Raw genomic sequence first — 230,686 nt, forward strand, 5'->3', positions numbered from 1 at the left:
CGGCAGTCATTTCAGCTTGCCGGCGTCAACAGTGTTGTGGCCAGCCTCTGGAAAATCGAAGATCGCCAGACCGCCTTTTTAATGAAGGACTTCTTTGAACATCTCGCTGCGGGAAAATCCAAATCAGAAGCATTACGGCAGGCGCAACTCAACCGCATTCAATCACGACAGGAACGCAACGGAGCAGCCCATCCTTTCTTCTGGGCGGCATTCACTCTGACTGGCAACGACTGACAGACCTGGCTCACCAGGAAGCGTCGAATGGAATTCATCAGCACGCGAAATCTCGTCGCGATCAGAAATCATCCACTTTACAGTCCAAACCATTCAGGCTTAACCTGAGTCATGAACGCGAGAAACAGCGTGACAATCACTAAGACCATAAACAGATAAAATCCCAGCTGGCTGAGTTGATGGCGTCGCTGTTCACGCCGCCTCCGCGCTTCGTTGAATTTGTTGATTTCCGCCATTCGTTCGGGAGACGGCATGACCGATGCCAGCCATTCATCGAGATCAGCAATCAATTGTGTCGAGGGCCAGGGTGGCGTTTGCGTGCCTCCCCAGGTCAGATGCACCAGGGCATACCTCGCTCCTTCAACTTCAGTGTCCAGCTTGAGCAAGATATCATCAGTCCCGCTGAAAGCTCCCAGCACATTAGCATTGATCCCGTAAATCGGATGCCCGGGCGACAGTTCGTGCGCGAGCTGCTTGAGAAGCCCCGTATTCCGATCTGGAGTCACCAGCTCAAATCCAATGTCTGACAAGTCAGGTTGATGTGAGATAACCCAGGCCTGCTCATCCTCAGTGTCATGTTGTGAATTCATTCTGCCTCACACTTGATTATGCTTTAATATCCTGCGCACGTTTTTATTAGAATGAAATTTCTGTGAATTGGCTTTGGCATGCTCTCCGGAAGAGGCTTCAGACCAAGCCAGTTATTTACAGTATACCAGACAGCAATTACAATGAATGAGGAAAAAAGTATGCTGTCTGAGGAGTTTTTGAATGAGTATCACTAAGGCACATTTAGTCCGTAGCGCGATCACTGTGATGGTGCTGGGCATCCTGTGGTGCAGTCCGGACACGGGTCACGCTGAGTCCAAGGAAGATAAAACGCTGGCTGCACACAAAGCGGACGCCAAGCAGTTTTTCGATAAACAGGTTAAGCCCTTCATCAAAAAATATTGCATCGACTGTCATCAGAACAGGCGCCCCACCGAAGCCGGCCTCAGCTTTGACCCGGCTCTGCAAAGTCCCGGCCACGCCGCCTTCAGCGAGAAGTGGAAAAAGTCCGCAGCTCGCGTGAAAGCACACGACATGCCCCCCGAAGGTCTGGACCAGCCATCCGACAAAGAACGTCAGATGTTTGCAGAATGGCTGCAGAAAGTGAAATATCTCAGCCCCAAAGATCCGGGCCCGTTTGTCATTCGGCGGCTCACGAAAACGGAATATGGCAACACGCTCCACGACCTCTTAGACGTCGATCCAGACATTGTCGCCAGTCTGCCGGACGAAGTCAGCGGCGAAGGCTATCTCAATTCGCTGTCCCCGCTGCAACTCGAACAGTACCTGACCATCTCTGAAAAAGTCCTGAATCAGGTGGTGGCACCGGAAGGAGAACCACCTACTGAAATACAACAGCAGCTCTTTGGAGAAACTCCCCGGTCCGGGTCAGACGAGCAGGCAGCCGCACGCCAGGTCGCGCAGTCACTGGCACGAAAAGCCTATCGCCGTCCGCCCACTGCTGCAGAAATCGATGTCCTGCTGAATGTGTTTGATCTGGCAAAACAGAACAAACTCAGCTACCAGGCCTCCTGCCGACTGATGCTCAAGGCGATTTTGGTGTCGCCCCAGTTTTTGTTTATCACACCGGCTAAAGAGGTGGAGACGAAAAAGGGAATCGTGCCCCTCGATGATTTTCAGCTCGCCTCGCGTCTGTCTTATCTGCTCTGGGCCACCATGCCTGACGCGGAGCTGATGACACTGGCCGAACAGGGAAAACTGCATGAACCGCCAGTCTTGAAATCTCAGGTCACGCGGATGTTACTGGATCCGCGCTCGCGGGCTCTGTTTGATGGCTTTGGGGCGCAATGGCTCAAGCTGGGAGAGATACACACGCGAACCTTTGACCCTGAGAAATTCCCGCAGATGACCGCCGACATGCGGACAGCCATGTACGACGAAGCCCGCTTGTTTTTCGAAAGCATCGTCCGCGAGAACCGCAGCGTTTCGAATTTCATCGACAGCGATTACACGTACCTCAACGGGAACCTGGCCACAATCTACGGTCTGGAAAAAACCGTCACCGGCTCCGAGATGCGAAAAGTCAAACTGACCAACGGCAATCGTGGTGGAATCCTGGGAATGCCCGGGGTCCTCGCAGCGACTTCGTTCCCCAACCGCACCAGTCCCGTTAATCGAGGCGTCTGGGTCCTGGAACAGGTTCTCGGAGATCACGTCCCCGCCGCCCCGCCCAATGTCCCTTCGCTGGAGAAACAGGACAAAAAACAGATCGCCAACCTGACGCTCCGCGAACGGACCGAACTGCACCGCTCCGAAGCGGTCTGTGCCAACTGCCATCGCCTGCTCGATCCGATCGGATTCGGTCTGGAGAACTTCGACGCCATCGGACGCTGGCGTGACAAAGACGAAAACGGCCAGTCCATCGATGCTTCCGGTGAGCTCCCCGGCGGCAGGAATTTTTCCAACCCCCAGGAACTCAAAGCCATTATCGCCGACCACAGCGTAAAGTTTTCTCGCAATCTGGTCGAGCGTCTGTTAGCCTATGCATTATGTCGACGCTTGGAAGGGTATGACGAAATTGTGATCGATGAACTGATGCAGAAGATCGCGAAAGACGATTATCGCATGCAGACGTTGATCACCGAGGTCGTCACCAGTTACCCTTTCACGTATCGTCGGATTGAGTGACAGCCGGACCACACACCACCCTCTTTGCATGACGGATTTGCAACCCGTCGTACAATTTAAGTTTTCCTCTGCAACCCACCCAAAGGCTTTCCCATGAGCAATTATAAAGCAATCGATCGTCGTACCTGTCTGAAAGGCCTCGGAGCCGCCCTGGCTCTGCCTCTGCTGGATGTCATGGGTTGGGCCGAAGCCAGCGAGAAAAAAGCGTTCAAGCCACCGGTTCGTCTGGGATTCATGTATATGCCACATGGCGTAATTATGGATCAGTTCTGGCCCAAGGATCCCCAGACGTTTCTGAAATCGCCTCCCCCTGCCCTGGAATCGCTGCGACCTGTGATCGACCAGTGTCTGCTGATGAAGGGCATCGCCGGCGTTTCCAACGGTCCCTATCGCGGGGCTCCCCACGCACTCGAACTTTCAACCTGGCTGACCGCAGCATTGCCCGATCCGGACAAACGGGACGAAATCAGCATCTCGATCTCCGCCGATCAGATCGCCGCGAATTCCCTGGGTGCGTTTACCGCCCTGCCCTCACTGGAACTGGCGACAATGCCCCAAACCTGGAAGGAAAACCAGGCGGGGCTGAACGAAGCCTACTATTCGCACTGCAGCTTCCGCTCGCCGACCCAGGCGGTCCCAGCCGAGACCAATCCCCGCAACGTACTGAATCGACTGTTCAATAAGAAAGAACAGGGGGACGGACTGTCAGCCAACGGGATGAGTAGTTTAGATCGCAGCATGCTGGATCTGGTGATCGGCGGCGCCCGCGATCTGCGTCGTACGCTGTCTTCGACCGACCAGAAGAAACTGGATCAATATCTCGACAGCGTACGTTCGGTAGAACGCCGGATCGCCGCCATCGAAATGCGCCAGAAAGAAGCGGCCCTCGAGAAAGCGGGAATCCGCCCCAGCCGCAGTCACAAAACTGATTCGCCTCCTATCGAGATCAAGATTCCCGAAGGAGACAAACGCAGCGAATACATGCAGGTGATGTGCGATCTCAACGTGCTCGCCTTCCAGACCGACACGACCCGCGTCTGCACCTACATCGGTTCCACCCCGAATGGCGTCTCGTATCCCGAACTCGGTTTCAGAGACCAGCACCATTCGCAGACCCACCACAACGGCGAGAAGAAGAAGGTCGATAAAGTCGCCGCGATCACGAAATTCAACATCGATCAGTTTGCCTACATGGTCAATAAGATGCACAGCCTGAAAGAAGGGGACGGCACCCTGCTCGAGAACTGCATCATGATGTGGGGCTCAGGCCTCGAAGACGGCGACCGCCACACCCGGGCCAACCTGCCTTTCATTCTCGCTGGTAGTGGCGGCGGTGCGATCAACACGGGACGCTTCCTGCCTGATGTCAAAGGCAATCAGGGCGACCTGCTGACGACGTTACTGACTTGTGCCGGCATCCCGCTCGACCGCCCCGTCGGCATCGCCACCAAACAGATCTCCGAGATCCCCGCCAGCTCCTGACATCAGTAAACACTAACGAGACATCAAGAATCGATCTACTTAAACCAGGGGATCGCCGCTGATGATGCCCCCTTGTTTTAATAGTCAGTTCAACCAGTCACCAGCTTCGTTTGGAACTCCCCTTCGTTGACCGTGGGACGTTCGGGGCGGCCGTTGTATTCGTAAGTGAGTTTCATCCGATCCAGGCCCAACAGGTGCAGTATCGTGGCGTGCAGATCGTGAACGTGCATCCGATCTTCGATCGCCCGCAGACCCAGTTCATCGGTGGCCCCGATGGTTTGTCCCCCTTTGACCCCGCCACCGGCCATCCACATGGTGAATCCCGTCGGGTTATGATCGCGTCCGTCTCCCTTTTCCGACATGGGGGTCCGGCCGAATTCGCCTCCCCACACCACGAGTGTCTCATCCAGCAGGCCCCGTTGTTTCAAATCCTGGATCAGTCCAGCTACAGGCAGATCCATCGCCTTGCAGTGCTGGGTGTGATTCTTCTCAATCCCCGAATGCGCATCCCACTTGCTGCCGGCCCCATGATACAACTGCACGAAACGGACGCCCCGCTCCACCAGGCGGCGTGACATCAGGCAGAGCCGACCAAAGGACGACGTTTCCTGCTGATCCATCCCGTACAACTTGCGGGTGGCTGCGGTCTCCTGGCCCAAGTCGACTGCCTCGGGCGCTTCGGCCTGCATCCGAAAGGCGAGCTCGTAGCTGGCGATGCGTGCATCAAGCTCTGTCTGCCGGGCGTGCTGCCGGGCATATCCCTGATTCAACGATTTCAAATACGACAGTTTCTCGCGTTGTCGGGCGTCTGTCACACCTTCCGGATTATTCAGATTCGGAATCGGCTGCTTGCCTTCCTGTAAGCGAATTCCCTGGTACACCGCGGGCATGAATCCGGTCCCCCAGTTCCGCGGACCATTTACCACGGAAGAACGATTATCCTGCATGACCACGAACGAGGGGAGGTTTCTGTTTTCCGAACCGAGCCCGTACGTCACCCAGCTTCCCAGCGAAGGGCGACCGCCGATCAGCGAGCACGTATTCATCTGACAGACACTGGAGGAATGGTTCAGGCCATCGGCCCAGCAGGAGCGAATCACGGCAATGTCATCGACGCAGTTCGCAATTTCGGGCAGCCAGTCTGAGACCCAGGTCCCCGCTTCGCCATGCTGTTTCCATTTTCGTTTCGAGATCAGCAAGGGAGACCGGGATTCCCCGGCGGCGGTCAGAATCTCACCGAAGCTGTCCGGCAGAGTCTGTCCTGCCAGCTTGTTCAACAGCGGCTTGGGATCAAACAGATCGATATGGCTCGGTCCCCCTTCCATGAACAGGAAGATGATATTCTTCGCCGTCGGCTTGTGATGAGGAACAGACGCTGATCCCCCCGCAGCAGAGGAACTCTCTGCCTGTGCCAGCAGACTGGCCAACGCAACGGAACCAAAGCCGAGTCCGCTGCGTTCCAGAAACTCGCGTCGGGTGCGGGGTGTTTCAATATGTGGTGTAGAGAACATGGAGCGCCTCAATCAACGTATAAAAATTCATTGGAGTTCAACAGAATGTGACACAGATCAGCGAACGCCGCACGACGGGGATCACTGGCTGCTGTCGGCCGGTCATCCCGCGTGATGTCATACTGATGGGACGAACTGTCCTCAAACATGCCCGGCACGGGATCGAACCTCCAGTACCCCAGCGTCTTCTCAGTTATCGATTCCTGCGTATACAGCAGCGATGGTACATCCAGCGCCGCCGATGACAGGCGGACCTCGTCAATCAGCCCGTCAAACAGGCTATTCTTATTCTGGACCATGCGGCCGATGGCCAGCGCCAGACGATTGTCGTGCACTTCCACAGTCTGGTGCTGTTTCGTAATCTTCCCCAACTGCTCATCGTCGTTCGAAAGGTCCTTCAGGAAGAAGTCAATCGAGCCGGCCCGTTCGCCCGTCACATGAAAACTGACCGCGGCATAGTAGGGCGTATTGAATTCAATATGCTGATCCGAAAAGACAATCTCGTCGCCGATCTTTCCATTCCGCTTTTTACCATAGGTCCGAAAGACCAGCGTTTGTGGCTTCCGGCGCGAACCGCGGCCCGTCACACCAAACAGCCAGCCCGGCTCAGACACCTTGCCGCTCCACTTCGAAACGATCGTCCGCACCGCCCCGGAGTCATAGACCGACTTAATCTGGAAGTAGGCTTCAATGGTAAAATCATTCGGCGTCAGCCGCCGGTTATCGGCAACGTAGAACGAAGAAGGCTGATCGGCGTGAAACACCACCGACTGCCCGTTGCGATAAGGCATCGTCGCGGTTTCGAATTGTTGCAGATCGACGGTCGGTTTCTGTTCCGACAGCAGTTTCGATTCACGATCGAGAAACTCCCGGGCCTGTGACAGTTCACCGGAGGTCACCGGTCTCCCGAAGGCGATTTGCCAAGCGCGCCTCAGAGCCAACTCTTCCTGGTCGGCTGAGGGAACAGCGGCCGCTTCCTGGAAAGCCCGTTGCGCAAGCTGATCAGCATAACGCAGCATTTGCTGACTGTTGAACAGCTGTAGTGACTGCACGGGAGACGTTGTTGTATCGCGGGCCGACACACTGGTGAAGAACCGGGGCAGGTCGAACACCTGCAACAACGGATCACGGCTGTTGCGCATCATCCGTAAATAGATGGACCGGCGGGGGACGCTGGGAGTCACACCGGGACCGCCGGCCTTGAGATCCAGTTGGCTGGTCACAGCCAGGATCGAATCGCGAATCTGTTCCGCATCCAGGCGGCGTGTCTCTGCACTCCAGTAAAATTTGTTGGCAGGATCGAGGGCGAACATCGAGGCTTCCCGTGGATGCTGCGTCGACTGTCGATAGGTGGCTGAAGTGACGATCAGACGATGCAGACTCTTGAACCGCCAGTCCCCGTCCAGAAACTGCTGCGTCAGCCAGTCCAGCAATTCGGGATGCGAAGGCGGCCCCCCCAGTCGACCTAAATCGCTGCTGTGCGGCGCCAGCCCTTTGCCAAAATGGTATTGCCAGATTCGATTGACGATGACCCGCGTCGACAGCGGATTACTGTCCTGCGTGAGCCAGCGGGCCAACGCAGTCCTGCGACTGGTGGTCCCCGGCTGTGGCGAACCATAATATCCGTCCGCCGGTGTCTCCAGAATCGTCAGGAAACCGGGCTCGCATTCCGTACGTTTCTTGGGAATCCTGGTCTGAGGTGCCTTCCCCCCGACATCCCGGACCTGCTGTGCCAGTGGCAGCGGTTCCGGCTTCAGTTGATCGAACTTCGCCAGCTTACGTCTCAATGCCAGAATCTTTTCTTTCGTTTCGCCCTTGAACTGTTTGTCGAGATTCCGGTAGTTGTGCTCTACCTGTCGCCAGGCCAGCTCGACCAGCTGCTGTTCCCGCGGAGATCGTTTCTCTTCCGGTTTGTGAATCATCGCCTGGATATCAGGCGGAAAGGAGATGATGACGGCCCGGGCCTTTTTCCGATACGGTTCCTCCAGTTCCGCAAGCTCCTCGCGAATCGCTTTGGTCGCCTGCTCCCAGGCACTCATGTCACTGCGGTATTGTTCCAGTTGTTCCGGCGTACCCACTTCCTGGGCGGTCTCAATCAGAATCGGTTCGAAGAAGGCGCGTAACTGAAAATAGTCCTTCTGCAGGACGGGATCGAACTTGTGATCGTGACAACGGGCACATTGCATCCCTACTCCCAGGAAGACATCGCCGACCGTATCCGTCAATTCGTTCAACATGATATCCCACTGACCGGCGACATCACGGCTGTTCCACTCATAAATCCCGTGCGTCAGAAAGCCGGTGGCTATCTGGGCATCGACTTCACCGGGAAACAGTTCGTCCCCCGCCAGCTGTTCCTGCACGAACTGACTGTAAGGCTTATCCTCATTCAGCGACCGGATCACATAATCGCGATAGCGCCAGGCGTTCGAACGATAGCCATCGGCCCGGTAGCCGTCGGAATCTGCGTAGCGGACCACATCGAGCCAGTGCCGGGCCCAGCGTTCGCCGTAACGCGGACTGGCCAGCAGACGATCGACCAGCCGCTCATAGGCATCAGACCGCTGATCCTGCACAAACTCCTGCACTTCCTGTGGCGAGGGAGGCAGGCCGTGCAGATCGAAATAAACCCGCCGAATTAATGACTCCCGATCCGCTTCCGGTGCCGGCGTCAACCCCTGCTTTTTTTGACGAGCGAAGATAAACCGGTCGATTTCGTTTTTGCTCCATTCGCCGGTCGCGGCAGGGACCGTCACAGCCTGTAGAGGCTGAATCGCCCACCAGGCGCGGTCTTCTGCGGTAAACCGGGGGCCCTGCTCTTTGCGCAGTGGAACCGTATCGTCGGCCCCGGGCCAGGGCGCACCCAGCGCAACCCATTTTTCGAGGATCTTAATCTGCTTCTCGGAAAGTTTACCCGCGGGCGGCATTTCGTACGATTCATAGCGCACCGCCTCAATCAGCAGACTTTTCTCCGGCTTGCCGGGAACCACCGAAGTGCCCGACTCGCCTCCCAGCAGAATGTGGCCGCGTGTATCAAGTCGCAGGTCCCCCTTCTGTTCCTTGTCCCCATGACAGGACCAGCAATGTTCCGCCAGCAACGGGCGGACTTCGTTCTCGAAGAACTTCATCATTTCCGGCGAGATATCAGCGGCGTTCGCCGCAGACATCGTCAGCAGAGTCATGAAAAGCCAGCACACGGTTGTTGTGAATCGATGAAACATAATATTCCAAGGTGAAAGCATTATTTAACGGGCGGAAGTCCGACAATAACCACCGGGTCAATCCGGTCGGCGTCGTCCTGGGCATCCTGCAGGAACAGTCCGGTAATCGATCCGCCCGGCGGAATCTGCATGTCATCCAGATCAATCCCGACGGTAAACAACCGCGAGGGAACCTGATGCACCAGTTGCGAGCGTGCCACGATCGGCAGCGGCGTTCCATCGTCGGCGAAATCAGAACTCAACTGGGTCAAACGGCAGCCGGTCATGATCTGTGCCTGCTCGGAATGACCGTCGATGTCATATTTCCGCACCGTCATCGGCCGGGCAGTCGGGTGATCAGTCTGCGGGTACAAATGAAACACGTCCCCCTCCAGCGAGTGGGCGATCGACTGGGCATCGAAAATGATCAAGTCGGGTCCAGGTCCATTCACCACCGGTTGCTTGAAAACCAGGTTCATACCGGGGGTGCCGTTGCGTCCCAGTTGAAATTCGCCCTGGTGCACTTCTTTCTCTCCGCCCGGGTTGATGAAACCTGAAGCAAACAACAGATTCATCGGGCCGAAGCGGTTGAATTCCTCAGCGGGCGCCTCGGCGGGAACGACCCCGAACGCATGGGAGCCGGGCCGATAATGATTCACGACCGGCAGAATGAAATCGTCGGCCTGATAAATCCGCTGCACTCCCGCCCGCTGCACGGAGACAGACGCCAGCGACTTTGCCCGCCCCTGTTCGTCGGGAACCGCCTCATAAGCAATCAGGTGGTCGGGAATGGCGTCGATATAGTCTTGAGTCGACTGCTCACGGTCTCCGTCCATTACATTCAGGTCGGTACCCACATAAGCGGTCTCCCCTTTAAGCAGACGCTTTTTGCGGGGATCGCTCAGTGAAGAGACTTCCGCCTCACCATCCACGACGGCTACATTCGAGGCACCGTCTTCAGCAACTGTCACAGAAAAACGCGTCCCCAGGTCAACCACATTGCTGGTCGGCGTGCTGACCTTAAAACCTTCCGCCCCCTCGGGTGCATAGACCGAGCATTTGCCGAGGTTCACCACCAGTTCCTCTTCCTGCGCCACCTGGAACAGTGCGGGGGCCTGGAGAATCACTTCCGCTCCCGAGGCAAAGCGGATTTTGACCATACCGTCCTGCAGCATATAGTTCTCAGCAAACCGCAGGCGACTGCCCGTCAGCGTGGGAAAACGTGTTCCCCGGAAGACCGCCCGGTGGCCTGCAATCAATGTTGCTTTAGAAAACGGTTCCTGCGGCGATTGATTGTTCGCAGTTTGATTTGTTTCTTCCTGAACTACCGGGTCATTCTGTTGTACTACCTGCTGAAGTTCATTGCCCGTGGAGACAAAGAGGACAGCCGCCACGACCAGGCAGGCCACAGCACAAACTGTCAGCATCCACACGCCCCAGGGGACCGATTTCTTTTCTTGCGGGTGACTGATGTGATAGTCGGGAACACTTCTGCTGATTTCCACCAGCTCCATCAGGGAAGCATCGAGACACATCAGTTCCAGGTACTGTGTCTGACGTTCCGGCTGATCCAGCAGCAACGACTCCAGTTGTTCTGTTTCTGTCTGATCGAGCGGACCATCGGCGAGCCGGTGTAACAGCCGCTGAAATTCCGCGTCGTCCCGTTGATCTTTTTCAGGCATGTTCCACCTCCGACACACGTCGCTGCACACAGTCTCTCAACTGACCGCGGATGCGGCCCACCCGGTCATAGAGGGCGTTGATTTTCATTCCCATCTCCTCCGCCACGGACGCACATTTTCGCCGTTCCCAGTAAACCTGCTGCACCAGCCACAGATCCTTCTGACGCAGGGACTTCAAACATTTCTCCAGCGATGAGAGTTGCATATTGGGAGCACTGCTGCCCTGCATCCGCTCAAAGAGCTGGTTGAGCAACTGTTCGGAGAAATGGTGCCGATCACGGGAAGAGACGCGCAGGAAGTTTTTCACTTCATAAAAGGCGATGCCCATGGCCCAGGGCAGAAAATCGCATTCCGCGTCATATTGATCGAACTTGTCCCACAGGATCATGCTGCAGCGTTGGTAGACATCTTCCGCATCCGTATGATCCGTCAGCAGCGAGTAGATAAACGCATACAATTGACGACGATGGGCCGTCAGCAATGTTGTGAACTGCAGTTCCTGTTTTTTCTGTTCCATGAATTAAATCAACCATCATTCGAGGCAAGCCAACTCGCGATGTTTCAGTTCTACAAGTAATCGTACACTCATTCTTTTTTTCAGGTCGCCTTTTGAAAAGAATCTGTAGATTTCTGACAAAGACTACAGATCAGAAACGTTACTACAGCAGAAACAATTTCAGATATCCCCTTTAATAACAAACAGTTACAAACAATCGCCACTCACAATCAGAGCTCATCAGGGAAGTAGATAAAACTCCCCTCCGCGCAGCAGTATACCTGTCTGCAGAAAGTACAGACAGGCGTTACCGCTATCAACTATCAGACTGACTTATTGAATCCAGCGGGCCTCACTTACCCTGCTCTGACGATTCTGCTTTCGCATTGATTTTCACAAACAGGGGTGCCACCCGCTCACGCTGCGTTTGCAGAATCCGTTCTCTATCTTCCTGCAGCAGATAGCCTGCTTTCTCATAAGTCTCGCATTGGGCGGCCAGCTGTTCGAGGTACGCTTCCAGTGTGCCATAGCGTTCTTCGACCGACGCCCGGGGATCGCCCCGTTGTTCGCGTTCAGCCTTTGTCAGCGGAAAGGGAATATACGAACCCGACAGACTGTAAAGCTGGTTGGCGGCCGGACCGTTCTCGCTGCGTAAGCGCCAGCTGGCATAAGTGGCCACCGGCACCGCAACCTCGGGAGCCGACAGACATCCCAGCTCATTCCCATCCGGACCGGAACGGGGAACGAGCACCCTGTAATCGCCGCGCGGCAAGGGAGGTTGCAGATCCACGATACGTTCCTTCTGCCAGCGGGGACCGAAATCCAGGTAGGATGGTTGCTGAATGACTCCCGGATAGCGAATGCCGGGAATCTGTGGAAACCCGGTGGCGTTCTGAGTCCAGCTCACCAGCGTCCCTTCGCTGATCTTCGGATAGACGCTGGCCGGAGGTGCGGTTCCCTCTTTCGCCCAGTTGTCGAGCGAAAGCAGCAACGCACGCAGGAACGGTTTGTAATCCGCGGGATTGGGAGCCGTCTGACCATCCCCCTTCTCGGTTGTGAATCGGCTCGGACCATGCTGCGTTCCTCCGATGATATAGATCCGCACATTTTCAGGCAGCGCGACATCAGTAGTCCCCAGAGGATCGGTATGCGAGAGTGATCCGCTCCGGTTCCAGTACTCCGAAGAAGACTGCGTATGCATCACCAACGGTGCAGTGCCACTGGCCTCGGCCCGGGTCAGAATTCCCTCAGTCAGACCTGACAGCGGATCTTTCTGGGCAGCATAAGCAAAGGGGAAACGGTCCGGCGGATAATCATGATGATCGTGCTGTCCCGCATGCCGGGTGGGCTGGGCAAAGCGATGGTTAAACGATCCCATCCCGGATCCGGAGACGTGGGGAATGATCCCCTCAAAGACCCTCTGCCCCGCTTCGTCTTCATTGAAGCCCCAGTACATCATCTCGCGTAAAAAACGCCCGCTTTGTGAGACGCCGAAGGAGTGCGCCCGCTCGATCACAGGCTTACCTTCGACCAGCAACGGATTCCCCTCTCCCGTCCCCTGTTTCAAAGCCGAAACCAGATCGCGTACCGCGGTGAAACCGGTTCCCATCACGACGGGATCCTGCGCTTCGTAAATCAGTTCGTAGATCTGCAGCTTCTTCAGTCCGGCCGGATACTCGAGTTCCACTTTCGGCAGCTGTGCGGGCGAATCGCTGTCGACTTCTGTGACATGCAGTTTCCACTCCGAACGGGGAATCGGCACCCGCGGATGACTGGCCAGCAGCCGATGCGTCAACGTCGCCTCCTTGAGCCCCTGAGCCGTCGGACGATAGGAACCATGGTTCGCCCAGTTGACGACAGTCCGCGTGGTATCCTTGCCCGGCACGATTTCACAACGCACCTTACCAGTAATCGGCTGCTGGATCACCGGGGGAACAAGGCTCAGACGACTGCTTCCCGGCAACAGTTCGCCGTCCCAGCCGCTCGAAACATAAGTGAAGCCCTCTCGCATCAGAAAACCGTCACCCGCCTGTTTCTGCGTTTGAGGATCATTACCCCCCGAAGCGAAGTTTAACATCCGCAACGCAGTCAGATTGCCCCGGTTATTGACATCGTACAGCAGCGCCCCGTTGCCTTTGCTCAAATCCTTCGGTGCCAGGATGAGCAGATCCGCCGACAGTTCCACGCGGCCCGCTTTGTTGCGCGGTGCCAGCTTCAGATCGACAACGTTCTGATTCTGTGGCAGTTCGGGATCGAGTTCATAATACACGCGGCCCTTAATCCGTTCGTACTCTCCGACTGACCCAAATTTCTGACCGTCGGCAAACGGTTCGCGAGTTAAAATTTCAAAGCGCGTGAGCTCCGCAGCCAGCGATCCCACAAGCAGACAGGAGACAAGTGTAATAGTGAGGACTTGCAGTAAACGATTCATGAACTTCCCAGTTGTGAAACACGCTGAAGACTCTGTAGGCAAAAACAAACTACCGTGTGAGGTATCACTACTGAACCACGCACGGCTGCTTAAAAGTATATCGTGTGCACAGTCCCCCAGTCCACCGGAGGTAAGTTCTGTAGAGGCTGCCGACGTACCTTCGCTCCCCTCTCGTTCATGATTTTTCAGCATGCGCTCAATCTCCTTCCCGATATCCAGTGCAGTTCTGTCTCCAGAACTGAATAGATTGCCCTTGATCGGCACTTCCCGAATCCTATTCTTGTGTAATTGTGCTTCGCGCGCGAGGCGGACGATGCGTGCACCGGAACACGACGCACAGGTGACTCAGAAGCACCTGAATCGGCGTCGATTTTTCCAGTTTTTCACCAGCACAAAATGAACCGGTTCCCAATGTCTCGTTCCTTTTCAAATCATTTCGGAGCACATTCAGAGCATTTCACAGCAGACTCACCCCCACCTCACTGAACTTCCAGAAGACCTCGGCTCATACTTTCCGCTTGACGCCCCCGCGCCCTTCAACAAAATTGTTTGACTGGCTGAACCACAAACCACTCCCCCGATCACTTTGTGAAACAGGAACTGACAAATCATACAGATCGGCACCAACCGGGAAAGCTGAGTTTCCAGCTCCTCCCCTTATACTGGTTAGTTCCGGGATACTGCATGAAGACTCTATGAATAATATGCTGCATCACCAGCGGATGATTTGCTCAACACAAGGTCCTTAGGTACGTTATAATTAGCGCAATTGTTATCGGAATTCAGGAGGACCGCAGATCCTCTTCGCAGTTGGAATATCAAAGGTTTTCACGATGAGACACTCACTTTACTGCATGCTGGCAGTCTGTCTGATGACGCTGTATTCCCCCCTGGCCTGGAGCTTCCCGGCAGAATCGGATCCGGGAGCAGCCGTCGACACTCTTCAACAGATCGTGGCACATCGCGGCGCCAGCAGTGACCGACCCGAGAACACCCTGTCCGCCTTACAGCGGGCCATCGAGTTGAAAGCGACAGCCGTCGAGATTGATGTGCGGACCAGCAAAGATGGCACGCTCTTTCTGCTCCACGATGCCAAACTCGACCGCACCACCGACGGCACCGGAGTCGCCACCGAATTGACCATGCCTCAACTAAAACAGCTCGACGCCGGTTCTGCATTCAACAAAGAATACGCAAACGAACGAATCCCCACTCTGGGAGAAGCCCTGCAGCTCTGTCGGGGAAAAATCAACGTACTGCTGGACCTCAAGGAACAGGGCACCGCTTATGCCGAAGCGGTCGCGAAAACGGTGCGCGAACAGGGCGATCCGCGGCAGACCATCGTTGGCGTCAGAAGCCTGGAACAGGCACAGCTGTTTCGCAAACTGCTACCCCAGGCGAAGCAACTGGGCTTCATTCCTGATCCCGCATCCATCGACGACTTCGCCCAGGCAGGCGTGGAATATATCCGCCTCTGGCCCCGCTGGCTCGACGATGAGTCACTCGTCCCCGCCATCAAACGTCAGGGAGTCAAACTGCACCTCAACGGCTCCACAGGCAACCCGGATGAAATCATCCCCCTGCTCAAACACAACCCCGCTTCGCTGCTGGTTGATGACGTCGCCACTCTGCAGGCCACGTTAAAGCAACTCAAAGCCAGCCAGAAAGTCTCCGCGACGCTGAATGATCTGATTGAGAAAACCGCAGGCTCGCCACTCGTCCCCGGAGTCAGCGGCGTGGATACGACCACATTTTTGAATCGCGATTACCGGATGATCGCGGTACCCAAGGAACTCCAGGGACAGCCTCGCTATCTGTTTGATGGCGGTAGCGGTCAGCGTGTCGAACTGCAGTTCAAAAAGCCAACCGTGGTCTTCGCGGCGTTTGAATACAACAACACCGGTGCCTGGTCATTTTCCCAGGGACGCTCTCCCCGCGACCATGGCTGGCGAAAACTCGATAACGCCGCCTATCGGGGCACGAGCAATGGCACCGTGAAAGACAAACCTCACTTCGCTTCGATCTATTACTGTGAATTCCAGGCCGGCCAGAAACTCTCGGGAATGCCCCCCTGGTGGTTATGCCTGGCGATCATGGACGCGAACGCCGCCCGTCAGGTTTCCGGTTTTCAGGCAGGCACCTCCGAGCCAATCACCGTGCCTTCCACTTACTCTTACGAGGCCGAAGCCACCCGCGCCCGTCCGCTGCACGTACCCGAATTCCAGAACAAGCGTCAATGGGCCCAGTGGCAGGAGACGCAACGCCAGGCCTTCCAGAAACAGCTCGTCTATCCCTATCCGGGAAAGCTGGCAATCAAACCAGTGGGGGCAGCCTTAAATCGAGGCACGTTCCGTCAACAGGAATTCGCAGTCGACCATGACGGCCAGCGGATCTTTCGCTTCTTCCGTCTCGCTCCTCCGTCTCAGCCGGAAAAAAAGCTGCCGACCATCGTCTGTTTCATGGGGCATGGTAAAGTCAGCCAGATCCTCTCCGAGCCGAACAGCTATCAGCATGCCTGTGCCGCGCAGTTTGCCGAACTGGGATACCTCGTCTATGCGATGGAGAACGTCGGTATGGAACCGGGCAGCGACCGGCACCATGAACTGGATCACCTGTTACGCCTGGATGGTTATAGCTGGTACGGCCTGCTGTTTGCCCACCAGCAGATCCTGCTGCAGCACGTGTTTGCGGACCCGCAGGTGAATCCGGCCAAAGTCGGTGCGACCGGCGTCTCGACAGGGGGACTGCTCGCGCTCTCCGCCGCCGCCTTCGAACCGCGAATCGCAGCCACTTCCGTCCAGGGAATCTTCGGCAGCATGCGCGTCTCCTTCATCCGTGACCGTCAGCGCCACTGTCACTGCGGCGCCATTCCCGGCCTGCTCCCCGCGTTCGACCTCCCCGAGATGGCCCTGCTGGTCGCCCCCCGTCCGCTGCATATCTCCAACGCGGTCTCCGACGGCTTCAGCCCCGCCGAAGCGAAACGCTGTATCAAGCTGATCACTCCCCTGTATCAACAGGTCGGAGGCAAAACCCCCGAATTCAGCGCGCCCCCCGGACATCACGAATTCGCATTTCAGGAAGCATTACAGTTTTTCACAAACACCATCGGCAAGCCGGAGTAGAGGAAATACATATCAGAAGGCCAGCAAATCCGAGTCTGCATTCAGTGAAGCAAAGAAGTCATCGGTCTCAGCATTCCAGTGCGGCAGCTTCCGCTCACCGGGTGCCAGCGTCGATTCCATAATCTCCTCCTCGGCATGTTCATTCCCCAGCAGGTGCCCCAGTTCGTGATGAATGACCGTCCAGAGATCGATCAGTCCTGCCGGTTCACTGCCCGGCGATGCAATCAATGACAGGGAACTGTCTGCCTGAAATTCGCTGTGATCCCGGGGCGTGGTATCAATGAACCAGCCATGGTCCGCCGCATTGATGTCGAGATAAATCATGTCTCCGACGACCTGCCCCAACGCCGTCCCTGCCAGATCGACGACTTCAATCTGCACCGCTTCCAGTTTCTGTTGTTCGGCGGACGACAGACGCGGACTCAACTCCTCAATGGCACTCTCCAGCATCACATCTGCCTTGGACTGAGTCAATGCGGCTGCTTTCGTAACGGTAACGGGCTGACTCACGGCCTGCAGCTGCTGATTCCAGGTGTGAGGATAATTGTCCGGATAATGAACCCGAGTTGGTCTTTCTTTCTGCAGTTTGTTCTTTCCATAATTACCTGCAAACAGAACCAGATCGCGGAAATTGACTCGACCATCCTGATTCAGATCCGCCAGCCAGGCATAATCGGAGTCAGACTCATTCGGCACAGCCCCATACACGCTGGCAAACCGCAGCAGGTCCTGAAAACTGATTTGACCATCGTCATTCAGGTCGTAGGGATTGGCCCAGATCTCCGTTTGGGCATTTTCGATGTTCAGGGGTTCGACGACTTGCCCGGTCCCCAGCCCCACCAGCGAGCTCGTAATTTCGAACGAGAGAGTCTCCGAACTGAGGCTGTGCCCCGCCAGATCCAGAGCCACTTCATCCTCCGCCAGCGCCTCAAATTTGATGCAGGCAAACAGCAGTTGTTTGTCGACACCCAGATCACTCGTCTCAGTGACCGCCGCCAGTTGACTGATGACTCCATTCACATCGTCAATCGTGCCGGACTGGTTCTGAGTGAATGCCGGGCCAAACTGAATTTCAGTCGCGGAAGTCGCAGCGGTCTGATATTCGAGCTCAAGGCCAACCAGGGCCACTCCCGCGCTGCCCAGATTTTCGGTCTGCACCCAGATCTCCACCCAGTACTCGGTCCACTCACCGATCCAGGATTCATTCGCAGGCAGGGCAGACACTTCCCCGTTGGCATCGACTTCGGTTGGCGTCTCTACGACTCGCAACGCGAGAGTTTCCTCCGTCGACTCTTCGATCGCGTTAATCGTGAAAACAAAGGAACGCTGGAACGTGCCGTTGTCTTCGGGCGTCGACAGGTCATGATCCAGGCCCCCATCTTCAACCTGCACGGTGATCTCAGCAGTGCCGGTCCTGCCTGTCAGCGGCGAGACGCGCAATCGCGGCCTGCCCCCCTCATCCAGTACGGTCAGCCCCGAATCAGGAATCACATCCGGATTATCAGATGAAGCCGACCAGATCACAGGCCCTTCGGTGACAGGTTTTAGTCCGGAAAGATCGATCGACTGTTCCGGGGCATGCTCTGAAACGACCACATCTTCGATCAGATCAAAGGTCGTGCCCGTTAAGCCATCGATCTGCGAACCGACCCAGATCGTGTCTTCTTCTTCGTAGGCCACCAGGAAACTCTGATTCACATCATCCCGCACGAGTTTAATGAAAAAACTGTCTCCCAATTCTGATGCCACACTATTGCTTGACGTCAGGTAACCAGTCACACCTGTGGTGCCGTTACCAAAGGTCACTCCTCCACCTTCATCGATGGAGCCATTGTCCCAGTCTTGACTGGTAACCAGGTAGTTTCCGTTGGGTAGCGCCGTCACTCCGGAAACCCCCGCCCGGTATTTTCCCACCTGGTCATCCTCATGCGCTCCCACCAGGCTGTTGGCAGAGTTGATCTCACCGCTAATGCCCGTCGTACCATCGCCAAACGTCACCGCACCGGCATCCACAATCGAACCGTTGTCCCAGTACGTACTCACAACCACATAATTCCCATTGGCAAGTGCCGTTACGGTGGAACCCGATGAATACTGGTAACCTAACTGATCCTCGGTCGTGGAACCGACCAGGCTATTGGTGGATGAGACCTGTCCACTGCTGCCGGTGGTCCCATTACCGAAGGTCACGGCTCCCGCATTAATGATCGCGCCATTATTCCAGCCCGAACTACTGACCACATAGTTTCCGTTCGTCAGAGCCACGACACCATCAGAGCCTATATGATCGCCTCGTTTGGTCCCCACTAAACTGTTGGCCGCTGAGACGACCCCCTGAACACCAGCGGTTCCACTCCCCCAGGTGACTGCTCCCAGATCATAATTTTCGGCATTCGCCCATTGCGAACTGACGACCACATAATTCCCGTTCGCGAGCACGGTCACACCATCCAGGCCGACGTAAGATAGATCCCTCGTACCAACCAGACTGTTATCCGCTGAAAGAATGCCTGTAATTCCAGTCGTTCCATTCCCAAAAGTGACGGCCCCTTTTTTGCGTGACCAGTAATTGCTGACGGCGACATAATTACCATTGGGAAGTGCAACAACGCCTCCCCGGCCCACGTTATCCGCATTGCTGGAGCCGACCAGACTGTTGTTGGACGAAATCGCCCCGGTAATTCCGGTAGTGCCGTTTCCAAACGTAACAGCACCAACTGCCAATTCAAAATCGTCACTCCAGGCAGGACTGCTTACCACATAGTTCCCGTTCGTGAGCGCCGTCACCCCGGCATATCCCACCAGGTCATCTTTCGTCGTACCAACGAGACTGTTTTCGGCAGTGATCACACCACTGATGCCCGTTGTTCCATCAGCAAACGTCGCCGCTCCCGCATCCGCAATCGAACCATTGTTCCAGCTCGGACTGCTGACGACATAGTTCCCGTTGGCCAGGGGCGTCACACCGTTCGTATTGAGTCCATTTCGACCCAGACGGTCATTTTTCGTCACGCCGACGAGACTGTTCGTCGCGGAAATGACTCCGGAAATACCGGTCGTACCACTGCCAAACGTCACGGCCCCCGCATCAACCACCGTACCATTGTCCCAGGTCGGACTGGTCACTACATAATTTCCATTCGTAAGTTCTGTCACACTGGAAGTGAGGTAATACAGGGCGCCCACTTTATCGCCGGCTGTCGTTCCCACCAGACTATTGGCTGAGGAAATCACTCCACTCACTCCCGTGGTTCCATCACCGAATGTCACCGCCCCCGCATCAGTCACTGTTCCGTTATCCCAGGTCGGGCTGGCGAGCACATAGTTGCCGTTGGCGAGCAGCGTGATATTCACGTCGCCGTAGATGAAGTCTCCCACGAGATCATCTTCCGAAGTACCGACCAGGCTGTTGGCACTTGAAACGATGCCCGTGGTCCCCGTTGTCCCATTCCCCCATGTCAGTGCGCCGGCGTCTTCAACGGAGCCGTTGTCCCAGAATGGGCTCCCCACGAGGTAATTACCGTTCGCCAACAGTTTAATGCCCGTATCATTGCCGTAGTGGTACCCAAGTTGGTCGTGAGCACTGGCGCCGATCAGACTGTTCGCCGCTGAAATGACACCGGTTACCCCCGTGGTCGCATCACCAAAGGTAACGGCTCCGACGGAAGCAATCGATCCGTTGTTCCAAAAGGGATTGGTGACCACATAATTTCCATTCTCCAAAACAATGACGCGGCATCCACCATTGCCGTCATAAGCGACGCTTCCCACCAGACTGTTGGCCGCCGAGACCACTCCACTCACTCCGGTGATTCCGTTACCAAAGGTGACGGCCCCCGCGAGTCCCCCTGTCTCTCCATTCTGCCAGTTCTGACTGCTGACGACAAAGTTCCCGTTGGGCAAAGCGGTCACGCCGCCACTTCCAATTCGATCATAGCTGGAAGCTCCTGTGAGCGTGCTGATCAAGTCTCCCGTCTGACCGTCAAAAAAATAGACGGCTCCTCTCCAGCCATCATAATTCGGATCTGTGACAACAATATTGCCCGTACTCAGCGTGACCACGGAGTCACCAAAGTCGGAATTATCACTGGGATTCGGATTGGTCAATTCCGAAAAGGCAGCGGTGAGCAGCCTGCGGTCTTCCAGAGTTTCAATCTGACAGTTCGCCGGCTGAAAGCGTTGCTGCTGTGCCCGGACAGCAGACCGTCGTCGTGGTCTGGCAAACAGGCTCTGGTGCAGCCGTCGTGTCAAACGGGTCAAAGTTTCGAATCGCCTCTGGTTGTCTTTCATGGTCTCTTCCTCTTCCGCGTGGAAACACTTAAGCCAATTGCCAGTAAACAGTTACGCCCAGAGAGGCTCACCTGTTTTTCGCTGCCTCTTGTTCACTTACGGGCTGAGAGGGGCCCTGTACCAGACTTGGCGTTGCCTGACGCCCATCTGTGCAATGAGAAATGAAAGATTTTTTGTTTCTGCTCCTTTGCCAGGATGCAGCGAAATTCTGTCTCGGAAATTGAGGAGTCAGTATTCGATTCACTGATTCAGCAGCAGATGCTTAAGCCAATCTGCTGCATGCCGAGGCGGAAGTTGCGCGCAGAGGAAGCTGGAACACAGATGACATTCCAGCGACGTGCGAGAACAGATCGCGAGGCATAGCTGAGAGACTGTCAGAATCCGTTAATCGACGGACTCTGTTTTCGGACTGAGGATCGCGCCGATGAGTAGGGTCAGTTCATGCAATCGTAAGGGACTTGCAGCATCAGTCCCGACAACATCTACCAGAGCAACTCAGTTTCCCTTGACACCCGTCTTTGCTTTCACGGGCGTTCCTTTAACCGGGATGGAAATGATCAAGCCTGCGAAGCGATCTTTGGTGTTCTTTTTTCCAAACCCGAGATGGCAGGTCAGACAGCCATGATTCATTAATGAAATGGCACCGGCCCGCTGGTAGACGCCATTCTCGATTCGCTCATAAGCCCCTTTCCCGGCTGCGATCTCCCGGGCCGCCTGTTTTTCGAATTCCGTTTCCGGCTCATGATCGACACTCATGGCGTTGGCATTCACGGCAATCCACCGGGCTTTGATATTTTCATCTGCTTCCAGGTCGGCAAACATCCGCTCCATCACACGAGCCGGCACCGGCGCTGTCGCACTGTTGAAATAACTTCGGTGCATCGCGTCCAGCGTAGCCGAGTAAAAGCGGTGAGCCAGTCGGGCGCGCTCACGCGCTTCAGGCAGCGACAGTTGAGGAGCTGCTTCCTCTGCTTCGGCCTGCTTCCCTTCCTTCGGAGAGGCAGTCTGTTGCGCTTTCTCCTCCGCGGGAGGCTGGGCCAACGTAACCACGGCCAGGGGACAGGCACTCAACATCACAATAACCAGACAGTTTCGTATCGCTCTCATCGTTCTCTGCCTCCTGGTAAGTCACTGCACATGAAGTGCGTCTCAGCGAAAATCTCAAACTACGTCGAACATTCGGAATCACTTGTCATGAGTGGGTATAAAAAAAGACCCGCCCAATAAGTTAAGCGCCAGTCATTGGGCGGGCCCGTTACTCCGGGACTATGCGAAAAACCGAAGCAACTAACCGTGAAGGCTGACGAGAATCTAAATTAACCTTGTTTACAAATCAAGTTTGGTGCCCTTAATCCGCAGGGATTCACGGGGATTGTTCTCAACTACGTTTCATCGCCTTCGACATCCCTCGACAATCTCATTTCTCTTTCTCCGGTACCTTGAGGGGCATCGAGATGACCAGCCCGGCCACCCGCGCCTCGTTACTTTTTCGCATAGGTAGATGACATTTCAGGCACTGTGAAGCCAGCCGAATACTTCCCGTAAACTGATACTCTTTGTCAGTTATCTGTTCAAATTCGGACTTCCCCGCCGAGAGCACTTTGACCGCCTGTTTCTCAAACTCCGTCCGCGGTTCATTGTCGACATTCATCGCCCGGGCGTTCACAGCCAGCCAGCGCACCTTGATGCCCTGGCTCCGCTCCAGTTCCTTAAACACATCTTCCAGCGAATGTGAGGGGATCACCCGGCTCTCCTCTTCCTCGAAGAAGTCCCGATGGATTACCTGCAATGCACCATGTACGGTTTCATGTAAAATGCGTGCCCGGACCCGGGCCTCAACGGCGGTTGTCGGATAATGCAGCTGTCTGGGAGGATCCACTTCCTGCTGAGATTCTTCCGCAGACACCTCTTCCAGCAGCAGGAACAGACTGGAAAGAACCATCGCCAGACAGACCCCCTGCAGCCATAACGCCGAACTTCGCCACACTCTTCTGCCTGCTTGCATCATTCAATCCCATCTTAATACATGGAGCACGTCATCATCATCGGGGAATTCAGAGCCGACCTAAGTCACCTGTTTCAACTGTCTGCGGGAAGGCGCCACATCTGCCAGGGTCACGCTGTTGAGATACTCCCGTTGCAGCCGTTCCGCTTCCGCCAGCACGCCCTTCAATTTACAGAAGGGCTGGATCACACAGACCCCCTCGGTCCCTACACACTCCAGCAGATGCAGATTCCCTTCAAAGCGTTCGATGACTTCCCCCAGTCGAATCTCGTCCAAAGGCACCGCCAGTTCGATCCCGCCTCCCAGTCCCCTTACGCTACGAATGTAACCAAAGCGGGATAACTGGTTGACGACCTTCGCCACATGATTGGCTGAAATGTCAAACAGGGCCGCGACCTCTGCTACAGTCGCTCGATCATCGCGTGAAGCGAGATACATCAGCGTCCGCAACGCATAATCGGTCTGGATGGTAAGCTGCATGATTCAACCTCTGACTTAAACATGTATAAGTGATGCATCTTTTGCCAAATATAGACCCCGGGGTCCCCTTTGTCAATCAAAACCAGCAGCGTGAAGAATTTCGTGTTCACCTCACAAAAAACCGATTTGGCTGTTCTGGCCCACGATTTGCTTCTCTCATGTAATTGAGATTTGTTGTTTTCGATCCACGAATGTCCCTGATGAAGGAGGGCTGAACATGCTGATGAAATCAAATCATGAAACCCGTTCCCGCCAGAAAATCAGGCGACACACACAGGGTTCGTTTGAGAGGCTGAGTGCTTCACGGATTACACCTTACGTGGAAACTCGCGCGACGCGAATGTCACGCAACGTAGAAGAAACAGACACGTATCGGGCAGAGTCTTTCATGGTCATCAGGCTGATCCTGATCCTGGTACTGTTGGGAATCACACCCTTAGTCCTGTTCCTGCTGTCCTTACAGCTGTACCCGGATTTGCTGCATATTGAGATCACACCTTAAGCCGTGATCTGCTTTGGGAAGGGGCTGTCAACGCTACGAGGAGCGCTCGTCAATCGCGGTTGACAGCCCTTACCATTTCAGGCTGGTTTTAAATTCAACGGAAATACAACCAGGGCGTTCAGGAAGGGACCCGCGCCCGTTCCGGTTGGAAAACAATCTCTTTAATCCGCATGCGGCTGGCGTTCCCGCTCACCACATCGCCTGTTTTACAACCTAAAATAGCAGTTCCAATCGGCGTCAGAATCGACAGCCTTCCACTGGCGATATTAGCCTGGTCTGGATAGACGAGCACATAGGTCTCATCTTCATTGATATCCAGATCGACCAGGGTGACCTTGGAATTCATTGTCACCACATCGGGGCTGATCTCTTCAGGATCAACAATCACCGCAACTTCCAGTTCACTCCGTAAACCGGTCAGGTACGGCTTGTTTCCAATTGCCTGGGTGTACTCGCTGTTTAACAGTCGCGAGAGTTTATAATAATCGTTCCTGGTGATTACGATCTGTTTCTGTTTAAAATTCATCTTCCTTTTCCTGACTTCAAATCTATCAGTCGATACTCGTATTCCATCGGTAATTCGCGTCATCCAGTCGCGTGGACTGTAGATCTCTTAGAGCAAGTTTCAGGCCAGTACCTTACAGCGGTGATCGGTTCCGTGCAGGGGGCGCCAATTCGACATCGATTGATCTATAGACTGCCGGTTTTTCTGGAATTGGCACTTAAGAAAACGGGACCATGGGGTGTGAACGGAGACTGACAGGTGTCACCTCGTGTTGACAGTCTCCAAGCGAGAGACTCACGCCGCTCGAAAATTTTACGAGCGAAAATCAGCTGCAGAAATATTGTGCTTGTTCAGCAGTTTATGCAGCCCCTGACGCGACAGGCCAGCCTGCTGCGCTGCCTGGGAGATATTCCCCTCATGCTTTTCCAGTAAAGCGGTCAGGTACTGATACTCGGCGTTTTCAATGGCCTCATCCCGTGATCCCTCGGCCACGCCACTGGAATCGTGCTGGAGATCCGCCGGCGGGTTAAGTAGTGATTCAGGAAGCTCGGTCTTTTCAATCGTCTCCCCACGCGTCAACGCGACGGCACGTTCGATCACATTCTTCAACTCCCGGATATTTCCCGGCCAGGAGTATTCCCGCAGAGACTCCAGGGTCTCCGGGGCGAACTGCAACGCGCGACCACTTTTCTTCAGGGTCAGTTTCAGAAAATGTTCGGCCAGTAAGACAACGTCATCTTCCCGATCACGCAGGGGAGGCAGTTCAATATGAATCACTCCCAGCCGATAATACAGATCGCCGCGAAAGCGACCGGCACTCACTTCCGCTTCCAGGTTCCGATTGGTCGCACAGACGAATCGCGTATCGATCTGCACAGCCTGACTTTTTCCCACAGGCGTAAAACGGGATTCCTGAATCGCCCGTAACAGCTTGGACTGCGACGCAGCCGGCAATTCACCGATTTCATCAAAGAACGCCGTCCCCTTGTCGGCCAGTTTGAGCAGCCCTTCCTGGTCGTTCACCGCGCCGGTAAAGGCCCCTTTCACATGACCAAACAGCACCGATTCGAACAGGGATTCCGGAATCGCCGTGCAATCAATGACCTGAAAGTTTTCCTTACTGCGCAGACTGTGCTCGTGAATGGTCTGCGCGATTACCTCTTTTCCGGTCCCGCTCTCGCCGGTTATCAATACGTTGACATCAGTCTCGGCGATGCGATCGACGATATCCAGAATTTCCATGAGCGGAGCGCTTGCCCCGACGATATTCGGAAACCGTTTCGCTAATTCACTCTGTTCGCGGGCAGTGATGCTCTCGCTCCGCTGGAAAACACGACTCGGAATGGCCAGCGCCCTTCTGACGCTCGCCAGCAGATCTTCATATTTCACAGGCTTCAACAGGTAGTCGGTGATTCCCAGGCGGATACTTTCAATCGCAGACGGCATGGAAGGCACGCCGGTCACAACGATCAGTGGAATGTGCGGCCAGTTACTCCGACCCTGGTGCAGCAGTTCCAGCTTGAGATTGCCCGGCATATTCAGGTCAGACAGAATGAGATCGAAGGGCTCTGCTTCCAGTTTTTCAATCGCGGCCCCCGCATTGGAAACACAGACGCAGTCAAATCCGGCTTTGCGCAGCAACTGCCCGGTCGTTTTCAGATACAGCGGTTCGTCGTCTGCAATCAGGATTCGCGGGGTCTGCTTTTCACTCATGAATGTCTTCTCTTCGTCTGTTGCACTTCAGGATCAGATCAATGGAACTCAGACAGCAACGCTTTACGTTAACGATTCCCGGGCAGATCTGCTACCGGGAAGTTCGCCGTAAAGACAGCCCCCTCTCCCGGTTGACTGGCCACTTCGATAGTGCCTCCCATCGCCTCGATCAGACTTCGTGACACCGACAACCCCAGGCCCATCCCCTGCTTTGAATCTCCAACTTTAGTCGTAAAGAAAGGATCGAAGATCTGCGGCAGATCGCTCGGCTGAATTCCCTCCCCCTGATCGATCACCGCCACACTGACAGTAGCATCACCGGCCCCCACTTCTAAACGAACAGCACTTCCTTCCGGGGATGCCTGGATCGCATTCTGCATCAGGTTCAACAGAATCTGCTTGACTTCCCCTTCAGGCAAGGTCACCTGGATCTCTTCCCGATCCGATTCGCAGTTTATCGCGACACCGGCTTTCGCAGCCGCGGGTTGCGAGAGACAGACAACGTCCTCAATCGCACGCGACAGTGAAAAGGTTGTCGCATCATGTGAACTGGGGCGATACAGCTGATACATCTGATGGGTAATCGAACTGATCCGTTCAATTTCACTGTCGATCAGTTCCAGCAGTTCGTAATGTTCGTTATCGGGAGCGATATCTGCTTTGAACAGCGCGAACGCGTTGCGGATCCCCGCCAGGGGATTGTTGACTTCGTGCGCCACGCCAGCAGCCAGCTGCCCCAGCGCGGCCAGCTTTTCCATTTTCCGACGATGAATTTCCAGCTGCGTAATCCGAGCGGTCCGCTCCTGCACAAGCTGCTCCAGATGCGCTGCATGCAGCCGTAACTGCTCTTTTAACTCGTGTCGTTCCGTGATATCGCGAATGCTGGTACGGAAACCGAGGTGCGTTCCCGAATCGTTATAGATCGGCTGCCAGGAAACAGCCGTCCAGAGACTGCGCCCGTCGCGATGCGCCGTACGGAATTCGATATCATTTCCGATATCTCCCTGTTGCGCCGCGGTCAGAATCTCTGTGATGCGTGAACGGTCTTCTTCCGCGACCAGCGGTAGCGGGTAGTCCGGCATCACCAGACATTCCTCGGGCGTGTAGCCGGTCATCCGTTCGACGGTCGCATTGACCCACAGCAGACGCCCATCCGGGGCATGCCAGCTTTCCCAGTCATAGGTGTAGTTGGCAATCGCTCGAAAACAATCTGCACTGAATTCGCCGGACATGAAGCCTCGCCGCCTGTTCTGATGGATGTCTATCTCGGGTGAAGTACAAAATCCCCGCAAGGGAATGTTCTTCAAAGCTGAATCCATTTTAACCGGCGGCGGGCAATTGAATAGAGACGATTCGATCAGATTCTACGTCAGTGCCTGCAACAGGATCGCGAGCAGAATCACCAGGAAGAGGATCACCTGCCCTAATACATCCTCCCGATCCGCCTGTGCAGGCAACCGTGGAGGTGTGAATGGAACCAGCCGAGGAGTCTGTTTGTTTAATAAATTGCGCATTGCGGTGCCCTTTCGTAATGGAAACCATGAGGCACCTCGAGGTGTTTGCCGGATTAGAGGAAGCAAACAGCATGCCAGTTGGTCTACGGTGAGTTCTGTTCCTGATGCACTCATCACTTAGGACTGATGCGATCTGCAAGAGGAACCGAGAAGTGTCAGCCGTATGCGACGCTGTCACCTGCAGTTCACATCCGGTCTCCCTTGAAACGCATCTCCGGCAAGTCGGTATTCCTGTTCGCCGGGTTTGGCATGCGCTTTGCCTTTCTTCTCCTGCGGCAGATCAGTTGTTAAGGAGGATCACCATGGTGTGCCGTCTGGATGAGCGAGAGACAGGCTTGTACTGGGGCCTGATTCTAACCTGCGGCGCACCATGGTCTGTTTTACCTTCCGGCTGCAACCATCAACGTGGGGTGACACTGTCAACGTCAGTTGACAGTCCGCTCCTCACTCAAGCGAACGGGAATGACATGTCAAACAATGGATTGGCGACGGATTCCATCACACTGACGAAATCAAGACTGGAGGAACTGCTGAAAGACACACAATTTCTGCAGCTCACCTGCCAACAGGATCGGGAACGGATCTCGATCACGGGACACCTCAAAACGTATTACTCGTTGCAGCTTTTATTAACGGCAATCAGTCTGCAGCACTCCGGAACGGATGCTGCCGCGATTGCTCTGCATGTCACTGTTGGTGCAGCACAGACGCAATTCGAGACACACTTTTCTAAACGGGAACATCATCATGATCAGCAACTCTCGTCAGGTCACTGTTAATGCTGCTTTTCTCAAAGAGATCAAAGAAGATAATCTCAGGCTCTACAATCTCATGGAAAATCTGCGTACTTTCTGGCTGGTTCCTGATCCATTGGCACTCAAACCGGAATGGTTCAGCGTGCTCATCAACGAACTGAGAGACCAGCTGGCGATGCATTTCGCTTTGGAAGCCACTTTCGGCTATTTCGATCATGCAGACCAGGTTGACGCCATCACCGCTGCTGAGTCACAGCGGCTGAGAGATCAGCATGAAGATTTATACCTGGAAATCGCATCGATCGCCGAGCAGGTTGAAGAGGCGTTATACCCGGAATGGAATCAAACCACTTACGCGGCACAGATCGAACGTTTTGATCAGTTCTATCAGAAGTTACAGCAACACGAATCGGCAGAATTCGATCTGATTATGTCAGCTTCCTACGAAAATTTTAAGCGGATGTATCATTCAGGCGTTTCCAGTAAAGCATACTCGGCGCGCTGGTGACAGAACTCCTGATCCACTGCAGCACCGAGAATCACTTCAATCGTTGAAACCGTTGTTCTCTTTCCCAAAGGATTTTCCCATGAGAAACTATGATTTTGAATGTGTCGCCACACAGATCAACTGTGGTCCCGGAACCAGAGAGTACATCGAACGCGAATGGGACAAGGCCGTCAATCGCGTCGAGAACTGGATCAAAACGGTCCGCATCTGCATTACAGATATCAACGGTCCCAAAGGAGGCATCAATCAGCGGTGCCGCATTGTCATGCAGACCCGACTCGGCGCGCCGATTGTCGTGCAGGAAACCCGCGAACGACTCTCATCGGCCATCAATGTTGCCATCAGGCGTTCCGTGCATACTTTAAAACGGAAAATTTCTAAAAAACGTGATCAGAAAAAACAACCCGTGCACATTGAGACACAACAGGACGAAGAAGGATTGAGTTAAATCAAAGTTATCCGTCTCACTGATTGAAATCCGGAAAGTGAATGGGCTATGATAGAACATTCACTTCTCTGGATTTTTTAATTGTTATATCGTTAGAGGGCCAGTGGAGATTGAGCTCAAATCATGTCTGATAAGTATGAAATTTTCGAGGTAGAAGTCATTGTGCCGAATCTGATTGTGATTCCTCAGGGATCGGCCCTGCAGTTCCTGTATAACAACATCCAGATTGAATCCAATAAGATCCTGACCCTGCTGAACGCGCCCGAAATCTCCAATGTGATCATCGATCTCAATCGGGTGGAGTATCTGGATTCGATCATCATCAGCTGTCTCACCCGTCTTCTGCAACAGGCCAAACAGTCCGGCGGTGAGGCTGTCTTCTGCAACGCCTGCGAGAACATGCAGTACATTCTTCAGAGTATCAAACTGGGAACGCTCTGGCCGCTGTTCGACACCCGCGAAGAAGCCCTCCTGAGCCTCAGCTCGAATTAAGCTTCCTCTATCAGCCCGACGGACCATGATGGTACCGGTACCAGACACGGGAACTCTTAGAGTACCCGGGCTAATTCCTTCCCCACCGCGAACGTTCCCTGCATGCTTTCGCCGCGAGTGGTCATACAAACCAACTGAACAGGCGGTTTTCATCCAAAACGAAATCGTGAGAAAGTCGTTCTGCCCCGACCGGTCTGGAAGTTGAACAGACGCGAAAGAAGAAAATATAATACAGGATGGCGACTGTAGTAGGCCGGCGCCACAACCATCGGCCCGGGCCACGACCGTCCTGTTACACTTTCAGGAAAACACCCACTGCGGGGGCAGCTCACACAGTGAAGCTGAAACGGGGAGTTGCGGGCATGAGAGAAACATTGAGGCGTGTTGTTGCTGCTTTTTGTCTGTATGCTGGCATCGCACTCTGTCTGACACCCGATCGTCACCTGCTGGAAGTCGAACCTGTTAACTGGCAACAGAAGGTCGGTGCGGAACAGCAGCATTCCGAGAACGTTAAGGGAATCATGGAACCCTACGTCGGCCATGAAATGCTGAAGGATGTCGACCTCGCCAGCGAAACGCGTGGGACCATTGCAGAATACATAGCCCAGGAAACGGAAGGCAGACTCATCACTGTCTCCGGTGCGGACTGGGAAGGACTCTGGAACGACATCGCAGCCACGGTTACCGATCAAGCGCCCTCCGAGGACTGGGCCGCGACGCGAGGCCTCGATTACCGTGCCGATGCTGTTTACCTCCCCACGACGGCTCCCCTGCTTCAGCAACTGACCCGGCAGTGGCCGGAAGATTCACTGCTGGCATATGTTCGCATCACTCCGGAAAAATCAGGAATCCCCCCGCGCTACCTGAGTGTCTACCAGGCAAGCCCCATGGACCTGCGCGAAGGCGCTCCAACGCATCTCGTGTACCCTTATCGTACATTCGGAGCAATGCTGCTGCTCGCGGGATTTCTGTTCTACATCCTGCTGCCCCACGCACCACCACACGAATCGGGTGTATTCTACCTGGCGCAAGCGGTCGGCTGGTTACCTGATCTACTGGCAGCTTTGGGATCTGGTTGCTTCTTCGCAATGCCCTTCCTCATCACCGCGGATGCCACAGGGGGCCCATTCGATCCCGGCTGGTGGCCCCTGACAGTGGTGATGTGGTTCATCGGAGCGATCTTTGCATCGATCTTCATCATCACAACATGGTACCAGACTCGACACTTAACCTGGGATGATTCCGGAATCAGCATTACGACCTGGGGCTTTTCCCGGCGAGATATGCGTCGGGATGAACTTGAATTAATCGACGTCTACGTACAACAGATGCCCCGCTGGCTGCGTGTGCTGGCCTGGATCGTTTCTATTTTTAACTGGCGCGCCACATCGTCAGCCATTCTACTGGAACAGACTGATCCCGGATTCAGCATCCTGCTCACCAATGGGACCAGATTCAGTTTCACCGGTGACGGGATGTGGGGCGGGAGCTCTTTTCTCGCCTGGAGTGACAGCCAGGGTGTGCCGGTAAATCCGGGGGTGCGTCCACTACTGGAGTCTCACGCCGATTACTCCCCTTCCAGGGCGGGACGTGTCGTCTCAATCATCTTCGCTGTCCTTATTCTGATCGGCGCCGGGTGGCCACTAACAAAATTCGCTATGGCCTCCCTGCCTCAACCCCAGCCTGAGTTCCGAGCCGGATCATTCAGTGAGCAGTCTGACTTGGCACCGCCGTCTCCTGCACCTCAGCAACCCGCTGCCGGCCAGCAACCAGTTGAGCAGCCAATGACTGAGAAACTGCCTGAAATTCCAGTGACACCGGAGATGCTCGCCCGTGAGCGAGAGATCATGAAAGAGATTGGAGCTATCAGAAACGAACTGAAAGTATTGCAGAAAGAAATCGGCACCATATCCAATCCCAATGCAGTGGCCATTGAAAAAACTCAACAGACAATGAAACGTCTTGCAGAATTACAAAAAGAATTTGAAGCGGTTCGTTCTGGAAAGACTCCCGTCGAACAGTCCCCCGAGCCGAAGTCGCCCCAGGAGAATTAAACGTAAGCAGAGTGATGCGAATGCTTTCAACAGGTCAGGTTCATCCCTCTGTTACTGACGGCGGAAGAAATGTTTCAACGCCCGAAACGGAGCTGCCAGATTATCGTAAAACGAAACGCGCTCATTGTTGCGCTGGAACAGCATCAGCGAGATATCATCCGCAGCATTAATCCGCTCCTGGTCCGGATCCAGCCGCTGAAGCAGTTCCGGAATCAGACGCTCAGGCTGACTGCAGTCGAGTTGTGAGAGCAGTCGCAGCAGGCCCGCTTCGCCCAGCAGACTCCCGTCGGACTGTTTGAACTCCAGTAATCCGTCTGTGAAACAGAGCATCAGATCTTCACGCCCCAGTTTGCAGGACTGATTCGAATAACTTTGTTCAACCGTGATCCCCAGAGGGAAGTTTCGCTCGACTTCGGAAGCCCCCTGTTCGCTGCCAAACGGGATCCACTTTTTGTTCTGTACCTGATAGATCAGGGGGCTCGGATGACCGGCGTTGCAGATCGTGAGTGTCCGGGTGGGAGCGAAGAAAGTCCCAATCACAGCGGTCGCGAAAGCGCCCGTTCGAGATTCGGATTCGAAATCATCATTGATGGCTTCAACCAGGGAAGCCTGATTGATCCGGTTGATGTGGCGGCGCATCAGATTCCGCAGCACATTGGCCCGGGCTGCGACCACTTCTCCATGACCGCTCACATCGGCGAGCAGCAGACGGGTGATCCTTCCGGAAGAACAGGAGGAAACATAATACACGTCCCCACCTGATCGGGACGCAGCATGCGGCTGACTGTAGACCCAGAGATCCAGCCCCGTGGTCGTCAGTTTACGATCCACGCTCTGATTTCCGCCCCAGACTTCCATACACTGCATCCGCCCCGCTTGGGCAATCGCCATCACAGTCGACCTTTTCTGCTGAGAGAGACGTCTTTTCGGTGAATACACACTTCGCTATATATTTATAGAACCGGACGACAGTCTGACCACTGTTCAAATCAGACATCAGTAGAACTTAGACAGTCAGCTTCAGGATTGCGGAGGTTCCTGCATGTCTTCTGCCAGAGCCTCTTTAATTCCGGGTGAAGCGAGCAAATCGGCTTTCGGACGATAGATACGCGTCAGCACATACGCCACGGCGCCAATCGCGAATGTAATCGCAGTTCCCAGCAGCTGCCAGGGATTGAAACTGACCATAATCCCCGCAGCGATCAGGGTACAGAGAATAAACACCAGGGGAATCAGATTCGAATAATGCGCGAGCGGCTTTGTACGGACACCGGACAGAAACAGGCAGCATACCGAACCGGCGGCAGAGATCGACAGGGTCAGTCCCAGATAGGACAGCAGCCCCTGCAGACTGGAGATTAACACGAGCAGTACTGCCAGAGCGACCTGTAAGAGGATCGCCCGGCCAGGGCTGCCGCCCTGCATCCGGATAAAGCCGGGTAACAGGCCATCATCCGCCATCTTGGCGTAAACCCGGGGTGCGGTCATGATCATGCTGAAGACCGAGGTCAATAAGCAGGTGACGATGGTCCAGCGCACGAAACTCGCGAACGCCGTTCCCCCGATGAATTCCGCCGCAATGGTCGCCACATCCGCCTGAGCTTTAATCGCCTCGGGCGGCGGTGCATACACGAAAACTGCGTTCAACAACAGATAGAGCACCATCACAATCCCGGTGCCGGCGACCATCGCCCGAGGAATCGTAAGGTTCGCGGCTTCGACTTCATCCGCCACATAGACCGCGGCATTGAAACCCGAATAACTCAAAGAAATCCAGACCAGAGATCCCGCAAACGCGCTGACCAGCGCCCAGCCGGTCAAGTCGACAGTCGGCGCTGAGACGCCCGGCATCGTCTCACTGGAGAACTGAGCTGCAGCAAACAACAGAATGGCAGACAGCAGCACCAGTTTGAGCACCACCACCGAATTCTGTACCAACGCCCCCAGTCGTGGATTCCTGCCATGAAACAGACCAGCCAGTAAAATCGAACAGACCGCCAGCGTCCCCGCCGGCATCCATCCCGGACGCGTGCCTTCCGGCAGGACATACGCTTCCAGCGCGGTCGCAGCAAACGCGATCGCACCGGAAAAGCCTGCAATCAACGACACCCAGCCCGCGATGAACCCCAGTAATGGATGCGCGGCTCGTGACAGAAACAGATATTCGCCCCCCGATTCTGGCATGGCTTTAATCAGCTGCCCATAACTGAAGGCGCCCGTGATCGCAATCAATCCCCCCGCTACCCAGGCGAGAACTACCAGTCCGGGTGACCCCAGATCCATGAGCGAGAAACCGGAGGTCGTAAAGACCCCGGCTCCAATCATATTCGCAATGACCAGAAAGGTCAGTGTCCAGAAACCGTATCTCTTCGTCATCGACTCGCAGGGCTCCCCGGGAAATAAATCAGGGTTTCAGCAGAAGCAGTACTTCCTGTCACTTCTGGTTTGTCATGCGAAATTCTACACGCCTCGGGAACAGATAATAACTGACGAATCGAAAATAGATCGAAAAACCAGCCAGATAAAGAATGTCCACTGAAGACAAAGCAGGCCGTCACGTCTGTGCCTCAGATCAGCAGTTCAATCCCATTCCCGTAAACGTTACTGAATTCAACTTCCCCGTTGTGAATGCGAACTCCCCGCGCCACGTCTTCCGCCAGCAGGTTGGCGCCGTCGAAGTCAGCATAGTCGAGTAAGGGCAGCAACTGCGCTGCAGCCGAAATGCCGACCGTCGATTCAATCATACAGCCGACCATCGTTTTCATTCCCAGTGCGCGGGCCTGCTGCAACATCCAACTCGCAGGCGTCAATCCACCGCACTTACACAGTTTGACATTGATCCCGTGAAACAGACCTTCACAGCGGGCCACATCCTCTTCGGTCCGGCAACTCTCATCGGCAATCACGGGCAACGCACTCTGTTGAAAGACTTCGCGTTGCGCCGCAGGTGACGCATCAGCCGGCAACGGCTGTTCGATGAATTCCACTCCCAGTTCCCGCAGAGCATGCGAATTCGTTATTGTCTGCTCCACGGTCCACGCACAGTTCGCGTCGACCCGAATCGTCGCTTCAGTCACCGCTCGCAGTGCGTGCACAATCTCCAGATCGTGGGGCGTGCCCAGCTTGATCTTGTAGACAGGCCAGGCGGGCTGATCGTGGTATTTACGAATCATTTCCTCAATTGAATCGATGCCCAGAGTATAACTTGACCGGGTCTCAGCAGTTGTGTTTAGCCCCAGGATCTCAGTCGTGCGGATTCCCTGCGTCTTGCCGTACAGATCGTAGGCCGCTCCATCGATGGCGGAAAACGCAAACCGGTCTGCAGGAATGACAGCCTGGCAGACTTCATACAGCTCTCGCGGATGCATCAACGGTAGCTCTGTGATCGCATCGCGGACCAGGCTGAGCGCCGCTTCCAGCGATTCGTACGTGTGACCATAATAAGTGTTGCAGGTGACTTCGCCAAATCCGCTCACACCATCCTGCGTCAGAATCACTATCAGACACTGCTGATGGTGCAGCGTGCCGCGGGCGATCGTGAAGGGATCTTTCAAAGGCAGGCTGACTCGCCGCCATTCCAGTTTCACGCGAACAGCCTCCCTCTCAGATTCAATACCGCATCAACCAGGAGATCCGCTCCATCGCGGTAGACATCGCAGACCGGTAAGCCCAGTCGCTGCTGCACCTGCTGTTTCTCTATGTCCGCCTCTGCCTCAGTAAGATTGCGACCGTTCATGGCAACGCCGATCACTTCCGCGGGAGACCTCTCCGAAGCGAGCTGCTCGTAAAGTTCCCGATAGCGTTCCAGTGACTTGAGCGGCACATGCGGCATTGCTTTCACATGGGGCCGGGCCGCTTCGTAACAGAGAATCAACCCCTGCGGCGCACAGCCATGCAACAGACCCAATGTTACCGCCGAAAAGGCCGGATGTACGATACTCCCCTGCCCTTCGATGAGTAGAATCTCATGCTGTTCATGCTGCAGTACCATCTCTTCCACAGACCCGTTGACAAAGTCAGAAACGACACAGTCGACAGGAACGCCGTTCCCCTTGATCATGATCCCCGTCTGTCCCGTCGCCAGGAACTTCGCATCCCGTTGACGCTGCTGCAGCCCCCGTTCGAGTTCGAGCATCGTCACCATTTTGCCCACGCTGCAATCCTGACCGACAGCGTGAATTCGCAAACAGCCGCTGCGAAACTCCGCACAGCGTGCCGTCTGGCGATGCTGGTTCCGGCGGACGTCAATCAGCCGACTGCCACTCCGCTGCGCCGCCTGGCAGAAATCTTCGTTCTCAACCAGAAACTCATGCAGGCCGGAAACGATATCCAGTCCGCCATCCACTCCCGCCGCGATCACCCGGCTCAGCGATTCCGGCATCTGACCACCGGGAGGAGAAATACCGATAAACAGTGCATCGGGAGAATCCACCTCCGACAGCGAACCGACGACTGGAGTGCTGCCCCCAACCCCATACAGGTCTTGTGTGGTTTTCCCCTGGTGTGCCGGATCGATCACAGCCAGACAGTGTTCACCCCGGTAGCGGAGCAGGCTGATGGCGGTCTTTGAGTTCGACAGTGGTGCATCATCGCCAACCGCGATCGCAATCCGGCGGTACTCATTGATGATGTCCAGTCCAGGCACCGGCGTTTTTTCCACGGCAGGTACAACGGTATTCATAGCGTGATCCCCAAAAGAGGTAAGTTAATAGTGAAGCGTGCAGGACTTTAATGCCTGAAACGTGGTAGCACTCAGGGAGCAGACGGCTTTCGCAGCGCCCGTCCGGCGAGGGCACCGGTCGGCGTACCTCCATACACGGCGGCTACTCCATTCACGAAGACGTAGCGCATGCCTTCCGCGTACTGATGCGGATTTTCAAACGTCGCCGTATCGATGATCGTCTGCGGATCGAAGACGACGATATCCGCCGCCTGTCCCGGTTTGAGAATTCCACGATCGGTCAATCCCAGGATCTCAGCCGGCAACCCCGTGGCACTGCGAATCGCCTGCTTCAATGGCAGCACCTGTTCGCGAATTGCATAATGGCCAATCTTGCGGGGAAAGGCGCCATAATTTCGCGGATGCGGACGCGTGGCATCAGGGATCATCACCCCGCCATCCGAGGCGGTCGCCACCCACGGATGCTGCATCGCCATCCGGACTTCTTCTTCATTCATGGCGAAGTTCACAATCTGGGCTCCCCCGTTGCGGATGATCTCTTCCGTAATCTGCAGCGGCGTTTTCTCTTCCTGTTTCGCAATCTCCCGCAAGTGCCGGCCCACCCACTCCGGTCGCGGGCCATACTGGGCAATCACGATCTGCTTGCCATCTTCTTTAATGCTCAGACTCTGAGCGACCGCAGCCCGGATCTTCTCACCGACATCTGTTGTATCCAGCCGCTTGACCAGTTCCTCTCTCCCGCCGGACATCGACCAGGGGGGAAAGACCGTTGCAGCCAGCGAGGTACTTGCAGCGATATACGGATATTGATCCGCGGTCACCCTCTGACCTGTTTTACGGGCCTGTTTGATCATATCGATCGCCAGTCGCAGGTTACCCCAGTTCGGCGTCCCCTTCACTTTCATATGGGAAACGTGCACCGGAACTTCTGCCTCACGGCCAATGCGAATCGCTTCCTGGTAGGAACCGAGCAAGCCGTCTTCCTCACCGCGAATGTGGCTGGCATAGATGCCTCCCGCTTTACCGATCACGCGGGCGAGGGCAATCAGTTCTTCCGTATCCGCGTATGTACTGGGAGTGTAAATCAGCCCGGTCGACATGCCCCAGGCCCCTTCCTGCATCGCACGGGCAGCCCGCTGCTGCATCTCCTGCAGTTCCGCTTTGGTCGCTTTGCGATTGACCTTGCCGATCACCTGCGCACGCAGGTCTCCTTGCGGTAACAGATGTGCTACATTGGTTCCCGCCCCCGCCAGATCGACTTTGTCATAGAATTCCTTGACTTCGATGGGCCCCATCCCGCAGTTACCGGTCACCGATGTCGTACAACCCTGCATCAGGTAGTTCACCGCGCCCCGAGCCTTGGGATTGATGATACCCCGATCGCTGTGAGTATGCAGGTCGATGAATCCCGGACAGACAATCAGGCCGCTCGCATCGATGCGGGTCTCACTCGCGGGCCCTTTACCAGGCCCGACGGAAACGATTTTCCCGTCCCGCACCGCCACGTGTCCCCGCTTGATCACCTGACCGGTTCCGTCGTGCAGCGTGCCGTTTTCGATGACGTAGTCCACCCGCTCTGCAGCAAAGCTGAATGACGGTAACAACAGCGCCAGCAGTAACAGGCCACGCAGAATGATCTCAGGTCTCAAAATCACGGGATTACCTCTGCAGTCATTTCGAACAGTGTGTGCGCTTCAGCAAACGTTGATTCATGCTCACCACTTTACTGCCGGACACTTGTCAAACAATCCGAGAATGCGCAAACTGATATCGAATTTGCGCATACCCGTTTTTTGCCTGTTTGAGCTCTATCCATGCCTCGCCGCCCCCGATCACCGGCCCTGAAGATTCCCGATAACAGACAGATCGCACTGTTGATCGACCCGGATGACACCTGGGGTCGCAGCGTGATTCAGGGTATCGCATCGGTGGTGCGGAATGTCTTACCCTGGAGTCTGTGGATTGCGCCCCGCGATCGACAATGGCGGTTACGCGTTCCCCGCAACTGGCAGGGAGACGGTATCATCGCCGCGATTCGTGACGAAAAAACAGCCGAGCATGTCCGCGGACTCCAACTCCCCACGGTCAATGTTTCCTACTGGGAACAGGATGACCCGGACTGGTACCGCGTCCGCACCGATGACGCCCGCCGTGCGGAAATGGCTTTCTCACATTTCAGCGAACGGGGCTTCCGCCATTTCGCCTATTACGGCCCCCCCAGTCAGCGATATTCCCCCTCACGGGGCGAACGTTTTCTGGAGGTGGTTCAGGCTGCAGGACTGGACTGTGATATGTTCCACAGCAAATCTTTCTCTCGGGATAAAACCTCCATCCAGGAACGCACACTGCACTGGTTACAACAGACCCCCCGACCACTGGCGGTCATGGCGGCAGACCCGCATGCTGGTGTGTTATTAACTGAAGTCTGTAATGCAGTCGGCTTCCGTGTGCCGGAAGAAATCGCGATCCTGGTCGCGGATACGGATGAATTACTCTGTAATATCTCCGCACCACCACTCTCCAGTATTGTCCTCGCCAGTGAGCAGATCGGCATCAACAGCGTTCGCATCCTCGAAGCGCTGCTGACGGGTAAGCGGGTCAAATCAAAGTCGCTGGCCCTGCCCCCGCTGCACGTCATCGAACGACAGTCTACCGAAATGCTGGCCATCGACGATCCACTGTTTGTCGATGCCCTCCGCTTCATCCGCGAACACGCACATACCGGAATTCAGGTCAGCGACGTCCTGCAGGCGGTTCCGCTTTCGCGTCGTTCCCTGGAGCAGCGTTTTCGCCAGTTGTTGAACTGCAGTCCCGCAGACGAAATCCGCCGGATAAAAATGGAGCGGGTGAAACAGTTGCTGATCTCGACCGACAAAACGGTCGCCCAGATTGCAGGTTCTTCAGGCTTCTGCAGCCCGGGACAACTCTGTTTCGTTTTCAAAAAGCAGATCGGCACAACTCCACTCGAATTTCGCAGAAGCCAGCGATCAGAGAACTGACACGCTTCAAGGGTAGGTTTGCACCAGTTTGAAATTCTTGTCTTCACGAATTTCGTAGAGCAGTTCTCCACTGGCCGCGTATTGCCGACAACTGACACAATGCCCGTGGACGCATTCCATCTCTTCGACCAGGTTTCCGTCTCGGTCACGTCGAATACATGTGCCGTGGAGTTTACCTGTTGAATCATAACAGGCTTGAAACACTTCACCCGACTCGGGGTTCACCGCCGTCGTCATCGAATGGCTTTCGAACGCGGGAGGCAAAGTCAACGTAATCACCGCCAGTAGCACAATACACAGGAAGTCGCACCGCATATCATTTCCTTCATAAAGCCGGCCCCTGCCATGGTCTATCGCGCTACTCCCACAACAGGCTCTATTTCTGGTACCACCTGTTACGTCATCAGGCTTAAGCAGGGTGAGAAAAGGACCCTCTGAGATTCTTAGAAAAACTTCGAATCTCAGAGGGCAGGCACCCAACGCCTTAACGAAACATCGAGACGGTGTGCGGCAAGAGCGATGCTCCTGCCGTTATAAGAACGGGTTTAATAACGGAGTTTCCACCTGCAATCAGGAGCACAGAGACATTGCTTTGCGCAAACTCTATCTTTTCTGCTTGCATCAGTATTAACACATGAGTACAAAGGCTTATTAGAAATGAGTTTAAAGGTACAACATCCAAGTAACTGATAACGTTCTCCATCAGACCTGCCGTCACTGATTTCGGACAAGCCGAGTCACAACAGCTGCTGCTCATTGAATTAGGTTTCACGAGCAGGCTGATTTGTGACAAAAAAATCGTTCTTTATCAAAAATTATTCCGAAACTGTTTTCTTCAACAGATTTACATTCTCGCCATGAATCTGGAATCCATCTCGACCACTCTCATTTATCATGCCTCACAGGGAGATCCAGATTCCCGTAACAGGTTGATGAAGCTCTCGGAATGGGTTCTGTTCCGCATTGCCAGCCGCGTTCTGGATAACAGACAGGATGTAGAAGATGCGGTTCAGGAGACGCTGACCGTCGTCGTCAAGGTGATGGCCGAGCAGGACCTCCGGTTGGAACACGGTCGGCACAGCTTTATCCGGTTGCTGAAATCCTGTCTGCGGAATGTTTCTGCGAATCAGATTCGCAAAAAACAGGTCACCCCCATTGGTGGCTCGGATAACCTCAACCAGATTCACAACCTGATCGATGACAACATCGAAACCGTTGAGGAAAAACGGGATATCGCCGAGGGCCTGATTCAGCTTGCCGGGCTGTCCGATAATGAAAAACAGGTGCTGAACCTGTATTTTCTCTCCGGTAAACTCCCGCGGGAAATCGCCGAGGAGACAGGCCTGACGTCAGCGAATGTCCGCCAGATCCAGTCCCGGGCTCTCCGTAAAATTCGTGACTTTCTGGGGGAATCCTGAAAATCACGTATTTCCCGGCAATTTGATGTCACATTTTCGCGGTACTTAACACAGTTACTTTAGGAAGACATTGTTGACTGTTGTTAAAACTTTACTGAGGACCCGGACTGGTGGTTAACTCCAATCCCTCCGAATGCCCCAATCTGGCGACACTTACTGACTATAACCTGGGCAAACTCGAATTCAGTGAGATTGATTCCCTTTCTCGGCATTTCAGCAGGTGCAGTGCCTGCCGCGCGCAACTCGAACGGCTGGATGAGGAAACCGATGACCTGATCAACAGCCTCAAAGTGCCTCCGCTGTCCATTGGTCACATTTCGCTGGAACACGAAATCGGCACGGGGGGCATGGGACGCGTTTTTAAAGGCTACGATACCCGCCTGATCCGCCCGGTCGCCGTCAAAATTATCAACTCGGAAAAGCAGAAAAACTGGAAGAACCTCTCAGAGCGATTTGAGCGAGAGGTCAAACTGCTCGCGCGTGTCGAATCCCCTTATGTGGTCAAGGCCCTGTTTGCAGGAGAGGAAAACGGCTTCACCTATTTCGTTCAGGAATACGTGGATGGGCAGAACCTCACGCAACGGATGCAGCAGCTCGGGGCCACGATTCCCTCGCGGGCCTGTGCCAGTCTGATCTTTCAGGTCGCCTCGGGACTGACTGCCGTTCATCAGCTGGGCATTGTCCATCGCGACATTCACCCCGGAAACATCCTGGTGAATACCAAGGGCTATGTCCAGATCGCAGATTTCGGCCTGGCATTTCAACCCGATGGGAATCTGCCTGACGACGGCCTGACTTCTCTGAGGCAGGGCTTTGGACAAATCCATTACGTTGCCCCCGAACAATGGAATTCCGCCCGTAATGCCACCGACAAATCGGACATCTACTCCCTGGGCTGTGTCTGGTTTTTTCTGCTCACCGGCCATCCCCTGAACCGGGATCCCAAAACTCTGGAAATTATCAATCAACCCAGCCAGTTTCAGCAGGTCAATCGGGTCGATCGGAAACTGCTGAAGTCGATGCTGGAACGTGATCCGCAACTCAGGCCCTCCGCCCGCGAAGTCACCGCTGCCCTGCATCACCGCCTGGGGAACGTGGAGTCCCTGGAATACATTCTGCATCAACGGTCTCTGAAGCGGTTGAGAGGCTGGAAATGGTATGGTACCGTTTTCTCACTGGCCGTGCTGATCCTGTTGTGTTCTCTACTCCTGCTGCCAGCACCGGCCACACAGGAGGCTGCCCCCGATCAGACCGACAACCAGGCGCCCGCAGCACCTGTTGCGCCTGAACCGCATCAGACTGAATTCGTGCTCCGCTTTGACGGCGTCGATGACTTTATCGAAACCCCCTTCATCTATGACAGCGGCGAACCGATTACTTTCGAAGCCTGGCTGACTCCGGACTGCGAAGAACGCCCGCGTAATATGGAAATCGTTTCCAATGCAGAAACCGCAGGCTTCCTCGTGCGACTGAGAGACGGAACCATGCCTGAGTTCCTGTTTCACGACGGCATTTATTACGCCCCGCATAAGTATTCGCATCAGATCGGTTGTGGCAAAAAAGTCCACCTGGCTGCCGTATATGACGGCATCAGTATCGGCATGTATGTGAATGGCAAGAAACAGGGATTGAACTACCCGGTCCGTCGCCGACATCGTCATTCACCCATTCCCATCCATCTCTGTGCCAACCCAGACCCCGCGCTGATTGGCCGTCCTGTGGCTGAGAAAAAAGCCTGCTTCGCCGGACTGTTGCATCAGTGCCGGTTCTCCCAGGGGGCCATCTACCTGGACGATTTCTCCCCGGAAAAAGAACTGACGTCCAACGACTCAACACTTCTGCTGTATCACATGAAATCCAATACCGGGAATGTCGTTCCCGATCTGAGTGGCAATGGTCGCGATGGTAAGATCGTGGGCGCCACCTGGGAAGAATTTGATCCAACGAAAAGTCCCGAGAAAAACAACGAATTCAAATGGCCGGTCGAAAAGCCCGACCCCGTGCTGGTCAATGATTCGCCCGAGCGAATCGGCGAACTGCAACAGGCCTGGGCCGATCATCTCCAGTTGCCGCCGCAAGTGAATATTCCTTTGGGCAACGGCGCGTCGATCGATCTTGAACTGATTCCTCCCGGCGAATTCATGATGGGCACGCTGGATGAAACGCTGAAAAACACCGCAGCTTCAACCCAACAGCAGGAACTCAAATACAAAGTCCTGACAGCAGATTTACCTCAACGCCTGGCACGCATCACCGTCCCCTTCTATATCAGCCGCACCGAAATCACCCGGAAGCAGTTCCGACAGTTTGTCGATCATGCCCGCTACCGGACCGACGCCGAACGCGACGGACGGGGAGGCACCGACTTCAAAGCAGCCGGGTCTGATCCGCAAATCACCTGGGCCAGTGATCTCAAGGGTGCTCTGAGTGACGATCATCCGGTCGCCAACCTCAGCTGGTACGATGCACGCAACTTCTGCAGTTGGCTGACCCGACAGAATCCCACCTTCAACTTTGATCTCCCGGCTGAGTCACAATGGGAATACGCCTGTCGTGCGGGCACCACCACACCCTGGTTCCCGGCTGATACGGAACAGCTTGCCCTTTATGCCTGGACCGGCACGACACAGCCCCAGCCCTGTGGTCAACTGCAACCGAATGCCTTCGGTCTGTACGACATGCACGGCAATGTCGCCGAGTGGTGCCGCGACTATTTCTCAAACGAAGAAAGCTTCTCGAACCCGGTCAATAATCCCTCGGGCCCCCACACCGGAACCCACCGCATGCTGCGGGGCGGATCGGCAATTCAGTCAGCCGAATCCTGTCGCGCTGCTTACCGCGAAGGCCGCCTGCCGATCACCCGCGACGCGTTAACCGGTTTCCGGATCTGCGCTACTCCCAACCTGTCTACGCAGGGACTGGAACGTCTCGACCGGTTCTCCCTGCACTTCAACGGCGTTGATGACTCGGTCGAAGCCGTCTATGACTATCGCCGTCCCACTGATCCCCTGACGATCGAATGCTGGGCTGATATCTCTGCAGAAAGTATGAATGACCAGTTCTCATCGGCCGTCATCTTTGACCTGCATTCGCATCTCCGCGCCATGTATTGCGTACTCAGAAATCATCGCGTGCACGTCTACTACCACGAAGGTGCCTGGACCTGGCACGCTTTCTCAGCGGAGATTTCTCCCGGCCAGCACCATATCGCCGGTGTCTTTGATGGCACTTCACTCAACGTCTTTGTGGACGGACAGGTGCCGGAAAAAGTGCGGAAAGAGCAGTCCCCCCAGGAAGCGCGCTATCTCCGTTCGCTGCTGCGCATCGGTACCGGCTCTGTAATTGAAGATGCACAGCACCGCGGATTCCAGGGCAATATCTCCCAGTTGCGTATCAGTGAAGAAACGATTTACGACTCCGCCTTTGAACCGCCACCACTGCTCACCCAGCATGCATCGACCGTCACCCTGTACCGCTTTGAACAGGGCAGCGGCAACCTGCTCCATGATTTGAGTGGCATGCACAATCACGGCAGAATCATGGGGGCCGACTGGTCAACCGCGCCTGAAGTGGACCCGCAGCTGACCGGTCGTGGCATCCAGTTCGATGGCTCCGGCTGGCTCGAATCGAAGCTTCCCGATCAGTTTGACGGCGCATTGACCATCGAAGCCTGGCTCTCTCCGGAACCCAGCAGGAAACTGACACATCAGAGTGTATTTCAATGGGGATCCCTCAGTCTGAAATACCATGTGAATCAGGGAGAATACTGGACCTGGTCGCTGCTGGATCCGCGGTCCCAGGAAATTCCGGTCTCGTCGACCTCCAGTCGCGATGTCGCCACCAGTCGCCCCGTGCATGTGGCCTGTCAGTGGGACGGTTCAAACTGGCGACTCTTCATCAATGGTCTCCCCAGCAATACACAGAAAATGAGGAGCATCAAATATCCACGGGTCAGGAACATCGTGAAAGACTGTTTGTTGAAACCACTGTGGATCGGCGGCACGCCAGCTGGAGAAACCGGTACTTCCCGTGGCTTCGAAGGCCGCCTGCATGCTCTGCGCGTTTCCAAGATGGAACGCTACAGCAACCCCTTCACACCAGCCGACCAGTTACCCCTCGACGATCAGACACTTCTGCTGTATCGCTTCGATCAGGAAACGGGAGAGACCATCCCCGATGCCAGCCCGCACCACGCGGATGGCAAATTGAATGGCGCCACTCGGATCAGGAATTAACCAGACCCCGCAGGCACGCTGTGCCTGGAAGCGTTTCAATAATTTCTCATCACCAGCCGGTGGCATTGATGAAATGCACTGACACTCTCTGCACCGACTCAAGCCTGCTTTCATTTCCAGTCCTGAAACACGCCTGTTTCAATATTTAAGATTATTTAATTTTTCTGTCTAAATTTGATTAACTATTGCGCACTTCTCAATGTACACTGGCCATGTGTTACAACGCGATCATTTACAGTATTCACTGCTTGAACAGATCTGAGTGACTCAGACTGTGTTTGAAGACTTATGACAATCGAATGGTTTTGCATACGGGACGCGGAAGAACAGGGCCCCTACACGTTTCGGGAACTGGTCGACATGATCCGCGAGGAAAAACTCACTCCGGACACCCAGGTCCGTCCGCATTATCTGGACGACTGGCAGCGGGCAGACTCTGTAGTGGGTCTGTACTACATGGCTCGCAAAGATCCGGAACCCGATCCGGTCGCCACTGAAACAGACTCTGAAGTCTCCGCTGACCTTGCCGACGCCGAGGACCTGGATACGTTTCTGGCGGGTCCGGATAAAACCGAAGCGGAAGCCGATCCCCAGGCGGACCAGCCTGGCTGGTTGCGACGGCTGCTCACGTTAAGAAACAGTAAGATTCCCCCGGTCCCCGTCAATACGGACTACGCAGGCAGTCGGTCCACAGCTGAGACAGCGACCGTTGACAGCGACGCCGAAACAGATCAGATCGATTCGACGGATTCCCCCCTCGACGAAACCGACGAAGAAGCAAACACCGGTGCCTACTCGGACGAAACCTGGTCGACGACGGTCCGGGCTGCGGTCGAACGAGTCGATGCCCGTGCGCCAAAGCAGGAGGAAGAAGAGGCGCCCCGACAGATCGTCCCCGCGGTCTCCCTCTCATTCCTTTCCAGCCCCAGATTCAAGCTGGCCCTGTTTGTCGTCGCAGTCATCCTCTGTATGAGTGCGGGGACCGTCGGCATGGTCAGCTGGCTCGGTAAGGGACAATTCTACTTCCCCTTTGTCGGCCCGGTCCCCCCCCTGCTGTTTGCAGCTTATACTGCAGGCGGGTTACTGACGATCGCCGTACTTTCGCCGTTGCTGCTGATTATCTCGACGTCCTTCCTCAGGTGGGCTTTCAAAGTCGGCACCGCTCTGGCCGCGTCCGGCATCGTCGCGTATTACCTGCTCAACTGGAACAAGCAGCAGAGCCTGGTTTTCCCCTCTCAAAAAGATGCGGAAGCCAAACTCATCTTTCCCCTGATCGGAGAGTGCTCTGCCTTCTCTTACTGGATGTATTTTGCGGACGCCGTCATTATTGTCGCCGTCCTGACTTATATCGCTGCCTGGCTACTGGAGTCGCGTGCTGATGAACTATAAACGAATGCAATCGAAGTCGGTCGTCCCCACGACTGCCGGATATACGATCGTTGAACTGCTGGTCGCCACCGCGGTCATCAGTCTGCTCATCGGACTGACCCTGCCGGCAATCCAGACAGCCCGGAACTCGGCCCGGCAGGCACAATGCCTTAACCGCATGCGAAACCTGGGTATCGCCCTGCTGCAGAATACCGATACCGCCCAGCGGTTCCCCGCCTGTGGCTACTTCGGAGATGGCACCCCCGCCACCTTCGGTCAGTATCGCAGCTGGATTGTTGATATCCTGCCCTATCTGGACCAGGGAAACATCTATAACCAGTGGGACTTCGATCTGTCCTGCAAAGATCCAGTCAACATTCCCCTGGCGGGACAACATATCGCCGTCCTGACCTGCCCCTCCGATCACAGTGTGATCCCGGGGAAAGGAAATCTCTCCTACGTCCTGAACGGCGGAATAGGATTCACCGCCCAGATGGGAGGCGTGCATAACTGTCCCGTTGATGCCCGTGGCAGACGGCTCGACCTGAACGGTAACGGCATCATCTGCCATTCTTCGACCAAAGATGACGGAGCCCCCTCCGACCGCGACCTGTTCTTTTACATGGGTCTGTTTTACAACGAAACCTGGAAAGGAGAGGTCCGCGCCGATCGTCATTACACCATGGCGGGCATCACCGACGGTGCTTCGAATACGCTGATGATCTCCGAAAATATTCGGACCGGCTACGATCCCAAAGCCTGGACGGCCAACTGGTCGTCCCCCAGTCCCTTCCTGACCAGCTTCTACATCGGCGACCCCTGTGTCAATGGTCGCTGCACTGAAGGCAATGTGGATTACAACCTCGCGAACTCCGGTTCCGCCGCCATCAATGCCGGGCTTGAACAGCCTGAAGGCAGAGCCCCCTTTCCCAACTCGCTGCACACCGGCGGCGTGAATGCGGGCTACTGCGACGGACATTTTTCTTTCTTGTCTGAAAAAATTGACGGCAAAGTCTATGCGGCTCTGGCCAGCCCCCAGGGACAGTCCTTAGCGGGTACTCTGCTCGAGCAGTAACAACCAGAGGATGCTTCCCGTCATGATCAGCTTCGCAACCACCCGGCAGCCAAGATGAAAAAAGGTGAGTGAGTGACTTTATTATTAAAACCACAGAGCACCCGGCCAGCAAAAGCCCCGGCCCCGTATCGCTTGAACCGCCGTCGGTTTCTGCCTGTTCTATTACTGATCCTGACCAGCGTTTCCCCCCAGGCTCATGCTGCAACACCAGAGGAACGGTATGAAAAAATCGATACCAGCGGCGATGGCCACTTAACCCGGGAGGAATTCACAGCCGGGATGCCCCAACTGAAACCGGAACAGGCCGCGCAGGCTTTCACCGTCAGTGACTTCGATCATAATGAGCTACTCTCGCTGGAAGAATTCCAGACCGTGACCGGCGTCACGCCACCGGGCGAACGGGCCGCGGTCCCCGATCCCGTGGCTCCGTTCGTGGCCGAAGCAAAACGCAAATGGGCCGCGATTCAGCAAGCCGCCGATGCCGACGGGGATGGACAACTCTCCGAGAAAGAATGGCCAACCGGGGAACTCAAACAACAGCTCCCGCCCCTGGCCGCGCTTAATTTCTCGATCTGGGACAAAGACCAGAACGGACAGGTCACCTCCAGTGAAGCGGACCTGCTGCTCGACATTGCCTACGGTATGAAGCACACCGACGGCTCCCAGCTGCGAGCCGAGAACGGCTGGGTCATCTACCGTTCTTACCTGACCCGTACCGACAAAAACAACGACAGCCGGATCTCCAAAGAAGAATATATCCCCTCAATTCGCTGGCCGGAAGAAAAAGTGCTGGCGCTCTTCAAGGAACTGGATGCCGATCAGAGTGAGTTCCTTTCGATTCCCGAACTGACAAAATCAACTACATCCTACATCGATGAAGTCGCCTTCTTCCTCAGAAGTGACACCGACCTGGATGGTTTTTTAAGCCGGGAAGAACTCTTGAAAATCGGCTTGAACAGCGCTTCCGCGGCGCGGTTGAATCATGCGTTCCCCGCCTTCGATGTCGACGGTGACGGCAAGTTCTCGATGAGTGAATTCCGACTGGCCCCCATCGGCTGCTTTTATGTCACCCTGCGAATGTATACTCAGAAAGATCTGGACCACGACGCCCGGCTTTCCTGGGAGGAGTTCTACACGGAACCTGCGCCCCAGCTCATCGGCCTGGTCTGGGAACTCTTCCAGCGTTTCGACCGGAACCAGAGTGGCATGCTGGAACTGAATGAATATGAGTTTGCGATCGATACCTCAAAGATTAAACCCGAATTCGCATTCTCCGCGTATGATAAAAACGGTGATGACCAGCTGACCTGGGAAGAACACCTGCCGCTGGTGGCCGGTCTGAAACCCGAACTGGCGAAGCGGAATTTCCATGTCGTCGATTTTGACGGCAACGGTACTCTTTCACTCGCAGAGTATCAGGCTCTCCCCAGCCTGTTTCCCGGGCGGGATCGTGGCAGCGTTCCCGATCCATTCGCGGAGCTTGCCCAGGGTGCTCACCTGACCTGGCAGTCGATTCAATCCAAGGCTGACGTGAATAGTGATGGCCGATTGTCTCCCGCTGAATGGCCGCGTGCCGCATTGAAAGAACAGCTCCCGCCACTGGCAGAAATCAAATTTCAGAATTGGGATACAAATCGAAATGGCACCGTCTCTCCCGAAGAAGCCGCACTGATGATCGACGTGGCCTACGGCATCAGGCACGTGGATGGCTTCCCACTCCGCGCTGCCAACGGTCTGGTGCTCTATCGTTTTTACATTGAACGGACCGATAAAAACGGCGACCATCGTCTCTCCAAAGCAGAGTACCTGCCCTCCGTCAGACTGCCCGCGGAAAAGGTCCTGCAGAACTTTCAGAACATGGATGCCAACCACGATGAACTCCTGACATACCAGGAACTCTCGACGGCTTCCTCGACGAACATTGATGAATTCAACCTGTTTCTCGCCCGGGATAAAGATCTGGACGGGTTCCTGAGTCGGGACGAACTGGGCACTCATAATTCCAACAACTCCACCAAAGACCGGCTGCCGCAGGGAATGGCGGCATTCGATGACGACAAAGACAACAAGCTCTCGCTGCGGGAGTTCCGTCTGGCTCCGATTGGCGCGAGCTACATCACCCTGCGGGTTTTTGATCGTAAAGATCAGAACAATGATGCGCAACTCTCCTGGGACGAGTTCTATGCGGAACCGTCGCCCCAACTGATTGGTATCGCCTGGGAACTGTTCCGACGCTACGACCGCGATCAGAGTGGAATCCTGAACCTGGATGAGTTCGAGTTTCAGGTCGACTATTCCAAAATGACCCCCCAGGCCGCCTTCACCCTGAATGACCTGGACCAGGACAGCCACCTTTCAGAAACCGAGTATCTCGCCAAAATTGCGAAAGCCACCCGGCCGGCTGCCCGCCGGGATTTCCACCTGGTTGACTTTAACCACGACGGCAAGCTCTCCCAAGACGAATACCGTGCCCTGCCCGATCTGCTGCCCGTAGAAGAAAGAGGCCCCGTTCCGGATCCCGTCGCCGACCTGGCTGCCGCTGTCCGGAAAACCTGGCAAAAGATCTTCAAAGCCGCTGATTCCAGCGCCGACGGTCAGCTCACCTATTGGGAATGGCCCGACTCGGAACTCGAACAGCAACTGCCGCCCCTTTCCCGGGTGGAATTCAAACACTGGGATGCCAACCAGGATGGCAGGGTCTCCCGTAAAGAAGCGGATCGTCTGATTCAAATTGCCTACGGCATGCAACACACGTCTGCTGCTCCACTCCGCACCCCCAATGGTTGTGTGATGTACCACTCCTATATCACCTCCTCAGACAAAGACGGCGATCAACGTCTGTCGGTCAACGAGTATATTCGCTCCATCCGTAAACCGGTGCAGGAAGTGTTCACGATGTTCCGGGAACTGGATACAGACCAGGACCAGCAGTTGACTTACCGGGAGCTGGCAAAATCCCCCCTGGCCAACATTGATGAACTGAAATTCTTCCAGCGTCACGATACGAATCTGGACGGACTGCTGGATGCAAAAGAACTCGCGAAGGTTAATTCCAACGGCGCGACCCCGGGACGGATCCCCCAGGGAATGGCAGCCTTTGACAGCGACGGCGACGGACACTTCTCGCTGGCAGAGTTCCGCTTCTCACCGATGGGCTGCTGCTACGTCACCATGCGCGTCTATGGTCGGGAGGATGCCGATCACGACGGACAGCTTTCCTGGGAAGAATTCTACGACGAACCATCGCCCCTGCTGATCGGCCTGGCCTGGGAACAGTTCCAACGGTTCGATCGCAATCAGAGTGGCTTCCTGGATCTGGACGAAATTGAATTCCGTTACGATCCGACACAGATTCCTGCAGACAAATATTTCACGGTCATCGACGCCGACCAGAACAAAACGATCAGCTTCGAAGAAATTTTCTCGGAAGACAAGCCGGATGCCAGTAACGTTGTGAAATCACGCGATTATGAAATCCGCTTCACGCAGGCCAAACGGCACTTTGCCCAGAGCGATCTGAATCGGGATCAAGAGCTCAGCAGAGAGGAATACGCTCAATTTCACCAGGCCGAGCATCTGGCGGCCCAACAACTTCGCGACGCCAAAGGGTTCGCCAGACCGGACCGCATCGAATGGCTGTTACCGGCCGTGATCTCTGTGAACGCGGTCCTGGTTCTGGGGATATTACTCTTCCTCGTCCGACGCAAATTCAGCAGACGCTAAAGCGATGCAGTTCCGCCAGTCTTTTGAGACAGAGTACATCAATCAGGGCCCAAAAGAAAAAACCTCCCATCACAGATCAGTCTGTATGAGAGGTTCGAGAATTGAATCAGCTGGCTGCTTACTTGGATTCTAATTTGAAATCCAGGGTATTATTCTCATCCTTGACGTCAGCGGTCAGCGTTGTTTTGGTATTGTACTTTTCGGGAATCGGATCTTTTTCGGTTTTCTTTTTCTTGACGACACGACGTTGCGTCACATCTCCATCCTCGGGGGGAGGAGTATCAATATTCACCGTATCATCCAGCGAGGCATTAGCCAGATCCGCTTCGCCGCTGCCTGCCGAGTCCTGTCCGTCAGTTGCCTTGCCTGTCGAAATTCGCACTTTGTGAGGGCCGACAATCGCGCCTTTGGCATCACCCACATAGACCAGTTCATAATAGCCTTTCGCATCGGTTTTGCCCGAAGAGGGATTCCCTTTCTCGGGTGAAAAGATAACGATGGCATTTTCCAGCGGCTGACCATCCATTGTGACGACTCCCGAAACCGGAGCCAGGTCAACATCGATTCCTGATCCAGAGCACCCGTAGGCACAGGCAGCCACAGCAAACAGACTAAGGCATGTCGTGATTCGTACGTTGCAGATCATGTGATCCCCCCTTTGGTATCCATCCATCTCATCGCGAGACTCAGAACATTTCGTAAAACAGAAATCCCGGTTTCACCAACCTTGATGAAACCGGGAAGCAAATTGAGCCTGGAGTCGACTTAGTATTCTCCAAGCACGTTCTTATCGTTGATACCAGCCAGGTATACCAGGGTGTTCCCATCGGTATTCTCGCTGATAAATTTGATCCGTCCGTCACCGAACAGAAAATGACAGCCGCCGGTGTGCGAACTGCCCAGCGACCATTCATACTTGGTTCCAGTCGACTGGTTGATTCCGTTGATCAGGTAGATCGTGGACGGAGTCGGAGTCGCAGTCGCCCCCTGCCAGGTGCGGACCAGAGCCGTATGGTAAGGCCAGTTGGCGTAATTGTGCCCATTAAAGGTGTTGGAAGCACCGATCCACAAACCACCGGCCGGAACCCCTTCTGTGGTTCGCTCTCCCACCATAATGACGTTACTGGTACCATCGGTGAAATCGCGAATGCGGTTAACGTTATGGTTGTTGAATGCACCTGCGTAGCAGCGGCCCTGCCCATTTGCCGGGTTGATATCACACGGCGAGTAAATCCCCGGATAATTTGACTTACCCCAGCTACCGATATTAGTGTTCAAGCCTTCCATCGGGTCAGTCGGACAGTTAAATACCGGGATGACGGTTTTGACAAGCGCTAATTGAGGAGGCGTACCCGTGTAGTTGGCACGCCAGGGAGCATTCATATTGATCTGGTTGTAGATCGTAGCCTGATCCATGAATGGCAACAGCATGACCGTCCAGGCGAGATAGCTGTCGGTGGTCACATCATCGGCAGCAGTCCGGCGCGTTTCCACATGCATCTGTGGGAAACAACGATGGGTTTCATGATAGTTGTGGAGCGCCAGTCCGATCTGCTTCAGATTGTTTTTGCAGGTACTTCGTCGGGCTGCTTCACGGGCCTGTTGCACTGCCGGTAATAGCAGGGCAATCAGAATAGCGATGATGGCAATCACCACCAGAAGTTCGATCAGGGTAAAACCCCGTTTGACTGTTACACGTCTCATAGTAACCTCCGCATGAAAAAAGATAAGAGAAGGGAGAACATCTCATCTCGTACTCTTATCGTCTCCCGGAATTAATAGACCGGAAGCGGGAGGTTCCACAGCAAAGCAAGCGTTTTGAGACAGTGTATAAAGCGTTCAGATTCGCAAAGCAGAACCTGAGATTGTATGATGCTGGGTTTTGTAAGCGCTTAATAAAAGTACAAGATCTATATTGTTGAAAACAACAACTGCCAGAGAAGGCAAACTTTTCACAGATAACCAGAGAGGCGAAAGCCTGATAGAATTTATAAGGTATATCACTTTGAAGAAGTGATGAAGCGAATTTGAAACATACCTCAATTGAGTAAATTTAAGCTCGGCACTGTTTAAATGTCAATAACATATCTGCTTAAGATTTTGGAATTGATCAGAATTTTTTGACCCATAAAAAACTGATTCTTGTATCCAGATTCTCTCTAGAATTAACCCTGTTTACAAAGCGTGCCTTTAGTAAACAACACTCCCAAAATTCCTGTCACCAGATTGGAATCTGAGGCATTCGAAATCATGCGTCCGGGCGACAATTATTGTCTGGATGAAGTCTCGTCTTCCAGTCGAATCAACACTTCATTACGGCGGAAGGGACCCGGAGTCCACGGTGGATCATAGCCCGCGTATTCCACTTCGTTCCGGCAGACGAGTCCTTCACCGCTGGCCCAGTCACGCAATTTCGCTTCGGCGTTTTTAACAGTCTCCTGATTCAGACGACCGCTGAATCGGATCACCGCAAAACGGCCCCCTTTACGTTCCTGAATCTGCACCGCCTCACTCACGGGCTGCGGAACTGTCTGGCTGTCATATTTCTGTGGAAGGACAAACGCCATCTGTCCGGCCACCTGATCGTGCTCAGGTTCCATAAATACGGGTGTGGTCATCGCGACTTTCTGCGCCCCCTGATTTGCACCATCGATATAACGAAACAGACGCATGAAGCTGCCATCTTTTCCCTGTGCATCAAACTCACTGCTGGTCATCGCCAGTTTCAGATCAGGATATTCTCTAACTTCGAAGTTACCTTCCGATTTGACAACATCATAGGCAGCTGACTCGTAAGCAGAACGCGACGTGATTCTCCACCCAAATACGAATAAAACCACCACCACAAGAGCTATTATTAGATAAAGCATTTTTCTTCGATTCATTTCCACCCCACTCCCGGTCTACAAACAGACTGATTAGGAATAAATTCAGCTATATAAGTCTATTTATCTATTTTTAGCCCTGAATTCCGTTTTGACCACTGCCCAATCCTGCCCGAAAAAGATTCAGTGAACAAATCAGCCCCCGATCGAAGTCTAAAATACAGGTTTGAGCGAAAATTTTTTGATTTTTGAGATGGTCGAATCCTGGGACGCAACTATGAAGTAGCAATAGCGATAAAAATGCGCTAAGATCCCCCTCCACTTCTGCGCTGGCCTGCTCACAGCCATAATTTCCATTCTAATCTCATGTTGACTACCCGCCACTTTCTATTTTTCTTAACAGGTTTATGCTGTTTCACAATCAGCTTGCGCGCAGAGCCCGCGCAGTTTGAGTCAGAAGGTCCTGCTGCGGAACCCGGTCTCGCTTTTCTGCTCCCCACCGATCAGTTTCTACGACAGGAATTAGACGAACCAGACGACAGCGATCCCCTGCTTCCTCCGCCTCTCGAAGATTCGTTCTCGCCGGTTGAGCCGACAACGAGCCCCGAGACAGAACCATTGCCGGACCTGAAAACTTTGCTACGCCCCCGCTTCGATATCTCCGCAGAGTGGGAACCGGAGGCAGATGGCGTGGAAATGATCTCCTCTGACCTCAATCTGAAACTCCCCCTCTACCCGGTTTTCGGCCCGCCGCCCCCATTCCTGACCGCCGGCTATTCCTTTACCCGCATCAACGCACCGGTCCAACTCGATCTGCCCCGTGACCTGCATCAGTTTTCGCTGGGTATGTCCTGGATGCGTCCACTGAATGAACGCTGGCTCGTCCGCACGATGTTGAGCGGCGTCTTCGCAACCGACTTTTACAATACAGGCAGCATGGCCTGGCAGTTCCGCGGCGGTATGTTTGCCATCTATCGCCCTAACGAAGAGTGGGATCTCGCCTTCGGTGCCCTGGCGACCGGCCAGGAAGACATTCCCGTCCTGCCGGTGATTGGTGCCACCTGGCGTCCCTCATCCTCTGTCAAAGTTAACCTGATGCTTCCCAATCCGCGCATCTCGTATCTGATCTCCGAATCCGAAACGCGGCAGCAGTGGGCCTATGTCGGCGGGGGGATGTCCGGCGGAAACTGGGCCTACAATCTCCGCGATGGTTCACCCGAACGACTGAATTATCGTGAATGGCGGCTGGTCGTGGGCTGGGAATCAATGCCTCCCCCTACGCCCGGACGATTTCAATCCCCGGGGGCCAGTTATCTGATCGAGGCGGGTTATGTCTTCGGTCGTAAGTTCGAACGGGAACACCAGGCAGCCGACATCAAGATCGATAATACGCTGCTTCTGCACTCAGGCATCCGATTTTAAACGGTTCTCCAATAATTTTCAGGTTCTCCGATTCCAGTCTGGAGATTGCACACAACAAAATATAAAATAAGTTAAGAAACTCGCCCCCTGAGACCAGCCTCATCTGCACTGTGGAGACCTCCCATGCAATGGCCTACCCTCGTCGTGTCCTGCTGCGTCAGTTTGTGTGTATCTCTCCCGCTTCATGCGGAAACGCCCCCCGTCCCCATTGACTACACAAAGCAGATCAAACCCCTGCTCCAGGCGCACTGCTTCGCCTGTCATGGTGTGTTGAAACAGGAATCAGCCTTACGCCTTGATGCGGGGAAATTCATTCTCAAGGGAGGCGAAATCGGTAAGGCCGTTGTCCCGGGGAATTCCGCGGAGAGCCTGCTCTTTCAGGTGATCGGCGAAGATCCGGATTTCGCCATGCCGCCCGAAGGACAGGGACGCAAACTGACTCCTGATGATGTCGCCTTGATCCGCACCTGGATCGATCAGGGAGCACATTTTCCTGCCAACGATTCTCCCGAACCAGCGCCCACAGAACACTGGGCCTTTCAACCAGTCAAACGTCCTGCGATACCACAGACCAATTCTCCCTCGCAAAATCCCATCGACGCTTTTCTACTGGCCCGTCAATTGGAAGGTGGACTGACTCCACAACCCCAGGCGGACAAAACGACCCGGCTCCGTCGACTCTACCTGGATCTGATCGGGCTGCCTCCCCGACCGACGGAACTGTCTGCCTTTCTGAACGACACTCGCCCCGATGCCTGGCAGCGCGTGATTGACGATCTGCTCAGCCGCCCGCAATACGGCGAACGCTGGGGACGTCACTGGATGGACGTCTGGCGTTACAGCGACTGGTACGGCAGACGGGGCGCGAAAGACATGACCAACAGCTATTCCCTGACCTGGCGCTGGCGCGACTGGATCATTCGCTCCCTCAATGAAGATAAAGCCTACGACGTGATGGTCCGTCAGATGCTGGCAGCAGATGAACTCGCCCCCAACGATCGGGAGAATCTCGTTGCCACCGGATTCATCGTCCGCAATTTTTATCGCTGGAACTACCACACCTGGCTCAAAGACAACGTCGAACATACGGCTAAAGCGTTTCTGGGACTGACCATGAACTGCTGCGAATGCCACGATCATAAATACGACCCGATCAGCCAGGAAGAATACTTCGCTTTTCGGTCCCTGTTTGAACCGATCGACCTCAGGCACGATCGAGTCCCTGGCGAAGCAGATCCGGGTCCCTTTCCCGATTATAAACTGAGTGTGCGTAATGGACCGGTTCGCACCGGCATGGTCCGCATTTATGATCGACACCCCGATGCCCTCGCCCGGTTTTATACCGGTGGCCTGGAACAGAACATCGTCAAAGACAAGCCCCCATCGAAGCCGGTACGATTCAGTTTCTGGGCGGAGATAAAATTCAGATCCAACCGGTTAAGCTGCCGGCAACCGCCTGGTACCCCGGACTCAAACCGTTTGTGATTGAGGAAGAAACACTGACAAGAACGGCGGCTGTAGAGCAGGCACAGCAGAAATGGGACACGGAGTCCCCCAGCCTCGAACAACAGCTTAAAGAACATGAGCAGATACAGACCAGACTGCTGACAGAATACAGAGCCTGGCAGAAGTCTCAACAAACGGCGGACAGCCCGTTCAGCCAACAGACACTGCAATTGACCGGTGGAGAGGGTCGCCGCGCGCTCGCCCGGGAACTGACGGACTGGAACGAACTACCCGAGCAACTGGAAATTTACTTTCAGCTGCGACTCCACGCCGACAAGATGGTGAATTTTCAACTCTCGAACGATCTGGCCGCCGGGAGGACTAATCTATACGTCGCCTTCGAGGCGGGGAACATTCTGACTTATGCCCCCGGCAGCACGAGTGTCACCACCATCGGTTCATTCCCGACTGAGGCAAAACCACTCGATCTGCAAGTGGACCTCAAGCTGCAGCCTGCAAAAGACATCGCCCTGCTGACAGTCACCCGCAGTCAGGATCAATCGAGCATCATCAAAGAGACGCCGATTGCCCTTAATGGCTGGAATCCGGCCCACAGTGTCAACCGCGGGTTCTTTCTCGATGCCCACGCCGGCAGCCGTGCGGAATTCGATCATATCGTCTTCCTCGAGCCGGGAGGCCGGGAACTCAACCGTTTTGATTTTGAATTCCCGGATTTCTCCGACGGCGCAGATGTCACGAGCGCGACCGACTGGATCCTCACGCGGTTCAGTACGGGAAATGCGACTTCGAAAATCACGCTCCAGAAACCGCTGTCCCCCGAGGAACAACAGTGGCAGCAGAAAATCAGCGCAGCCCGCCAGCAGCAGTCGCTGGTTCAGCTGAAGCGGGACCTGCTGCTGGCCGAATTAGAGGCGGCCCGAGCCGAGCTCGCGCAGTACCAGGCGCGCGTCGACGCTGCCCGCGCCCGTCACATTGATGAGTCACCGGAGGCCGACTCCCTGGCGCGTACTGCCTGTCAGGCGGAATGGAAGGCGAAACGAAGTGCGTCTCAGCAGCAGGTCGCAGCTGCTGAATTGAAACTGCACACCGCTCAGATGCTCCCCGAGACAGAGAAAACACGCAGCAAACAGATTCAGGATGCGCAACAACAGCTCACGCAGGCCCGGACCGCGCTGGCAGCTGCGGAAAAACCGCGGGACGCACAGTCGATAGATTTCGCTCCCTTGAGCCGGATCTTCCCCCAACAGAGTTCCGGCAGGAGAGCCGCCCTCGCGCAGTGGATCACGAGCCCCGACAATCCGCTCACAGCGCGGGTCGCCGTCAATCACATCTGGATGAGGCACTTCGGACAGCCACTGGTCGATTCGGTCTATAACTTTGGACGCAGTGGCGCCCAACCCACGCATCCACAGCTCATTGACTGGCTCGCCGCGGAACTCATGGCGCATGACTGGAAAATGAAACACATTCATCGCCTGATTCTCAGCAGCGACGCTTACCAGCGAAGTTCGAAGGGAGTCGCAGCCGGACACCCAAATCTGGCCACGGACCGCGACAATCGACTGCTCTGGAAATTCCCCCTGCGTAGAATGGAAGCGGAAGTCGTCCGTGACAGTCTGTTTTATCTCGCGGATGACCTGGACACGACGATGTTCGGACAGGAGATCGAACAGGACCAGGGACTCACCACGAACCGCCGCAGTCTTTACTATTCCTATCACGGCGAAGCGAAAATGGAATTCCTGGCTTTGTTTGACGGTCCCAGTTCCACCGACTGTTACCGCAGACAGACCACGGTCCGGCCCCAGCAGGCACTCGCGTTAACCAACAGCCAACTGGCACTCAAACAGGGCCGTCGAATTGCGGCGCGTCTCTGGACCGAGCAGGCACAACTCACCGGGAAAAGCCCGTCGGAACAGGAACTCGATTTCATCAGGAATACATTTGAGTTGATTCTCGCCCGCGCCCCCAACCAGCGCGAGCAGGCCGCCGCACTCCGCTTCCTGGAACAGCAACAAACCCTGTTCCAGAAAGTTGCTCAAGCGACCAGTCAGAAACCAGCAGCACAGAAGAAGCCCTTTGAACAACCCGCTACCGATCCAGCAGCCCGCGCCCGGGAAAGCCTGGTGCAGGCGCTGTTCAACCATAATGATTTTGTAACCATCCGATAAAACCGCGTCTGCAAACCCTACAGGCAGGACGAAACCATGCAATCAGACCTGACGACCATGCAGCCCCCCTGCGGCCAGATCCAGCGCAGAACGTTCCTTTCCGACCTCGGTTATGGAGCGACAGGCATGGCTTTAAGTATGCTGCTGAACCGTGAAGGCTCCGGGCAGGCCGCCAGCACAAGTTCAGGAGCCGTCACCCAGGGTCCGCATTTCACACCACGGGCCAAGTCGGTGATCTGGATCTTTCTCTCCGGTGGTTACAGCCAGATGGAGACCTTCGACCCGAAACCGGAGTTGAATAAATACGGCGGCAAGACCTACGCCGACACCGTCTATCCTGACCCGTTTCAGGATCCGCGCTATCAGGAGCGGGCTCGCTCTGTGGTGAAAGTCAAACGGGAACATGACAAAATCATGCCCATGCAGGTCGGCTTTCGCAAACAGGGGGAGTCCGGAATTGAGATCACCGACTGGTGGCCTCACCTGGCAACCTGTGTCGATGACATCTCGTTTGTCCGTTCAATGTATACCACCGATAATGACCACGCCGCCGAGTTCCAGATTCATCACGGGCGTCACAAGCTGGATCAGAAACAACCGGTCGTCGGGTCCTGGCTGAGTTATGGTCTGGGCAGCCTGAATCAGAATCTGCCGGAATATGTTTTCCTGGGTTCGTACACCGATACCCGCGTCAAAGAAAACTTCAGCCCCGACTACCTGGGTCCCAAATACATGGGCGTGGAATTTTCGCTCGACCCGAACAATCCGCTCCCCTTTGGATCGCGTCCCCAGACGGTGCTCGAAAAAGAACAGGCCAATCAGTACGCGTTGATCAATGAACTCAATCGCATTTCATCAGTCGAGTACCCGCATGACGAGAAACTCCGGGCCCGGATCAATTCCTACGAACTCGCGTTTCGCATGCAGCGCTCCGTTCCCGAGGCGCTCAATCTCGACACAGAGACAAAAGAAACACAGCGTCTGTACGGCATCGATGAGAACGAAACCTCGATCTACGGCAAACGCCTGCTGGCCGCGCGTCGGCTGGCGGAACGGGGCGTCCGGTTCACCCAGGTCTATTTGAGCGGCTATGGCGAATGGGACTCGCATCAGAAACTCAAAGAGAATCACACCCGGTCCTGCAAACGCGTCGATAAACCGGTCGCAGGGCTACTCAAAGACCTCAAACGCCGCGGAATGCTGGATGATACCGTTGTCGTCTTCTGCACAGAGTTCGGCCGGACCCCTGCGGTGGAAACCCGGGGAAGTACAAAAATGCCCAGCGGCCGCGATCATCATCCTCATGGTTTCACCATCTGGTTTGCCGGTGCGGGCGTCAAGCGGGGCTATGTGCATGGAGCAACCGATGAACTCGGCTTCCACGCCGTCGAATCGCCGCACTATGTCACCGACATTCATGCCACCCTGTATCACCTGCTCGGTCTCGACCCCACGCGGCTCGACATCCCCGGCCGAAAACGTCTGGAAATCGATCGCGGGAAGCCAATCCTGGATATCCTCAGTTGATCAGTAACCACCGGGTCCAGATGGATGATTGCCCCCTGACAAACAGGGTTCCAGTAAAGTTTCTGCAGATCTCACCGGAGAAATGCTAAAACGAAAGCAGTTCGGTCTCGTCTTCGAGCGAACCAAAGAACTGATCGGTCTCTGCATGCGACTCAGCTAATTTTCGCACACCCGGATCCAATGTCTCTGCCATCAGCCCCTCGTCGGTATGCTCTGCCCCCAGCAGGTGGCCCAGTTCGTGACGAATCACCGTCCAGAGATCAATCAGACCTGCAGCTTCACTGCCCGGTAATGCGATTAATGATAACTGACTGTCGTAGGTATACTCGCTGTGATCCAGGGGTGTCGTATCAACAAACCAGCCATAACCGGCGGCATTCACGTCGATATAAATCGTATCACCAACCAACCGTCCCAGCGTACTCCCCTCCAGATCGACCACATCCACTTTGACATCCGCCAGTTTCTGTTGTTCTGCATTTGAAACGGTCGGGCTGACTTCCAGAACAGCGGTCTGCAACATCGTATCCGCCTGCGACTGAGTCAATGCAGTAGCCTCTGGAGTGTTCTGGGGGGCGAGCGCAACCTCTAAATTCTGATTCCAGGCATCCGGATAATTAGTCGGGTAGATAATATTTGTCTGTGAAAGCTTTGTCTTGTTGTAATTCGAGGCCAGAAAGATCAGGTCCTTGAAATCCACCCGCTGATTCTGATTGATGTCACTGAACCAGGCGTAATCCGAACTGGATTCTGCGGGCACGCTGTTATACACACTCGCAAACAGCAGCAGATCTCGAAAACTGATTCGGTCATCATCATTCAGATCGTAGGGATTCGCCCAGATAGAGGCACCTGGGGAATCGATGATCGGCGTCTGACTGATGCGCCCACTTCCCAGTGTGATCTGTGGTGACTGTATCTGCAGTCCCAAATCATACGGTCCGATACTTTGCCCCTCCAGATCCAACAGCACCTGATCAGCGGCCAGTGAATCGAAGCGGATCCGGGCAAATAACAACTGCCCGTCGATACCCAGTTCGTTCGTATCTGCTGTTGCTGAGAGACTGATGACCTGACCGGTCAGATCATCAATCGTTCCGGTCTGGCTTTGAGAAAACGCAGTACCGTATTCAATGTCCGTCGCGGTGGTAAAATCGGTCTGATAATTCAGATCAAGCGTGACCGTCGCAATCCCCAGGCTGGCAACATCAATGGTATTCACCCAGAATTCCACCCAGTAGGTTTGCCACTCACTGATCCCATCCTGGTGATTGGGGAGTGTCTCGACTTCCCCCTGAACACCGACCGAGGTCGGCGATTCAACCACCCGCATCGAGAGCGTTTCAAATTCCTGTATGACAACATCAAAGGTCCGCGTGATCATGGCATTGTCACCCGTCGTCGCCAGATTCCCGTCCAGGCCCCCATCTTCGACGGTGACAGTGATCGTCGCCGTTCCAGTCTGGTCGGTGATCGGAGTGAAGACCAGGCTGCCGGTGGCATCGTCAGAGGTGTAATTCACCACGGGATCTGCAATCAGCCCCGGCAGACTGCTCTGCGCTGTCACACGTATTGGCTGTGTCTCGCCCCCTCCCGCAGAAATGCCGCTCAAGTTCACCGTTTGCTCGGATGCGTTTTTGAGTAATAACAGATCAGAGAGAGAATCCAGCTCCGGATCGTCATTCAGAGAGTTGACCGTCACATCGAACGTGAGGTAAATCGTGCGGTTATCGCCGGTCGTCTCTGTGGAATAATCGGTGCCTCCATCAGAAATGATGAGTGTGATCGTAGCGACTCCACTCTGATTCGCGATCGGCGTGAATACGAGGCCCGCGGTCGTATCAGCCGCGGCAAAGTTCACCTGGGGGTCCGGGATCAGCGAAGGTTGACTGCTCTGCGCGATCACAGTTAACGGCTGAGAGTTCCCTCCCGCGGTCGTGATCTGTGACAGATCGATGGTCTGTTCCAGCGCATCCTCATCAAGCACCAGATCGAGTAATTCGGGAAGCTGCACAAACAGTTCACCAAAATTGTCGATCATGATCGGTCCCTCAGTTGCGTGGGCAGTGATACTGTTGACTTCGGTATCCAGGTCTAGAGTCCCTGCACCGCCGATGCCGGTTGCGGCCTGTAATATCAGCGTATCGCTTTCAACCAGAGGGCCTTCACCGGTGAGATTATCGCGAATGGCCCCCGCTGTTGAAGTCAGTTGCACGTTTCCGGAGGTTTGCAGGTTCGCGACGAGCAGATTATTGACCGACTGCACGTCAATCAGGCCTGTTCCACTGCTCTCGATCCGCGTCCCCTCGACCAAAGTGATACTCCCGGCCGAATCAATGTCGATACCGGAGGCTCCTGTATTCGAAATAGTAGCAGAGTTCTGCAGCAGAAAATCTCCCCCGGTATTTTCCAGTTGCAGTAAACCTCCCGCGACAGTCACCGATTCGTAGACCGTCATGTTGTCAGTCGAAGTAATACGGGTCGTTCCGTTCGTCGTTACGCCGTCGATCCCACCAGAGAAACCAAGAAACAGCATACCGGTATTCTCCAGAGAGAGTCCTCCGCCGGCATTCGCCTGCAGGCCCACGATACTCGATTCCAGCGCATCCCCTGTGCCAATCCCGCCAGAGGCAATCAGCGTCACCAGGTATCCATTCAGGTTTTCCGCAGCACCGTTGGCATCGATAATCGAACCGCCACTTGCTGTCAGTTGAATTTGATTTGGTGTGGTGATCGCCCCCAGATATAGATTCGCCTCCGCAAACAGCTCAACACTATCAACACCTGCACTGAGACTGGCTCCGACAGCAAAAGTCAGATCGCCGGCGGAATCGACAATCACGCCTCCCGTTGTGGTAAAGGCGCCATTAAAACTGACGATTCCCGAGAGCGTCAGATCGCCGGCTCCCAGATCCAGATTGCCGACATTGACCGCATCATCACTGCCCGGAGTCACAAACAGGTCAGCACTGAAGCTGCTGTCCAGACCATTCAGATTGACGGTATCCACACCGGTACCGCCTGAAGCCTGGGTCTGAATCGCCAGCGCGTTTATGGGATTGAGGAACGTGACCGATTCCCCCAAAGTGGAATCGATTAATGAATAACTGTCGCCTGCCACACCGTCATCAGATAACGTAATCGTCTCATCCGCACCAGTAAAGCTGAAGTTTCGGTTTTGTGTTTCAATCATATCCAGAATCGGCTCCAGACCGGTATAGGTGATTGTCTGCGTGGCGCTGCCGTTATAGAGAATGCTGCCGGAACTCTCATCGACGAAGCGATGCTCAACCGTCGCTGCAAATCCGCCCAGAATTTCCAGCGCATCGCCGCTGGTCTCTCCCCCGGATCCGCCGTCAAACAGAATTCCCTCAGCTGGAACAAACAGACCGCCATCCGGGTTTTGAATACTCAGGAGGTCATCTCCTTCTCCTCCCGCAAAGACCAGTTGTGTCAAAGAGGTAAAACTGACAACAGAGCCGCCGTTGAATTGAAAAGTACCACTGTCAGGTCCCGTCGCCAGGATCGACAGCTCATCGTCGCCCTCGGTTCCCTCAACCCAGAGCACCCCTGCAAATTAACCTCTTCGATCTCGGAATAGTTAATCGTTTGCAGTCCGCCTGTAAACGAAATGGTCCCACTGTCGGTGCCACTGGGAGTCACTTCGGGAACGGCTCCCGGTGATGAGTAATAATAGAGCGAATCAACAGGGGAAGTTGGTGCAGCCGGACTCTCTCCGTTGACAGTAATCTCCGTCGCAGAACTGGCAGAGAGATGGAACGTATCTGCGAACACACTCCCAGTCAGTTGAGCGCCATTCACCGCTGAGAGCTGACCGAACAGTGCCAGTTCGCCCCCCTGAAAGTCCGTGGTAATGACACTTAAATTTAACGCGATCGACGAGTTCCCAGCCACGAGCTGTGCGCCGGACTCAATGAGAATATCATCTGCAGTATTAAATGTGATTGTCCCGCTATCTACTTCGATTTTTACACCAGACCTGACGGTCAGGTCCTCGGCCAGGCTGCCCGGATCGCCGTCCACGCTTGCCAGCAATATTCCTATCCCGGCAGAGAGCGATTCGTGGATATCGATCCCCCCCTCACTCTCGATATCGATAATGCTGGTGTGAGAACGAATCCCTTTCCAGGCGCTCTGAACAGCTGCGGAACCGAGAATCAGATCCCCCGTATTCCTGACTCTGACGACTCCTTTGGCCACCGCGACTAACTGATCGACGTCGGTTGTCATATTGAGGATCGATCCCTGTTCGGCAGTCAGTTCCAGCAGACCTGCGGTGATCGTATTCACCGTAGAATTCTGCAGGCTCAGATGACCATTGCCCGCGATCAAGTTCACATCGCCAGTGGTCGTCAGCTGGCCAGTTGACCATGAGGTTGAGGATTCAAGATGAATATTCCCTGAACCCGCATCGATACTGCTGTCAGAGGTGGTGAAACTCAAAATACTGGAAACGACTTCAACATCCCCATTCAGAATAATGGCGCCAGTGATTCGCGTCGAATCAGCCAGACTGAGCAGATTTCCCTGGTCCAGATCCAGACCAGCCCCGAGGTAAACCGTTTCTGCCCCGACCCCCTGCCCCAGGTTCAGATCGGCGTTGAAATTCTCTCCCAGAGAATCGATCGAAATCTCGGAAGTGACTCCGCTGTTCCAGTTGCCGCTGTTGACCGTGAGACTCAAGGAAGGATTCAGGAAGGTCCCCAGCTGACCGACATCTGACTCATAGGTCAGTTCGTCGACTCCCGCTTCACTCACGGTGCTGACACCGCTGAAACTTAGCGAGAGTCGATCTACACTCACGGTCGAATCCACCGGTTGTTCCAGTCCGGCGTATTGGATCGCGGGTCGGGTGGCTGCATTAAAGAACACACGTCCCTGACTCTCATCCAGAAAATGATGCGTTTCCACGACCGCAACGCCGCCTGAAATTTCCAGGCGGTCGCCACTGGTCTCTCCTCCACCACCGCCGTCAAAGTAGATTCCATCCTCAGGTGCAAAAATGCCACCCGCGGGATTGTTGATGATCAGCTGATCGTCCCCTTCAAATCCGTAGAACTCCAGGTATGAGATACTGAAAAAGTTGACGACAGGACCAGCGTTCAACTGATAGGAACCAGAGTTATTATCGCTGGCAGTAATAGTCAGCACATCTTCGCCTGAAGTCCCCTTAATCATCAGATGCGCGGGGTCAGGCACACTGAATCCCGCTTCCAGGTTTTCGATGCCTGTGACATAGATACTCTGATATCCGCCTGCATAATCCAACCGCGCATTCTCGCTGTCGTAATCAAGATATGCACCGTCGATCGGTTCATTATAAAAGAGTGTGTCACCGGGGGTAGCCGGCGATAATCCATTGACGGTAATTTCGGACTCGAGACTGGGAGTGATGTAAAAAGCATCCGAATTGACGCCGCCATAAACGGAGGTGCCGTCTGCGGAATGAGTCTGCCCCCACAGTTCGACGGCAATATTCGCATTGTCCGCGACCATGTTCTTGGCTTCCAGTCCCACGCCCCCGGTCAGCGCGATCAACTGGGCTCCTTCTTCCACCAGAATATCATCGTCTGCAACGAGGCTCACACCAAACGGACTGTCCTCCGATTTCACAATCACGCCAGCCCGAATGGTAATATCACCACCGGCGTAGAGACTGAGTGAGGTCCCCGTCTGAATCGATTCCCGGACATCCAGTGAACCCGTCGTATTGACATAAATGGTACTGTTCCTGGCGTAAATCCCGGTCAGGTCACCAGCGTCTCCGATCACAAGATCCCCCGTGTTTTGAACCTGCACAAAGCCTACCGCGGCAACCTCGAGATAACCCACCTGAGTCTCCATTGAATTCGTTGAAGATCCACTCAGGATCACAGCCCGTGCAGCCGTAATGTTATTACTGGAGCCATTGTTATCGATAATGGAAGCGCTGGCATCGATCCAGACATCTCCTGTAGTTATGATCTCACCCAGGTTGAGACCAGTCGACTCAAAGTAAATATCTCCATCTCCGGTATTCAACGACGTTGTGCTATCCGTAAAAATCGAAGCGGCTTCGACATGCACGTTTCCGGTGGTCGTGACATTCTCACCAAAAGTGGCTCGATTGACGTGCAGCTCCAGATCACCACTACCCAGGTCGAGTGAGTTCCCGAATTCAACCCAGTCATCGCCGCGCGTTTCGGTAATGATCAGGTCGGCAGTCGCATCCTGTCCCACGGAATTTATGTTGACATAATCCAGCCCGGCACCGCTGTTCAGAATCAGGGTTATGGAGGGAATCTGTAAGACCCTCAATTCCGGACCGGAACCGGAAATCACTTGAAATCCACCGCTCGCGTCCGCGTTAAAATCAATCGTCTGTGTGTCATTGTCATAATTCAGATCAAGGTGGGCCGTCGCCACATCCCAGATCATCCGATCCTGGTGCGAATAGAATAGAAAATCCAGGTCGAATTCATTCAAACGCACCCAGCCTGACTGGGATCCTTCCATCCAGGAGGAAAGGGAGTCTGCAGACCCGCTCAGGATAATCGTATCATCACCCGAGCCATCGTCACCGTCGTAGTCAATTCTGAGCCCTGCTGCAGCCAGGGATGTATCCAGGGTGACCTGTTCGTTTCCTGCTCCACCCGTCAGATAAATGGTGCTGCCCGTCAGCATGGATAACGACACGGCAATCGTCTGCGCATCGATCTGTTCTCCGCCAACTGGCGCTGTAATCAGGTCGTCGACCACACTCACGATCAGCTGCCCCCCACTGATCGTCATCGACAGGTCCGAATCGGAAACCGTCTGATGGTCGATCAGCAAATCGCCGTTCACGATCTGGGTGATAAAGTCAATCACGGGAGGAAAACCAAACACATAGGCGCTGCCGGTATCGGTTGCACCGTGGTCGTGCAGCGGAGCACCGCTGACAATTGTCTCTCCATCAATGGCGATCGTGGAACCATAGCCACTGCCGGTTTCAGTATCGGCAGCAATCAGTGACTCCTCATCAGCCGTACTCCAGCCCAGCGAACCTTCAAACAGGTATGCCGCCCCGGTACTCCCATTGCTCAGAGGATCTCCCACAACCAGGCTCATACCCGCGATGGAGACAGCCGCTCCGAAACCACCTGAGTCCGTCGAATTGGGATATTCGCTGGCTCGCAGTTTCTCGACGATATTCCAGCTTTGTGAACCGTCCAGAATCGACACCGACCCGCCATACGTATCGCCGGCTGCACCAACGGCGGCGTAGCGATCATCGATATCAACGGCGCTGCCCAGATCGGAACCTGTAGTCCCTGACAGTTTCTTGATTTCTCCCCAGGTATCATCCGCAATACCGGCGCCATTTGAACTTCGTTCGAACAGATAAGCGGCCCCCTTGCCTTGATCCTGCACCGCACCAGCGATAATGGTTGTTTCATCCTGACTGATCGCCACGGCTGACCCCAACCAGGCATCAGCAGAAGCATCACCGGCTTTCAATTGATCGATTGAGACCGTCGCCCAATCGTCGTCTGTCGTAAAGACATAGACGGCGCCTGACGACGCAGCGGCCCCATACGAATCCAGTTGTGCCCCCACTACAACAGTATTGCCTTTGAGGTCCACAGCCAATCCAAAGTCTTCCGCCGCATCGTTCGCCAATGCTACAGGACGCGAGAGGGTCGCCAGAGCATCCCAGGTATCATCACTCAGATTTGAGGCAGTTCCCTGTTCATTACGTCTGAAAAGATAGGCCGATCCAAACGTATCTCCCTCGTCTGCTCCGATCGCTCCGATCAACAGTGTATCACCATCAATGGCGACAGACGTTCCGAACAGATCCTGATCTGTATTATCTGCACGAGGTGAAACGAGTGTCGAATGATAGTCCCAGCTGTCATCGGTCTGATCATCAGGCGTGCCTGAGTCATTGCGGGTATATAGTGTGACGGCTCCCGCATTATCAATTCCCGCCGGATCTGCATTGGGGATGCCTACGACCAGCCAGTCCCCGGAAACAGCAACCGCAGATCCAGACTGATCCGTATCTAAGGGGGCGAGCGCTGCATCTGGCAGAAGTTCCCCCTGAAACACGCTGGTCAAGAGAGTTCGGTCTTCCAGTAGCTCAATACAATTGATCTGCCGGGCAGAAGAATCAGTCACTGTCTGACGTATGTTCCGGCGATGACGACGGCGAACTGACGGGCGATTAGATGAACGCGCTGAAATCGCCTGCAGCCAGTGGGTCAGAAACATCTCATTCACTCCGCTCTGCAATGTATAGAGGACAGCCCCGTAGATTCCCTGATGGGATTTTCCCTGTATTATTGATGTGCCAGGTCGTGAACCTGATGGGCCCTGTCTCCCCATGCAGACTGAATGTCTGACATTGGATTCACTTAACTAACATACATGATTTACAAGTCATAAAACAATGACAAAAACAGACGAACGGACGATTAAAGCAGATCAGTTTCCATCCAGCAGTGTTTTACTGCATAATCAAGATTTTTGACGTTAGATAAATCAGCATAGCCTCTTCCAAAATAAAAATAGCCCCCGGAAACCTGAGTTTCCGGGGGCCTGTCGGGACTGTTTGTAACTGGACTATTCTATTAGTCCAGCAGCGGGTTGTCTCCGCCGGCGATACCGCTGAAGAAGTCGTCGATTTCGTCTGCACTCGGCAGACGACGTTCGGAGACGTCCAGCGACTCGCTCATCAGGGTACCGTCTGAGTCCAGGTCTTCCAGACCCAGCGTGTGACCCAGCTCGTGCATTACGACTGTCAGCAGATCCATCTGACCGAAGGCGTCGCTGCCGGAACCGGCCAGCAGGCTGCCATCCAGCAGTGTGAACTCGCTGCTGTCCAGCGGCGTTCCATCGACGAACCAGCCGTAACCGGCGGCGTTGACGTCGATCAGAACCGTTGTACCTGAAGCACCACCGAGCATTGCATCCGGCAGGTCGGTCAGTACGAAGTTCACCGAACCCAGCAGTTCCAGCTGAGCATCGCTCAACCCTGCTGTTTCCCAGTAGCTCAGGGCCGCATCCACGACCGAGTCCAGGTCGGACTGGGTGATCGATGGAGCCGCAGTGCTGCTCACACCGGCGGCCGCCATCAGTGCTCCGACCCGCTGGATGCGGATCGCATCGGCATTGATCGCCCCATTGGCCGGGCCGTTGTCACTCAGGGTCACGGTGATCGAACCACCGGGTGCCACCACAACCGCGGCCGTCAGGATCTCCCAGTTGAAGCCATCGGCGGCGAAGTCATTCGGTGCAACCCGCTGGTTGACCACGACGGGTCCCACGCCGGCAACATTGTACTCGGCATTCGTGGCCCGTAACGGGTCATTCAGCCAGGTCGCAGAGACGGTGTAGGTTCCGGCGGTCAGGTTCGTGAAGTCCCAGGTCGCCGTTCCGCTCTGACCCAGGTTCAGTCTCTGGGCATCACTTTCGAAGTAACGGGCATCGTAGAACAGGGTGTTCCAACTGCCGGTGCTGCTGTAACCCACATCACCATTGTCGATCAGCACCACATCCGTCATTTCGGCGGTGATGTTGAACGTGAAGGGGTTCTCATCGCTGTCGTTCGTGGCGATTGAGACCGGACCAGCAACCACACCGGCGGCGCCGGTGCTGTTGAATGAGATCTCGAAGGTCGTCGACTGACCGGCGAACAGAGTCGTCGTGCCCAGCGGAGACGAGACGGTGTACTCGCCCGATCCTGGCAGAGTGATGGCTCCCAGGTTCAGCGTGTTGGTCCCCGTATTGGTAATCGTGAAGGTCTGCGACAGGGTTTCGCCGAAGAAGGCGGTGCCCAGATCGATGCTGCTCACGCCGCTGGTCAGGGCCGTGGCCCCGGCTGCGACGTCGATTTCCGGAGCCGTGAGCCCGGGTGGAATCAGTTCCAGCCGCATGGCGTCGGCAGCCAGGTTGCCGTTCGCACCGTCGTCCGAGATGGTGACCGTCAGCGTGTTGCCGGCAGCCACCTGGAAGTTACCCAGTTCCTGCCAGATCGAGCCGTCGGCACTGAAGCCCTGCGGGTAGAACCGCTGGTCCAGTGAGACCGTGATCGGTCCCCCTTCGATGCCCGCGATCGTGATCTGGGCATTGGACGCGTATCCGCTGTGGTTCAGCCAGTGCGAGGCCACCTGATAAGTGCCGGCGCCCAGATTCTCGAACGTCCAGGTCGCCGTGTTGGTGCCCGGCAGGTCGCCGCCCAGCAGCACGTCCTGGTCCCGCTGGAAGTATTGCGTGTCGTCACCCCAGGTCCGCACTTCACGATTCCAGGCAGCGCCACTGGTACTGTAACCAAAGTCACCGTTGTCGATGATCATCGAGTCCGCAGCCGAACCGCTGACCGTGAAGTTGAAGGGATTCTCAACCGCCAGATCGCCTCCGAAGCTGACCATTCCACTGAAGCTGCCGCCGATGCTGGCGTCCATCTGCAGGGTGAAGGTCGTCGAATCCCCGGGGGCCAGGTTCGTATCCCCGAAGCCGGAGACCAGGCTGAACCCGGTTGGAACATTGATCGGCCCCAGGGCCATGTTCCGTTCGCCGAAGTTCGTTACGGTGAAGGTCTTGACCACGGGAGCACCGATGATCGTATCTTCGAAGTCCACGGCACCGCTGTCTTCCACGGTTCCGCCATCCACTTCGACCTTGATCACCGGATCAACCACCCGGATGATCCGGATTTCATCGGCGTAGACAATACCGTTGGCATCGTCGCTCAGCACCACCGTCATGTGATTATCGTTGATCACAACAGGATCACCAATGTATTCCCACCAGGTGCCATCATCCAGGAAGTCGTTCGAACTGCCCTGATGACTGACCCGGTAAGTGGCGACCGGGGTCGCATCCGAGAAGATGGTGTACGGAGCGTTGGTTGCAGCAGCCCGTCCGTAAGGGCTCACGTCCGGATGGACGTACCAGTGGGCTACGACCTGATAGCGGCCAGGTTCCACGTCGAAGTCCCAGAATGCACGACTGGTACCGGTTCCGCCCACGTAAGGCACTCCCGTATACAGGAACTCCGGATCACCCACGACACCCGGAATGTGCTCATTCCAGGTCCCCGTGGCATCGAATGTTGCGTCGTTGATGCCTACGGTTGCCGGTCCGGCGGCACCCGTTACCGTGAAGTTGTAAGGATTTTCATCCGCGTCACCCGTGGTGAACGAGATTTGACCGAAGGTCGAACCGGTGGTCCCGCCGTCAAACTGGATGGTGAAGGTCACCGAACCGAAGCCGGGAATGTTCACAGGCACGGTATCTGTTCCGAACGGGGAAGCAGGATCGATGCTGAACCCGGGTGGGAACTCAATCAGACCGGTCACATCGACCGGATCCGCGGAGAGGTTCGTCACGGTAAAGGTTTTGGAGACCGGAATGCCGGGGATCGTCGTACCGAAGTCGACCACGCCCGTGTCATCGTCGACGACATTGCCGTCCACGGTGACTTCCAGGTCGGGAGTCGGCAGGTATTCAATCCGGACCGCATCGGCGATCACGCCGTTGGCCAGGTCGAAGGTATCCCGCGGGATACTGCTGGCATCGTTGGTCAGGGTCACCGTCAGGGTGCCGCCAACCACTTCGAAGGAGGTATTCAGGTCGAACCACGCAGCCCCGTTGTCAGCGAAGGTGGACGGAATCAGGGTCTGGTTCACATCAATATCAAAGGTACCGGCTCCACCGTCCAGTGAGTACGGCGCGTCGGTCACTCGGTTGTACAGGGCCGACCAGGTTGTGGAGACCCGGTAGAAACCGTCGGCCAGACCGGTGAAGGTCCAGGTTGCGGTGTCAGTCCCGGCCGGAGGCGGAATGAAACCCGGCTGGTTGGGAATTGCCCCCGCGATGTCCCCTTCGAAGCCGGCACTGCCCCGGTTCACGCCCGAGTCATACAGTTCGAAGCCGGCGGTGGCCGAGAAGTCGGCATCGCCGTTGTCGATGATCACGACGTTAGAGACCTGACCGTGCAGCAGCAGGTTGAAGGTCGCTTCATCCACGTCGTTGGTGTCGAACGAGAACAGCCCCGAGCGATCGCCGAAGGAGTCGGAATCCATGGTGATCTCGAAGCTGATCGTATCGCCGGCGGCCACACTCTGAGCGACCAGCGTCGTCGTGAATCCGGCAGGAATCACGATGTTGCTGATGTCCAGAGCAGCAGAACCGGTGTTGGTGATCTCGAAGGTCCGGGTCAGGTCGGTCAACAGTTCGGTGGTGCCGAAGTCGATGCCGCCCGGATGACCGTCGACCAGGATGCTCGGCGGTGCCGGGGCGTCGGTCACGTCGGTCAGCTGGACTTCCGGACCGGCGGAGACCCGCTCGATGCGAACCGCATCAGCAGTGATCAGGCCGTTGGCCAGGTTGGTCAGCATCACGGTCAGCGTCCGGCTGTTGACAGTGAACGTTCCCAGGTCTTCCCAGAGAGCACCGTCGGCCAGGAAGTCGTCGGGAGCGATCTGCTGATTCAGATCGAAGGTGCCCAGGTTGATCGCCGTGGTGGTAATGTCATTGCGGGATCCGTCGAACACGGTAAACGGTGCATCGCTGGCCATCTGCGGAATCACAAATGGATTCTCCGAAGCCGGCCAGGTAACCGAGACGCGGTATACGCCCGGGGTCAGACCGTAGAATTCCCAGAAGGCGGCGGCATCACCGTAGTGGACGGGATCCACCAGCTGCGACTGCACGGTGTGAATGTCGTCTGCATAGCCAACACCCGTGGTGATCGCTGCGGTGCCTGCCGGATGATAAGGCCAGTCCCCGCTCAGCGAGAAGCCCAGGTCGCCGTTGTCGACGATCGTGGCTGGATTGTCTTCGAACGGGGTCACTTCTTCGAAGTTGAGGTACTGGACGGTACCTACACCGTCGGCCGTCAGAGAGTAGCCGGTGTCGATCACGGCCTGTCCCTTGGCGTCGAAGTCCAGGATGTCAAAGCCACCCCGTCCGTCGGCTGAACGCAGGACCGGAGGTCCGTCGATCGGGAAGTTGCCGTCCTGGGAGAGTGGATCGATGAAGATGTAGTCGTCGAATTCACTGCCAACCACGTTTTCCATGAAGCTGGGGTTCGTGTCCGGCTGTTCGGGCTGCAGCTGACGCTGCTCGACCGTGTTCCCCCGAAGACGTCCTGCGGGGTGTTGATGATATCGACGTCGAAGACGATGCCTGCACTGGCGAAGCGGAAGTCGACTGTGTCGTTGCCGTGGATGTCGGTGATCACGTCGGCACTGCCGCCGGCCCCCGGTTCCATCAGGAACACATCGTTGCCGCCGTTACCACTGCCAACTAAGTAACCGCCGCCGTCCAGGTTGTCGCTACCCAGGCCGTCACCCAGGATGTTGTGATCGTTGTCGCCGGTGATATTGTCGTTGCCGTCACCACCGAAGACGTTTTCGATGCTGTTGTCGTCATCGCCACCACCGGTGCCGGCCACCAGGCCGCCGTTGATGTTTGTAGCGGTGCCGGCGAACAGGTCGACGGTCACGCCCGTGGTGTAGTCCCGGTAATCCAGACTGTCGTTACCGGCGTCGCCGTCCAGGGTACCGGTCAGGCCGGCCCCGTCGCTGAGATCGAAGCGATCGTCCTGGGTCCCCCCGATCAGGTTCTGGAAGTCGGTGAAGTCCAGACGCTCTTCCGGTGGAGTCGCAATCGCGTCACCGGGCAGCGTCGGCCGGCCGCTGGCCAGGTTGTTGCGTTCGGCGATAATGAAACCTTCATCGTTGGCCGTGATGCCCCAGTAGTTATTCAGGTTCGGGCCTTCCAGCGTGTCGCTGTTGGCTGAACCGACCAGATCGTTGATGTTGTCGAAGCCGGTTCCGCCACCGCCGGTGCCCAGGATGCTGCCGTTGAGCTCATAGCCCTGGAATCCGTCCAGGCTGCCCAGGCCGGCCAGCTGCACATGCACGGCGTTCGAGTAAGTGGTGTAGTCGATGGTGTCGATGTCCCCACCCCCGTTGATGAAGCCCCGCAGCACATAGTTGCTGTCGAAGAAGAATTCATCGTTGCCGGCCTGCCCGTTGAGTACGGTGTTGACGAGGCTTGGTGTGCTGTTCTGCAGGTTGAAGTCGTCATCACCGCCTGCACCGTTGATCGTGACGGTATCCAGATCTTCCTGCAGTCCCAGGTTGACGTTGATCGTGTCGTCGCCGTCGGTGCCGGTGATGTTCAGATCGTCGATGTTGGCATAAGTCACATCAGTGCCGGCAGAGCTGGAGATTCCGTCCACGGTCGTCGAGGTGACTTCGAACGTGTCACCGGTGACGTCGCCGCTATCGACGATATTCAGCGTGTCGTTTCCGCCTTCACCATCCACATCCAGGGCCGCGAAGATGTTGTCCACCGTGCTTCCGGCATCGAAGATCTGGAACAGATCGTCGCCCAGGCCCCCCAGCAGGCTGACGCTGGTGACACCCGCGGGTGTGCTGCGGATACGGATGGTATCGTTGGATACATCGTCAGCCGCAAACACGTCGTCGGCATCCAACTCGACATTGGTGAGCGTCGTGGCGGAGTCGAGGGCGATCAGATCGATCAGCTCAGCGCCGGTTCCCGAAATGACCTGCAGGTCGGTAAAGTCCTCAAACAACAGAGCGGTGAAACCGCCGTTACCGGTGATCTGGGAGACGCCGTCACCGGCTCCGCCGGCATCGTTGATGTTGATGCCGGTCGTGTCGGGTGTGGAAGAAGCGTCGACTCGCAAGCCACCACCAGTTCCCGAACCGGAAAGGCCGACCCCTTCGATGTTGGCAAAGGAGAGTCCCAGGTCGATGTCGGTGTCACCCACAGCAGCGGCACCAATGTTACCACTGCCCAGACCGTCGATCACATCCGAGAAGTAACCGGCGTTGTGATCGGTGATGAAGTTCACATTGATCGCGTCGGCGCCGTTCTTACCGTCGTAGTGAATCGTGATGTCGTTCACGTCGTAGTCAGTAGGAGGGAACTCACCTTCCAGGAACGTTTCCGCAGCCAGGTTCAGGTGTGCCCCGTTGGAACCGGGGATACCCATAGGAGCAGCAGTTGCGAAGAACGGCAGGCCACCCGCGGTTTCGTTGATGTTCAACGTATCGTCGTCGTCCGACCCCAGTACGGTGAAGGAGAGAATATCCGCATCAGCGCCGGTGAAGAAGTTGCTGCCATTGATGTCGATCAGCAGGTTTGTGCCGCCGGCATCCAGACCAACGTCGATCGTGTCGTCGGAAGCATCTTCGAACCCGGAGAACAACATGTCCAGCACCAGGTGATAGGCACCAGCCAGGGTATTCACATCCTCAATGCTGCTGTAGCTGACAGGCAGTTCGGTATCGGGAGCCAGGAAGTTAAACGTGCCTGAACCTGGTGCTCCTCCCAGAACCAGCGCGGGATCGGTCACACCACTGAGATCAATATTCAGCGTGTCCCCGGGAACCGCCGGTAGAGTCGGATCTCCGCCTACAACAGTAATCGTGGATGTGCTGCTGGGCAGGATGTTGAACGTGTCATCGTCATCACCGCCGGTCACCGTCGTTCCCCCGGGGGCGGAAATACCACCGACCAGATCAACGGTCCCCCCCACGGCATCCGGATCGCCGACACTTGGATCGACGAAGATTCCAATGGTTGTCGCGGCATTGATCTGGGAGGTTGCATCCATGGTGAAGTCATCACCGGCTGTGAGAACTACATCGGCCCCGCTTGACTCAACGGTTACACCAGCATTGATGGTCAGGTCGTCACCAGCGAGTGCTGAATCTCCGGCCGTCAGTGTAACAGTGCCCGAACCAGACACATTGCTGGCCACAGTCAGCGGGCTCGCAGCAGAGATCCGAATTAATCCAGTGGGAGCATTCACTCCAGACAAACCATCGACAGTCCCGATTTCGAGAGCTCCCGTGTTACTGATAAAGACATCTCCACCAGTGGTCAATGCCGACAGGCGTGAGACTGCCAGATCCAGATCCAGCAGAGCGTTCGCCGGATCCCCAATATCTCCGGCAGCACGCAATGCCAGTTCATTTCCGGAAATCAGAGTGAGTTCCCCAAAGGTATTGTCATAGATTTGACCATTCAGGGAGGTCAGTGTAATTGTCCCTCCAGGGCTGTGCAAACTGGCAATCCCCAGGTTGTTTTCAGAATAGACATCCAGCGTTCCCCCCTGAGCAGTCACCACACTACCCAGACTTTGTGTAAAGTTTCCTCCACCTGAATTATCGAAGTCAGCAGTCAGCGTTACCGCTGCAGCACTCGTGGTATCGAGAGAGGAAATCGGGGAGAAGAGCAAATGATTATCAGCCAGCAGGTCAACAGCACCGCCATTGGTACGGATAATCTGATTCACATTGATATTATCGCTTCCGTTTACAGTAATTGATGAAGCGGCACCAGTGGCTTCAACTTTCTGATTAATAAACAGTATGCCACCTATGGCCAGGTTGATATTACCACCGGCCGTGATCCCGGCCAGTCCGTCTACGGTCCCCACTGTGGCAGCAGAGGGTTCCTGCAGGTAGATATCACCGGCGGTCGTGTCGGCAGACATCGTATTGATCGCCAGGTCAATGTCCCCTGCCCCCGCAGAACCGATGCCGGTCGCGGCCCGCAGCGCTGCCGTGTTGGCGGTGATCAGGGATGCTTCGGATCCACTGTTATCGGTAATCGCACCGGCGGAAGTTGTGACCTGCACTTCACCGCTGGTATTCAGATTCGCCAGGGCGATGTTATTGACGGCATCAATATCGATCAGACCGGTACCGCTGCTGGTCACTGTTGATGTATCTGCCAGGGTCACTGCACCAGCTGAATCGATTTCAATTTCGAATGCGGCGGTATTGGAGATAATCGCCAGAGCATTCAGGTTGAAGTTGCCCCCTGTATTCTGAAGCAGCAGGTTTCCACCACTGGCCGTGATATTCTCGGTGACCGTCATGGTGTCGGTCGAGGTGATCGTGGAAGGTGCTCCGACAGTCACGCCGTTGATCCCGCCGGCAAAACCGATATTGAGGGTACCAGTATTATCCAGCTCCAGCCCCGCACCGATGTTGGCTTCCAAAGCTCCCAGATCGGTTTCCAGAGCATCGCCTACACCGGCTCCCGTGCCTGCGGTCAGGGTCGCGTTGTTCGCGGTAATGTTGTTACCTGCGTTCGCATCACTGATCGCACCAGCGGTCGCGGTGACGGTCACATCGCCGGAGGTCGTGATCTGTCCCAGTTGGATATTGTTGCTGGCAGTCAGATCGATATCACTGGCACCGGCATCAATCGAGCCAGCTGGAGCAAAGGTAATATTAGCGAATGTCGAATCAATATCCACGCTACCCGTAGTGGTAAACGCGCCATTCACGAAGACCTGACCGGCAGTCAGATCCAACACACCCGCTCCGATGTCCACCGTTCCGGTGTTGATGACATCATCATTACCCGCATTGACCGTCAGATTGGCTGTGAAAGTCGAATCCAGGGGGTCGATATTGATGGCATCAGAGCCACTGCCGCCGGCGACTTCGGTGTTGATCGTCAATGTGCCTGTCGGATGCGTGAAGACAACCGATTCGCCCAGAGTGGAAGCGATCTGTGATTCGCCATCGCCCACATCCCCGTCATCAGACAGCGTGATGGTTTCGGCGGCACCGGTGTAGCTGAAGATACGATCTGTTGCGGTGATCGTGTCTAAAATCGGTTCCAGGCCGGTGTAGGTAATCGTGGCGGTCCCTTCACCATCGTAGAATATCGAACCGTCATTGGCGTTATCGAAGCGGTGTTCGACTGTTGCAGCGGTACCACCCAGAATCAACAGTGTGTCGCCGAGCGTTTCGCCGCCGGTTCCGCCGTTAAAGTTGATTCCATTCACCGGATCAAACAGCCCACCAGCTGGATTATTGATGATCAGTGTGTCATCGCCGTTCAGACCGTTGAAGGTGAAATCTGTGTTGGCATTGAAATTGATGACCGGCCCGCCGTTGATCTGGTACGTTCCCGAGTTGGCAGTCAGAGCGTTAATCTCCAGCGTATCATCGCCGACGGTACCATCAACGACAATGCTGCCGCCGAAGGTCAGGCCTTCGATTTCATCAAAGGTCACATCCTGAAATCCACCGGTTGCGGAGATTGTCCCGCCATCCAGACCGGCTGGTGTGAAGGTGGAAGATTCGCCCGGAGGGGTCAGGTAAGTCAGTGTGTCCCCAGGTGAAGCGGGAGCGGTTGGATTACCGCCGACAATGTCAATCGTCGTCAGTACATTGGGATTAACAGTGATGTCATCGGAGTCAGTCCCGGTATAGATTGTCAGATCTTCCAGATCCTGAAAACTGAGTCCAACAGGGCCTGCACCGCCCACTGTCCCATTACCGGGTAAGGTGCTGACAATATTGATCGCATCGCCGGTGGTATCTCCAGAATCATCGATGATCAACTCATCCGCCCCCCCGTTACCGTCAAACGAGAAATCACTCAGAATATAGTCAACTATGCCACCATTGTTGAGGGGCCCACCATTACTATCGATGATTGCCTGATCCCCATCGCTATCACCATATACGACAATTCCGAATGGTGCAGCCATGAGTCCACCGTTCAGATTAGCAATGCCACCGACACCTGGATCTCCATTTCCATGATCGACACTGATCGTAATGCTTGAGTTAGGAGCCGAAACACTTGCATTCAAATTGATGGTAAAATTATCACCGGCAAAGAACGAGACTCCCGAACTAACTGATGATACAGATACACCGGCATCAACGATGATGTCCTCACCGGCAGCTACTGAATCGCCAGTCTGCAGCAACACAGCCCCCGAACCACTCACATTATTCGAAACCTGCAGTGAGTCCGAAGTGATAATCGTGACCCTGCCATCTGCGGGTGTTGTACTCGTCGCATCCACACCGGCCGGATAGATGCTCACCGTACCAATCGTCAGCGTACCGGTATTGATAATGTTGAATACGCCATTCTGGGCACGACCGGCCAACGTCGTCACGGCCGTTTCGATGCCTGCCACTTCAGTGCCGGCTTCCAGATAGGCATTGGCGGCGGTAATCAGGGGATCTTCTGCGGCGGTGATATCCAGAATCGCTCCAGCAGCGGAATCCACACTCACCGTTCCCCCTGCACTCTGCAGATCTGCAATTTTGGCATTGCCTGTTGCGCTCACGTCAATTAACCCGCCATGAGCATTCACTAAACTCCCATCATATTGCGTGAAGTCGCCGCCCCCCACACCATTAAAATCTGCAGCCAAAGTTACGGCAGCAGAGGATGTAGTGTTGACCAGAGAAGTCGCGTAAAGGTACAGAAAATTGTCCGCCAGCAAGTCAATCGAACCACCGTTTGTCTGAACCAGGCCTGAAATGAGTGTATTGATATCGCTATGCACAACAATCGATGATCCTGCACCGGTTGCTTCGATATCCTCATTGAGGAACAGTGTCCCACCAATATCCAGATTGATATTGCCACCTGCCGTAATCCCATCCAGCCCATTGACAGATCCTACTGTTGTCTGAAGCGTATCCAGATAAACGTCACCGGTTGTCGTATCGGCGGCAACCGTGTTGATCGCCAGATCGAGATCACCGGCACCGGCAACACCAATGCCGCTCGCGGCCCGCAGGGCGAGCTTATCCGCGGTGATCAATGCGGCTTCTGCTGCGGTATTATCATAAATCCCCCCGGCGTCGGAATCGACCATGACCGTCGCCCCCCGCAGATCTGCAATGTTGATGTTCGTGTAGGCTGTCACGTTCAGAGTTCCATCCTGCGCGTCGACCAAACTTCCCAGTACCTGCGTAATGGCACCAGAGCCGTTATTGTCGTAGTCCGCAGCCAGCGTGATCGTTGCAGTGGAGGTACCTGAGGTCGTCTGGACCACCGAAGCGCCATAGAGATAAATGTTATTGTCGGCCCGCAGGCTGATCGCCCCGCTCGTGGTCTGCACCGTACCGTATGCGGTAAAATGGGAAGCCGAATCGATTTCCACCGCATAGGTGGTGTTTGAAATCGTCGACCCGGAGGACTGGAGGAACTCCAATGATGTGGATTCCAACTGCAGGTTCCCGCCGGAAGCAGTGATATCTTCGTACACAACCATCCCTTCAGCCGTGATTTTCGAAGCCGCCCCGACCGTCACTCCGTTCAATCCACCGGCAGCCCCGATCTGCAGGGTGCCTGCATCATCAGCGTACAGGCTGCCTGTGATGTCTGCTTCGAGACTGGTGACCGCCAGGTTGAGTTCCGATCCCAGGCCGCCGGCATTTCCGGTGGCTTCCAGTGTCAGTAATCCTGCGGTTACCAGGCTGGTCCCCGTAATCGAACCATTGGTCGCATCCAGGGAAACATTACCCGAAGTCGTGACGGCCGCATTCAGATTGATACTGCCGGCATTGATGTCCAGGTTGCCTGTTCCACATTGGTTGCAGCGGTCTGGAAGTTGACCGCGTCATCGGTGCCGGCATTGACGATCAGGTTGGCGCTGAATCCGCCACCCACTCCCTGAATATTGACCGTATCCGCGCCAGATCCACCGCCGACTTCGGTATTGATAGTCAATGACGCTGTCGGGTTACTGAATGTCGTCGTCTCACCTAAAGTAGAAATGACGTTGGTCAGCCCGGCACCGGCGGAAGTGACGGTAATCGTTTCCGCACCGCCAACGTAGTTTAATGTGACATTCGTCGCGGTAATTGTTGAAGCAACCGGTTCAAGGCCGGTGTAGGTAATGAAGTCGGTCCCCGAACCGTTGAGACGCACACCACCATCGCTGGCACTGTCATAACGGTATTCGACATCGGTAGCGGAACCAGTCAGCCCCAAGCTGTCAAAGCCAGCGCCACCACCGCCGTTGTAGATCACGTTGATGCCGGATGCGGCCAGTGAGGTATCGACGTTAAGATAATTATCTCCTGAGCTGCCGTTGATGATAATTGAACGGCCGGCGGGAATCGTACTAGCGGGGAAAGAAATCGTATGCACGTCGACCAAGGTCGATCCCACGGGTGCCTGCAGAATGTTGTCCGGGTCCGTAATTGTGATTAGACCGGTTCCACTGTCATAAGAAATCGAGACGTTAGAGGTGAAAGCATTCAATATAAAGTCGCCGTCGACGGTAAAGCTGCCGTAGCTGTTGGGGGACAGGACTTTTTCGTAGACAAATGCGGCACCTTCAAAAGCATAGTTGTGAGCATGATTAGGCGCCCCTCCTACGATGGTGGAACCGCTGACCGAAACGGCTGTGCCAAAAGAACCACTGCCGGAATTATGCGATGCATAAACCCTCTCGGCATTCGAAGAGTTTGAAACATCAAAGATGTATACTGAGCCGGCATCTGGGTAAGAATAATCATTTTCGGGGGAGCCGACTACGACGATGTCTCCGCTGACAGCAACAGCAGAACCAAAATGATCCTGATAACCAATATCGTAAAAACCATTATTATTCGCAGTTAAGTTAATGTACGCGTTCCAATTGTTTGCAGCAGAGTAGACAGCGACAAAACCAGAATCCCCAACTCCATAAGCATTGAAGTAGGGAACTCCCACAACTGCGTAGTCAGTGTCAATGGCGACCGAATAGCCATACCGTGCTCCAGATTGTGTGCCTGTGACTGATTTAATTTCTGACCAGGTGTCATCAGCGACACCCGGGTTGGCACCTTCATTCCGCTCAAACCAGTACGCAGCCCCGTAACCTCCGTTATAAGTAGAGGCACCGGCGATAATCGTATTCCCGTCCGCGCTGATGTCGACCGCCCCCCCTAACCGGGCATCATACGATGGACTATTCGCTTTGATTTTCGTTTCATGAACAGTACCCGACCAGTCATCCAGTTCAGAATCGAAAACATAAACGGTACCAGTCTGATATCCTCCCTGGCCATCAAATTGTGCCCCCACGACAGCTGTATTGCCACTGATCGCCACAGAATTGCCAAAAAAATCCTGGTTGAATGAAGGCACTACAGTACGCGTGAGTGCGCGAACCATGTTCCAGGAATCATCAAGCAATGAAGGAGTACCGTTATCGTCCAACTGATAGACAAAAGCGGCACCGGGATAAGCAGTATGACCGGAAAAGGTTGCACCAACAATCAGCTTATCCCCGTCAATATCTACTGAGGCTCCGAACTGATCACCTATAGGATCCCCATTTCCAGGATTGAGGAGTGTCTGCTGGTATGCCCAGGTATCATCATTCAGATTATGGGGAGTGCCATTATCAAAGCGGCGATAGAGATAAACCGCACCTGAATCGACATAGTTACCTCCAGGGTTATTAGTTGAACCAGCATCGGCTCCTGGTGCGCCAACGACCATCCAGTTGCCATCGACGGCAACGGCAGATCCGTCAAAGTCCGCAGTATAAGGTGTTCCCGATCCGGGACCAGATAAAAGTTCGCCTCTGCTGAAGACCGTCAACAGTGTGCGGTCTTCCAGAACCTCCGTCGTGGAGATCTGATTGCTGCGAGCGGTTTGCCAGCGTTGGCGGAGGGCCCGGCGGTCACGGGAACGAAAGACAGGACGTTTACGGAGACGGGAGGTGACGTTAGCAAGCCAGTTGGTAAGCAGCATCCTGGTTACTCCTCAGAAGTAAATTTTTCAGCTTAACAGTGGGGCCGAAATCGATGATGTGACTCTCTGATTTCGACAGACCGGGCAGGCCGAATGGATGCTCTTACTCTTTATTTCACTTACTCAACGCAGGCCACTCTTTCAACTCATTACTCTTTTTACACTCATGTAATCCATTCAGCACAATCATTACATTTAGACCTATTTACCCAATTCAACTTTAAATTTCTACAAAAAAATTCTCTATTTTCACCTGTTTTTACAAAAATTGACATTCCACAAGTCCAATGCACAAAAGAACTAAGATATCTTATCCATCAACCATTAAGTGTACTTCAACGATACAAATCAGCGCACAGAAAACAACTAATCCACATCAACTACTGTTTAAATGGCAGGGTCACACCGCCCCTGCTCTCGACGCAGAAACCATTGACTCAGGGGCCTCCAGCTTTGTTGGGAAGTCAGCCTGGTGCCCGACAGAATTCATTGAAGGCGAACGACTTTTGAATGAGTCACTGTTCCGGGAACAGCTGCGTTTCTAAAATGAGAATTCAACGCAGGGCTCTACTGACTGTGATCAATAACTGCACACGCCCCACTGTTGAACCTGACGCGCTCGCCCGTGTCTTCCCGATAATGACGCTCACTTGAGAGACACGTACGAAATCAGTCCCCTTTCGCTGCCTCGCAGCGTTGCAAATAGATCCACCAGAGAAATGACGACCCTTTCCCCCACCGAAGCTCCGTCAGCCTCGGAAGCACCAGAGACAGAACATTCGCCTGAACCAAATCATTTAAGTAAAGGCCTGACTTTACTGCTGGCGACAACCGTGGGAATGGTGGTCGGCAACCTGTATTACATGCAGCCTCTGCTGGGACTGATTGCAATCGACCTGGGATTGTCGGAGAGTGCCGTCGGTAGTGCAGCGACACTCAGCCTGATTGGTCAGTCATGCGGTATGCTGCTGATTCTGCCCCTGGGGGATATCTTTAATCGAAGGCCCTTGATTCTGATCTCGGTACTGCTTTCCATCTGCGCTTTATTACTGGTGGCCTCAGCTGACAGTCTTGGCTGGCTCTCCTTCGCCTGCCTGGCCCTGGGTCTGTCCACGACCGGCACACATATGACGATTTCCCTCGCCGCCAGCCTGGCCACTCCCGCAGAACGCGGACGCGTCGTGGGCACTGTCGTAGGGGGCCTGCTGACAGGACTGTTGCTTTCGCGGACGATCAGTGGTGTTCTGGGGCGACTGATTGACTGGCAATCGATATATTACATCGCGGCCTGCATGTTAACCTGCCTGCTGGCCCTGCTCTGGTATGCGTTGCCCAGCACGAAACCTCAGATTCGCATGGGATACATTCCTTTGCTGACTTCGATGTGGAAGCTGTTCACATCAGAGAAAGTCCTCAGAGAATCGTGTGTGTTCGGGAGCTTGAGCTTTGCTGCATTCAGTGCATTCTGGATGACGCTCGTCTTTCACCTGGAGCGTCCGCCCTTGAATTATGGCAGCGACGTCGCGGGGATGCTGGGACTGCTGGCCATCGGTGGTGCACTCGCTGCGGGGGGCGTCGGACGTTTAAGCGACCGTTTCGGCGCGCGTCCCATCATCGGCTTGTTCCAGCTGTTTACGCTGTGCTCCTTTGGAATTCTCTACTTTCAGGGAGAAACACTGCTCGGACTGGGAATCGGCGTGGTGCTGATGGACCTGGGAATCCAGGCCGTGCATGTGGGTAATCAGTCGCGGGTTTACAGTCTCTCTCCCGAAGCCCGTAACCGCCTGGGGACGATTTATATCGTGATCTACTTCGCGGGCGGTGCACTCGGTGCAGCAGTTGGCGTCTGGAGCTGGACTGAATTCGGCTGGGCCGGCGTCTGCAGTTCCAGTGCCCTGTTTATGCTGGCGGCTACTCTCTACTGGCTGCTCACCATCCGCAGAAACCGGGTTTGACGATTCGCACGACGGTTCACTTGCCGATATTCGTAGGCTGTTGAAAATGAATCAGCGTCGCGCTGTGCCAGGTCTTCTGCTCTGTTTCCACATAGCCGGTCTCCCGGGCAATCGCGCGGATCTGGTTGAGCGAATTCTGGTTCAGGTCGGTATCGGTGGCAGCGGCGACCCAGAATGATCCCGGATCGGTTTTCCAACTGTTGAGTAGATTCTGAAAGAAAGCAATCACTCCTGACTGCGGATTCCAGATATATGGCAACGCGTAGCGGGGATGAGGTTCATCCACATAGAACCGACTCACCCGACAGGCCACGTATTCCAGAAATACCCGATCCTCTGTCAACGCAGGAACCAGATAACTTTCGGTCAATCCACTCTGGACCAGCAGGGGTTCGCCCGGTTTCGAGTTCTCAGCAATGAAGGCATTCAGCTCCCGCCATTCGTATTCGGTCGGGGATCCGAGCCGCCCCATATCCCAGGGCCCCAGAGGGGACATAAACCAGGCTGCGATGAGTACGACCACCGTTGCCCCCACGGAGGTCATCCAGTGACGCGTCTGAGTCAGCAGCAGTGCAATAAAACAGGCCCCCGCGGGTGCATAAGCAACGCGATAACGGGGATTGGCCAGGCTCGACATTTCTCCCGAGGAAAGTACCGCCAGGATCAGTAACGGAAGCAATGAGCAGGTCGCTGTGAACCAGAGTTCTGAGCTGGAAACGGGCTGCGCAGAACGACGCCTGAGTGTCACCAGGAGTACGAGACCACCGACCGGCAGGCCGATCCACCAGAACGGACCAATCAGGTTCCAGATCGAGGTATCACTGCCGCTGAAGTTCAGAATCGGCCCCCACAGCTTGAGCCTCAGCAGGGTCGGGATCAGAGGGAGACCGAGCAGAATCACCAGGCCGGCTGCGAGCAAGAGTCGACTGAGGGTGGTGCGATTGAGATCGCGTTGCCACCAGCAGCTGACTGCGACCGCGAGCCCCGAGAGAATGACCAGCAGTGCCGATGTGTAATGAGTCCAGAGTAAGGCGATGGAGGAAAGGCTCCAGAACAGTGCCGCTCCCAGCGAACGGGGCTGACGTTGCCAGCGGATCGTGGCCCAGATCACGGCTGCTCCCAGCATGAGCACGAGTCCGTAACAGCGGGCAATGCGGACTTCATCCATCGCTTCCGGATGCCAGGCGACCATTAACGCAGCCAGACCTCCTGTCAGCGGAGACCGCATTTCCTTCCCCGCCAGCCACGTAATCCAGATCGCGCCCAGGGCACACAGAGCCGAGGAAAGTCGAAACACCAGCTCCGATTTCCCCAGGACCTTGAGAAACCCGATCTGAATCCAACTGGACAGGGGCGGAATGGCGGCGTAGTCCAGACTGCGCATCAGCGAAGTGCCGGGCAGATCGGAATCGATAATCCAGTAGGAACAGTGCTCATCCAGAACCAGCGGTCCGCCTGACAACAGGGGATACATCAGCAGGCACCAGCTGATTAGAGAGAGAGCCAGTAACCCACGCCCGATCAGGGTCAGTCGTCGATTTTCAGCTGCTGGCAGCGTCGGTTCATTTTGCTCCATCTATTCAGGCCCGGAGTACAACAAACAGGTGGGAGCTCATCTCTGGAATGAGCACGATGCGACCGTGTTGTTCAACAGAAAATCAGCGAGGATCATAGTTGCTGATGACTGTTTCAAACTCTACTTTTTTAACAAGTGTCTGGCCCCCTGTCCACCCCTGACAGACAATGGTCTCGGATGTCAGACTCCCTGCGATTTGTACTGCCGCTGTCCGGACCTGTGATTATGTAAACAGTACCCCCAGCAGGTAGAAGGCTCCGCCTATCAGTCCAAGTACCAGTGCGGCAACCAGCAGAATGAAAGCCAGGTAAACCAGCGACAGACTCAGACTCAGGGTCATTTTAAGCAGACCTGCCGTGATCCGCGGTACGAACCAGCCGCTACCGGCGACCAGTAACAGTCCCCAGCCCGTGAATTCGTATTGCACACCTGCCACCAGGAACAGGAAGACGCAGATGAGCTTGAGAACCGTACCCGTCCAGGCGGGGACCCAGGTGAAGGCGCCGCTTCCATACTCGATGATGGTCTCGGCCCATTCGGAACCGAAGTCGCCTGCTTCGGCGAAGGCGTCATCAAAAATGCCTGGCCCACTCTGCGAGGGCCGATAGGTGATGCTGAGAGCCTCGTCTCGCTGCTTTTGTGCGTGGCGGTAATGTTCTGCCCCCAGCGAACTGTAGGCGTTGTCGTAGTATCCGGTTGCTCTTCCCAGCAGGTAATCGCCCAGTTTGTGGTCTGTGGAATCGTAAATCGCCATGTTGATTTCCCCTGAAGGTGTCTGTGACTGGTTGTGTTCCCCTCGTGATAAGCTTGGCGACAGGCTGCGGAAATGTGTGCAATCCGATTGGAAACCTTTTTCGAAATCGTATTATTTTCTCGTTCCGCCGCTGGTAGAAACGAAATCCGGGGCATTGCGTCCGCTTGAAGCCCCCTTATAATGGGTCTCATCAATCAGATAGTGAAATTCTGTGATCGAGGAACAGAATTCCCCCCATCCGATTCATTCGAGAGCAGCAGGCCACACCGATGACCGTACCGCCAGACGGAACCACAAACAGCTGGGATCAATCGATTTACGACCAGCTGCATGGTCTGGCTGAACGGGCTTTAAGCCGCGAAAGTGCAGGCCATTCCCTGCAACCCACGCTGCTCGTCAACGATGCGTACCTCAAACTGCAGGAACAGCAGAATCTCGATCCCGCAAATCGATCCCTGATGCTGGCCGCCGGCGCGACCATTATTCGTCGCCTGCTCGTCGATTACGCCCGGCAGCGAAAACGACTCAAACGGGGAGGAAATGACGGTCGAGGAATTCCGTTGCACATTTCTGTCGCCGATGACGCCAATCAGTTAGACATCCTGGAATTGAATGACGCCCTGGAGACGCTCGCCAGCGAGTTGCCCCGGGCAGCCAGGATTGTGGAACTGAAATTTTTTGGTGGTTTGACGGGCGAGGAGATCGCCGAACAACTGGATGTCTCATTGCGGACAGTCAACAACGACTGGAAGTATGCGAAAGCCTGGTTGTATCGCGAGCTCGGTCCCGGCACAGAAAGTGATTCTGCAGATGAGTAATTCACACGCGGAGAAAGTCCAACAGACGTTCCTGGCGGCTTTGGAAGTGGACGATGAACAACGAGACGCCTGGCTGGTTCAGAAATGTGGTTCTGACGAAGCACTGCTCGCCGAAGTCAGGTCGCTGTTGAATCACGCCGATCCCTCTGTTGATTTGCTGGAACAGAAGCTGGATGAGGTCGTAGCCGATATACCTCATCTGGATGAGGAAGCGGAACCGGTTGCGACTCAAGAAACAGACGAACCAGAGGAAGATATCGACTGCGATGACTTTCTTTCGAAACTGTCCGCAGTTGGCGTGCTCTCGCCGGACGAATTCGCGTCGGTCAGCGATTCGGTTTCCACAGGAACGCCTCCCCCCGATGCACGGCAACTGGCTTCGCAACTCGTCACCAACGGCAAGCTGACCTCGTACCAGGCGTCCGCTCTGCTTAAAGGTGAGCCTGAGCTGTTAATCGACAAATACCTGATCCTCGATCTGATCGATGTCGGCGGGATGGGCATGGTCTTCAAAGCCCTGCACCGCACGATGCACCGGATCGTAGCTCTGAAGATGATGTCACAGCAGATGCTGGCTTCGGAAGATCAGGTGCGACGTTTCAAACGGGAAGTCCGCGTTGCCGCAACGCTCGAACATCCAAATATCGTTCGGGCCTATGATGCCGACGAGGCGCGGGGCGTTCATTTTCTCGTGATGGAATATGTGCGCGGCGACAACCTCAGCCGGATCGTGCGTACTTCCGGTCCGCTTTCCCTGAACCAGGCCGTCGACTGTATTCGCCAGACCGCGATCGGACTGCAACACGCACACGAACGTGGCATCGTACATCGGGACATCAAACCTGGTAATCTGCTGCTGGATGTTCAGGGAACGGTCAAAATTCTCGATCTGGGTCTGGCACACATTGACGACTCACTACGACACTCGCCTGCCGGATCCGAAACCACGGATGATGAGAGTGGCCGCCCGTTCGTCAGCCAGTCAGAACTGACGGCAGCCGGTGCGATTCTGGGGACGGCGTCGTTCATGGCTCCCGAGCAGTCGCTGGATGCGCATCTGGTTGACTTCCGATCCGACATCTACAGCCTGGGCTGCACGCTCTATTTCCTGCTGACCGGTGAAGCCCCCTATACCGGAAACACGATCTTTAAAATCTTCGTCCAACACCGGGAGGGCGACATTCCCCCGTTACAGAAACAACGCCCGGATGTCCCTGATTCCGTCGCGGCCGTCTTTGAAAAAATGGTCGCCAAGAAACCAGAAGACCGCTATCAGACAGCCCGGGAGCTGGTTGTCGCCCTGGAAGACTGTCACATTCCGCCGCCGGTTAAAGAAGTGCCTCAACCTTCCCGACAGACTGTTGACACCCCGTCTGATCCCGGACCGACCATCAGTGATCCGGGAACGATTCAACCAGCCGGCTCCACCAGTTCTGCTCAGAAACGTTATCTGCTGGCAGCAGCGTGTGCGATTGTGCTGGTAGGCATCACAGCCTTCCTCTGGCCACGCGAGTCTGAACAGACCGGTGCCCTGCCTGCTGGCGAAAATTCATTTGAGGCTACTGAACCCGTTCCTGCTCTCGTCACAGCGCCAGCTGAAAAAGAACAAAAAGCAAATCAACCAGTCACTCCGCAGACTTCACTGGCCGACCTGCTGGCCTCGGGAGAATGGGAATGGCAGGTGACCAAAAATCTGGGCCCCCAGATTAACTCGAATGACTTTGAATTCAGCGGCGATATGACTGCTGATAAATGCACCCTTGTTTTCTCGACAGGCCGCAAGAATCCACAATATGAGAATCGCAATTTATGGATCTCGACACGCCCCTCCCAAACTGCAGAGTGGAACACTCCGACTTTACTCCCCGCTGAGATTAACACCGATGGGAATGCAGTATTACCCCAGTTCTCGGCAGACGGCTTACAGCTTTCATTCAAACGAGATGCATACTGGTATCTGTCGACGCGCAAGAGTCTGAATGATCCCTGGCAGGAAGCAATTCCCGATCCCATCGCCGTCGGTGACAGACGCGATTACCGGCTCACCCCTGACGGTTTGACTGCCTTTCGCCCCAGCATCATTGCCCCAGATCAGAAATCAGCCAACAAAGAAAGCAGCCTGATGATCTGGCGGCGTGACGCATTAGACAGCCCCTTTGGAGAACGATCAGAGGAAACACTGCCCGTTGGCCAAAGGATTGGCAGTGTTGGTGCCCTGAGCGATGATGGCCGGTTTTATCTCTTTCATCAGAAAGAGGCTCTGGAAACGGATCCGGATGAAGCCTTGGGTAAGCTGCACTACTCAACTCGTCCCGACTGGAATTCGGCCTGGTCAGAGCCGGTTCTCGCTTTTAAGGACGATCCTAATCCCTCGGGACGTCCCCGATTATTGCGGGATGGCCGAAGCTTTCTGTTTGTTGCCGGCCGACCCGGTGGTTATGGGGCCAGCGACCTCTGGCTGGCTGAACTGGTCCGCAAAACGCCTGAGGCGGAGACCAGCGAAACCACGGACACCAGCCCAGCTGAAGAGTAGGCTCTGGTCGGTTGATAGATCTCGCGCGCTTTGAACCACAAAGCCGGAAACCGGCGATCGCTTTCCTGTACAGAAGAATTCGGGTACCTTGTTGATCTATCGAATTCAGCTGATCCACTACCCATTTACAACAGGAGAGTCTTTAGATGAAAGCGTTCTTAATTCTGACCCTCGGGGCGACGTTAATGCTGAGCAACATAGCCTACGCTCAGAAACCTGCCGGAAAATCATTTGAGGCAGGAAAACCACTGGGGGCCGTCAATGAAGCCGGGGAGTTCGTTCCCCTCTCCAGCAACGTCAAGGTGTATGGCAGTTTTCGTTTTGCGGAGAGCTGCGTTTACGACTCGACCCGCAATCTAATCGTCGTGATGAATGCCGGGGTTTCCCAGGACCAGGCGAAAAATGATGGTTATGTTTCGCTGTTGAACCCCGACGGGTCCGTGCATACCACGAAATGGATTGGGGCAACGCGCAACGGCCTGACGCTCAATCATCCTCTGGGGAGTGCGATTCACAACGGAACCCTGTATACCGCGGATATCGATGTGGTCCGCACGTTCGATCTCGCGACCGGCAAACCAGGGAAAGCTTTTCCTGTCGAAGGTTCCACGTTCCTGAACGGCATTGCCGTTAATAAAGCAGGGACGATCTTTGTTTCCAATTCGAAGCCGGAAAACCGCGTTTATAAAATCACCGCGGACGGCGACGTTTCAATCTTCGTAGACGGTGATCCACTCAAGATTCCGAACGGGGTCGCCATCGATCAAGACGGAAACGTGGTCGTGGTCAATGTGGGCAACAACGACGTCATGACCTTTAATCCGGATAATGGCAAATTGCTCCGCACCGAGCACGCCGCGGAAGGGGGCAACGATGGCCTGGTGATCCTGCCCGACGGAACCAAGTACGTCAGCAGTGTCCGATTCGGCAGCGTATCAAAAATCAGCCCCGGTAAACCGGCCCAGGTCATTGCTTCGGGCATTCCGAGTGCCGCCTCAATGGGCTACGATTCCAGACAGAATCAGTTGATCATCCCCATGAACAACAACAATGCCGTCGCCTTCCTCAAGCTGGAAGACTGAGCTTCCGGAAGCGGGAACAATCTTTCTGTTCATCAATAAAACGAGGGCAGGCGCCTGACAGCCCTGCCCTCGCAGAAAGATTTCGGTTGCGTGTCGAGACAATGCTCAACCAGCCGGTTGATGTTTATTTCTGTTTCAGCCGGGCTTTCTCGGTCGCTTCGCGTTTCTGCACATCCTTGGGATGTTTGGAAAACGACTCGAAGACGTCGCCGATCACCCGATCTGCCAGCAGGCTGAGTTCGGTAAGGATGATGGCTTCAGCTTCGGCGGTCAGCCTGGAACGGTTGGGTTCGTAGCCGCCCACCTGGTAGGCGTCTTCGGTCGCGATGTAGCCGATGTAGCCGTTAGCGTAACCGACGATAATCGGAATCGCGCGATCGGCGATATCGCGTTCCAGTTTCAACCCGTATTCCACCATCGGTTCACCCGGCATCGTCAGCAGAAGGTAGGGGCCGATTTTCAGAGCCTGCAGTTCGGCGTCAATGCGTCCTTCTTTACCGGGCAGCGAAACGACCGTGTTGGCGACGCGAATCTGGTAAAATTTGGGACGCTTCACCAGTTCTTCCCGGATCATACTGCGCGACAGCGTGCGGACCACGGCACTCCCCAGGTCCCGGCCGGCCCACTGGATGTCGGCTTCATCGGCACAGCGATAAGGATACCCGGGCAGATTAGGACGAATGTCGCCCGCACACCCCTGCAGGAACAGCGAACTCGTCTGATTTCCGTAACACATTTCGACAAAGGTCTGGGCCTCTCCCGGAAAGTCAGCGCTCATCTTAGGAAAGCCGGTCGGGTACGGCATCGATCCTTTGTCGCCCCAGGTGAAGAAACAGGGATGGCAGACCGCGTGCATCAGCACGGCTTTGGGAGTCAGTGATTTTCCATCATCAAAGCGGAGCACCTTCACCCGTGGATCATTGGGGCCGTCTTCGTTCAGGCGGACCACGGCGCGGCCGTTGATCACCTTACGACGATTGATGCCAAAGCTGATTTCATCAACTCCATATCCGACGGTTACCGGGGTCATGTCAGACGCCGCCTGCTTCGCGGCAGCAGTGAGTTTTTTAATCAGTGTTTTGCCCCACTCCGAGTCGGAGGTGAAGCCGGGGCCGGAGTGATTGTGAGACGCGGTCACCATAATGTTGGCTGCGGGGATGCCGGTCGCTTTTTCGATCTCCTGCCGGGAGAGTTTGACGATCTCTTCATAGGCACCGATGAGGTCCAGCGTGATGATGGCGACCTTGGTCTGTCCATCATCCAGAATCAGTACCCCGGCCCGCAGAGGATCGCGGACGCCGGTGACTTTGCGACGATGTCCCACCACTTCCAGATCTTTGACTTCAGCGGGGGTGATATCAACCTTGGCGACCCCCGCTTTGAGATTCGATTCGACAGGAAAGGCTCCGCCTGCGGCACTGGAACGGTCTACGAAACCGGGAGCAAACAGGAGGAGGACACACAGACTTCGGAACAACAGATGCATGGTCGGCTTCATTTCGTTGATAGAGTTTTGTGGATTCAACCATGCCCCAACGATGGAAGACAGTCGAATCGAAGGCGGGATATTTCCAGACTCCCGACTGACGGTGAGACAGACGGGATGGGGAGGAACTCTCAAAGTTAAGCGCGTGTCTCCAGTTTAGACAGGCCTGCGGGCAGGATCAAGCATATTCAGTACCAGCCCACTGGTTAGGTTCTGAATCATTCCTGTAGAATTCATGAACTTTTTTCCTGGTGCGTTGTCGAAATCAAACAGGGTATACCGATCAAAATACAGAACAACAGGAACATCAGATGAACAAGAATGAAATCAGTATTGAAGCCTTCGAACAGGTTGAAATTCGTGTGGGGCGGATTGTACAGATCGAGCCGTTTCCGGAAGGCCGTTATTCCAGCCATGTGCTGCAGATCGATTTCGGGGATGAGTTGGGTACGCGCAAATCACTGGCCCGGCTCATCCCGAACTACGCCGACGCAGACCTGATGGGGCGACAGGTCCTGTGTGTGGTGAATCTGCCGCCGCGTCAGATTGGTAAACATCGATCTGAAGTGCTCACGCTGGGAGTTCCCGACGCAGAGGGGAATGTCGTGTTACTGCGACCAGACCGCGACGTCCCCCCTGGTGGAAAGTTGTATTGAATTCCAGTCTTATTTCGTTTTCGGACTGGCGGGTACCAGCATTTCCCCCGGAGTGAGAGCGAGTACGGCTGGAATGCCGACGAGTTGCACGTAATGGTCTTCAAAGCCCCCCTGGGTGGGACGTTCCAGAACCAGGCGCCAGAGCGCTCCCGGAGTGTTCTGCGGTTGTGTGCGGGTAAACAACGTCGGTTGGGCCACATTCTGTTCGGACCAGACCTGCTTGCCGGACGGGTCGAACAGTTTCGCACTCACGCGTTCCCCGGCCCCTTCACCGAAGACACCCACGGCCCATTTCTCTACACCTGCCGGAACATAGAAATAATAGGCGCCGGTCGATGCCATCAGACGAACTGGTGCTCCATCCGAGACCAGGCAGAGCGGATGGGAAGACGCATCCACCCGCATATAATTGGGCCCCGGATCACAGTTGAGTTGATAGACGCCGGCTTCGGGTGCCTTGAATTCACAAGTGGCACTCTCCTGGAAGGGGACAGACGCGACGGGAATGGTCTTTCCTGAGGGAGCAACAACCGTGACAGGCATCTTGTCTCCGGTGTAGCGACCGAGCTTCTGATAGGACAACTGCACCGCAACCTGGTCCCCCTGTTTCGCATAGAGCAGATAACGCGCGCGTTGACGCTGACGGACGGAACGACGTTTGCCTGGCTTGAACGGTTCACTGACAGCGAAGGGTTGCAGCTGTGAAACCTCGGTTTCGTACGGAGTGATATCGCCCGCGGGGCTGGCAGGCATCCATTTTGCAAGCAGAGCCGGGCTGAGGGTGATGTCTTTCATCTGTTTTCCCTGCTCCACACGGAGGGTCCCTGTGATCTTCGCAGCTGCAGACAGATAAGAGGCATCGTGAAATGTCATGACCGGACGCGCGACCGGCGATTTCACAACGCATTGCTGGAAGATGACACCGCCAATTTTACCAACGGCTCCCGGTCGGGCCGCAAATCGGATCGAGGGGATCTTTAGATCCTCATTGTCTGGGCCGTTGATCGTGCACTCTTGAAACAGAACCGGACAGGTATCGGCGGGTTTATCCTGAATGTTGACGGGGGTCTGCTCGGTACTGGCGAACGTGCAGTTCACAAACTCGATCGAACCGGAGACGCTGCCAGGCGATTTGTTGCCGGTCGTCAGCGACAGGCCGCGTTTGGTGCCCGTGCTTTTACAGTTTTCCAGGCGGATCGAAATCGGTTGCGATTCCCGGTTCAGATTGGGCAGATAAAACAGGAACCCGCCCCCCTGATTGTTTTCGGCCCTACAGTTCCGCAGTACACAGTTGATGAGACATTCGCTGGGATGATTGGGCTCGAAATCGATCCCCGCCATAGGAGGCGTTCCTGCGGTTTCTTTGAAAACGGAATCTTCAATGAGCAGATTTTCGGCACTGATCACGCTGACGCCCTGTCGATAGTTTCGATCGAAGACGACGTTTCGAATCGTGATATTCTGATTGGTCACGCCCCGCTTCGCGACGCCCAGGTAAATGCCGTCGCCGCCGGTCTCTTTAATTGTGAGCCCGGTAATTTGAACGTCAGAGCAGCTCCGCAGGCTGATCCCGTTCCGCCACTCTGCCTTTTCATAGGGCGCTGAATCGTAGTCTGCGCGGCGCATCTGCAGCGTCGCTCCCGGACCGGTGAGACGAATGTTTTGTTTGAGGGAAGCGTTCAGCAACGAGGCGGTCCGGGGTTTGAACTCCCCTTTTTTCGCGAGGAGCACAGCACCTTCCTGAAACACAATCTCCTGGTTGCTGGCCAGGTGCAGCGGTTTGACGATCCAGGGAGACGACATCTTTTCTACGATGACTTTTTCCGCACCGGAATTAATCGCCGCCTGTAGAGCCGCCGTAGCATCTTCCCGATCAAAGCCCCACCAGGCAGCATACGCGATATCCGTCTTCCCTGCCTTGAGATCATCAATCGCTGCCTGGTTGACAGAAGTAGTCGGTTCCGCTTTGACGACGGAGATTAATGTGAGACAGACCAGAAGCAAGAGCGCAGGAACGCGAAGCAGAGACATCAGCAGGACTTTCATTCGCAGCAGGCGTGAGTGGAATTGAACACCGTTCAAAAAAACAGTTGGGGGAACACATTGTATTCCCCCAACTTAGAATTCCGTGTCGGCCGGTGCAAGTCATCCCGCCTTGCGGGAATCAGATTCTGTTACTTACTGATCCCAATTACTGCCAGACCCGCACGGGCACCCGCATCACCGGATGGCTGGCTGGTCAGATCGTCAGTGCCGGCATGAACCACAAAAGCACGTCCGATTACATCTGACAATTCAAAATCATCCGACTGCTTATCAATCATGGCGACGCCATTCTCGTCTGCGACAATATTTCCCAGATCACCAGCATGGTGCTGAGCCTTATGCGGGCCTCCATGCTCGTGTCCCTCTGGTGCGTAATGCCCACCGGCAGAACTGCCATCGTCGGCACTCAGATCACCATACTGGTGAATATGGAATCCATGCTTTCCAGGGGTCAGGCCTGTCACCTTCCCTGTAATTGAGACTTTGCCGTCTTTCTGCTTGAGATGGATCACACCCGCTGTTTTAAACTTCTGCGTAGGCTGAACCACCGCGACAGCGCGGGTTAACTTGTGTTCCTTGTGGTCGTGATCATCGTTCACGGCCAGTAACGAGGTCCCCATAAGGAGCACTGCGGAGACGGCATAGAGGAGAAAAGATTTCATGAATCGATTCCTTCATGTAAGATTGAGAGTGATAAAATAAGTAGCACTACCACTGATTTTGTGAGAGGCCGCTTAAGCCTGGGCGGCAGCTGCATTGGTAATTTCGGTCGCGATCTGCGTCAGTTTCTTGTCGGCATTCCCCTCTTCATCCAATGTCTCCTGGAGAATGTCGGCCAGATCCTGCTTACCGATCTGCTCGGCAAAATTACGGGCTGAGCCGTACCCTGCCATCTCGTAGTGTTCGACGCGTTGTGCAGCAGCAATGAGTCCAGCATCTTTGACCAGCGGATCACCGTCTGCTTTCAGGATCTCATCCCCTTCGCGGATGAGCCCCTTCATCGCTTCGCAGGCCTTGCGTTTGGGTTCGCATTCCAATTCTTTGAAGACCTTTTCCAGGCGATTGACGTGTTGACGGGTCTCCTCCAGATGGGAATCGAAGGCGGTCTTCAACTCTTTCGATGAAGCGGCCTCGGCCATTTTGGGAATCGCGTCAATGAGCCGGTTCTCGGCATCATATAAGTCCTGGATCTGATCCACGAACAGGTCCTGCAGTGTGGATAATTTTCGACCATTTGAAGATCCCATTTCAGTCCTCCTGTCTCTAACGTTTGAGATGAGATGTTGTGCCGGGAGACAGATGAAGTGATCGACTCCCGCTCAGCTTATTCAGGCCGCAACTTCTATTCCGATGGCGAAGAACCTGCAGCATTCTTTCAGCGATTCGGGGAGCGAGAGCCTGTTATTGACTGGCAAGGCTGTCTTTAGAAATTCTCTGCATGCGAGCGCGTGTTGTGCACTGAAAATAATAGCAGACAGAATTCTTGACCTGATCGTTGGCTGTAACACCATTCTGGTTGCTGTGCGGCCAGTGGAAGTCGACGTATCAAGAGCGCGGCAGTCCGCAGGTCAGTGCGACATTCTGTCTGAGAGTGCAGACGCGTTGACAGAAAAAGAAAAAGAGCGAACTGCATTTACAGTTCGCTCTATGCGTGTCGTAATTCAATTTGACTACGTTCAGTCTTGGCTGGAAAGTCAGATCACTTACTGCTGGCTGAAGGTCTGATCCCGCAGGCTGGAGTCGCCGCTGTCATCCCGTACGCTGTTGAGGCCACCGGTCAGCACAAAGCCGTCGATTTTAGACTGGGCTCCGGCCAGTTGTGCCTGGGCATCTACGTACTTCAGGTTCGTATCAAAGAAGGTTTTTCGGGCCAGCAGGATCTGTACGAAGCCGACCTCACCCGCCTGGTAAGCCTGATTCGCCAGGTCCAGGGACTCTTTGGCACTGGGCAGAATGTCGTTCGAATACAGATCGATGGCAGCGGTTGCGGTGTCATACTCTTTGGAGACGACGGCCAGACGTTCTTCGATCGAGTTTTTGATGCGCAGAGCTTCCATCTGGGCACGACAGATTTCTGCATTCGCGGCGTCAATGTTCCCCAGGTTTTTGTTACTGATCGGCAGGGGAACGCCGATCTGCAGGTTGAGCATCCCCGAGTTGGTACCATAGTCAACCCCGGCCCCCAGCTGTGCAGTCATGTTGGGAATCGGCTGAACTTCCTGTCGTTCGAGGGCTGCATAGGCGCGGGATATGCGGTCGTGGGCTGCCGCGTATTCCGGACTGGCCGTGACGATGTTCGACGCCAGGCCTTCCCAGTCGACGATTCCCGATTCAGACGGCAGTGTTCCTTCCAGACGGGAGTATTCCATTTCGGGGACGCCGGACAATGCTGCGATTTCTCTCCAGACGGCAGACAGTCTGGCCTGCGTCTGTCGCCTTGTCAGCTGAACCTCGTTCAAGAGAATCTTGGATTGCAGAATATCGACGCGGGTTCCCTCGCCGGCTTCCATCCGCTGCTGGGCGAAATCGACCCCTTTTTCTGCGACCTCAGAGAATTCGCGGATCAGGTCCAGCTGTCTCTGCAGGGCCAGTGCCTGGTAGAAGCGAATCTGGATATCGGTCCGGACGCGGAACCGCTGGGCTTCGAGTTCCTGGAGCTGAGCAGCCAGGGTGGCATTCAGCACCCGGTTATTCAATTCCAGTTTGTTCCCGGTCACGAATTCCCGTTCGACAAAAGCCAGATGCTGGTCCGTTCCACGGTCGGCCAGCTGTTGTGCCTGGTAGCCTACGGTCGGGTTGGGACGTGTTGTGACCTGCTCCCGGAATCCGGCTGCTTTCTGCGTCGTGGCTGCCAGTTCCTGAATGGCCGGGTTGTTTTCCAGGGCGATCGCTTCAAGTTGATCCAGGGTCATGCCCCCCGCGAGCACGGCCTGATCTCCCACTGCGGGTGCCTGGATGGGTTCCAATGGTGTCGGATACAGATTACCTTCTGCGTCGATGAGCTTGATTGACTCCGACTTGTCAGAGCTCTCGTCGGTCGAATCAAGGCTGACGGTGGAAATGAATTCCTCTTCCAGGGCGTCCAGCTCATCCGTTTCCCGGTCCTGTGCTTTGGCCTCTGCTTTTTCGAGGGCTGCTACGAGTGGCTTCTTCGGCTCAGCCTCTTTTTGCGTGAGGGAACGGTTCATGGAACAGCCTGTCACAAGCAGTGAACCTGTCAGAAAGGCGATTCCGAACGTCTTTACCTGAAATCTATAACCGTCATATTTTAGTTTTTGCATGATCGACTTCGACACCCGTAAACGTTTCAGAATTGTTGGATCGACTGATTATCCGTAATTTGTCGATACACCAATTCTGTTCGGTTCTGCTGATCGAACGACCTGAATCAATCCAATGAATTCCGGATCAAAGCAACTACTATGGCTCTAGTAATCATCAGAACCCTTACAGCTTTACATTCCGGACCCCCGGACGAGGCAACACTGAATTCTGTACACGAAAGCCCGGATGCTTCGGTCTCAAACACTTTTTTTACAGGAGCGGCAGGGAAAAGCAGATAAAAAATCCGACTCAAGCATTGTATTTGCTGTGGACGAGAAGTATGAATTAGAGAGTGTGCAGTGTGAATCATCCTCTGATTCCTCTACTGCCTGTATTACAGTCCCGCCAGTCACCAACCAGCCAACCCCAAACGAGAGTCCGTCATGTTCAATCTGAACATCACAATTCGTTGCCTGCTGCTACTGCTTGTAGCGTGGCCGGGACCTCGTCCGGTAGTACACTCCCATGTGGATTATCTGAGTCAATGTGGTAACTCTGCTCTGCTGGCAATGCACTTGCGGATTTATCATGGCGAACAAAGCTCGCAACCGGGAGTGCCCACTTCCTCACATTGTCACTGGGGTTGCAGTGGGAGTGATTTTGATAAAACCGTCCCCGTCAAACTGACAGAAGGGATGACCGTCGCTGCAACCGAACTCGAAGATGTTCCCGGCGATCAGCTGACGACAGACTACCTGGGGTCGGAACTGTGTCTGACCACAGACGCCACACGTCCTGCTGCCCGCTCTCCCTGGCAGCCCGCTTCTCTCAAGCAGACCGACCTGGATCTGCAGCAGCTCTTCTGTACGTGGACCTGCTGACCGCGCGCTGTTGAGCAGTCTCTTTTCTGTTTCCCTGCCTGCTGATGTTGTGCGCTCAAATGAACGCCTACGTTAAAGCAGGAGGTGATCCGCGTGCGATAGCCGGATCCAGCTCCAGTCTCTTGAGGTACCTTTATGAACCAAACGACAGGTCAATTACCGACACAGCCAGTCAACGCCAGCCACAAACCGGTATTGTTTCTCGTACTCGCAATCATCGCGATTGTCGCCGGTGTGGGAATTTTCCAGTTCCGTTCACACAAACCAGCCACCGACTCAGCACCGGCTCCGGAAGAATCACAGCAGGCCGGGACCGCCTCAGAACAGGCTCCTCAGAAAGAGAATTCCGGGCCCGTTACCATCACCCTCCCCGAATCGAAGTGGAAGGTTTCCGGTTTGCAGATTGAACCGGTCGCAACGGGTCGTTTTGAAGAGACGATTCGCCTGACGGGTAAAGTCTCTTTGAACGAAGATAAGGTGGCTCACATCTACCCGATGGTCGAAGGCTCCGTTGACAAAGTTGATGTGGGACTGGGCCAGGTGGTGAAGGCCAACGATCTGCTGGTGGTCGTACACAGCCGGGAAATCGGTCAGGCGAAACTGGACCTGTACCAGGCACGACTGCAGCAGGAAATGGCGGTGGTCAAAGACAAGATCCAGCAGGAAATCGCAACGAACACGAGGCAGTTACTGGCGGCGTTACGCAAGCGGGAGTCGATCAACGAAATTGAAGAACGGTTTCGCAGTCGCAGCATGGGCGATTATCGGGAACGACTGTTGATGGCGTATGCCGGTTATCTTAAATCCGATGCCGATGTCGAACGTCTGGAAGAACCGACCAAATCCGGAGCGGTCGCTTTCAAACAGCTGCATGCCGCAAAGTCCAGCCGCAATGCTGACCTGGCTGCGTTCCAGGCACGGATCGAACAGATCGAGTATGAACTCAAAACATCTCTGCTGCTGTCCTCGCAGTCGGTCAAGGAAGCGTCTACCCGGGTGGCTGTGGCTGCGACCAGCCTGCGAATCTTGGGCTGTGACGAAAAGGAAATTCAAACCATCAATCCGGAACAACAGGGAGCTGCGATTTCGCATTATTTTGTCCGGGCCCCGATTAACGGAACGATCATTTCCAAAGACGTGACCCTGAAAGAACAGATTCGCCCCCAGAGCCAGATCTTCAGTATCGCCGATCTGTCCACGGTCTGGATCACTGCCGACATTTATGAAAAGAATCTACCGCTGCTCGCCAGCCTGTCGGGAAAACCGGTACGGGTCTTCAACGAAGCGTGGCCGGACCGTTCCTTCCGAGCTCGGATCTTTTACACCGGCGAAATCATGGATGAAAAGACGCGGACCGTCGCGATGCGGGCCATTGCAGACAATCCGGATCATCTGCTCAAGCCGGGTATGTTCGTCAACATTGAATTCGAATCGGGCTCCGAGCAGGAACTGGTCATTGTGCCCCGCTCTGCGCTGCAGGAACATGAGGGCCAGGACTTTGTATTTGTGCACACGGGTGATGGCGAGTTCGAAAAGCGCCTGATTAAGCCGGGCAAACAGAATGAAACCACCGCGGTTATTCTGGAAGGTTTGAAACCAGGCGAACGTGTGGTGCTGCAGGGGGGCTTCATCCTGAAGTCGAAGATGCTCGAAGACTTAATGGGTGAGGAGTAACATACATGGTCAACCATATTATTGAATGGTCTTTAAACAATCGATTTATCGTGATGCTGCTGGCCCTGGTCATCCTGGGGCTGGGGGTCTTCTCTGCTTCAACAATTCCCCTGGATGCCGTTCCCGATTTAACGAACGTGCAGGTGCAGATTCTGACGAACTCCCCTGCCCTGGGACCGGTCGAGGTGGAACAGTTCATTACCTTCCCCGTGGAAAATGCGATGAGCGGTGTGCCGAACGTGGAAGAAATCCGTTCGATCAGTCGCTTCGGTTTGAGTGCCGTGACCGTGGCCTTTAAAGATGGTACCGACATCTACTGGGCGCGAAATCTCCTCAACGAACGACTGCTGCAGGCACGCGAGAACATTCCCCCAGGCATGGGAACGCCCGAACTGGGTCCGATCGCTACCGGTATGAGTGAAATTTACCAGTTTGAAGTCCGCAGCGAAGTAGAAGATCAGTATTCACTCAGCGAATTGCGGACGATCCTCGACTGGCAGATCGCGTTTCAGCTGCGAAGTGTACCGGGCGTGATCGAAGTCAACACATTCGGCGGTGAACTCAAAACTTATGAAGTTCAGATTGATCCCGCCAAACTGCAGAACTACGAAATTTCACTGAGCGATGTCTTCCAGGCACTCGAAGAAAATAACGGAAATGCCGGCGGTGGTTACATCACGCATGGAGCCGAACAGAGACTGATTCGCGGCGAGGGTCTGGTCGGTTCGCTGGATGACATCCGCACGATTGTGCTGGACAGCCGCGAAGGGACACCAATCCGGGTCCGCGATGTGGCGGAAGTTCGCTTTGCCCCAATGCTGCGTCAGGGAGCGGTCACCCGAGATGGTGACCGCGAGGCCGTAATCGGGATGGTCATGATGATCATGGGTGGAAACTCTCGCCAGGTGGTCGCGGACGTCAAAGAAAAGATAGCCGAAATCCAAAAGACACTTCCCAAAGGGGTCGTGATCGAAACGTTCTACGACCGCACCGAACTGGTAGAAAAGACAATCCACACGGTTGCGGAGAATATCGGTCTGGGCGTGCTGCTGGTAATCATCATGCTGTTCCTGCTATTGGGGGATGTGCGAGCCGGACTGATCGTGGCGGCGGCGATTCCGCTCTCGGCAATGAGCGCCCTGATCGCGATGCGTTACGCGGGCGTCTCAGCCAACCTGATGAGTATGGGAGCGGTCGACTTCGGCGTGATCGTCGATGGTGCCGTGGTGATGATTGAAAACTGCGTACGCCGGGCGTCACACTACCAGAAAGAGCATGGGGGTGACCACATTCCGCTGGGCGTCTATCGCGAATCCGCCAAGGAAGTGGGCAAGCCGATTCTGTTTGCCGGCATCATTGTGATCATCGTATTCATTCCGATCCTGAGCCTCCAGGGAATGGAAGGTAAGATGTTCCGCCCGATGGCGTTTGTATTCATGACGGCGCTCTCCTCAGCCCTGATCATGTCGGTCACGGTAATGCCTGTGATGGCATCCCTGTTCCTGGCGCGTCAGATGAAGGAACGCGAAACATTCCTGGTCCGCTGGATCAAACAGGCTTATCAGCCTATGCTGAGCTTTGCCATGCTGCGACCGGTGATGATGTTTGTCAGTTCGATCGCCTTATTCGTTGTCAGTGTGGTCCTGGCTGCCGGCTTCGGTATGGAATTCGTTCCCAAACTGGATGAAGGCGACATTGCCATCCAGGCCGCCCGGCTCCCCAGTATTTCGCTGGAGACATCCATCGAAATGACCAAGGCGATGGAGCGGACGCTGCTGGAATTTCCCGAAGTAGAAACGGTGGTCTGTAAAACCGGTCGTCCGGAAATTGCCAACGACCCGATGGGCGTTTATCAGACCGATATCCTGGTGCGGATGAGACCGGTATCTGAATGGGGGAAGGTGTCACGAAGCTCAAGCTCATTGAAGAGATGCAGCAGAAGCTGGAGGACCAGGTTCCCGGTAACAGTTACAGTTTCACACAGCCGATCGAACTGCGCGTGCAGGAACTGGTGGCCGGGGTCCGCTCCGATATCGGGATCAGCCTTTACGGGGATGACCTGGATGAACTGAAGCGGAAGGGAGACGAGATCGTCATCGCGTTGAATAAAGTCCCGGGAGCCGCGGACGTTCAGGCGCAACAGATCGCAGGGCTGCCTTACCTGCGGGTGATCATTCGCCGCGAACAACTGGCCCGCTACGGGATCAATGCCCGTGATGTGCTGAATGCTGTCGCGACCGTTGGTGGCGTGTCTGCAGGACAGGTCTTCGAAGGACAACGCCGGTTTCCGCTGCAGGTTCGCCTGAGTCCGGACTGGCGGAAAGAGGCCAAGCAGCTCGCGGAGCTCAAAATCGAAGATCCCCAGGGACGACAGATTCCGATTTCGCAACTCGCGGAGATCAAGGTGGAAGAGGGACCGGTGGAAATCAGCCGGGATTCTATTCGACGTCGCCTCTTGATTCAAAGTAACGTGCGCGGCAGGGATCTGGCAGGCTTTGTGGCCGAAGCGCAGCAGGTGGTCGAGCGGGATGTGGAATTGCCCGCCGGTTATACTCTGCGCTGGGGTGGCCAGTTTGAAAACCTGCAGCAGGCCAGTCAGCGACTGGCGATCGCGGTTCCCGTGGCGCTGTTCCTGATTTTCGCCCTGCTCTACATGACCTTCAATTCAGTAAAGCTGGCGATGCTGATCTATCTGAACGTGCCGATTGCGGCGACCGGGGGCATCCTGTTTCTGTGGGTCCGCGATATGCCGTTCTCGATCTCGGCCGGGGTCGGTTTTATCGCGTTGTTCGGAATCGCGGTCATGAACGGCGTGGTGCTGATTGAGCACGTACGTCACCTGAGGCATTCGGGAGACAGCCAGCGGGATGCCGTGGTCAACGGTGCGATGGACCGGTTGCGGCCCGTGTTGATGACCGCCTCCTGTGGTGCCCTGGGATTCATTCCCATGGCCTTGTCCGGCAGTTCGGGTGCGGAAGTGCAACGACCTCTGGCAACCGTGGTGATCGGGGGACTGGTAACCTCGACGGCATTGACGCTGCTGGTACTGCCGACGATTTACCGCTGGTTCGAACCGAAGGAAGTCACTCCGGAACCGGTTGACATGACAGAGTTCGAGCACTGAGATATAGCGTGCTGACTCGAATCAGGCATTCCTGCTCAACCAGTCTCAACATTCGAGCGCTGGTTGAGTATGATGCTCTGTAGCAGAGACAGGTCGTCTGTTTTTCAGCTGCATGACGTAGTGAGAGCACCATTCAATTGACAGAACGAAATCCCATCGCAGAGACTTACGCTGAGGTCATCCGGATCGCAGTCTGGAGTCTGGTTGCAAACCTGCTGCTGGGAATTGTCAAACTGGCTGGTGGAATCATCGGGAATTCCTTTGCCCTGATCGCAGATGCGGTGAATTCCATCGGGGATGTGATGTCGACTGTGGTCGTTCTGATCGCCCTGCACTACGCACAAAAACCACCCGATGCAGAACATCCTTACGGACATACACGCGCTGAGGGAATCGCCGCCACCAATGTGGCCATCGTGATCATCATCTCAGCATTATACGTAGGCTGGGAAGCCATGCAGCGGATCACGGTCCATCATGGAATTCCCCCTGGCTGGACGCTCTGGATTGCCAGCGCCAATCTTGTCATCAAGGAGACGCTCTACCACTACAATATGCGGGTTGGTCGGCGTACAGGTTCAGCGGTCATAATGGCACATGCCTGGGATCACCGGAGTGATGCCCTCTGCTCGCTGGCGGTTCTGCTGGGTCTGGCGATGATCAGTTTCGGCGGTCCTCGATTTATCTGGGCAGATGAAGTCGCCTCGCTGATCGTGGTGGCAGCCATTGTCTGGTCGGGAGTGCAACTGTTTCGTTCCAGCGCAAGCGAACTGATGGATCTGCAGGCCGATCCGGAATTCGTAGAGCAGATTCAGGCTGCGGCGCTGTCCGTCGAACAGGTAGAAAATATCGAAACCCTCTGGGTCAGAAAATCAGGGCTGGAATACTTTGCCGATATTCATATTGAAGTCGACCAGAATCTCACCGTGGCCGAGGGACATCGCATTGGACATGAAGTCAAAGATCGACTGCTGAACGAATTCCCCCGATTAAGGGACGTCCTGGTCCATCTCGAACCGTTCCCCCATTTTCACGATGCGGTAGAGGATGTCAGTTAGCGCTGCAGGTAGACAATGAAATTATTCCTGAATTTCTCCCTGATCCACAGTAGAGAGACAGGGGGAAGTTGCCCCCCGCCTCTATGAATGTCACTCCGGTCTGTCAGCGATTACTCGCCGCAACAGGGACAGAGTTCAGGAACCAGCACTGTGAGCGTGGCTGCGTACGCAGTTTGCTCGTACTGTTCGGTCTTTTCATCCGCCGCGGTGTGATGCACAACAACGAGATACTGATTACCCGTCCGCGGAGTGAATTCAGCCAGTCCCTCTGAATCGGTGTGACGTTCATAGCGATCGTCAAAATCACCTTTGAGAGTTTCTCCACGGGGTATAAAGGAGACGGTCGTATCCGCCAGGGGCTTGCCTTTGAACAGAACACGGACCTGAAGCGGCTTCCCCGGTCCCATGGGTGTCACGGGATTTACAACGGGAACAATTTCGAGGGGATGTCCCAGCACGCGGTCAAAGCCGGGATTCTCCAGCGAAACCTGATCCAGTTTGGGGCTGACGACGAAAAACGTTTTGGCACTTTTAATCGCGCGAACCGGCTTACCGTGATTGACAACCCGGTCGAGTGAATGCGAAACCAGGTATAATCCTTTTTGAGCGGGTACGAACTTCGCCTTCCAGTATCCTTCTTTGGGGGCGTAACCGGTATCGATGACAGTGCTCTTCAGATCGTATGCTTTACCGGTGGGATCGAGCACGTCGAGCGTGCAACCCTCCAGGTCAATCTTACTGGCGAGCTTGAAATCACGGTGATGATTTCCATGATTGCCCAGTTTGAGGTCAATGTAAATCGCATCGCCGGAACGGATCAGGCTGGTATTGGATTCCACCCAGGTATCATGTGCCTGCACCGGGGCGAATTGCCATGTGCAGCAGAGCAACAAAGCGGTAAGGAATGTGATTTTCATAAGAACTCCTGAAACAGCCCGGACCTGGTAAAATCAGGCCCGGATGAAGTGAAAAGGCTGATTAATATTCTCCGATGACTTCACCGCCGGCACGCGTCGCCAGGGCACGCCAGATATCGAGATTGATATTCTCGCTGACGAATCGGCAACTGCCATCGACCAGAGCAATCTGAACCCCGCCGGTATGTGCGCTACGGGCACTGACCAGGGCAAAGTTATGAAAGCCGTTCTGACAGTCGGGGACATTCGCGTTCGGACCATACCAGTGATTGTACATCGAGTCCGCCAGGTGACCATTCACCCACTTGGCACCACGCTGACCGGACCAGGCGGGTGCAGAAGCTGCCGTACAGGCAGCGGGCGTGGTTTGCGTTCCCATGGAAAGCTCGATTACCCGGTGACGATAATCGCCGGTAGCAGGTGCCGCGTTCTGTCCATCGCCGAGCAGTTGCTCACTAAACAGGACCGTATTCGTGGTCCCATCGGTGATATCTCGAAAGCGAACTTTCGATCGCTGAAAGATGACACCATCCGCGTTACTGTTCGAGCCGTCGTCTGCTGTCCCCGATCCATTCAAGCCGGATCCGAGACAGGCGGGATAACTGATCCCAGCGTAATCGGATCCGGGAACGGCGTCTTTGTCACTGGGGCAAACCATCAAAGGCAGCCTGGTGCGGGCAGCCGAATCGTTATTGCCCACCTCGGTGGCATCAAACGATCCCGAGTTAAAGGCATTGAGTGGGGGGACATCGTAATTGAGCAGGCCCTGCAGGTTTCCCTGGTCGACGAAGGGCAGCAGTTGTGCATGCGCAGACCAGACATAAGGATACCCGAGACTGCCGGGCGGAAAGACACGATGTGCCGATTCATAATTATGCAGCGCCAGTGCCAACTGCTTGAGGTTATTTTTACACTGACTCCGTCGTGCTGCTTCACGTGCCTGCTGGACGGCCGGCAGCAGTAGTGCGATCAGAATCGCAATAATCACGATCACGACCAGTAATTCGATGAGGGTGAATCCGCGCATACCTGGGGCGCGGGAATGAGACGTCAATTTCATGGGGTAACTCCCGTTGAATTGGAATCTGCGCAGCATCATGTGAGACAGCGCAGCTGATTAGAAAAACGTGGCGTTTTCAGATCAGCGTCAATTCGGGAGGGGGGGTGTCCGGCACGGTAATGTGGACGTCAAAGAGTGGAGACCGCTGAGCGGTACGATTTCGCACAGGTGCAGATCCGGTGAGCAACACCGGAGCGACCAGAATTCGGGGTTCGCTGTTCAGCAACGAACCGCCGGGGGATTTACTGCCACAACCACAGAGTGCCATGATGCGCGGGCATTCGGTTGACGCTTCTTCCACAGAATCACAGCCTTTGTCGCTACAGCAACTGGAGGTGGTTTTCTGCTGACAGCAGGACCTGACCTGCTGCCCACAGCGCGAACGTCCCGCTTGGGCACAGCAGCATTGGCCGGACTGCTGGAGTTCGTCACCACATCGGCAACCTGACTGGGCTGCATGCAGAAAATCGAGGGGCACTCCTGTTGAAGTCAGGCAGAAACTGAACAGCGTCAGCAGTCGGCACAAAAAGCGCGGGGATCGCACTTGATTCCATAATGGGCCAGTCTGGTGAAACATGATCGCGGTTCAGGTGGGCGGGTCAGCGGTAGAATCCGGATGACAGCGACTCTGCCTCCGGGACAGGCACCCATTCTAATGTAACCCGGGGGCGTTTCACCAGCGCGAAGTTCTGATTTTCGTTTGAATCTCTGAGGTCGCTGCTCTGAGAGAAAATCGGAGTTCAACAACCGAATTGGAGATCAGAGTTGATCTTCAGCCAGTGCGGCCCGGTAGTCGGCCTGTTCCTGGAAGTAGAGCAGTTTGGCGTCGACAGCCTTCTCCGCAGATTCGAAGGCATATTGTTCGCGGAGGGTGACCTTCAACAGGTCGGACAGACCTTCTTCAAAGTTACGGCGTTCCCGACGGGCCAGGTCTTCTGCATAACCGACGGCTTCGTCTGCCTGTTTGGCCTGCTTGAAAGCACCAATCAGACCGGCATAAGCTGCCTCGACTTCGGCTACAATCTTATCCTCGGTCAACTGACGCTTGGCATTCAGCTGGGCGAGCTTACCGCCGACCGACTGCATTTTACCGCGGGCCTTGCGACGTTCGAGAGGTACTTCGACTAACAGATGAGCATCCAGTTCAAAGGGTCCCTTGTAGTTCTGGTAGCTGCTGGGGTACCCCATGTCCTTGGAACCTGCCATCAGCAGATCCACTGCGGGCAGACAGTCGTTTTCGGCCTCGGAGTAATCAATATCCAGCTGACGCTGTAACAGATCGAGACTGTAGATTTCGGGACGCTGCTCTAAAGCCCGTGCCGCATCCATGGCAACCTGTGACTCATCCATCAGTCTCAACTGTGGAAAATCAGGCACCTGGCTGGCTTCCGGAATGACGGGATCGCCGTTCGCATCGCGATAGTAAAGGGAAAGCTTGACAGCAGTCTGCTGCAGCTTACGTTCGGCCAGTGCCCGCTTACCTCGACGTTCGGCGACCAGACGCAGGTTATCCGTCAGCTCGGGAGGATCGAGGAAACCGTTTTCCACCTGGCTGCGAATCCGATCGGTGCGGTCTTCGGCCAGCTTGAGAATCCGGTCAGCGATGACCAGTTTTGCTCCCGCAGCCACCCAGTCCCAGTATGCATAGCTTCCCTGCTGAACGAAGCTGATCAACTGCGCCTGAATTTCCGGTTCGACAGCATCAACGCCATACGTGGCGCGCCACAATGCAGCTCGACGCTGATCGATCTCACGGTTCTTGGCTAAAGGAACCATAAAGCCCGCTTTGAATTCCCCACCCTCGTTGGTCTGGCGTCCCAGGTACCAGGGTTCGAAACTACCCCGCCCGATCCGGTATCCGGCGAATGCTTCCCCCCCCTGGTAGAGCGGTTTAACCAGGCCGACGTGCTGGCGATAAGTCTGGTAATAACCCATGGGCTGGTTTTCACTGCCCGCTTTTAACTTATGGTCGAACTCGCCCATGCTCTCCAGTTGTTGACCTGCTGCGACATCACGCGAATAAATGGCGGCTTCCAGAAGCGGATAGCTGGCATAGACCGAGTTGATAACCTCATCCAGAACAAGGCCCTGCGCAGTGGGTTTGAAATCCATTCCGGGCAACGGCGGCAGATGTGGCGCCATCGCGAATTCTTCGGCGGTCAGTTCGTTTGTTGTCTGTGTGCTGGTAGTGAACTCACCGCCCAGCTGTTTGCTGACTGAGAATTCACTGGCGACAGCCTCTTCCGGGGTCGTGCCTTTGCCGGAAAACAGATCGTCCACAGAAGTGGAGACGGAGGCGACCTGTTGTACAACAGAAGCTTCCGCTTCCGGTGATACACGATCAACGGCCACAGCCAGACTTTCAGGGTAAACCACCGGCGCAGCAGTTGACCGGGGCTGAAGTTTACTGGAATCTTCAGCCGGTTTGATTTTGACGACGGACGCATCTGGTTCCGGTGTGGAATCAGTCAATGCCTGTCTGGTAGCGGCACAGCCTTCAAAGCAGACCGCGATCAGGATGATCCAAACTCTCGACATGGCTTCATACTTATTTTGGCGGGTTATTAACCATGGTCCGGTTGTATAGCACAGTCGCTAAAGAAGTAATAACACGAACTGTTTAACTATTCGGCAGTGCTGGATCGAAGAATTGACCGTAACCTGAGGCCGTACGACAGTTATTACAGAACAATTCTGCTTTACCGAAAGAGACAACCAAGGCAGAATACTCAGCGCAGACAACCCAGTTTTACTTGGGAAGTTTAGGCGGCTTGTTTTTACTGTCTTTCTGCCCCGATTCTTCCAGCGAAATCGATGGAGGAAAGCCGTTGAGCTTTCGCCAGACTTCGTACCAGAGCGGGACCTTATTGAGCAGCACCCAGGCATTTGCCCGCACCCCCTGCCGGAGGAAGCGATCCTGGGGCCAGGGGTTATCATCCGGATCGGGACGGACCAGGATCCGGAATTTGCCGCGACCATCATCGATGGAGTCTACGGAAATGACTTCGCCTCCGAAGGTTCCGACGGCCACCGAGGGCCAGCCAGCGAACTGGATGGCGGGCCAGCCTTCGAACTGCAGACGCACATGCCTGCCGGGCTCAACCAGGGGCGCATCGTTACCGTCGAGCCAGATCTGCACGGAACGGTCAGTGGTAAAGGGGACGATCGTACATATGGGATCTCCCTGTTTTAGAATTGCGGTTCCCAGGTTGGGTGTGATCTGCACAATATAGCCGTCGAAAGGAGCCTTGATGACCTGGCTCTCCTGGCGTGAAACCTTAACCTGCATATCCAGCACGTCTTTTTGTGCTTTATTCAGTTCCTGACGCGACTTAGCGATATCACTCTCAGCCTTGGAAACATCGCCGTTCGCTTTTCTCAACAGAGCCTTGGCCTTATCGATATCGGCTTGCGCTTTCTCAACCTTGGCATTACGCTCACTCTGTTTGCCCGCCAATTCGTCCTTGGCGGCAGCGTAGTAGAACTCGGCTCCTTTAACCTTACTCATAGATTCCTTGAGTTTCCGCTGGACCTCCTGCACTTTCTGGAGTGAAATATTATTCTCGCCGTACAGGGTTTTCATGCGGTCATATTCGGCCTGCAACTGGGGGATGGCGGCTTCCAGTTCGAGTAATTTCTGCTGTTCGGCTTTGACCTTCTTATCCGCAACCTCAATGTACGAGTTCTGAGCCGCAATCGTCTCCCGTTTGACGGTTTCGTATGCCTGTACCTGGGCTTGGTAGGATTCCACGATGGTTTTGGACGCTTCGAGTGCCCGCTGACTGGCTTCCAGGTGCTGCTCTGCAGCGGTGACCGCCTGGCGAGAATTCATTAGCTGCATATCGAGCCGGGCCGAGTAAGATTCGTCCAGGTCGCTGATCTCGGCAATGATCTGCCCTTTTTTAACCCTGGCATTTTCGTAAATTTCATCGCCCCAACGCGAAATTTTTCCTTTGATCGTAGCCTGGATCACCTGTTGACGCTGATCGGGAGAGTAAGCTAGAACATTCCCCGTGCCGGTAACCGACTGCTGCCAGGGGGCGAACATCATCAACAGGATCGTCAGGATCAGCAGCAGAAACAGAATTTTCGCGATCCGCCGGGCCAGACGTGAAGAACGGACCAGGCGCAGGGAGGGCATGCTCGATTCGCTGTAAGCCACGGGCGTCAGCATCGAGAGCCGTTGCTCTTCCGCTTTTGAGGCGGGCACATCAAGGGATGGTTCAACTGACATCTGCAGATCCTCCCGAAAGCATTGCTTCCGAACCGCTCAGGGTGTGAGTGCTGGTCCCCAGCTCAATTAGATTTCGTCTGCCTGTTACCATGATCAGTGTCCAGAGACGGTCGGAGTCAACCAGCATGCGGGTCAGTTCGTCCGCCTCGTCATCGGGAAGTGCATCGAGCAGACCGTCAACCAGGAGCAGCCGCGGTCGCCCGACGATGGCTCGGGCCAGCATCAGCTTGCGGGCCTGATTTTCAGTTAACGGATATCCGGTGTCGACCAGTTCTGTCTGCAAACCGTGAGGCAGTTTCAAGACCTGTTCATACAGTCCGACCCATTCCAGGGCTTCGCGCACATCACTTGTCGAGACATAAGGGCGTTCCAGGTGAATATTTTCTTCCAGGGAGCCATTGAAGATTTCGATATTCCGCACCAGAGCGACATGTTTCCGCAGTGCGTCGGGTCGCATGTCGCGGGGATCGATCTCGTTGATGGAGACGTGTCCCTTCGATACAGGCGCCAGTCCAAAAAGCAGGTCCAGCAGACGGCTTTTGCCACTACCACTCGGCCCCGTCAGCATCAGTCGCGCGCCGCTTTCGACGAACAGGTCAATGTGATGCTCACTGGAATGGCCGTGGAAATCGATAAAACCGACGCCGTTAATACTGACTTCAGCAGGGTCGCTCTGAGAAAATTGCAGCAGACCATCCTGGCGTTCCATGGGCAGGTCAAACAACATACCCAGTTTATCGACCGAAGCGAGCAGGTCGTAGTAACTCTGCAGGTGTTTTCCCATTTTGGCGAACGAGCCGACGATCACGGTCACAATCAGCTCAGCAGCCACCAGTTCCCCCAGTGTCAGCTGTCCGGCAATCACCAGCCAGCCCCCCAGCCCCAGCAGCGTGGTGCTTGCGGCCGCCTGCAATCCGAGGGCAAAAATGATTTGACGCATGACAATGCGGAAGTGTTTTTTCCGGGCATTGAGATATTCATAAGTGTAATGGTCGGCCTGATCGAGGGCAAACTCGGCAGCCCCCCGGTAGCGGAAGGCGGTCGGGCAGTTGACCAGGTCTTCCAGCCAGCTGGCTACGACATACTTGGCCTTTGACTCTTTGATACTTGTATTCACGGCACCACGACCGAGTACAAAAATGATAAACAGAATCAATGCCAGCAGGACAATGTCGAAACCCAGCAACCACGGATGATAAAAGGCCAGCACGGTCATACCGATCAGGGTATTCAGCACCAGGGAAATACCATCAAGCATCAGGGCGGAGGACGCTTTCTGTACTGTGATCACATCGAAGAAGCGGTTGACCAGTTCCCGGGCCGACTGTCCCTCCATGGAAGAGGGGATGACACGCGGCAGACGATAGGAAAGATCCGCAGACACGCGCGCAAAGATCCGGCGTTGAATAATTTCGACGACGTACGTCTGTAACCCCAACAGGGCCGCTGAAAAAGAGAGGAAAGCCAGCAACATCAAGGCGAGGACTACCACCGGCTGGAGGAGTCGTCCGAAGGCTACCGTATTCACCAGCGATTCCACAGCCAGCGGTGTCGCCAGTGCGAGCAGACCGGTAATCAGAGCAAACACGGTCACCGTCCAGATGTCGGACGCCTCGGGTTTCATTAACGTCAGCACACGATCCAGGGGAGGCAGATGATGCGTTTCGTGGGCACCATCACCGCCGGCAGCCAGATCGGGCTTGATGACCAGGCAGCGGACCACCTGATCCCGTTCAGAAAGTTCGAGCAGTCTTCTCAACCTGCGAGAACTGACCCATTGCTGTTTCTGATCCTCATCGGGTTGCAGCAACTGAAACCGCTGACGCTTACTGCCCATCAGGGCCATCCAACTGGGTTTTTCACCGACGCGGGTGATCAGACGCCCCCCTTCCCGGGTGATATTACGCACTTCACGGAAGGTACAGTCCATTAATTTGAACTTCAGCCCCAAGCTGCGGCTGGCTTCAATGAGCCAGCTCCACCAGTGGTCCTCGTGTTCTGAAGATGTAGCGGCAGCGGATTCGATCAACGTACGTTGTATGCGCGATCGATCAGCAGAGTGGCCAGCCTCAATTGAGAGTTGTTCAAACAACCAGGCCGCCGCTTTTATATCGGAGCGATCCAGATTCATATCAGTCTCTGTAGAAGTAATCAGATTACCAGGCGGGTTAGAAAAGAATCAGCGTGCTGACCTTTTCTATGGTGGAAATCAAGTAGCACCATCAGCCCTACAGGATCCTGCTACCCCTTGATTTCCTGATACTTACAGGAATCGCAAGATAGGTTCTTTTCCCAGATAATCATAGAGACATCGTCCCATTTTTAAAGGAATGTATTAATTCAGAACTATTCCATCTCTTTATCCAGAGCGATGTTAAGTCTTTCACGTCTGAATTTCAGTGAACGTCCCAACGAGCGAGACACTGCCCGGGCCGCTTTTTCCGCTACACGTGAAATACAGACAGCAAGATCCTCACTTTTCTGATTGACGATTACCGATCCCTTCTCATGTACAATTCGTACTCGACAGGCTTTATCTATGCCTCCCCGGGGTCCGTTCAGATCGCTGACATAAAGATCAATCGACCTGATCCGGTTCTGAAAGCGTGAAAGTGCGTACTCTAACCTGCGTTTACACAATTGTTTCAATCGAAAGTTCAATAAACCATTGCGATCTGTATATGATATCGTCATTACGAGACTCCTTCAGCTGAAAAAACCAGGTTATTTCGTACACCAGATTCAAACCTGTCCAAACCAACTGGACTCTCTGGCTCTAAACTCAGATTTCTCCACTCAATCGCGTCAGATAACGAACGTGTGCGAGGGAGACTGCTTTTTCTGCTCTCTTCACGATGGCCGCAAGTACGCTAACGAGTTCTTCGCCACGGCGGATTCCCTCAGTCAGCGCAATCAAGTTGCTTCCACTGATTGCCCGCGCGATATTGATAGAACTCTCCTGCTTCGCAGGCGATCAGGTAGAGCCAGCTTCCCTGCAGAAGATTGGCGACCAGCGTGTGTCGGGCAATCACGTTTTCAATGGCCTGTCGCGATGCGTTAATCACGACCTGTAGACGTTGTGGCTGATGCTGAAGGTTTTGACCGTCATGCAGAGACTGCCAGGGGAGCCCGGTCATCAGATCGCCTCCATTGCCGGAGAGAATGCCGAAAACGCCGGTCACGTTGTGCACGGTTTTATTCCCACTGCCGCAGTAACGTTGATCGACAGTGGACGCGTAATATTGCATGTTGATCCAGTGGGCCACGATCATGGGAGCGGTCATGATATTCTCCAGCACGGTCCCTTCCGGATCCTGGTTGGGATCATAGTTGTGCAGAAAAGTACGACCATCCAGGTCGACCGCGCGTGTCAATTCCCGAGGCCCTACCACCAGGGCTGCATTATTGGACAGCCCCCATTCCGGCCGCACTTCAGACCAGTCGCCGGCCCGTTGCAAGAGTTCGCTGACAGAACCAGTGTTGAGGGACGTCAGTCGTTCCGCCCGGGTCATGTGTGTTGCCTGCAGTGTAAGTTGCTGCAGTGAGTCCAACTGCTCGCGGTGTAAAGCGGAGAGTTGGTCCGGTTCGAAAAAGTTGATCTGATCGGTAGTCGTGTTGTGCACGCCTGCGATGAAGAGGGTATCGTCGGGAATCTCGATACCTCTTCGTTTGAGTCCCCGTCGCACTGCAGCCAGGTTCATGATCTCAGCAGCTACCTGGGCATTAGAGGCACCGGAATGACCGCCACAGGCGCCACAGTCCAGGCCCGCTTTGAGTGGATTGTTCACGGTCTGGCTTTCGTGACCACAGAAGACCACCAGCCGGGCAAATCCTGCTGTGAGGCTCATGTTTTTCAGAATCGTCTCAGCCATCTCAGTCAGTTTTTCAACGGTAATCCCCTGCGCATCCAGGCCGTTCAGACTCGGACGTGGCTCTGGTTTCCGCTGCTGTGAATACGTTGTCTTCGTCTCCACACCAGCGCTGACTCTGGTTCCCCAGGCGCGCTTGCCCAGCAAAAGCCCGTAAAACAGGCCCATCGTTTCTACGAAGGGGAAGCTTCCGACCGCCGACTGCTGAAATCGCTTCCAGAGTTTGCGGAACGACCTGACGCCCCCCTGCTGTTCCAGCAGTAGCTCCTGTTGTCCCTGATCTTTCTTCGGGAGTTCTTCAGTTACCTGAAACTGAGGCTGGAGCAGAACCGGAAGCTGGTTATCTCCCCCCTGATCGCCCCAGCGGATATATTCCATGGGAATTCCGAAGAAGCCGGCGAAGCCGAGTGTTTCAATCTCTGCCGACGTCTGTTCCAGCTGACGTCGCATCCGTTCGGATCGCACGTCGATACAGAATACCATTTGGGCCAGCTTTCGCTCGGTCGACTGACCGCAGTTTGAAACATTGTCCCGCAGGCTGTTTAGCAGTTTGTTGCGGTAAGCAATTTCAGAAGCTCGCAGCAGTATGTAGCGTTCGATAACCTGCTCTTCAGAATCGAAGGGAACCTTGAACCGGACAGGCGTGGCTCCGGCCAGTTTGCTCCAGTCGACTTCGAAGGATTTCGCCTCAGAGAGAGCTGCTTCGTAAACCAGTCGGATTGCCAGCAGCCCGGTGAGATCGCTGCTAACGAGTTCTTCGGAGGATCCCTGCTCGAACTGGTATTTCGCCCAGGCGCTCCAGCCGGGTGTCTGACAGGCCTGACAGAGCAGATAGGTCTCCCAGAGTGCCCGGGGCACGTTCAGTTTATCCAGCATCACTGCCAGTGTCGTTTCTGCGGAGTCCGGTAACTGCTGCACCAGCTGACGAAAACCACCGACTCCCTGAATCTCCATGCTGCGATCATGTTGTGCTGCGTTTCGCCAGCCGTCGAAGAGTGAGAGATGCTGCCAGGGGCTTTTCCAGGCAGCCTCGCCCTGGTCGTAATGCTGGGCACAGAATTTAGAAAGTTCATCGCCGATGGTTTGCGTCCAGTCACCACCCGTCTGTGCATCCAGGATTTCTGAGAAGGCACGCATCTGTCGTTTGCGGGGTGTTTTGTCGGGCGTATCCGGCTCTGCAGTCACTGATTCCAGTGCCCCCAGACAGGCTACCAACTGGGCGGCACTGGGAAGAGACTCGGCTACCATGTTCTCAGCCTGCAGTTCTGCCAGGGCCGACTCAACATCACTGAGCTCAAACTGTCCGGCCCGGAAGGCAGCGGCGTAGTGCTGCAGCGGCATCAGGGTTTCCGAGTCCGAAAAGATCCGCAGATATTTTCGGACGTTGAGAAAGGAACGGTCGGTGATTCCGTGGTAGGGATTGACGGCGACGTAATCTTTCAACGGCCAGACCGGGGAGATGCACTGATGCACGCTCTGCAGGGCCTCCTGCAGCAGTTCCCGTTCGGGCAACTGCCGGGATGAAAGTCCTCGCCAGACTTCCAGCGGTTGCTTGTTGATGACAGCAGACTGTACTTGTGACATGAGATTAACCTTACTGGGATATTTGAGATTGATTCAGAGCGACGAAGCCGGGCAGATTCACTGTTTCAAAAGGTGCCCCAGTCGCTGACGAAACCAGGCTTCGACGTAAAACCCGTTCAAGGCGTGGATGTAGAGGGCATTCATCCATTCTGATCTTCGCGACTGTGTCAGCCGGTCATTCAGCAGCAGCAGGCTGGTAAAACCGAGGACCACCAGAACTGCAGGTCCCCCAATCATCAGCAGCGAGGGATCGGCCAATGACGTGACCGGAGTCGGCGTCACGAGGCGGTCAACAGTAAGAAAGGCAAGACAGTACAGCAGACAGACGCCCCCGGCGGCCCAGGATGTGCGGAGTACGAGCAGGTAATCGCCGGTCTGCCAGGCCTGTTTCAGCCAGCCCGTCAGCGCGAGACAGACAACCAACCCCAGCAGAATCCCCCCCGGCTTGGTGGCTGGATTGATTCCAAACAGTGACAGCACTGCCAGAAACCCGAGAACAACACCACCGGTTGTCAGCAGCAGCTTCCAGGGAGAGACAGGCACCGTCTGCACCGGTTCTGCCCCCCTGCCGAGTGCCCGTTTCTGCTCGAGCACACTTCCGCTGCTGAGGAAGGCATACGCTTTGTAGAAGGAATGCGCCAGCAGGTGCAGCATGGCCGCAGAGAAGGCTCCCAGGCCACACTGCAACATCATGAAGCCCATCTGGGCGACTGTGGAATAAGCCAGTTTCTTTTTGATGCTGTTCTGAGCCAGCATCGAAGTGGCGGCAATACAGACCGTGAGGGTTCCGATCAGCACCAGGCAGGCCAGAGCGGCGGGAACCAGCTGGACCAGTGGACTCGTGCGAATCAGCAGATAGCCGCCTGCGTTCACAATACCGGCGTGCATCAGAGCCGAGACCGGCGTCGGTGTCTCCAGGGTCTGAGGTAGCCACGAGTGAAAGGGGAACTGTGCCGTTTTGATCGCAGCCCCGATTATCAGCAGCCAGACGCCACACATCAAAGGCATGCTCTCAGTTGAACCAGAGCCTGACAGTTGCTCGAACAGAGGGCTAAAGTTCAGAGTCTGGCATTCCAGGTAGATGAGTATCGCTGCGATCAGCAGACAGAGGTCACCGGTTCTGCTGACGATGAACTTATTCCAGGCAGCCCGTCGGGCCGCGGGTCGTTCACGGTAGAACAGGAGCAGATGATGCAGCCCCAGGCTGGCAAGTGCCCAGGCAGCGATGAACAGCAGCAGATTTCCCGACAGAGCCATCAGGGAGACGGCTCCAATCGTCAGCGCGGTCCAGCGATAGTAGTTTCCGAGTTCGGGCTCACCATCCAGAAACCGGATCGAGTAGCGACAGATAACCCAGCCCACGAACGAGACCAGGGCAAACATCAGACTGGAGGTGCCATCCAGCAACAGCCACTGCACTCTGGCATATTCGATGCGAACTGGTTCGGTGAACGGCCCCGTTCCCCACCAGGCGCCCGTGACGTTCATCAGTGTGATTGCCAGTGCCAGCAGCGTCTGTAAACCCGCCAGCAGCGTCACGCCATCACGCAGCTTGAACTGCAGCTTTTTGCACCAGCGACCTGGCACCAGTCCCGTTGCCATCAATAATCCTGCGGAAACGATCAATGTCTCTGCCAACTGATACACAATGCTCTCCCTTTTTTATTGCGAAGTACAATTTGCGCTTAACTATTCGCGTATTGTTATACACGAATTTCTTTTCGTCAATAGTACTTCGCCATTAACGGGGAATTTTTATGAGCAAAACTGATTAGAAAGAGCATTTTCGAGCAAATTTCTCGACCATCAAACGATCTGGCATTCACGAATAGCATTTCGTATCATCAGTCGCTATAATAAGATATGGTCATTTCCCGTCCCCTTTCTCCGGGAACAGTCACGCAATAAAAAAAGTTCTGACATCTTGATTTAAATGCCAGAACTGAGACGGAGTTTGAATCATGGGTAAAGCGTCTAGTAAACGTCAGTCACGTAAAGCGGAACCCCCGAAGGAGACGGGTAAAACAGCGGCGGATTCTGCAGTCGACTCCGCCTCTTCCCGGAAGGCAGTCCCCGAATCGGGACATCGCTGGACATTCCTGACGAACCACGCGCATGTACTGATCGTCCTGCACCGGAATCCCACGATTGTGCTGCGAGAAGTGGCCCTCGAAGTGGGAATTACCGAGCGTGCAGTACAGCGGATCATCCAGGACCTGGAGGAAGAGGGGTTTCTGCAGCGAGAGAAAATCGGACGTCAGAACCATTACCAGGTACTTACGGATCAGGCATTACGGCACCCGATCGAAAAACACAAATCGATCGGGGACCTGCTGAACCTGGTGGCGCTGGACTAGACGCTGGCAGAACTATCATTCATGCAAACAGACTCTGGTTTACGCAAATAGTTCCTGTACCGCCTGTCCCTTAGCATCTTTGGTGACATAGAACGGACGGCCTTCGATGTCGAAGCCGGTTTTGGGGCTGATGCCCATCGCTGTCATGATGGTAGCGTGCAGATCTTCGATGGAGACCGGATTTTCAATCGCCATCAAAGGGCGCTCATCAGCTGTTTTGCCATAGACAAAGCCACGTTTCATTCCTCCGCCAAACATCACAACGCTGGTCCCTCCAGTGAAATGACGATGCAGACCAAAGTGCTTCATCTCGGAAATTTCATCGACCTTTTCGCGGGCCTGATCTCGGGCGTTGGAGCCTGGCTGACCTTCGATCAGTGCATCGCGACTGAATTCTGAAGCGATAATCACCAGGGTCCGGTCGAGCAGTCCCCGTGCTTCGAGATCGAGAATGAGCTGCGTGATCGGCGGGTCGATCTCCTTATGCATGCGGTCCATCGTGGTATGCCCGTCGGCGTGTGTGTCCCAGTGCAGGAAGGGAACGTACTCGGTGGTGACTTCGACAAACCTCGCTCCTGATTCCACCAGACGTCGGGCCAACAGACAGCCACGACCGAAGCGACTGTCGCCGTACTTCTGGCGGACGTCTTCCTTTTCCAGCGTGATGTCGAAGGCATCCCGTTCTTTGGAACTGAGCAGGCGATACGCCTTGTCCATCGACCGCAACATCGATTCCTGATGATAGTCGCTCATCAGTTCCCGCTGCGGGCTCTGATCGATGAGCTTCCGATAGAGTTTATTACGGTTGACGAACCGTTGCCCCGTCATGCCCTGCGGCGGGCGCACCGACTTGGCAGCTTCCTCGGGATAAGGCAGGTTAAGCGGTCCAAATTCACTGCCGAAAAATCCGGCCGTGGTGAAGGCCTTGAGCTCTTCGCTCTCCCCGACGCCTTCGAGTCGCTGGCCAATATTGATGAAGGCCGGCATCACAGGATTACGGGGGCCGATCACCCGGGCCATCCAGGCGCCTAAATGCGGAGCGGCGACGGTCTGTGGAGGAACATAACCGGTGTGCCAGTGATACTGATGTCGCGAGTGCAGAATGCTGCCCAGGTCGGGTTGTACGGCTGAGCGGATCAGCGTCGCACGGTCCATGACCGAAGCAATGCCTTCCAGTCCCTCACAGATCTCCAGTCCATCGACGGCGGTGGGGATTGCCGGGAAGGTGCTCAGCATATCAGCGACTTTGAGTCCTTTTTTGAACGGCAGATAGCGTTTGGGATCGAAGGTATCCGGAGCCGCCATCCCGCCTCCCATCCAGAGCAGAATGCAACTGTCCGCGGTAGCCTGGGGTTGTTTGACCGGTTCAGCTTCATTCGCGGTGAGCAGACGTGGCGTCCCCGACATCAGCGCCGCAGCGCCAGCGGCACTCAGATGCTTGAGGAAATCGCGGCGGACAATCTGTTCGGGAGCGGTGGGATCGATTTCAAATGTCATCGGTCGTTCTCACTGTGAGAGGTGCATTAAAGACTCGTAATACAGGTATTATAACAGTCATCAACGGATCAGGAAAAACTCGGGCAGCATACAGACCGACCAGAGCAGGTCCTCGACCTGGGCCGGCTGGGGTTGTTCGCCCAGGATCTGCGTGATAATTTCGGTTTCGGCGGTCGTCGGTTTGCGGGAAAGCGCGAACTGGTACAGATGCTCGGTCAGACGCTGGGGATCGCCGTCGGTCTGTGCGATCAGACGCTGTGCCCCCTGGGCAAACGCCTGGGCCAGGGTCGCTTCATTGGAAAGATCGATGGCTTCCAGCGTCGTCAGTTGGCCAGGTCGCATCGAGACAATCTGCTCCCGCATCGGTCGTCCCAGTGATTTCATCAACGCGGTATTTTTGAGTAACGAAGCCCGGACCATCGGTTGTTTGCCTTCCGCGGCGACTGCCAGCAGGCTGCGGGCCTGTGAGTCGACGGCGTTCGTCCAGCTGCCGACCGGCTTGACGATGGTAACGGGAGCCCACTTTCCGGAAATGCCTCCCAAGCGACCTTCCTTCGTCGCGGGTGCGTTCGGATTCCACTCCCACGAAGCGTCTGAAGAGATTTCGCGCTGTTCCCCGTTCTCGAGTTCCAGTCGTGCATCGAAGAAGAAGCCTGCCGGATTGGGAGCCCCTCCCCCGTTATGTACGATGGCCGTGATTTCATTCTTACCCGGTTTCAATAACGTGTGCAGGGGGAGCGTGCGGACCTGGGCCCAGTTGTCACCGCGGTCGGCTTCCCTGCGATTGATGAACAGGATGTGCGAATTATCGCATGTCAGAACTGCGCCTCCCCGTTTGACCGCAGCGGGCAGCTCGATGATTTTGCGGACCACAATCGTCTCATCCGCGGGGGGCACCTGTTTCGCGGAATCGCCCCAGATCCATTTGGCTTTGAGGTCAAAATCCTGCTTCTGATCCGGTTCAATCCGCGTGCGGAAGATGGGGGCATCGAACTTGTCCGGAGCGGCCCCTGTGATCTGCCAGACGCCATCCAGAAACTGCTCTGCCGTCAGACGACGCGAGCGGGGACCGCGATACAGATAATCGGAGTCTTCTCCACCTTCGACAATTTCCACCTGCGACTGGTACGCCTCGGAGGTCGCGATCAGTTCCAGGACTTTTTTGATGTCGTACTTGTTGTCGCTCAGGTAAACGGCCAGATAATCCAGCAGGTCTTCGTTCCAGGGTTTGGTCTGCATGGCATCAAGCGGATGCACGATCCCCCTGCCCTGCAGACGATGCCAGAGTCGGTTCGCAATTGTACGGGTAAACCGCCCGTTGTCCGGATGGGTCATCAACTGGGCCAGCTGCTGCAGACGTGCTGCGCGGGAAGCGCCTGCATCGATCGTACCCAGTTCCGGAAAGAGCCAGCTGGCTTTCGCCGTCTTGCCGATCGGTTTGTCACAGCGATGAATTTCCAGAGCACGTTCCGAGTAAATCGCGGCCAGTCCGTACGATTCTTCCAGCGTCCAGCGATCGATGAAACTGTCGTGACAGGAGGCACACTTGAGGTTAATCCCCAGAAAGGCCTGCCCCAGGCTCTGGGCAAACTGAATCTCGACAGTCTGTCCGGCTGAGACATTGCCCCGCCACTTGATGCCATCAATGAACCCGCGGCTGGCATCGGTGGGCGGCGCGATCAGTTCGCGCGTCAGCTGGTCAAAGGGTTTGTTGTAGAGCAGCGATTCATACAACCAGGCGGAAACCTGTTTGCGGCCCCCGGTGATGAAACCGGTTCCGCTGTAATCGTTGCGAAGCAGATCATTAAAGAACGACAGCCAGTGATCGGCGTAGGCGGTGTCATCGGCGAGCAGTTCCTGAATTTTGCGTGTCCGCTTATCAGAGGATGGATCTTCCAGAAACGCATTTAACTCTTCCGGCGTAGGGAGCAGGCCCGTCAGGTCGAGACGAACGCGTCTTAGAAAGGTCGCATCGTCAATCGGTCCGGGCCGGGGCAACTGGTGTTCGGCCAGGTAGTGATCGATCAGGCGATCGATGGGATGCGTGCGGTTATCGACGGCGGCAGGGAGTTCGGGACGCCGCGGTTTGAGGGGCGGCTCGTAAGCCTGTTTCCCGAATGTGAAGCCGGCTTCCCAGGGCAGATCTTCGCTGATCCACTGTTTGAGAGTCGCAACCTCTTTCGCCGACAGACGCGGCTTCCCTTTGGGAGGCATTTGCATTTCCGGATCCTGAGAGGTGACCAGTTCCAGCAGATACGACGCGGCGGGGTCTTTCACATCGACAAAGCCGGACTCCATCCAGAGCGACCGGGTATTCAGTGAAAACGAGCCCTTTGCTTCGCGGCCACCATGACAGGCGACGCAATGCTGTTTCAGAATGGGTACCACATCATGCGCGAAATCGATTGGCTTTGCCTGAACGGCGGACGCCATCGTGATCTGAAACACGACAATCAGGGGAAGAACAAAACGTAATTTCATCGGGCGAGCCTGCTGCAGGTGGGAAATTCGTCTATGAATCAAAGTTTGATTATATCATAGACCGGGGGGCGCCCGCAAATTGGATTCAGGTTTCCGCTCAACAGAGGAACAGGCTTTTCCAGTGACAGCGGTGAAGCCCTGACTCCCTTACTGGCCTACATACAGGGCGTAGACTTTGACTTCCTCGGAATCCGGGAATGTGACGCGTAACGCCAGCGGTTTTCCTGCGGGCAGCGTGCTGTTCTGCTGACCTGTAAAGACGACGGGAGTCCGTGTGCCGGGTTGTGTCACCTGGGCTGCCTGATCTCCCGAATATCCGGGCAGCGGTCGATCGAATTCATCCAGCAGTTCGACCGTCAGTGGTCTGTCCTGGCTGACCCCTTCCAGGTTCACGGAGAGTTGCAGCTTCCCTTCCGTTGTGAAAGGAGCGGTCACAAAGTGGGCGCCGTTCTGTTCGAGTTTGCGGGAGAGATAACCAAAGCCGTCCCGACGGAGGGTGGCCATTCCGATCTCCATGTTCTTGAGCTTACCGCCGGTGTCCCAGTGAGAATACCAGATCATGGTCTGGTCTCCCTTGTTGACAAACGCGTGTCCCTGCAGGAGGGCGATATCATCCCACTCCCCTTTTTCGCCCCGCGCGATAACCGGATGATCGGGCACCGGTTCACGGAAATGGACGCCGTCATCACTGACGATCAGTCCCAGATCGACGCTGACACCGGTATTCCAATAGCGGCCATCCTTGGGTTTCTCAGGCGCATCCTGCCACATGCCATACAGGCCGACCAGCACGTTGCCGCGATTCCAGATCCCGGCCCCCATGTGGGTCTGCTGACCGGGTACGGGTGTGGCCGTCAGTTGTCCCGGGCGGGCAAATGAGAGTGCTTTCGCACCGGACCAGTGTTCGAAGTCGGGCGAACGGTAGGTGAGCATCACGCGACCAATCTTTGAACCATCCATCCGCCAGGTCCAGGGAGAAATCAACTGACCGCTGGCATAATAGAAGTTGCCGTAACGGTAGAGACTGGAAACTTCAAAGCGTTCCCCTCCCGCATTCATCGGTCGGTCTCCGACAACATTCCAGGTCAGGCCGTCTGCACTGGTCGCGCAGATGAAGGCACCCCAGCGACGTTCATCCGGACCGATCTGACTGCGTCCGCCGCGTACGTCGGCGAACGGGGGATGTGCGATATAGGCACACTTATAACGCCGCTGGGGATCGGGATCGTTGGCGTCATACAGAACCGTCAGAAAATCATTGACCTTGGCCAGCGAGGGAACCTGTGACTTGATCAGGCAGATATTGTTCTGTTTGTTACCGTTGAATTCGACCAGGTTCAGTTTCGGTTTGGTCCAGTGAATGCCGTCTTCGCTCTCGGCGTAACACATGGGCCGCCACCAGCCGGGCGCCTGGCCGCTTTTGATCGCGGTTTCGAACATGCCCAGGTACCACATGCGGAACTTCCCATCCAGATACAACACGCTGCCATACAAAATCGCATGTCCGTGATCGGGGGCGCCTTCCGGTCCCCGGCGGAGCACCGGATTGGCGGGATGTTTTTTTGCTGTCTGGGGCGTCAGTGCCAGATTATGACGCCAGGGAATCGCGCGGTCATCGAACGAGAAAAAGACCGCTTCTTCAACAGCCGGTCCCCGGTCGACAGAGACCCGGCCCGGCGTTTGTGCCGCCAGCTGTCCATTCAGGGAAACAATACAGACAAGGATCAGGGAGCAGGCGAGGATGAGTCCTGACAGTTGACGAGAATGAGGGGCGTGCATGCTGGTTCTTTCGTGTTCAAGGACGTTCATCAGGGGAGGAGTGACTGGATTCGCGGAGATTTCAGTTCACGTTCGGGAATCACGGTCTGTTTCAGTTTCGCCAGGTCGGCACCACAGCCGGTAACGCGGGAGACGTCGGACAACCACTGGGACTCCTGTTCCTGGCCGATCTGCTGCTGGAATGTGGCGAAGTCCTGGGGAGCGAAAAAGGTGCGATCCAGGCGCAGACTCTGGAGTTGATAGCGGTTGCGGTCGCCCGTCCATTTGACGTCTTTCCAGATCGACATCTCCGTAGTCAGGGGATCGGCAGACCGGGAAACATTCAGATATTCGTACTCCGCTTCCTCGAGCTGCCGGGCCGTCGCGCCGGCAATCAGGGAATCGAACAGACGAACTTCGCCACCGGTCGCCTGAAAGTTGAGTCCCATCAACGTAACATGGCTCGCATCCAGAATCGAATTGCGGGAGACACGGACTTCGTTCTTCCCCCTGACCCGCCGGATAAAGACATTCTTCATCGTCAGCGTGCAGGGTTCTGTCTCTTCCGCGCGACCGGTGAGCATCAGCGTGCGAACAGCGGATGAAAGCACGACCGCATTAGTCAGTTCATAGCGCCCCGTATCGAGGAAAAAGAGATCGAAGCCGAGACAGTCGCGAATATAGACCCGATTGTAACTGGTCCGACTGGCTCCCGTGTCACAGATGCCGGTCGAATTTCCGATTGAAACAAAGCCGTCGACTTTGTACTCGGCCGTCTCGTGAGCACTGATGCCGTCATCGCCACATTCGATGGCCTGGATATTTTCGAACAGCACGTCTTCACAATGTCCGTGGATATTGAAACCATCGTTATAGGGATGCGTGCAGGTCAGGTTGCGAATCACCAGGTGCGCGTTGTAGTTGTCTTTCGAACCGCCAAACTGTACTCCCGCGGAACGGACGGGAACGCGAATCTGCTGTTCGCTGAGCTGGGCACCGGGAGAGACTTTCAAATAAAAGGCTCCCTTGATCTGGGATGACTTTTCGTCGGCGGGCCCTGTTTTCACAAACGTCCATTCTCCCGCCTTCAGTTCCGCCGGCTGTTTGAGTTCCTGGCTGGGGCCTTTGGAGGTCCGGCCCATGTGAACCATCTTGCCGTTCCAGACGAAAAACCAGCGTTGCAGGATGGCGTCATTGACCGCAGGCAGGAGTTGCTCACTACGATAGAGGTCAGGTTTGACTTCGTTCCATTGAGTAATGTCGAGGGGGTCGGAACCTTCCAGCGTCGCACCGTGTCCGTCCAGGGTGATCGGCTTCCCCGGTTCTCCGCGCTTGCCGTAAAAGCCGGCGTATTCGTGATAGACTTTAGGCAGCAGATGAATCGTGTCGCCCGGCTGTGCGTTGCGGATCGCCTGGCGGATTGTTTTGAGCGGCCCTTCCTGGGCAGCATCATTGCCGTTATCCGGGTCGACATGAATGTCGCGAGCCAGGCTGGTGCCAGTAAACAGAAACAGCATGAGCAGTCCGCAACACCACGTCCCTGCCCTGCCCCTGGACTGACATGATATGTGCCGATTGACGGCTGTGTCTGAGTGCTGTCTGAATTCCCCTGCATAAGGCTGCTTCCTGATTTGAGCGCGGATGATTTATTTTGAGTCTGTCGGTTTCTGATCCAGCCAGAAGCGGGACTGCATCTGCATCATGGTGCGGGCCCGGTTCGAATCACGATCACGGATAGCGGCAGCGAGTTCCTGGTGCTCCCAGATCATCCGTTCGCCGGTCGCCGCGTCGGACTGGTAATCCTGATAGGCCGTATCGAAGAAGTTGACCAGCACCCGCTGCATGCCGGCGATCAACGTGGACGATGTCATCTGCAACAGCAGTGAGTGAAAGGCGATATCCAGTTCGGAAATTTTTTCGGGCCGGTGACTGCGAATGGCGGTTTCCATCTCCTGCGCCAGTTCACAAAGCTGCTGGCACTGTTCGTCGCTGCCATTGCGAATGGCCAGGTCGACGGCCCCCATCTCAACCACGTATCGCAGCATCGACAGCTCAGCGATATCCTGGTCCGAGTCGAATAAGGAGGGGAGCCCCAGTTGCAGCAGACGGAGCGGATCGGGACGTCTGACAATCAGCCCCAGCCGTTTGCGGGCTTCGAGCAGACCGATGGCCACCAGTCGACTGACGGCTTCCCGGGCAACGGTTCGCGAAACATCGTACTCTTCCGCGAGGTCGGCTTCAGTCATGAAAAAGGCCCCGTCGGTGAGCCGTTCGTCCTGAATACGTGCCCGAATCCGCTCGGCAAGCTCATCGGACTGGGTCAACTGGATACTGGTTTCGGCGGCCATAGATACTACTTATTAAACAAATATCGTCAATTTATTGATTTACATCGTGTTTATTTCTGATTAAATAGTATCTATTCAATTCCTGATGTCAAACCTTATTTGGGAAATCTCTGATGTCTGCATTACCTGACCTGACTGAGTTACAGCAGTTTGATACGCCGACGATCTGCAACGCGATTGAGCTGTTTGAGGTGCGACCGCGGACCGCAGGCTACATGCAACGGGAGATCGCAGCCTGCTTTCCGGAGCTGCCTCCCATGGTTGGTTATGCGGCGACCGCGACCTTTCGTTCTTCCGCGCCGCCTGCAGCGGACATCGATCCCGGCGTGTCTGCGCGGCTGATCAGTTCGTTTGCAGAACTACCCGGACCGGCGATTGTCGTCTTTCAGGATCTGGACGATCCGCCCGCGGGAGCCACGTTCGGGGACGGAATGTGTCTGACGTACAAAACCTTTGGAGCCGTCGGTCTGATCACTTCGGGGGCTGCCCGGGATATCGATAATGTCAGGCTGCTCGACTTCCCCTGTTTCAGTCACGGGATCATGTGCGGGCACGGATACTGTCACTTCGAAGAGACCGGCATTCCCGTGGAGGTCGGCGGCTTGACCATCCGGCCCGGTGATCTGCTGCACGGCGACTGTAATGGTGTTGTAACGATCCCGCGGGAAATCGCAGCGGCAGTGCCTTATGCCTGTGCCGAGTATCTCAAGTACGAAGCGATCGTTTTAGATCCACTTCGCGAAGGACGGGCCAACCTGGAACATCACCAGGAGACGATCCGCGAGATGCTGGCCCGCCTGGTGGAACTGAAGCGCGAACTGAAAACGATGATCGCACCGTCAGAAATGGATTCCTGATCGTCTCTAGTACCAGTTAGTGTTTGATAATTTGAATGGTACATACCAAAGTCGTTTCAACCGGGGCTAATGCCCTGCGGCTAATTTGACTGATCTGTTGTTGAAGTCCTGATAACAAGAGTAACAGCATACCCTCGGCCACGATGAATAATTACAGAGCTCACGTGACAGTCCTCTTGTTTACGCTGAAAGCTGTTAAATAAACGCTAGCTGAGCTGTCTCAGTTCGTCCGGTTGACCCAGCGACGGGCTTCCTCAGTGAGGTCGGGCTCTTCTCCCGTAGGGGCTTCGAAGTAGTAGTGTTCCAGACGAGAAATGGACGTGTCGAGCTCGGCTTTGCCTGCGGGACTGAGTCCGTTATTACGTTCGATGTCCTTGAGCAGGCCCAGTACCGTAAAAGGAGTGACCTGCTCGGGCATCTGGTAACGGGCCGTGCTGACGGTCTGCGTTTCCCGCGTCACCAGCTTGAAACCGATTGCCAGCAGCAACAGCAGTGCAATCCCGCCGAGGATGGGCATCACCCAGGACTGTTCGGGAGTGCCGTACTCCTGCTGGAGCATGATCTCCGGATCAACGGAGACAAGGTCGGCATCGTCGAACCGCTGATAGGTGACTTCGTGGGCCTCATCTTTTGGTAAGCCGAACGTGAATGCTTCCGGATGTTTGGTGAGATCGGGACGGGCCTCCATGGAGACCATCCAGATCCGTTCGGAATCGATGGCATTTCCGGGGGCTGTCTTATCAAACTGTGAGACCGAAACGCCTTCGTTTTCAATCGAAGTGATGTTGAATTCTTTGGGTTTCAGATCGACCAGTTGATCCAGGTCGGGCATCAGGCCGATCCCGGTGGCCCGGACTTCCAGCTTGAGTTTGCCCTCTTTTGCTTCGCGTTCGTCGAGGGTCTGGGTGATGGTCACTTTTTCATACGGACGCGGATCGCCCTGCTCTGGCGAAGCGTCGATAGGCAGCGGCGCCGATTCAACGGGAATCACGGCGTAGCCGGAGGTGTCCATGAAATCCATGTCGAGTGTAAGGCTTGGGATCTTGTCGACCTCAGGTCCCTTGGGCTTGAGCAGCAGATAGGCATAGGGAGTAACCCGCCAGCCGTAGGTTTCGGCGGCGCGGGAGTTCACATCTTCGCTCTGGAAGGTAATCGAACGGATTTCGAAATGCTCTTCCAGGGCCAGGCGGGCCGATTCCTCGAACTTCTCACGGTAGTTTTCCAGCGGACGTCCGTAGTTGTAATAGAAGTAGTTCCCCTGCTTTTGATTCTGCAAGTACTTGGAGAACCCGCCCGATTCGCGTTCAATCTCCTTCGTGTGCCGCAGGTTGACAAACAGGCCGAACGGTTCGCCGTGACCGACGACATCTGAGCCATCGATTTCGGTTTCCAGTTTGATTTCGGTCACCAGGTCTTTGTAGTAGTCATAAACTTTTTTCGCTTCCCGCGCCTGTTCATGGTCCCCCACGATTTCAAAACCCGCTTTCAGGTAACGGAATTTGACACCCGGATTGAGGGCACTCAGCCGGACGAACAGGGAGTTGGCAAACTTGTCCATGTGCCGTTTGGCGAGTTCGCCGGGCAACTCTTCAATCGCTTTGCGGATGAGGGGATACTGCGTGGGGTCTGAGACAGTGGTATCCGAGATCTTGCCTAAATCGGGAGCGCCGAGGCTGGCGTAGAACCAGGTCTCGTAGACGGTCGACTCCTGCTTGTCTTCTTCGAGCGATTCGACCTCGGCCGCGTAGAGTTCAGCCGCCTTCTGAAATCCATCGAGTGAATGCTGACGGCGCTCAGAGAATTCGGTCGTGCGGTTGAGCTCCTGCCGGAACTCGTTGGCATCATGGTCGAGGGCCGCTTTCGCGAGTTGTACCGCCCAGGACTTCGGATATTTCTGAATCGCTTTCTCCAGCACCTGCTGGGCCGTCGCGTAACCTTTGATGACTTCGCGTTCGATGTCTTTCTGTTTGCGATTGGTTTTGGCAGCCTTCTGAGTCGCGGGCATCCGCCAGACCTTAGCGAGGTTCGTCCGCATGGTCTCAATCAGAGACGCGAGGGTCTCGGGATTCAGGCCATCGACGGTGCCGTAGATTTTTTCGATCGCATCCAGCTGGTATACCTCGGCGGCACTGTGCACCTGAGTGAAAGCCTGTGTGATCAGTCTTTCGTTGATCGGTTCGATGGGAAGATCGTTGATCCGCTTGATCCAGTTGGCGAGTTCTTCGAGGTTACGAACCTGCTTGGAACGGGTGAGCGGAATTCCCTGGGCCCGCTGATTGAAGCCCCAGGCGAACATGTAGATGTTGGTCCGCTGCTGCTCCGAATTCGGATTGTGATTTTTCGTCCAGACCTGCAGGAACTGTTCGGCCAGTGTTTTCGCTTCCCGCGGATCGAGGGGGGCCAGCTTCTCAATGTACGGGAAGGCTTCGTCTTCCTCTTCGACTTTGAGATAGAGCCGGGCGATAGTGGTCATGAAATCCTGGTGCAGAGGCGGATCGACGAGCTTCATCCATTTCTCGTCCGGAATCATCTCCAGGATTTTGCCGGTCGAGATGGCCTGGATGCGGTTCTGCCGCGCCATTTGCGGCTGCATCATACTACTTTCGGTGTAGTAGAAGTTGCCGTAATAATCGCGCTGCATGGTGCGTCCGCGACGGGTGGAGTAGTCGTAGGTCTGTGAAATTTCTGCTTCCCGCAGCCAGTTGGTCGCCAGCATTTGTAATGTCGACTGCCATTCCTGGGCCTGTTCAGGAGCTGCGGTGAGCAGCGCTTCGACGGCGATTTTCTGCAGTTCCAGACTCCGCTGACGGAAGGAACTGTTACTGATCTGAGTCGACATCCCCGTAGCCACCGCGGAACCGATGGTGGAAAGAATTTCCTTCCCCCGTTCGGGACGTTTGCTGAAACTCTCCTTGAGCCAGGCCTGACCGAGCTCTTCCTTGATACGGGGTGTAAGTTCGACGGCCCGCTTGAGGGCTTCTTCTTTTTCTTCGGTGGAAATTTCACCGACCGCCAGCACCGCCTGCAGGGCCTCCCAGGCTTTTTCCAGATGTTCGTTCTTTTTCTCGTGGGAGGGGAGCGCCAGGTAATAGCGCGACAGCAGGTTCAAGGCTTCACGGTCATCCTCTTTGATCGCATCTGCCAATGCAGGCAGGTACTCGGCCATATATTGTGCCTGTCCGGAATCGGCCAGTAATTGTGCGACCTGGCGTTTGCTCAGAACGGGCTCTTTGTTCTGCAACTGTTCGTTAAACGCTTTGAGATACTCCTGGATGGCGTACCCGTTCCCCAGCGAGATGCGGAAAATGCCCGTCAGCTGACCGAAGTACGTGTTCTTCTGATTCATTTTCTGCTGGAGCTGTGCCGCGAGTTGCGGGTTCTGTTGAATCATCTGCTGAAGCTGTGCGGAACTGACCGAGCCTGAAGGCAGATTCTTCGCATCGATCTTTTCCGTGGCATCTTCGGGTAGAAGTGCTGCCAGTTGGAAGAAGTCATCGATGGAGATCACATTTTTCTCGGAGAACTGGGGATAACGGGTTCCCGAGGGACGTTCCGGATTCTGCAGGGAGGACAGTAACTGCAGGTAGAGGGCTTCATACTCTTCCTCTGGCAGGGTCTTGAAAAATGTTTTGACGGCCTTCCAGTCCCCGTCTGTGACATCGCGCTGCAGCGTTGCGAGTTGTTTTTCGAAGGCTTTCAGTTCGGCGTCCAGCTTCGCCTGTTGCGCCTTTTTATCGGCGGCAGCCTGCTGTTCGGGAGTCAGCGGTTTCTGTGCGACGAGGGGCTGTTCGGTCGGCTTCTGTTTCTCTTCCGGCTGCTTCGCGTCTGTTTTTTCCGGTGCGGCCCAGGCCTGAATGCGGGCAGAAGGGCGTCGATCGAACTTCAGTTTTTTGATCTCGGCCAGCCGTTTCTGTTCGTAGGCTTTCTGCTGGGCATCCGTGCTTGAGGACGAAGCACTCTGAGCTGCGGCTGCGGAACTGGTCTGCACGCCGGCAGGTGCGGTCGTAACCGTGAGACTGCCCGACACTGTGACGGGGGCCTGGACCGGGGCCGCTAAAAGTTTTGAAACCTGTCCCGACGAAGTTCGCGCAGTAGATTGTGCCAGACTGGAGTTGCCGTCAGCTGCACAGAGCAGTGTCGCGATTGTGATCGAAAGAGCGAGTTGCAGTCGCTGCATCGGAAGTCACCTTTACTTGAATTTAGAATCAATTACGTTTCAGCAGTCGTCCGGGGGATTCACCGGCGAATCCCCCCTTCTCTATCAATTGTCATGAACCACTTTTATCCGGCGGTGGTCCGGCACTGGCGCCACGATGGTCCTTTTCCTTTTTCTTTCCCTTGCCTTTTCCTGGCTTCTTCCCCGGCTTCTTGCCGTTACAGACACCGTTGCAGCAGCCTTTGCATTTGCACTGTTTGGGAATCGGCATGCCCTGCAGGTCGGTCAGATCGAGATTTGCGAGCCGGATGACGGCTTCCAGATTCTCCTGCTGTTCTTGGAGCTCGCTTTTGTCGCCGGTTTTCTCTGCATTTTCTGCAAGCAGGCGATAGTTCTGACGCGATGATTCGATGATGGGCTCCCAGCCATCTTTGCCAACCCCTTCGAGACGCAGCGTCCAGGTGACGTAATATTCCGCATTGGCCATCGCGGAGCGTGTTTCTTTTAACAGTTCTGCATCGGGTTTCTCATCGGATTGAAGTTCTCCCAGGAGTGCCTGCAGATCGAGATAGGCTTCGGGTAGTTCTCCAGTGAACATCATCGCTTTGTCACGTGCGAGACGGATTTTGCGTGATTCTTTCACATTCTCCGCAGGAACCAGCGGCAGGGCTTCATTGTAGAGCGCGACGGCCCGACTCCAGTTGCCGTGCTCTTCGGCGGTCTGAGCGACTTTGACTCTCTGGTCCACATCATCGAGCTTCAGCTGTGCCTGTCCTGGTCCGTAGTGGTAGGCGCCCAGAAAGAGCGGGACCAGCCCCCAGCAAAGTAGCAGCATAATTCTCATTGGACTTTCCTTCCTGCAATCAGTTTCCATTGCACAAGTGACAAAACTGGTTTCCTGTATTCCGTTTTCCTTCGGTCATGTGGCCGTCGGATGCAGTTGTGTTGACTTCTGTTTCCGATCCGCTTCCCGCCGAGCCCGTGCCCGTTCCTTGCGACTGGTGAAGACTCCCGGTTTCCAACCGGTGCCCCAGTAATGCAGCAACCAGGGAATCAGGGCGTAGATCAATGCCGAGAGACCGCAGATCGCCAGGGCGTATTCGCGGCGGGTCAGTTTTTCAAAGGGATTCTCTTCACCGCCGACCGCCAGTTGATCGATCAGGTCGGTACTGAGATGTTTTTCGTTGCCGTTGTGATAGGTGCCGTTGAGACGAATGGCCAGCTGTCGCAGCGTGGAGACATCCTGGCGGGAGTGGTGTCCGTTGATAAAGGAGCCTTTGACGGAATCTCCCACGCCGATCACTACCGCATTGGCGACCGAAACCGGCATTTTGGGCATGCCGACGCCGGGCACGGTATCGCCGTCACTGATGAGCAGAAGCGTAGTGCTGCGTGGATTCCAGGGTTTCGCCAGCTCCGCGGCTTCTTCCAGTCCTGAGAACAGATCGGTTTCGCCGGAGACAAACGCATGATGCATGGGGAGATCGTTGAAGATATTGTGAATCACTTCCAGGTCGCGGGTATCTTCGACAACCCGCTTGGCCGCGTTATAGACGGCGACCACGCTGGTGCGGTAGCGGTTCATATTGGCCCGCTCGAAAAAGGATTCCATCAGCCGCGCGGCGCGTTGCATGCGGGCCTGATCCTTGTTCTGACCGGCGTCTTCGAGCCGCATACTGGGTGAGACATCGAGCACGATCAGCAGGTGTTTCATTTCGTTATCGGAAATGGCCTGGGCCGCATGAATTTTGGGAGGCAGCAGCAGCAGGGTGATCAGTCCCCAGCAGAGCCCCGTGAGTGAGAGCACACGGAGTGCAGGCACGATGCGAGCCCAGGCCGCGGGTTGGGCGGAGGGACCGAAGACGAGGGGCGCAATCCGCCTGATCCGCCGGGCGTGGAGCATTTCCGCGCCGGTGGCTACCACCAGGATCACAATTGCCGCCAGCCCTGCTACCACGGTGTAAACCTCAATCCAAAGAGTGAAAGTGTGCTGCCCCCAGCAGAATCAGACCTGCCAGGCTATAGGGATAAAAGTTGTCCATCGATTCCGCCGCCGTCCGTTCCAGACGCGTCTCCTGCATTTCGTCGATGTGCTTGAACACGGTTTCCAGTGCCTGCGGGCTTTCGGGCTCGAAAACCTCGCCTCCCGTGAGACCGGTGATGTTCACGACCGGACCGGGCACTTCACTGGCTGCGATATGGATCGCGTAAACCACGATGCCATCCGCCTTGAGCTTTTCGGCAATCTCCACATCCTGTCCGTTGCCCAGATCAAAGCTGTAGCCGTCGGAGACGAGGACAATCATTCGGTCCCCCTGCTCGCGTGAGATGAGAACTTCCCGGCACGCGCGGAGGGCCTTGCCGATTTCGGTGCCTCCCAACCAGTGCGGATGACCGGGGCTCATGGGATCCATGAACGGGGGCGCGCACTTGATCGCGGAGACATCGGTCGTCAGAGGAACCCAGTGCAGGACTTCGTTGCCGAAGAACGTTAAGCCGAAGGCGTCGCCTTCGCGGTAATCGAGAAACTTGTTGATGGCCGCCATCGAGGCATCGTAGCGTGTGCCTTCACCGAAGGAGGCGGTCATACTGCCGGAGACGTCGACGCAGAATTCGATGTTGGTCAGCACCCGCCTGGTTTTGGGAGCACTCAGTTGTTGCGGACCGGCGAGAATCAGTACGACGACCGCCAGGATCAACGCGGGCAGTGACTGCGCGAGATTCACCAGCGTTCCCCAGGCACGTCCGCGCGTCTGAACTCCGTGGTCGAAGGGGAGCACGACGTGTCCCCCGTCACGCCGCCAGATCCAGACCAGCAGCGCGATCGGCACGATTAAGAACAGGAGTACCCAGGGATGTGAAAAACTCATAACGTCGATTTACCAGTTTGCCTTTGGTTGTATTGATTTCGGTTTCAGTATATTCCAATTCGGTCTGTATTCAGGTAGCGAGGGACGCCAGCTCCTCGTCGAGGGCATCGGCGGGCAGATTCTGATACGGTTCCAGAATCTGCGCGATCTGCGGACTGTTCAACTGCGGATCCGCGTCGGGGCGATGCAGCAGGATTTCCAGCTGTTGCAGCAGCGGACCGGCTTCCTCGTGCTGTCTTAAAATCCGCGTCACCTCGGCGACGTCGGTCTGTTCCAGGTGCAGTCGTTTCCGCCAGAACGCGACCAGCATCATTTCCAGTTCTGCCATCTGTGACTGGGTCAGCTTCCCCGCGATCGCCTTTTCAACCATGGGTTGCAGGCGGTCTGACAGCGAGGGGGGCGGCTGTTGTGATTCGTCGGTCTCATTGGACGATTTGCGTTTGACGAAGACAATCAGAAAGGCGCCCACCGCCCAGAGCAGGAAGATGATGGTCATCCAGAACTGGTAGCCGCCGATCCGGGGTATCGATGTGGCCGAGGGGCTGTTGGGCTCCACGCGACTGGCGGGGAGAATCGACTTGATGCGCACCGGAATCGCGGGCAGTTCGCCCAATTCACTCTTATCTTTGCGTTCGAGGAAGCCTGCCAGATTATATTCACCGGGCTGGAGACCGTAGTATTCCAGTTCATAGCGGAACATGTCCGGGCCGTGCGGGTGGAGGCTGACAATCCTTAAGATGATCGGATCGTCGTCGGCGATCTGTTTGACCTGCAGTTCGGAACCGGGGAGGATGACGTCCTCAATGCGTTGCGACATGCCGACCGACGCACTGGAGGGCTCCTCTGCTGCTACAGAGGGAGACGGCGCGGCTCCGTAGACGCAGGCCAGCAGGACCAGTGCGAGTGGCTGCAGAATCAGGGTTCGATAAAATGCCTGCCGGTCTCTCATTAACGGCTCCCTCGTGAGAGAATATCGCGGGAAGAAAAGAACTGCCTTAAATGGGGGACGAACGGCTCGTCCGTTTCAATTAACAGATGATCGATGCCGCTGCGTTTCAGCTGGAAGTCGATCTGCTCCTGGTCGAGCCAGACCTTGCGGCCGTGTGTGACGAAGTCGCTGCCGGTCTCTGCTTCGCGGGCCCGCATCAGTCCGGCACCGCGCAGCCCGGTCTCAGCCGGATCGCGAAACTGGATCACTACGGTATCGTGTCGTTGTGCGAGTTGCTTGAGAGCGGGAACCGCTTTAGGATCGTGCAGGTCGGAGAGGACGATAATCAGCGCCCGGCTCTTGAGGCTGGGGCTGAACTCGGCCACCCGTTGACCAATGGTGGTCTGTTCGTCGTAGCGGAAGCGTCTCAGGCGGACCAGCCACTGCATGACCTGGTCTTTGGAAAGGCTGGGATGAATCCGCAGATCGGTTTCGCCGACGCCGAGAACGCCGACGGGACTGACGCGTTCCAGGCAGGCAAAGGCGAGCCCGCCCGCGATGTGCAGGGCCAGACCGTATTTACTTTTCGCGGTGGAGCTGATCATCATCGAAGCGGAGGTGTCGATGAGCAGATAACAGGGGAGCCGCTTGGGTGTTTCGTATTCCTTAATAAACAGCTTCCCGGTGCGGGCGGTGACCCGCCAGTCGATGCTTTTGATCGGATCCCCTTCCTGGTAGGGTCGCGACTGGAAGAACTCGAGCCCGGAACCGAGGAACGGCGACTTGTCAGTCCCGTAACTCAGGCTGTCCGCGAGTCGCTTGACGGCAATGTAGAACTGCCGCGCGTCCAGCGGATCAATCTGTTCCAGTAAGCCTTCCATGCAGCACCTGTTTTAAATTTGTGAGAGTATTCGATAACGTGATTCGAGACAGAGGCGACTAATCCTCCCGCCCGACCAGGGACGGCGTCGCCCCCAGGTCGCGGAGCATATCCTGCAGCACCCCTTTACCGGTGAGTCCGTCGGCAAGTGCTTCGTAATTCAGCCGGATACGGTGCAGGATCACATCCTCGGCCAGCACGAACAGATCTTCGGGGATCACGTAGTTGCGTCCCTGGATCAGTGCCCGGGCGCGGGAGGCCTTGACCAGCGCGATGCCGGCACGCGGGCTGCAGCCCAGTTCGATGTTGGGATGATTGCGTGTGCGGTTGATGACTTCGATCACGTGTTCCACAAAGGTATCGCTGACGTGAATGTCGTTGACGGCCTGCATGCAGGCGACAAGGTCATCGGCTGTGCCGACGGGCTGTTGCTGCATGACGTCGAATTCGGTATTCACCACGGCCCCGCGGTCTTCGCGACGAATGCCGAGTGCCATGTTGCGTTTCAGAACTTCACGTTCCTCACTCGGATCGGGATAGTCCAGGCGATGACAGAGCATGAAGCGGTCGAGCTGGGCCTCGGGCAGTTCAAAGGTTCCGGCCTGCTCCACCGGGTTCTGCGTGGCGATCACCAGGAACGGCGCGGGGAGCGGGAAGGTTTCGTTGCCGATGGTCACCTTGCGTTCCTGCATCGCTTCCAGCAGCGCCCCCTGCACCTTGGGAGCGGCCCGGTTGATTTCATCGGCCAGCAGCAGGTTTGTGAAGATCGGCCCGGTACGGGTGACGAACTCATTGGTTTTCTGATCGAGGATCTGCGAGCCCAGAATATCGGAGGGCAGCAGGTCGATGGTGAACTGAATGCGGGAGAAATCGAGGTCGATCGATTTGGAGAGAACCGACACGAGCAGCGTTTTCGCCAGTCCCGGCACCCCCTGGAGCAGAATATGACCGCCGGTAAACAGTGAGATCAACAGGCGTTCGACGACTTCATCCTGACCGACGACGACCGTGGCGACCTGGTCGCGGACGGCCTGGATGAACTGGGCATTCTTGAGGACTTCTTCCGAAACCTCATGTTGGCTGGCAGCGGAGCTGTTCATAAATGATATCGTTCCATGCTGACGGGAAATCGATTGTGTCAGGGGCAGAGTGGGTAGAAACTCAGTTGCAGAAACCGCGGGCAGCAGGGCGAAACGCTGCCTGTCACAGAATGGCGTTGGCGATCTAGACAAAAGTGCCCACAAATAAACAGGGGCACACTATATCTTAAAAGTGCCCCTCAGCGACTGTCAACAACTTTCACAGCAATTTCCTGACGCGCCGGCGGAGAGCAGAGTTCCCGGGAATATGGGATTTGCTGTTCAAATCAGACTGGAACAGGGTGATTAGTTGTTCTGTTGCAACCAACCACAGAAGACACAAAAAGATTATTTAAGAAAGTATGTCAGACGGTGCTGGTTGGTTCCTGGAGCGTCTTTTTCATCTGTTCTGCGGCTTCGAGCAGAGGTACTTTGAAGGTTTTTTCCAGTTGGGTCATGTGCTTGATCATCCAGTCGATGATCTCTGGCCAAGTCTCTTTATCGTAACCATCAATGTCCAGAGGGTAATAAATTCGCGACACTTTTTTCGGGTCATTTCGATACCAGGTTAATTGGTGACCAAATTCGGCCTCAAGCTGCATTTGCTGTGCATTTAGTAAATCAAAAATCAATTTATTTTCGTTTAGTTGGGAACGAGCTAAAGTGACTTCAATACGTGCTTCTGACTTACCGAAGTTAAGCAGAAAAGAGCACCCACTGACACCTGATCCGGCACTGATCCATTGGTCTTTGCTGGGGCTGATATTTTCGAACAAGTGGCAATCGCTGTTCTGGAATGCGTTAATCGTCTGCTCCCAAAAATCATGACGAAGTCGCGAGGCACTATTCATTTTAACGACCGTCTCTTTTTCCTCCTTGGCTTTGGCATTGATGCTGATCATCAATTCTTCGGCTTCCGGCGTGGGAATGATCTGTTCGACGTTGAGATAGAGGTCATTGTCATGTCGATAGGGAGTGACTTTCATACACTGCAGGGAGATACCGTTGCCCAAAAGCCAGAGAGCAGTACTGGTAACCTCTTTGCGAAAGTTAGCGGCGACAAACATCAACCGCTGTGTATTGGTACTATTAAGTACTACTTCTTCCAGATCAGAGTATTCCAGAAATTCGACTACATTTGAGATAGCGTATTCATCGCTACGACCATTCTTGTTTAAGAATTCCTGATAGGCTTTGATGATTTGTTCTTTGGTAAAAGTAGAGCAGTAGCTGGCATATTTGAGGGCCTGCCAGACGACATCGCGACCGGAGTCGTCAAGTTTGTTCTCAATGACGACCAGATTGCCATCTTTATCGAGTGCCAGCAAATCCAGTCGTTCACGGGTATCGTCGAAGCCATCGAATTCTTTCTGGATGATCAGCAGTTCTTCCCCCAGGGCGGCCGGCGTATGAGCCAGCCATTCCTGCAGATGGTGACGTTCGGTAAAGCCGAGTTCGGAGAACTTAGGAGAGTCAACTTCAATAATCCGATTGGCGGTTTGATCGATCTTATACATGGCCCGTCTCTGCGATTGTGTCTACGAGAAGTGTTGGAAGTGCCGAAGTGAGAACCATTAATGTGCACGATTCTCCAGTGTAGCAAATGGTTATGTGATCGCAAGTTGGTGGTTGGGGAATGAGTTGAGTGATTGTCTGGGGGTTAATCTTTTTTATCCTGTTGATATTCTGGTAGCTTGTATTTGATTACTGGTTTCTGGCAAGATGCTGTTTCAGGATTTTGAACACCATACTGACTCACACTTGCGACCAGAAGAGATTGCGCCATGGCCATTTAAGAAATCACTGCGGATCGGCTGCGGGAGCTGGAAGAGACGTCTTATGCCAAGGTGGGGGTGAAGGAGCGGAATGATCTGCAGCGGTTGTTGCGGATGCAGGTGGAGGTGATTTCGCCGGATACGCTGGTGATTGCTGAGGAGTTCGGGGAGTGGACCGAAGGGAGTCGGCGGATTGATCTGCTGGGCGTCGACAAGGATGCCAACCTGGTGGTGATCGAACTTAAGCGGACCGAAGATGGCGGGCATATGGAGCTGCAGGCGATTCGCTATGCCGCGATGGTCTCGGCGATGACGTTCGATCGGGCCGTGGAAGTCTTTTCCGGCTATCTGCATAAAATCGGCAGTAACACCAATGCCCGCGAGGCGCTGCTGGAACATCTCGACTGGAGTGAGCCGGACGAGGACCGCTTTGCCCAGGATGTGCGGATCATTCTGGCTTCGGCCGAGTTTTCCAAGGAACTGACGACGGCCGTCCTCTGGCTGAATGACCGGGACCTGGATATCCGCTGTATGCGGATGAAGCCGTACCAGGATAGCGAGAAGATTCTGGTCGACGTGCAGCAGATCGTCCCCCTGCCGGAAGCGTCCGCGTATACCGTGCGGGTTCGAGAGAAAGAACGCCAGGAACGGAAAGACCGAGCTGAGCGGTATACGATCCGCAAACGGTACTGGTCGCAACTGTTGGAATATGCCAATACGAAAACCGATTTACACTCAAATATCTCGCCCTCGGAATATCACTGGCTCGGAACGGGTTCGGGCGTGCGGGGTCTGGCCTATACTTACAAGCTGACGCAGCATGCTTCGATTGTGGATCTGTATATTGACCGTGGTACGGGGAGTACGGCTGAGAATAAACAGATTTTCGATACCTTGTACGCTCAAAAAGATCAGATCGAAACCGTTTTTGGTGAGCCGCTGGATTGGCGGCGTTTGAACGATCTGAGAGCCAGTCGAATTCTGGTTGAAATGAACGGTGGCTATCGGGATGACGAATCAGAGTGGCCCGCGATCATCGAAAAGCAGGTCGATGCGATGATTCGACTGGAGAAGGCGCTGGGGCCGTATATCGCGGAGCTGAAAGCGGGGTAAGTTTCCCTGGACATTAAAATTGCGTTCTCTTGCCCCCCGAATTCGATTCGGGGCTACCGGTTTTCTGAGTGGAATCTCTTTTGTCACCGGTGTTTTATTCGGTGTCGACCTTGGTTACCGGCAGCTAGCGCTTTGCCGCTCACAGGCGCTGTCAGATTGAGATGTGGGGAGGAGTTATACGGGTCATTTCGTTCGGCGGGCAGCCACATAGGGCTGCCCCTACGTTTGGGAATCAGTCTGGGGGCTTAATTTTTTAGATGAGGGATATTTTAGATTTGCTTCAGCGTGGTTTTACTTGTCGGGGCGATACTGTCTGCAGACTTGTTTGATGGTTTTTGACACGCGGGAGTGAATTATGAATAGCCTGGTTTCTCTGGTTCAAATGACGGCCGTGATTACGGCCGGGGTGTTGTTGCTGGCCTGCCTGGCGGGGGCCGTGCGGTATCAGTCGCGGCGGAAATGATGCGCGATGTTCACGTTGGTGCGACGGTGCCGATGGGTAGAATGGGTGCTTGGAGTTTGTTTTTCTACTACGAAAATCACGAAATTCACGAAACGGTTTGGGTGGGAGCTGTCAGTGGGTGGAATACCTTTTGTGACTGGTGTTGTATTCGGTGGTAACCCTGGTTACCGGCAGCTAGCGCTTTGCCGCTCACGGGATTGATCGCTTCGTTTTTGTGAGCGGAATGGCGCTAGCCACCGGTGGTTTATGCAGCGTCAACCGTGTTTACCGGCGGGTTGTGCTTTGCTGCTTAGGGGCTGGCTCTGGTTCTGATATTGAATGGGCTTTAGCCAAGACGTTTCAACCGGGGCTAATGCCCTGCGGCTAATTTTCTTTTGGCGTGGGGAGTTGGTGACTCTGGTTGTGGTTGATTTGTTGGGATGACTGTAAACCAGGATTTCTATTCAGGTATACAACACTGTCAGTTTCCTGCTCGCTGCGCTCGGCCCGAATTGCATTCGGGCTTACCCTTTTTCTACCACGAAATTCTCGAAAGGCACGAAAACGGTTTTGGTGGGAGCTGTCAGTGGGTGGGATACCTTTTGTGACTGGTGTTGTGTTCGGTGTTGACCCTGGTTACCGGCAGCTGGCGCTTTGCCGCTCACGGGGGGGACTGGATGTCGTTCCATTGGAGGCTTGTTGCTGGACAATGTCGCGAGGCGGGCAGGCACGCAGGCTCTGCCCCTACGGGTCAATACGATATGAGGCGATTTGAAACTTTCAGTTTGAACCTCTGATCCTGAAGGGAGTTGGTTATGGGATTGTTGGCTGACATGATCTGTAATTTGAAACGGGGTTGGGCTGTGTGGGTTTGTGGTGAGGTTTCCTCGGGTGTTGGCTGTTATCTTCTTCATCGGCGTGAGGGGGGCAAGACAGAATTTTGTCCCGATGTGGCCGGATTTTGTCCTGGTGTGGCCTGGATTTTGTCCTTGTTCGGCCGGGGTTTGTCCAGGTGTGCCCTGAACTGGGAGGGGTTGACATTGCGAAGTGGTGCGGGGTATTTCGGTAGACAGGCGGTGAAAATCGATGGAGGTGCAGGTGAACTTCGGTCAGAGGTGGGGCGTGTTTCGGTGCTCGGGGACGTGCCTCGCGCGCGAGCCAGAGGGGAACTACAATACGCTTCGGCGGGGGCCGATCAAGTTCAATTTCAGCAGCAAGTGCAGCTGTGCCCGGTGCGCAGTGCGGGTTTCGTCAGTGGTGCGACGATGATCATCCGCCGGGCGGTGAGAATCGGTTGCCTCGGGTGGTGCGGTGCGTTAGCTTATAAGGAGCCGTTGATGGCTGCCTGCAGATACTGCCCACCCCCTGCCCTCAAAAGAGAGATCATCATGAAATCGCTGTCGCTGTTTGTGTTGTTAGTTACGTCTATGCTGGTCTCGTCATCTCACGCCGCGGACAAGAGTCCCGCGGACCAAAGTCCGGCGGACGACCGTCCTCCCCAGGTCAAAGCGGTGCAGCCGGGTGTGACGTTGTCGCTGGTGGCTGAGCAGCCTCAGTTGTCGACGCCGACCGGCGTGGATGTGGACGAACAGGGGCGGGTCTGGGTCGTGGCGACGCATACGCATTTTCGGCCCGACGATTATGAAGGTCCGGAGCATGATGAGATTCTCATCTTTTCCGATCTGGACAAAGCGGGACGGGCACAGAAGCGGCAGGTGTTCTACAACGCGACCGACGCGACGATGGACCTGGAACTGGGGCCGGATGGCTGGGTGTACCTGGCGGAACGGGACCGGATTCTGCGGATCAAGGATACTGACGGGGACGGGAAGGCGGACGTCGAAGAGAATATCGCGGTGCTCGAGAGTGAAGCAGACTATCCGCACAACGGTCTGGAAGGGCTGGCGTGGGATAACCAGGGGAAGCTGATTTTCGCGATCGGAGAAAACTTCGCCAAGGACTGGACGCTGACGGGGACCGACGGGACGAAGATTACCGGTGCCGGCAAAGGGGGCATCTTCCGTTGTACGGCGGATGGGAAACAGTTGAAGCGGATTGCGGAGGGGTTCTGGAATCCGTTTGGCATCTGTGTGCGGGCGGATGGGGAGATTTTCGCTGCGGAGAATGATCCCGGAGAACGGCCACCATGTCGCGTGCTGCATATTGTCGAAGGGGGCGATTATGGTTACGAGCGGGGTTACGGATCGGAAGCTCATCATCCGTTTGTGGCCTGGAATGGTGAGTTGCGGGGGACGCTGCCGATGATTCATCCTTCGGGTGAAGCACCGTGTGGGATCGCACCGCTGGGCCGAGGTCTGCTGGTCCCTTCGTGGGGCGATCACAGCGTCGACTTTTTTCCGCTCACGCAACAGGGAGCGAGTTTCACCTCGAAACCGATCACGATTGTGAAAGGGGGCCGGTATTTTCGTCCGAGTTGTATCGCGGCTGATCCGAAGGATACACCCCATCTTCCTGAATCTGGCAAGGTCTTGACATGGTATCTGTGTGACTGGGTTGATGGACGGTACCAGGCGCATGGTTACGGGCGGGTGTGGAAGCTCGAGATTGACCTGACGAAAGCCGACTGGGTGGGACCCCTGGAACTGGAACCGCCGACCAAGGAGGCGAAGCTGGCAGCGGATCTACGGAGCGGACATGCGACACAGTCTGTGAAAGAACTGTTGCAGCTGGCACAGAACCAGGATCCCTTTGTGGCCCGGGCGGCACTGGTAGCGTTGTCTCACAAAGCGTCTAAGTGGACGCCCGCGGAGGTCATGAAATGGTCACCGGCGGAACGGGTGCAGGCGGTACTGGCGCTGCAACTGGCCCAGGCGGAGCCGGCAACGTGGATTCCGGTCTTCCTGAAGGACAAGAATGCGGACGTGCAGTTCGAGACGATCCGCTGGATTTCGGACAAGGGTTTGAAAGCGTATCTGCCTGATGTGGAACAGGTGCTGGCACAGAGTGATCTGGATTATCAGCGGTTCGAAGCAGCGATTGCGGCGTGGAACACGTTGAACGGCAAGGCGTTGGACGGCGTGCGGAATCCGGAGATGCTGCTGGCCCGCGTGGAGGACAAACAGAGTGCCCCGCAGATTCGGGCGTACGCTTTGCGGATGCTGCCAACGCAGTCGCGGTCTGCTCCGAAAGCCGGACAGCAGGTGGTGACACAGTTTCCCAAGGGGCTGACGCTGGCGATGCTGGAAGAACTGCTGGCGGTGAATGATGCGGAGCTGTCGCTGGAAGCGGTGCGGACGCTGTCGGGGAATCCGATTGTGTCACAGAAGATTCTGGCGGAGCTGGCTGCGGATCCGAAACAGGATTCGGTACTGCGGGCCGAAGCGATTGCGGGACTCGCGCCGCAGGCGGAACAGCAGATCGGGTTGATGCTCAAGCTGGCGGATTCTCCCGACCAGGTGGTTCGTGAAGAGGCGCTGCGGTGTCTGCGTTCGATCCAACTGACTGATGCGCAGAAGAAACAAATAAAGACGCTGGCGAAAGCGCATCCCGATTCAAAGGATGCGTTCGAGGCAGCCGTGAATCCGGGCGCGCTCAAGACGGACCGCCCTGCTCTGACCGATACCAGTGCGTGGCTGAAAGCGGTTGAAGGGGTCAAGGGGTCGGCGGATGTGGAGAGTGGACGACGGTTGTTTCATCATTCCCGACTGACGAACTGCGCTCACTGTCATCGACACAGTGGGCGCGGGAATGTGGTGGGGCCTGACTTGAGCAGCCTGGGAGATCGGCAGGATCGGGCGTGGCTGTTGCGTTCGATTCTCGAACCGAGCCGGGAGATGGCTCCGGAATATCAGCCGCGAACGATCATTCTGACGGACGGGCGGACGTTTACGGGGATCCGGCTGCGGTCGTACGTGAAGGAGACGATTCGTGATGCTCACGGTCAGAACAAGACGTTTGATCGGGATGATGTGGAGGCGATTGTCGAGTCGCCGGTTTCCTTCATGCCCCAGGGTCTGGTGCATGCGTTGACGGATCGCGAGTTGCGGGACCTGATCGCGTTTCTGGAAAGTCATTCGCGAGGACAGACAGCAGATTGAGAGGGCATGTCCCCAGTACACATTTGGAAACCTGACAAGCCCCCAATGTTGTCAGGTCGCAATTGAGTGGCTGGTGACTTTTCGTAGAATATCCAGCATGAAAACGCACCCCGCACAACAGTTTGCTGTCGGCCCCTCGATCATGAAGGGTACGCCTCTTAAAGAAATTATGAACGGCCAGTTGGTGAAGCTGATCGGCGTCTCACTGGCCGACGTAACACCGGACTTCGACACCCCCACTTTCCAGAAACGTGCCAAACGCAACTTGAACAAACTGGAACTGAAGGAACGGGCCCTCAACATCGCACACGCGATGGCCGAACAGCTGCCGGAAGATTTTGACGAGCTGGCACCGTTACTCATCAAGTCACTCGGTCCCAGGCTGCAGGCGACCGAACAAAACGGGCTGGCGCCATTCTTTTATTTCCCTCACTCACAGTTGATCGCCGAGTATGGTGCCGACCATCTGGAGAGCGGCTTGAAAGTCTGTTACGAATTGACGCAGCGATTCACCGCGGAATTCTGTATTCGCCCGTTTCTGATCGCGCACCGCGATAAAAGTCTGAAACAGCTCAAACGCTGGACGAAAGATGCCAACCCCCATGTGCGGCGTCTCGTCAGTGAAGGAACACGCCCCCGGCTTCCCTGGGCGATGCGGTTACGGGACTTTCAGGACGACCCCGGTTACACACTGCCTCTGCTGGAAAGTCTCAAGGACGATTCCGAACTCTATGTGCGGCGTTCGGTAGCCAATCATCTGGCTGATATCGCCAAAGATCATCCTGAAGTCGCCTACGAAGTCTGTCACAAATGGCTGTCAGAAATTGATGACATGCAGAAACCGGAAGAGATTAAAAATCGTCGCTGGGTTCTACGACACGCCGTCCGCCTGCCGGCCAAAAAAGAAGTTCCCGAAGCCCTCGCCATCCGCAAAGCGGCCGCTGACAGAAAAACATGAACGGCTTCTTATTTTTCATGTGCCTCACATGCTTCACTCAATAAAGCTGATCCCCGCTTGTTACCTTCCAGCAGGGATCAGCGTTCATTCACTCAGAATGACAACCGTTGTGTCACTCGATTCAATTACCGGATAGGCAGTTCGTAACTGATCGCGCCGATCGCTTCTCCCTCTTTGGCGTCTTTATAATGCGGATGACACATCACACATTTTTTCATCACCACCGGAATCGGCGTCATCGCCTGCAGGTAAGGTTTTCCATCCTTGATCACCACGGCCTCATAGTAAGACTTGCCCGCTTTCAGCTGCTTGATCCCCTGCTTTTCAAATTTGCTCTTCGCAACATTTTTGGGTTCGTACGGCTCTCCCGTCGCATCAATCAGACGCACCTGATGAAAACCGGTCTTCCCCACCCGCCTGAACAACTCGACTGCTGCACTCCCTGCCGGGAAGTCTTCCTCGTCATTCACATACTTGTCCGTAATCAAGACCACCGCGTTCTTGTAGATGTCATCCAGCATCTTGACGGTGTCGCGTGTCCGTTCGACCGCTGCCGGGGAAGGCTGTTCCGCTCCCCCCTTCGCTGCCTGCTTACCGGACGTTTTCTCCCCCTGCGGGTCGGCGCCAGAGAGATTCAGATTGAACAGAAACAGAGCAGTCACTGCGAGGCTGGTAACCAATCCTGTCTTGAGCATGAAGTTTCCTTTCAGAAAATAAAAACGGGGAAGATCAACGGAATCGTCGATCTCATAAAACCAGTGCCTGATCAGATCACCCGCTTCAACTGGCGCATTGAAAGAGTAACATCAGCCACAATCACAAGTTCGCATAGTTGTGTCGCTTGTCGCTTGTCGCATGCTTACATACTTTTCACAAAGATGCATAAGTGATACATCTTTTGCCGAATATAGACCTGCCCGTCCATTTTGTCAACAATATTTCAGTGGGAATAGAAACCCGGGACGTCAGCCCGGCCGTGTATCGGCGGGTGCCCCTTCGTCACACTTCCTGCACTCCAGCAGATATCCCAGCATCCCGGCCCGACCTGCTGCGCTCAGAACCCATGGACGCGATTCCAAAGGTGGGGCATGGCGAACATGCTGATTGTGGCCACAAACCAGCTGCGCCACCCAGTGTCCTGATTCGTCCTGCTGATAACCCGTAATCGGCTGCTGCATCACCACCTCACAGTGTGTCCCTCTGTCCTTGAGAGACTTTAACTCTCACACAAAGGCACAATCGTTGTCGTCGATTCCAGCAGCTGCCCAATGGTCACTCTGCCAAACGCCGCTTCCGCTTCCGCATACACGCGATCCAGCTCCGCATGCAGCGGACACAGACTGGTATGCGACTTCAGCCCTAACGGACAGCTGTTGATCCGTTCCATCGGGGCGATCGCATTAACAATATCCAGAATCGACAACTCTGCAGGATCGTGAATCAACTCATAGCCCCCCTTGGGACCACTCCGCGATTTCACAATCCCCGCTGCCGCCAAATCCTGCAGAACCCGCGTCAGATAACGCCGGGGGACCTTCGTCTTTTCCGCCAGATAATCGGCCGAAGCAGGCTTACCAGGCTGCCCCGCCAGGCAGGCCGCCGCCCGTAAAGCGTATTCATGAGTCTTTGAAAGCATCTGTTTTCCTAAAAAATACGAAAAGCTCCAATTATACACCTTGACGTGTAGAATTCCTTATTCTATACATCTAGGTATAGTATATCTGTTTCCGCTTGGGTATCAAGCCGCTCTTCAGGAGAACCATAAATGTTAAGTGACAAAACCATCGCCATCGTCAAGGAAATCACACCAGTTGTCGCCGCCAACGCGGAAACCGTCACACGGGTCTTCTACCAGAAGATGTTTGCAGGAAACCCCGAAGTCAAAGCCTTTTTCAACCAGGCCCACCAGCATTCCGGTGGTCAACAGAAAGCCCTCGCCGGTGCCATCTGTGCCTATTTCACCCATATTGACAACCTCGCCGCCCTCACCCCTGCCGTCGAACTGATTGCTCAGAAACACTGCTCGCTGGGTATCCAGGCCGAACAGTATCCCATCGTCGGCAAACACCTGCTGGCTGCCATCAAAGAAGTTATGGGAGACGCTGCCACCGACGAAATCCTGGCAGCGGTCGGCGAAGCTTATCAGCTGCTCGCAGACGTCTGTATCGAACGTGAACGTCAGATCTACGAAGAGCAACGCACTGCTGCCGGCGGCTGGAACGGCTATCGATCCTTTGTCGTCGATCGCAAAGAGCCCGAAAGCGATGTCATTACCTCCTTCTATCTGAAACCCGCTGATGACGAACCGCTGCCAGCCTGGCTCCCGGGTCAATATATCACCGTCAAAATCGATCACCCGACGACTCCCACTTCTCCCCGCAATTACAGTCTCTCCAACCAGCCGGGACAGGATTCGTTTCGCATCAGCGTCAAACGCGAACCCGGTCTCACCGCGGACGCTCCCGACGGTCTGATCTCCACTTACCTGCACGATCAGGTCCAGGTGGGTGATACTCTGCAGATCGGTCCCCCCTGTGGTGAGTTTACCCTCGATCCCGCAGAACCCCGCCAGACACCGACCGTCATGCTGGCCGGCGGCGTCGGCGTGACCCCCCTGCTCTCGATGGCGCAGTCGCTGATCGCGGCTCAGCCCGAAGCCCCGCTCTATTTCCTGCAGGCAGCCCGTAACAGCCAGACCCACGCGTTTGCTGCAGAGATTCAGGAACTCCGCAATCAGGGTGCCAACGTCCGCACGCTCACGCTCTACGATCAGCCACTGGCAGACGATCTGGAAAATCAGAACTGCGACGAAACGGGAATCCTCAGTGAAAACATCCTGCGTGAATGGACTCCCTTCACCGCAGCCAACTTCTACTTCTGTGGCCCGAAACCATTTATGCAGAACGTTTATGCCAGCCTGAAAGCCTTGAATGTCCCTGCAGATCGAATTCATTTCGAATTTTTCGGTCCCCGACAGGACATCGAATCGGCCCCACTCGCAGACGAACCGGAAGTCACTGTCTCGCACTGATTCACATTCTCTGATCTGTTTGGTAATGAAATTAATTATCTCGCTCATCCCCCGGGATGTCAGATGACGATACTGGTTTATGTGGTACTCTGCTCTAATGGATTTCCAGAGTACCACTCAGCGCTAACGCTACGGCTTCGACGACCAGGGCTAACATATTTCCCGTAGTGTTGGAATGCGTCCGTGTCTTCCTTCGACGGACGCATTTTTTTTGCGCCCTGCTTCAAATCTGCCTCAGGTGACCACACTTTTGCCCCCTGGTTCTCGATCCTCCAGTGCACAAACTGGACTTGATCCCCACTTCCTGATCCATAAAGTGTTGCAATTGTGCTTCGCGCGCGAGGCGGACGATGCGTGCACTGGAACACCGACCACAAGTTACTCAGAAGCACCTGAATCGCCGTCGATTTTTCCATCTTTTCACCGGAACATTCAGAACCGGTTCGAGCTGTCTCGTAGATTTTCAAATCATTTCGGAGCACTTTCAGAGCATTTGAAATGCAACTCACCGAAAACTCAGGCAAACTCACCCGCAGCCCACAGCACAATTTTCGCTTGACACCCCCGCGCCCCTGACGAAGATCACCCTCGTCGAACAACAGATGCAGCAAGTGATTCATGATGATCCACACATCATTGTTGAGAGAGTAATCCACTGGTGAAACCGCCCTTGAATACAGGAGAGAGAACGCCCCGACTTCGCTTACCAGAAGACCGGGCTCAATGTCATTCTAGGGATTGTCATCGAGCCGTATAGAAGAATCGATGAGATGTAATGCACGGGAGGAGCCAATCTGAGCACCGTGAAAACTCAGCGCTATCAAAGTCTGAATCGGGGCCCGATATTGACGCTGACCACTGACGCGCTTATCCTCAGGATAGACGCGTCTGACCGCTACATCTCTTTCTGGTCAACATCATCTCACTCGACTCGCAATGCCCGCAAGCATCCCGGTACAGTGATTAAGAGAGCAGGTGTCACCATGAATTTACACGTGTTCCTGCTTGTAATCGCCACCCTCTGCCTGCCTGTCCGCATCGCATCCGCACAACTGATCCAGGTCCAACTCAACCTTGATGAACCAAAAATCATCAATGACACAACCCTGATCATCAGCGGTAAGACCAATCTTCCCCCGGGAACAGAAGTCACGATTCAAGCTGATCCGACCGCCAGGCCTGACTTAATGCCCTCCATTAAAGGCGGGCGACATTTGCAGCGTTTAGGTGGAATAACCGCGGATTGGGTGCCTGCGGGAAAAGCAACAGTGACACCACAGAGTACTTTTACAGTCACCCTCAAGGACCCTCACAAATTTAAGACTGGAAAATATCAGGTTGCAGCACAGGTCTGGGTATATAGCTATTCGATGTTTGGAAAGTTATCTGCTCAACCAAAAGACTTCTACGAGATTGCGGGCTCGGCAGGAGCAAATCTGCAGGGGCCGTTGGTAGATCGGCAACTGGCGCTGTTTATGGGACATGTTGCCGTGACGACATCGAGAGAATTCGAATTCCGTCCCGGTGAGGCAGATCAAGTTGCCAGTAAAGAAAAAAAGAAGCTGCAACGCTATGCCAAGGCAATCGAAGACGCTTACAAACTACATTTGCAACTGCTGCAACAGGGCGTCTATGCCCAATGGACGAACAAAAACAACCTGCAGGCGAACCGGCTGGTCGTCAACTATGGATTCCGTCTCAAAAATACCCACAAATCAATTCGCCCGATTGAGACACAAGAGGCTTTCTTTCTGTTTTCGGAAACGGTGCAGGCCCTCGAACAGGTGCATTACTGGTCCCTCTATGTAGTCAATCCTGAACCAGAAAGGTACACCGAGGCTGAGACCGAATACACCAGAGCCAAAGCCAGACTGGACGACTATATCGCCGGAATCAAGTAACACTCCTGTGAATCCTCCTCACTCCCCTTCCAGCCACCGCTGTACTATCTGCGGCACATGCTCCACCGCCGTCCCCCTGATCCAGTCAAAACCGACAGGCTCCTGCTCCAGATCCGGGCTCACGATCAGTTTTTCCGCCCCTGCACGCGACAGTTCAACCAGACCAGCCGCCGGATACACCGACAGCGAAGTCCCCACCACCAGCACTTTCCCCGCGCTGCGGATCTCTGCGACCGCCACGTCCGTGTTGTGAATCATTTCTCCAAACCAGACAATGTGTGGCCGCAACTGGGAACCCGCTTCGCAGAGATCGCCCAGCTGAATTTCCTTCCCGCCGATTTCATAAATCAGCTCCGGATCAGCCGTACTGCGGGCTTTCACCAGTTCGCCATGCACGTGAATCACATTCGAGGAACCCCCGCGCTCATGCAGGTCATCCACATTCTGAGTAATCACCACCACGTCATACCGGCGTTCCAGTTCCGCCAGCGCCTGATGTGCCGCATTCGGTTCAGCCGCCACCGCCTGCGTGCGACGCGCATTATAAAAATCCAGCACCAGTTGCGGATCCCGTTCCCACGCCTCGGGCGAAGCCACCTCGGTAATCTCGTACTGTTCCCACAGTCCGCCCATATCCCGGAACGTCGGTAATCCGCTCTCGGCACTGATTCCGGCTCCCGTCAACACCACAACTTTATTCGCATCGATGGGATCAGACATCTCTGTTCTCTCTCTGACTTTCACGGGGCTCATTTTTTTCACCTGCACAATGAGTCTCTGACACGCCTGCATCAGAAAAAGTTCAGTGTGTCAAGTGAACCCACCTCAGTCAGTCGGTGCCGAAATCTGCTCCACATGCACTTCCATATTCAAGATCTCCACTGGATCTCCAAACTGCGTGTAGACGGCGACATCCGCGGCATCTCTCCCGTAGGCAATCGCCACGCGTCCCCCGGCCAGCGTCTGCTGTGTCGGATCAAACGTGTACCAGCGACCGCCGACATACGCCTCAAACCAGGCATGCAGATCCATCGGCCGGAGTGGTTCCAGGTAACCCACCACCATCCGCGCGGGAATCGAAAGCGCCCGGCAGCAGGCGATGCCCAGGTGCGCCATATCGCGACAGACGGCCTGCGACTTCTGATTCACCTCAGTCGCACTGATGATTTCCTGCCCCTCACCCGGCGTATAGGCCAGGGAGTTCTGAATGTACTCCACGATTTTTGCGCACTGGTTGTAACCCGGATTGATCCCTTCCACCAGCGATGCTGCCATCTGCGAGAAACGATCCGATTCACAATACCGGCTGGGCAGCAGGAACGGCAGCGTCGGGTCCGGCAGCTGTTCCACTGGTACAAACGGCGCCCCGGGTGCGACATCAGAGCTGTCGGCCACTTCGATATCAAAGGCGGTCTGAATCGAAAAGAAACCCGCTGGCGCCACCAGCCGCTGACACAGATTACCGAACAGATCGGTAAACTCAACCGCCTCGGTGCTGGGGTTCAACATATATTGCTCGCGAGCCACCCACTGTTGACTGCCACTCCGCGGACGCAGCATCAGAATAAAGGGAGTCGCGACGGGAATTTCAAAGTCCAGTTTACAGGAAGCGTGCAGCCACATGTCATTCGTTTTCCGTTAGAGACCAGGAATTGCCCGGGTAGTGTTTATTTAATTATATGGAATGAGTCCAGGGGGATACTGTTACTCTCGATTGCCGGACTGCATCTACAGAATAATCCAAATTAGCCGCAGGGCCTTAGCTCCGGTTGAAACGACTTTGCTATGGACCGTTCGAAATAAGAAGCACTACCTGTCATAAAGATGTGCGAGCCTGCCTCTGACCTTAACACTCGAAGCCCCACGCGACAATCGCCTCGCAGCGCTTCTCGTCATCTTCATGGAGGAAAATCAGGCATCCTGCTCCCCACCGTCGGCGTCATAGGCTTCCCGCTCGAACGGATTATCGCGATAGAACCGACGGCCAGTCAGCCACATATACACCGACGACAGAAAGTAAGCGGGCAGCATGAACGGCCCCCAGCGCTCGTACTGCCTGACATGCACGGCTTCATGCTTCCGCGAAATATCCAGCGACGCATCCGTCTGCCCCAGGATCGTATGCCCCAGCGTCAACGCCAGCGTAAGCTGACCGTGCGGCAGCCGCTGAATCAGCCATTTAACGCCGCCATCATAGAACTCGATCGCCGGCCTCCGCACACGCGCCCGTCCACCAAAGCAGAGCCCCACCCCGCCAATCATCAGCCCCAACAACGTATTCGGCAGTGCCCACAGCACCCTCAGCAGAAAGAAAAAACGATCCATCAGTTGTTCACTCATTTATTACTGCAACGCTCATACATAAAGTACCTTACGCACGGATCGCATCTACAGCCGTCGCGTCACGTTTCGCTGGTCCCAGTTTCACCTTCGCACCAAAGGCGTCCAGCAGCGTATTATACACGTCCAGCCCCTCCTGGCCCACGTCCATGATCTGTCCGGTCTTGAACCGGCCATTGGCACCGGTGATGCAATGGAACACGCCCGACAGTTCACGTTTCACATCGTTGTGCCGCCCGTCGCCGGATTCGGTCGAGATCGTGATCAGCGAGTTCTCCAGAATCGTCCGCCCATTCGCCTCCCGGGCGTCGCCACTGTTGAGCGCCTGCAGGAAATAGGAAACCTCCCGCATCTTCAAATGCGCGTGAGCCCGCAGAGCCTCGTTCTTTTTCTTTTCGTTGAACTTATGCCACCACTCGTGGCTGCAACCTTTGTCACCGCTGGCCCTCAACTGGCTCGGATCATCGAACGTCCAGCGTTTCTCGCCGTTATACTCGTAATCGCCGGTCAGACGAATCCGCTCGCCCGCCGCCAGGAATGTCAGCGAACCGAAGCGGACCCGATCCATCTGAATTGCCAGGGCATAAATGTCCGCCAGCAGTCGCCATTCGCTGGTAAGCTCTTCCACCGTGATATCAATCCCCTGCCCTCCCGGATCAGCCGGACCGCCGTGCGGAATCTTCGAACGGGGCGGCGGCTCTGGTGCGTTCCGATTCTTGTGCTGCATCGCAAACGCCCGCCGCTCGTATTCGCGAATCCGGTCCAGGTGATCGGCCACCCTCGCTTTCGATGCTGAACCGAGGGGCGAATTCTGGCCCGTATAGAACCGGTAATCCTCCACGACCGTATCCAGTACGCTCCGGCGCAACCGTCGCTGCGCTGCATCGTTTCCCGAACCTCCGGCAGAGACCGTCCCGAACACCCGCTCAAACAGATCGCGGGGCTTTTCCTGAATCGTCGCGGCCACCGTGCCGTCCAGATTATAACTGTGCACATAGCGGCCCACGCGGCTGCGGCGGAAGAATGTCCCCCCAATCAGCGTTGGCACCATCCCGCTCGGCAGCCCTTTCGGATAATGCGTCTGACGAATCACCTGGTCAATCGACGGGCCGCCCGCTTTGGCTTCCCCATCGGGCGGTTCAGCCGTAAAGGCGCCGGAAGCACCGTCGTAATGCGCGTTGATCCCCTTTTCATCGCAGCGCACCTGGTCCACATTCCGCATGATCAGCAGCTTGTCCTGCAGTGGTTTGAGCGGCTCCAGCACATCGTCGAAGCCTTCGGTCTGCAGCGGAGCGGGAATCCCCAGACCAAAAAAGACATTAAACGCCCGCACCGGAACCTGTGGCTGCGCCGCAGCGGCCAGGCTGGACGGAATCATCTCCTCCAGCAGCGGTAAGCCGATCGCAGCCGACCCCAGTCCCTTCAGCAACATCCGACGATTGAGCAGCACATGACTCATAGAAACGTCTCCCGCCTGTGGTTGATAATATTGATATGATAAACGGCTGAGATCAGGACACCAGTATTTTCTAAACAAGAAGCTCCACCAGCTTAGTCACTCTGCCCCTCGGTACGCACCTTCTGCACCAGATCGCTCATCACAATCGCGGTGAGCAGACTCGGATAAGTACCGCCCCCCTGCTGGGACGCTTCATGAATTTTTTGTACCGTCGACGCATCCGCGGGCCCCAAAGGGCGTCCCAGCGAAAACTGCGTCAGCTTCCAGGTGATCGTCTCACGCACCCGCTCGCTTTCGGCCAGCAGATCCATCAACTCCGCGGGCGTGCTGAATGCCACCGGTTTCGCCGTCCCCGGAACCAGGATTTCACCATCGCTCCGCAGTCGGTTCTTATATTCATCGATCTCGTGAAACGCGCCGATGCCATCATACTTCTCCAGCCCGAATGCCAGCGGTTCGAACCGGGTATGACAGCCCGCACACGCCTCGTTGGCCATCCGCTTTTCGGCGATCATCCTTTGTGACTGTCCCGGTCGCGAAGGCACCGGTGTGGTATCCACGCCCGGCGGCGGTGCACCGATTACGCCTCGCAGCAGATCTTTCAAAACAAACAGCCCGCGGGTCACCATTGATGCATCATCCCCGCCCATCGTGAGAATACTCCCCTGCGTCAGCAAGCCGCCCCGTGCGGGAACCTTCGACAGATCGTACCGCTGCAGCCCCTCACCCTGCGGTGTCAAACCGTAATGCCGGGCTAGTTGTGGCGTCGCGAAAGTCACCTGGGCATTGAATAGATCTGACAACGGTCGGTTTTCCCTCCAGGCAATCTCCTTGAAGAATGCCAGCGTCTCCGCGCGCATATCCAGCCCCAGTTGCGGATCCCATTCCGGGAACCGCGACTCGTTCGGTCGCATATTGGCCAGCCGATCCAGGTTCAACCAGTCGGAAACAAACTGAGCCGAGCGTTCCACCGCACGTGGATCTTTCAGCATCCGCGCCACCTGTTTCCGACAGACTTCCTCATCGGTCAGCTTCCCTGCCTGCGCCGCCTTGAGCAGCTCTTCATCAGGAGGTCCACCCCAGATGATGTAACTCAATCGCGATGCCAGTTCAAAGTTCCCTGCGGTAAACGCCGCCCCGTCCCCTCGTTGCGATTCAATCCGATAAATGAACCGGGGAGACTGCAGCATCGCTTCCACAATCAGCGAGACTCCCTGTTCATAGGTGCCCCCCGCGCTGGCCACCGTCGTCGCGATCCCGCTGAAGTTCGTAATCTCACGCTCGTCCAGCGGACCGCGGAACAGCCACTGTCCCATCGCCCCCACAAACTTTCGCATCGTGGCATCCGTATTCAGGCTCCGCGAACTGGAAAACCGCCTCGCAAACTTCAGGACGTCCATCCGCTGGACAATCAGTTCCGCCAGCCGGGAATACGCCTGCACATGCTTGAGGTCCACATTCAGATTGTACGCGGTATTGCTGAAACCATCGGCCCGCAGATCAGGCGGCAGCAGTTCGTAGGCCTCCTGGCTGATATCCACGCCTACCGTGCTTTTGACCGTCTCGATGTATTCCGGAATCGTCAGCCGCTGCACCCAGATCTCCTGCGCACTGCTGTTTCCGTTATAGATGGCGGGATCAATCATGTTCACCGACCAGTGTGCGCCGCCGTTCAGCCACTCTTTGAGTAACGCTTTCTCAGCCGGCTTGAGTGGTGTATTTCCGGGCGGCATATCACCCGAGACGATCTGTTCCCACAGCAGACTTTTCTCCGCAGACCCCGGCACGATGATTTTTCCACTCTCCCCACCCGCGAAGGCAGTCGCTTTGTGCGACAGGTCCAGTCCCCCTTTCCGGCTGGCGGCGTCATGACATTCCAGGCAGTTCTGTGCCAGCAGCGGTGCGACTTTCGTTTCAAACAGCTTTCTCTGCTTCGCCTGGGCCAGCGCCAGCAGATCCTGCTCGGAAGGTTTCCCCTTTTCTCCCGCGCGATAATTCTGCTCGACTTCCGCTTTGGTCAGCGCCCGACTATAAACGGCCACCAGAAACAGATCCCCCTGCCAGGGACGATCGCCGGTCGCTTCATTTGCCAGTGTCAATGAGAAGGACTGATCCCAGTTGGACAGGTTCCCCCGGATTCGTTTCTCGGCCTGCAACTTTCCATTCACATACAGCAGTGCCCTTCCCGCTGGATCGCGGGTATAGACCACATGCGTCAGCCGGGGTTGAGCCAGTCGATCCGGAGACGTCATGGAAGGCATGCCGTTCCCGCTGGTGGATGTCGTCCGCAAACGCACATCATAGCGTCTGCCCTCCTGCCCGAGCGTCACATTACGCAGATTCGGATCACGCGACAACGAAACAATCCGCGCGGGTCCCTTCTGCCGATCATGGGCCGGTTTCAACCAGACTTCCATGGTACATGCATTCGCCCGCCGAAGTGCTTTAATGAGTTTACTGGCCGGCTCTGTTGACTGAATCCGGGCCGACCCCTTGACGGTCACTGCACCATTCTGCCACTTGATCTCGGACGGATTCTTAATGTTCAGATTCAGCGGTTCCCCGACCTCCGAGCGATCCTGAATCAGATTCCCCTGGCCCGCTTCAAACGTGTACAGGACCTGCAAATCACGAGTCACCCGCGAACCCTCCGCAGCCTGCAAACGGCTTTCAACAGATAACAGTGCCAGACACAACAACACAACGACGGTATTCAGGGTAGAGCGCATGGTTGTCATATACCTGTTCCAGAGTGACTGCAGTGGTCGTAACCAGCCTGAGCCTGCTCTTTGAGGGAAATCGGGGAAGACGTGCTTTGCCAGACAGGACGGGATAGAGACATCGATGTTTCCTCTTCACAAACCATTCCTTTGGCGGGAGACATCACTTAAGCATATTTCAGGCTACTGCCATATCTGCGGGAAGTCAATAAGTAAGTCCGATTCTCCCGACGGCTGACCTGTCACCCACGCTTCAAGTCTGATCCGAACTCGTCGGTGCGGGTTCAGGGGGTGGAATATGCGCTGCCAGCACATGCACGGGCGGAACTTCATGTGGCACACTGTGCTCGGGCGCAGCTGGCTTCTTCTTCTCGTTGCCGGTCCACTTCATGAACAGGGCCGAGAGATCATCGAAGAACGTATACAGCACGGGAATCGCCAGCAGGGTCAGTAGCAGTGACAGCGTCTGTCCCCCTACCGCCAGCACTGCGATAGACCGCCGTTCTTCTGCACCGGGACCGGTGGCAATCAACAGCGGAATCAGTCCCGCCACGAAAGAGAGAGTTGTCATCAGAATCGGTCGCAGACGATCGCGGTTCGCCTGCAGGATCGCCTGGTAACGGGGGAAACCCTGTTCCTGCAGTGCATTCGTATGATCGATCTGCAGAATCGCCGCCTTTTTCACCACGCCGAACAGCACCAGAATCCCCAAGGCCGAATACAGGTTCAGCGTCTCGCCTCCCCAGTGCAGACTCAACAGACCAAAGGGAACCGCCAGAGGCAGCGAAAGCAGAATCACCATCGGATGTACCAGGTTTTCAAACTGGGCCGCCAGCACGATATACATGAAGACGAACGACAGCACCATCGTCCAGCCAAAGTCCGAGAGTGTGCGTTCCAGTTCGCGGCCGCCCCCCAGCACCATCGTATTGTAGCCATCCGGAATTCCGATCTCTTCCGCAGCCGCTTTCATCGCCTCGATTCCGTCGCCCAAAGCATAGCCCGGCGCCAGGTTCGCCCGCACGGCGACCATCTTCTGTCGATTCAACCGGTCAATGCGCGAGGCTGCCGTGTTGTATTCGAAATTGACCACGTTATCGATCCGCGCCAGCCGCGATCCGGTCTGTGCCGAGGAGGAAGTAACGTCCCCCTGGGCCTGCGGACTGGTCCGCACGTATAACTGGGAAACCGACTGGATATCCCCCCGGTCCAGCCCGACCAGTCGCAGCTCGACATCGTAAGCGTCGTCCACACTCCGGTCGCGGTATCGGGAAACACGATCATCTCCGCCGACTGCAACCCGCAGCGTATCGGCAATCTCCCGCACATCAATGCCCAAAGCAGCCGCCCGTTCGCGATCGATGCGGGCCAGCAGTTCCGGATTATCAATCTGCAGCGTGGAATAGACGTCCACGATTCCCGGAATCGTTTTGACCTTTTCGCGCAGCTTGTTACTGAACTCCAGCAGACCGTCGATGTCCGGTCCGGTAATCGAAAAGTCGATATCCACCGGCGCCCCCTGCCGGAGTGAAGTCAGGTTTCGCACCGAGATGCGGGTATCGGGAATCTGTTTCAGTTTCTTGCGGATCTCTGACATCTTCTCGCGCTGGGTGAAATTACCCCGAAACGCGGCGGTCAGGTCGGCGTGCATGAGTCCGGCGAAGAAACGATCGAATGAAAACGTACGTGTCTCGCTGTCGGTCAGCCGCACAAAGAAACTCGCGCGGTTCACATCGCCGAAACCTCCGGATCCCACCGTCAGCAGAATCGTTTTCACTCCTTCCGTATCTGTCAGGATCGTCTCGGCCCGCTCAATCAGATCATTCATCGACTGCAACGTCGCCCCCTGCCGGGCCTCGAGACGGATTTCGAACTCGGACTCATCCACGTTGAGCGGAATGTAATCCTGTTTCACCAGTTGGTACAGCGGATAGTTACTGAAGATCACCGCGATGGAAACCGCCAGTACCAGCCAGCGAAATCGCAGCGACTGTTTCAGCGTCCAGAGATAAGAGGTTTCCACCAGGTGATAGAATCCCGAACGGGAACTCGGTCCGTTCGGACTGGGCGTCTCTGCCTTGAGCAGCTTGCTGCACATCATCGGCGTCAGGGAGAAACTGACGAGCATCGAAACCAGAATCGCCACCGTCGCCGTCAATCCGAACTGGAACAGCAGTCGCCCGGTGACGCTCGACAGAAACGACACCGGCAGAAAGACGATCACCAGTGAAATGGTGGTCGCCAGCACCGCCAGCCCGATTTCCTTGGTTCCGTAAATCGCGGCGTCGTGGGGAGTCATCCCCCGCTCTTCGATGCAGTGGAACACGTTCTCCAGCACCACAATGGCATCATCGATCACCACCCCCACCATCAGTACCAGTGCCAGCATGGTCACGTTGTTCAAGGTGAAGCCGAACAGTTTCATGAAAGCAAACGTGGAAATGATCGAAGCGGGAATCGCCACCGAGGCAATCACCGTGGATCGCCAGGATCGCATAAACAACAGCACGGTGATACAGGCCAGAATACTACCGGAAATCAGGTGCTTTTCCAGTTCGTGCAGTGCCGTCACGATATAGCGGGATTGATCCTGCACCACGCTGACCGTCACATCATCGGGCAGCAGTTCCTGGCTGCGGGGCAGCATCTTTTTAATGCCTTCCACCACCGCAACCGTATTTTCTCCCGACTGTTTCTGAATCGTCAACACAACCGCCGGCGCCTGATTCAACCGCGCAATCGTGCGGACTTCCTTGGTATCGTCGCTCACTGTTCCCAGGTCGGCCAGTCGGACCGGCGTCCCGTTGATCGTATCGACCACCAGATTCGGAAAATTGCTCGCGTCGGCAATGCGGCCCATCGTCCGCAGGGACCGCTCGCGGAAGCCCTGGTCCAGGCGTCCCCCGGGAACTTCGGTATTCTGTCGCACCAGTGCATCCCGGATCTGCAGGATCGACATCTGGTAAGCCGCCAGACGGTCCGCGTCGATATCCACCTTCACCGCCCGATCCGCGGCCCCCGCAATCTGAACCTCACCCACTCCGGGAGACGATTCAATCACGTTCTTCACGTAGCGGTCTGCAAACAGATACAGTTCCCGCGAGGTGCGTGGTCCCGAAACCGCCAGCGTCATGATCGGCGACGATTCCAGATCCCGTTTCTGCACGATCGGCGGATCTATATTGGGAGGCAACAGATTCATCGCCCCCGAAACCGCATCCCGCACGTCCTGAGTCGCAGCGTCGACGTTCCGGTTCAGATTGAAGGTAATGATCACGAACGAACGACCGTCGCGCGAGATCGAACGCAGTTCCTCGATGCCCGCCACGGTTGCGACCGCATCTTCCAGCACCGCGCTGACTTCGGATTCGACTTCCTGAGACGCCGCCCCGGGATAGTTCGTCCGGATATAAATCGAGGGCATGTCCATGTTAGGAAAGCGATCGACGCCCAGCTCCGGAAAGGCCACAAGACCGGCGACCACTAATGCGGTAATCAGCATCAGCGCAAACACGGGCCTTTTGACACAGACTTCGGCTAACCAGTACAAAATCGATTCCCTTTACATCAGGCTGCGGCGACTTTCTTCACAAGACGGATCAGGCAGACCCGCCGGTAATTATGTTTTGGCTTTGGTCTGTTCGGCAGCCGAGGGTTGTGGCTCCGCGGCAGACAGTGTTCCGGGACGTCCTTCCTTCGCGGTACGCAGAATGACATCACCCGGCTGCAGTCCTTCTAAAATTCGGATCTGATCACCGCGTCGTTCTCCCAGCAGGACCTCCTGCATCTTCACGGTGCCATCCACGGCTTTCCAGACTTTTTCTGTCCCCGCAAACTGCACGACTGACGAGATCGGCACGACTATCGCCTTCTGATCGGGATCGACGATGATCCGTCCTTCGGCAAACAGGCCGGCCCGCAATTCCCGATCCGGGTTCTCGACCAGCGACTCAAACAGCAATGAACGGCTCAACTGATCCAGGAACGGACTGATGCGGGTCACTTTGGAAGTCCGCTGTGGTACCGATTCAATTTTCAATTCGATCGGCTGACCAATTTCAAGCTGGGTCGAGAGACGCTCGGGCACCGTTCCCCGGTAGCGGAGCTGATCGATTCGCACGAGCACCAGCAGTGGATCACCCATGCGAATGTAACTCCCGGGCGCAACCAGGCGTTTCTGCACGACGGCCGGGTATGTGGCTTTCAGTTCGGTGTTCTTCAAGTCTTCCCGTGCCAGATCCAGTTGCGTCTGTTGCACGGTGATATTAGCCATTTTCTCGCGGACCCCGTTCAAAGCGGAGGCATAGCGGGCCTGGGCCACCTGTTCGAACGACACGACCTGATCGAACTCGGCCTGGCCCATCACATTCTGTTTATACAGCGTCTTCGCCCGTTCCAGGTTCGCGGTCGCCTCATCCCACTCGGCTTTTTTCTCACGGGCCGGGGGCGAATTTTCGGGTACCAGTTTTTCAAGCGGGTCTCCCGGCTTCAACCCGACGGCCGAACGAACTGCCGCCAGTTGTGCCTCTGCCTGCTTGACGCGGAGTTTGAAATCTTCCTGGTCGATCGTAATCAATGGATCACCGACCTCAACAACATCTCCAAGATCAACGTGTACTTCGGAAACGCGGCCTTCTACCTTGATCCCCAGCGTCGCCTCTTCGTCAGGAAACAGACTCCCCTGGCTGCGGACAATGCGTGGCCAGGTCTGCTCGGCAACGGTCAGTGTCTCCACATTCAAGACCGGTAGTGTCTCCCCGGCTTTTTTAGTGGGGGCTGGTTGATTAGATTCGCATCCCATCAAAAACAGGACGCACAGGAGGCTGAGCAGGCAGGAATTTGGAGGACGGCACAGGATGACATTCATAAGTTCATTATATAATCGATTATCGCTATGTCGAGTATTTTCAGCCGGGAATCGGGGTCCGGTTATGCGGGTTATACCGCCCGATGATTCTTGCATGAGCGCTCTCTCAGAAGGACGTCGGTTAGCCAAACAGCTCGGAAACCGGTTCCCCGGTATCGAGCAGAGGCATCGGGCGATCCAGGCGATCGCGGAGAATAACACGCTGGGGATCGATGCCCAGATGCCGGTAGATTGTCGCCGCAACATCCTGCGGCCCCACCGGACGTTCGACGACATCTTCACCGCGGCTGCTGGAACGGCCGATGATCTGTCCCATCCGCATTCCGCCACAGCCCATCATCACACTGAAGGTTCGCCCCCAGTGGTCGCGTCCTGCATGCTGGTTAATTCGGGGCGTGCGTCCAAATTCGCCCATCGCCACCACCAGTGTCTTCTCATACAGACCGCGGTCGATCAGATCCCGAATCAATCCGGAGATCGCGGCATCCAGCGGTGGAATCAGTTTGCGGGCCCCTTCTTCCGTGCGGAGTCGTCCCGCGGAACCGTGATGATCCCAGGGGACACAGTTGACGGTCACAAACGTCGAACCATGCTCCACCAGACGCCGCGCCAGGAGTGCACTTTGCCCGAACGTATGCCGTCCGTAGCTGTCGCGAACCGCCGCCGGTTCGTCTTCAATATCAAACGCAGAGCGAACCCCTTTCGAATACAGCAGATCAAATGCTTTCTGCTGGTGCTCGTCCAGGTCGCGGATCAGCTTCTCGTGTCGACGTGGCAGCTGGTCGAGCGAACTTAACAGTTCCTGCCGGTTCTTCAGTCGATCGACCGTCAGGCCGCGAGCCAGGGTCAGGTTCTGTACGCTGAAGCTCGAAGTATTCGGATCGGAATTGACAATAAACGGATCGAACCCCCGCCAATGTACGAAGAATAATGAAACAGATTATCGGTCCCCCACGAAGGTGAGGCACTCCCACATAGGGGGGCATGCCTTCCTGCCGGGCACCTCGCAGGAACGAAGCCGCGGAGCCAATCGAAGGACGTCGCTGCACCCGATTGTCGGGTGCGTTGAAGGCAGGACCTTCAAAGCCGGTCAACATCCAGTGATTTCCCTTGGTATGATCGCCGGTCCCGTGATTCACGGTTCGCAGCACAGCCAGGTGCTCGGCCAGTTTCGCCTGTCCCGGCATCAGTTCGCTGAACTGGACTCCCGACAGGCTGGTCGCGATTGGCTGAAAGGGTCCCCGGTATTCTGCAGGTGCTTCGGGCTTGGGATCCCAGGTTTCCATATGCCCCGGACCGCCGCTCAACCAGAACAGGATCACATTGGTATCCTGTTGCTTCGACGAAACAGCCCCTTCCGCTTTGAGCTTCAGCAGATCCGCCAGACACAAACCGCCTGCCCCCAATGCGCCCGCCTGCACGAAATTGCGACGTGTGATTCCGGAACAGTCGGTCATGATGCGGGACGGTCGTTGGTTCATGGAGGGACTCGCGGGATTGCAGGAATGAGACTCTAAACATCAACCGTACATAAGCGCGGGTTGATTTGTTAATTATCGTCAGAAATTCACTGTGGGTCAAGAACGGACTTGCCCGGAATCCGGGGATGCCCCTAAAACAAAGGGCGACTTTCCCCGAGAATCCCTCTCACCGGAACCGGTTCATCCAGCCTGAATTACGACTTCTCTCCGCGGGAATAAATCTTGACGTCATCCACCACTGCCTTGCGAGGCACTGCCAGTCGCAGCAGTCGCTTGGTCGGATGGGCCATCCCCTCAGAGGCAAAAGAGCCGACCTTTTTCCCGTCGATGGAAACAGTCAGCCGGTCCCCTTCCACATTCACCAGCAGGTCGTACCACTTGCCGGTCTCCAGCTTGAGCGGGAACCGTTTGGTTTTGGTCTTGAGCAGTTCTTTATGTTCCTCAGACAGAGTACCCGCTTTCCGCTGATCGCGAATTTTCAGATCCATGTTGCCGGTCTTGAGATCGGTGATCATCAGATTTTTGGGGCTGATCTTAGCCACAAACAGATGGCCGGCGTGTACCGGTTTGTATTTGAGATCCGCAAAATTGAGTCCCAGGCTGTCTTTAGGGTCTTCCAGCATGAACCGCAGGGCAACCGCGCCATTCTTGAATTCGGCAGGATGCGTCACCGAAACGGCGTGGTCGGCTGTCTCATGAATGTAGATATACATCGCACCGTCACGCAGGTCGACCTGTTTGTTCCCCTTCGCCCGGCTGCGACTATTCGTCCCCCAGCCCTTGCCGATCTCATCCTTCTGCTCCTGTGATTCACTCCGTTCGAAATCATCTTCGAAAATCAACGTCCCCCGTTCATCGGCCCAGACCAGCGAAGAACAGAACAGGACAAACACTGCTGCAGCAAATTGGAATGATTTCACAGACGGATCCTTTTCAATGTAAGCATGGAAAAACGGACGATCTCTACCGGAACGACCGCTGGTCAGGCGGATAACCATGAGCCCTCGATTGTACCTGCTGGCAGCAGGCTTGTCTCTCATCCCGTTCCCTGCTCCATTCAATTTGAATATCTTTCATTTCTTTAGTATTTGCAGTCAGATCTGCGGAACGTTTATGATAAGCAGATCACACATACAAGGAGCATTGCATGTCCGGCTCATTCTGTCCGTCAGTCCGTCACTGGCCAGTACCAGTCTTGCTGGCCCTGTCAGTGATCCTCTTCAACTGCGGCCAAAATACCGACTCTCACTCAGCTGCAGCAGCCTCTGAACCACCCGGGAAGCAGTCTCCTGCCAATACGCAACAACAGCCGACAGCAACAGAAGCATCGCTGGCGCTCTTTGAAAAACGCATTCTACCGCTGCTGCAGTCTCCCAAACCTTCGAGCTGTGCGGAATGCCATTTGAGTGGCGTCGATCTCAAAGACTACATTCGTCCCACCCAGTTGGAAACCTTCTCCTCGCTGGTCTCCGCAGGGATGATCAATGTTCAACAGCCGGACGAATCGAAACTCTTGAAATTCATCAGCCGACGCCCCCCACAACCGGGCCTCATCACGGAAAAAATCCGTCAGCAGGAATACAAAGCGTTTCGCGCCTGGATTCAGACTGCGGTCAAAGATCCTCAACTGCTGTCTAAAAAAAGCAAAGGGAAACCGATTGGCCCACAACTGCCGGAGGAAGTCATCCGCCACGCCCGCCAGGACCGGGTGCTCGCTTCTTTCATCGAGAATATCTGGACCGAGGTCGGTCGCTGTGCCGCCTGCCATTCCCCGGATCTAAATCAGAAACAGGTGAAAAAACACGGCGACCAGGTTTCGTGGATCATACTCAACGATCCCCAGGCGACATTGAACTACTTGCGGGACGCAGACCTGATTAATACCGACCAGCCGGCACAAAGCCTGCTACTGCAAAAGCCCACCCTTCAGGTCGAACATGGCGGCGGACAGAAGATGGTCGTCGGCGATCGCAGCTACAAACAGTTTCGCCGTTTCATCGACGATTATGCGGCCATCGTGCAGGGCAAATATGCCGAGACAAATCAACTCCCCAAACCAGGCAACGAAGTCTCCGTAGTCACCGACATCTGGCTGAAACTGGAAGGCGTTCCGGCGAAGTTTGACAAGCAGCTGTTACAGGTTGACCTCTACCGAGCCACAGACACAGGCTGGTCTCCTTACCGGGTCGCGACTTCGGACCGCCCGATCTTCGGACCAAAAAATCTCTGGCAACATTCACTCAGCCTGACCGCACCGCGGGACAGCAAATGGGCTCAGCAAATCAACCACAAACAATTGCCCCCCGGCCGCTACCTGCTCAAACTCTATATCGACCAGAACAGCAAGCTCCAGCAAGACTACACAGCCGAGCTGGGCAAAGCGGATTTCGTCGGTCAGGTCGAAATCAAAAGCCGCTGGCGTCCCGGCTACGGTGCGATGACCAAAGCCCGATTCCCTGCCCCGTGATTGAAAACGTCATTCACCTTTCAGCAAACCACTTAGCTCCAGTTTTTTGCAATCAGGCGGAATCCGCCCCCCCCCCCAAACACTCACTTAAGAGCGGTAACCCAACCAGACCGTTTCGTGTCTTTCGTGCATTTCGTGGTAGTAAATCCTTACCAAATCGCCCTTTAATTTACTGAAATCATCCCTTTTTGCGGTCATTTTTTCGATTTTTCCCCCAAATCGCGACGATATTATGGACATATAGATCTTATTGTTTATAATAAATATTCATGAGACTGCCGGAGGTGCTGACCGGCAGCCTCATAACAATGCGAAATCCCACCTGAAAAGTGGTCTGCTTCCATGTCGGCAGCCCGCTTCTATCCCACCATAGACATGACGAAAGGCGGCGATGATGAACCGTTGGTTGATTTATCTCGTTTCGACACTCACACTGGCCGTGTCTGCTTTTCCGGCCTCTGCAGCCACGCCCTCTGATAAGGGCCAGCAGCTGTTCGAATCCAAAATCGAACCGGTGCTCGTCAAGTACTGCTACGAATGCCATTCCAAAACCGGCGAGAGCATCGAAGGCGGCCTGGAACTCGACTCCCCCTCCGGCATGCTGCGTGGCGGTGATACCGGACCGATGATCAAACCCCACGATATGGAACACAGTTCTCTGTTGCGCATGCTGCGTCATGAGGACGGCGTCTCGGGCATGCCCCCCGAAGAAAAACTCTCGGACGAGGTCATCAACGCGTTCGAAGCCTGGATCAAACTCGGCTGCCCCGACACCCGCAAAGAAACCGGCCCCACGCTCAAAGAACAACGTTACCAGGAAGCTCAGAATCACTGGGCCTTCGTACCGCCCCACAAAGTCGCACCCCCTGCCGTCAATCAGACCGAATGGCCCCGCGACGCGGTCATCGATGGCTTCACCCTCTCCGCCATGGAACAGAAAGGCGTCAAGCCGGTCGAAGATGCCAGCCGTCTGACGCTGGTCCGCCGCGTCTACTTTGATCTGGTCGGCCTGCCCCCCACCCCCGAGCAGATCGACGCCTTCCTGAAGGACAAATCACCCGACGCTCTCGCAAAGCTCGTCGATCAATTGCTCGCGTCCCCTCAGTTCGGCGAACGCTGGGGACGTCACTGGCTGGACGTCGTCCGTTTCGCGGAATCGAGCGGCATGGAGTTCAACTTCACCTACCCCCATGCCTGGCCCTACCGCAACTACGTCATCGACTCCTTTAACCAGGATAAACCCTACGATGTCTTCCTGCGGGAACAGATCGCCGGAGACCTGCTGCCGGCCCAACCCCATGATTCTCCTCAAGAGATCGAAGCCCGCAACATCGCCCCCAGTATGCTCTCCTTCGGTCCCAAACGGCACAACTCCAGCGGAACCGAATTCCGCATGGATATTGTCGACGATCAGATCAACACCGTCTGCCGGGCCACGCTGGCGCTGACTGTCTCCTGTGCCCGCTGTCACGACCACAAGTTCGATCCGATTCCCACCGCCGACTATTATTCTCTGGCGGGGATCTTCCTCAGCACCGAACCGATGTACGGCACGATCAAGCAGAAATACAGCAATACCCCCACCGATCTGCTCCCCCTCGGCGAGAACGGACCGGCCCTGCACGCCGCTGCCGAAGCGTATGAGAAACAGCTGCAGGAAGCTGAAAAGAAACTGACCACACAGACGGCAGCCCTGAAAAAAGCACAGGACGCTCAAAAGCTCGCTGCGTCTGCACATCAGAAGTACGAACAGCTGGTCGCCACCACCGTTGTCGATCCCAAGAATCCCAATGCCCTCAAGGGACCATCCCAGGCCGACGTCGATCGGAAAAAAGCGGAACTCGAGAAAGCCGACGCTCAGGTGACTCAGTTGACCACCGAAGTCACCACGCTGAAAACCAAAATCGCCGAACTCAAAAAGAATCCCGCCCCTCGGCCGCAGTACGCGATGACCGCCCGGGACCGCAAGAAACCCGCCGACACTTACATCGCCGTGCGGGGCGACTTCCGCGAAAAAGGGGACGTCGTTCCCCGCGGCTTCCTGAGTGCCATCCAGATCGACAACACGCCGCAGATTCCCGCCGGCCATAGCGGACGTCTGGAACTGGCCCAATGGATCACCAGTGAGCAGAACCCGCTCACCGCCCGCGTAATGGTCAACCGCATCTGGTACCATCTCTTCGGACGCGGCCTGGTGCCCACCGTCGACAACTTCGGCCTGATTGGCAAACAGCCCAGCCATCCAGAACTGCTCGACGACCTGGCCCTTAAGTTCATGCAGGAAGGCTGGTCCACCAAACGCATGATCCGCCAGATCGTGCTCAGCCGCACCTACCAGTTGAGCAGCACGCCCGACCCGACCAACCTGGAAATCGATCCCGAAAACCATCTACTCTGGCGGGCCACACCGCGTCGTCTCGAAGCCGAAGCAATTCGCGATGCGATTCTCACTGTCAGCGGCCAACTCATCATCGACCGCCCAAATGGCTCAACCGTCACCCCACTGGGCGACAAGCTGGCCCGCAGCATTCCCCTGGAAAAACTGCAGCCCCCCAGCAACCAGCGCAGCGTCTACCTGCCGGTTGTCCGCGACTACGTTCCCGAACTGTTTGACCTGTTTGACTTCCCCTCCCCCAGTCTGGTGAGCGGAACCCGGGCCGTCACGAATGTCCCCGCACAGGCCCTTTACCTGCGGAATTCGCAGTTCATCACCGATCAGGCCCAACACGCCGCCCGCAGACTGCTGGCTGATAAGCAGCTGAAAGACGATGTCGCCCGGGTTGACCTCGCCATGCGTCGTGCTCTGGGTCGCACACCGACACCGGAAGAACGCACTGGTGCCCTGCAACTCGTGCAACAGGTGCGCCAGTCCAGCGATCCCCAAAGTAAAACCGTTGAAGTCGACGCCTGGGCCGCCTGGTTCCAGACCCTGTTCATGACCGCGGAATTCCGGTTCCTGGTCGATGCCCGTTAAATCCTCCCTCCCCACTCCTTCCTGGAAAACATATTGAGGAGATCACCTCCGATGAAACACGAAACAGCAAATACACAACTGTCGCGACGTCAATGGCTCAAAGCGGCCAGCTGCAGTGTCGGTGGACTCGCTTTGACCGGGCTCACTGCTCAGACCAGCCAGGCCGGTCTGCTCTCTCCCCGCATCGCTCACTTCACCCCCAAAGCGAAGCGGGTCATCTTTCTGTTCATCAACGGCGGCCCCTCGCAGTTTGAATCCTTCGACTATAAGCCCGAGCTCAAAGCCAACGGCGGTAAGAAGGGCCAGAACAAGGGAAAACTGCTGGCCCCGCTGTACGACTTCGCACAGCACGGCGAGAGTGGCATGTGGATTTCGGAAGCCTTCCCGCACCTGGCGAAACAGTCTGATGAACTCTGCATGCTCAACGGGATGACCGGTCCCAGTCGCGCCCATCCCATCGCGATCCCCATGCTGCATACCGGCGAGTTCAAATTCCAGCGTCCCTCCATGGGTGCCTGGGTACTCTACGGACTGGGCACCGAAAACCAGAACCTGCCCGGCTTCTTCACCATCAAGCCGACCCGCACCTTCGGCGGTCCCGCAAATTACGGCAGTGCCTTTCTCCCCAGTACCTTCCAGGCTACGCGGCTCGGCTGGTCCGGTCAATCCATCAAGACCGCGTCCATCAGCAACCTGCAGTCACAGCACGGTCTGGCCGCCAACCCGGAACGCACCGCCCTGGCCCTCGCGCAGAAAATGAATGAGGAACTGCTGGGCCAGACCGCGGACGTCCGCGGCGTGATCGACTCGCTCAACCTCAGCGAACAGATGCGCGACGCTGTTCCCGAGGTCATGGACCTCAGCCGCGAGTCGAAAGCCACGCTCGACATGTACGGCGTCGACGAGAAATCCACCGACGACTTCGCCCGCCAGTGCCTGCTGGCCCGTCGTCTGAGCGAAGCCGGCGTCCGCTTTGTCGAAGTCAGTACCACCGGCTGGGATCACCACAGCGGTCTCGACAAATTCAAATCGAAAGCCGAGACGATCGACAAACCGATCGCCGCTCTGCTGGCCGACCTCAAACAGCGCGGCCTGCTGGATGAAACGCTGGTCCTCTGGAGTGGTGAATTCGGACGCCAGCCCGAAACCCAGATCCTCTCCGGCAAAGAGACCCTGGGCCGCGATCACAACTCCACGGGCTACACCGCCTGGCTCGCCGGCGGTGGCACGAAAGGGGGACTTACCCACGGTGCCACCGATGCCTTGGGCTATAAAACCGTCGAGGGAGAAGTCCACCTGCACGATCTGCACGCGACCATGCTGCACCTGCTCGGCTTGGATCACAAGAAGCTCGTCTACCGCTTCGGCGGCCGCGACTTCCGCCTGACCAACATCTACGGTAACGTCGTTCAGGAAATCATCGCCTGAGTTACTCGTTGACCAGTCACCTCGCGTGGCTGGTCAACCGACCTGCTGTGCTGTCAGGCGATCAATTTCCTGCAGGATCTCTTCCGACTCAGCGACCAGGCTGGCATACCCCTGAATGTCACCATTCCGCTGTGCATCACGGGCCTGCTCCATTTTTTTCGCGTAAGCCTTTTCCAGTTTTTTCCGGGGATCGCGTCGCAACCAGCTAAACATATCCAGCTCCTGAAAATCGGTTCTTGTACCTAGATATGAGGACTATAGCTGTCCCCTCCCATCTGACAACGGTCCGATTTTCAGCTTACGTTACTTCCTCCGTAACCGAAGTGGTCTGAATCCGACTATCTCATTTCAGGCATCAGTTCGAGGATCTCACTCTCCAGCTCTTCCAGAACGCGGTAACTGACCGGCTCCTGCTTCAACGATTCGATGTCAATTTTTGCGGGTAAGGCTGACTCAATCGAGGGGGCAAACGACGAGAGATCATCGACCAGGTGATTAAAATTGGACGCCGTGACAATATCGACCGGTTCCTGCTTCTGCTGTTCGGGTAACTCTCTTAACGTAGAAAAATAGACTTGCGTACGCAGTCTTAACACCTGGAAGTGGGGATCCACAATCAAACTCCGCTGAATAAAAAATAAGACAATATAATCAGGTAATATTAAAAAAATCGTTATCGAATAAAATCGTGATCAGAGTGCGATGATTTTCTTCACACCACTCGATGAACTGCTGAAGCGTCTCCTGCTCAGCAGCACTCAAACTCGACCGGTTCCTCATCGACAGGGAATCTATTGAAGATTCTGATGCCTGAACCGGCTCCAGCTGATCGGTCAGCTCAATCAAATCGGATCGAAGGGCCCGGAAAAATTCCCGGTCCCGCGCGCTGGTCGAATTCAAAACCGCGATGGTCGGTGTTTCCTGCTGATCAACCTGGATCAGAGTCTGCAGGTGTTCGCCCAGATGTACCTGATAGCTTCGCAATAAATGCACATAGTCCCCGGGTATCGGGAACAGATAAGGCTTCTTTCCCGGGGAAGAATTTCCATGCAGAATGAGCTGGATCTGGTGCATTGCGAATCAGGGTAGAACAGACTGTTCTTCAATTTTTGAGCGAAATGAATGGTGATACTTTGACTACGAAATACGGGGCAGATAGATTTCCACCCCCTACTCGCAAGAAATGATCTGAATAGTATTTGTCTGCTCGTTCAAAAATTTAATGGGGAAATTCCCCCATTAAAAAAATATTCTGCAATGTTGAGATTCAACTGCGCAGAAAATGAGCTTTAAGGACTGTTTTGCACTCCCGTCCCGTTCCCCCGTTCTGGATAAGAGAGTCCGTTCTCCGCTTTAGCAGCGAGCTATGGACTTATCAAAGTTCACACATGTCAGACTGATTAATTCGATTAAATGAATCTCAGTCTCAGCTCATTCAGATCGTGTTTTGAACACGAGCAGATAAGGAATCGCGGGGTTATTTTCAGTATCGCGAAAACTGTTAAAGCGTCCCCGATTGAACCACAGCACGTACGTCTTGCCTGGTTCCAGATCGACGGGAATCACACACGTGCGTTTGTCATCCAGGTAATGAATTCCCTTGCCAACCTTGGGAAAGTGTTCCGACGAGATCTGCACGACGGCCCACATCCGTTCGGTAATCATGTCCTTGCTGAAGGTGACCGCTATTTCTTTCAGCCCCGGATCAACATCGGTACTGCCCGCCTGGGGCACCGTCTTGACCACTGAGGGAGGCAATGCTGCCAATGTGATTTCCTGAGAGCCTCCGCGCTCTGCATACGAACTGCTGGCCGATGCCTGCGATGCCCACTGCTTGCTGTCATCGCTGCCTACCAGTTGGACCGCATCAATTTCATTCCAGCCTTTGACGCGTCGTGTGTCGAGATAGATCTTGAGCGACTTGGAAACCACTTTCGAGTTGGCGCTCACTTCGAAAACAGTCGGCGCCGGCTTGATTGTTTCCTGCCCTTCCCAGATCACGACTTCCTTTCCGCTCTTGTCCGACGCCGTCACTTTAGTGACTGCACCGGGATTAAAGTTCTCATAGATCCGCACCGCTTTTACTTCAACGGGGGTCTTGTACTCCAGCTGAAGCCACTCGGCTCCCTTATCCTGCGCCAGCGTAGCCCAGGCGGTCTTCTGATCACCGGCCTTAAGTGCGTTCGGTTCCCCCGTGGCCTGCAGAGGAGACCAGCCGGGAGCGGAAGCAGCAACCCCAGCCGTCGGATCAACCAGGAATAAGCAACCCAGAAACAACATGTGAAAGAAGAATATTCTCTGCATCAGTATTCATCCTTTAATTTCCAGAACCGAATCCTGCAGACGCACCGCCAATACATTCGTATATGTCACTGTCATTTACTGTATCGCGGCAGAATCGAATTGCAATTCGAAAATGGAAGAATGCGACTCCTCTGCTGATCCAGACAGGGAAATGAGCATGACATATACAAGGTTGTTGGCAGAACACAGGCATAAAAAAAACCACGCTGTTCAAAGCGTGGCTCGGAGAGGAATTGCTCACAGGCCGCTCAGGGATTTTCGACATCGCCGAACAGCTTGATCGCTGCGTCTCGTGTCGTGGTATAGACGACCATGTCCTGCGCAGGAATCGTCGTTTTCCAGGTCTCACCCGCTTCGTCGAGGAATTCATGAATGACAAGGCTGGGAGTGATGCTGTGTGAAACGACCACGTGCAACAGGCGTCGCTCTTTACCATCCTGCAGCAACACGTTTTCAAATTGACGTGCTTCAAAACGGATTGTGTCGACCTGGGCAGACCTGGGATCGAACGTGGTGATGACCCTCGATTCATTCGCTTTCATAGGCTGATCCAACATCAGCCGGTCGGCATAAGCCGGACCTTTCACGTCAGCTGGTATCTGTCTGACTTTGGTCACCGTCTGGCCATTCGTTTCTGTCTGAATTCGTACTTGACCATCGGTCACAAGTCCCTGTTTGAGAACATTGACCAGCGGCGGATTCTGTGCCTGGTAACGATACCCCAGCACTTTGCCATCGACGGTTTCATCAGTCTGAATCGTCACTCTGGCACGACTGTCGTCAGGATTTCCGGAAGCGCTCACCACAGAAGTATGCGAATTTACGACGACCTGTTTTCCGTCCCGGTCCACGGTTTCAACCGCATCGTGAACGTATCCCACGTTTTTGCCCCGGAGATAAATCGCCCGCCATTGCTCACGCGCGACAGGCCGATTTCCCTGTTGGGCCTCTGCGATACAGGCGACAGACAAAGCGGCGAATATAAATACAATAATCAGACAACGGTACATGTGAGGACCTCCTGATGGGTCTTAAAAAGGGAACTCAAAGTCGGTAACAGTTTTGCCATCAGTAAAGGGCGACCGCCTTCACCAGCCTCCAGTCATCCGGAAAGCATAGCTACTTTGTGCAATCCCCCAATCTTGCCCTGCCTGTTCCCATCATATCCCCCAGCCTCCGACTCCGCAATAACCTGTAAACAAATACTTACCCAGCCTTGTAACCACGTTCCACAGCACCGCAGATCTAGAAACCAAACTCATAATTTGAGAATAGTGAAACTCACTCTGTCAGACGAAGCTTGTTAAACTGAAGGAAATCCTGTTTCAGGTACCACCTGAGACCAGGCAGGAAAATCACCTGTGATTCACAGAATCGAAACCACGCCGGCTATGCAAGATCCATCGGACTCACAAGCTGATTCACCTTCGCTGCACAATGATCGCTATCAGACTGTCGTTGCACTCATCTCTTTTATCATTGCGGGGCTCGGATTGAGTCTCGTAGCTGTCCTCTGGTTCTGGTCTCCCATCTCGAAAGAACATTACTCCATTATTTTCAGCATCATTACTGCCGTGTTGTTCTTCGATCTCCCCGTCTGTATTGTCGTCGCCATTGAATGGCTGCAAACAGGAATTCCTCCTGAACTGACATTACCACGTTTATTCCCCTGCCGCGAAGAACGCGAATTCCTTCGAAATTTGCGTCAACGTCCCCCACGGAATGACGACGAGTTCTACGACACGTTCTATGCTGATTCTCATATCCCCAAAGCATTAGTCATTCGACTGCGTTCTTCATTAGAAGCAGCCTATGGTCGTGACCTCAGTGCATTAATTCCGACCGACAACCTGTTCTATGCCGATTCTGAAATCGACTTAAGCGATGTCCTGTTCCGGCTCAGCCACGAATTCGACATCGTGATCCCCGGCCACAGACAGAAAGCCCTGGACGGAACCTTTGATTCTTTACTCCGCTGTATCGCAGAAAGCTCAAGTGAGGCAAACAAATCAGGTAAGCAATAACTGGCTGTCTGTATGCCTGGTCGATTAACGACCTTGATTGCGAGTCAGACTTCCAAGGGAACCAGATTCCTCAACCCGCCGGGTATCGACGGGCACGCCCCACAGCGATATACGGCCGATCCTTCGCTAACCTGTGTTCTGCCCGCCAGTGTGAGGACGTCGCATGATTGAGTAACGGCACACCCAAAACATCCGCGAGCAGGCGCGCCAGCGGAACCAGTTTCTGAAATTCCCCTGTCAGGTGCAGCAGGTTGATGCGCTCGATTCCTGATTCGATAACCGGACGCTCCCGCCAGACCAGGTTGAGTTCGATTTCCGCCCGCATATGTTTATTGTCGTAGTCCTCGTCCTGATGATCGAGATCCTCGATCTTCAGCCAGGCGGCACAGAGTTGCACGGCAATAATCTGATCTACATCAAGCGAAATCGATTCATCAGCACTCGTCATGACACAGGTCTTTTCCAGTTGATCGATTTCGACCGTGGCAAGTCCTTGCGGCGGATCACGAAATGCGCGACGGACAAACCACATATAGATCACAACAGTCAGACACAGGTCCAAGGCAATGAATGCCTTCCAGAACAGCGCCAGATCCGCGAACGTGGCATGCGTCCAGACCAGTGCGATCATCACCACTCCCGTAAACAGAGGCCACAAACAGCCAAACCAGAGCATCCTTCCATACGGATTATCGAGGGGCTTGAGCACAATACCCGACGGTGTCTGCTCCAGTTCATGGGTGATCGCGCCGTTGGCGCAGGGGGTCGCAATCAAGAGCGGCGTACGGGGAACCTCAGGCAGCACCGCTTCAGTCGCGTGGAGGAAGCGCCGATTCACCAGTTGGTAGGGAAGCAACAGCAGCACGAGAAACGCGAAGAAAACAAAGCCCAGACCGCTGCCGATGGTGAATATCGGATTGACATTCTGTGCGTTCGCCGCCACCAGCCAGCCAATCCCCAGCACCAGGGCTATCACCGCGATGATCCCCCAGGCCCACGCATGAGGTAACCCCAGTCGCGATTTTGTCACAGGCCAGTCGGAAACATGCCCCTGCAGGTCATCGGTTGATGAAGTCTCAAGACTCTTCATAGCGGCGACCTCGTCTGAAGTGGTTGAATAACTCAACACAGAGGCTCGAAACAACAAACCTCCCGGCAACAGTCAGTCTCAGTAAATAAACTGTACCATCCAGCAATCAGGATCGTCCATCAGAAACTTAAATGCAGATAATAGCGATATCTGGACAATTGAGAAAAGATATGAAACTGTTAAGTCATTAAGCCAGGTTTGGTTTCTGTCTCCTACAATTCGATTCAAATGGTACTATCATTCAAAGAATTACCATGATAGCCTGAGGCATCTATTCCAACTTTCACATAACGGAAACCCAGCCTATGCCCCAGTCACTTAATCCCTTCTTTATTTTTCAGCGTTATTTTTTTCGCTACACCTACTATGTTCATAAAATCCTGATTGGCTTAATCACCATGATCATAGCCGGTGGTTTCCTGATCTCGTATCTTGAAAATGTCAGTCTGGGCGAAGGGCTCTATTTTTCTTTCATTACTGGACTGACAATCGGCTATGGAGACATCACACCAGTCACGACCTGGGGACGTGTATTGAGCGTGGCCATCGGCCTTGTGGGAATCATTTTTACGGGTGTCACAGTGGCGGTGGCGACGCGAGCGCTGGCAGACACCGTCAAAGTGATTGATCAGGAAACGCCGGAATCTCAGACTGGCACTACCTGAAAAACGCATTAGATATTCGAATCATGTATCCGCTTACCATAAATGATCGAAAGACGGTTGGCGGAGAGTCCATGCAGGATGACACTCAACAGAATCGTCCAGACAGCCACGGCGACGATAGTGCCATTGCCGGGCAATTTCTGATCGGCAACCATCACGACAAAGACGATACTGGCCAATCCTCGCGGCCCGAACCAGCCGATAAACAGCAGCGTGTCATTTCGGAGTCCGCTTCCCAGCAGACAGAGATAAACGGACAGCATGCGTATCACAGTCAGGCTGAGTACCGCATATAACAGTACCTGCCAGCTCATTTCAACGCTCAACAGGTTCAGGATCACTGTTCCAAAGGCAAACCAGGTAATCATCGCGACCGCATTGGAAGAACCTTCTGCCGCTTCCAGAAATTGTGCTTTGTGTTCTCGGGTAAAAGCGCCAAACAACAGACCTCCCACAAAAGAGGCTATGAAGCCACTCCCCCCCATCCATTGCGCCAGACCATAACAGAACAGAGCCAGGGCGATGATGGGGATCTGCAACCAGGTTCCGGAGACCCAGCCACGACTGGCGCAGGTACGGAGTGCAAATCCGCCAACCAGCGCCGGAATCGCACCAGCGACAGCACCAATGCCGATGACTTCAAGTGTCAGTTTGAGAACCAGATGGACGGGTGTGGAAGCTTCCGGCGTCTCAGCAAGCATGGCGATAAAAAACAGGATCACCGGCACGCAGATCCCATCATTCAAACCACTCTCGACATTCAGGCTTTCCCTGACCTTCCCGGGGACGGCTGGATTTGTCACCACCGCTTTGCCTAATGCCGCATCAGTGGGGGCCAGCATCGTTGCAATCAATGCTACTTCAAAAAAATCAAGCTTGCCGAAAAGTAGCCAGGCAATAGCTGTTCCCAGCAGGATGGTCAGTGGCAAACCGATTAACAACAGCCGGGTGGGAATCGCTTCGACTCGACGTAAGATACTTAAATTCGCATTCGAGGAATCGGTAAACAGGCAGATCGCCAGTGCAATCTCGGCCAGGCCGCTGAGAGATTCCCCATCCACTTTCAAGTCGACGACATTGAGTACATGGGGGCCAAACAGCATCCCGCAAAACACATAGACCAGTGCTCCATTGACAGAGGTTTTTTCCAGCTTCGAAGCGAACAGGCTATAGAAAAACACGAAAGCAGCAATCACAGTGAGGACGTGGTATTCCGACACAACTTCATGCTTTCTGATCGAGAGATCTGTTAAGTGCCATTTCAAGTGATCTCAGTCTAAAGAGAACGTTTCAGATTGGCCATCCCAACTCTCCATCCGGATGGATAGCCCTCTGTATTTTGTACAGAGCAGCTTCCATGAATGAGTGAAATTAACTTTTGTTTTTTGCCTCGAGTGCGTTTATCATAAATGAAATGCCACGCGTGGCTGAGCGACAAGACATTCCGTGACAAATCGGACAACCAGTGACGAAACCTCTGTCGGGGGCAACAAGATTGCTCCTCGACCTGGATAGCTGAGGGAAGTGACAGAGTTATGCCCAAGTATGGTCTCGCACTTTCTGGAGGTGGTTTTCGTGCCACGCTGTATCACCTGGGAGTCGTCCGCTTCCTGAGGGATATCGGGGCCCTGAAAGAGGTCACAGATATTGCCTCGGTCTCAGGCGGCAGTATCCTGGCGGCGCATCTGGCATTGAACTGGGATCGTTATACGGGTGACGAGGACAGTTTTAATGCCGCTGCCCAGGAAGTGATCGAACTGATCCAGTTCGACGTTCGTAATCACATCGTCCGCCGGATGCCCTTGCAGGCACTGCTCAGTCTCCTCTCCCGACTGCACTTGTGGAATTCCCGCAACATCACCCCCAATGCGATTCTGGAACGCTACTATCGAGACCGGCTCTACGGGGATCGCTGTATCTACGAACTCCCCGAGCAGCCGATGCTCCACATCCTGACGACGAATGTCAGCAGCGGCGGGATGTCTGTCTTCAATCGAAACGGACTGTATATCCAGACACGGAGCGATGACGGTAATACGTCCTTCAGGCACATTCCCGGTGAAATGGCAGGCATCCCCAAAGTAGTGGGTGCCTCGTCTGCATTTCCCGGATTCTTCCCCCCGGCAGAGATCAACGCAGAAGACCTCGGGGTGCAGGAAGGAGAATTTCCGACAGAGTACTTTACCGACGGAGGCGTCTATGACAACCTCGGCCTCCGTACGTTTTTCTGGCTAAAGGATCACGGTGCCAGTTTCGATCAGGTTTTTGTCAGTGATGCGGGTAAGCCGTTTCAGATTCTGACAGAGGGGGCATTGGGATTTGTCGGTCAGATGGTGCGTGCGTCTGAAATCTCCATGGACCGGGTCTGGCAACTGGAACAGGAACGCTTTCATTCGACGCCCGGATTCGTCTTCTTCCCCATGACGAACATGGTCGAACTTGAGGATGATCCGACGGCCATGCATCCTGTGATCCAGGCGGAAGTTCAGGGAATCCGCACGGACCTCGATCATTTCTCAAATCTCGAAGTGACGGCCCTCGCGATGCATGGGTACGAAGTGTCACGGAATGTCTGCCGCCAGGAAAAAGTCTTTGGCGATCAGGAATTACCCGCCTGCCCCCCCTGGGGCCCGAAGCTGAAACTGGCGGAATCTCCTCTCGCGGCAGAAACAAGAGAACCGGGCAGCCACGAACCAGCACATGCAACGCGGATCTCCCGGGAATTACGCAAGTCGAGCAGACGTCGGATCTGGGGAACGCTGTTAGACTGGCTGGACTGGCCCAGCTACATTTATGTTGCCATTGCCTTCGTCATCTTGATTCTGGCTCCATATAAATTCTACCAGTTTTATCAGATCTCGCAGACGCAGAAGATGATCATCACTGCGATCAAGCTGGGTGACAACGACATTCATCAGATTCTCGACCTGGTCACCATCGATCCCACGCAGAACTGGGTGAGCGCGGCGGTCCAGGAAAAACCCGATCCTTCCCAGGTCAGTTATGCAGGATTTGAAGTACTCGAGCACAACCGGATCATCGATCTACGTCACTGGAATCCCGATGCAGAGACAGAGGAGCAGAGAGGACTCATTTATCTCAGAGACCGAATCACATTTAAGAAACTGCCCACCTACAAGGGTGACGGACACCTGGTATTTCAAGTGCCTGTACGAGACCAGAAAATGCAGTTTCGGCAACCCCACAATCGATTACAGTGCAGCATCACCCGCATAACGAATCCCGTCGATCTCCATGGCCAGAAACGGAGGATCTACGAGTTCGATTACGATGTCTCCGAACTCCCCCCGGATGAATCTACGACGATAGAAATGGAAGTCCTGCTCGATTACCCCAACTCCGCACGCGCACCGTTCCGACTGCACACGAAAACAGATTTGATTGCCGTCTGGCTGCTGTTTCCCACAGACCGTCCTTACCATACCTATAGTCTGTTGAGCTATCCCATCGACGGAAGTGAAGCACCACGATTGATGAATCCCCGTTATAACATCAATCATCCTTATGGCTCATTAATTGGCTGGTCGGTCGTCAATCCAGATGAAAATCGCATTTATGAATGTCGCTGGACCTTCGAGTAACGCAGATTTCAATCGATCAGTTTTTCAGCTTCGCGTTGGGCCTCCAGCAGTACGATCCAGTCCGATCCAGTGTAGCGACCACCATTTGCAGGTATCGATTTTCTCATAAATGTCGCCCGCTTGAACAGAATTCTGGCTTCCGCATCACGTCCGTCCTTTTTAGCAACCAGAGCCCTGTAGTACAGACTGGTCGCAATCACCCATTTTTTATAAATCTCATATGCAGTCCGACTGCCGACTTTTTGACTTTCTTTCAAGAATTCGTCCGCCTGAGCATAACGACCCATGCGATATTCTGCGATTCCACAGTTGAGCGGAACATGTGGACTGTTTTGGAACAGCGGGAAAGTCTCAGAAAGTTGCTGTTTGTGATCTGCCAGATACTTGATATGCCGCTGCATGATTGCAGTCATTTCTTCCGACAACTCAACATCCGCGAACGCGCAGGCTTTGATTGTTCGCTCCAGAAGAAACGGATTGGTCGCGTTTTCCGTGTCTTTGATCAGTTCCTGGCAAAAAGAGGGGTAATCGTCTGTGAACCCGAGTTGCACCATCAGGATCGCAACCTGGTAACCGGCTTTGTTTCGGCTGTCGCTTCCTTCAGGAAGATTGTTCCAGGCAGCCATTAAATCCTCATGGGCACGAGCATAATTGCCTGAATTCATGAACTCGCCCGCCCTTTCGATGAAACTCAGATAGCGGGTATTATCCGGCAGCAACTGCTCCACTTCCCGCTGCACCTGATTCAGGATGATCAGGTTCTCTATCATAGACTCGCGAATGCTGTCATCGATGCGGCCTTTGATGATGGCTTTGGCGTAGTAATCGGCAGCATCCTTTGTTTGACCTGCATGATGAGCCGCGATAGCCAGGTAAAAGAAGTTATTCGCCATTAAACCGTAGACGACTTTATTTGCTTCATTCTGTTTGATCAGATTATTGCTTTTGTGAAACGATTTCATCGCGGCAGAGTAGTCTCCCTGACGAAGTTCGGCTATCCCCTGCGCCATGTAGTTCCACTTGGCAAAAAAGCCCCCCCCCTTGTTCTGGCTCTCTTTCCGGGCCATATTCTCTGAAATCATTTTCGAAAAGCGCGATACAACAGCCAGTGTTTCAGGTGATTGCTTAAGATCGGAAAACAGACAGATTTTGACAGTACGTTCCATAATCTGCATATCATCCGACTCGGCATACTCAGCTGTCATTTCTCTACAAATCGCGCGGTATTCATCAAAGTTCCCAAAATGAAACTGGAGTGCGGCCAGACGAAACAGCGCTGCGTGACGCGCTGATGATTTTTTCGGCAGGAACCTGACAGCCCGTTGAAAATCCTGCAGCGATTCACGGTAGAGCACACTCCTGAGTTTCTGGGTTCCCTTGGTGTTGTAATACTCACCCACCCAGTTGTCGGTCAGAATTTCATCAGCCCCGCGGGCACCCTGCCATAAACGCACCATGTGATCTTTGCCATGAGTGGCGATCATCCTGCCATCCTCTGAGATGGCGACTGACTCTACCGAATCATAGTGCTCTTTCAATGTCGTCCGCAGTTCTCCCGAAGCTGGATCCCACAACCGGATCGTACTGTCGCTGCTCCCGGTCACCAGGGCCTTGCCATCAGCGGCAAAAGCCAGGCAGGTCACTCCTCCGGAATGTCCATTCAGGTTGCGAATGACCTCCCCCGTCTGACCATCATGAATCCGAATCACATGATTCCAGCTGCCTACAGCCAATAGACTACCGTCATGCGAAAATGCGCCGCACAGATCCGGGCCAATATTTCTCAGCCTGCGAATTTTCATTGGTCGGGACCGGGTCAGATCAAGAAGATCAGTTTCCTCCCGGCCTTTGATCGCCAGCCGCGTACCATCCGGGGACAACTTCAGCCAGCCAATCTGACCTCTGTCCGTCCAGTACTGAAACGTCTCTGGCTGGCTGCCGGGTGCGACGGATAAAATGGTCAGCTTCGAAGAAGTCCAGTTTCCATCACCCAGATTTTCCGCAGGCTGTGCCCAGGCTACGGTCTTGCCATCCAGCGAGATATCCATCTTCTTTGACCGAATGTAATCGACGTCCCATTCACCAACGATTTCATCGGTGAGCAGATTCTGCACCTGCAGTTTCTTGTCGTCAGGATTCCAGGTCACCATCCACTGTCCGTTGACCGTCCGTGCCGCCCTGGGTTTGTCTCTCTCTTTACCTTTGGGAGACCAGGGCAGACTCACTTTGAGGTTGTCCAGAGACATCAACCTGGCATTGCCGGCTGAAAAGGTTTTCTCGCCAGCAGCATTCGTCTTTTCACGTAATTCCCAGCAGAAAATCAAACCGGGACGACCAGGATGAAAGAAGAGCCCGGTCTGGTCAGAATCTGAGGCGACACGTTTCGTATTAAATGGCTGGCAGCGTTTCAAATCCCAGGCCCGCGTGGCCCCCTCGGCCCCGGCTGTCCACAACTCATCTTCTGAAGTGAAGGCAATATCAATCACGGTCTTGTCATGACCGTGAATCACGATGGGAGGATGCTGGCCAAAATACTGGTCGTTCTCATCAGAATCAATACTCCAGACATACACATTATGATCGCGTACACCACAAGCCGCCATGCGCTTTCCGGAAGGGGAAAAAGCAATCGACCTTAATGCCGGCATATTCACGTAGTGGATCGGTTTGATCGGTTCAAATGTCTCCGCATCCCACAGCCGCAGACCATCGTAGCCGCAAGTTGCCAGCAGCCTGCCATCAGGAGAATAGGCCATGCCATCCACGGCTTTGCGTAAAAACCAGAGCGTTTCCCATTCGGTCGGCCCCTGGACCAGTTTCCAGTCGAGTTTTGTCGGGTCGTCCAGAAAACCCCGCGCCCGTGCCAGTCCCTTGTCGTAACCAACCACGAGCGTATTTCCGTCGGGCGAAAAACACAGCATATTCACATCATCGTTCTGGCTCTCTACATGGGGCGGCAGTTCCGTGATCAATTCCCCATCACGAGAATAGATTCGAACCCGATCCGGATACTGCACACTATCCTTTTCAGCAAGGAATTCAGAAACGGCGATGTACTTCCCATTCGGAGAAACAGCAAAGGTCCCGTGTCTGCCAGGAACGGTAAACGCGGACTGGGGAATCGGTTCCCAGGTATCGGTGTGGTAACGCACCAGCTTGCGTTCGCCTTGCTTCTCTGCTTTCTCCAGGTACAGAACTTCGTTCCCATCCTGGGAGACCCAGGGTTTGAGCCCCCAGTCAAAGGGTGCGCCAAACGATTTAATCGCTTTACGTTGCTCGGTATCGACAATCGAGACCCTGTTACCGTAGTGGGGAACCATCAGGAGATTCTTTTCAGGAATCAGGCAGATTCGACCGGAAATCCCGCCGGTTCCCAGGTTCGCTTTCGCCAGATGAACCGCGCGCCACCAGTAATACCATTCGAATCGCCGCAAGTCTTTCTCTGTGGATTCAGGATCAGGGATATAGCTGGCCAGCAACGATTTCAACTGATTAATCTTGCCAGCGTCCCACAGAGAGTGTGCGTAATTCATCCCGGAAACGTATTCCCGGTAGCGAAGTTTTTCTTTCGCTTCTTCTGCCTGTTTTCGTAATTCCTCGGCCAGTTCGCGTTTTTTGTTAGCCTCTTTTTCGGCTGCTACCGCAACCGCTTCCGCAGCAACCGCCTGCTCGCGAACTTTCTGTTCTTTCTTCCGCGCGACAACTTCATCATCTACTTTTTGTTTCAGATGTCCGGCGAAGGCAGAAGTGACCACCACCAGCGTCATCAACAGCAGGGCAATGGCAACGGTCAGGGACGATAAGGTTTTATTCCGACGACTCCAGCGGGCAAATCGCTCGATGGGGGAAATACGACGGGCTTTGATCGGCTCATCTTCAATGAACCGTTCCAGGTCATCTGCCAGTTCCTGCGCCGTCTGGTAGCGGTGCGTCGGATCTCGGTCGATGGCTTTATGCACAATCGTTACCAGGTCCCGTGGAATTTCGGGATTGAGTTTTTCCAGTCGCGGCGGCGCTTCGCTGCTGACCCGCTTGATCAGTTGATGCCGATCGGTGTCATCGAAGGCCGGCCGCATCGCCAGCATTTCATACAACGTCAATCCCAGCGAATACAGGTCCCCTCGATGATCGGATCGCCCCTCGAACGCTTCCGGTGGCATGTACCGCAACGTCCCTAAAATATCTCCCGTATGCGTGATGTTCTGCTGATCGTCGGTTTTAGCCAGACCAAAGTCGGTGATCCAGACCGTGCCCCGCAAATCCAACAATAGATTACTGGGCTTGATGTCCCGATGCTGGACTCCCTGATCGTGGGCATAAGCCAGCGCAGACGCGACCTGCACTCCGATACTCGCGACGCTTTGCCAGTAGTTCAGCTGCTTCTGCTGCAGTCGTGAGCCTGCCTCGGAAGACTGGCCCGGCAGCGACAGGGAACCAGACCGCCCGGTCGCATCACATGGTTGGTTCGGAACCGTTTCATCCAATGACGTCTGGGACGCTGCATCAGAGAACTGCTCCGTCGCTGCAAACGCCCCCTCCTCATCATCGACTGAGTCATTGGCAATAATCGTCGGGCTCAAACCATTGAGCATCAGGGAACGAGCCATCCTGGAAGCCGAGACCGCTTCCCCAGTCGGTTGCCCCAATTCGATGACTGGCACAGAGTCGCTCAGTGACGCATCGTTCTGCAGTCGTTTGATTTCTTCGAGCACTTCGTCCAGGCCTAACCCCTGGATGAACTGCATCACGTAATACTGCAGACCGTCTTCTTCTCCTACTCCAAACACAGGCACAATGTTGGTGTGGTGCAGTTTCGCCGCCGCTTTCGCCTCTCGGACAAACCGACGTTTCTGACTGGCATCCAGGAGCACCTGTTGCGGCAGCACTTTGAGTGCCACGTGTCGCCCCAGCGAAATCTGCTCGGCCTCGTAAACGACGCCCATCCCGCCCCGCCCCGCTTCGCGGATGATGCGATAATCTCCCAGCTGCTTTGGCTTCGCAGGGCTGCCGGCCGCCGGTGTGTCAGCGGATCCTTCGTCAAGTGGTGCCAGATTTTCCACCATCACCAGCGCCGAAATAAATTCCTGGATCTCCTCGGCTAGCTCCGGGTGCTTTGCCGTGTACTCGCTCACCGGCGGACGTTCGCCCCGCCGATAGCGTTCCACAAATTCCTCGGCCAGTTCGGCAATCACTTGAGAATTAGAATTCACGTCGCGCATGGAGAATTCTCGCTTTCAAACCGATCTCAGGTACCGCCTGAATTGACGGCCCTGAAATCTCAGACAGGAATGCGATGCGGGAAGATGCTGACTGCCCCACATCTCTCAATAACCGTATGATTAATTCCGGATCCGTTTCCAGACTCGTAACTGGTTGCCGGAACCTTTGTTTGAAGTGAACTCAGTTGGAGCGGCCTGCCCCTCTGGTGGATGGCAAATCGTGAGTAGGTCGCCCTCACTTTTAGAGATATGCTGGCCCGTTTTACCTTCGTTTTTCCCCAGCGTAACTTTGGAGCTGACGATTCGATAACCGTCTTTCAGGGACAACACTTTATATGTTCCCTGACCGATGATTATATCGCCTTTGCGAGCCGTCCAGGTACCATTTTTCAGCTCCATTTGAATATTCTTCAGATCCTCTGCCGGGGCAGCAACACCGTCATCCACGAACTTGATGAGCTGCCAGTTGCCATTAGTCTGCTGGTAGACTTTCTCGTCGATCCCCTGCTCGGCTGCGAACACCAGACCAGTCTGAACAATGTACAGACACAAAATCAGCGCGGACTTTTCAAGCTTCTGCATGATCACTCTCCCCTAGATTGGATTTAGAACCGGGGCGAAACATGCCCCTCGAAGTTAATCAGAGAACTCTGGAAACTGCGATAGAATTGATTTCAGTCGGGTGATGGCTCGAACGTAACGGCTGCTGGCTCCCGTTTTACTGAGCCCCAGTACAGACGCTGCTTCGTTCCCACTCAACTGTTCAAAGTGTCTCAAGGCAATAATCTCGCGGTCGACCGGATCCATGCCATTCAGGGCTTCCTGAAGTTTGATCCGCATTTCCGCTTTGATCGCCGCCTCCGATGGAGACGTCAGCTGCCCCAGCAGATGTGCTGCCAGTGACATCGAGTTCGCTTCGGGTAAAGCTCCTCGATAGATGGAAACCTCACGGTCGGCGTCCCGCAGTTGAGTGCCCAGATGACGACGGTGAATTTCAGTCAGTTTCAAGCCCGTCATATGCCTCAACCAGAGATAAAAGGGCACAGCCGGGTTATCCATGTAGTCCGTAAGTTTATTAAAAATATAAAGATAGGATTCCTGGAGTACATCGGATTCGTCAATGCGTCCCTGCAACCGCGGACTCATCCGCAGGCGCACCATCCGCTTGAGACGCTCGCGATGCTGTGAAAAGAGTTGATCCACAGCGGCGTCATCCCCCTCGGATGCCCGTTGCAACAGGTCATTGATTTCGCTTGATTCTTCAGTCATTTGTGTTCCCATACTAATTTACATGCGCTGAAAGTCAGGGAGTACGCAAAAAAATCAGAAAAAAATCAATGCGGGTTTAATTTTCTCCACAGATGTCCTTTCGCCTCGCGAGAGCAACAGTAAACCAGTTGACAAAAAACCTATCGCCTCAGACTTCATTTTCCTTTCTATAAACAGGGACGACCTCACAGGTTCGTCTGATGGATGAGACCAATTAGAGGCCCCCTGTCTGATATCAATAACGTCGCTGTAAACTTTCAGACCCCCTTCACTTTAAAGGCGTTTTTTTCTCTGTGATCGCAGGAGTCTGAGTTACCATCTCGGCATTGAGCTGAATAAAACTCTGCCACTGCTCCGGGACATCATCTTCAAAAAAGATCGCATCCACGGGGCATTCCGCCTGGCACGCGTAGCAGTCAATGCACTCTTCCGGATCGATGTAGAGCATCTGCTCCCCCTCGTGAAAGCAGTCGCAGGGGCAAACGAGAACGCAGCTTGTGTCTTTGCATCCCACACAGGGAGCGGTCACAACGAACGCCATTTCAGTTCCTTTCAAAATAAAATTTCGAACTTAGAGATACAGTCAGGAGTCTCTCCTCTGGGGGTGCATCCGATTTACCGGTAAGATTGGTCAAAGAATCTGCCAGAATTTCAAAATTTTTTCCCATGTCCCCCTGCAACGAATCTGAACAGAGTGAAGGCGTATTCCAGAGTGTCGAAATTGAATTCACAACAACTGCTGGAGATGTATCAGGCAGGCGAGAACGAAGCAGCGACGGTCCTGTTTGACCGTTACGTCGCACGTCTCATCGCCCTGGCGCGGAGCCGTATCGGGGCCAGGCTCCGTCGTCGAATCGATCCCGAGGATGTCATGCAGTCCGCTTATCGCAGTTTTTTCGTGCATGCCCGGGTCGGAGAGTACCAGTTGCAAAAGACGGGGGACCTCTGGCGTCTGCTGGCAGGCATCACACTGAATAAGCTCTACGGTCAGATTGAAAAGCACACGGCGGGAAAGAGAAGTATTGATCGTGAAGCACCTCCAGACGCCATTCTCGCGACTGCAACCGTTCCCGAACCTTCGCCATCAGAGGTCGTCGCGATCATTGAAGACTTAAGCCTGTTCATCCAGGACCTGCCTCCGGAAGAACGACTCGTCCTCACGGCCAGCCTCCAGGGGCAGGAGAATGCAGAGATCAGCAGCACCATCGGGAAATCAGAGAGAACCGTCCGGCGTCTGCTGGCAAATGCCCGCAATAAGCTGGAACAACGCTTGTTGCATCACAACACGCCCGAGGCTGACTCTCAGCCCCCCGCAGAGGAATACGCTGCCCCCTTGCGCTATGAGAATTACGTGCTCGAACAGTTACTCGGTTCAGGTGGCATGGGCAAGGTATTTCGCGCCAGAGTGAAAGGCACACAACAGAAAGTCGCCATCAAGGCACTGCATAAAAAACGCCAGTCCGACAGGCGTGCCGTCTCGCAGTTCGTCAAAGAGGCACAGGTTCTCACGAAGTTACAGCACCCGCATCTCGTACGCGTCGAAGGCCTGGGACGATTCCCCCACGGGGGCTACTTCATGGTGATGGACTTTATTGACGGCGTCGATTTGCAGTCGCAACTGGAAACCGGCCCTTTTACCACCCCAGAAGCGGTCAGCATCATTCTTCACGTCGCAGACGCCATCGGTTATGCACACGACCAGGACATCATTCATTGTGACCTCAAACCGGCGAACATCCTGCGTGATCAACGGGGCAACATTCGAGTAACGGATTTCGGCTTCGCCTATCTGATTGCAGGCAGCGCCACACCAGTCAACAGCATCGGCGGAACCGCAGGATATCTCGCCCCGGAAATCCTCAATCGCCAGAGTCTGCCCGCACCCACAACCGACATATTCAGCCTGGGTGTGTTGCTCTGGACTCTGATCACCGGCACGCTACCCGTATCCCCGTTCAAACTGACCGGAGTGAAGCAGCAACAGACCCCCGTAGCCCGAATCGTCAAACGCTGTCTCTCCCCAACGCCTCAAAACCGCTTTCAGACAATCAGCGAACTGCAACAGGCACTGCTGACACTTCAATAAGCATTAAGATTGACCGGAGCTTTCTCCTGCGATTGATTGCAGAAGACAAAAAGATCTCCTGCTCCGCCTGAAACTGGATCACCTCAGTCCCGCTCGCTGAGTGCTGCGACAAAGGCTTCCACCGTAGGTTCGGGACCTTCACCAAAGTTCATATGACGCTGTTTGTCCCATCCCGCCAGCACGGTCCGGGGACCGTCAGGCAGGGAGACGCTTTTTTCCAGTGTATAATAATGGGCCGTCACCTGATCCGGATCGGGGGGCGGGTCCGCAGCCAGATCGATGGTCACCAGCACGGCCATCATGTACGCTTCCGCGGCTTCCTGAGGTTCCGGCATCTCAATCACCACGCAGGGATAGTCATTCAAGCGGAGCGGATGCAATTTGATTTCCGCAGCGTCAAACCCCGCCTCACGTCCACACTGCTCGACCACATCCTTCAGTAAAGCCTCCATAAAGGAATCGGCATCGGGCGAAGCTGCGATCGCCAGCAACTGCAGCGGTTCCGCCAGCGCAATCTGTCGCAAGGCATAATGCGCAAACACATAGTGCGGCGAGGGCCCTTCATCGTCGGGCGTCGGTTCCGGTTCGCGTTTCAGAAAATCAAACAGTCCCATCGAGTTTCCCCCTGGCACGCTCATTAAGAATGCGTTCTACCGACACAGAATGTCTTCGATATCTCTCCCCTGAGTCGGCCTGCCAGGCCAACCGGATTCAGCGCCTGGTTGACACTATACAAAACAATGCTAGTGTAAGACAGAAAGAAATTCCGTATTTTGTCCTTCACTCACGATCAGCATTCACTTTGTTTTCAGGAGATATTCCCATGACATCTCACCGCATCCTGTTCACAGCAGTTGCACTCATCATCTGCGCTGCGATGCTCATTTCGCAAACTCCTCCCCCAGTCGCACAGGCAGCGGCTGTGAAATCCGCACCAGCCTGGGAATACAAAATCGCGGATGCCAGCGTGAAATTAGGGGAGTTGGAAACAACCGGCGAGATCACGAATGCACGCATCAAAGCCGCGCTCGAACAGTTCTTAAACCAACAGGGAGCCAACGGCTGGGAACTCGTCGCGTACTCGGGAACAATGGCGATCTATAAGCGTGCTGTCAGAAATTAACTGAGCAAGCTCGGAACGGGAAAGTTAACCGAAACCTTTTACGAGTCCCGACATTCTCTCATCCAAGCTCATATTCTTATCAAAAAGGTTCAACCTCAGTGCAAAAAGTTCGTACTCAACTCAAAGAACACCTTGTTCCCGAGTTACGTAATCTGGGCTTCAAAGGTTCTTTCCCTCACTTCAGACGAATTCGTGAACAACGAATTCACCTGCTGACTTTCCAGTTCGACAAATATGGCACTGGTCGTTTCGTAATTGAGCTTGCAGTAGCTCCCCGAGGTCCTTTCACAACGTCCTGGGGTAAGGAAATCGCAGAGGGCAAACTGACGGTCCATGATTTGAATGAACGTCAGAGGCTGGGCGCAATAGAGGGTGGCGATCAATGGTTTTCGATTGAACCACACATCAGTGAAACAGTAGATGAGATATTAGAACTGTTACAGACCAAGGGACAAAAGTTTCTGGATTCAAAAAATTGAGTTTCCGGATAACCTCAGGGAGAATTAAAGCAACTATTTATCCGGCATTTTGAAATGCTTTAGTTCCATGAAAGGCTTGCAATATGAAATCATTCTGCCACCGTTTGGAATATTTTGAAGCGCCGGAAAAATTGGTTCATACAGCAGCGAAATCATGGTGGCAGGATAACGGCTTTATTGTTCAATCTCCCGAGTGTTCCAGCGTAATTGCCAGTTATCGAGGTAGGGGATTCGGAATTACAGACAAGGCGACCAAACGGATAATGCAGGTGATTCTGCAACCGATTGGTAATGGAACTGCAGTGTCAGTCTACCACCACACCAGCCGGATCCTCTTCATTACCGGAGTCATGTTTGGCAATATCCTGGATCGGGAAACAGACAGTTTCCTGCAATCAATTCATGAATATGTTGCCGCAAACAAATAGAAAATAATAATTTAAGGACATCAGGTCCTTTGAATAATTCGTCTCACTCCCCATTCCGAAACCGCAGCGAATACAAATCTGCATCCTTCAACACAAACCGCACCCGGATCGGCTTCCCAGCAAACTGGCTCAAATCGCTCTTCCCTTTCCAGGTCATCACGTGGTCCAGTTCGTCGCCGTAGAATTCTTCGCTCTCCTTTATACTGAACCCAGGGAGCGGCTGCCCCTCTGCGTCCAGCAGTTCACATTTCACGCTGCCGGCAGCTGAGGTAGACAGGTTCAGTTCCAGTTCGACCGGAGTTTTATCTTTTCCCTGGGAACCGTCAAACGTAATCAGCCGCGTGGTCATCTCGCCGCCGGTAAACGGAGCGTTGATCGACACAAAACCGTCCTGACGCAAAGTGAAACGTCGCAGTCGGCAGGGACCGACGTAGTAATTCTCAATCGCATACAGCGACAGTTCAGGCACGTGCCCGGGCAGCGGGCTCGGCGTCGTGGTGATGCCCCATGCGATGTGGTTATTCCGCTGCCACCAGCGTTCCCGGTTCTGCCCCGGGCGGAGGAACGCTTCGTCCCAACGGTTCCAGTGCATGCCATCCCGGCTCGTCATCAACACGCCGTCACTCACGCCGGAGTGATTGTTTTTCGGATCCGGGTGCCAGGCCGCCTTGCGACTCGGCACGAACCGCTTGGGAAACGCCAGGAACAGATGCGGTGCCCGGGGATAGGCAATCGTCGCATTCGTATAGAGATGCTGCGGCGGCGAATTTTTGATGTCGATGAACTTCGGCGGTGTCCAGTTCACAAAATCATCCGAGGTGCACGTCATTATCGCCCGCACCTTGTTGGTAAAACCGCGATGAAAATCGACATACTCCTGGCGGTGCTCATCCCAGAACGCCAGGTTCTGTGAATCGAAGGCACCCTTCGTGATCACCGGCTTGTCTGTCAGCAGACGCCAGTGAATCCCGTCAGCAGAAGCGAACGCATACAGGCCCCCCTTCCCGCTCCCCAGGGCCTTAAACTTTTCATCGGTTTTACATTGGGGATTCGTATCCAGGAACGGCGAGAAATTATGCGCACCGGTTCCCGTCCAGACGATGTTGTTCTTCTTCGAACCGTTGAACTCGAACAGTCCCAGGTCCGACTTCCGCCAGTGGATCGCATCGTCACTTTCCGCATAGCAGACCACCTGGTGCGTGACCTTACCTTTGCTCCAGTCGTGATGCGCGCCGCGGTAATACATGCGGTACAGGTCACCATCTTTCAGGATGCGGACATAATAGCTGATGTTCCCTTCAGCCGGCGCATCATAGGTGATCGCAATTTCCTGGGGTACCGGGTGATGCAGTTCCTGGCGGGCACCGTCGAGACTGCCGATCATCCAGTCGTCAATGAACAGTTCACGCCGCGAACCGATGTGAGCCGGTTCCTCCGCAGAGAGAATACCGGACAGAAGCATAAGAAAACACAGGCACAGCAGGGACGCACGAACTCGCATGAGAGGCTCCTCGAGTCAGATCAGCGGTTAACAAATTTGAGTGAAGACCGTCGGTCTTCCCAATCAGGTTAACATCCCGATCCCGGAGGGACCGGCTTTTCAACCCGCGTGCCATCAGTCAGTATACTGTCCCCTCATTTGAAAGCAAATGCGTTCCTCGGAAAACAGAGCGACCCGTTATCAGTCACTTCCCCGTTCAGTCGTCGCTGCTGTCAAAGTAGGCCGCCAGCTCTTCCTTGATGTTATTCCACTGTTCCTGATCGCCACTCAGTGCCATCCAGGCCTGCTTGACTTTGCTCTCTGCCATGCCCACCGCCTGTTCCATCTTAATCTTAGGCGGCATCGACAGTTCGCCATTGGTGACCACCGCATCGATCAGGAACGGGCCGGACGACTGTTTCGCCCTCTGAATCGCCGCTTCAATATCCCCGGCGTGTTCGACACGCACGCCCTCGGCCCCGCACCAGCGGGAATAATCGGCCAGATCAGGCACATCGATTGCGAGCACATCCTCCTCGGGGACGATGCCGGCCACTTCCATCTCCAGCTTGACCAGATCCAGGCTCGAATTGTGCAGCACCAGCATTTTGATCGGCAACCCGCGATTCGCAATCGTCAACCAGTCCTGCATCGCCATCGTGAATGCACCGTCCCCCACCAGCGCCCAGACTTCCCGCTGCGGAAACAGTAACTGGGCTCCCAGTGCCGCGGGTAGACCGACGGCCATTGAACCATGGTTGAACGAACCGATCATCCGCCGATCCGAATGAAACGAGATGTACCGCGACGCCCAAACGGTAATCGTTCCCGTATCCACCACGAAGATGGCATCGTCACTCGCGTGTTCATTGATGAAACGGGCAAAAATCTGTGGATGCAGCGGTTCATGATCGCGAGAGGGATCCGCAGCCTGTCGCATCTCCCGCCGCCAGTCATCGAAGCTGCCTGTAATTTTATCATGAAATTCAGAAGCCCCCTGCGATTCGACTAGGGGCAACAGTTGCTGCAGCGCCGCTTTGACATCTGCATGAATCCCCAGGTCCACCCCCACGCGATTGCCGATCCGAGGCAGGCTGCTGTCGATCTGCACCACGGTGCAGTCGTGCGGCAGATACTCGGTATAGGGGAAGTCAGTCCCCAGCATCAGCAGCAGGTCTGTATTCATAACCGCATGATAACCCGACGGATTTCCAATCAACCCAGTCAGTCCCGCCACATGCGGGCAGTCATGGTCGAAGATATCACAGGCGCGTAACGAGTGGGTAATCGGTGCCTGCAACTTGTCGGCCAGTGCAATCACTTCGTCCCGCGCCAGTCGACAACCTGCCCCCGCCAGAATAGAGATCCGCTTCCCCTGGTGCGTGCGAATCAGTTCTGCCAGTTGCTGCACCTGCGCGTCATCGGGAACAAGCGCTGCCCGGGAACGGAACAGCGGCTGGATAAAGTCATCCCCCTCACATGCCATCTCTGCGATATCGGCCGGCAGTTCTATCCGGCTCACCGAACCGTTACTGAGCGCTTCCCGGATCGCTCGCTGAATCAAGCGTGGTGCTTCCTCAGGAGAACGAATCACGGCCTGAAAATCACAGACATCATCGTAAATTTTCGTCAGATCGACTTCCTGGTGAAATCCGGTGCCGATCTGCCCAACGGGCACCTGCCCCGTCACCGCCAGCACGGGACTGCGTTCCCTTTTCGCATTATACAGGCCGTTGATTAAGTGCAGCGCACCAGGCCCCACGGTCCCTGCGCAGACCGCCAGGTTTCCACTCAACTCGGCCTGGGCAAACGCGGCATAGCTTGCATTCCCCTCGTGCCGGACACCGATCCATTCGACTTCATCGTGCTTGTGAATTGCCTGGGCAAACGCATTCAAGGCATCACCGATCACACCAAACACCTGGGTCACACCGGCTTCAATGAGAATCTCCAGCAACTGTTCTGAAACATTGCGAGACATTGGACATCCTTTCTGGTTCGAAAAACGATCGGCGCAGAAACCGCGTCTGCCAGATATGACGTGAAGACCATCGTCGACAGTGCTTCCCGGTGTCCTGTACCGATGCGAATAGATTGAATCTCAGAATGGGGGAGTCGAGGATCCTAAATCAGATCCAGCTTCAAGATTAACATCTTGATTCCCCACTGACCAGCGTGTTTCCAGATTCATACACCTGTGATCCTCAGGCCTCTGGACTGAAGACACACCGAAGTAAGCAGCCAGCTCTTCTCGCGGTCCTGACGAAATCGCGTATTTAACATTCCCTGAGATGTATGAGCTGCACGGTTCCTGAAAAGTTGACAGCAGGCGTGACGTTTCTGTTACAATCACTTCCTGAACATCAACCGTTCCTGATTTCAGACAGGGAGTCGTCGCCTATGTGTCGCTGGCTGGCTTATACCGGATCACCTCTGCAACTGAGTGCCCTGCTCACCCGCCCCAATCATTCACTCATCGACCAGAGTCGGCACGCAACGCAAAACGTCGAAGCCCTCAACGGCGATGGCTTCGGGGTCGGCTGGTATGGCGATGATCCCACACCGGGGCTCTACCGCGATACTCATCCCGCCTGGAACGATGCCAACTTCCGCCACCTGGCCGACCACATCCGCTCGCGGCTCTTCCTGGCACACGTCCGCGCTTCGACCGGCACCGCCGTCCAGAATACCAACTCGCATCCCTTCAGCTTCGATAACTGGCTCTTCCAGCACAACGGTTCAATCCCCGCGTTCCGCTCTCTCAAACGACAACTGCTATTCGACGTTGACCCTGAACTGTTCCCGTTCATTGAAGGTTCCACCGATTCCGAAACGCTGTTCTTCCTCGCGCTGACATTCGGCCTGCGTGACGATCCTCCCGCTGCCCTGGCCTGGGCGATCGGTCATGTAGAACGGGTCCGCAAAGCTGCGGGAATCGAAGTTCCACTATTCGTCAGTGCCTGCGCGACCAATGGCGAACAGCTCTGGGCGATCCGCTATTCCAGCAATCATCAGTCGCGCACACTCTATCACAGTTCACACCTGCATGCCCTGCACGAAATCGACGGAACTTACGCTCCCCTGCCCGACGATGCCACGATCGTCGTTTCTGAGCCTTTGGACGAACTGACCAGTCACTGGGAAGAGGTCCCCGAGTCAGCGCTGCTCACTGTCTCAGGGGGCGCCGCCACAGTGAATTCGTTCTCACCCATCCTGCCGAATTGACGAACTTAACCGGCCATCTGTCCCGGAAGCACCCGCAGCAGATAGCCGGCCAGCAGGATGCCGCGCCCCGTCCAGGCCAGCGTGCGGACCCAGTTCGTCGCAACCAGCAGCCGGATCTGGTGACTGTCGTATCCCTGGATCAGCTTATGATGTCGGGGGACCTGCAACAGAGCGGTTGAGAACCAGACCACGAACAGCAGCCCGACTCCGCTCCAGGCCTCCAGCGGAGTGAAGCCGGCGGGTGCCCAGTAGACCAGGGCAATCGTGCTGAAGGCTTCAATCAACATCATCGGTCCCACCACCAACGTGGTCCGCAGCTGATGCGCCGTCTGGAAAGTGATGAATTCATTGCGCCCCACCAGCGCAAACACCGGATAATGAGCCACCTGCACGAACCAGATCAGCCCCACCATATAAAAAGTCGATACCAGTTGCAGCAGAAACAGAATCTTCAACACGGTTTTTCTCCCTGGAACAATTGTTGACGCTTAACTTTAGTCCCAACCCGTGAATTGCCGACCCCCGAAATCAGAATTCTCATGCAAAAAGCTACCTCCGCAGCCGGCGCATCCATGATCTTCTGTTCTTCGTTTGAGCTCCGCTCTTGTAATGCGGTCCGGCATTGTGCAGGATATGTAACACCACAAAGCGATCTTGTGACCAGTCCTTATCATTTCTGGAGACTCTAGAGATGCATCAGCTGCTTCCAGAGAGATCCCGTTGCGCGACCCGGCTTTGTTCCCACTTCTTCGCTGTATTACTGACCAGTTTGAGCACCGTCGGCCTCTTCGCCCAGGGCTTTGCGCCCTCAGAAGCAGTAAAACAGATGACGGTCGCGGCAGGATATGAAGTGGAACTGGTCGCCTCCGAACCACTGGTCAGACAGCCGGTCTCCATTGACTTTGATGACCGGGGCCGGCTCTGGGTCATTCAGTATCTGCAGTACCCCAACCCCGCAGGTCTCAAACGAGTGAAGGTCGACCAACACACCCGCTCTCAATACGACCGAGTTCCCGAGCCTCCGCCTTACGGCCCCCGGGGCGCCGACCGACTGACGATCCTGGAAGACACCGACCACGACGGACGCTTCGACCAGGCACACGACTTTGCAGACGGTCTGAACCTCGCCTCCGGGTTTGCCCTCGGGAATGGTGGCGTCTACGTTTTGCAGGCGCCCTACCTGCTCTTCTATCCGGACCGCAACCGGGATGACAAGCCGGATGGAAATCCCGAAGTGCTGCTCAAAGGCTTCGGCATGGATGACGCGAGTGCCGTCGCGAATTCACTGACCTGGGGACCGGACGGCTGGCTCTACGGCTGCCAGGGGAGCACCGTCACTGCCCGGATTCGCGGTGTCAAATTCGTGCAGGCCATCTGGCGCTATCACCCCCGCACGAAAGCCTTCGAGCTCTTCGCCGAAGGGGGCGGCAACATGTGGGGGCTCGACTTCGACCGCCAGGGGAATCTGCTGGCCAGTACGAACCTGGGCGGCTTCGTCCTGCTGCACATCGTCCAGGAAGGCTACTACTGGAAACAGTTCTCCAAACACGGCCCACTGCGAAATCCCTACACCTTCGGTTATTTCGATCATGCGCCCCACCAGAATTTCAAAGGCGGACACGTCACCGTGGGAGGCACTATCTACCAGGGGCTCCTGTTTCCCGAGGCACTGCACGGCAAGTACATCAGCGGCAATCTGCTGGGACATGAAATCCAGTATCACAACCTGATCCCCGACGGCACCACGTTTCGTACTGAGCACGGAGGCACGCTGGTCCAGGCCAACGATAGCTGGTTCGCGCCCACCGATCTGACCATCGGCCCCGCGGGAGCAGTCTACTTCACAGACTGGCACGACAAACGCACTGCCCATCCCAATCCCGACGCTGACTGGGACCGCAGTAACGGTCGCATCTACCGCCTCAAACCCCAAGGCAGCCAACTCGAACCAACACTCCAGGTCCATGATTTAAGCAACGAGCGCCTGATCGAACTTTTACAACAGCCCAATGAATGGTACGTCCGCGCCGCCCGACGTGAACTGATTACCCGCAAAGATCCCCAGGTTCCAGGCACGCTCAAAAGACTGCTGACAGAAAACCGCAGCGACCACCAGACTCTGCAACTGCTCTGGACGCTCGCGTCTCTCGACGAACTCGATGAAACAACCGCGGTGCAAATGCTTCAGCATAAGGATCCCTCAGTCCGCAGCTGGACCATTCGACTGCTGGGAGATCGACGCTCTGTCTCTCCCGACATCGCCCAACGCTTAATTCAACTCGCCCGGACCGACGCCAGTCCGCAGGTCCGCAGCCAGCTCGCTTCCACCGCCGCCCGGCTCCCCGCTGATCCCGCGCTGGCCATCGCAGCGCGCATTCTGAACCGGAACCTCGACCAGGCCGATCCCTACATTCCGTTACTTCTCTGGTGGGCCATTGAAAAACAGGCCCTCACTGCCATCGATGAAATCGAACAACGTTTTGTGACATCCGCAGCCTGGCAGCAGCCCTTTGTCAGCCAGGTCATTCAACCACGCCTGATGAAACGCTACGCTGCCGCAGCCACGCCGCGCACACTCGAAGTCTGTCAACGGTTGCTGTCGACTGCTCCGGAGTTACAACAGGCTGAACTGCTGCAGGCCCTCGACGCCGGTCTGGCACTCTCAGGACAGGGACAACTCAAACCAGACCAGGTGCCGAGTGAACTCGCGGAGCAACTCGCCACGCTATGGCAGGCCCATCCCGAAGACCTCGTACTGATGCAACTCAATGCCCGACTCGGCAATCCCGCCGTCCTGCAGCAGGCACTCGAAATTGTCATTGATGAAAAACAACCACTTGCCCAACGCACCACAATGCTCAAATTCCTGCAACAGTTTGGGAACGAAACAGTCATCGCCCCCCTGCTCCCGCTGTTGCAGCCCGCTCAAACCGCTTCGCTCCGGCAGCAGGCCATGCTCGTTCTGTCCCGCTATGCCGATGATCGTATCAGCCAGGCACTGCTCAAATCGTATCCCGACTACGATGCTTCTTCACGAACCCAGGCCCGTCGCGTTCTCTTCACCCGTCAGCCCTGGGCACTTGCGTTTCTTAGACAGGTCGATGAGGGACAGCTGCCGGCAGGCGATCTCGATCTGCAGGAACTGACAACACTGAACAGCCTGGGGAACAAAACGATCACCGAGCTCACTGCGAAGCACTGGGGGCAGATCAATCAGAGCGATTCACAGCACAAGATCACCGAGATCCGCCGCGTCCGTTTTCTGTTGAAGCATCCAGGTAACGCGCAGCGCGGCAGCCAGCTGTTTCAGAAACAGTGCGGTACCTGTCATCAGCTGCACGGCACCGGCAACAAACTGGGCCCCGACCTCACCACCGCCAACCGGGGCGATTTAAATTATCTGCTGGAGAGCATCATTGATCCCAATCGATTCGTCCGCAAAGAGTACGTGGCCTCAATCGTCATCACCCGCGACGGACGCGTCGTCACCGGCATCATTAAATCAGATGAACCCGCGCAGATCCGCATCGCCAACAACAAAAACGAACTGACCACTATCCGACGGGACGACATCGAAGAGATTCATGATTCGCCCGTCTCACTCATGCCCGAAAAAATCCTCAAACAACTCAGCGAGCAGGAACTGCAGGATCTGTTCGCCTATCTGCAGGGACCGCCTCCCAAAAAACTCTGAAATCGACGCCGAATCATATCGACAGATTTAAATATATTGAATCATCACCATACTTCTGTTATATTAATATTCTTAATATATTGTGCCTTCCTTACGTGAAAGTCAGTTTCCCCTGCGATTTTCACCGACAAATTCGGAGCCCGCCACATGACTGCCAACCGACTCACGGATTGCATTGTACTGCTGGCGCTGAGCCTCTGCGGAACCGCCCCCCTCTCTGCAGCGGAATCGGTCGATTATCTCAAGCAGATCAAGCCACTGCTCCGCACGAAATGTCAGTCTTGCCACGGTGCCTTAAAACAGAATTCCAGCTTTCGCGTCGACACCGCTGAGTTCCTCCGTCAAGGGGGCGACTCTGGTCCCGGCTTCGAACCAGGCAAGGCAGATGACAGCCTGCTGTTGGGCGTCCTGACCGGTGACGCCGGCTTCAAGATGCCCCCCGAGGGCGCGGGCAAACCGCTCACCCCGGATGAACTGGCCCTGTTCCGTCAGTGGATCAACGCCGGTGCCCCCACACCCGAAAATGAAGTCCCCGAACAGGATCCGCGGCAGTTCTGGTCTTATCAGACGCCGGTCAAACCAGCGGTCCCCAAGGTCAAAAACAATGCCTGGGTGCGTAACGAAATTGACGCCTTCCTCGCCGCGGAGCACGAACAACACAATCTGGTCCCCCGCCCTCCCGCGGCACCAGCGGTCCTGCTCCGACGTCTGTACCTCGACCTCACTGGTCTCCCCCCCACCACGGCAGAACTGGAAGCCTACCTCGCCGATCCTTCTGAAGAAGCCTATGGCAAAACAGTCGACAAGCTGCTCGCCAGCCCCCGCTACGGGGAACGCTGGGGACGGCACTGGATGGACGTCTGGCGCTACAGCGACTGGTACGGGTCCCGCGGAATCAACGAGATCCGCTACAGCCAGCGGCACATCTGGCGCTGGCGGGACTGGATCGTCGAATCGGTCAATGCCGACAAGCCCTACGACCGGATGATCGTCGAGATGCTGGCCGGCGATGAACTCGAACCGGACAATCCCGATGTCGTCCGGGCCACCGGCTTCCTGGGACGCAACTGGTACAAGTTCGATCGCAATGTCTGGATGTTTGATACCGTCGAGCACACGTCCGTCGCCTTCCTGGGACTGACGATGAAATGCGCCCGCTGTCACGATCACAAATACGATCCCCTGGATCAGGTCGAATACTATCGCTTCCGTGCGTTCTTCGAGCCGCACAACGTCCGCACCGATGCCCTCTCAGGCACGGTCGACAAAGAAAAAGATGCCACGCTGGGCATGGTCCTCAAAGACGGTCTTGCACGCGTGTTCGACAAGGAACTGGAACAGCCCACCTATCTCTTCCAGCGCGGCGATGATCGTCAGCCTGACAAAGAGCATCCCCTCACCCCCGCGGTCCCGGTGAACCTCACCAAAGAACCGGTAACCATCAAGCCCGTCAAACTCCCCCTGGCCAGTTATTACCCGGCACTGCGTCCTGAAATCCTGCAAGAAAAGGTGCAGCAGGCCGAGCAGGAAATCAAATCCGCAGAAGCAGCGTTGCACAAGTCCGACACCACCATCCAGCAGGTCGAGCAACAGCTGGCTGACCTGCAACAAGGGTCTGCGACAGAGACCGACGCGCGTCCCGCGATCATCAACGAACGCTTCCAGCAGCCGAACCCCGAACTCTGGCAGACCGTTTCGGGAAAATGGGAGTACATCGACGGCTGTCTGCGACAGACCAATACCGGCGCCTTTCGGACCATGGTTTCCCAGATCGATCTGCCGCTGAATTTCCAGGGCGGCTGCGTTACAAAACCCTGGAACCGGGCCAGATTCATTCGGTCGGTCTCTTCTTTGATGCCGTCGACCTCCGTGATGCCCAGGCCATTTACACCGCGATCAGTAACAACAAACCGACCGTGCAGGCCTTCCACCGCACAGTAGGCCGCGAGTCGTATCCCCGGGCCGGCATCTTCCCCTGTGAAATTGAACTCAATAAAGAGGTCGTCCTCGATTTCGTCGTGGAAGGCCAGCAGCTCAACGTCTGGCTCGATGGCAAACTGAAACTGGCTTACACGATGCCCGTCCCCCGCCAGGCGGGTAAGTTCGCCCTCTGGAATCACTCGGCCCACTCAGAATTTTACGAGCTGCGTATCGAACCGCTGGCCCCCGGTTTTCAACTCGCCCAGTCTGTGAAAGAAGACCGGCGTTCCCCCTTTGCGGCCCCTTCGAAAGCCAATCTGCAGCAGGATCTCTCCCTCGCTCAGGCGGCGCGCGAGATCGCAGAATTGAACGTGCAACTGCAACAGGCCGAGCTGAAATCGCTCCGAGCACGGATCGCCGCCGAACAGGCCAAGGTCAAAGAGGCCGCTGATTATGAACCGCTCGCCAAAACGGCCAGCCGCCTTGAACGGGAAGCCGCAGCCGTTCAGGCCTCTCTCACTGTCAAACAGGCGCAGCGGGATCTGGCAACTCTGCCCGCATCCACAGGAGACCAGCCCGACAAAAAACGGACCGCGGCCGAACAGAAAGTCGCCACCGCAGAGAAGAAACTGCAAGCTGCTCAGGCAGATGTGAAAAAAGAAGACACGAAATACACGCCCCTGGGAGAAACGTTCCCCCGCACCAGTACCGGCCGCCGCCTGGCCCTGGCCCGCTGGATTGCCGATGAGCAGAACCCACGTACCGCACGGGTGGCTGTGAATCACATCTGGCTGCGTCATTTTAACCAGGCCCTGGTTCCCACCGTCGCCAACTTCGGCCTCAACGGACGTCTGCCCACGCATCCCGAACTGCTCGACTGGCTGGCGGTCACATTTATGGAACAGGGCTGGCAGATGAAACCCCTGCATCGCCAGATCGTACTCTCCAGTGCCTACCGAATGAGTTCGGCTCCCGGTGAATCTGAATCAAACCGGGCCACTGACCCCAATAACCGTTATCTCTGGCGGATGAACTCCCGCCGCATGGAAGCGGAAATGGTGCGCGACTGCCTGCTCGCCACTGCGGGGACACTCGATGAAACCCGGGGCGGTCCGGAACTCGATGAAAAGCAGGGAGAGACCATTCACCGCCGCAGTCTCTACTTCCGCAACACTCCCAACGAAAAAATGGAATTCCTGGAGCTGTTCGATCTGGCCAATCCGAACGCCTGCTACGAACGGCTCGTAAGCGTCGTGCCGCAACAGGCGCTCGCTTTGACCAACAGCTCCCTGTCACTCGATCAGGCCCGCCTGCTGGCAGAACAACTCGAGAAATCAACGAACACCGATGCCGCGTTTATCCAGGCAGCCTTCAAACAGATTCTCTCCCGTCCCGCGACGGCCGCGGAGATCACTGCCTGCACGAAGTTTTTAGAACGACATACCGGTCTGCTCCAGCAGCAGGGGCAGCAGCAGTTTCCCGGCGGAGGGACTTCGAAACGTCCACCCGCCGCCGATCCCAGGCAGCGGGCCCGCGAGAACCTGGTGCATGTCCTCTACAGCCATAACGATTTTGTCACCGTCCGTTAATCCCGAAACCCACAGCGAAACGAATCACATTCAGGAACTCAGCCATGTCTGACCAAACACCCTCCAACTGGTTCAACTCCTGCGGCCGCGTCTCGCGACGTTCGTTTCTGAACAACGCCAGCCTGGGGCTGACGGGCATCGCCCTGGCGGACCTGCTGCAACGTGAAAGTTCGTCTGGTAACGCACTGCAGGCAGCGGAATCGGCCATCATCAACGGACAGCCGCACTTCGCCCCCAAAGCCAAATCGGTGATCTGGTATTTCATGCTGGGCGGCACAAGCCACATGGAGAGCTTCGACCCCAAGCCCGCCCTCAATAAGCATGCGGGCAAGACGATCGGCGATACCGAATATAACGACCTGGTCACCAACTCCCCCTACTATCGCAAAAACGTGCGTGACTTCGGCGGCAAGCCCCGCAAGCTGATGGCCCAGCTCTATCCACTGCAGGTCGGCTATCGCAAACGGGGCGAGAGCGGCATCGAAATCAGCGACTGGTGGGAGCATGTCGGAAGCTGTGCCGACGACCTGGCCGTCGTCCGCTCGATGTGGACCACCGACAACGACCACGCGGCTCAGCTCCAGTTTCACACGGGCCGCCACATCTTTGACGGCTTCTTCCCTTCCATCGGCTCGTGGGTGCACTATGGCCTGGGATCGCTGAATGACAATCTGCCCCAGTTCGTGGTGATGGGTACGCCCCCCGGCGACTGTTGCGGCGGAACCGGCGCCCATGATGGCAGCTACCTGGGTCCGGAACATTCCGGGGTAAAGATGTCCGTCAACCCGAGCAATCCACTCCCCTTCGGCACCCCGGGCAGCAAAGTCTCCCGCGAAGAACGCCGCGGTCAGCTGGAACTCTTAAGTGAACTGAATACGCTCGCCGGCGCCGCTTATCCCGACGATGCCGAAATGCGGGCCCGCATCAAATCCTACGAACTCGCGTTCCGCATGCAGATGGCCGTCCCCGAAGTCGTCAACATCAGCGAGGAAACCGCTGCCACACAGAATCTGTATGGTCTGGATAATAAAGAAACCCAACGCGTCGGCCAGCAGTCCCTGATTGCCCGCCGACTGGTAGAACGGGGCGTCCGCTTTGTGCAGATCTACGATGGCGGCTGGGACGCACATTCCAAGCTCAAGCAGAACCACAGCCAGCGGATCGGCCAGGTCGACAAACCGATTGCCGGCCTGCTCAAAGACCTCAAGCAGCGGGGTCTGCTCGATGAAACCCTGGTCGTCTGGGCCACCGAGTTCGGTCGCACCCCCGGCTCCGAACGGTCAGACGGACGCGACCATCATCCCTACGGCTTCTCCATCTGGATGGCCGGCGGTGGCATTAAGAAAGGTGTCACACACGGCGCTACCGACGAAATCGGCTTCCACGCGGTCGAACACCGACACTACGTCACCGACCTGCACGCCACCATCCTGCATCAGCTGGGACTCAATCACCACAGCCTCGAAGTTCCGGGCCACAAACGCCTCGAAATCGACTTTGGCGAACCGATCAAAGAGATTATCGCTTAAGTGCTACCTGAAGACCTGATGTTCCTGCCAGATTATTATAGACAGCTCCGCGTTTACCATGTTAGAAACCAACCTGCGACAATTGGTCAGCAGAATCCTGCTCAGCGGAACCGCCCTGCTCTGGCTGGCGTGCGTCCCGCTGACTGCCAGCGCCGCGTCCCCCGACCTGGTGAGCATCTTTCCCCTCAGTTGTCCCGCCGGTGCCACCACGGATGTCAAACTGAAAGGCAAGCAGCTCACAGACATTCGCCTCGCACAACTAACCGCACCCGGCGTCTCGATCAAAGTCATCAATGACCAGAGCCTGCAGATCACCGTTCCCGCAGAAACACCGCCCGGCGATTACGACCTGCGCGTATTGACCGGCCAGGGACTGAGCCAGCCTCACGTCGTGCAGATCACCGCCTGGCCCACAATCACCGCAGACGAACAGGCCGACACCTCGGATTCCGCTAAGACGTTAAAATTACCCGGGGGAGTCGACGCTCGTTTCGATCACACCGGAGACATCGACTGGTATACCTTCACCGGCACAGCAGGTCAGACCGTTACGATTCGCTGTCGCTCCCGATCGCTGGGAGGTTCAGCCGAACCGCTGTTCACACTCAGTGCTCCCACTGGAGAAGAGATCGCGTTCTCTTCTGCAGCAGAACTGGAACCAGCCCTGCATCTGAAACTGCCCGACACAGGCACATACCGCATCAAGGTCTTCGAACGCGCTTACCGCAGCGATGCGAACAGTGTCTACCATCTTTCAGTCAACACCGGACCACGCCTGCTGGCCGCATTTCCCGCACTGATCCCCGCCGACAAACCGAGCCAGCTCCACATTCAGGGACTCGATCTGCCCGGCATGGCAGAGGACTCCACACAACTCCTGCAACAGAAAAACATCACCGTTGATCCTGCTACAGACACGGATGTAACACAATCAGTTTCATTCGCCGCCACAAGTCCCCTCGCGCAAGGCCTCTGGTTACAACTTCCCCACACAGCAGGATCCGTGCGGCTAATGACGACTGACACGCCGATCGTCGTCGATCAGGATCCGGAGAATTACTCGCAGACAACGGCGCAAGAGATCAAGGTTCCCTGCGACATAGCGGGCCAGTTTCCCCAACCGCGCGATCTGGACTGGTACCGGTTTACCGCCGAAAAGGGACAACAGCTGAGCCTCGCCGCATTTGGAGAACGGCTGGGACAACGCATGGATCTCGAACTCTCCCTCTTCGACGACAAAGGGAAGCTGCTCCTGAATCTCTCAGATCAGAAACAGGCGAAAGGTGACGCCACTCCTGTCTCGGCAGCCTCACTGGATCCGGAAGGAACCTGGAAGGCCCCCCAGTCGGGCATGTTCTATCTACTGGTACGTGATCTGTATGGCGTGAGCCTGGGCGGCTTTGAGCGACAGTACCGGGTGCGTATCACAAACAGAGTGCCGGACTTTCGCGTCTTCGCTTACCCGGGTGAGCAGGAACGAAAACACGGAATCACGTTACATCCGGCGGGACACACCCACGTCGCGCTCTACGTCGACCGACAGCATGGGTTTGACAAACCCGTCCGCATTCACGCCGTCGATCTCCCCAAGGGGCTGACTGCTGACGATATCATGATCCCTAAACACCAGTCAGCAGCAGTGCTTTCGATTCAGACGGACCGCAGTCTGAAACCAGATATTCTCAACCTGAAACTGCAGGCAACGTCTGAGAATCAGCAGCTGATCCGTGAAGTTCAGCCTCTGACTGTCACTGATGCCGGCACATTTACGCACGTCAATACGCTCGCAGCAGGTATTGCTGATCCAGCCCCCGTTGTATTAACTATCTCACCACCACAACAACCACTGACCGTGGGTGGTAAACTGGAACTGGATGTAAAGCTGGAAACTGGTGATTCATCGATTTCATCGCCCATCGAATTGAAGTGGCATACGGCAATGGTCGATGCCAAACAGAAGAGCGTCCCCTTATTCAAGCCCACAAAATCGATTCCCCCCACTCAAACCAAGAGTAAACCGACAGCCATCCTGTCAGATAAACTGCAGCCGGGAGACTATCTCCTCTGGCTGTCCGCCACCACCAAAATTGATTCCTCACCTGCTGCTGATCAGAAACAGAAAAAGCAAAACCGGTTCCCGTTTCGATTGTGACCAACGTCATCACTCTCAAGGTGGAACCAGAACAGAACCCGAAAAAAACAAAGCAGAAATAGTCATCCGACTCGAATACACAGTCCTGCCAATCGGCATTTTCCTGTGATCCTCGATGAATTAGAATCTGAGATGCGATGAACATATTCAAAGCAAACATAACCGAAACCAGAATCGTCAGTAGCCTGGGTGTGATCCTGCTCACGATCTGTTGCTGCAGGCCGATACTGCTGTCTGCAGAAACGGAATTCAAACCGGTCAAAATCACTCCCGCAGCCACCGTCCGGATGAAAGCCTGGCCGGAACGCATCCACCTGCGGGGGCGCGACAGTCGCCAGCAGCTGCTGGTCACAGGCATCACAGCAGCAGAGACCACACACGACCTGACCCGCGCGGTCCGCTTCCATTTCAAAGATCCTCAGCTGGCGTCCATCGATGCCGCCGGGGTGCTCACTCCCCGGGCTGCCGGAAAAACAGAACTCCAGATTAAATGGGGTTCTCACACGAAATCCATCCCCATCGAGATCGAACAGGGGGAAACCTATCTGCCCCTCGATTTCACCAACGACATCGCGCCTATCCTGACCCGCCAGGGTTGTAACGGCGGCGGCTGTCATGGTAAATCAGGTGGACGCGGTGGATTCCAGCTCTCGCTGTTCGGCTTCCAGCCTGAACAGGATTACGAATGGGTCACCCGCGATATCCGCGGTCGGCGGATCTTTCCCGCTTCCCCTGAAGATTCGCTGCTGCTCCGCAAAGCCACGATGAAAATTCCGCACGGGGGCGGTAAGCGACTCGAGGAAAGCAGCCCGGAGTATGCCCGACTGGTCCGTTGGATTGAAGCTAATACGCCGCACGGTCCGGCAGATGCCCCCGAGTTGGTCAAGCTGACCGTGGAACCCGAATTCGAATCGCTGGGACACAATGAACAGCAACAACTGACCGGCACTGCGCATTATTCGGATGGCTCCACCCGCGATGTCACGCCGCTGGTGGAGTTCCGCTCCAATGATACGTCCGTCGGCACCGTCGATGAACGGGGCCTGGTCACCTCGCTGGAACGGACCGGCGAAACATCGGTACTGGCACTCTACCAGGGTGAAGTCTCCGTTGCGAAAATCCTGGTCCCCTCGACTGAGCAACCAGAGTCCTGGCCCGACTTTCCGATAGCGAACTTCATTGACGAACATATCCAGCGCAAGCTCAAAGTGCTGCAGGTGCCCCCTTCCCCTCTGGCCGATGACGCCACATTCATCCGCAGGGCTTCACTGCAGATTGCCGGACGGATCCCGACGACTGATGAAGTCGAGTCCTATGCGAACAGCACTGATCCCGACAAACACAACAAGCTGATTGCGCGACTGGTCCGATCCGGGGACTACGCCGATCACTTCGCCCAGAAATGGTCCGACCTTTTGCGGAACAAACGCCGGGGCCAGAAACCACGTCAACCCGGCACAATCGCCTTTCACCGCTGGCTGCGAAACAAGATTGCTGCCAACGTCCCCTACGATGAAATGGTGCGCGGCGTCTTGACGGCGACCGGGGATGTTTCGGTTAATCCTCCGGCCCAGTGGTATGCGGAAGTCCGTTACCTCGACCGGTACGTGGATGACATGGCCCAGGTCTTTCTCGGTCTGCGCATCGGCTGTGCCCGCTGCCATCATCATCCATTTGAGAAATATAGTCAGCAGGATTACTACGGGTTGGCCGCTTTCTTCAGCCGGGTCAATCGGACCGGAGGCACAGGCGTCGCCGAGCGACGAGCCAACGAAATGATCTCGGTTAAACAGACTGGACAGGTCAAACATCCTGTCACCGGAGAAGTCGTCCCGCCCCATGGACTGGGTGGGCCGGATCTGGAGATCCCGCCCTTCGAAGACCCCCGGCACTATCTGGTTGACTGGATGACCCAACCAGATAACCCCTACTTTGCCCGAGCCTTCGTGAACCGGATGTGGGCCCATTTCTTCGGTCGCGGCCTGGTGCATCCCCTGGATGACCTGCGGGTTACCAATCCCGCCGCCAATGAACCTCTGCTGGCAGCCCTGGCGGAGGAATTCACCCGCTCCGACTATGACATGCGGCATATCGTGGAGCTGATCTGCACGAGCAATATCTACCAGTTGAGCTCACAGGCAAACGAGATCAACCTGGAAGAAACGCAGAACTACGCCCGCTTTTACCCGCAGCGACTCTCGGCTGAGATCCTGCTGGACGCGATTGATGATGTTACCGATTCGCCCACACGATTCAGCGGCCTCCCCAAAACCACGCGAGCCCTGCAACTGCCCGATGAGGATTACTCCAATCAATTCCTGACACTCTTCGGTCGCCCCAAACGCGAGAGTGCCTGCGAATGCGAACGGGTTTCGGAACCGAGCCTCTCGCAATCCTTGTTTGTGATGAATAATGGTTTTGTACTCTCCAAAGTGACAGGGCCCTACGCCGTCGATCTGGCGAACGATAAACGCGAGGCAGAACGCAAAGTCCGGGAACTGTTCCTGAAAACCCTCTCCCGCGAACCGACGCCACAGGAAATGCAAAACGCACTGAAATATATCGCCAGCGAAAAAGATCAGAAAACTGCCTTCGGCAATCTGATCTGGACGCTGGTCAACACCAAAGAATTTCTGTTTGTCCATTGAATCAACAGCCAACACAACACACTTCAATTTGAACTGTGAATAGAACCATGAACAGCAAACCGATACAGCCTTGTCCCGGCCCTGTGGGTCGGCGGGAATTTCTGAAAATTGGCGGACTCGGCCTGGGCGCGCTCTCCGGCGGCTTTGATCCGAACCTGACGCGTCTGCTGGCGGGCGAACAGAGTCCAGCCGGACTCAACAAGGATTTTTCCGTCATCCTGCTCTGGGCCAACGGCGGCCCCAGCCATATCGATACCTTCGACATGAAACCGCTGGCCCCTCAGAATACCGGGGGGAATTCAGTCCGATCAAAACTAATGTCCCTGGCATGGAGATCTGTCAGCTGCTGCCGAACCTGGCCCAAATGGCAGATAAGTTTTCGATCGTTCGCAGTCTGCACCACAACCGGAATGAACACTCGGGTGGTACCTGTCGATTTCTCTCGGGCTATACACCTACCGCGGCCAATCCCGGTGATGCGGAGTATCCCGAAATGGGATCGGTCGTTGCCAGCCAACTCGAACATCAGGTCCGCGACATTCCCCTGTTTATCGCGAATACCAAATTCTACGGCGGAGGTCCGGCTTACCTGGGACCGGCTTACAGTCCGTTCATGTTCAGCGGTGATCCCAACAGTTCGAAATTCTCAGTTGACAATCTTTCCGTCAACGATTCCGCTGCAGCAGCTCTTAAAAAACGTAATCAGTTGCTGAGCCAGTTCGATACGTTCCGCCGTGAACTGGATAAGAGCGGTTCGATGTCCGCGCTGGACAAGTTCAACAATCGGGCCCTCGCCATGCTGACCAGTGACCGGACCAGCAAAGCCTTTGACCTCTCAGCTGAACCGGAGGCGCTTCGCGATGAATACGGGCGGACCACCTGGGGCCAGGGCTTACTGCTGGCCCGTCGGCTGGTGGAATCGGGCGTCAGGCTGGTCCAGTTGCAGGCCAGCTTCCGACTCTCCAAAAAAGCGGGCCGCACCAGCAACTGGGACGACCATTCGGTCAATGCCGACATCTTCCAGGCATATCGGGAACGTATGCCTGTGTTCGACCAGGCGGTACCGGCCCTGATCAATGACCTGCAGCGCCGAGGACTGGATCAGAATGTCCTGTTCATCTTCTGTGGTGAATTCGGCCGCACCCCGCTGGTCCGAAATCAGGACAAAAGCAAACGTCCCGGCCGCGACCACTGGTGCCGGGCTATGAGCATCTTCCTCGCTGGAGGGGGACTCAAAATGGGCCAGGCAATCGGGGCGACCAATGCCAAAGGGGAACATCCCGTCGATCGCGTCATGAACAGTAATGATCTACTGGCAACGATTTATCAGAAATTCGGCATCGATACGCACCAGGCCTACTACGACAATACCGGCCGCCCAATCCCGATCCTGACCGACGGCAAACCGATTCCTGAGTTGCTGTAGAATTTCGAAGGTCCCGCCATTGGGCTGAGAGAGTCTTCTGAGAACAACATTTGTCCGACTGACATCAGGCATAAAACTGATCGGTTTGAAAGATCTTAAGCGTAACCTCAGAATCACGTTTCCAGTCGGTCGAACGAGAATAGTAGGCAATCAGCGTTTCGTCCCCGACGAATGTCAGAGATGGATACGCAGCGTCATAATTAGTTCGGTTGTCGATATCCTTGAAGTGTCGCCAGGTTTTACCCTCGTCCTGTGAGACCGCTGCTGTCAGCGGTGTCCGCGGCCAGTTCCGGGGTGAGGCTACATGATTCCAGAGCAACAGCAAATCCCCCGTGCAGGGAATCCGTTTTATAATGGAAGGCGCTTCCGGGGAAGGCAGTTCAGTGGGCACCGGTTTACTCCAATGGACACCACCATCTTCGGAATAACTCTGATACAGACACTGATTTGTATTCCGCAGAAAACAGAGTAGTCTGCCATCCTTGAGTTCAACAATCGCCGGTTCGTGACAGCCCCGTCCCGGGGCAGTCATACTGTTTGCACTCCGCTTCCAAGTTAGAAAACCATCATCGGAGTAGAAGACAAATGAGTGCAGATCTCCCCCTTTATATGCGGTTCCACCAACGTAATTGTCCGCAGCCGGCCCATGGGCCGGAATCAAAACACGACCGGTGCTCAGCCGTAAAGCATGGTCGGCGTTACAGCAATACCAGCCCGGTTCCGAAATCTGCTGTTGTGGTCCCCAGGTCTGGCCATTGTCGGTAGAACGTCTCAAAAATACATTCCGCGCCCGGGGACTGTCCCAGCCCACATACGAGAACAGAATTTCCTGGTCAGACAGACGGATCAGATTGGGATGTTTAACGTTGTGCTCCCACTCATTGGTCTGCAGTACCCGTCGATTCCCCCAGCTACGTCCCCGATCATCGGAGGTCATCGAACTGATCTGACAGGCAACATGATCGCCGATTCCCGAAAAACCTTTCTTTTGCGCGGGCTGCTTAGACCGGCTGTAATATTCAGACCAGACCAGCAGTAACCGCCGCTCATCCAACGGGAAGATCAACTGATGATCGTGCCGCGGATGCTCGGGGGTCCAGGGGCAGACAATGGACTCATGAACCGGCTTCAACAACGGCCGTTTCTCAGCAGCCGCTTTTGACTGCGCGTGTAAAAGTGAACCGGTCCAACTTCCCGCCAATGTGCAGGTCAGAGAATGTTTTAGAAACTCGCGGCGATGAACGCTCATACAAACTCTCCACATTCTGTCACTTGGAAATCAGCTGTGAAACAAAGATTGTTGAGATTGTATTGTAAAGCAGTGTTGTGCCGTCGATCCAGACTGATCTCAGCACAGAGAGTCTGGGGCAAAAGTGGCCTTTTGAAGCAATCATTCGGCTTCGACAGGTACCTTCTCCGCCAGACTCATGATCTTCCAGCCCGCCTTAGGTTGAAAATCAGGCTCTGCTGTAAAGACCTGCACACGATGATTGGTATCGATGGCGAATAACGGGATGCGTTTGGCGTCGATCTGGTTCTGAAATTGTTCAAAGGTAAATTCTTCTGACAATACCGTCGTTTTCATTTCCGCCCCTGCTCCAGCATCCGGCTCAGATCCTGGTAGTTTGGTGATTCACCGAAGACGGTCCGCCCACCATACTTGAAAGCGGTCTTCGCTTCAGCCTTCCCAGCCGTCGGTTCCGAAATCCGGATTGTGAAAATATTCTCCTTGGCAAACTCCAGTCGATAATAATGCGCCGCCAGAGCATTCAATTCCATTTGGGGGGAGACCGCCAGCAGATGTCCAATACCGATCAGGTCAATATGCCGTTCCGCATGTTCCGACACGGGGTTTCCCCAGTATGCCTGCAGCCCTTTCAGACGAGCTTCTGTCACGGAAGACCAGTTCTGGTCGGTCAGAAAGGTTCGAATGCCGTTTTTCTTCAGTTCCAGGGCAATCACCTGTGCCAGACGGTTTGCACCGACAATCAGAAAGCCGTTCGGTTCAGGCTCAGCGACTTTCAGAAAGCGGGCCAGCGGGCCGGCTGTCGTGCTCTGTAACACCACCGTCCCCACAATCACCATGAATGTCAGGGGAACCATCGCCGCTGCAAACGGATAGCCAACCGCCTGCAGTTTAATGGCAAACAGGGCCGAGATTGCTGCTGCGACAATTCCGCGCGGAGCAATCCACGACAGGAGGTGTCGCTCGTTCATCGACAGCTTGGATCCAAGGGCACAAAGCTGCACGCTCACCGGGCGAATCACAAACTGAATCACCGCAAATACCGCCACCGCAGGCCAGCCTAAATCACGAAATGAGCTTAGATTCATACGGGCTGCCAGAATGATGAACAGCATGGAAATCAGCAGGATACTCAGGCTTTCTTTGAAATCCAGGATGTCATCCAGATCAAGACCTTTAGTATTCGCCAGCCAGATTCCCAGCACCGTGACCGAAAGCAGACCGGATTCCGCCTCGAACATATTGGAAACGGCAAACACGACACACACCAACGCCAGCGAGGCGAAGTTATGCAGATACTGAGGGATCCAGTATTTCTTCAACAGAAATGCAAACAGGTAACCACTTACTGCGCCAAACAGCACCCCGATCAGTACCATTTTACCGAACACGACCAGTCCGGCAGCAAAGCCCCCTTCAGCGCCCCCTGCCAGAATGAACTCGAACACCAGGACCGCCAGAATCGCTCCCAGGGGATCGATCAGAATCCCCTCCCACTGCAGGATATGGGCCACATTCTCTTTGGGTCGCACGGTTCTCAGTAGTGGCGTAATTACAGTCGGCCCGGTGACCACCATCAGGGCACCGAATAAAAATGAGACATTCCAGGAAAAATCGAGCAGCAGCCGCGTCGCCAGGGTTGTTCCCATCCAGGTGATGAAAGCACCGATGGTAATCATATTGCGGATGACCCGCTCCAGCCCCGGTATGTTCTGCAGTTTCAGAGTCAGGCTTCCTTCGAACAGAATCACCGCCACTGCCAGCGAAACGAAGGGAAACAGCAGATCTTCAAACAGTTCATCCGGATCCAGCCAGCCCATCACCGGGCCGGCGAAAATCCCTGTGGCCAGCAGGAAAATGATCGCGGGATATTTTACCCGCCAGGCAAGCCACTGGCAGACAATTCCGGCCAGCAGAATAAAGGACAGGGATAAAATAATGTGTTCACTCATGGGGACTCCAGACTTCATTTACGTAAGGGCCGCTTATTGTCCTGAGTCACTACCGATTGTGCAAGTCAGTCAACTTGTCTGAAGCAGACGGGTCCTTGGATGCAACCTGAAGTGATCGCGTTCCCTCATTCAGTCTGCTTGAGTCGCATCTTGACGACTTCGTGTTGCTTGCGGACGATGCCATACAGGACTCCATCATCAGTCGCATCCCAGGCAATCCCCTGCCCCGCGAGGGGAGCAGCCAGCGTCTCCACGTACTCCATCACTCCCGGTTGTTCGGGAACCCGCAAGACATAGAGTTCCCCATGATCGTGACCGGTCGTGAAGAGCAGTCCCCCCGGCCCCCAGGCACCACCGGAATTACTGTTAGGCAGAAAGCGTTGGACCACCTGTTCCGGAAAGGTCCACTCCGCTTCCGGCTGCCATTGATCGTTATAGCGTACCAGCCGGGTCTGCTTGACAGTCTCCGCTTTTCCGTAAAAGGCGAAAACCACCCACCACTTTGCCTCCCGGCGGTCAACCCAGTTGATCGCTCCGGTTGTCTTGGGAAACTTTAATGTCTGCAGCGGACGCAGACTCGCCGCGTCAAAGACTTCGATCGTATTTTTTAATGGAGCCGCCGGCCAGTTTGAATGAGCACAATACAGTTTGCCGTCGATCACAATCCCGCTGTTCAAATGCTTGATATGTGAATCCCGCGGCGGCGACCAGAGCTTCAGTTTCTGACCACTCTGTTTGTCGTACCGGCCGATCTCGCGACTGGAAATCGCATAAAACGCATGCTCATCCACGGCGACCGCCTGATGTGCTTCGCGGGCAGGAAATCGTTTCAACTCCACCAGCCCTTGCGCCCGCGGTTCACTCGCAAAGACATGCGCGTCGCCCTCATAGACGATAAGACAAAGCAGTAAACAAATAGAGCGAGACAGTAATCGAGGTGACAACATCAACCATTCTCCAGGACGAATCAATCAGACGGCTCAGTTTAAACACCCGAGCATACCCGTTGATGATAGTGGATCTCCGGGTACTTGTCTAAGTTGGCATAGTCCTGGTTTCACGTTCTTTCAGGAGGGATATGATTCCTGTTTACGGGGCCGATAAATCAGCCAGTAGGTCACCGGGATTACAATCAGCGTAAATAGAGTCGAAGTCACAATTCCGAAAATGATCGCCCAGGCCAGCCCGGAGAAAACGGGATCCAGTGTGATCACCCAGTTCGCCAATAGCGTGGTTCCCGCAGTCAGCAGGATCGGGCGAGTCCGCACGGCGACCGAACGGATCACGGCTTCCTCCAGTGAAAAACCTTCCCGCTCTGCCAGGTGAATAAAATCGATCAGCACAACCGAATTGCGAACCACAATCCCCGCCAGGGCAATCATGCCAATCATGGCTGTCGCGGTAAAGAAGACAGGATTCTGTTGTCCCCCCACCGGAACATTCAGAAGTACGTTCAACAACCAGAAGCCGGGCAGAATTCCAATCAGCGTTAATGGGATCGCAAGCATGATCAGAATTGGCAGAATTCGCGAGCTGGTCTGAAACATGAGGATCACGAAGATACTGAGTAACGCAGCACAAAAGGCAATTCCCAGATCACGAAAGACATCCAGTGTAATGTTCCATTCCCCTTCACCGGCCCAGTCAACCGAGTATCCCTCAGGGACTGACCAGTGCAGACCGGCACCTGGTGAGAGCCAGGTACGCGACTCCAGAGCTACTGTCTCCAACGGTCGCTCTGTCTCAGGACGATTCCGGTCCGCTTCCAAGTCGAGAATCGCATCTGCGGGAGGACGTCCGGCAACTTCCGCATAGACGTAAACGACACGCCTCAGATTTTTATGGTAGATCGTTTTGTCATCCTGTGTTTTGACAAACTTACCGAGTGATCCCAGTTGGACAATCTCTCCGCTGTTGCCCTGGATGTAAAGTTCTTCCAGATCATCGATGGCTGATCGCCGGGAACGGGGCAGCCTGAGTTCGATCCAGAGTGGATCGACTTCGTGAGGCAGATGCAGTACCGCTGACCGATCCCCAGCCAGAGCCATGCGGAGTGTCTCGGCGATGGTCTGTGTCGATATGCCGGACAATGCGGCTTTGGCCTTATCGGTCTCAAACACCCAACGTGTCTGATCCGCTTCCGCACTCAGATCCACATCAACGATCCCCGTTTCCTGTCCCAGCCGTTGTTCGACACTACGGGCGACGTCGATCATATCTGCGTAGGTCCCGTTCTCAGGCCCGTAGACTTCCGCGGTAATCGTCGAAAGCACCGGCGGTCCGGGAGGTACTTCCACCAGTTTGAGATTCACCCCCAGCGAGTCAGCGAGTTTCTTCAAGGGCTCCCGCAACCGTAACAGGATTTCATGAGACTGCTGCACACGATGTGATTTATCGATCAGGTTGACGCGAATATCAGCGACATTTGCGCCCCGCCTCAGGAAGTAATGCCTGACCATCCCGTTAAAGTCCATCGGGGAAGCCAGACCCGAAAAGATCTCATAGTCGCGTACTTCCGCGACTCCGCTAAGATACTGGCCAACCTGTCTGGCGACGGCATCGGTCCTTTCCAGAGTCGTACCTTCGGGCAGATCCAGCACGATCTGGAATTCGTTTTTATTATCATAAGGCAGCATTTTGACGGGCACGAGACGCTGGATGGGGAGAATCATTGCTCCCAGCAGCAGCAGGAAAATTCCCAGCAGCACGCCCCAGGCATAGAGACGTCGAGAGAGAATCGGTTGCAGGACGGCACGGGAGATACGATACAGGGGCATACGGGTCAAATCATAGTCCGACTCATCCTCTCCTTCCGACTCAACCAGTCTGCGGAGCGCGACCAGGGACAGCCACGGAGTGATCACGAACGCCACGACGGTCGAAAACGTGACTGTCAGCGGTACATTCAGCGCCATGGGAGCCATGTAGGGGCCCATCATCCCGGTAATAAAAGCCAGGGGCAAAAAGCTCACAATGATCGCCAGTGTCGACAGGATCAAAGCGGGCCGCACTTCCTGAACTGCACGAAGCACCGACTGCCGCGGGGGTAGCACTTTCATGGTAAAGTAACGGGCAATATTTTCCACGTCGGTAATCGGATCGTCGACCAGCAGCCCCAGCGCCAGAATCAATGCAAACATGGTAACCCGATTGATCGTATATCCGGTCATCAGGTTCACAAACAATGTCAGACTGTAACAGACGGGAATTGCCAGCGCGATCACCAGTGCCGCTCGCCAGCCAATAACAACTCCGATCAGCGCAATCACGGTAATCACAGCGACGACCAAAGCTTCGACCAGGTCGTTAACTTTCTCATTGGCCGTTTCACCATAATCGCGAGTAATGCGAAAATGAACTCCGTCCGGAAAATGTGATTTCGACAACATTTCCAGATTTTGCTCTACTGCTTCTGCCAACCAGACGGCATTCGTCCCCTTGCGTTTGGCAACCGAAAGATGCACCGCGGGATACAATTGATCGTGCTGATCCTGTAACTTGTCGGCAGCTCCGAAACCGATCCAGGTATAACTCTCCACCTCAGCCGGTCCATCGATTACATCCGCGACATTCTTCAGATAAACAGGCCGCTCCCCGGCGACATTTACCACGATGTTTTCGAGATCGGCTATGGATTTGATAAACGTTCCAGCTTCGACAATGAATTCCTCATCCTGCTGTTCAAAAGCGCCGCTCCGCACCAGGATGTTGCTGACCTGTAAAGCCTCTCTGATCTGTAGCGGTGAGGTCTGGTAGGCAGCCAGCTTCTGGGGATTCAGTTCGACACGAATTCGCCGCGGACGCCCCCCGACCACTTCCACGCGATTGGTATTCTTGATGGCCTGCATTTTGTGTTGCAATTGTTCGGCAATCCGTCGCAGTTCATGATCGCCGTAAACCTCAGGACGGTCACTCCAGAGGGTGGCAATCACGATCGGCACATCATCGACTTCCACCGGTTTGACCACCCACGATTTCACGCCTGGCGGAATCAGATCAGTGGAAGAATGGATCTTGTTATAGAGCTTCACCAGTGAATCTTCGCGATCTTCGCCCACATAAAAACGGACGGTCACAATGCACTGCCCCGGTTGAGACATGGAATAGACGTATTCCACTCCATCGATCTGGTACAGCAGCTTTTCCAGTCGGTCGGTCACCTGAGATTCCACTTCAGTCGCTGACAGCCCCGGCGCCGAAACCATGACATCCGCCATGGGAACCACAATCTGTGGCTCTTCCTCCCGCGGGGTCAACCACAGCGAGGCTCCCCCAGTAACAGGGAGACGATCACCAGCATAATCGCCACATCCCCCCGCAGAAAGACTTCCACAATCCGGGTCAGAAAAGAAGAGGACTCCCCAACAGACAATTCACTCTCATTGGTCATCGTGCTGCTTCTCCCCGGCCGGCGCTGACTTCGTCTTCAGAATCACCTTATCTCCCGCCTGCAGTCCGCTTAACACTTCCTGACGTCCGGGGATACCCACCTGTCCCGTTTTGATATACCGCCGCTCGAGAGTGCCATCGGGACGCACCACATCGACGAATTCCAGCTGACCGATACGGTCAATGGCATCCATATCCAGACAGAGATGTTTCCGCGTGCCTGCCGGAATCAAGAGTCGTCCGAACATCCCCTCATACAGATCTTCCGACCGTGGTAGACTCGCTTTGACGAGAAAAGAACGACTGGGGGCATCGGCCTGGGGCACGATCTCATCGATGGTGGCCTCGTACCTTTTGTTCAAAGCATCCACATATACTTTAAGCTCATCCCCCGGCTTCAGTTTGACCGCCAGGCGTTCCATCACGGGAGCTTCGAGCCTGAGAGAGGTGGCATCGTATAGTACGAGCAGTGGCGTCCCCGGATTAGCGATATCACCGGGTTCCGCCAGTCGATCAACGATCCGACCACTTTTGACGGCTTTGATCTTCGTATAGGACAGCAGAATTTCCGCTTCCGAAACCTGCTGCTTTGCCCGGAGTTCCTCAGCCTGAGCAACCTGCAGCTCCCGCATTGCCCGGTCATACTCGGACTTCGTCACCACATTTTTCTTTTTCAGCGTTTCTGCACGCTCAAACTCTTTCTCGGCATCGACCCGGTTAGCTGTGGCCGCTGCCAGCCCCTGTTTCGCCTGACTCAGACGGGCCTGATATTCCTTAGCATCCAGATCAATCAACGGCTGCCCCTGATTGACCTGATCCCCCGCTTTGACGTAGATCTTCTCGATGGTCGCCAGTACTTTCGCCGCCACGATCGTCCGACTCGAGGCCTTCAGAGTCCCCACGGCCTCTTCTACATAAGGCTTGGTCACCTCGTGCACTTCGGTCGTCGGCTCATCTGCATGCTGTTGAACGCCCCGCCGTTCCCAGTCGGAGGCAACTTTCTCCTCAAACATCCCGGACAACCAGGCAATTAACAGGATGAGTGCCACCAATCCGCCGCCGTACAACAGCACTCGAAATAGAATGGAAAAGAACCTGTGAGACGCTCCCGCTTTCATCATTCTTCCTCTTTGCCAATGACCATTCTGAACTCACTCGCCAGCCAAACACAGTTTATCGCATCACAGGAGAGAAGGCAGCGTTGACTGACCTCCTCCCACAAACCCGAGACAGATTGAGATTCTATTTCAACAGACACTTCAGCTTGCATTATATCATAACATCACGATTATTCGATATTTATTTTAATGATCCTTTTCTGTTTTTATGCAGTGCAGAATCTACACATGAGTGAGTGTGAAAGCAGAGTCGGTCATGTGTCGGACAGGAGTCGAGTCTTGATCTGCTGCCCTGAATGGGGTAAGTTGAGCCTGTCCAGATGTGACCGACAGCGGTCATGTCTTTCCCGAAGCGCTGACTGACTTACCTCTGAGAGAAAGAGACACCGATGAGCATCACCGGAATCGTGGTGGAGATTCACATCCTGATCGAGATTCTGGTGATCATTCGCGTCATTCTGCGACCGCATCGCGAACCAACGTCCCGCCTGGCCTGGATCGTGGTGATCGCCACAATACCAGTCGCCGGGATCCTGGCTTATCTGCTGCTCGGAGAGGTCAACATTGGTCACCGCCGCGTTACCCGCATGCAGCGGGTACTGGCAGGTCTGCCCCATTACTCTGCGCCCCGGGACACCTGTAATCATCCGGCACTCCCTTCTGTCCCCGAACGCTACGAGCACCTGTTCCGCGTTGGCCGTTCCATCAGCAATTTTGAACCGGCCGAAGGCAACCAGGCCCGTCTGCTGCCCGACTCGAATACTGTCATTGATGAAATGATCCGCGATATCGACGCTGCCCGGGATCATGTGCATCTGCTGTTTTATATCTGGCTCCCCGACAATAACGGCTGCAAGGTAGTCGAAGCCCTCAAGCGGGCCGCAGCCCGGGGTGTGAAGTGCCGGGCGATGGCGGACGGTCTGGGCTCACGCCTGATGATCAAGTCTGCGCACTGGCGCGAAATGAGCCAGGCGGGCGTCCATGTAGCCGTAGCCCTGCCCATCGGGAATCCCCTGAAGCGCATGCTGATTGGCCGCATCGATCTCCGCAATCACCGCAAGATTGTCGTTATTGATGGAGGCATTACCTACTGCGGCAGCCAGAACTGTTCCGATGCCGAATTTCGGATCAAAGCGAAATTCGCTCCCTGGGTCGATGCGGTCGTCCGGTTTGAAGGTCCCATTGCCCGCCAGAACCAATACCTGTTTCTCAGTGACTGGATGACCTATGTTGATGAAGACCTGTCTGACCTGCTCTCTGAACCAGTAACGCCATTCGAACACGGTCTTCCTGCCCAGGTGATCGGCACCGGTCCGACCGTGCGAAATTCGGCGATGCCCGAAATGTTCACAGCCCTGATTCACACATCACGCCGCGAACTGGTTATCTCGACCCCCTATTTCGTGCCTAACGAACCGCTGCAGGAAGCCCTGTGCGCGACCGCCTATCGGGGCGTCGATACCCGCATCATATTCCCGGCTCACAACGACTCCCGTTTCGTGGCCGCCGCCAGTCGCAGTTATTACCGGGAACTCCTGGAAGCAGGGGTGAAGATTTACGAATATACCGGCGGTCTGCTGCACGCCAAGACGCTGACCTTCGACGGGGAGATCACGTTAATCGGATCAGCTAATATGGACCGACGCAGCTTCGATCTGAATTACGAAAACAACATCCTGCTCTACGATCCGAAACTGACGACCGCAGTCCGGGGACGCCAGGAAGAGTACCTGGCCAGTGCGAAGGAAATCACCCTGGAAGATGTCACCAACTGGTCATTACCGCGTCGCTTCTGGAACAACACGGTCGCAATGCTTGGCCCCGTTTTATGAATGTCGGCTGAATTACTGGAAAGCTACCCCACTTCAGGTCACCAGCCAGAGCCAGCCTCCCGCGATCAGCAGGCTGCCCAGCGTGACGGGAATCCCGACTCTCGCATGTGTGCGGAAACTGATTTTGATTCCCACCTGCCGGGCTGCTTCCACCACAATGATATTCGCCACACTTCCGACGATGATGAAGTTACCCGCCAGGGTGCTGCTCAGGGCCAGTAACGCCCCCAGACTGCTGCCTTCTACGACCGGTAACAGCAACATGATTGCCGGGACATTGGAAACCAGGTTACTCAACACCGCCGTCCCCAGAAACAGAGGCACCGGTTCAGAAAGCGAGATCCCGGCGGCTTCGGTATGAGACATCAACCAGTCCATGCCTCCCGCCAGCTGGAATGCCTGATTGACAATGAACAGGCTGATAAACAGGACCAGCAAAGGCCAGTCGACCAGTCCCATCACGCTCCGGGAATAAAAAGTACGGCTGAGCAGGAGGATGCCGGCCGCACAAAGTGCCAACAGTTCCCGCGGCCAGGGAGCAAACATAAAGCACACAACCAACAGCAACAGAATTACGGTTCCCTTCAGAGTCTGCCAGCGATTGAAAGGGGGCTCCTCAGACGGAATGCTCTCCCCAGGAGAGACGATCCATTGATCCCGATACACTTTGACAATAATCCACCAGACCAGTGGCAGGCCAACCAGACAGGGTGGTGTCGCAATCAGCAGATATCGATTGAATGACAGCTGAAGTGATTCACCAATCAGGATATTCTGTGGATCGCCAATCAACGTGGCTGCACTGCCGATATTCGCTGCACAAGCCAGGGCCAGCAGAAACGGGACCGGATTGAGCCGTTTGTTGAGACACAGACGAGCCAGCAGTGGTGCAACTGCCAGACAGACAACATCATTCGTCAGAATCGCACTAAGTGCACCGGTCAGAGCAATCACCGCTGCCAGCAGTGTCGCGGGAGCCATGTCATACAGCACCACGCGCTGCAACACGTAGCCGTAAAAGCCTCCCAGCTGGAACTGGGCAGAGACGACCATCAATCCGAAAAGTAACGCCAGTGTTGGTACGTCGATCGAGTTGAGCGCCTGCTGCTCCGTAATGCCTTGTCCGGCCAAAAGAAGAATCGCTCCCAGTAGCGCAGCACCAGTGCGATCAACGCGCAGACCGGGGATGCCCCCCAGCAGCATGCTTAAATAGACGGCGATGTAAACCAGAATAACATAGGCAGTCATACGACTTGTCGATTTCCTCAGGACAATAAAGAGAGGATGATCACAAGTCGCAAGTCTACCCACTGCGCAGGACTGGCGACAGAGTCAGCAGACGCTACTTTGCGAAGAACGTGCAGTTCCAGCAACAGGACACAATGACAGGGAACTAACCCAGCAGTTCCGGAATCGGTTTGCCCTGGTCGGCGATAATGGGTGTCGGACGTCCGTTGAAATCTTCGATGAAGACGTTCGAGGAATCGATACCCAGATGGTGGTAAATCGTCGCCAGGAAATCGCCTGCGCCGCAGATGCGTTCGATAGAATCTTCACCCAGCTTGTCGCTGGCACCGATGAAGCGTCCGGTTTCGATGCCGCCACCTGCCCAGATATTAGAGAACGCACGTGGCCAGTGGTCTCGACCGGGCTGCTTGGTTCCGGCGGGAGCACTCGCGTTTCCTTCCCCGGTACTGGGCTGGTAATTCACCTTGGGAGTCCGGCCAAATTCACCTGTCACCACAACCAGCACTCGTTCATCCAGGCCCCGGTCGTAGATGTCTTCGATCAGAGCCGAGACGGCCTGGTCGTAAGCTTGTGCCCGGAAACGGAGGGCATCAAAGACGTGGTGATTCACGGCGTGGTCGTCCCAGTTATTCACGCGACCACAGAGGGGACCACTGAGGCTGGTCGAAATCACATCGACGCCCGCTTCTACCAGACGACGCGCCATCAGCAACTGCTGTCCCCAGGAGTTACGACCATAGCGATCGCGTGTCTTATCATCTTCCTTACTGAGATCAAACGCGTCTTTTGCCTTGGGATTGGTCAGCAGAGTCAACGCCTGGGCTTCGAATTCATCCAGTGCTTCGAGTTCCCCGGCCTGGTCGAAGGAGCGTTCCAGTGTATCCAGTTTTGCACGAAGATCGGCCCGTCGATCCAGCTGCTTCACCTCAGAGGCATTGGACAGACCGATATTAGGCACGCTGAAATTCGGCCTGTTCGGATCTCCGGATACCGTAAACGGACCATAGGCATCGCCCAGATAAGCCGCCCCGACTCTCTGTGATGAGAAGTTGATGCCGACATACGGTGGCAACGGATTTTCCCGCGGTCCCTGCTTTGAACGCAGATAATTCGTTACGCACATCCAGTCCGGATACTTGGGATTCGTTTTGTCGCGAATGTCTGTATCGCCGGTCAGCATCCGCAGTGTTCCCGCGGGATGGCCGGGACTGCCGTGACGCATGGAACGCAGCACGGTGAATTTGTCCGCAATCTTCGCCTGCATGGGCAGCAGTTCGGTGAAATCAATCCCCGGTACGCTGGTACGAATCGTATTGAATGGACCACGATACTCAACGGGAGCCGTTGGTTTCGGATCGTACGTGTCAATGTGCGAGCACCCACCCGGCTGCCAGACCATGATGACGGCCGTATTATCTTTTTTCTTCTGCACCGGACTGGCGGCCCGTAGACGCAGAATTCCAGGCAAGCTCAGTGAAGCAAAGCCAGCGAGTCCCATGCGGAGAAAGCCACGACGATTGACCGGTCCCGGACAGGGTTGAATCGATGAAGCATAAAAGTTGTCTGTCATCTCTATTGGGCCTTCTTAGCTGGATTGACACGAACACGAATCGGAGTGGAGACGATGATGTCGACGATATCTTTGGGCTTGGCGCGAGCAACGGCTGCTTTTAACTGTTTATCGGCTTTTGTGATGTCGCTCTGAGCTGCTTTTGCTTTAGCTGCCGCCTCTTTCGCTGCAGAATTTGCACCGGGACGTTCGGCATCAGGAGCAGACTCAGCAATTTTTGCGAGTTTATCTGCATTGGCAGACAGAGCTTCCGCTTCCAGCTTCGCCTGTTTGAGCCCTGCTTCTGCAAGAGCGACGCCGGTCGGATTTTCCCGATAGCGGGCGACGGCATAACCGTAAAATGCAATGTTGTATTCACCGGGAGCAGGTTTGAGCTTTGCCAGATCAAGCACTGCTTCGGAGCTGTCACCTTTCAGAGTGGCATCGAAGGCCGGATTGCCTTCAAATCCATCGCCGAAGGTCTTCAGAGTAATATTCGCCCCCGAGAAATCGCTGCGACGAATGTGCTTGAGCGGAATGGTCAGTTTTTCGCCAGCGGTGACTTCAAAGACTTTGTCTTCCGCGGGGGTAATCGTGATTGGAGCCTGTTCGGATTCAGTCACCGATACCGGAACGTCAGCCATCAGCCGTGGACTGGGAATTTCACTCCATGCGTTTTTGACCGGCCACTGCATTGAAGCCAGGTAACAGGGATGGCTTATCTCTTTACCATCAATGGTCGCTTTGCCGTAGAAGTTGGCGCTTGAGTATCCCTGGGGAGCATTTTCTTCAGCCGTAATCAGCATGATACCCCGTGACTTGCCTTTGGGAATCCTCACTCCGCTGGCGGTCACTCCCTCAGGCAGGTTATCCATGAAAAGTTCGATTTCGCCATCAAAGCCATCGCGGCGTACCACGACCACTTCGAAAGGCATCGTCGCTCCTCCACGCAGGGCGATGGGTTTGGAGAGCGCGTTGCGGTCTCCATTACGCAGATTCATATGCAACGCCCAGCCGACAATTGCGAAGTCGGGAGCTGCTTTGCGGATCACCAGGCGGTAAATATTTTTCGGATCGTTGCGGGTTCCCCCGAACAGGTCCCGAATCTGCAGCCGATGGACGCCATCCTGCTTAATGACCATCTTACCGAGGATATCGGACGAACCAGCGTTGTAGGGAGGTCCGTCATAAGAATAGCCGTTGCTGGAGACTTTGACCGGACTGGGAATGTCTTTCAGCTCGACCAGGTCGGTCCGCTTCTCATCTGCGCCGGTCCCGGTGACCTGCTGAACGACGATCGAAGGATCGGTAGGTCGCCCCAGACGTTCGGAAGCAACTTCCACCCACCAGACTTCCCCTTTCTTCGCATTGAACTCGAAGGTATCGACGTCGGCTGCGGGATAGAAGCTGCCGGTAATGTCACAGGGGAGCGTGATTTTCTGTGCTTCGGCGTGTTTGTTATTCGGTTCCGCTTCGGGAAGGATGTTGGCATCAGTCAGACCGGCGGGCGGCCAGGAAAACGCGCTCACAGATTGAATCGAAGGCAGCCGTTTTACAACCTCATCGGGCTGTACTGCTTTGACAGCCAGGCGATAAAAGTGATGCGGACCGCCATCGTAAGTCAGGCCGTGCACTTTAATCACATATTTTCCGGTCTGGGGAACTTTGAAATCGAGCATGCCCCCACGACGTTCAACAACCAGATCCATGCCACGCTCATTGGCAATGATAACGACCGGATTGAGTTTGGAATCGATTCCCTTAGCTGCACAATCGACGACAACCCGCTGCCCTTCTTTGGCCTCAAAGGAGTAGTAATCGATCTTACGGCTGGTCATGATGGCATTGCAGATTGAGTTCAGATCCAGTTGCATCGCTGATTCGAGTGAATCGTTCTTGCCGGGAGTCTGAACGGCTTCGGTCAGGTCTCCCACGTTGAAGGCACGTGACGTCGAAAGGCCAAGCCGGGTCATCACGCGGGCTTCATGAACACCTACCGGACAGTCTTTGGCAATCGTCACCACGTACTGATTGGCGATCGGCAGGCCATTTTTATCCAGCTTGGGTTCCGCGGTGATCCCGGGATGGGAAAAGTTGAGCTCTTCAGCATCATCAATATCTTCACCGGCAATTTTGATTTCGAACGTTGTGCCGGCCTGTCCGCCCATGGGCATCGTGGTCAGCAGACGCGGTGCGGGCAGGCAGACGGACTGTGCATTCGCGGTGGAAGCAGTCAGCCCCAGCGTGATGAGACAGATCCCCACAACGAGAGAAAGTTGCGGTTGAAGAGCTTTCATAATTCACGGCCTCTGGATACAGGGTTTTAATTGATTCGTCGTTTTCAGGTCGCGCTGCTGACAGATTACCAGTTGATAAAATTCGGCTGCCTAGTGATTGAACAGAAACTCCTTCGTGTTCATCAAGGCCCAGATCAGATCCTGAAAATCTTTGTTGGTCGGTTTTTTCTTTGCATCCGCTTTTGTTTTTCCATCTTCGACCGGAGTCGTCAGAAATTCGATCGCGGTTTGAAGTTCTTCGGGACGAGGCTCACGCGAAAAAGCAGCCATGTAGAGCTCTTTTACCCGGGCTTCGATGGGCTCGTCTTCTTTCGCCAGCTGAGCGGCTCGACCACCACCGGCTGCCAGCTTCGACTTGACCTCGTTCGAATTCATCAGGTGCAGACTCTGCGCCAGACTGGAAGTCTGTTCCCGCTCGCATTCACAGACGGAAGCACTGTTGGGACGACCGAAGACTTTCAGAAACGCTGAGGAATTAGTGTAACTGTTATCGGGTAAGGCAATCGCCCGGGTCCCCGGCGGCAGGTTCGCGAATGAACTTGTCGACCCGGCCAGGTCATCGATGGAATCGAGCATAACCTCGGCCTGCAGTCGTCGTGGATAGAATCGCGAATAATTCTGCCGATCATGCAGATTGTATTCGTTGGGCATCGAACTCAACTGATACGTATGTGACTGGGTAATCACCTTCACCAGTGCCTTCAGATCGAATCCGGACTTAATGAAATGCTCTTCCAGAGCAGCCATCAGTTCCGGGTTCGAAGGGGGATTGGTATCCCGAATGTCATCCTCGGGTTCAATCAAGGCCCGCTTGAAGAAATGCTTCCAGTAGCGGTTCACCAGGGCCTTCGCGAAGAAGGGATTCTCCGGGGAACTCATCCAGTTGACCAGTTTCAGACGGGGATCTTCATCGGGTGAAATCTCGCCCACAGAATCACCCAGGGCGACAGGCTTCAGCATTTCACCTGATTTAACATTCTTTGCCTGAGCCACACCCCGCTGGTGGAAGATCAGGTCTTCTCCCTGAACGCCGGTGGGCTTACGACCAATCTGTGAGAAGAACGCGGCCAGACCGTAATAGTCGTCCTGGCTCCAACGTTCGAACGGATGGTGGTGGCACTGAGCACACTGCATGCGTACTCCCAGAAACAGCTGGGCGATATCTTCGAGCTGTTCCTTGGGGTCCTTAACCCGTTTGTACCAGGCGACTGGTGGATTGCTGACGACGGTTCCGGTTGCGCCCAGCAGTTCGCGAACAAGTTGATCGTAGGGCACGTTGGCCAGCATGCTGTCACGGATCCAGGCATGGAAAGCGAAGTTTGGAGTAATATCGCTGGCGGCGTCCCGACGGTTTTTGAGGAGCGGAGTCCATTTGGATGCGAAGTAATCCGCATAGTTTGGGCTCTGCAGCAGACGCTCTACAAGTTTGTCCCGCTTGTCGGCTTCGGTACTGGCCAGGAATGTTTTTGTTTCTTCTTCTGTGGGAAAACGACCACAGATATCAATCGTCACCCGGCGAAGGAAGGTTGCATCGTCACAAACTGGTGAAGGAGGAATGCCCAGCTCTTTGAGGTTGGCAAACACATGTTGATCTATGAAATTCTTTTCGCTGGGTACTTTCTGAATCGGGGCGTTGAGGGGGATCGCTGCGGTGAAGACCGCGATCTTTCCCTGGTAACGAACCATGATGGCGACTTTACCCGGGATGTCGTTGACTTTGACAAGCCCTTCTTCGTCGACGTCCGCCATCGATTTGATGTTGGATTCATATAACGCGGTGTGCGTCACGTTACGGGTCGAGCCGTCGGAATATTTGGCGATGGCCTTGAGCTGCTGTTTTTCGCCCATCTCAACCAGGCCGCGTTCGGGCTGCACTTCGACGGAGACCAGTTCCGGCTCAGCGCCGGTCTTCCATTTCGCACCTTCTTCAATCCAGCGCTGAATCAGCCGATAGCCATCGGAATCCCGATTCAGCCGCTTGCCGCCACCATGTGGTGTTTCGTTGGTCGCTTTGGTCAGCAGCAGACTCTGGGTAGGTGCAACGGGAAACAGACGTCGTCCGTGTGCTTCCTTAACCAGACTGTCGTAATCTTCAAGCGGTTCGAATCCCAGCAGCGAGAGCTGAAAACCATTCTGGCCTCCTCCCGCTTTCGCGTGACAGGTTCCCATGTTACAGCCTGCTTTCGTCAGGATGGGAATTACATCATTCACAAAACTGACCGGCTGTTTTACGTCTTCCGCACGGGTGGCACTACTGAGATAAAGTGAGGCCAGCAGAAGAGTCAAAGCGAAAAATAACCGACGCGTCGATACTGCTTGAGGCAAGATATTCATGGCGGCTCTGATTGGGGTGGGATTGAGTATTGGAGGGATGCTTAATATAGCGCTATCTCTATATAAAACCTTACTAATGTGAATCGACACTGTCAATATTTAAGTTTAATTAAGTACTTGAACTTTCCCTTGTTTCCGTCACTGAGGCAAACGGAAAATGAGCGGAAAAATCGACCCGCTGATCGATATTACCCGCTCACGTACGGATTTAACGAGATGTTGCCGAAACGCCTCAGCTTCAGGCGTCATTTCCGACGGTTGGCACTGGTTTGTTCAGGATCTCGGACACGATCCGGGCTGGACGGTTATTAGTAATCATTTGCTCCTGCCCATTATAGAAGAAGAGCAACTTCTGATGATCGAGACCAAACAGACGCATGATGGTCG

150 protein-coding genes and 3 pseudogenes (2 of these 153 cut by a window edge) are annotated in these 230,686 nt (G+C 55.2%); 56 read left to right on the top strand and 97 right to left on the bottom strand.

What is annotated here, in order from left to right:
• Nucleotides 1-234, top strand: partial view of a CHAT domain-containing protein gene (locus F1728_RS05115; protein ID WP_194242694.1) — the final stretch only. The gene continues 3,321 nt to the left of window position 1, outside the view; 234 of the gene's 3,555 nt are visible here — the last part of the coding sequence; its start codon lies beyond the left edge, outside the window; the stop codon is at nucleotides 232-234.
• Between the two features lie 77 nt (nucleotides 235-311).
• Here the strand turns inward: F1728_RS05115 and F1728_RS05120 are convergent, their stop codons facing one another.
• Nucleotides 312-824, bottom strand: coding sequence for a hypothetical protein (locus F1728_RS05120; protein ID WP_155363194.1), 513 nt, complete (start codon nucleotides 822-824; stop codon nucleotides 312-314).
• 181 nt (nucleotides 825-1,005) lie between these two features.
• Between F1728_RS05120 and F1728_RS05125 the strand changes: the two genes are divergently transcribed.
• Nucleotides 1,006-2,931 (top strand): DUF1592 domain-containing protein, encoded by a 1,926-nt coding sequence (locus F1728_RS05125; RefSeq protein WP_155363195.1) that lies wholly within the window; start codon nucleotides 1,006-1,008, stop codon nucleotides 2,929-2,931.
• A gap of 93 nt (nucleotides 2,932-3,024) precedes the next feature.
• The gene (locus F1728_RS05130) at nucleotides 3,025-4,413 is read left to right on the top strand and encodes a DUF1552 domain-containing protein (RefSeq protein WP_155363196.1); all 1,389 of its coding nucleotides are present in this window, start codon (nucleotides 3,025-3,027) and stop codon (nucleotides 4,411-4,413) included.
• 89 nt (nucleotides 4,414-4,502) lie between these two features.
• Here the strand turns inward: F1728_RS05130 and F1728_RS05135 are convergent, their stop codons facing one another.
• The 5 genes from F1728_RS05135 to F1728_RS05155 form a co-directional block, all read right to left on the bottom strand.
• Nucleotides 4,503-5,924 (bottom strand): DUF1501 domain-containing protein, encoded by a 1,422-nt coding sequence (locus F1728_RS05135; RefSeq protein WP_155363197.1) that lies wholly within the window; start codon nucleotides 5,922-5,924, stop codon nucleotides 4,503-4,505.
• A gap of 8 nt (nucleotides 5,925-5,932) precedes the next feature.
• Nucleotides 5,933-9,091, bottom strand: coding sequence for a DUF1549 domain-containing protein (locus tag F1728_RS05140; protein WP_228030512.1), 3,159 nt, complete (start codon nucleotides 9,089-9,091; stop codon nucleotides 5,933-5,935).
• A 74-nt stretch (nucleotides 9,092-9,165) separates the two neighbouring features.
• Nucleotides 9,166-10,806 carry a FecR family protein gene (locus F1728_RS05145; protein WP_155363199.1) on the bottom strand — a complete coding sequence of 547 codons (1,641 nt, stop codon included), beginning with the start codon at nucleotides 10,804-10,806 and terminating at the stop codon, nucleotides 9,166-9,168.
• The gene (locus F1728_RS05150; protein ID WP_155363200.1) at nucleotides 10,799-11,323 is read right to left on the bottom strand and encodes a sigma-70 family RNA polymerase sigma factor; all 525 of its coding nucleotides are present in this window, start codon (nucleotides 11,321-11,323) and stop codon (nucleotides 10,799-10,801) included. The genes F1728_RS05145 and F1728_RS05150 overlap by 8 nt, the downstream gene beginning before the upstream one ends.
• A gap of 331 nt (nucleotides 11,324-11,654) precedes the next feature.
• On the bottom strand, nucleotides 11,655-13,733 hold the full coding sequence (locus F1728_RS05155; RefSeq protein ID WP_155363201.1) for an alpha/beta hydrolase domain-containing protein: 2,079 nt from the start codon (nucleotides 13,731-13,733) through the stop codon (nucleotides 11,655-11,657).
• A gap of 833 nt (nucleotides 13,734-14,566) precedes the next feature.
• Here F1728_RS05155 and F1728_RS05160 point away from each other — a divergent pair.
• Nucleotides 14,567-16,855: a glycerophosphodiester phosphodiesterase family protein gene (locus tag F1728_RS05160; protein ID WP_155363202.1), complete on the top strand. Its 2,289-nt coding sequence runs from the start codon at nucleotides 14,567-14,569 to the stop codon at nucleotides 16,853-16,855.
• A 12-nt stretch (nucleotides 16,856-16,867) separates the two neighbouring features.
• Here F1728_RS05160 and F1728_RS05165 read toward each other — a convergent pair whose 3' ends face one another.
• The 4 genes from F1728_RS05165 to F1728_RS05180 all read right to left on the bottom strand — a co-directional run bounded on the left by F1728_RS05165 (nucleotide 16,868) and on the right by F1728_RS05180 (nucleotide 23,630).
• A complete protein-coding gene (locus tag F1728_RS05165) occupies nucleotides 16,868-21,145 on the bottom strand; it encodes a dockerin type I domain-containing protein (RefSeq protein ID WP_155363203.1) in 4,278 nt (1,425 codons plus the stop codon).
• A 495-nt stretch (nucleotides 21,146-21,640) separates the two neighbouring features.
• Entirely contained in the window at nucleotides 21,641-22,252 is a 612-nt protein-coding gene (locus tag F1728_RS05170) for a c-type heme family protein (protein ID WP_155363204.1), read from the bottom strand.
• A gap of 310 nt (nucleotides 22,253-22,562) precedes the next feature.
• Complete coding sequence (locus F1728_RS05175; RefSeq protein WP_228030513.1) at nucleotides 22,563-23,132, bottom strand: c-type heme family protein; 570 nt, start codon at nucleotides 23,130-23,132, stop codon at nucleotides 22,563-22,565.
• 78 nt (nucleotides 23,133-23,210) lie between these two features.
• Nucleotides 23,211-23,630: an RrF2 family transcriptional regulator gene (locus F1728_RS05180; protein ID WP_145038866.1), complete on the bottom strand. Its 420-nt coding sequence runs from the start codon at nucleotides 23,628-23,630 to the stop codon at nucleotides 23,211-23,213.
• A gap of 217 nt (nucleotides 23,631-23,847) precedes the next feature.
• Between F1728_RS05180 and F1728_RS05185 the strand changes: the two genes are divergently transcribed.
• A complete protein-coding gene (locus tag F1728_RS05185) occupies nucleotides 23,848-24,132 on the top strand; it encodes a phosphoethanolamine transferase domain-containing protein (protein WP_155363206.1) in 285 nt (94 codons plus the stop codon).
• Nucleotides 24,133-24,250: 118 nt separating this feature from the next.
• Here the strand turns inward: F1728_RS05185 and F1728_RS05190 are convergent, their stop codons facing one another.
• The 4 genes from F1728_RS05190 to F1728_RS05205 all read right to left on the bottom strand — a co-directional run bounded on the left by F1728_RS05190 (nucleotide 24,251) and on the right by F1728_RS05205 (nucleotide 27,864).
• Nucleotides 24,251-24,658, bottom strand: a complete 408-nt coding sequence (locus tag F1728_RS05190) for a GreA/GreB family elongation factor (RefSeq protein WP_155363207.1) — start codon at nucleotides 24,656-24,658, stop codon at nucleotides 24,251-24,253.
• A gap of 291 nt (nucleotides 24,659-24,949) precedes the next feature.
• Entirely contained in the window at nucleotides 24,950-26,350 is a 1,401-nt protein-coding gene (locus F1728_RS05195; protein WP_155363208.1) for a sigma-54-dependent transcriptional regulator, read from the bottom strand.
• Between the two features lie 68 nt (nucleotides 26,351-26,418).
• Entirely contained in the window at nucleotides 26,419-27,582 is a 1,164-nt protein-coding gene (locus tag F1728_RS05200; RefSeq protein ID WP_155363209.1) for a two-component system sensor histidine kinase NtrB, read from the bottom strand.
• Between the two features lie 132 nt (nucleotides 27,583-27,714).
• Nucleotides 27,715-27,864 (bottom strand): hypothetical protein, encoded by a 150-nt coding sequence (locus tag F1728_RS05205; RefSeq protein ID WP_155363210.1) that lies wholly within the window; start codon nucleotides 27,862-27,864, stop codon nucleotides 27,715-27,717.
• A gap of 467 nt (nucleotides 27,865-28,331) precedes the next feature.
• Between F1728_RS05205 and F1728_RS05210 the strand changes: the two genes are divergently transcribed.
• The 5 genes from F1728_RS05210 to F1728_RS05230 all read left to right on the top strand — a co-directional run bounded on the left by F1728_RS05210 (nucleotide 28,332) and on the right by F1728_RS05230 (nucleotide 32,121).
• Nucleotides 28,332-28,643 (top strand): hypothetical protein, encoded by a 312-nt coding sequence (locus F1728_RS05210; protein ID WP_155363211.1) that lies wholly within the window; start codon nucleotides 28,332-28,334, stop codon nucleotides 28,641-28,643.
• Nucleotides 28,612-29,127: a hemerythrin domain-containing protein gene (locus F1728_RS05215; protein ID WP_155363212.1), complete on the top strand. Its 516-nt coding sequence runs from the start codon at nucleotides 28,612-28,614 to the stop codon at nucleotides 29,125-29,127. Before F1728_RS05210 ends, F1728_RS05215 begins: the two co-directional genes overlap by 32 nt.
• Nucleotides 29,128-29,206: 79 nt before the next feature.
• A complete protein-coding gene (locus F1728_RS05220) occupies nucleotides 29,207-29,575 on the top strand; it encodes a hypothetical protein (RefSeq protein ID WP_149345289.1) in 369 nt (122 codons plus the stop codon).
• 123 nt (nucleotides 29,576-29,698) lie between these two features.
• On the top strand, nucleotides 29,699-30,067 hold the full coding sequence (locus tag F1728_RS05225) for an STAS domain-containing protein (protein WP_155363213.1): 369 nt from the start codon (nucleotides 29,699-29,701) through the stop codon (nucleotides 30,065-30,067).
• A 362-nt stretch (nucleotides 30,068-30,429) separates the two neighbouring features.
• Nucleotides 30,430-32,121 carry a hypothetical protein gene (locus F1728_RS05230; protein WP_155363214.1) on the top strand — a complete coding sequence of 564 codons (1,692 nt, stop codon included), beginning with the start codon at nucleotides 30,430-30,432 and terminating at the stop codon, nucleotides 32,119-32,121.
• 51 nt (nucleotides 32,122-32,172) lie between these two features.
• Here the strand turns inward: F1728_RS05230 and F1728_RS05235 are convergent, their stop codons facing one another.
• The 5 genes from F1728_RS05235 to F1728_RS05255 form a co-directional block, all read right to left on the bottom strand.
• Nucleotides 32,173-33,012 (bottom strand): PP2C family protein-serine/threonine phosphatase, encoded by an 840-nt coding sequence (locus F1728_RS05235; protein WP_155363215.1) that lies wholly within the window; start codon nucleotides 33,010-33,012, stop codon nucleotides 32,173-32,175.
• Nucleotides 33,013-33,141: 129 nt separating this feature from the next.
• Nucleotides 33,142-34,497: an APC family permease gene (locus F1728_RS05240; protein ID WP_155363216.1), complete on the bottom strand. Its 1,356-nt coding sequence runs from the start codon at nucleotides 34,495-34,497 to the stop codon at nucleotides 33,142-33,144.
• Nucleotides 34,498-34,688: 191 nt separating this feature from the next.
• Nucleotides 34,689-35,708: a dipeptide epimerase gene (locus tag F1728_RS05245; protein ID WP_155363217.1), complete on the bottom strand. Its 1,020-nt coding sequence runs from the start codon at nucleotides 35,706-35,708 to the stop codon at nucleotides 34,689-34,691.
• Nucleotides 35,705-36,802 carry a DUF1611 domain-containing protein gene (locus tag F1728_RS05250; protein ID WP_155363218.1) on the bottom strand — a complete coding sequence of 366 codons (1,098 nt, stop codon included), beginning with the start codon at nucleotides 36,800-36,802 and terminating at the stop codon, nucleotides 35,705-35,707. The genes F1728_RS05245 and F1728_RS05250 overlap by 4 nt, the downstream gene beginning before the upstream one ends.
• A gap of 71 nt (nucleotides 36,803-36,873) precedes the next feature.
• A complete protein-coding gene (locus F1728_RS05255; RefSeq protein WP_228030514.1) occupies nucleotides 36,874-38,457 on the bottom strand; it encodes an N-acyl-D-amino-acid deacylase family protein in 1,584 nt (527 codons plus the stop codon).
• Between the two features lie 159 nt (nucleotides 38,458-38,616).
• On the opposite strand from F1728_RS05255, the gene F1728_RS05260 reads away from it, so the two are divergent.
• Entirely contained in the window at nucleotides 38,617-39,801 is a 1,185-nt protein-coding gene (locus F1728_RS05260; RefSeq protein ID WP_155363219.1) for an AraC family transcriptional regulator, read from the top strand.
• Nucleotides 39,802-39,807: 6 nt separating this feature from the next.
• Here the strand turns inward: F1728_RS05260 and F1728_RS05265 are convergent, their stop codons facing one another.
• Nucleotides 39,808-40,116: a hypothetical protein gene (locus tag F1728_RS05265; RefSeq protein WP_155363220.1), complete on the bottom strand. Its 309-nt coding sequence runs from the start codon at nucleotides 40,114-40,116 to the stop codon at nucleotides 39,808-39,810.
• 542 nt (nucleotides 40,117-40,658) lie between these two features.
• Between F1728_RS05265 and F1728_RS05270 the strand changes: the two genes are divergently transcribed.
• The 5 genes from F1728_RS05270 (at nucleotide 40,659) to F1728_RS05290 (ending at nucleotide 51,620) form a co-directional block, all read left to right on the top strand.
• Nucleotides 40,659-41,219, top strand: coding sequence for an RNA polymerase sigma factor (locus F1728_RS05270; RefSeq protein WP_155363221.1), 561 nt, complete (start codon nucleotides 40,659-40,661; stop codon nucleotides 41,217-41,219).
• Nucleotides 41,220-41,329: 110 nt separating this feature from the next.
• Complete coding sequence (locus F1728_RS05275; RefSeq protein ID WP_155363222.1) at nucleotides 41,330-45,454, top strand: protein kinase domain-containing protein; 4,125 nt, start codon at nucleotides 41,330-41,332, stop codon at nucleotides 45,452-45,454.
• Between the two features lie 288 nt (nucleotides 45,455-45,742).
• On the top strand, nucleotides 45,743-46,843 hold the full coding sequence (locus F1728_RS05280; protein ID WP_155363223.1) for a DUF4339 domain-containing protein: 1,101 nt from the start codon (nucleotides 45,743-45,745) through the stop codon (nucleotides 46,841-46,843).
• A complete protein-coding gene (locus F1728_RS05285; RefSeq protein ID WP_155363224.1) occupies nucleotides 46,833-47,897 on the top strand; it encodes a DUF1559 family PulG-like putative transporter in 1,065 nt (354 codons plus the stop codon). Before F1728_RS05280 ends, F1728_RS05285 begins: the two co-directional genes overlap by 11 nt.
• A 72-nt stretch (nucleotides 47,898-47,969) precedes the next feature.
• The gene (locus tag F1728_RS05290; RefSeq protein ID WP_155363225.1) at nucleotides 47,970-51,620 is read left to right on the top strand and encodes an EF-hand domain-containing protein; all 3,651 of its coding nucleotides are present in this window, start codon (nucleotides 47,970-47,972) and stop codon (nucleotides 51,618-51,620) included.
• 118 nt (nucleotides 51,621-51,738) lie between these two features.
• Here F1728_RS05290 and F1728_RS05295 read toward each other — a convergent pair whose 3' ends face one another.
• The 3 genes from F1728_RS05295 to F1728_RS05305 form a co-directional block, all read right to left on the bottom strand.
• Nucleotides 51,739-52,266, bottom strand: coding sequence for a transthyretin-like family protein (locus F1728_RS05295; protein ID WP_155363226.1), 528 nt, complete (start codon nucleotides 52,264-52,266; stop codon nucleotides 51,739-51,741).
• Between the two features lie 119 nt (nucleotides 52,267-52,385).
• Complete coding sequence (locus F1728_RS05300; protein ID WP_155363227.1) at nucleotides 52,386-53,324, bottom strand: DUF1559 domain-containing protein; 939 nt, start codon at nucleotides 53,322-53,324, stop codon at nucleotides 52,386-52,388.
• 563 nt (nucleotides 53,325-53,887) lie between these two features.
• On the bottom strand, nucleotides 53,888-54,505 hold the full coding sequence (locus F1728_RS05305) for an SOUL family heme-binding protein (RefSeq protein WP_155363228.1): 618 nt from the start codon (nucleotides 54,503-54,505) through the stop codon (nucleotides 53,888-53,890).
• Between the two features lie 366 nt (nucleotides 54,506-54,871).
• Here F1728_RS05305 and F1728_RS05310 point away from each other — a divergent pair, with 366 nt between their 5' ends.
• From F1728_RS05310 to F1728_RS05325, 4 genes are all read left to right on the top strand, one after another.
• Nucleotides 54,872-55,867, top strand: coding sequence for a DUF6268 family outer membrane beta-barrel protein (locus F1728_RS05310; protein ID WP_155363229.1), 996 nt, complete (start codon nucleotides 54,872-54,874; stop codon nucleotides 55,865-55,867).
• 123 nt (nucleotides 55,868-55,990) lie between these two features.
• Nucleotides 55,991-57,352: a DUF1549 domain-containing protein gene (locus tag F1728_RS05315; protein WP_155363230.1), complete on the top strand. Its 1,362-nt coding sequence runs from the start codon at nucleotides 55,991-55,993 to the stop codon at nucleotides 57,350-57,352.
• Nucleotides 57,349-59,505, top strand: coding sequence for a DUF1553 domain-containing protein (locus tag F1728_RS05320; protein WP_155363231.1), 2,157 nt, complete (start codon nucleotides 57,349-57,351; stop codon nucleotides 59,503-59,505). The genes F1728_RS05315 and F1728_RS05320 overlap by 4 nt, the downstream gene beginning before the upstream one ends.
• Nucleotides 59,506-59,541: 36 nt before the next feature.
• Nucleotides 59,542-61,032 (top strand): DUF1501 domain-containing protein, encoded by a 1,491-nt coding sequence (locus F1728_RS05325; RefSeq protein ID WP_155363232.1) that lies wholly within the window; start codon nucleotides 59,542-59,544, stop codon nucleotides 61,030-61,032.
• 85 nt (nucleotides 61,033-61,117) lie between these two features.
• Here the strand turns inward: F1728_RS05325 and F1728_RS05330 are convergent, their stop codons facing one another.
• From F1728_RS05330 to F1728_RS05355, 5 genes are all read right to left on the bottom strand, one after another.
• The gene (locus F1728_RS05330; RefSeq protein ID WP_155363233.1) at nucleotides 61,118-64,600 is read right to left on the bottom strand and encodes a hypothetical protein; all 3,483 of its coding nucleotides are present in this window, start codon (nucleotides 64,598-64,600) and stop codon (nucleotides 61,118-61,120) included.
• Nucleotides 64,486-69,195 carry a beta strand repeat-containing protein gene (locus F1728_RS05335; RefSeq protein ID WP_194242695.1) on the bottom strand — a complete coding sequence of 1,570 codons (4,710 nt, stop codon included), beginning with the start codon at nucleotides 69,193-69,195 and terminating at the stop codon, nucleotides 64,486-64,488. Before F1728_RS05335 ends, F1728_RS05330 begins: the two co-directional genes overlap by 115 nt.
• 452 nt (nucleotides 69,196-69,647) lie before the next feature.
• On the bottom strand, nucleotides 69,648-73,598 hold the full coding sequence (locus F1728_RS31530) for a golvesin C-terminal-like domain-containing protein (protein ID WP_315853528.1): 3,951 nt from the start codon (nucleotides 73,596-73,598) through the stop codon (nucleotides 69,648-69,650).
• Between the two features lie 341 nt (nucleotides 73,599-73,939).
• Complete coding sequence (locus F1728_RS05350) at nucleotides 73,940-81,103, bottom strand: calcium-binding protein (RefSeq protein ID WP_155363235.1); 7,164 nt, start codon at nucleotides 81,101-81,103, stop codon at nucleotides 73,940-73,942.
• A gap of 278 nt (nucleotides 81,104-81,381) precedes the next feature.
• The gene (locus F1728_RS05355) at nucleotides 81,382-83,586 is read right to left on the bottom strand and encodes an FG-GAP repeat protein (protein WP_155363236.1); all 2,205 of its coding nucleotides are present in this window, start codon (nucleotides 83,584-83,586) and stop codon (nucleotides 81,382-81,384) included.
• Between the two features lie 719 nt (nucleotides 83,587-84,305).
• On the opposite strand from F1728_RS05355, the gene F1728_RS05360 reads away from it, so the two are divergent.
• Complete coding sequence (locus F1728_RS05360) at nucleotides 84,306-85,541, top strand: MFS transporter (protein WP_155363237.1); 1,236 nt, start codon at nucleotides 84,306-84,308, stop codon at nucleotides 85,539-85,541.
• A 16-nt stretch (nucleotides 85,542-85,557) separates the two neighbouring features.
• On the opposite strand, the gene F1728_RS05365 is transcribed toward F1728_RS05360, so the two are convergent.
• Complete coding sequence (locus tag F1728_RS05365; RefSeq protein ID WP_155363238.1) at nucleotides 85,558-87,117, bottom strand: ArnT family glycosyltransferase; 1,560 nt, start codon at nucleotides 87,115-87,117, stop codon at nucleotides 85,558-85,560.
• A 223-nt stretch (nucleotides 87,118-87,340) separates the two neighbouring features.
• Nucleotides 87,341-87,871, bottom strand: a complete 531-nt coding sequence (locus F1728_RS05370; RefSeq protein WP_155363239.1) for a hypothetical protein — start codon at nucleotides 87,869-87,871, stop codon at nucleotides 87,341-87,343.
• 269 nt (nucleotides 87,872-88,140) lie between these two features.
• Here F1728_RS05370 and F1728_RS05375 point away from each other — a divergent pair, with 269 nt between their 5' ends.
• From F1728_RS05375 to F1728_RS05385, 3 genes are all read left to right on the top strand, one after another.
• The gene (locus tag F1728_RS05375; protein WP_155363240.1) at nucleotides 88,141-88,689 is read left to right on the top strand and encodes an ECF-type sigma factor; all 549 of its coding nucleotides are present in this window, start codon (nucleotides 88,141-88,143) and stop codon (nucleotides 88,687-88,689) included.
• Nucleotides 88,682-91,222 carry a serine/threonine protein kinase gene (locus tag F1728_RS05380; protein ID WP_155363241.1) on the top strand — a complete coding sequence of 847 codons (2,541 nt, stop codon included), beginning with the start codon at nucleotides 88,682-88,684 and terminating at the stop codon, nucleotides 91,220-91,222. Before F1728_RS05375 ends, F1728_RS05380 begins: the two co-directional genes overlap by 8 nt.
• Before the next feature lie 146 nt (nucleotides 91,223-91,368).
• Entirely contained in the window at nucleotides 91,369-92,304 is a 936-nt protein-coding gene (locus F1728_RS05385) for an SMP-30/gluconolactonase/LRE family protein (protein ID WP_155363242.1), read from the top strand.
• A 124-nt stretch (nucleotides 92,305-92,428) separates the two neighbouring features.
• On the opposite strand, the gene F1728_RS05390 is transcribed toward F1728_RS05385, so the two are convergent.
• On the bottom strand, nucleotides 92,429-93,790 hold the full coding sequence (locus tag F1728_RS05390; protein WP_155363243.1) for a hypothetical protein: 1,362 nt from the start codon (nucleotides 93,788-93,790) through the stop codon (nucleotides 92,429-92,431).
• 311 nt (nucleotides 93,791-94,101) lie between these two features.
• Here F1728_RS05390 and F1728_RS05395 point away from each other — a divergent pair, with 311 nt between their 5' ends.
• Nucleotides 94,102-94,446 (top strand): tRNA-binding protein, encoded by a 345-nt coding sequence (locus F1728_RS05395; RefSeq protein ID WP_155363244.1) that lies wholly within the window; start codon nucleotides 94,102-94,104, stop codon nucleotides 94,444-94,446.
• A 9-nt stretch (nucleotides 94,447-94,455) separates the two neighbouring features.
• On the opposite strand, the gene F1728_RS05400 is transcribed toward F1728_RS05395, so the two are convergent.
• From F1728_RS05400 to F1728_RS05410, 3 genes are all read right to left on the bottom strand, one after another.
• Complete coding sequence (locus F1728_RS05400; protein ID WP_194242696.1) at nucleotides 94,456-96,477, bottom strand: right-handed parallel beta-helix repeat-containing protein; 2,022 nt, start codon at nucleotides 96,475-96,477, stop codon at nucleotides 94,456-94,458.
• Nucleotides 96,478-96,620: 143 nt separating this feature from the next.
• Nucleotides 96,621-97,154 (bottom strand): superoxide dismutase family protein, encoded by a 534-nt coding sequence (locus tag F1728_RS05405; RefSeq protein ID WP_155363246.1) that lies wholly within the window; start codon nucleotides 97,152-97,154, stop codon nucleotides 96,621-96,623.
• A 72-nt stretch (nucleotides 97,155-97,226) separates the two neighbouring features.
• Nucleotides 97,227-97,739, bottom strand: a complete 513-nt coding sequence (locus F1728_RS05410; RefSeq protein ID WP_155363247.1) for a ferritin-like domain-containing protein — start codon at nucleotides 97,737-97,739, stop codon at nucleotides 97,227-97,229.
• Between the two features lie 103 nt (nucleotides 97,740-97,842).
• Here F1728_RS05410 and F1728_RS05415 point away from each other — a divergent pair, with 103 nt between their 5' ends.
• Entirely contained in the window at nucleotides 97,843-98,217 is a 375-nt protein-coding gene (locus F1728_RS05415) for a hypothetical protein (RefSeq protein WP_155363248.1), read from the top strand.
• Here the strand turns inward: F1728_RS05415 and F1728_RS05420 are convergent.
• Entirely contained in the window at nucleotides 98,196-99,680 is a 1,485-nt protein-coding gene (locus tag F1728_RS05420) for a TolC family protein (protein WP_228030515.1), read from the bottom strand. The genes F1728_RS05415 and F1728_RS05420 overlap by 22 nt on opposite strands.
• Nucleotides 99,681-100,199: 519 nt before the next feature.
• Here F1728_RS05420 and F1728_RS05425 point away from each other — a divergent pair.
• From F1728_RS05425 to F1728_RS05440, 4 genes and pseudogenes are all read left to right on the top strand, one after another.
• Complete coding sequence (locus tag F1728_RS05425) at nucleotides 100,200-100,637, top strand: hypothetical protein (protein ID WP_155363250.1); 438 nt, start codon at nucleotides 100,200-100,202, stop codon at nucleotides 100,635-100,637.
• Nucleotides 100,638-100,772: 135 nt separating this feature from the next.
• Complete coding sequence (locus F1728_RS05430; protein WP_155363251.1) at nucleotides 100,773-102,311, top strand: efflux RND transporter periplasmic adaptor subunit; 1,539 nt, start codon at nucleotides 100,773-100,775, stop codon at nucleotides 102,309-102,311.
• 5 nt (nucleotides 102,312-102,316) lie between these two features.
• A pseudogene (locus F1728_RS05435) lies at nucleotides 102,317-105,435 on the top strand (efflux RND transporter permease subunit).
• Between the two features lie 137 nt (nucleotides 105,436-105,572).
• Complete coding sequence (locus F1728_RS05440; RefSeq protein ID WP_228030516.1) at nucleotides 105,573-106,493, top strand: cation diffusion facilitator family transporter; 921 nt, start codon at nucleotides 105,573-105,575, stop codon at nucleotides 106,491-106,493.
• Between the two features lie 110 nt (nucleotides 106,494-106,603).
• Here F1728_RS05440 and F1728_RS05445 read toward each other — a convergent pair whose 3' ends face one another.
• The 9 genes from F1728_RS05445 to F1728_RS05485 all read right to left on the bottom strand — a co-directional run bounded on the left by F1728_RS05445 (nucleotide 106,604) and on the right by F1728_RS05485 (nucleotide 119,804).
• A complete protein-coding gene (locus F1728_RS05445; RefSeq protein WP_155363252.1) occupies nucleotides 106,604-107,410 on the bottom strand; it encodes a DUF4198 domain-containing protein in 807 nt (268 codons plus the stop codon).
• Between the two features lie 61 nt (nucleotides 107,411-107,471).
• Nucleotides 107,472-108,470 carry a DUF1559 domain-containing protein gene (locus tag F1728_RS05450; RefSeq protein WP_228030517.1) on the bottom strand — a complete coding sequence of 333 codons (999 nt, stop codon included), beginning with the start codon at nucleotides 108,468-108,470 and terminating at the stop codon, nucleotides 107,472-107,474.
• Between the two features lie 76 nt (nucleotides 108,471-108,546).
• Entirely contained in the window at nucleotides 108,547-109,014 is a 468-nt protein-coding gene (locus F1728_RS05455) for a hypothetical protein (protein ID WP_155363253.1), read from the bottom strand.
• A gap of 215 nt (nucleotides 109,015-109,229) precedes the next feature.
• Nucleotides 109,230-111,008: a TolC family protein gene (locus F1728_RS05460; protein WP_155363254.1), complete on the bottom strand. Its 1,779-nt coding sequence runs from the start codon at nucleotides 111,006-111,008 to the stop codon at nucleotides 109,230-109,232.
• A gap of 211 nt (nucleotides 111,009-111,219) precedes the next feature.
• The gene (locus F1728_RS05465) at nucleotides 111,220-112,704 is read right to left on the bottom strand and encodes an HlyD family secretion protein (protein ID WP_155363255.1); all 1,485 of its coding nucleotides are present in this window, start codon (nucleotides 112,702-112,704) and stop codon (nucleotides 111,220-111,222) included.
• A complete protein-coding gene (locus tag F1728_RS05470; protein ID WP_155363256.1) occupies nucleotides 112,694-114,835 on the bottom strand; it encodes a peptidase domain-containing ABC transporter in 2,142 nt (713 codons plus the stop codon). Before F1728_RS05470 ends, F1728_RS05465 begins: the two co-directional genes overlap by 11 nt.
• A gap of 215 nt (nucleotides 114,836-115,050) precedes the next feature.
• Entirely contained in the window at nucleotides 115,051-115,398 is a 348-nt protein-coding gene (locus tag F1728_RS32505) for an HPF/RaiA family ribosome-associated protein (protein ID WP_155363257.1), read from the bottom strand.
• Nucleotides 115,399-115,604: 206 nt separating this feature from the next.
• Entirely contained in the window at nucleotides 115,605-118,157 is a 2,553-nt protein-coding gene (locus F1728_RS05480) for a YbcC family protein (RefSeq protein WP_155363258.1), read from the bottom strand.
• A gap of 57 nt (nucleotides 118,158-118,214) precedes the next feature.
• The gene (locus F1728_RS05485) at nucleotides 118,215-119,804 is read right to left on the bottom strand and encodes a proton-conducting transporter transmembrane domain-containing protein (protein ID WP_155363259.1); all 1,590 of its coding nucleotides are present in this window, start codon (nucleotides 119,802-119,804) and stop codon (nucleotides 118,215-118,217) included.
• A 314-nt stretch (nucleotides 119,805-120,118) separates the two neighbouring features.
• Here F1728_RS05485 and F1728_RS05490 point away from each other — a divergent pair, with 314 nt between their 5' ends.
• Nucleotides 120,119-120,514 carry a helix-turn-helix transcriptional regulator gene (locus F1728_RS05490; protein ID WP_155363260.1) on the top strand — a complete coding sequence of 132 codons (396 nt, stop codon included), beginning with the start codon at nucleotides 120,119-120,121 and terminating at the stop codon, nucleotides 120,512-120,514.
• Nucleotides 120,515-120,553: 39 nt separating this feature from the next.
• Here the strand turns inward: F1728_RS05490 and F1728_RS05495 are convergent, their stop codons facing one another.
• From F1728_RS05495 to F1728_RS05515, 5 genes are all read right to left on the bottom strand, one after another.
• Nucleotides 120,554-122,011 carry a DUF1501 domain-containing protein gene (locus tag F1728_RS05495; RefSeq protein WP_155363261.1) on the bottom strand — a complete coding sequence of 486 codons (1,458 nt, stop codon included), beginning with the start codon at nucleotides 122,009-122,011 and terminating at the stop codon, nucleotides 120,554-120,556.
• Between the two features lie 60 nt (nucleotides 122,012-122,071).
• Nucleotides 122,072-124,492, bottom strand: coding sequence for a DUF1549 domain-containing protein (locus F1728_RS05500; RefSeq protein ID WP_155363262.1), 2,421 nt, complete (start codon nucleotides 124,490-124,492; stop codon nucleotides 122,072-122,074).
• A 147-nt stretch (nucleotides 124,493-124,639) separates the two neighbouring features.
• Nucleotides 124,640-126,271, bottom strand: coding sequence for a glycoside hydrolase family protein (locus F1728_RS05505; RefSeq protein WP_155363263.1), 1,632 nt, complete (start codon nucleotides 126,269-126,271; stop codon nucleotides 124,640-124,642).
• Between the two features lie 29 nt (nucleotides 126,272-126,300).
• Nucleotides 126,301-127,767: a hypothetical protein gene (locus tag F1728_RS05510; RefSeq protein ID WP_155363264.1), complete on the bottom strand. Its 1,467-nt coding sequence runs from the start codon at nucleotides 127,765-127,767 to the stop codon at nucleotides 126,301-126,303.
• Between the two features lie 129 nt (nucleotides 127,768-127,896).
• Nucleotides 127,897-128,598 carry a FadR/GntR family transcriptional regulator gene (locus F1728_RS05515; RefSeq protein WP_145439820.1) on the bottom strand — a complete coding sequence of 234 codons (702 nt, stop codon included), beginning with the start codon at nucleotides 128,596-128,598 and terminating at the stop codon, nucleotides 127,897-127,899.
• A gap of 113 nt (nucleotides 128,599-128,711) precedes the next feature.
• Between F1728_RS05515 and F1728_RS05520 the strand changes: the two genes are divergently transcribed.
• The gene (locus tag F1728_RS05520; protein WP_155363265.1) at nucleotides 128,712-129,455 is read left to right on the top strand and encodes an RraA family protein; all 744 of its coding nucleotides are present in this window, start codon (nucleotides 128,712-128,714) and stop codon (nucleotides 129,453-129,455) included.
• A 220-nt stretch (nucleotides 129,456-129,675) separates the two neighbouring features.
• Here the strand turns inward: F1728_RS05520 and F1728_RS05525 are convergent, their stop codons facing one another.
• From F1728_RS05525 to F1728_RS05560, 8 genes are all read right to left on the bottom strand, one after another.
• Nucleotides 129,676-133,632, bottom strand: coding sequence for a hypothetical protein (locus F1728_RS05525; protein WP_155363266.1), 3,957 nt, complete (start codon nucleotides 133,630-133,632; stop codon nucleotides 129,676-129,678).
• Nucleotides 133,633-133,723: 91 nt separating this feature from the next.
• Nucleotides 133,724-134,455 (bottom strand): hypothetical protein, encoded by a 732-nt coding sequence (locus F1728_RS05530; RefSeq protein ID WP_155363267.1) that lies wholly within the window; start codon nucleotides 134,453-134,455, stop codon nucleotides 133,724-133,726.
• A gap of 75 nt (nucleotides 134,456-134,530) precedes the next feature.
• On the bottom strand, nucleotides 134,531-135,568 hold the full coding sequence (locus F1728_RS05535) for a vWA domain-containing protein (RefSeq protein ID WP_155363268.1): 1,038 nt from the start codon (nucleotides 135,566-135,568) through the stop codon (nucleotides 134,531-134,533).
• A 10-nt stretch (nucleotides 135,569-135,578) separates the two neighbouring features.
• Entirely contained in the window at nucleotides 135,579-136,481 is a 903-nt protein-coding gene (locus F1728_RS05540) for a vWA domain-containing protein (RefSeq protein WP_228030518.1), read from the bottom strand.
• A 70-nt stretch (nucleotides 136,482-136,551) separates the two neighbouring features.
• Nucleotides 136,552-137,430: a hypothetical protein gene (locus F1728_RS05545; protein ID WP_155363269.1), complete on the bottom strand. Its 879-nt coding sequence runs from the start codon at nucleotides 137,428-137,430 to the stop codon at nucleotides 136,552-136,554.
• Nucleotides 137,430-138,290 (bottom strand): DUF58 domain-containing protein, encoded by an 861-nt coding sequence (locus F1728_RS05550; protein ID WP_145182429.1) that lies wholly within the window; start codon nucleotides 138,288-138,290, stop codon nucleotides 137,430-137,432. Before F1728_RS05550 ends, F1728_RS05545 begins: the two co-directional genes overlap by 1 nt.
• Before the next feature lie 58 nt (nucleotides 138,291-138,348).
• Complete coding sequence (locus F1728_RS05555) at nucleotides 138,349-139,389, bottom strand: AAA family ATPase (RefSeq protein WP_145439814.1); 1,041 nt, start codon at nucleotides 139,387-139,389, stop codon at nucleotides 138,349-138,351.
• A 344-nt stretch (nucleotides 139,390-139,733) separates the two neighbouring features.
• The gene (locus tag F1728_RS05560; RefSeq protein ID WP_155363270.1) at nucleotides 139,734-140,885 is read right to left on the bottom strand and encodes a DUF4268 domain-containing protein; all 1,152 of its coding nucleotides are present in this window, start codon (nucleotides 140,883-140,885) and stop codon (nucleotides 139,734-139,736) included.
• Nucleotides 140,886-141,221: 336 nt separating this feature from the next.
• Between F1728_RS05560 and F1728_RS05565 the strand changes: the two genes are divergently transcribed.
• The 3 genes from F1728_RS05565 to F1728_RS05575 all read left to right on the top strand — a co-directional run bounded on the left by F1728_RS05565 (nucleotide 141,222) and on the right by F1728_RS05575 (nucleotide 147,714).
• A complete protein-coding gene (locus F1728_RS05565; RefSeq protein WP_155363271.1) occupies nucleotides 141,222-142,256 on the top strand; it encodes a DUF4268 domain-containing protein in 1,035 nt (344 codons plus the stop codon).
• Between the two features lie 1,830 nt (nucleotides 142,257-144,086).
• Nucleotides 144,087-146,756 carry a PVC-type heme-binding CxxCH protein gene (locus tag F1728_RS05570; protein ID WP_194242697.1) on the top strand — a complete coding sequence of 890 codons (2,670 nt, stop codon included), beginning with the start codon at nucleotides 144,087-144,089 and terminating at the stop codon, nucleotides 146,754-146,756.
• Between the two features lie 97 nt (nucleotides 146,757-146,853).
• A complete protein-coding gene (locus tag F1728_RS05575; protein ID WP_155363273.1) occupies nucleotides 146,854-147,714 on the top strand; it encodes a DNA alkylation repair protein in 861 nt (286 codons plus the stop codon).
• Between the two features lie 125 nt (nucleotides 147,715-147,839).
• On the opposite strand, the gene F1728_RS05580 is transcribed toward F1728_RS05575, so the two are convergent.
• The 3 genes from F1728_RS05580 to F1728_RS05590 form a co-directional block, all read right to left on the bottom strand.
• Complete coding sequence (locus tag F1728_RS05580; protein ID WP_155363274.1) at nucleotides 147,840-148,409, bottom strand: c-type heme family protein; 570 nt, start codon at nucleotides 148,407-148,409, stop codon at nucleotides 147,840-147,842.
• Between the two features lie 270 nt (nucleotides 148,410-148,679).
• A complete protein-coding gene (locus F1728_RS05585) occupies nucleotides 148,680-148,892 on the bottom strand; it encodes a DUF3565 domain-containing protein (protein WP_155363275.1) in 213 nt (70 codons plus the stop codon).
• 38 nt (nucleotides 148,893-148,930) lie between these two features.
• On the bottom strand, nucleotides 148,931-149,350 hold the full coding sequence (locus F1728_RS05590; protein ID WP_145182396.1) for an RrF2 family transcriptional regulator: 420 nt from the start codon (nucleotides 149,348-149,350) through the stop codon (nucleotides 148,931-148,933).
• A gap of 129 nt (nucleotides 149,351-149,479) precedes the next feature.
• On the opposite strand from F1728_RS05590, the gene hmpA reads away from it, so the two are divergent.
• Complete coding sequence (gene hmpA, locus F1728_RS05595) at nucleotides 149,480-150,745, top strand: NO-inducible flavohemoprotein (RefSeq protein ID WP_155363276.1); 1,266 nt, start codon at nucleotides 149,480-149,482, stop codon at nucleotides 150,743-150,745.
• A gap of 77 nt (nucleotides 150,746-150,822) precedes the next feature.
• Here hmpA and F1728_RS05600 read toward each other — a convergent pair whose 3' ends face one another.
• Nucleotides 150,823-151,401 carry a hypothetical protein gene (locus F1728_RS05600; protein ID WP_155363277.1) on the bottom strand — a complete coding sequence of 193 codons (579 nt, stop codon included), beginning with the start codon at nucleotides 151,399-151,401 and terminating at the stop codon, nucleotides 150,823-150,825.
• A 147-nt stretch (nucleotides 151,402-151,548) separates the two neighbouring features.
• Here F1728_RS05600 and F1728_RS05605 point away from each other — a divergent pair, with 147 nt between their 5' ends.
• Nucleotides 151,549-152,646, top strand: a complete 1,098-nt coding sequence (locus tag F1728_RS05605; RefSeq protein WP_155363278.1) for a hypothetical protein — start codon at nucleotides 151,549-151,551, stop codon at nucleotides 152,644-152,646.
• Between the two features lie 18 nt (nucleotides 152,647-152,664).
• Here F1728_RS05605 and F1728_RS05610 read toward each other — a convergent pair whose 3' ends face one another.
• The 10 genes from F1728_RS05610 to F1728_RS05650 all read right to left on the bottom strand — a co-directional run bounded on the left by F1728_RS05610 (nucleotide 152,665) and on the right by F1728_RS05650 (nucleotide 166,382).
• Complete coding sequence (locus F1728_RS05610; protein ID WP_155363279.1) at nucleotides 152,665-153,366, bottom strand: SIR2 family NAD-dependent protein deacylase; 702 nt, start codon at nucleotides 153,364-153,366, stop codon at nucleotides 152,665-152,667.
• A 105-nt stretch (nucleotides 153,367-153,471) separates the two neighbouring features.
• Nucleotides 153,472-154,269, bottom strand: a complete 798-nt coding sequence (locus F1728_RS05615; RefSeq protein ID WP_155363280.1) for a transglutaminase domain-containing protein — start codon at nucleotides 154,267-154,269, stop codon at nucleotides 153,472-153,474.
• Between the two features lie 288 nt (nucleotides 154,270-154,557).
• The gene (locus F1728_RS05620) at nucleotides 154,558-154,971 is read right to left on the bottom strand and encodes a hypothetical protein (RefSeq protein WP_228030519.1); all 414 of its coding nucleotides are present in this window, start codon (nucleotides 154,969-154,971) and stop codon (nucleotides 154,558-154,560) included.
• A gap of 46 nt (nucleotides 154,972-155,017) precedes the next feature.
• Nucleotides 155,018-156,445, bottom strand: a complete 1,428-nt coding sequence (locus tag F1728_RS05625; protein WP_155363281.1) for a DUF1552 domain-containing protein — start codon at nucleotides 156,443-156,445, stop codon at nucleotides 155,018-155,020.
• A gap of 92 nt (nucleotides 156,446-156,537) precedes the next feature.
• Nucleotides 156,538-159,183 carry a DUF1592 domain-containing protein gene (locus F1728_RS05630; protein ID WP_155363282.1) on the bottom strand — a complete coding sequence of 882 codons (2,646 nt, stop codon included), beginning with the start codon at nucleotides 159,181-159,183 and terminating at the stop codon, nucleotides 156,538-156,540.
• Nucleotides 159,184-159,418: 235 nt separating this feature from the next.
• A complete protein-coding gene (locus tag F1728_RS05635) occupies nucleotides 159,419-162,715 on the bottom strand; it encodes an efflux RND transporter permease subunit (protein ID WP_228030520.1) in 3,297 nt (1,098 codons plus the stop codon).
• Nucleotides 162,716-162,784: 69 nt separating this feature from the next.
• Nucleotides 162,785-164,032 carry an efflux RND transporter periplasmic adaptor subunit gene (locus F1728_RS05640; protein WP_194242698.1) on the bottom strand — a complete coding sequence of 416 codons (1,248 nt, stop codon included), beginning with the start codon at nucleotides 164,030-164,032 and terminating at the stop codon, nucleotides 162,785-162,787.
• Nucleotides 164,033-164,153: 121 nt separating this feature from the next.
• Nucleotides 164,154-164,864 carry a DUF1501 domain-containing protein gene (locus F1728_RS32095; protein WP_315853529.1) on the bottom strand — a complete coding sequence of 237 codons (711 nt, stop codon included), beginning with the start codon at nucleotides 164,862-164,864 and terminating at the stop codon, nucleotides 164,154-164,156.
• Nucleotides 164,749-165,513 (bottom strand): DUF1501 domain-containing protein, encoded by a 765-nt coding sequence (locus tag F1728_RS32100; protein ID WP_261344513.1) that lies wholly within the window; start codon nucleotides 165,511-165,513, stop codon nucleotides 164,749-164,751. The genes F1728_RS32095 and F1728_RS32100 overlap by 116 nt, the downstream gene beginning before the upstream one ends.
• Nucleotides 165,514-165,707: 194 nt before the next feature.
• Nucleotides 165,708-166,382, bottom strand: a complete 675-nt coding sequence (locus F1728_RS05650; protein WP_145193738.1) for a LamG domain-containing protein — start codon at nucleotides 166,380-166,382, stop codon at nucleotides 165,708-165,710.
• 278 nt (nucleotides 166,383-166,660) lie between these two features.
• Here F1728_RS05650 and F1728_RS05655 point away from each other — a divergent pair, with 278 nt between their 5' ends.
• The 3 genes from F1728_RS05655 (at nucleotide 166,661) to F1728_RS05665 (ending at nucleotide 172,382) form a co-directional block, all read left to right on the top strand.
• On the top strand, nucleotides 166,661-167,980 hold the full coding sequence (locus tag F1728_RS05655) for a hypothetical protein (RefSeq protein WP_155363284.1): 1,320 nt from the start codon (nucleotides 166,661-166,663) through the stop codon (nucleotides 167,978-167,980).
• Between the two features lie 391 nt (nucleotides 167,981-168,371).
• A complete protein-coding gene (locus F1728_RS05660) occupies nucleotides 168,372-170,954 on the top strand; it encodes a DUF1553 domain-containing protein (protein WP_155363285.1) in 2,583 nt (860 codons plus the stop codon).
• 51 nt (nucleotides 170,955-171,005) lie between these two features.
• Nucleotides 171,006-172,382 (top strand): DUF1501 domain-containing protein, encoded by a 1,377-nt coding sequence (locus F1728_RS05665; RefSeq protein WP_155363286.1) that lies wholly within the window; start codon nucleotides 171,006-171,008, stop codon nucleotides 172,380-172,382.
• Nucleotides 172,383-172,415: 33 nt separating this feature from the next.
• Here F1728_RS05665 and F1728_RS05670 read toward each other — a convergent pair whose 3' ends face one another.
• The 5 genes from F1728_RS05670 to F1728_RS05690 all read right to left on the bottom strand — a co-directional run bounded on the left by F1728_RS05670 (nucleotide 172,416) and on the right by F1728_RS05690 (nucleotide 175,696).
• Complete coding sequence (locus F1728_RS05670) at nucleotides 172,416-172,595, bottom strand: DUF6435 family protein (RefSeq protein ID WP_155363287.1); 180 nt, start codon at nucleotides 172,593-172,595, stop codon at nucleotides 172,416-172,418.
• Nucleotides 172,596-172,720: 125 nt separating this feature from the next.
• Entirely contained in the window at nucleotides 172,721-172,996 is a 276-nt protein-coding gene (locus tag F1728_RS05675) for a hypothetical protein (protein WP_155363288.1), read from the bottom strand.
• Nucleotides 172,997-173,033: 37 nt separating this feature from the next.
• Nucleotides 173,034-173,456, bottom strand: a complete 423-nt coding sequence (locus tag F1728_RS05680) for a hypothetical protein (protein ID WP_155363289.1) — start codon at nucleotides 173,454-173,456, stop codon at nucleotides 173,034-173,036.
• A gap of 357 nt (nucleotides 173,457-173,813) precedes the next feature.
• Nucleotides 173,814-174,686 carry an Ig-like domain-containing protein gene (locus F1728_RS05685; RefSeq protein WP_155363290.1) on the bottom strand — a complete coding sequence of 291 codons (873 nt, stop codon included), beginning with the start codon at nucleotides 174,684-174,686 and terminating at the stop codon, nucleotides 173,814-173,816.
• Nucleotides 174,687-174,934: 248 nt separating this feature from the next.
• Nucleotides 174,935-175,696, bottom strand: coding sequence for a hypothetical protein (locus F1728_RS05690; RefSeq protein ID WP_155363291.1), 762 nt, complete (start codon nucleotides 175,694-175,696; stop codon nucleotides 174,935-174,937).
• Between the two features lie 351 nt (nucleotides 175,697-176,047).
• Between F1728_RS05690 and F1728_RS05695 the strand changes: the two genes are divergently transcribed.
• Complete coding sequence (locus F1728_RS05695; protein ID WP_155363292.1) at nucleotides 176,048-176,710, top strand: hypothetical protein; 663 nt, start codon at nucleotides 176,048-176,050, stop codon at nucleotides 176,708-176,710.
• A gap of 70 nt (nucleotides 176,711-176,780) precedes the next feature.
• On the opposite strand, the gene F1728_RS05700 is transcribed toward F1728_RS05695, so the two are convergent.
• The gene (locus F1728_RS05700; RefSeq protein WP_155363293.1) at nucleotides 176,781-177,800 is read right to left on the bottom strand and encodes a hypothetical protein; all 1,020 of its coding nucleotides are present in this window, start codon (nucleotides 177,798-177,800) and stop codon (nucleotides 176,781-176,783) included.
• 305 nt (nucleotides 177,801-178,105) lie between these two features.
• Between F1728_RS05700 and F1728_RS05705 the strand changes: the two genes are divergently transcribed.
• A complete protein-coding gene (locus F1728_RS05705; protein ID WP_155363294.1) occupies nucleotides 178,106-178,465 on the top strand; it encodes a potassium channel family protein in 360 nt (119 codons plus the stop codon).
• 8 nt (nucleotides 178,466-178,473) lie between these two features.
• On the opposite strand, the gene F1728_RS05710 is transcribed toward F1728_RS05705, so the two are convergent.
• Nucleotides 178,474-179,685: a cation:proton antiporter gene (locus tag F1728_RS05710; protein ID WP_155363295.1), complete on the bottom strand. Its 1,212-nt coding sequence runs from the start codon at nucleotides 179,683-179,685 to the stop codon at nucleotides 178,474-178,476.
• Between the two features lie 315 nt (nucleotides 179,686-180,000).
• Here F1728_RS05710 and F1728_RS05715 point away from each other — a divergent pair, with 315 nt between their 5' ends.
• Nucleotides 180,001-182,067, top strand: coding sequence for a patatin-like phospholipase family protein (locus F1728_RS05715; protein WP_155363296.1), 2,067 nt, complete (start codon nucleotides 180,001-180,003; stop codon nucleotides 182,065-182,067).
• Between the two features lie 8 nt (nucleotides 182,068-182,075).
• On the opposite strand, the gene F1728_RS05720 is transcribed toward F1728_RS05715, so the two are convergent.
• The 4 genes from F1728_RS05720 to F1728_RS05735 all read right to left on the bottom strand — a co-directional run bounded on the left by F1728_RS05720 (nucleotide 182,076) and on the right by F1728_RS05735 (nucleotide 189,096).
• The gene (locus tag F1728_RS05720) at nucleotides 182,076-187,286 is read right to left on the bottom strand and encodes a WD40 repeat domain-containing serine/threonine-protein kinase (RefSeq protein ID WP_155363297.1); all 5,211 of its coding nucleotides are present in this window, start codon (nucleotides 187,284-187,286) and stop codon (nucleotides 182,076-182,078) included.
• Between the two features lie 120 nt (nucleotides 187,287-187,406).
• Nucleotides 187,407-187,868 (bottom strand): hypothetical protein, encoded by a 462-nt coding sequence (locus F1728_RS05725; protein WP_155363298.1) that lies wholly within the window; start codon nucleotides 187,866-187,868, stop codon nucleotides 187,407-187,409.
• A gap of 54 nt (nucleotides 187,869-187,922) precedes the next feature.
• Nucleotides 187,923-188,555, bottom strand: coding sequence for a sigma-70 family RNA polymerase sigma factor (locus F1728_RS05730; RefSeq protein ID WP_155363299.1), 633 nt, complete (start codon nucleotides 188,553-188,555; stop codon nucleotides 187,923-187,925).
• Between the two features lie 268 nt (nucleotides 188,556-188,823).
• Complete coding sequence (locus F1728_RS05735; RefSeq protein ID WP_155363300.1) at nucleotides 188,824-189,096, bottom strand: ferredoxin family protein; 273 nt, start codon at nucleotides 189,094-189,096, stop codon at nucleotides 188,824-188,826.
• A 171-nt stretch (nucleotides 189,097-189,267) separates the two neighbouring features.
• Between F1728_RS05735 and F1728_RS05740 the strand changes: the two genes are divergently transcribed.
• Nucleotides 189,268-190,641: a sigma-70 family RNA polymerase sigma factor gene (locus tag F1728_RS05740; RefSeq protein ID WP_155363301.1), complete on the top strand. Its 1,374-nt coding sequence runs from the start codon at nucleotides 189,268-189,270 to the stop codon at nucleotides 190,639-190,641.
• An 83-nt stretch (nucleotides 190,642-190,724) separates the two neighbouring features.
• On the opposite strand, the gene F1728_RS05745 is transcribed toward F1728_RS05740, so the two are convergent.
• The gene (locus tag F1728_RS05745) at nucleotides 190,725-191,255 is read right to left on the bottom strand and encodes a hypothetical protein (protein ID WP_155363302.1); all 531 of its coding nucleotides are present in this window, start codon (nucleotides 191,253-191,255) and stop codon (nucleotides 190,725-190,727) included.
• 209 nt (nucleotides 191,256-191,464) lie between these two features.
• On the opposite strand from F1728_RS05745, the gene F1728_RS05750 reads away from it, so the two are divergent.
• From F1728_RS05750 to F1728_RS05760, 3 genes are all read left to right on the top strand, one after another.
• Nucleotides 191,465-191,764, top strand: coding sequence for a DUF4177 domain-containing protein (locus tag F1728_RS05750; protein WP_155363303.1), 300 nt, complete (start codon nucleotides 191,465-191,467; stop codon nucleotides 191,762-191,764).
• A gap of 98 nt (nucleotides 191,765-191,862) precedes the next feature.
• On the top strand, nucleotides 191,863-192,243 hold the full coding sequence (locus tag F1728_RS05755) for a DUF4304 domain-containing protein (RefSeq protein WP_155363304.1): 381 nt from the start codon (nucleotides 191,863-191,865) through the stop codon (nucleotides 192,241-192,243).
• A gap of 83 nt (nucleotides 192,244-192,326) precedes the next feature.
• Nucleotides 192,327-192,671: a hypothetical protein gene (locus F1728_RS05760; RefSeq protein ID WP_155363305.1), complete on the top strand. Its 345-nt coding sequence runs from the start codon at nucleotides 192,327-192,329 to the stop codon at nucleotides 192,669-192,671.
• A 43-nt stretch (nucleotides 192,672-192,714) separates the two neighbouring features.
• Here F1728_RS05760 and F1728_RS05765 read toward each other — a convergent pair whose 3' ends face one another.
• Nucleotides 192,715-194,172: a glycoside hydrolase family protein gene (locus tag F1728_RS05765; RefSeq protein ID WP_228030522.1), complete on the bottom strand. Its 1,458-nt coding sequence runs from the start codon at nucleotides 194,170-194,172 to the stop codon at nucleotides 192,715-192,717.
• A gap of 196 nt (nucleotides 194,173-194,368) precedes the next feature.
• Nucleotides 194,369-196,132 carry a thiamine pyrophosphate-dependent enzyme gene (locus tag F1728_RS05770; RefSeq protein ID WP_155363306.1) on the bottom strand — a complete coding sequence of 588 codons (1,764 nt, stop codon included), beginning with the start codon at nucleotides 196,130-196,132 and terminating at the stop codon, nucleotides 194,369-194,371.
• Nucleotides 196,133-196,551: 419 nt separating this feature from the next.
• Between F1728_RS05770 and F1728_RS05775 the strand changes: the two genes are divergently transcribed.
• Complete coding sequence (locus tag F1728_RS05775) at nucleotides 196,552-197,376, top strand: class II glutamine amidotransferase (RefSeq protein ID WP_155363307.1); 825 nt, start codon at nucleotides 196,552-196,554, stop codon at nucleotides 197,374-197,376.
• Nucleotides 197,377-197,381: 5 nt separating this feature from the next.
• On the opposite strand, the gene F1728_RS05780 is transcribed toward F1728_RS05775, so the two are convergent.
• The gene (locus tag F1728_RS05780) at nucleotides 197,382-197,834 is read right to left on the bottom strand and encodes a hypothetical protein (RefSeq protein WP_145439778.1); all 453 of its coding nucleotides are present in this window, start codon (nucleotides 197,832-197,834) and stop codon (nucleotides 197,382-197,384) included.
• Between the two features lie 233 nt (nucleotides 197,835-198,067).
• Between F1728_RS05780 and F1728_RS05785 the strand changes: the two genes are divergently transcribed.
• From F1728_RS05785 to F1728_RS31540, 7 genes are all read left to right on the top strand, one after another.
• The gene (locus F1728_RS05785; RefSeq protein WP_155363308.1) at nucleotides 198,068-201,070 is read left to right on the top strand and encodes a PVC-type heme-binding CxxCH protein; all 3,003 of its coding nucleotides are present in this window, start codon (nucleotides 198,068-198,070) and stop codon (nucleotides 201,068-201,070) included.
• Nucleotides 201,071-201,217: 147 nt separating this feature from the next.
• On the top strand, nucleotides 201,218-203,011 hold the full coding sequence (locus tag F1728_RS05790; RefSeq protein ID WP_155363309.1) for a DUF1549 domain-containing protein: 1,794 nt from the start codon (nucleotides 201,218-201,220) through the stop codon (nucleotides 203,009-203,011).
• A 134-nt stretch (nucleotides 203,012-203,145) separates the two neighbouring features.
• Nucleotides 203,146-204,579, top strand: a complete 1,434-nt coding sequence (locus tag F1728_RS31535; protein ID WP_228030798.1) for a DUF1553 domain-containing protein — start codon at nucleotides 203,146-203,148, stop codon at nucleotides 204,577-204,579.
• Between the two features lie 44 nt (nucleotides 204,580-204,623).
• The gene (locus tag F1728_RS05800; RefSeq protein ID WP_155363311.1) at nucleotides 204,624-206,108 is read left to right on the top strand and encodes a DUF1501 domain-containing protein; all 1,485 of its coding nucleotides are present in this window, start codon (nucleotides 204,624-204,626) and stop codon (nucleotides 206,106-206,108) included.
• Between the two features lie 58 nt (nucleotides 206,109-206,166).
• Complete coding sequence (locus F1728_RS05805) at nucleotides 206,167-208,260, top strand: PPC domain-containing protein (RefSeq protein WP_155363312.1); 2,094 nt, start codon at nucleotides 206,167-206,169, stop codon at nucleotides 208,258-208,260.
• 137 nt (nucleotides 208,261-208,397) lie between these two features.
• Entirely contained in the window at nucleotides 208,398-210,908 is a 2,511-nt protein-coding gene (locus F1728_RS05810; protein WP_155363313.1) for a DUF1549 and DUF1553 domain-containing protein, read from the top strand.
• Nucleotides 210,909-211,131: 223 nt separating this feature from the next.
• Nucleotides 211,132-212,334 carry a DUF1501 domain-containing protein gene (locus F1728_RS31540; RefSeq protein WP_261344537.1) on the top strand — a complete coding sequence of 401 codons (1,203 nt, stop codon included), beginning with the start codon at nucleotides 211,132-211,134 and terminating at the stop codon, nucleotides 212,332-212,334.
• Between the two features lie 64 nt (nucleotides 212,335-212,398).
• On the opposite strand, the gene F1728_RS05825 is transcribed toward F1728_RS31540, so the two are convergent.
• The 6 genes and pseudogenes from F1728_RS05825 to F1728_RS05845 all read right to left on the bottom strand — a co-directional run bounded on the left by F1728_RS05825 (nucleotide 212,399) and on the right by F1728_RS05845 (nucleotide 221,042).
• Nucleotides 212,399-213,583 (bottom strand): sialidase family protein, encoded by a 1,185-nt coding sequence (locus tag F1728_RS05825; RefSeq protein ID WP_194242699.1) that lies wholly within the window; start codon nucleotides 213,581-213,583, stop codon nucleotides 212,399-212,401.
• Nucleotides 213,584-213,724: 141 nt separating this feature from the next.
• Complete coding sequence (locus tag F1728_RS31545; RefSeq protein ID WP_228030523.1) at nucleotides 213,725-213,919, bottom strand: hypothetical protein; 195 nt, start codon at nucleotides 213,917-213,919, stop codon at nucleotides 213,725-213,727.
• Nucleotides 213,916-215,532: a cation:proton antiporter gene (locus F1728_RS05830; protein WP_228030524.1), complete on the bottom strand. Its 1,617-nt coding sequence runs from the start codon at nucleotides 215,530-215,532 to the stop codon at nucleotides 213,916-213,918. The genes F1728_RS31545 and F1728_RS05830 overlap by 4 nt, the downstream gene beginning before the upstream one ends.
• 125 nt (nucleotides 215,533-215,657) lie before the next feature.
• Nucleotides 215,658-216,479: a hypothetical protein gene (locus F1728_RS05835; protein ID WP_155363317.1), complete on the bottom strand. Its 822-nt coding sequence runs from the start codon at nucleotides 216,477-216,479 to the stop codon at nucleotides 215,658-215,660.
• A gap of 120 nt (nucleotides 216,480-216,599) precedes the next feature.
• Nucleotides 216,600-219,922: pseudogene (locus tag F1728_RS05840) on the bottom strand (efflux RND transporter permease subunit).
• Nucleotides 219,912-221,042 (bottom strand): efflux RND transporter periplasmic adaptor subunit, encoded by a 1,131-nt coding sequence (locus tag F1728_RS05845; protein WP_228030526.1) that lies wholly within the window; start codon nucleotides 221,040-221,042, stop codon nucleotides 219,912-219,914. The pseudogene F1728_RS05840 and the gene F1728_RS05845 overlap by 11 nt, the downstream one beginning before the upstream one ends.
• Before the next feature lie 386 nt (nucleotides 221,043-221,428).
• Between F1728_RS05845 and cls the strand changes: the two genes are divergently transcribed.
• On the top strand, nucleotides 221,429-222,871 hold the full coding sequence (gene cls / locus F1728_RS05850; RefSeq protein ID WP_155363318.1) for a cardiolipin synthase: 1,443 nt from the start codon (nucleotides 221,429-221,431) through the stop codon (nucleotides 222,869-222,871).
• 33 nt (nucleotides 222,872-222,904) lie between these two features.
• On the opposite strand, the gene F1728_RS05855 is transcribed toward cls, so the two are convergent.
• From F1728_RS05855 to F1728_RS32510, 5 genes and pseudogenes are all read right to left on the bottom strand, one after another.
• Nucleotides 222,905-224,119 (bottom strand): anion transporter, encoded by a 1,215-nt coding sequence (locus tag F1728_RS05855; RefSeq protein WP_155363319.1) that lies wholly within the window; start codon nucleotides 224,117-224,119, stop codon nucleotides 222,905-222,907.
• A gap of 145 nt (nucleotides 224,120-224,264) precedes the next feature.
• A complete protein-coding gene (locus F1728_RS05860) occupies nucleotides 224,265-225,689 on the bottom strand; it encodes a DUF1501 domain-containing protein (RefSeq protein ID WP_145038581.1) in 1,425 nt (474 codons plus the stop codon).
• 2 nt (nucleotides 225,690-225,691) lie between these two features.
• The gene (locus F1728_RS05865; RefSeq protein ID WP_155363320.1) at nucleotides 225,692-227,965 is read right to left on the bottom strand and encodes a serine protease; all 2,274 of its coding nucleotides are present in this window, start codon (nucleotides 227,963-227,965) and stop codon (nucleotides 225,692-225,694) included.
• Between the two features lie 90 nt (nucleotides 227,966-228,055).
• Complete coding sequence (locus F1728_RS05870; RefSeq protein ID WP_155363321.1) at nucleotides 228,056-230,299, bottom strand: DUF1549 and DUF1553 domain-containing protein; 2,244 nt, start codon at nucleotides 230,297-230,299, stop codon at nucleotides 228,056-228,058.
• Nucleotides 230,300-230,537: 238 nt separating this feature from the next.
• Nucleotides 230,538-230,686, bottom strand: a pseudogene (locus tag F1728_RS32510) (DUF1501 domain-containing protein) (it continues 195 nt past the right edge of the window).

It is taken from the genome of Gimesia benthica (assembly GCF_009720525.1).
In the GTDB taxonomy this organism is placed as follows: Bacteria; Planctomycetota; Planctomycetia; order Planctomycetales; family Planctomycetaceae; genus Gimesia; species Gimesia benthica.

What these genes read in the sequence shown, in the direction of transcription:
- F1728_RS05465 (WP_155363255.1), bottom strand. Translation starts at nt 112,704, where the DNA reads ATGTCAGTTGAACCATCCCTTGATGTGCCCGCCTCAAAAGCGGAAGAG.
- F1728_RS05365 (WP_155363238.1), bottom strand. Translation starts at nt 87,117, where the DNA reads ATGGAGCAAAATGAACCGACGCTGCCAGCAGCTGAAAATCGACGACTG.
- F1728_RS05370 (WP_155363239.1), bottom strand. Translation starts at nt 87,871, where the DNA reads ATGGCGATTTACGATTCCACAGACCACAAACTGGGCGATTACCTGCTG.
- F1728_RS05265 (WP_155363220.1), bottom strand. Translation starts at nt 40,116, where the DNA reads ATGCGGTGCGACTTCCTGTGTATTGTGCTACTGGCGGTGATTACGTTG.
- F1728_RS05490 (WP_155363260.1), top strand. Translation starts at nt 120,119, where the DNA reads ATGGGTAAAGCGTCTAGTAAACGTCAGTCACGTAAAGCGGAACCCCCG.
- F1728_RS05420 (WP_228030515.1), bottom strand. Translation starts at nt 99,680, where the DNA reads ATGAACCGTTCCCTCACGCAAAAAGAGGCTGAGCCGAAGAAGCCACTC.
- F1728_RS05355 (WP_155363236.1), bottom strand. Translation starts at nt 83,586, where the DNA reads ATGCTGCTTACCAACTGGCTTGCTAACGTCACCTCCCGTCTCCGTAAA.
- F1728_RS05260 (WP_155363219.1), top strand. Translation starts at nt 38,617, where the DNA reads ATGCCTCGCCGCCCCCGATCACCGGCCCTGAAGATTCCCGATAACAGA.
- F1728_RS05855 (WP_155363319.1), bottom strand. Translation starts at nt 224,119, where the DNA reads ATGACTGCCTATGTTATTCTGGTTTACATCGCCGTCTATTTAAGCATG.
- F1728_RS05620 (WP_228030519.1), bottom strand. Translation starts at nt 154,971, where the DNA reads ATGGATCGTTTTTTCTTTCTGCTGAGGGTGCTGTGGGCACTGCCGAAT.
- F1728_RS05560 (WP_155363270.1), bottom strand. Translation starts at nt 140,885, where the DNA reads ATGTATAAGATCGATCAAACCGCCAATCGGATTATTGAAGTTGACTCT.
- F1728_RS05865 (WP_155363320.1), bottom strand. Translation starts at nt 227,965, where the DNA reads ATGAAAGCTCTTCAACCGCAACTTTCTCTCGTTGTGGGGATCTGTCTC.
- F1728_RS05315 (WP_155363230.1), top strand. Translation starts at nt 55,991, where the DNA reads ATGCAATGGCCTACCCTCGTCGTGTCCTGCTGCGTCAGTTTGTGTGTA.
- F1728_RS05730 (WP_155363299.1), bottom strand. Translation starts at nt 188,555, where the DNA reads ATGACTGAAGAATCAAGCGAAATCAATGACCTGTTGCAACGGGCATCC.
- F1728_RS05610 (WP_155363279.1), bottom strand. Translation starts at nt 153,366, where the DNA reads ATGTCTGATCCCATCGATGCGAATAAAGTTGTGGTGTTGACGGGAGCC.
- F1728_RS05400 (WP_194242696.1), bottom strand. Translation starts at nt 96,477, where the DNA reads ATGTCTCTGCTTCGCGTTCCTGCGCTCTTGCTTCTGGTCTGTCTCACA.
- F1728_RS05150 (WP_155363200.1), bottom strand. Translation starts at nt 11,323, where the DNA reads ATGGAACAGAAAAAACAGGAACTGCAGTTCACAACATTGCTGACGGCC.
- F1728_RS32505 (WP_155363257.1), bottom strand. Translation starts at nt 115,398, where the DNA reads ATGACGATATCATATACAGATCGCAATGGTTTATTGAACTTTCGATTG.
- F1728_RS05530 (WP_155363267.1), bottom strand. Translation starts at nt 134,455, where the DNA reads ATGAGAATTATGCTGCTACTTTGCTGGGGGCTGGTCCCGCTCTTTCTG.
- F1728_RS05550 (WP_145182429.1), bottom strand. Translation starts at nt 138,290, where the DNA reads ATGGAAGGCTTACTGGAACAGATTGATCCGCTGGACGCGCGGCAGTTC.
- F1728_RS05285 (WP_155363224.1), top strand. Translation starts at nt 46,833, where the DNA reads ATGAACTATAAACGAATGCAATCGAAGTCGGTCGTCCCCACGACTGCC.
- F1728_RS05300 (WP_155363227.1), bottom strand. Translation starts at nt 53,324, where the DNA reads ATGAGACGTGTAACAGTCAAACGGGGTTTTACCCTGATCGAACTTCTG.
- F1728_RS05585 (WP_155363275.1), bottom strand. Translation starts at nt 148,892, where the DNA reads ATGCAGCAGCCGATTACGGGTTATCAGCAGGACGAATCAGGACACTGG.
- F1728_RS05525 (WP_155363266.1), bottom strand. Translation starts at nt 133,632, where the DNA reads ATGCAGCGACTGCAACTCGCTCTTTCGATCACAATCGCGACACTGCTC.
- F1728_RS05510 (WP_155363264.1), bottom strand. Translation starts at nt 127,767, where the DNA reads ATGCTGTTTCTGTTTACTGGCACCAGCCTGGCTCGCGACATTCATGTC.
- F1728_RS05410 (WP_155363247.1), bottom strand. Translation starts at nt 97,739, where the DNA reads ATGGGATCTTCAAATGGTCGAAAATTATCCACACTGCAGGACCTGTTC.
- F1728_RS05270 (WP_155363221.1), top strand. Translation starts at nt 40,659, where the DNA reads ATGAATCTGGAATCCATCTCGACCACTCTCATTTATCATGCCTCACAG.
- F1728_RS32100 (WP_261344513.1), bottom strand. Translation starts at nt 165,513, where the DNA reads ATGAACCAACGACCGTCCCGCATCATGACCGACTGTTCCGGAATCACA.
- F1728_RS05130 (WP_155363196.1), top strand. Translation starts at nt 3,025, where the DNA reads ATGAGCAATTATAAAGCAATCGATCGTCGTACCTGTCTGAAAGGCCTC.
- F1728_RS05760 (WP_155363305.1), top strand. Translation starts at nt 192,327, where the DNA reads ATGAAATCATTCTGCCACCGTTTGGAATATTTTGAAGCGCCGGAAAAA.
- F1728_RS05625 (WP_155363281.1), bottom strand. Translation starts at nt 156,445, where the DNA reads ATGAGTCATGTGCTGCTCAATCGTCGGATGTTGCTGAAGGGACTGGGG.
- F1728_RS05580 (WP_155363274.1), bottom strand. Translation starts at nt 148,409, where the DNA reads ATGCTCAAGACAGGATTGGTTACCAGCCTCGCAGTGACTGCTCTGTTT.
- F1728_RS05210 (WP_155363211.1), top strand. Translation starts at nt 28,332, where the DNA reads ATGTCAAACAATGGATTGGCGACGGATTCCATCACACTGACGAAATCA.
- F1728_RS05195 (WP_155363208.1), bottom strand. Translation starts at nt 26,350, where the DNA reads ATGAGTGAAAAGCAGACCCCGCGAATCCTGATTGCAGACGACGAACCG.
- F1728_RS05220 (WP_149345289.1), top strand. Translation starts at nt 29,207, where the DNA reads ATGAGAAACTATGATTTTGAATGTGTCGCCACACAGATCAACTGTGGT.
- F1728_RS05120 (WP_155363194.1), bottom strand. Translation starts at nt 824, where the DNA reads ATGAATTCACAACATGACACTGAGGATGAGCAGGCCTGGGTTATCTCA.
- F1728_RS05450 (WP_228030517.1), bottom strand. Translation starts at nt 108,470, where the DNA reads ATGAAATTGACGTCTCATTCCCGCGCCCCAGGTATGCGCGGATTCACC.
- F1728_RS05705 (WP_155363294.1), top strand. Translation starts at nt 178,106, where the DNA reads ATGCCCCAGTCACTTAATCCCTTCTTTATTTTTCAGCGTTATTTTTTT.
- F1728_RS05375 (WP_155363240.1), top strand. Translation starts at nt 88,141, where the DNA reads ATGACCGTACCGCCAGACGGAACCACAAACAGCTGGGATCAATCGATT.
- F1728_RS05325 (WP_155363232.1), top strand. Translation starts at nt 59,542, where the DNA reads ATGCAATCAGACCTGACGACCATGCAGCCCCCCTGCGGCCAGATCCAG.
- F1728_RS05225 (WP_155363213.1), top strand. Translation starts at nt 29,699, where the DNA reads ATGTCTGATAAGTATGAAATTTTCGAGGTAGAAGTCATTGTGCCGAAT.
- F1728_RS05135 (WP_155363197.1), bottom strand. Translation starts at nt 5,924, where the DNA reads ATGTTCTCTACACCACATATTGAAACACCCCGCACCCGACGCGAGTTT.
- F1728_RS05395 (WP_155363244.1), top strand. Translation starts at nt 94,102, where the DNA reads ATGAACAAGAATGAAATCAGTATTGAAGCCTTCGAACAGGTTGAAATT.
- F1728_RS05835 (WP_155363317.1), bottom strand. Translation starts at nt 216,479, where the DNA reads ATGTTGTCACCTCGATTACTGTCTCGCTCTATTTGTTTACTGCTTTGT.
- cls (WP_155363318.1), top strand. Translation starts at nt 221,429, where the DNA reads ATGAGCATCACCGGAATCGTGGTGGAGATTCACATCCTGATCGAGATT.
- F1728_RS05655 (WP_155363284.1), top strand. Translation starts at nt 166,661, where the DNA reads ATGTCCGGCTCATTCTGTCCGTCAGTCCGTCACTGGCCAGTACCAGTC.
- F1728_RS05505 (WP_155363263.1), bottom strand. Translation starts at nt 126,271, where the DNA reads ATGCACGCCCCTCATTCTCGTCAACTGTCAGGACTCATCCTCGCCTGC.
- F1728_RS05615 (WP_155363280.1), bottom strand. Translation starts at nt 154,269, where the DNA reads ATGTGGCTGCACGCTTCCTGTAAACTGGACTTTGAAATTCCCGTCGCG.
- F1728_RS05725 (WP_155363298.1), bottom strand. Translation starts at nt 187,868, where the DNA reads ATGCAGAAGCTTGAAAAGTCCGCGCTGATTTTGTGTCTGTACATTGTT.
- F1728_RS05555 (WP_145439814.1), bottom strand. Translation starts at nt 139,389, where the DNA reads ATGAACAGCTCCGCTGCCAGCCAACATGAGGTTTCGGAAGAAGTCCTC.
- F1728_RS05250 (WP_155363218.1), bottom strand. Translation starts at nt 36,802, where the DNA reads ATGAATACCGTTGTACCTGCCGTGGAAAAAACGCCGGTGCCTGGACTG.
- F1728_RS05380 (WP_155363241.1), top strand. Translation starts at nt 88,682, where the DNA reads ATGAGTAATTCACACGCGGAGAAAGTCCAACAGACGTTCCTGGCGGCT.
- F1728_RS05630 (WP_155363282.1), bottom strand. Translation starts at nt 159,183, where the DNA reads ATGACAACCATGCGCTCTACCCTGAATACCGTCGTTGTGTTGTTGTGT.
- F1728_RS05545 (WP_155363269.1), bottom strand. Translation starts at nt 137,430, where the DNA reads ATGAGAGACCGGCAGGCATTTTATCGAACCCTGATTCTGCAGCCACTC.
- F1728_RS05390 (WP_155363243.1), bottom strand. Translation starts at nt 93,790, where the DNA reads ATGCATCTGTTGTTCCGAAGTCTGTGTGTCCTCCTCCTGTTTGCTCCC.
- F1728_RS05680 (WP_155363289.1), bottom strand. Translation starts at nt 173,456, where the DNA reads ATGCACCAGATCCAGCTCATTCTGCATGGAAATTCTTCCCCGGGAAAG.
- F1728_RS05460 (WP_155363254.1), bottom strand. Translation starts at nt 111,008, where the DNA reads ATGTCGAGAGTTTGGATCATCCTGATCGCGGTCTGCTTTGAAGGCTGT.
- F1728_RS05160 (WP_155363202.1), top strand. Translation starts at nt 14,567, where the DNA reads ATGAGACACTCACTTTACTGCATGCTGGCAGTCTGTCTGATGACGCTG.
- F1728_RS05500 (WP_155363262.1), bottom strand. Translation starts at nt 124,492, where the DNA reads ATGAAATTACGTTTTGTTCTTCCCCTGATTGTCGTGTTTCAGATCACG.
- F1728_RS31530 (WP_315853528.1), bottom strand. Translation starts at nt 73,598, where the DNA reads ATGGCCAGCGATGCACCGTTTACCGTGTTCGACGGATCCCGCAATGAC.
- F1728_RS05140 (WP_228030512.1), bottom strand. Translation starts at nt 9,091, where the DNA reads ATGTCTGCGGCGAACGCCGCTGATATCTCGCCGGAAATGATGAAGTTC.
- F1728_RS05660 (WP_155363285.1), top strand. Translation starts at nt 168,372, where the DNA reads ATGATGAACCGTTGGTTGATTTATCTCGTTTCGACACTCACACTGGCC.
- F1728_RS05800 (WP_155363311.1), top strand. Translation starts at nt 204,624, where the DNA reads ATGTCTGACCAAACACCCTCCAACTGGTTCAACTCCTGCGGCCGCGTC.
- F1728_RS05190 (WP_155363207.1), bottom strand. Translation starts at nt 24,658, where the DNA reads ATGAATTTTAAACAGAAACAGATCGTAATCACCAGGAACGATTATTAT.
- F1728_RS31545 (WP_228030523.1), bottom strand. Translation starts at nt 213,919, where the DNA reads ATGAAAACGACGGTATTGTCAGAAGAATTTACCTTTGAACAATTTCAG.
- F1728_RS05185 (WP_155363206.1), top strand. Translation starts at nt 23,848, where the DNA reads ATGCTGATGAAATCAAATCATGAAACCCGTTCCCGCCAGAAAATCAGG.
- hmpA (WP_155363276.1), top strand. Translation starts at nt 149,480, where the DNA reads ATGTTAAGTGACAAAACCATCGCCATCGTCAAGGAAATCACACCAGTT.
- F1728_RS05590 (WP_145182396.1), bottom strand. Translation starts at nt 149,350, where the DNA reads ATGCTTTCAAAGACTCATGAATACGCTTTACGGGCGGCGGCCTGCCTG.
- F1728_RS05830 (WP_228030524.1), bottom strand. Translation starts at nt 215,532, where the DNA reads ATGAGTGAACACATTATTTTATCCCTGTCCTTTATTCTGCTGGCCGGA.
- F1728_RS05240 (WP_155363216.1), bottom strand. Translation starts at nt 34,497, where the DNA reads ATGACGAAGAGATACGGTTTCTGGACACTGACCTTTCTGGTCATTGCG.
- F1728_RS05125 (WP_155363195.1), top strand. Translation starts at nt 1,006, where the DNA reads ATGAGTATCACTAAGGCACATTTAGTCCGTAGCGCGATCACTGTGATG.
- F1728_RS05825 (WP_194242699.1), bottom strand. Translation starts at nt 213,583, where the DNA reads ATGAGCGTTCATCGCCGCGAGTTTCTAAAACATTCTCTGACCTGCACA.
- F1728_RS05790 (WP_155363309.1), top strand. Translation starts at nt 201,218, where the DNA reads ATGACTGCCAACCGACTCACGGATTGCATTGTACTGCTGGCGCTGAGC.
- F1728_RS05750 (WP_155363303.1), top strand. Translation starts at nt 191,465, where the DNA reads ATGACATCTCACCGCATCCTGTTCACAGCAGTTGCACTCATCATCTGC.
- F1728_RS05385 (WP_155363242.1), top strand. Translation starts at nt 91,369, where the DNA reads ATGAAAGCGTTCTTAATTCTGACCCTCGGGGCGACGTTAATGCTGAGC.
- F1728_RS05425 (WP_155363250.1), top strand. Translation starts at nt 100,200, where the DNA reads ATGTTCAATCTGAACATCACAATTCGTTGCCTGCTGCTACTGCTTGTA.
- F1728_RS05495 (WP_155363261.1), bottom strand. Translation starts at nt 122,011, where the DNA reads ATGACATTTGAAATCGATCCCACCGCTCCCGAACAGATTGTCCGCCGC.
- F1728_RS05575 (WP_155363273.1), top strand. Translation starts at nt 146,854, where the DNA reads ATGAAAACGCACCCCGCACAACAGTTTGCTGTCGGCCCCTCGATCATG.
- F1728_RS05720 (WP_155363297.1), bottom strand. Translation starts at nt 187,286, where the DNA reads ATGCGCGACGTGAATTCTAATTCTCAAGTGATTGCCGAACTGGCCGAG.
- F1728_RS05145 (WP_155363199.1), bottom strand. Translation starts at nt 10,806, where the DNA reads ATGCCTGAAAAAGATCAACGGGACGACGCGGAATTTCAGCGGCTGTTA.
- F1728_RS05845 (WP_228030526.1), bottom strand. Translation starts at nt 221,042, where the DNA reads ATGATGAAAGCGGGAGCGTCTCACAGGTTCTTTTCCATTCTATTTCGA.
- F1728_RS05640 (WP_194242698.1), bottom strand. Translation starts at nt 164,032, where the DNA reads ATGAATGTCATCCTGTGCCGTCCTCCAAATTCCTGCCTGCTCAGCCTC.
- F1728_RS05785 (WP_155363308.1), top strand. Translation starts at nt 198,068, where the DNA reads ATGCATCAGCTGCTTCCAGAGAGATCCCGTTGCGCGACCCGGCTTTGT.
- F1728_RS05470 (WP_155363256.1), bottom strand. Translation starts at nt 114,835, where the DNA reads ATGAATCTGGATCGCTCCGATATAAAAGCGGCGGCCTGGTTGTTTGAA.
- F1728_RS05870 (WP_155363321.1), bottom strand. Translation starts at nt 230,299, where the DNA reads ATGAATATCTTGCCTCAAGCAGTATCGACGCGTCGGTTATTTTTCGCT.
- F1728_RS05700 (WP_155363293.1), bottom strand. Translation starts at nt 177,800, where the DNA reads ATGAAGAGTCTTGAGACTTCATCAACCGATGACCTGCAGGGGCATGTT.
- F1728_RS05765 (WP_228030522.1), bottom strand. Translation starts at nt 194,172, where the DNA reads ATGCGAGTTCGTGCGTCCCTGCTGTGCCTGTGTTTTCTTATGCTTCTG.
- F1728_RS05805 (WP_155363312.1), top strand. Translation starts at nt 206,167, where the DNA reads ATGTTAGAAACCAACCTGCGACAATTGGTCAGCAGAATCCTGCTCAGC.
- F1728_RS05685 (WP_155363290.1), bottom strand. Translation starts at nt 174,686, where the DNA reads ATGCAGAGAATATTCTTCTTTCACATGTTGTTTCTGGGTTGCTTATTC.
- F1728_RS05360 (WP_155363237.1), top strand. Translation starts at nt 84,306, where the DNA reads ATGACGACCCTTTCCCCCACCGAAGCTCCGTCAGCCTCGGAAGCACCA.
- F1728_RS31535 (WP_228030798.1), top strand. Translation starts at nt 203,146, where the DNA reads ATGCCCGTCCCCCGCCAGGCGGGTAAGTTCGCCCTCTGGAATCACTCG.
- F1728_RS05215 (WP_155363212.1), top strand. Translation starts at nt 28,612, where the DNA reads ATGATCAGCAACTCTCGTCAGGTCACTGTTAATGCTGCTTTTCTCAAA.
- F1728_RS05280 (WP_155363223.1), top strand. Translation starts at nt 45,743, where the DNA reads ATGACAATCGAATGGTTTTGCATACGGGACGCGGAAGAACAGGGCCCC.
- F1728_RS05415 (WP_155363248.1), top strand. Translation starts at nt 97,843, where the DNA reads ATGGCGAAGAACCTGCAGCATTCTTTCAGCGATTCGGGGAGCGAGAGC.
- F1728_RS05570 (WP_194242697.1), top strand. Translation starts at nt 144,087, where the DNA reads ATGAAATCGCTGTCGCTGTTTGTGTTGTTAGTTACGTCTATGCTGGTC.
- F1728_RS05180 (WP_145038866.1), bottom strand. Translation starts at nt 23,630, where the DNA reads ATGCAGCTTACCATCCAGACCGATTATGCGTTGCGGACGCTGATGTAT.
- F1728_RS05305 (WP_155363228.1), bottom strand. Translation starts at nt 54,505, where the DNA reads ATGAATCGAAGAAAAATGCTTTATCTAATAATAGCTCTTGTGGTGGTG.
- F1728_RS05445 (WP_155363252.1), bottom strand. Translation starts at nt 107,410, where the DNA reads ATGAAAATCACATTCCTTACCGCTTTGTTGCTCTGCTGCACATGGCAA.
- F1728_RS05770 (WP_155363306.1), bottom strand. Translation starts at nt 196,132, where the DNA reads ATGTCTCGCAATGTTTCAGAACAGTTGCTGGAGATTCTCATTGAAGCC.
- F1728_RS05405 (WP_155363246.1), bottom strand. Translation starts at nt 97,154, where the DNA reads ATGAAATCTTTTCTCCTCTATGCCGTCTCCGCAGTGCTCCTTATGGGG.
- F1728_RS05520 (WP_155363265.1), top strand. Translation starts at nt 128,712, where the DNA reads ATGTCTGCATTACCTGACCTGACTGAGTTACAGCAGTTTGATACGCCG.
- F1728_RS05205 (WP_155363210.1), bottom strand. Translation starts at nt 27,864, where the DNA reads ATGCGCAATTTATTAAACAAACAGACTCCTCGGCTGGTTCCATTCACA.
- F1728_RS05430 (WP_155363251.1), top strand. Translation starts at nt 100,773, where the DNA reads ATGAACCAAACGACAGGTCAATTACCGACACAGCCAGTCAACGCCAGC.
- F1728_RS05810 (WP_155363313.1), top strand. Translation starts at nt 208,398, where the DNA reads ATGAACATATTCAAAGCAAACATAACCGAAACCAGAATCGTCAGTAGC.
- F1728_RS05480 (WP_155363258.1), bottom strand. Translation starts at nt 118,157, where the DNA reads ATGTCACAAGTACAGTCTGCTGTCATCAACAAGCAACCGCTGGAAGTC.
- F1728_RS05715 (WP_155363296.1), top strand. Translation starts at nt 180,001, where the DNA reads ATGCCCAAGTATGGTCTCGCACTTTCTGGAGGTGGTTTTCGTGCCACG.
- F1728_RS05745 (WP_155363302.1), bottom strand. Translation starts at nt 191,255, where the DNA reads ATGGGACTGTTTGATTTTCTGAAACGCGAACCGGAACCGACGCCCGAC.
- F1728_RS05690 (WP_155363291.1), bottom strand. Translation starts at nt 175,696, where the DNA reads ATGTACCGTTGTCTGATTATTGTATTTATATTCGCCGCTTTGTCTGTC.
- F1728_RS05235 (WP_155363215.1), bottom strand. Translation starts at nt 33,012, where the DNA reads ATGGCGATTGCCCAAGCGGGGCGGATGCAGTGTATGGAAGTCTGGGGC.
- F1728_RS05670 (WP_155363287.1), bottom strand. Translation starts at nt 172,595, where the DNA reads ATGTTTAGCTGGTTGCGACGCGATCCCCGGAAAAAACTGGAAAAGGCT.
- F1728_RS05295 (WP_155363226.1), bottom strand. Translation starts at nt 52,266, where the DNA reads ATGATCTGCAACGTACGAATCACGACATGCCTTAGTCTGTTTGCTGTG.
- F1728_RS05860 (WP_145038581.1), bottom strand. Translation starts at nt 225,689, where the DNA reads ATGACAGACAACTTTTATGCTTCATCGATTCAACCCTGTCCGGGACCG.
- F1728_RS05200 (WP_155363209.1), bottom strand. Translation starts at nt 27,582, where the DNA reads ATGTCCGGCGAATTCAGTGCAGATTGTTTTCGAGCGATTGCCAACTAC.
- F1728_RS05540 (WP_228030518.1), bottom strand. Translation starts at nt 136,481, where the DNA reads ATGAGTTTTTCACATCCCTGGGTACTCCTGTTCTTAATCGTGCCGATC.
- F1728_RS05665 (WP_155363286.1), top strand. Translation starts at nt 171,006, where the DNA reads ATGAAACACGAAACAGCAAATACACAACTGTCGCGACGTCAATGGCTC.
- F1728_RS05515 (WP_145439820.1), bottom strand. Translation starts at nt 128,598, where the DNA reads ATGGCCGCCGAAACCAGTATCCAGTTGACCCAGTCCGATGAGCTTGCC.
- F1728_RS05735 (WP_155363300.1), bottom strand. Translation starts at nt 189,096, where the DNA reads ATGGCGTTCGTTGTGACCGCTCCCTGTGTGGGATGCAAAGACACAAGC.
- F1728_RS05155 (WP_155363201.1), bottom strand. Translation starts at nt 13,733, where the DNA reads ATGAATCGTTTACTGCAAGTCCTCACTATTACACTTGTCTCCTGTCTG.
- F1728_RS05775 (WP_155363307.1), top strand. Translation starts at nt 196,552, where the DNA reads ATGTGTCGCTGGCTGGCTTATACCGGATCACCTCTGCAACTGAGTGCC.
- F1728_RS05230 (WP_155363214.1), top strand. Translation starts at nt 30,430, where the DNA reads ATGAGAGAAACATTGAGGCGTGTTGTTGCTGCTTTTTGTCTGTATGCT.
- F1728_RS05165 (WP_155363203.1), bottom strand. Translation starts at nt 21,145, where the DNA reads ATGAAAGACAACCAGAGGCGATTCGAAACTTTGACCCGTTTGACACGA.
- F1728_RS05170 (WP_155363204.1), bottom strand. Translation starts at nt 22,252, where the DNA reads ATGAGAGCGATACGAAACTGTCTGGTTATTGTGATGTTGAGTGCCTGT.